The 192,953-nt window shown below is 64.0% G+C and carries 189 protein-coding genes, 4 tRNA genes, 1 other RNA gene and 1 pseudogene (1 of these 195 running past the window's edge); 76 read left to right on the forward strand and 119 right to left on the reverse strand.

Going from position 1 to position 192,953, the window contains the following annotated elements; genetic code table 11:
- From AAGW05_RS05860 to asd, 10 genes are all read left to right on the forward strand, one after another.
- Window positions 1-1,578 carry the 3' portion of an RNA degradosome polyphosphate kinase gene (locus AAGW05_RS05860; RefSeq protein WP_411803550.1) on the forward strand. Its footprint begins 666 nt before the window's first position, so 1,578 of the gene's 2,244 nt are visible here — the last part of the coding sequence; the start codon falls outside the window, past its left edge; its stop codon occupies window positions 1,576-1,578.
- Window positions 1,578-2,543, forward strand: a complete 966-nt coding sequence (locus AAGW05_RS05865) for an NUDIX hydrolase (RefSeq protein ID WP_411803551.1) — start codon at window positions 1,578-1,580, stop codon at window positions 2,541-2,543. Before AAGW05_RS05860 ends, AAGW05_RS05865 begins: the two co-directional genes overlap by 1 nt.
- 255 nt (window positions 2,544-2,798) lie before the next feature.
- Window positions 2,799-3,068 (forward strand): hypothetical protein, encoded by a 270-nt coding sequence (locus tag AAGW05_RS05870; RefSeq protein ID WP_411803552.1) that lies wholly within the window; start codon window positions 2,799-2,801, stop codon window positions 3,066-3,068.
- Between the two features lie 135 nt (window positions 3,069-3,203).
- Complete coding sequence (locus AAGW05_RS05875) at window positions 3,204-3,521, forward strand: hypothetical protein (protein ID WP_411803553.1); 318 nt, start codon at window positions 3,204-3,206, stop codon at window positions 3,519-3,521.
- A gap of 10 nt (window positions 3,522-3,531) precedes the next feature.
- A complete protein-coding gene (locus tag AAGW05_RS05880; RefSeq protein WP_411803554.1) occupies window positions 3,532-4,350 on the forward strand; it encodes a thymidylate synthase in 819 nt (272 codons plus the stop codon).
- Window positions 4,347-4,925 carry a dihydrofolate reductase gene (locus AAGW05_RS05885; protein ID WP_411803555.1) on the forward strand — a complete coding sequence of 193 codons (579 nt, stop codon included), beginning with the start codon at window positions 4,347-4,349 and terminating at the stop codon, window positions 4,923-4,925. The genes AAGW05_RS05880 and AAGW05_RS05885 overlap by 4 nt, the downstream gene beginning before the upstream one ends.
- 294 nt (window positions 4,926-5,219) lie before the next feature.
- Window positions 5,220-5,396, forward strand: coding sequence for a hypothetical protein (locus AAGW05_RS05890; protein WP_411803556.1), 177 nt, complete (start codon window positions 5,220-5,222; stop codon window positions 5,394-5,396).
- Between the two features lie 348 nt (window positions 5,397-5,744).
- Window positions 5,745-6,191 (forward strand): hypothetical protein, encoded by a 447-nt coding sequence (locus AAGW05_RS05895; RefSeq protein ID WP_411803557.1) that lies wholly within the window; start codon window positions 5,745-5,747, stop codon window positions 6,189-6,191.
- Window positions 6,192-6,213: 22 nt separating this feature from the next.
- A complete protein-coding gene (locus tag AAGW05_RS05900; protein ID WP_411803558.1) occupies window positions 6,214-6,411 on the forward strand; it encodes a hypothetical protein in 198 nt (65 codons plus the stop codon).
- A gap of 120 nt (window positions 6,412-6,531) precedes the next feature.
- Window positions 6,532-7,668 (forward strand): aspartate-semialdehyde dehydrogenase, encoded by a 1,137-nt coding sequence (gene asd, locus AAGW05_RS05905; RefSeq protein ID WP_411803559.1) that lies wholly within the window; start codon window positions 6,532-6,534, stop codon window positions 7,666-7,668.
- A gap of 82 nt (window positions 7,669-7,750) precedes the next feature.
- Here asd and AAGW05_RS05910 read toward each other — a convergent pair whose 3' ends face one another.
- The 8 genes from AAGW05_RS05910 to AAGW05_RS05945 all read right to left on the reverse strand — a co-directional run bounded on the left by AAGW05_RS05910 (window position 7,751) and on the right by AAGW05_RS05945 (window position 15,354).
- A complete protein-coding gene (locus tag AAGW05_RS05910; RefSeq protein ID WP_411803560.1) occupies window positions 7,751-8,881 on the reverse strand; it encodes a winged helix DNA-binding domain-containing protein in 1,131 nt (376 codons plus the stop codon).
- Between the two features lie 35 nt (window positions 8,882-8,916).
- Window positions 8,917-10,044, reverse strand: a complete 1,128-nt coding sequence (locus AAGW05_RS05915) for a fatty acid desaturase family protein (protein WP_411803561.1) — start codon at window positions 10,042-10,044, stop codon at window positions 8,917-8,919.
- Window positions 10,045-10,262: 218 nt separating this feature from the next.
- On the reverse strand, window positions 10,263-11,264 hold the full coding sequence (locus AAGW05_RS05920) for a type IV toxin-antitoxin system AbiEi family antitoxin domain-containing protein (RefSeq protein ID WP_411803562.1): 1,002 nt from the start codon (window positions 11,262-11,264) through the stop codon (window positions 10,263-10,265).
- Between the two features lie 205 nt (window positions 11,265-11,469).
- Window positions 11,470-12,555, reverse strand: coding sequence for a UDP-N-acetylmuramate dehydrogenase (locus tag AAGW05_RS05925; protein WP_411803563.1), 1,086 nt, complete (start codon window positions 12,553-12,555; stop codon window positions 11,470-11,472).
- A gap of 9 nt (window positions 12,556-12,564) precedes the next feature.
- Entirely contained in the window at window positions 12,565-13,863 is a 1,299-nt protein-coding gene (locus AAGW05_RS05930) for an MFS transporter (RefSeq protein WP_411803564.1), read from the reverse strand.
- Window positions 13,860-14,300, reverse strand: a complete 441-nt coding sequence (locus AAGW05_RS05935; RefSeq protein WP_411803565.1) for a MaoC family dehydratase — start codon at window positions 14,298-14,300, stop codon at window positions 13,860-13,862. The genes AAGW05_RS05930 and AAGW05_RS05935 overlap by 4 nt, the downstream gene beginning before the upstream one ends.
- A complete protein-coding gene (locus tag AAGW05_RS05940) occupies window positions 14,300-14,749 on the reverse strand; it encodes a MaoC family dehydratase N-terminal domain-containing protein (protein WP_411803566.1) in 450 nt (149 codons plus the stop codon). Before AAGW05_RS05940 ends, AAGW05_RS05935 begins: the two co-directional genes overlap by 1 nt.
- A gap of 38 nt (window positions 14,750-14,787) precedes the next feature.
- A complete protein-coding gene (locus AAGW05_RS05945) occupies window positions 14,788-15,354 on the reverse strand; it encodes a TetR/AcrR family transcriptional regulator (protein WP_411803567.1) in 567 nt (188 codons plus the stop codon).
- Between the two features lie 79 nt (window positions 15,355-15,433).
- Between AAGW05_RS05945 and AAGW05_RS05950 the strand changes: the two genes are divergently transcribed.
- A complete protein-coding gene (locus AAGW05_RS05950) occupies window positions 15,434-16,990 on the forward strand; it encodes an MFS transporter (protein WP_411803568.1) in 1,557 nt (518 codons plus the stop codon).
- Between the two features lie 120 nt (window positions 16,991-17,110).
- Here the strand turns inward: AAGW05_RS05950 and AAGW05_RS05955 are convergent, their stop codons facing one another.
- The 3 genes from AAGW05_RS05955 to AAGW05_RS05965 all read right to left on the reverse strand — a co-directional run bounded on the left by AAGW05_RS05955 (window position 17,111) and on the right by AAGW05_RS05965 (window position 19,489).
- The gene (locus AAGW05_RS05955; RefSeq protein ID WP_411803569.1) at window positions 17,111-17,359 is read right to left on the reverse strand and encodes a DUF3188 domain-containing protein; all 249 of its coding nucleotides are present in this window, start codon (window positions 17,357-17,359) and stop codon (window positions 17,111-17,113) included.
- Window positions 17,360-17,682: 323 nt separating this feature from the next.
- Window positions 17,683-18,612, reverse strand: coding sequence for a DUF2797 domain-containing protein (locus tag AAGW05_RS05960; protein WP_411803570.1), 930 nt, complete (start codon window positions 18,610-18,612; stop codon window positions 17,683-17,685).
- 4 nt (window positions 18,613-18,616) lie between these two features.
- Window positions 18,617-19,489: an HpcH/HpaI aldolase/citrate lyase family protein gene (locus AAGW05_RS05965; RefSeq protein ID WP_411803571.1), complete on the reverse strand. Its 873-nt coding sequence runs from the start codon at window positions 19,487-19,489 to the stop codon at window positions 18,617-18,619.
- Window positions 19,490-19,646: 157 nt separating this feature from the next.
- On the opposite strand from AAGW05_RS05965, the gene AAGW05_RS05970 reads away from it, so the two are divergent.
- Window positions 19,647-20,216: a GNAT family N-acetyltransferase gene (locus AAGW05_RS05970; RefSeq protein ID WP_411803572.1), complete on the forward strand. Its 570-nt coding sequence runs from the start codon at window positions 19,647-19,649 to the stop codon at window positions 20,214-20,216.
- Here AAGW05_RS05970 and AAGW05_RS05975 read toward each other — a convergent pair.
- The 14 genes from AAGW05_RS05975 to kdpF form a co-directional block, all read right to left on the reverse strand.
- Window positions 20,213-20,479: a GNAT family N-acetyltransferase gene (locus AAGW05_RS05975; protein WP_411803573.1), complete on the reverse strand. Its 267-nt coding sequence runs from the start codon at window positions 20,477-20,479 to the stop codon at window positions 20,213-20,215. The genes AAGW05_RS05970 and AAGW05_RS05975 overlap by 4 nt on opposite strands.
- A gap of 43 nt (window positions 20,480-20,522) precedes the next feature.
- Window positions 20,523-22,097, reverse strand: a complete 1,575-nt coding sequence (locus AAGW05_RS05980; RefSeq protein ID WP_411803574.1) for a Na+/H+ antiporter — start codon at window positions 22,095-22,097, stop codon at window positions 20,523-20,525.
- Window positions 22,098-22,107: 10 nt separating this feature from the next.
- The gene (locus AAGW05_RS05985; RefSeq protein WP_411803575.1) at window positions 22,108-22,770 is read right to left on the reverse strand and encodes an NAD(P)H-binding protein; all 663 of its coding nucleotides are present in this window, start codon (window positions 22,768-22,770) and stop codon (window positions 22,108-22,110) included.
- A gap of 136 nt (window positions 22,771-22,906) precedes the next feature.
- Window positions 22,907-22,980: transfer RNA gene (locus AAGW05_RS05990), tRNA-Met, on the reverse strand.
- A 65-nt stretch (window positions 22,981-23,045) separates the two neighbouring features.
- A tRNA-Thr gene (locus tag AAGW05_RS05995) sits at window positions 23,046-23,117 on the reverse strand.
- Window positions 23,118-23,404: 287 nt separating this feature from the next.
- Window positions 23,405-25,366, reverse strand: a complete 1,962-nt coding sequence (locus AAGW05_RS06000) for a DEAD/DEAH box helicase (protein WP_411803576.1) — start codon at window positions 25,364-25,366, stop codon at window positions 23,405-23,407.
- A 406-nt stretch (window positions 25,367-25,772) separates the two neighbouring features.
- Complete coding sequence (locus AAGW05_RS06005; RefSeq protein WP_411803577.1) at window positions 25,773-26,435, reverse strand: MOSC domain-containing protein; 663 nt, start codon at window positions 26,433-26,435, stop codon at window positions 25,773-25,775.
- 133 nt (window positions 26,436-26,568) lie between these two features.
- Window positions 26,569-28,038: a DHA2 family efflux MFS transporter permease subunit gene (locus tag AAGW05_RS06010; RefSeq protein ID WP_411803578.1), complete on the reverse strand. Its 1,470-nt coding sequence runs from the start codon at window positions 28,036-28,038 to the stop codon at window positions 26,569-26,571.
- A gap of 52 nt (window positions 28,039-28,090) precedes the next feature.
- Window positions 28,091-28,693, reverse strand: coding sequence for a PadR family transcriptional regulator (locus AAGW05_RS06015; protein ID WP_411803579.1), 603 nt, complete (start codon window positions 28,691-28,693; stop codon window positions 28,091-28,093).
- Window positions 28,694-28,764: 71 nt separating this feature from the next.
- A complete protein-coding gene (locus AAGW05_RS06020) occupies window positions 28,765-29,439 on the reverse strand; it encodes a response regulator (protein WP_411803580.1) in 675 nt (224 codons plus the stop codon).
- Entirely contained in the window at window positions 29,436-31,994 is a 2,559-nt protein-coding gene (locus AAGW05_RS06025; RefSeq protein WP_411803581.1) for a DUF4118 domain-containing protein, read from the reverse strand. Before AAGW05_RS06025 ends, AAGW05_RS06020 begins: the two co-directional genes overlap by 4 nt.
- A gap of 24 nt (window positions 31,995-32,018) precedes the next feature.
- A complete protein-coding gene (locus AAGW05_RS06030) occupies window positions 32,019-32,468 on the reverse strand; it encodes a potassium-transporting ATPase subunit C (RefSeq protein ID WP_411803582.1) in 450 nt (149 codons plus the stop codon).
- A complete protein-coding gene (locus AAGW05_RS06035) occupies window positions 32,465-32,959 on the reverse strand; it encodes a potassium-transporting ATPase subunit KdpA (protein ID WP_411803583.1) in 495 nt (164 codons plus the stop codon). The genes AAGW05_RS06030 and AAGW05_RS06035 overlap by 4 nt, the downstream gene beginning before the upstream one ends.
- Window positions 32,956-33,048, reverse strand: a complete 93-nt coding sequence (kdpF, locus tag AAGW05_RS06040; protein WP_411803584.1) for a K(+)-transporting ATPase subunit F — start codon at window positions 33,046-33,048, stop codon at window positions 32,956-32,958. The genes AAGW05_RS06035 and kdpF overlap by 4 nt, the downstream gene beginning before the upstream one ends.
- 729 nt (window positions 33,049-33,777) lie before the next feature.
- Here kdpF and AAGW05_RS06045 point away from each other — a divergent pair.
- Both AAGW05_RS06045 and AAGW05_RS06050 read left to right on the forward strand, forming a co-directional pair.
- Window positions 33,778-35,160 (forward strand): amidohydrolase, encoded by a 1,383-nt coding sequence (locus AAGW05_RS06045; RefSeq protein WP_411803585.1) that lies wholly within the window; start codon window positions 33,778-33,780, stop codon window positions 35,158-35,160.
- 278 nt (window positions 35,161-35,438) lie between these two features.
- A complete protein-coding gene (locus tag AAGW05_RS06050) occupies window positions 35,439-35,597 on the forward strand; it encodes a hypothetical protein (RefSeq protein WP_411803586.1) in 159 nt (52 codons plus the stop codon).
- A gap of 225 nt (window positions 35,598-35,822) precedes the next feature.
- Here AAGW05_RS06050 and AAGW05_RS06055 read toward each other — a convergent pair whose 3' ends face one another.
- Together AAGW05_RS06055 and AAGW05_RS06060 are read right to left on the reverse strand one after the other, a co-directional pair.
- Entirely contained in the window at window positions 35,823-36,998 is a 1,176-nt protein-coding gene (locus AAGW05_RS06055) for a cystathionine gamma-synthase (RefSeq protein ID WP_411803587.1), read from the reverse strand.
- Between the two features lie 28 nt (window positions 36,999-37,026).
- On the reverse strand, window positions 37,027-38,412 hold the full coding sequence (locus tag AAGW05_RS06060) for a cystathionine beta-synthase (protein WP_411803588.1): 1,386 nt from the start codon (window positions 38,410-38,412) through the stop codon (window positions 37,027-37,029).
- Window positions 38,413-38,491: 79 nt separating this feature from the next.
- Between AAGW05_RS06060 and AAGW05_RS06065 the strand changes: the two genes are divergently transcribed.
- From AAGW05_RS06065 to AAGW05_RS06080, 4 genes are all read left to right on the forward strand, one after another.
- Window positions 38,492-39,073 (forward strand): AAA family ATPase, encoded by a 582-nt coding sequence (locus AAGW05_RS06065; RefSeq protein ID WP_411803589.1) that lies wholly within the window; start codon window positions 38,492-38,494, stop codon window positions 39,071-39,073.
- Complete coding sequence (locus AAGW05_RS06070) at window positions 39,070-39,546, forward strand: helix-turn-helix transcriptional regulator (protein ID WP_411803590.1); 477 nt, start codon at window positions 39,070-39,072, stop codon at window positions 39,544-39,546. The genes AAGW05_RS06065 and AAGW05_RS06070 overlap by 4 nt, the downstream gene beginning before the upstream one ends.
- A 10-nt stretch (window positions 39,547-39,556) precedes the next feature.
- Window positions 39,557-39,958 carry a VOC family protein gene (locus AAGW05_RS06075; protein WP_411803591.1) on the forward strand — a complete coding sequence of 134 codons (402 nt, stop codon included), beginning with the start codon at window positions 39,557-39,559 and terminating at the stop codon, window positions 39,956-39,958.
- Between the two features lie 200 nt (window positions 39,959-40,158).
- Window positions 40,159-41,163 (forward strand): hypothetical protein, encoded by a 1,005-nt coding sequence (locus AAGW05_RS06080; protein ID WP_411803592.1) that lies wholly within the window; start codon window positions 40,159-40,161, stop codon window positions 41,161-41,163.
- Between the two features lie 93 nt (window positions 41,164-41,256).
- Here AAGW05_RS06080 and AAGW05_RS06085 read toward each other — a convergent pair whose 3' ends face one another.
- Complete coding sequence (locus tag AAGW05_RS06085; protein WP_411803593.1) at window positions 41,257-44,709, reverse strand: proline dehydrogenase family protein; 3,453 nt, start codon at window positions 44,707-44,709, stop codon at window positions 41,257-41,259.
- A 175-nt stretch (window positions 44,710-44,884) separates the two neighbouring features.
- Here AAGW05_RS06085 and AAGW05_RS06090 point away from each other — a divergent pair, with 175 nt between their 5' ends.
- Together AAGW05_RS06090 and AAGW05_RS06095 are read left to right on the forward strand one after the other, a co-directional pair.
- Window positions 44,885-45,823 (forward strand): LysR family transcriptional regulator, encoded by a 939-nt coding sequence (locus tag AAGW05_RS06090; protein WP_411803594.1) that lies wholly within the window; start codon window positions 44,885-44,887, stop codon window positions 45,821-45,823.
- A 14-nt stretch (window positions 45,824-45,837) separates the two neighbouring features.
- Window positions 45,838-45,954: pseudogene (locus AAGW05_RS06095) on the forward strand (arsenic transporter); the annotation flags it as partial.
- 73 nt (window positions 45,955-46,027) lie between these two features.
- Here the strand turns inward: AAGW05_RS06095 and AAGW05_RS06100 are convergent.
- Window positions 46,028-46,645 carry a hypothetical protein gene (locus AAGW05_RS06100; protein ID WP_411803595.1) on the reverse strand — a complete coding sequence of 206 codons (618 nt, stop codon included), beginning with the start codon at window positions 46,643-46,645 and terminating at the stop codon, window positions 46,028-46,030.
- Window positions 46,646-46,740: 95 nt separating this feature from the next.
- On the opposite strand from AAGW05_RS06100, the gene AAGW05_RS06105 reads away from it, so the two are divergent.
- Window positions 46,741-47,694 (forward strand): DNA-3-methyladenine glycosylase family protein, encoded by a 954-nt coding sequence (locus AAGW05_RS06105; RefSeq protein WP_411803596.1) that lies wholly within the window; start codon window positions 46,741-46,743, stop codon window positions 47,692-47,694.
- 478 nt (window positions 47,695-48,172) lie between these two features.
- Window positions 48,173-48,451 carry a putative quinol monooxygenase gene (locus tag AAGW05_RS06110; RefSeq protein ID WP_411803597.1) on the forward strand — a complete coding sequence of 93 codons (279 nt, stop codon included), beginning with the start codon at window positions 48,173-48,175 and terminating at the stop codon, window positions 48,449-48,451.
- Between the two features lie 31 nt (window positions 48,452-48,482).
- Here the strand turns inward: AAGW05_RS06110 and AAGW05_RS06115 are convergent, their stop codons facing one another.
- From AAGW05_RS06115 to AAGW05_RS06125, 3 genes are all read right to left on the reverse strand, one after another.
- Window positions 48,483-48,863: a thioredoxin family protein gene (locus AAGW05_RS06115; RefSeq protein WP_411803598.1), complete on the reverse strand. Its 381-nt coding sequence runs from the start codon at window positions 48,861-48,863 to the stop codon at window positions 48,483-48,485.
- A 70-nt stretch (window positions 48,864-48,933) separates the two neighbouring features.
- Window positions 48,934-50,097, reverse strand: coding sequence for an MFS transporter (locus tag AAGW05_RS06120; RefSeq protein WP_411803739.1), 1,164 nt, complete (start codon window positions 50,095-50,097; stop codon window positions 48,934-48,936).
- Window positions 50,098-50,194: 97 nt separating this feature from the next.
- A complete protein-coding gene (locus tag AAGW05_RS06125) occupies window positions 50,195-50,692 on the reverse strand; it encodes a MarR family winged helix-turn-helix transcriptional regulator (RefSeq protein WP_411803599.1) in 498 nt (165 codons plus the stop codon).
- Between the two features lie 177 nt (window positions 50,693-50,869).
- Between AAGW05_RS06125 and AAGW05_RS06130 the strand changes: the two genes are divergently transcribed.
- Window positions 50,870-51,112, forward strand: a complete 243-nt coding sequence (locus AAGW05_RS06130; RefSeq protein WP_411803600.1) for a hypothetical protein — start codon at window positions 50,870-50,872, stop codon at window positions 51,110-51,112.
- Between the two features lie 647 nt (window positions 51,113-51,759).
- Here the strand turns inward: AAGW05_RS06130 and AAGW05_RS06135 are convergent.
- Window positions 51,760-52,506, reverse strand: coding sequence for a hypothetical protein (locus AAGW05_RS06135; RefSeq protein WP_411803601.1), 747 nt, complete (start codon window positions 52,504-52,506; stop codon window positions 51,760-51,762).
- Window positions 52,507-53,001: 495 nt separating this feature from the next.
- On the opposite strand from AAGW05_RS06135, the gene AAGW05_RS06140 reads away from it, so the two are divergent.
- Both AAGW05_RS06140 and AAGW05_RS06145 read left to right on the forward strand, forming a co-directional pair.
- A complete protein-coding gene (locus AAGW05_RS06140) occupies window positions 53,002-53,871 on the forward strand; it encodes a DUF2510 domain-containing protein (RefSeq protein ID WP_411803602.1) in 870 nt (289 codons plus the stop codon).
- Window positions 53,872-53,877: 6 nt separating this feature from the next.
- Window positions 53,878-54,660: a hypothetical protein gene (locus AAGW05_RS06145; protein ID WP_411803603.1), complete on the forward strand. Its 783-nt coding sequence runs from the start codon at window positions 53,878-53,880 to the stop codon at window positions 54,658-54,660.
- 728 nt (window positions 54,661-55,388) lie between these two features.
- On the opposite strand, the gene AAGW05_RS06150 is transcribed toward AAGW05_RS06145, so the two are convergent.
- From AAGW05_RS06150 to AAGW05_RS06190, 9 genes are all read right to left on the reverse strand, one after another.
- Entirely contained in the window at window positions 55,389-58,337 is a 2,949-nt protein-coding gene (locus tag AAGW05_RS06150) for a phage tail tape measure protein (RefSeq protein ID WP_411803740.1), read from the reverse strand.
- 58 nt (window positions 58,338-58,395) lie between these two features.
- Window positions 58,396-58,830: an excisionase family DNA-binding protein gene (locus tag AAGW05_RS06155; RefSeq protein WP_411803604.1), complete on the reverse strand. Its 435-nt coding sequence runs from the start codon at window positions 58,828-58,830 to the stop codon at window positions 58,396-58,398.
- Between the two features lie 84 nt (window positions 58,831-58,914).
- Window positions 58,915-59,145: a hypothetical protein gene (locus AAGW05_RS06160; RefSeq protein ID WP_411803605.1), complete on the reverse strand. Its 231-nt coding sequence runs from the start codon at window positions 59,143-59,145 to the stop codon at window positions 58,915-58,917.
- Between the two features lie 167 nt (window positions 59,146-59,312).
- A complete protein-coding gene (locus AAGW05_RS06165) occupies window positions 59,313-60,620 on the reverse strand; it encodes a replicative DNA helicase (protein WP_411803606.1) in 1,308 nt (435 codons plus the stop codon).
- The gene (locus AAGW05_RS06170; protein ID WP_411803607.1) at window positions 60,617-61,765 is read right to left on the reverse strand and encodes a hypothetical protein; all 1,149 of its coding nucleotides are present in this window, start codon (window positions 61,763-61,765) and stop codon (window positions 60,617-60,619) included. The genes AAGW05_RS06165 and AAGW05_RS06170 overlap by 4 nt, the downstream gene beginning before the upstream one ends.
- A 32-nt stretch (window positions 61,766-61,797) precedes the next feature.
- Window positions 61,798-62,100 (reverse strand): hypothetical protein, encoded by a 303-nt coding sequence (locus AAGW05_RS06175; protein ID WP_411803608.1) that lies wholly within the window; start codon window positions 62,098-62,100, stop codon window positions 61,798-61,800.
- Entirely contained in the window at window positions 62,097-62,351 is a 255-nt protein-coding gene (locus AAGW05_RS06180) for a hypothetical protein (protein WP_411803609.1), read from the reverse strand. Before AAGW05_RS06180 ends, AAGW05_RS06175 begins: the two co-directional genes overlap by 4 nt.
- Before the next feature lie 4 nt (window positions 62,352-62,355).
- Window positions 62,356-62,805 (reverse strand): hypothetical protein, encoded by a 450-nt coding sequence (locus AAGW05_RS06185; RefSeq protein ID WP_411803610.1) that lies wholly within the window; start codon window positions 62,803-62,805, stop codon window positions 62,356-62,358.
- A gap of 419 nt (window positions 62,806-63,224) precedes the next feature.
- On the reverse strand, window positions 63,225-63,440 hold the full coding sequence (locus AAGW05_RS06190) for a helix-turn-helix domain-containing protein (protein ID WP_411803611.1): 216 nt from the start codon (window positions 63,438-63,440) through the stop codon (window positions 63,225-63,227).
- 105 nt (window positions 63,441-63,545) lie between these two features.
- Between AAGW05_RS06190 and AAGW05_RS06195 the strand changes: the two genes are divergently transcribed.
- Window positions 63,546-64,409, forward strand: coding sequence for a helix-turn-helix domain-containing protein (locus AAGW05_RS06195; protein ID WP_411803613.1), 864 nt, complete (start codon window positions 63,546-63,548; stop codon window positions 64,407-64,409).
- On the forward strand, window positions 64,406-65,722 hold the full coding sequence (locus AAGW05_RS06200; RefSeq protein ID WP_411803614.1) for a tyrosine-type recombinase/integrase: 1,317 nt from the start codon (window positions 64,406-64,408) through the stop codon (window positions 65,720-65,722). Before AAGW05_RS06195 ends, AAGW05_RS06200 begins: the two co-directional genes overlap by 4 nt.
- Window positions 65,723-65,829: 107 nt before the next feature.
- Here the strand turns inward: AAGW05_RS06200 and AAGW05_RS06205 are convergent.
- Window positions 65,830-65,911, reverse strand: a tRNA-Tyr gene (locus AAGW05_RS06205).
- 196 nt (window positions 65,912-66,107) lie between these two features.
- Entirely contained in the window at window positions 66,108-66,428 is a 321-nt protein-coding gene (locus tag AAGW05_RS06210; protein WP_411803615.1) for a hypothetical protein, read from the reverse strand.
- A gap of 292 nt (window positions 66,429-66,720) precedes the next feature.
- Between AAGW05_RS06210 and AAGW05_RS06215 the strand changes: the two genes are divergently transcribed.
- Complete coding sequence (locus AAGW05_RS06215) at window positions 66,721-67,209, forward strand: YajQ family cyclic di-GMP-binding protein (protein ID WP_411803616.1); 489 nt, start codon at window positions 66,721-66,723, stop codon at window positions 67,207-67,209.
- Between the two features lie 214 nt (window positions 67,210-67,423).
- A complete protein-coding gene (locus AAGW05_RS06220) occupies window positions 67,424-68,152 on the forward strand; it encodes a VOC family protein (protein WP_411803741.1) in 729 nt (242 codons plus the stop codon).
- 93 nt (window positions 68,153-68,245) lie between these two features.
- Here the strand turns inward: AAGW05_RS06220 and AAGW05_RS06225 are convergent, their stop codons facing one another.
- The 6 genes from AAGW05_RS06225 to AAGW05_RS06250 form a co-directional block, all read right to left on the reverse strand.
- Entirely contained in the window at window positions 68,246-71,668 is a 3,423-nt protein-coding gene (locus tag AAGW05_RS06225) for a M66 family metalloprotease (RefSeq protein WP_411803618.1), read from the reverse strand.
- A gap of 351 nt (window positions 71,669-72,019) precedes the next feature.
- Window positions 72,020-72,688, reverse strand: a complete 669-nt coding sequence (locus tag AAGW05_RS06230) for a response regulator (RefSeq protein ID WP_411803620.1) — start codon at window positions 72,686-72,688, stop codon at window positions 72,020-72,022.
- The gene (locus AAGW05_RS06235; RefSeq protein WP_411803621.1) at window positions 72,685-74,016 is read right to left on the reverse strand and encodes a sensor histidine kinase; all 1,332 of its coding nucleotides are present in this window, start codon (window positions 74,014-74,016) and stop codon (window positions 72,685-72,687) included. The genes AAGW05_RS06230 and AAGW05_RS06235 overlap by 4 nt, the downstream gene beginning before the upstream one ends.
- Window positions 74,003-74,731, reverse strand: a complete 729-nt coding sequence (locus tag AAGW05_RS06240) for a histidine phosphatase family protein (protein ID WP_411803622.1) — start codon at window positions 74,729-74,731, stop codon at window positions 74,003-74,005. Before AAGW05_RS06240 ends, AAGW05_RS06235 begins: the two co-directional genes overlap by 14 nt.
- Window positions 74,732-74,806: 75 nt before the next feature.
- The gene (gene htpX, locus AAGW05_RS06245; RefSeq protein WP_411803623.1) at window positions 74,807-75,673 is read right to left on the reverse strand and encodes a zinc metalloprotease HtpX; all 867 of its coding nucleotides are present in this window, start codon (window positions 75,671-75,673) and stop codon (window positions 74,807-74,809) included.
- 68 nt (window positions 75,674-75,741) lie between these two features.
- Window positions 75,742-77,028 (reverse strand): MFS transporter, encoded by a 1,287-nt coding sequence (locus tag AAGW05_RS06250; RefSeq protein WP_411803624.1) that lies wholly within the window; start codon window positions 77,026-77,028, stop codon window positions 75,742-75,744.
- 72 nt (window positions 77,029-77,100) lie between these two features.
- Between AAGW05_RS06250 and AAGW05_RS06255 the strand changes: the two genes are divergently transcribed.
- Together AAGW05_RS06255 and AAGW05_RS06260 are read left to right on the forward strand one after the other, a co-directional pair.
- A complete protein-coding gene (locus AAGW05_RS06255; protein ID WP_411803625.1) occupies window positions 77,101-77,895 on the forward strand; it encodes a hypothetical protein in 795 nt (264 codons plus the stop codon).
- A 59-nt stretch (window positions 77,896-77,954) separates the two neighbouring features.
- Complete coding sequence (locus AAGW05_RS06260) at window positions 77,955-78,341, forward strand: ankyrin repeat domain-containing protein (protein WP_411803626.1); 387 nt, start codon at window positions 77,955-77,957, stop codon at window positions 78,339-78,341.
- A gap of 99 nt (window positions 78,342-78,440) precedes the next feature.
- Here the strand turns inward: AAGW05_RS06260 and AAGW05_RS06265 are convergent, their stop codons facing one another.
- Window positions 78,441-79,907, reverse strand: coding sequence for a catalase (locus AAGW05_RS06265; RefSeq protein ID WP_411803628.1), 1,467 nt, complete (start codon window positions 79,905-79,907; stop codon window positions 78,441-78,443).
- Window positions 79,908-79,922: 15 nt separating this feature from the next.
- Window positions 79,923-80,378 (reverse strand): Fur family transcriptional regulator, encoded by a 456-nt coding sequence (locus AAGW05_RS06270; RefSeq protein WP_411803629.1) that lies wholly within the window; start codon window positions 80,376-80,378, stop codon window positions 79,923-79,925.
- A gap of 152 nt (window positions 80,379-80,530) precedes the next feature.
- Here AAGW05_RS06270 and AAGW05_RS06275 point away from each other — a divergent pair, with 152 nt between their 5' ends.
- Window positions 80,531-81,166 (forward strand): DUF2461 domain-containing protein, encoded by a 636-nt coding sequence (locus tag AAGW05_RS06275; protein ID WP_411803630.1) that lies wholly within the window; start codon window positions 80,531-80,533, stop codon window positions 81,164-81,166.
- Here AAGW05_RS06275 and AAGW05_RS06280 read toward each other — a convergent pair.
- The 3 genes from AAGW05_RS06280 to AAGW05_RS06290 form a co-directional block, all read right to left on the reverse strand.
- Window positions 81,163-81,939 carry an oxygenase MpaB family protein gene (locus tag AAGW05_RS06280; protein WP_411803631.1) on the reverse strand — a complete coding sequence of 259 codons (777 nt, stop codon included), beginning with the start codon at window positions 81,937-81,939 and terminating at the stop codon, window positions 81,163-81,165. The two genes, AAGW05_RS06275 and AAGW05_RS06280, sit on opposite strands and share 4 nt — an antisense overlap.
- Before the next feature lie 154 nt (window positions 81,940-82,093).
- The gene (locus AAGW05_RS06285; protein ID WP_411803632.1) at window positions 82,094-83,605 is read right to left on the reverse strand and encodes an amino acid permease; all 1,512 of its coding nucleotides are present in this window, start codon (window positions 83,603-83,605) and stop codon (window positions 82,094-82,096) included.
- A gap of 244 nt (window positions 83,606-83,849) precedes the next feature.
- Window positions 83,850-85,265 carry an FAD-dependent oxidoreductase gene (locus AAGW05_RS06290; RefSeq protein WP_411803633.1) on the reverse strand — a complete coding sequence of 472 codons (1,416 nt, stop codon included), beginning with the start codon at window positions 85,263-85,265 and terminating at the stop codon, window positions 83,850-83,852.
- Between the two features lie 242 nt (window positions 85,266-85,507).
- Between AAGW05_RS06290 and rarD the strand changes: the two genes are divergently transcribed.
- Complete coding sequence (gene rarD / locus AAGW05_RS06295) at window positions 85,508-86,500, forward strand: EamA family transporter RarD (RefSeq protein ID WP_411803634.1); 993 nt, start codon at window positions 85,508-85,510, stop codon at window positions 86,498-86,500.
- Window positions 86,501-86,641: 141 nt separating this feature from the next.
- On the opposite strand, the gene AAGW05_RS06300 is transcribed toward rarD, so the two are convergent.
- The 5 genes from AAGW05_RS06300 to AAGW05_RS06320 form a co-directional block, all read right to left on the reverse strand.
- Complete coding sequence (locus tag AAGW05_RS06300; RefSeq protein WP_411803635.1) at window positions 86,642-87,469, reverse strand: universal stress protein; 828 nt, start codon at window positions 87,467-87,469, stop codon at window positions 86,642-86,644.
- Between the two features lie 789 nt (window positions 87,470-88,258).
- The gene (locus tag AAGW05_RS06305) at window positions 88,259-88,525 is read right to left on the reverse strand and encodes a hypothetical protein (RefSeq protein WP_411803636.1); all 267 of its coding nucleotides are present in this window, start codon (window positions 88,523-88,525) and stop codon (window positions 88,259-88,261) included.
- A 157-nt stretch (window positions 88,526-88,682) separates the two neighbouring features.
- Window positions 88,683-88,844 (reverse strand): hypothetical protein, encoded by a 162-nt coding sequence (locus AAGW05_RS06310; protein ID WP_411803637.1) that lies wholly within the window; start codon window positions 88,842-88,844, stop codon window positions 88,683-88,685.
- A gap of 135 nt (window positions 88,845-88,979) precedes the next feature.
- Complete coding sequence (gabT, locus tag AAGW05_RS06315) at window positions 88,980-90,341, reverse strand: 4-aminobutyrate--2-oxoglutarate transaminase (RefSeq protein WP_411803638.1); 1,362 nt, start codon at window positions 90,339-90,341, stop codon at window positions 88,980-88,982.
- Between the two features lie 97 nt (window positions 90,342-90,438).
- A complete protein-coding gene (locus AAGW05_RS06320; protein WP_411803639.1) occupies window positions 90,439-91,869 on the reverse strand; it encodes a gamma-aminobutyraldehyde dehydrogenase in 1,431 nt (476 codons plus the stop codon).
- 144 nt (window positions 91,870-92,013) lie between these two features.
- Here AAGW05_RS06320 and AAGW05_RS06325 point away from each other — a divergent pair, with 144 nt between their 5' ends.
- A complete protein-coding gene (locus AAGW05_RS06325; protein WP_411803640.1) occupies window positions 92,014-93,462 on the forward strand; it encodes a PucR family transcriptional regulator in 1,449 nt (482 codons plus the stop codon).
- Window positions 93,463-93,533: 71 nt separating this feature from the next.
- On the opposite strand, the gene AAGW05_RS06330 is transcribed toward AAGW05_RS06325, so the two are convergent.
- The 4 genes from AAGW05_RS06330 to cobA all read right to left on the reverse strand — a co-directional run bounded on the left by AAGW05_RS06330 (window position 93,534) and on the right by cobA (window position 98,287).
- Window positions 93,534-94,142, reverse strand: a complete 609-nt coding sequence (locus AAGW05_RS06330; RefSeq protein WP_411803641.1) for a hypothetical protein — start codon at window positions 94,140-94,142, stop codon at window positions 93,534-93,536.
- Window positions 94,143-94,243: 101 nt separating this feature from the next.
- The gene (locus AAGW05_RS06335; RefSeq protein ID WP_411803642.1) at window positions 94,244-95,302 is read right to left on the reverse strand and encodes a hypothetical protein; all 1,059 of its coding nucleotides are present in this window, start codon (window positions 95,300-95,302) and stop codon (window positions 94,244-94,246) included.
- 202 nt (window positions 95,303-95,504) lie between these two features.
- Window positions 95,505-96,965: an FAD-dependent oxidoreductase gene (locus tag AAGW05_RS06340; RefSeq protein ID WP_411803643.1), complete on the reverse strand. Its 1,461-nt coding sequence runs from the start codon at window positions 96,963-96,965 to the stop codon at window positions 95,505-95,507.
- A 35-nt stretch (window positions 96,966-97,000) separates the two neighbouring features.
- The gene (cobA, locus tag AAGW05_RS06345) at window positions 97,001-98,287 is read right to left on the reverse strand and encodes a uroporphyrinogen-III C-methyltransferase (protein WP_411803644.1); all 1,287 of its coding nucleotides are present in this window, start codon (window positions 98,285-98,287) and stop codon (window positions 97,001-97,003) included.
- A gap of 195 nt (window positions 98,288-98,482) precedes the next feature.
- On the opposite strand from cobA, the gene AAGW05_RS06350 reads away from it, so the two are divergent.
- Entirely contained in the window at window positions 98,483-98,818 is a 336-nt protein-coding gene (locus AAGW05_RS06350; protein ID WP_411803645.1) for a hypothetical protein, read from the forward strand.
- 207 nt (window positions 98,819-99,025) lie between these two features.
- Here the strand turns inward: AAGW05_RS06350 and AAGW05_RS06355 are convergent, their stop codons facing one another.
- The 5 genes from AAGW05_RS06355 to AAGW05_RS06375 all read right to left on the reverse strand — a co-directional run bounded on the left by AAGW05_RS06355 (window position 99,026) and on the right by AAGW05_RS06375 (window position 103,898).
- Entirely contained in the window at window positions 99,026-99,922 is an 897-nt protein-coding gene (locus AAGW05_RS06355; RefSeq protein ID WP_411803646.1) for an ABC transporter permease, read from the reverse strand.
- Window positions 99,915-100,712, reverse strand: a complete 798-nt coding sequence (locus AAGW05_RS06360; protein ID WP_411803647.1) for an ABC transporter ATP-binding protein — start codon at window positions 100,710-100,712, stop codon at window positions 99,915-99,917. Before AAGW05_RS06360 ends, AAGW05_RS06355 begins: the two co-directional genes overlap by 8 nt.
- A complete protein-coding gene (locus AAGW05_RS06365) occupies window positions 100,709-101,428 on the reverse strand; it encodes a hypothetical protein (RefSeq protein WP_411803648.1) in 720 nt (239 codons plus the stop codon). The genes AAGW05_RS06360 and AAGW05_RS06365 overlap by 4 nt, the downstream gene beginning before the upstream one ends.
- Window positions 101,429-101,612: 184 nt before the next feature.
- On the reverse strand, window positions 101,613-102,815 hold the full coding sequence (locus tag AAGW05_RS06370; RefSeq protein WP_411803649.1) for an ABC transporter substrate-binding protein: 1,203 nt from the start codon (window positions 102,813-102,815) through the stop codon (window positions 101,613-101,615).
- Between the two features lie 258 nt (window positions 102,816-103,073).
- On the reverse strand, window positions 103,074-103,898 hold the full coding sequence (locus AAGW05_RS06375) for a helix-turn-helix domain-containing protein (protein ID WP_411803650.1): 825 nt from the start codon (window positions 103,896-103,898) through the stop codon (window positions 103,074-103,076).
- A gap of 72 nt (window positions 103,899-103,970) precedes the next feature.
- Here AAGW05_RS06375 and AAGW05_RS06380 point away from each other — a divergent pair, with 72 nt between their 5' ends.
- A complete protein-coding gene (locus AAGW05_RS06380; protein WP_411803651.1) occupies window positions 103,971-104,483 on the forward strand; it encodes a VOC family protein in 513 nt (170 codons plus the stop codon).
- Between the two features lie 7 nt (window positions 104,484-104,490).
- Here the strand turns inward: AAGW05_RS06380 and AAGW05_RS06385 are convergent, their stop codons facing one another.
- From AAGW05_RS06385 to AAGW05_RS06425, 9 genes are all read right to left on the reverse strand, one after another.
- Window positions 104,491-105,477, reverse strand: coding sequence for a GTP pyrophosphokinase family protein (locus tag AAGW05_RS06385; protein WP_411803652.1), 987 nt, complete (start codon window positions 105,475-105,477; stop codon window positions 104,491-104,493).
- 288 nt (window positions 105,478-105,765) lie between these two features.
- Entirely contained in the window at window positions 105,766-107,142 is a 1,377-nt protein-coding gene (locus AAGW05_RS06390; protein WP_411803653.1) for a sulfate adenylyltransferase subunit 1, read from the reverse strand.
- Entirely contained in the window at window positions 107,142-108,077 is a 936-nt protein-coding gene (gene cysD, locus AAGW05_RS06395) for a sulfate adenylyltransferase subunit CysD (RefSeq protein WP_411803654.1), read from the reverse strand. Before cysD ends, AAGW05_RS06390 begins: the two co-directional genes overlap by 1 nt.
- Window positions 108,074-108,784: a phosphoadenylyl-sulfate reductase gene (locus AAGW05_RS06400; RefSeq protein ID WP_411803655.1), complete on the reverse strand. Its 711-nt coding sequence runs from the start codon at window positions 108,782-108,784 to the stop codon at window positions 108,074-108,076. Before AAGW05_RS06400 ends, cysD begins: the two co-directional genes overlap by 4 nt.
- On the reverse strand, window positions 108,781-110,556 hold the full coding sequence (locus AAGW05_RS06405) for a nitrite/sulfite reductase (protein ID WP_411803656.1): 1,776 nt from the start codon (window positions 110,554-110,556) through the stop codon (window positions 108,781-108,783). Before AAGW05_RS06405 ends, AAGW05_RS06400 begins: the two co-directional genes overlap by 4 nt.
- Window positions 110,557-110,735: 179 nt before the next feature.
- Complete coding sequence (locus tag AAGW05_RS06410; RefSeq protein ID WP_411803657.1) at window positions 110,736-111,428, reverse strand: sirohydrochlorin chelatase; 693 nt, start codon at window positions 111,426-111,428, stop codon at window positions 110,736-110,738.
- 91 nt (window positions 111,429-111,519) lie between these two features.
- Window positions 111,520-112,914, reverse strand: a complete 1,395-nt coding sequence (locus AAGW05_RS06415; protein ID WP_411803658.1) for an MFS transporter — start codon at window positions 112,912-112,914, stop codon at window positions 111,520-111,522.
- A 1-nt stretch (window position 112,915) separates the two neighbouring features.
- A complete protein-coding gene (locus AAGW05_RS06420) occupies window positions 112,916-114,136 on the reverse strand; it encodes an ABC transporter permease (RefSeq protein ID WP_411803659.1) in 1,221 nt (406 codons plus the stop codon).
- 1 nt (window position 114,137) lies between these two features.
- Window positions 114,138-115,079, reverse strand: a complete 942-nt coding sequence (locus AAGW05_RS06425) for an ABC transporter ATP-binding protein (protein WP_411803660.1) — start codon at window positions 115,077-115,079, stop codon at window positions 114,138-114,140.
- A gap of 115 nt (window positions 115,080-115,194) precedes the next feature.
- Here AAGW05_RS06425 and AAGW05_RS06430 point away from each other — a divergent pair, with 115 nt between their 5' ends.
- From AAGW05_RS06430 to AAGW05_RS06445, 4 genes are all read left to right on the forward strand, one after another.
- Window positions 115,195-115,839, forward strand: coding sequence for a trimeric intracellular cation channel family protein (locus AAGW05_RS06430; RefSeq protein ID WP_411803661.1), 645 nt, complete (start codon window positions 115,195-115,197; stop codon window positions 115,837-115,839).
- An 85-nt stretch (window positions 115,840-115,924) separates the two neighbouring features.
- The gene (locus tag AAGW05_RS06435; protein WP_411803662.1) at window positions 115,925-116,344 is read left to right on the forward strand and encodes a hypothetical protein; all 420 of its coding nucleotides are present in this window, start codon (window positions 115,925-115,927) and stop codon (window positions 116,342-116,344) included.
- Window positions 116,345-116,407: 63 nt separating this feature from the next.
- Entirely contained in the window at window positions 116,408-117,007 is a 600-nt protein-coding gene (locus AAGW05_RS06440) for a hypothetical protein (RefSeq protein ID WP_411803663.1), read from the forward strand.
- A 408-nt stretch (window positions 117,008-117,415) separates the two neighbouring features.
- Entirely contained in the window at window positions 117,416-118,207 is a 792-nt protein-coding gene (locus AAGW05_RS06445; RefSeq protein WP_411803665.1) for a hypothetical protein, read from the forward strand.
- Between the two features lie 122 nt (window positions 118,208-118,329).
- Here AAGW05_RS06445 and AAGW05_RS06450 read toward each other — a convergent pair whose 3' ends face one another.
- The 3 genes from AAGW05_RS06450 to AAGW05_RS06460 are packed head-to-tail and all read right to left on the reverse strand — an operon-like array spanning window position 118,330 to window position 121,488.
- Complete coding sequence (locus tag AAGW05_RS06450; RefSeq protein ID WP_411803666.1) at window positions 118,330-119,433, reverse strand: polyprenyl synthetase family protein; 1,104 nt, start codon at window positions 119,431-119,433, stop codon at window positions 118,330-118,332.
- Window positions 119,430-120,752 carry a geranylgeranyl reductase family protein gene (locus AAGW05_RS06455; protein ID WP_411803667.1) on the reverse strand — a complete coding sequence of 441 codons (1,323 nt, stop codon included), beginning with the start codon at window positions 120,750-120,752 and terminating at the stop codon, window positions 119,430-119,432. Before AAGW05_RS06455 ends, AAGW05_RS06450 begins: the two co-directional genes overlap by 4 nt.
- Before the next feature lie 34 nt (window positions 120,753-120,786).
- Complete coding sequence (locus AAGW05_RS06460) at window positions 120,787-121,488, reverse strand: demethylmenaquinone methyltransferase (protein WP_411803668.1); 702 nt, start codon at window positions 121,486-121,488, stop codon at window positions 120,787-120,789.
- Window positions 121,489-121,601: 113 nt separating this feature from the next.
- Between AAGW05_RS06460 and AAGW05_RS06465 the strand changes: the two genes are divergently transcribed.
- From AAGW05_RS06465 to AAGW05_RS06480, 4 genes are all read left to right on the forward strand, one after another.
- Window positions 121,602-122,966, forward strand: coding sequence for an isochorismate synthase MenF (locus AAGW05_RS06465; protein WP_411803669.1), 1,365 nt, complete (start codon window positions 121,602-121,604; stop codon window positions 122,964-122,966).
- 163 nt (window positions 122,967-123,129) lie between these two features.
- Window positions 123,130-124,068 (forward strand): ABC transporter substrate-binding protein, encoded by a 939-nt coding sequence (locus AAGW05_RS06470; protein WP_411803670.1) that lies wholly within the window; start codon window positions 123,130-123,132, stop codon window positions 124,066-124,068.
- A 26-nt stretch (window positions 124,069-124,094) separates the two neighbouring features.
- Complete coding sequence (locus AAGW05_RS06475) at window positions 124,095-125,039, forward strand: amino acid ABC transporter permease (protein WP_411803671.1); 945 nt, start codon at window positions 124,095-124,097, stop codon at window positions 125,037-125,039.
- Entirely contained in the window at window positions 125,036-125,839 is an 804-nt protein-coding gene (locus AAGW05_RS06480) for an amino acid ABC transporter ATP-binding protein (RefSeq protein WP_411803672.1), read from the forward strand. The genes AAGW05_RS06475 and AAGW05_RS06480 overlap by 4 nt, the downstream gene beginning before the upstream one ends.
- Window positions 125,840-125,916: 77 nt before the next feature.
- On the opposite strand, the gene menD is transcribed toward AAGW05_RS06480, so the two are convergent.
- Both menD and AAGW05_RS06490 read right to left on the reverse strand, forming a co-directional pair.
- Window positions 125,917-127,656, reverse strand: coding sequence for a 2-succinyl-5-enolpyruvyl-6-hydroxy-3-cyclohexene-1-carboxylic-acid synthase (gene menD, locus AAGW05_RS06485; RefSeq protein ID WP_411803742.1), 1,740 nt, complete (start codon window positions 127,654-127,656; stop codon window positions 125,917-125,919).
- A gap of 158 nt (window positions 127,657-127,814) precedes the next feature.
- Window positions 127,815-128,789 carry an o-succinylbenzoate synthase gene (locus AAGW05_RS06490; RefSeq protein WP_411803673.1) on the reverse strand — a complete coding sequence of 325 codons (975 nt, stop codon included), beginning with the start codon at window positions 128,787-128,789 and terminating at the stop codon, window positions 127,815-127,817.
- Between the two features lie 59 nt (window positions 128,790-128,848).
- On the opposite strand from AAGW05_RS06490, the gene AAGW05_RS06495 reads away from it, so the two are divergent.
- Complete coding sequence (locus AAGW05_RS06495) at window positions 128,849-129,751, forward strand: phosphatase PAP2 family protein (protein ID WP_411803674.1); 903 nt, start codon at window positions 128,849-128,851, stop codon at window positions 129,749-129,751.
- Window positions 129,752-129,932: 181 nt separating this feature from the next.
- Here the strand turns inward: AAGW05_RS06495 and AAGW05_RS06500 are convergent, their stop codons facing one another.
- From AAGW05_RS06500 to AAGW05_RS06525, 6 genes are all read right to left on the reverse strand, one after another.
- A complete protein-coding gene (locus AAGW05_RS06500; RefSeq protein WP_411803675.1) occupies window positions 129,933-131,066 on the reverse strand; it encodes a serine hydrolase domain-containing protein in 1,134 nt (377 codons plus the stop codon).
- 56 nt (window positions 131,067-131,122) lie between these two features.
- Window positions 131,123-132,319 (reverse strand): MFS transporter, encoded by a 1,197-nt coding sequence (locus AAGW05_RS06505; protein ID WP_411803676.1) that lies wholly within the window; start codon window positions 132,317-132,319, stop codon window positions 131,123-131,125.
- A 74-nt stretch (window positions 132,320-132,393) separates the two neighbouring features.
- Window positions 132,394-133,134 (reverse strand): MBL fold metallo-hydrolase, encoded by a 741-nt coding sequence (locus AAGW05_RS06510; RefSeq protein ID WP_411803677.1) that lies wholly within the window; start codon window positions 133,132-133,134, stop codon window positions 132,394-132,396.
- A gap of 59 nt (window positions 133,135-133,193) precedes the next feature.
- The gene (locus AAGW05_RS06515) at window positions 133,194-134,555 is read right to left on the reverse strand and encodes a dihydrolipoamide acetyltransferase family protein (protein ID WP_411803678.1); all 1,362 of its coding nucleotides are present in this window, start codon (window positions 134,553-134,555) and stop codon (window positions 133,194-133,196) included.
- Entirely contained in the window at window positions 134,552-135,622 is a 1,071-nt protein-coding gene (locus AAGW05_RS06520) for an alpha-ketoacid dehydrogenase subunit beta (protein ID WP_411803679.1), read from the reverse strand. Before AAGW05_RS06520 ends, AAGW05_RS06515 begins: the two co-directional genes overlap by 4 nt.
- Entirely contained in the window at window positions 135,619-136,821 is a 1,203-nt protein-coding gene (locus tag AAGW05_RS06525; RefSeq protein ID WP_411803680.1) for a thiamine pyrophosphate-dependent enzyme, read from the reverse strand. The genes AAGW05_RS06520 and AAGW05_RS06525 overlap by 4 nt, the downstream gene beginning before the upstream one ends.
- Window positions 136,822-137,086: 265 nt before the next feature.
- Here AAGW05_RS06525 and AAGW05_RS06530 point away from each other — a divergent pair, with 265 nt between their 5' ends.
- The 4 genes from AAGW05_RS06530 to AAGW05_RS06545 all read left to right on the forward strand — a co-directional run bounded on the left by AAGW05_RS06530 (window position 137,087) and on the right by AAGW05_RS06545 (window position 140,063).
- The gene (locus AAGW05_RS06530) at window positions 137,087-137,539 is read left to right on the forward strand and encodes an Lrp/AsnC family transcriptional regulator (RefSeq protein ID WP_411803681.1); all 453 of its coding nucleotides are present in this window, start codon (window positions 137,087-137,089) and stop codon (window positions 137,537-137,539) included.
- 244 nt (window positions 137,540-137,783) lie between these two features.
- On the forward strand, window positions 137,784-138,770 hold the full coding sequence (locus tag AAGW05_RS06535) for a patatin-like phospholipase family protein (RefSeq protein WP_411803682.1): 987 nt from the start codon (window positions 137,784-137,786) through the stop codon (window positions 138,768-138,770).
- A gap of 207 nt (window positions 138,771-138,977) precedes the next feature.
- Complete coding sequence (locus AAGW05_RS06540) at window positions 138,978-139,427, forward strand: iron chaperone (RefSeq protein WP_411803683.1); 450 nt, start codon at window positions 138,978-138,980, stop codon at window positions 139,425-139,427.
- 72 nt (window positions 139,428-139,499) lie between these two features.
- Window positions 139,500-140,063: a hypothetical protein gene (locus AAGW05_RS06545; RefSeq protein ID WP_411803684.1), complete on the forward strand. Its 564-nt coding sequence runs from the start codon at window positions 139,500-139,502 to the stop codon at window positions 140,061-140,063.
- Here the strand turns inward: AAGW05_RS06545 and AAGW05_RS06550 are convergent.
- The 6 genes from AAGW05_RS06550 to paaA are packed head-to-tail and all read right to left on the reverse strand — an operon-like array spanning window position 140,050 to window position 144,863.
- Window positions 140,050-140,832, reverse strand: coding sequence for an enoyl-CoA hydratase/isomerase family protein (locus AAGW05_RS06550; RefSeq protein ID WP_411803685.1), 783 nt, complete (start codon window positions 140,830-140,832; stop codon window positions 140,050-140,052). The genes AAGW05_RS06545 and AAGW05_RS06550 overlap by 14 nt on opposite strands.
- Before the next feature lie 9 nt (window positions 140,833-140,841).
- Window positions 140,842-142,113, reverse strand: a complete 1,272-nt coding sequence (paaE, locus tag AAGW05_RS06555; RefSeq protein ID WP_411803686.1) for a 1,2-phenylacetyl-CoA epoxidase subunit PaaE — start codon at window positions 142,111-142,113, stop codon at window positions 140,842-140,844.
- Window positions 142,113-142,652 (reverse strand): 1,2-phenylacetyl-CoA epoxidase subunit PaaD, encoded by a 540-nt coding sequence (gene paaD / locus AAGW05_RS06560; RefSeq protein ID WP_411803687.1) that lies wholly within the window; start codon window positions 142,650-142,652, stop codon window positions 142,113-142,115. Before paaD ends, paaE begins: the two co-directional genes overlap by 1 nt.
- A gap of 5 nt (window positions 142,653-142,657) precedes the next feature.
- Entirely contained in the window at window positions 142,658-143,527 is an 870-nt protein-coding gene (gene paaC, locus AAGW05_RS06565) for a 1,2-phenylacetyl-CoA epoxidase subunit PaaC (RefSeq protein WP_411803688.1), read from the reverse strand.
- Between the two features lie 50 nt (window positions 143,528-143,577).
- Window positions 143,578-143,889, reverse strand: coding sequence for a 1,2-phenylacetyl-CoA epoxidase subunit PaaB (paaB, locus tag AAGW05_RS06570; protein WP_411803689.1), 312 nt, complete (start codon window positions 143,887-143,889; stop codon window positions 143,578-143,580).
- A gap of 2 nt (window positions 143,890-143,891) precedes the next feature.
- On the reverse strand, window positions 143,892-144,863 hold the full coding sequence (gene paaA, locus AAGW05_RS06575; protein ID WP_411803690.1) for a 1,2-phenylacetyl-CoA epoxidase subunit PaaA: 972 nt from the start codon (window positions 144,861-144,863) through the stop codon (window positions 143,892-143,894).
- A gap of 191 nt (window positions 144,864-145,054) precedes the next feature.
- Between paaA and AAGW05_RS06580 the strand changes: the two genes are divergently transcribed.
- The 4 genes from AAGW05_RS06580 (at window position 145,055) to AAGW05_RS06595 (ending at window position 148,388) form a co-directional block, all read left to right on the forward strand.
- Window positions 145,055-145,546 carry a hotdog fold thioesterase gene (locus tag AAGW05_RS06580; RefSeq protein WP_411803691.1) on the forward strand — a complete coding sequence of 164 codons (492 nt, stop codon included), beginning with the start codon at window positions 145,055-145,057 and terminating at the stop codon, window positions 145,544-145,546.
- The gene (gene paaK / locus AAGW05_RS06585) at window positions 145,543-146,868 is read left to right on the forward strand and encodes a phenylacetate--CoA ligase PaaK (RefSeq protein ID WP_411803692.1); all 1,326 of its coding nucleotides are present in this window, start codon (window positions 145,543-145,545) and stop codon (window positions 146,866-146,868) included. The genes AAGW05_RS06580 and paaK overlap by 4 nt, the downstream gene beginning before the upstream one ends.
- A 44-nt stretch (window positions 146,869-146,912) precedes the next feature.
- Window positions 146,913-147,524 carry a TetR/AcrR family transcriptional regulator gene (locus AAGW05_RS06590; RefSeq protein WP_411803693.1) on the forward strand — a complete coding sequence of 204 codons (612 nt, stop codon included), beginning with the start codon at window positions 146,913-146,915 and terminating at the stop codon, window positions 147,522-147,524.
- Window positions 147,525-147,605: 81 nt separating this feature from the next.
- Window positions 147,606-148,388: a DUF427 domain-containing protein gene (locus AAGW05_RS06595; RefSeq protein ID WP_411803694.1), complete on the forward strand. Its 783-nt coding sequence runs from the start codon at window positions 147,606-147,608 to the stop codon at window positions 148,386-148,388.
- A gap of 71 nt (window positions 148,389-148,459) precedes the next feature.
- Here the strand turns inward: AAGW05_RS06595 and paaZ are convergent, their stop codons facing one another.
- Genes paaZ through AAGW05_RS06615 form a run of 4 tightly spaced genes read right to left on the reverse strand, consistent with a single transcriptional unit; the run spans window position 148,460 to window position 153,539 of the window.
- Window positions 148,460-150,583, reverse strand: a complete 2,124-nt coding sequence (paaZ, locus tag AAGW05_RS06600; RefSeq protein WP_411803695.1) for a phenylacetic acid degradation bifunctional protein PaaZ — start codon at window positions 150,581-150,583, stop codon at window positions 148,460-148,462.
- A gap of 48 nt (window positions 150,584-150,631) precedes the next feature.
- Window positions 150,632-151,522, reverse strand: a complete 891-nt coding sequence (locus AAGW05_RS06605; RefSeq protein ID WP_411803696.1) for a 3-hydroxyacyl-CoA dehydrogenase family protein — start codon at window positions 151,520-151,522, stop codon at window positions 150,632-150,634.
- Window positions 151,519-152,316 (reverse strand): enoyl-CoA hydratase/isomerase family protein, encoded by a 798-nt coding sequence (locus AAGW05_RS06610; RefSeq protein ID WP_411803697.1) that lies wholly within the window; start codon window positions 152,314-152,316, stop codon window positions 151,519-151,521. Before AAGW05_RS06610 ends, AAGW05_RS06605 begins: the two co-directional genes overlap by 4 nt.
- Window positions 152,313-153,539: a thiolase family protein gene (locus AAGW05_RS06615; RefSeq protein ID WP_411803698.1), complete on the reverse strand. Its 1,227-nt coding sequence runs from the start codon at window positions 153,537-153,539 to the stop codon at window positions 152,313-152,315. Before AAGW05_RS06615 ends, AAGW05_RS06610 begins: the two co-directional genes overlap by 4 nt.
- Before the next feature lie 199 nt (window positions 153,540-153,738).
- On the opposite strand from AAGW05_RS06615, the gene AAGW05_RS06620 reads away from it, so the two are divergent.
- Window positions 153,739-155,952 (forward strand): S9 family peptidase, encoded by a 2,214-nt coding sequence (locus AAGW05_RS06620; RefSeq protein ID WP_411803699.1) that lies wholly within the window; start codon window positions 153,739-153,741, stop codon window positions 155,950-155,952.
- Between the two features lie 240 nt (window positions 155,953-156,192).
- On the opposite strand, the gene AAGW05_RS06625 is transcribed toward AAGW05_RS06620, so the two are convergent.
- From AAGW05_RS06625 to AAGW05_RS06635, 3 genes are all read right to left on the reverse strand, one after another.
- Window positions 156,193-156,759, reverse strand: a complete 567-nt coding sequence (locus AAGW05_RS06625; RefSeq protein WP_411803700.1) for a GNAT family N-acetyltransferase — start codon at window positions 156,757-156,759, stop codon at window positions 156,193-156,195.
- A gap of 85 nt (window positions 156,760-156,844) precedes the next feature.
- Window positions 156,845-157,141, reverse strand: coding sequence for a hypothetical protein (locus AAGW05_RS06630; RefSeq protein WP_411803701.1), 297 nt, complete (start codon window positions 157,139-157,141; stop codon window positions 156,845-156,847).
- 10 nt (window positions 157,142-157,151) lie between these two features.
- On the reverse strand, window positions 157,152-157,274 hold the full coding sequence (locus tag AAGW05_RS06635) for a hypothetical protein (protein ID WP_411803702.1): 123 nt from the start codon (window positions 157,272-157,274) through the stop codon (window positions 157,152-157,154).
- A gap of 32 nt (window positions 157,275-157,306) precedes the next feature.
- Between AAGW05_RS06635 and AAGW05_RS06640 the strand changes: the two genes are divergently transcribed.
- A complete protein-coding gene (locus tag AAGW05_RS06640) occupies window positions 157,307-158,065 on the forward strand; it encodes a M50 family metallopeptidase (protein ID WP_411803703.1) in 759 nt (252 codons plus the stop codon).
- Between the two features lie 15 nt (window positions 158,066-158,080).
- Here AAGW05_RS06640 and AAGW05_RS06645 read toward each other — a convergent pair whose 3' ends face one another.
- A complete protein-coding gene (locus tag AAGW05_RS06645) occupies window positions 158,081-158,644 on the reverse strand; it encodes a dihydrofolate reductase family protein (protein WP_411803704.1) in 564 nt (187 codons plus the stop codon).
- A gap of 70 nt (window positions 158,645-158,714) precedes the next feature.
- Complete coding sequence (secA2, locus tag AAGW05_RS06650) at window positions 158,715-161,069, reverse strand: accessory Sec system translocase SecA2 (protein ID WP_411803705.1); 2,355 nt, start codon at window positions 161,067-161,069, stop codon at window positions 158,715-158,717.
- Between the two features lie 392 nt (window positions 161,070-161,461).
- Here secA2 and AAGW05_RS06655 point away from each other — a divergent pair, with 392 nt between their 5' ends.
- Window positions 161,462-162,013: a GtrA family protein gene (locus AAGW05_RS06655; protein ID WP_411803706.1), complete on the forward strand. Its 552-nt coding sequence runs from the start codon at window positions 161,462-161,464 to the stop codon at window positions 162,011-162,013.
- A gap of 9 nt (window positions 162,014-162,022) precedes the next feature.
- Here the strand turns inward: AAGW05_RS06655 and AAGW05_RS06660 are convergent, their stop codons facing one another.
- Entirely contained in the window at window positions 162,023-162,706 is a 684-nt protein-coding gene (locus AAGW05_RS06660; protein WP_411803707.1) for a tyrosine-protein phosphatase, read from the reverse strand.
- Entirely contained in the window at window positions 162,703-163,311 is a 609-nt protein-coding gene (locus AAGW05_RS06665) for a GNAT family N-acetyltransferase (protein WP_411803708.1), read from the reverse strand. The genes AAGW05_RS06660 and AAGW05_RS06665 overlap by 4 nt, the downstream gene beginning before the upstream one ends.
- 201 nt (window positions 163,312-163,512) lie before the next feature.
- Here AAGW05_RS06665 and AAGW05_RS06670 point away from each other — a divergent pair, with 201 nt between their 5' ends.
- From AAGW05_RS06670 to AAGW05_RS06680, 3 genes are all read left to right on the forward strand, one after another.
- Entirely contained in the window at window positions 163,513-164,466 is a 954-nt protein-coding gene (locus AAGW05_RS06670; protein WP_411803709.1) for a 1,4-dihydroxy-2-naphthoyl-CoA synthase, read from the forward strand.
- Window positions 164,467-164,483: 17 nt separating this feature from the next.
- Window positions 164,484-165,626 (forward strand): AMP-binding protein, encoded by a 1,143-nt coding sequence (locus tag AAGW05_RS06675; protein WP_411803710.1) that lies wholly within the window; start codon window positions 164,484-164,486, stop codon window positions 165,624-165,626.
- An 84-nt stretch (window positions 165,627-165,710) separates the two neighbouring features.
- Window positions 165,711-166,589, forward strand: coding sequence for a 1,4-dihydroxy-2-naphthoate polyprenyltransferase (locus tag AAGW05_RS06680; protein ID WP_411803711.1), 879 nt, complete (start codon window positions 165,711-165,713; stop codon window positions 166,587-166,589).
- A gap of 32 nt (window positions 166,590-166,621) precedes the next feature.
- On the opposite strand, the gene AAGW05_RS06685 is transcribed toward AAGW05_RS06680, so the two are convergent.
- Window positions 166,622-166,936: a DUF4229 domain-containing protein gene (locus tag AAGW05_RS06685; RefSeq protein WP_411803712.1), complete on the reverse strand. Its 315-nt coding sequence runs from the start codon at window positions 166,934-166,936 to the stop codon at window positions 166,622-166,624.
- 84 nt (window positions 166,937-167,020) lie between these two features.
- Between AAGW05_RS06685 and AAGW05_RS06690 the strand changes: the two genes are divergently transcribed.
- The gene (locus tag AAGW05_RS06690; RefSeq protein WP_411803713.1) at window positions 167,021-167,455 is read left to right on the forward strand and encodes a PLDc N-terminal domain-containing protein; all 435 of its coding nucleotides are present in this window, start codon (window positions 167,021-167,023) and stop codon (window positions 167,453-167,455) included.
- A 14-nt stretch (window positions 167,456-167,469) separates the two neighbouring features.
- On the opposite strand, the gene AAGW05_RS06695 is transcribed toward AAGW05_RS06690, so the two are convergent.
- Window positions 167,470-168,783 (reverse strand): CynX/NimT family MFS transporter, encoded by a 1,314-nt coding sequence (locus AAGW05_RS06695; protein WP_411803714.1) that lies wholly within the window; start codon window positions 168,781-168,783, stop codon window positions 167,470-167,472.
- A 258-nt stretch (window positions 168,784-169,041) separates the two neighbouring features.
- On the opposite strand from AAGW05_RS06695, the gene AAGW05_RS06700 reads away from it, so the two are divergent.
- From AAGW05_RS06700 to AAGW05_RS06710, 3 genes are read left to right on the forward strand one after another with little or no spacing between them, the layout of a single operon-like run.
- Window positions 169,042-169,248 carry a helix-turn-helix domain-containing protein gene (locus AAGW05_RS06700; protein WP_411803715.1) on the forward strand — a complete coding sequence of 69 codons (207 nt, stop codon included), beginning with the start codon at window positions 169,042-169,044 and terminating at the stop codon, window positions 169,246-169,248.
- Window positions 169,245-170,507 (forward strand): type II toxin-antitoxin system HipA family toxin, encoded by a 1,263-nt coding sequence (locus AAGW05_RS06705; protein WP_411803716.1) that lies wholly within the window; start codon window positions 169,245-169,247, stop codon window positions 170,505-170,507. Before AAGW05_RS06700 ends, AAGW05_RS06705 begins: the two co-directional genes overlap by 4 nt.
- Window positions 170,508-170,555: 48 nt before the next feature.
- Entirely contained in the window at window positions 170,556-171,182 is a 627-nt protein-coding gene (locus tag AAGW05_RS06710; RefSeq protein WP_411803717.1) for a TetR/AcrR family transcriptional regulator, read from the forward strand.
- Window positions 171,183-171,237: 55 nt separating this feature from the next.
- Here AAGW05_RS06710 and AAGW05_RS06715 read toward each other — a convergent pair whose 3' ends face one another.
- Both AAGW05_RS06715 and AAGW05_RS06720 read right to left on the reverse strand, forming a co-directional pair.
- Entirely contained in the window at window positions 171,238-172,125 is an 888-nt protein-coding gene (locus AAGW05_RS06715; protein WP_411803718.1) for a LytR C-terminal domain-containing protein, read from the reverse strand.
- Window positions 172,118-172,417, reverse strand: a complete 300-nt coding sequence (locus tag AAGW05_RS06720; RefSeq protein ID WP_411803719.1) for a type II toxin-antitoxin system VapB family antitoxin — start codon at window positions 172,415-172,417, stop codon at window positions 172,118-172,120. Before AAGW05_RS06720 ends, AAGW05_RS06715 begins: the two co-directional genes overlap by 8 nt.
- Window positions 172,418-172,537: 120 nt before the next feature.
- On the opposite strand from AAGW05_RS06720, the gene AAGW05_RS06725 reads away from it, so the two are divergent.
- The gene (locus tag AAGW05_RS06725; RefSeq protein WP_411803720.1) at window positions 172,538-173,425 is read left to right on the forward strand and encodes a hypothetical protein; all 888 of its coding nucleotides are present in this window, start codon (window positions 172,538-172,540) and stop codon (window positions 173,423-173,425) included.
- Here AAGW05_RS06725 and AAGW05_RS06730 read toward each other — a convergent pair.
- The 3 genes from AAGW05_RS06730 to AAGW05_RS06740 all read right to left on the reverse strand — a co-directional run bounded on the left by AAGW05_RS06730 (window position 173,367) and on the right by AAGW05_RS06740 (window position 174,280).
- Entirely contained in the window at window positions 173,367-173,546 is a 180-nt protein-coding gene (locus tag AAGW05_RS06730) for a hypothetical protein (RefSeq protein ID WP_411803721.1), read from the reverse strand. The two genes, AAGW05_RS06725 and AAGW05_RS06730, sit on opposite strands and share 59 nt — an antisense overlap.
- An 87-nt stretch (window positions 173,547-173,633) precedes the next feature.
- Window positions 173,634-173,721: transfer RNA gene (locus AAGW05_RS06735), tRNA-Ser, on the reverse strand.
- 349 nt (window positions 173,722-174,070) lie between these two features.
- Window positions 174,071-174,280, reverse strand: coding sequence for a hypothetical protein (locus AAGW05_RS06740; RefSeq protein ID WP_411803722.1), 210 nt, complete (start codon window positions 174,278-174,280; stop codon window positions 174,071-174,073).
- Between the two features lie 175 nt (window positions 174,281-174,455).
- On the opposite strand from AAGW05_RS06740, the gene ffs reads away from it, so the two are divergent.
- The 3 genes from ffs to recR all read left to right on the forward strand — a co-directional run bounded on the left by ffs (window position 174,456) and on the right by recR (window position 178,612).
- Window positions 174,456-174,551, forward strand: an RNA gene (gene ffs / locus AAGW05_RS06745) — signal recognition particle sRNA small type.
- A gap of 71 nt (window positions 174,552-174,622) precedes the next feature.
- Window positions 174,623-177,934: a DNA polymerase III subunit gamma and tau gene (locus AAGW05_RS06750; RefSeq protein ID WP_411803723.1), complete on the forward strand. Its 3,312-nt coding sequence runs from the start codon at window positions 174,623-174,625 to the stop codon at window positions 177,932-177,934.
- A 78-nt stretch (window positions 177,935-178,012) separates the two neighbouring features.
- Entirely contained in the window at window positions 178,013-178,612 is a 600-nt protein-coding gene (gene recR, locus AAGW05_RS06755) for a recombination mediator RecR (protein ID WP_411803724.1), read from the forward strand.
- On the opposite strand, the gene AAGW05_RS06760 is transcribed toward recR, so the two are convergent.
- Window positions 178,609-179,442, reverse strand: a complete 834-nt coding sequence (locus AAGW05_RS06760; RefSeq protein WP_411803725.1) for a helix-turn-helix transcriptional regulator — start codon at window positions 179,440-179,442, stop codon at window positions 178,609-178,611. The two genes, recR and AAGW05_RS06760, sit on opposite strands and share 4 nt — an antisense overlap.
- Before the next feature lie 78 nt (window positions 179,443-179,520).
- Between AAGW05_RS06760 and ilvD the strand changes: the two genes are divergently transcribed.
- Window positions 179,521-181,416: a dihydroxy-acid dehydratase gene (gene ilvD, locus AAGW05_RS06765; protein WP_411803726.1), complete on the forward strand. Its 1,896-nt coding sequence runs from the start codon at window positions 179,521-179,523 to the stop codon at window positions 181,414-181,416.
- A gap of 15 nt (window positions 181,417-181,431) precedes the next feature.
- Here the strand turns inward: ilvD and AAGW05_RS06770 are convergent, their stop codons facing one another.
- Complete coding sequence (locus AAGW05_RS06770; RefSeq protein ID WP_411803727.1) at window positions 181,432-182,580, reverse strand: ABC transporter permease; 1,149 nt, start codon at window positions 182,578-182,580, stop codon at window positions 181,432-181,434.
- Window positions 182,577-183,560 carry an ABC transporter ATP-binding protein gene (locus AAGW05_RS06775; protein ID WP_411803728.1) on the reverse strand — a complete coding sequence of 328 codons (984 nt, stop codon included), beginning with the start codon at window positions 183,558-183,560 and terminating at the stop codon, window positions 182,577-182,579. Before AAGW05_RS06775 ends, AAGW05_RS06770 begins: the two co-directional genes overlap by 4 nt.
- Window positions 183,561-183,876: 316 nt before the next feature.
- On the opposite strand from AAGW05_RS06775, the gene AAGW05_RS06780 reads away from it, so the two are divergent.
- Window positions 183,877-185,163: an aspartate kinase gene (locus tag AAGW05_RS06780; RefSeq protein WP_411803729.1), complete on the forward strand. Its 1,287-nt coding sequence runs from the start codon at window positions 183,877-183,879 to the stop codon at window positions 185,161-185,163.
- A 199-nt stretch (window positions 185,164-185,362) separates the two neighbouring features.
- On the opposite strand, the gene AAGW05_RS06785 is transcribed toward AAGW05_RS06780, so the two are convergent.
- Window positions 185,363-185,587 (reverse strand): hypothetical protein, encoded by a 225-nt coding sequence (locus tag AAGW05_RS06785; RefSeq protein WP_411803743.1) that lies wholly within the window; start codon window positions 185,585-185,587, stop codon window positions 185,363-185,365.
- Window positions 185,588-185,687: 100 nt separating this feature from the next.
- Window positions 185,688-185,912: a hypothetical protein gene (locus AAGW05_RS06790; RefSeq protein ID WP_411803730.1), complete on the reverse strand. Its 225-nt coding sequence runs from the start codon at window positions 185,910-185,912 to the stop codon at window positions 185,688-185,690.
- 115 nt (window positions 185,913-186,027) lie between these two features.
- Between AAGW05_RS06790 and AAGW05_RS06795 the strand changes: the two genes are divergently transcribed.
- The 7 genes from AAGW05_RS06795 (at window position 186,028) to AAGW05_RS06825 (ending at window position 191,772) form a co-directional block, all read left to right on the forward strand.
- On the forward strand, window positions 186,028-186,549 hold the full coding sequence (locus AAGW05_RS06795) for a MarR family winged helix-turn-helix transcriptional regulator (protein ID WP_411803731.1): 522 nt from the start codon (window positions 186,028-186,030) through the stop codon (window positions 186,547-186,549).
- Between the two features lie 4 nt (window positions 186,550-186,553).
- Window positions 186,554-187,465 carry a 3-methyladenine DNA glycosylase gene (locus tag AAGW05_RS06800; RefSeq protein WP_411803732.1) on the forward strand — a complete coding sequence of 304 codons (912 nt, stop codon included), beginning with the start codon at window positions 186,554-186,556 and terminating at the stop codon, window positions 187,463-187,465.
- A 176-nt stretch (window positions 187,466-187,641) separates the two neighbouring features.
- Window positions 187,642-188,109: a thioredoxin-dependent thiol peroxidase gene (gene bcp, locus AAGW05_RS06805; RefSeq protein ID WP_411803733.1), complete on the forward strand. Its 468-nt coding sequence runs from the start codon at window positions 187,642-187,644 to the stop codon at window positions 188,107-188,109.
- Window positions 188,110-188,376: 267 nt separating this feature from the next.
- Window positions 188,377-188,874: a 2-oxo-4-hydroxy-4-carboxy-5-ureidoimidazoline decarboxylase gene (gene uraD / locus AAGW05_RS06810; protein ID WP_411803734.1), complete on the forward strand. Its 498-nt coding sequence runs from the start codon at window positions 188,377-188,379 to the stop codon at window positions 188,872-188,874.
- On the forward strand, window positions 188,871-189,212 hold the full coding sequence (uraH, locus tag AAGW05_RS06815; protein WP_110104878.1) for a hydroxyisourate hydrolase: 342 nt from the start codon (window positions 188,871-188,873) through the stop codon (window positions 189,210-189,212). The genes uraD and uraH overlap by 4 nt, the downstream gene beginning before the upstream one ends.
- A gap of 4 nt (window positions 189,213-189,216) precedes the next feature.
- On the forward strand, window positions 189,217-190,128 hold the full coding sequence (pucL, locus tag AAGW05_RS06820; protein ID WP_411803735.1) for a factor-independent urate hydroxylase: 912 nt from the start codon (window positions 189,217-189,219) through the stop codon (window positions 190,126-190,128).
- A 141-nt stretch (window positions 190,129-190,269) separates the two neighbouring features.
- On the forward strand, window positions 190,270-191,772 hold the full coding sequence (locus AAGW05_RS06825; protein WP_411803736.1) for a nucleobase:cation symporter-2 family protein: 1,503 nt from the start codon (window positions 190,270-190,272) through the stop codon (window positions 191,770-191,772).
- Window positions 191,773-191,858: 86 nt separating this feature from the next.
- Here the strand turns inward: AAGW05_RS06825 and AAGW05_RS06830 are convergent, their stop codons facing one another.
- Entirely contained in the window at window positions 191,859-192,620 is a 762-nt protein-coding gene (locus tag AAGW05_RS06830) for an SDR family oxidoreductase (RefSeq protein WP_411803737.1), read from the reverse strand.
- Between the last annotated feature and the right edge of the window lie 333 nt (window positions 192,621-192,953).

Here is a 192,953-nt window from a genome sequence, read left to right on the forward strand (position 1 = left end):
CGCCTCAAGGTGCCGGACCTCCTGCCGCGCCTGGTCTCCATTGACGGCTCGCGCGCAGGCACCGTGCCCGGCCGCGTGGCCCGCTTCATCCCCCTTGAAGAAGTCATCGCAGAACACCTCGACCAGCTGTTCCCCGGCATGGACATCGTGGAGCACCACACCTTCCGCGTCACCCGCAACGAAGACCTCGAGGTTGAAGAGGACGACGCAGAGAACCTTCTCCAGGCGCTGGAGAAGGAACTGCTGCGCCGCAAGTTCGGCCCACCCGTACGACTTGAAGTGGCGACAGACATCAACCCCAGCATTCTTGCCCTGCTGGCGCGCGAGCTGGACGTTGACGACACCGAGGTGTACTCGCTGCCAGCACCCTTGGACCTGCGCGGCCTGTCCATCATCGGAAACATCGACCGTCCGGACCTGCGCTACCCCAAACATGTAGCCCACACCTCCCGGGACCTGAACGCATCGGAAACCTCGAAGGCCGCGAACGTCTTTGCCGCCATGCGCCGTCGTGACATCCTCCTGCACCACCCCTACGATTCGTTCTCCACCTCGGTGCAGGCATTCCTGGAGCAGGCAGCGGCCGATCCCAAGGTGCGCGCCATCAAGCAGACCCTGTACAGGACCTCGGGCGACTCCCCCATCGTGGATGCCCTTGTCGATGCCGCCGAGGCAGGCAAGCAGGTGTTGGCCCTGGTGGAGATCAAGGCCCGCTTTGACGAGCAGGCCAACATCTCCTGGGCCCGCAAGCTTGAGCAGGCAGGTGTGCATGTCGTGTACGGCATCGTTGGATTGAAGACCCACTGCAAGCTCTCGCTCGTTGTCCGTCAGGAACAGGACGGACTGCGCCGCTACTGCCACATCGGCACGGGCAACTACCACCCGCGCACTGCCCGCTACTACGAGGATCTTGGCCTGCTGACCGCTGACAACCAGGTGGGCGAAGACCTCTCGAAGTTGTTCAACCAGCTCTCGGGCTACGCACCCAAGTCAACCTTTGACAGGCTGCTGGTGGCACCGCGCTCGGTCCGTTCCGGTCTCGTCGAGCGCATTGACGCCGAGATTGCCAACAAGAGGGCCGGCCTGCCTGCCCGGGTGCGCATCAAGGTCAACTCCATGGTGGATGAATCCATCATCGACTCCCTCTACCGGGCGTCCCAGGCCGGAGTGGAAGTCGGCGTGATTGTGCGCGGCATCTGCTCACTGCGTCCTGGTGTCCCCGGCCTCAGCGAGAACATCACTGTCCGCTCCGTCCTTGGCCGTTTCCTTGAACACTCGCGTGTGTTCACGTTCGCGAACGCCGGGGATCCGATCGTTTATATCGGTTCGGCAGACATGATGCACAGGAACCTTGACCGCAGGGTTGAGGCGCTGGTCCAGCTGTCAAACAAGGAAGACATTTCAGAGGTCAACTCGTTGCTCGACCGCTACCTGGATCCAGGCACCGCAAGCTGGCACCTTGACAACGATGGCGAGTGGAAACGCCACCATCTCGATAACGAAGGAAACCCCCTGCTCGATGTCCAGTCATGGCTGCTCGCAAGCCGTTCACGTCCGCGATCAACACTGCACCGGTAATGCGCAACACTGAACACCTCGAGGAAAACCTCGACGAGAGTACCGACGTTTCCATTTTTGCCGCGGGCGCCCTGTGCTGGCGCGTCAAAAAGAGGAAGCTTGAAGTCCTCCTGATCCACCGCCAGCGTTATGACGACTGGTCCTGGCCCAAGGGCAAGCTCGACAAGGGCGAAACGCTGGCCGAGTGTGCCGTGCGTGAAGTGTTCGAAGAGGTTGGACTGCCGATCACACTGGGCATTCCCCTGCCCTCGATCCGGTATGCCGTGAAGCCCGGTATGAAGCAAGTCCACTACTGGGCCTCCTCTGTCGACGACTTGCCTCCCATGCCTGACGGCAAGGAGGTCGACGTCGCCATCTGGTGCAGCCCGAATAAGGCGCGCGGACTGCTCTCCAACCCTTCCGACTTGGAGCCGCTGGAGGCCCTGACGGCTGCGCATGAGGCGGGGACGCTCGAGACGTGGCCGCTGTTGATCATCAGGCATGCCAAGGCCAAGCCGCGTTCGGCATGGACCCTGGCAGAGGGTGAGCGGCCGTTGGCTGCGACGGGGAAGCGCCAGGCACTGTACCTGCAGCGGCTGCTGATGTCGTGGCACCCCGGACGGATCAACACGAGCGGGTGGATGCGGTGCATCTCAACCATTTCCCCATACGCCCAGGCCACCAAGGCCAAGGTCAAGTTGGTGCCGTGGCTGACGGAGGCCGATCACAAGCGCAACCCCGCCAAGGTCGCCGCAACCATAGAAAAGCTGCTGACGCGCACCAACGCGACGGCCGTGTGCACCCACCGCCCGGTGCTGCCCACGATCTTGGCGACGCTGGCGGAGCACATGTCCCCTGCCATGGGCGCGACGCTGCCGCTGACCGACCCGCACCTTTCCCCTGGTGAGGTCCTGATTGCCCACGTCTCGATTGCCGAACCCGGCCGGATCGTGGCGTTGGAGCAGCACAAGCCGTACGAAGACTGACCCTCCCGCTCGCCGAGTCAGACCCTGGGCCGTCGAGTCAGACGTCGCGCAACGTCTTACTCGGCGGCGCTGGGTCTGACTCGGCGGAAGTGGTTTGAGGCGAGAATTCGACCTCCCGCTGGCCGTGGGTGCGTTGTCCTGTCTTGCGTGCTCCGCTTCGCCCTTTGGTCCCCGCGCAACGGTCCGTCGCTGAAGAATGTGCGCAAGCATGCCTTCTGGACAGGCGTCATTGCCTGAGCAATTATCTTGGGACCGGTGCTGGCAGTCATTGTCATCCACGCGCTAGGGCAGAGCACATGGCCAGCGCCAAAATCAGCCAAGCGGGTGGCCACTGTGGAGTTGCGCCGCGTCCGCGACTACGTGCAAGCTGCCCGTGGTTGGAGTGTTCTGGGCATATTCCTTGCCACTGCGGCGGTGATCCCCTTCGTTGCCATGTCCCACGGATTCGAGGCCGCATCAGAACCTGTCCACGGCTCCCTCGGGGCCTGGACCAGCGGAAGAATAGATGGCGCCCCCTTGCTGTGACATTGTCCGTCACCCTGGCTCTCCTGGCGGCAAGAACGCTGCTTGTCATGCGGCTTGTCGTCTCACGGCGTTCCCTGGCCTGCGTTCTGGCGGCCGCAAGTTTGGGATATTCCCTGCGTTTTTTGGCTGGGCAGCATGGGCCCGCCCGTCAAGGGCCTTGTGCACGCACACCACGTCGCCAGCGCCGGCGGGCCAAACACCTGGGACGGCCTTGACGGACCCGAAGCCATGTACCTGGTCCCGTGCGACCTGGCCATTCTGGCCGGCGGCGTCGCGGCGGGAACGGTGGCCCCTGGCACCCTGCCCACACCGACCTCGGCGCGCCAGTCGGGCCCGCCCGGGGAGGTGATGGCCGCCGTCGACCATCTCCTTGTGGCTGGAAAACACTACGGCCTGGATGAGAAAACTCTCCTGTCGCTGCTGCAGGGACGGCTCAACCAGCAAGGCAAGTAGACTTGTGGGCGTGACTATTTTGACCCCCTACGAGGACATGCTGCGCGACGTGCTGGCCAACGGCACCGCGAAATCGGACCGCACAGGCACCGGCACGAGCAGCGTTTTTGGCCGCCAGCTCCGCTTTGACCTGTCCGAAAGCTTCCCGCTGATCACCACCAAGCGCGTGCATTTCAAGTCAGTCGCCATGGAGCTGCTCTGGTTCCTGCGCGGCGATTCCAACGTGCGCTGGCTGCAGGAAAACGGCGTCAAGATCTGGAACGAATGGGCTGACGACGACGGCGAACTGGGTCCCGTCTACGGCGTCCAGTGGCGCTCCTGGCCCACTCCCGACGGCGAGCACATAGACCAGATTTCCCAGGTCATGGCATCGCTGCGCGAGAACCCGGATTCGCGCCGGCACATTGTCTCAGCCTGGAACGTGGGCGAGCTGAAAAACATGGCGCTGCCGCCGTGCCACGCCTTCTTCCAGTTCTATGTTGCCCCCACCGAGGACGGCCGCGGCAGGCTCAGCTGCCAGCTGTACCAACGATCGGCCGACACGTTCCTTGGCGTCCCCTTCAACATCGCCTCCTACGCCCTGCTGACCATGATGGTCGCGCAGCAGCTGGACATGGAACCGGGCGAATTCATCTGGACAGGCGGTGACGTGCACATTTACGACGACCACCTCGAGCAGGTCGCCGAGCAGCTCTCCCGCGAGCCGTACCCGTACCCGAAGCTGCGTTTCACCCGCAAGCCGGCGTCGATCCTGGACTACACCTTCGAGGACTTCGAGCTGGTCGACTACCAGCACCACCCGACCATTAAGGCGCCGATCGCTATATGAGTGAGACACCCTCCGTTTACCGTTTCAGCCAGCCGATCGTTGGCATGATCTGGGCACAGACCAACCAGGGCGTCATCGGGGCCGACGGCGGGATGCCCTGGCACCTGCCCGAGGACCTGGCGCACTTCAAGCGGGTCACCCTGGGCCACCCCGTGGTCATGGGACGGAAGACCTGGGATTCGTTCCCGGCCAAGTTCCGCCCCCTGCCGGAGCGCACCAATATTGTGGTGACCCGCCAGCAAGGGTGGGGTTCCACACCCGAGGCCAGTGGCGCCGTCGTGCTTGACTCCGTGGAGGAAGCCCTGGTTGAGGCGCAGTTCTCCCCCGGCGGCAGCGAGGTGTGGGTCATCGGCGGCGGACAAATTTTTCAGCAGCTCGGCGAGCACTGCAATGTGGCGGTCATTACCGTCATCAACTCGGACGTTGCCGGAGATACCCAGGCACCGGCACTCGGCCCCGAATGGGTGTTCCGCGGCGCCACGCCCAAGGAGGGCTGGCACACGGCCAAGAACGGCACCGAATACAGAATCACCCTGTGGGCCAAGGGCGAGACGGAGTTTGAGGCACCCGAGTAGGGGTCGGCGGCGATGGGCAGTCCACCCCCCGCGGTACTGGCAGGGAGCCGACGCCCAGCGTTGTGCCTCGCAATGGAGCGGCCAACTCCGCGGCAACCTCGGTGGCGAGCCTGAGCGGTTCATGGAAGTGGTGGGGTTTCCGGCGGTGTTGCGCCCGGCGGCATCAAGAACACCTTCTCACCGCCAGGAACGCCTAGTGGCTCGGCAAAGGCGGGTTGGGTCGGGGTCTTGGCTGGCTTGGGCGTGGCCTGCTTCCTGCCACGGCCAGCCGGCACGGTGGCTCAAGTCATCAGCGTGGGCTGGGCAGTTTATGAGATCCCCGCTGTCAAGGATTTCGTGGACAATGGGGTCAAGGCCATCGGTGACGGCATCGCCGCAGCCGTGACGGATCCAGGTCAGTTCGCCGACGACGTTGGCCAAGGCATCAATGACCTTGGAAAAGGCGCAGCAAAATTCCTCGGCTTTGGATAGGCCCCACAGCTCATCCATTTCGAACTTGTCCACGTCACAGAACGGATCGCATAGGCCATGGCCCAACCGATATTGTCCCAACCTTAAGCCGTCCAAGCATACGGGTTCGGCTTCGCTGAGATCGCCTACCTGCTGAGAGCCACATCAACTCCGGAGGCCCACAAATCAGCAGCGGTTCTCCGCCTCACCGATGAGCTGGCATCAGAGCAACTCTGCGTTGCCGGTGCCTCCTCATTGTTGGCGCGCGGCTTCGCCTCCGCCCGCGGGGATGACATCGAGCTGGAGGGACCTGCCATGGCTCTCGCATACGCCTTGGGCCAGGCAAGCCGCTGAACCGAAATCAGCCTCATGTCCGGTGACTCCATCGACACTGTGGTTCATGTCGAGTCAGACAAGGTCAAGGTGCTGCTGCAGCCCCGCACCTTGTCCGCCTGGTTTGCCCTTGCCCAAGATCCTGCGATTGACGGTGCTGTCGCTGAACTGGACATCATTGCCGACCATACGCGCCAACCAAGCACGGGAACAGCCTATGTCCTGAGCAGGACAATGGATTCCGAGGATCACTTGATGGTTCGTCCCGAGGCAGGGGCCTGGGCCGTGGGACGGGCCATGGATCCTGCCTCGGATGTTGTGGAACAAACGGGGCTGAGCCGTGATGAACTGCCACGGCCCTGTCCGCTCTGCGTGCTGCCCTCTGATCATGAGCCGGAACCCCAAGGACTCGACTACGCCAGCCCCCGAACCGCCCGCCCCTTCCGCACGGGGCAGCAAGGGATACTACACGTCGGAGGTTGAACGGGAAGCGTTCAGGCAAGGCATGAGCGTTGAGGAATACGGGGTGTACAAAGGCTCAGCCGGGAGTGCCGTGAAGCCCGTCACCAGCTCCGTTGGACTCTTCGTGGTCTCACGTGTCATCTCGGTGTTCGCGGGAATTTCCGCCTGTGCCTTTGCCCGCGAATACAAGGCAAGCAAGCTGCGCAAGGTCCGCGGCATGACTCTGGAGCGGCCGGAGTAACTTACGTCGGGCCTGCCCGGGGAAGACTGAACCCGTACGCGGCGGCAAGGAACGCCGTCGTACTTGTTCACTGTGTGACACCAACTTCACCCGATTTGCCCCACCAACTAAACTGGGACCATGACCAATAACAGTGTTCCTTCCGTCGGCCTTGTCGGCTGGCGCGGCATGGTCGGTTCCGTCCTGGTGCAGCGCATGCAGGACGAAGGCGACTTCGGCGATATCAACCCCGTCTTCTTCTCCACCTCAAATGCTGGCGGCGCTGCCCCCACCATTACCGGGGCCGGCGACGCCGGAAAGCTCGAAGACGCCTTTGACATTGACACGTTGGCCAAACTTCCCATTATCGTGACCGCCCAGGGCGGGGACTACACCAGCCGCGTCCACACCGAGCTGCGCAACCGCGGCTGGGACGGCCTCTGGCTCGACGCCGCTTCCACGCTGCGCATGAACGAGGACTCCATCATCGTGCTGGACCCCATCAACCGCAACGTCATCGACGCCGGACTGGCGTCAGGCGTGAAGGACTTCGTTGGCGGCAACTGCACCGTCTCCTGCATGCTCATGGGCTTGGGCGGACTGTTCAAAAACGGGCTGGTGGAGTGGGGCACCTCCATGACCTACCAGGCAGCCTCTGGTGGCGGCGCACGCCACATGCGCGAGCTCCTGAACCAGTTCGGCACGCTCAACAATGAGGTTTCTTCCGAACTGGACGACCCGGCGTCGGCCATCTTGGAAATTGACCGCAAGGTCCTGGCCCACCAGCGCGAAGGCGTTGACTCCTCACAGTTCGGCGTGCCGCTGGCCGGCTCGCTGATCCCCTGGATCGATGCGGACCTAGGCAACGGACAGTCCAAGGAGGAGTGGAAGGCAGGGGTCGAGACCAACAAGATCCTGGGCACCACCGACGCCAACCGCGTGGTCATGGACGGCCTGTGCGTGCGCATCGGCGCCATGCGCTCCCACTCACAGGCACTGACGCTCAAGCTGCGCGAAGACCTCTCCGTCGCCGAGATCGAATCGATTCTGGGCAATGACAACGAGTGGGCCAAGGTGGTTCCGAACAACAAGGAAGCGTCCATGGCGGACCTGACCCCTGTTGCTGCGTCGGGCACCCTTGACATCCCCGTGGGCCGCATCCGCAAGATGGAGATGGGCCCCGAATACATCAGCGCGTTCACAGTGGGCGACCAGCTCCTCTGGGGTGCAGCCGAGCCGTTGCGCCGCATGCTGAAGATCGCCACCGGCACGCTATAGCCCTTCCCCGTCTGTGACGCACTTACTGCACTGGAAACCGCTTTCTTGAGTGAATTTCGTGCAGTTAGTGCGTCATAGATGTTTAAGGGGTGAGGAATTGGGCGTAACCCCTTGCCGCTTTCTCGAGGGCCTTGCGCTGGTTCAAGGTCAGCTCATGGAACAATTCCGGAAGCACGACGCCGGCAAGTTGCCTTTGCTTCTCCGCGGCACCTTGCGCTTTCCGCCACGTACCGGCGACTCTGCCCCCGGCCACGACGGTTGCCTTGAACATGCCGTTGCCGCCCGGAACCGTCAGCGGAGCATGGTGCGGCGCCAGGGATGCGCTGCGGTCCGTGTACCCCAGCAGGAACTCGTCAAAACCAGGCAGCAGCAACACCGAGCGGGCTCCGGGAAGCCTGCCGCCGGGCAGTTCCGCGGTTTCCGGCGCGAGCCAATATTCCACACCGTTGCACTCGATGGTTTCCAGCTGGCCCTTGACCTGGTCCAGTCCAATGTTGATGTCCTTGAGCGTAAGTTGGGTCCACCACTGGAAGTCCTTGATGGTTGCCGGTCCATGGCTGCGGAAATACCTCAGTACCCACTCGGCCAGGGCTTGTTCCCGGGCCAGGACCCGTGGCTCCTTGAGCCAAGATGCCGCGCTGACAAAGTACTGGGTGTTGCCGTTGCCCGCAGCCGTGTTGATGGGTCCCTGGACCAGCGTCCCTTCCAGGCAGAGCAGGAGCAGGAAATGGTAGCCGCGCTGGGCCTTTGTCCCCTGGCCGGCCTGTTCGAACTCCGCAAAAAGCTGATCGCGGCTGGCACGACCGCCCGGCTGTTCCAGCAGCGCAAGGGAGAGCTCGCGCACCTGGCCCACATCCGACGTCGTGATCTCCAGCTGGCGGTGCCGTGTGGCAAGGCTCTTGTACATGCGCTCGGACGTCAGTGACAGCATCCAGCCGAGGTCCTCGGCGGCCGTGACGTGCAACGTACCGCGCATGGGCCAGGACCGCACGATCGCGCCGCTGTTGAACGCTGCCTCGACGTTGGCGCGCGTGCTTCCGGGGGCCCGCAGCCCGATCGACCACAGGGCACCCGGGAGGTCCTGGCCCTGCAACGCGGTCAGTGAACGCACGACGTCCACCGGCCCCGGATCGGGACTGGTGGACGTCGGAAGGATTCCCTGGCTGCTCAGTCGAAGCAGGGCCAGGGTGGCGGGGGTGACGCTAAGACTCATGCACCCAATCTAGCCGCAGCAAAATGGCTGGCGGGCTAGCGGGCGCTGCGGAGCTGGGCCGTGACGGGGCACTCGAAGGGGTCGCGCTCCCCCAGGCCCACACGGTTCAGGTAGCGCATCACGATCATGTACGAGTTCGCGAGCGTGGTCTCCGTGTACGTGATGTTGCGCTCCGCGCAATACGCACGCACCATGGGCTGGACGCGCTTGAGGTTGCGAGAGGACATGGTCGGGAACAGGTGGTGCTCGATCTGGTAGTTCAGCCCGCCCATGCCGGCGTCCACGAGCCAGCCGCCTGAGATGTTGCGGCTCATGAGGGTCTGGCGGCGCATGAAGTCAATCTTGACGTCCTTGGGAACCAGCGGCATGCCCTTGTGGTTCGGGGCGAAGGAGCCACCCATGTACAGGCCAAGGGCCAGTTCCTGGACCACCAGGAAGGCGATGCCAAAGACCGGGCCGAGGAACATCAGGACTGCTGCGGGGAAGGCGACCAGGCGCACGAACAGCAGGGCCATTTCGACGCGGCGGTGCGGCATGGCGTGCTTGCGGTCAAGGACGCGGCGCACCGAGTTGATGTGGAGGTCCAGGACCGACAGGCTCAACAGCGGGAAGAAGAAGGTGCCCTGGTGGGCGGCAAACCACTTGGCGAAACCGGTGCGCTTGGCGGCCGACTCCGGGTCGAAGACAATCGCGCCGGCGGCGATGTCCAGGTCAACGCCAATCTTGTTCGGGTTGGCGTGGTGCTTGCCGTGCTTATTCATCCACCAGCCGTGGCTCAGCCCGACAAAGAGGTTGCCCGATATGACGGCCGTCCATGCGTTCTTTTTCGCCGACGCGAAGATCTGCCGGTGTGCGGCATCGTGGGAGAGGAAGCCGGTCAGCGTGCACATGATGGCAAAGAGCACGGCAGTGGCCAGTTGCCACCAGCTCTGCCCGAGCATGACAAACATGACACCGACGGCGGCAAAGCCAAGAGCCAGCCGGACCATGCGGAAAATGTACCAGCGGATCTCACGTTCCATGAGACCGGCCGCACGGACTTCATCGCACAGCTGGATGAAGTCGGTGGTGTGGCGGTCGCGCACAGGACGTTTTCTTGCGGTCTTGGTCAGGACTGTGGACTCATCCAGTACATCAGGGCTTTCTAGTGTTGCAGACGACATGAGGCTCCTTGCCCTGGCCCGCCCGAAGGAATCACCAGGTAATAGAAAAATCGGAATCTTTCCATTAACACTAAGAAAAACGCGGGCGGTGCACATCACACCCTGGAGCCGTCTTGACCCCCTACCCGGGTATGGGTTGATGTGCTAAACCCTGACCGTAAAGCTTGCCGCCGTTAGTGGCATTTTTGAGGAAGGACCGGAGCAGTCTTCAGTGGGCCTTAATGCTGGGGCAATCCCGCACGGCGGAGCAGGGCGGCAAACTGCTCACGAGTGCGTACATCGCTCCACGTCCACCGGACAAAGCCGATGCCCTGGCTGCGGATGTCGTCTTCGCGACGCTTTTCCTTCCACAGCCGCTCTTCCACTGAACCACCGCCCCAGTCGCCTCGCTGATACTTGGCCCTGCCATCAAATTCGCCCGCCATGTTCTGTTCCTTGAACCAAAAATCCACAAACGCCGCATCCCCTCCCCGCAGGATGAATTGCTTTTGCAGGACCGGAGCCGGAAATCCGAGTTGATGCATTTTGGCCCGGCTGATGGATTCCCCCGCAGATCCGGACAAGGTGGAGGCAAAGTTAATGACGGTGAGGGTCCGTTCACGCGCTGCCTTGCTACCGAGCAACCCGGCAGCAGCCCGTAATTCCTCCACCAGAACGGCAGGCCCTTGCGGACCATCCGTCATCCACGACGGCTGGTGCAGACTAGGACTGGGATCCCCGGTGCTGAAATAGTTGACAGCGTGCCGACGGTCAGGACCCCTCAGTGCTGAATCGCAGACTGCCACAGCGTACGGAAAGTCGAGCATGTTGATCTGGGACATGGTGGTGCTCAGTTTGTCCGTCAGCAAGAAAGGCCCGCAACGCAGCGTATGTGCAAGCAGTGATCCAGCACGCCGAACCACACCATTGCGGCTGCGCCCGCTCGCCACGACTTCAGTGACCACATGCAATTTCGTAGGCACCCCCACAATCCACAGGCCCCAAAGAAGTACAGCCGAGGCATGGCAAAAGACAGGTTGCCTAGGTGCCAGCGCCTGAAAGGCAGCAGCCTGCAGACCGTATCGTGGCAGCGGGCCCAGTTGATTCCAGTCGGCGGACTTCGTATAGACGCCGCGCCGAATACGTACCAGTTCGCCCTTGTTGTGCGCCCTGACAAGCGCTGTCGGGTCGCGCCCATCGCGTCGCAGATCGGCTGGCAAAATAAGTCGGGGCTGGCTCATGCCTCAAGCCTTGCACTGCCACCGCCGCTCCGTAAGGTGCATATGAGCGTCTGTGGATAACTCTGACGCCGTGGCCCGGCCATCGCTGCTGCTGCTAAAAATGCCACCGCTACTGGTGTTTGCCGCCTGTACAACGGTGGCAGACACCAGTAGCGGTGACATTTCTCAAAGGTCGGTGCGCGAGCCCTGATTCGGCGGGTATGGGTCAGAGCGTGCAGCCCACCAGCACAGGTTCCGGCACCAGTGTGATGCCAAAGACGCGCACGACGCCGTCCCGCACCTCCCGCGCAACCGTTAGGACGTCGTCGGCGCTTGCCCCGCCACGGTTCGTGACGGCGAGGGTGTGCTTGGTGGACAGGGAGGCGCGCGGCGGGGTCCCGGCGTCGCGCGTTCCGCCCTGCAGCTCACCCGCCAGGCCGAAGCCCTTGGAGAACCCCGCATGCTCGATGAGCCAGGCTGCGCTGAGCTTCACGAGCTCCCCGACCGGCCAGCGCGGGGTGTCGGCGGGCAGGGTCGCGGCAAGTTCGGGCGTGACGATGGGGTTGGTGAAGAAGGACCCGGTGGAGAAGGTGTCGCGGTCCCCGGGGTCAAGGACCATGCCCTTGGACGCGCGCAGGGCCAGGACAGTGCGGCGCAGCTCGAGGGAGTTGGCGCGCTTGCCAATCTCGACGTCGAGGCGGCGGGCCAGTTCTGCGTACTTCACGGGTGCGCTCATGCGGCCCAGCAGGAGCTGGAATTCAACGCTCAGGACCACGTAGCGCGGCGATCCGTTGACGGTTGCCCCCTTCAGGAGCGAGTCACGGTAGCCGAACTTGAGCTCGTGGTTTGTGAAGGTGCGGACGGCGTTGTTCTGCCTGTCCCAGGTTCGCACCGAGGCGATGGTTTGGGCGACCTCGCAACCGTAGGCGCCGACATTCTGCACGGGAGTGGCGCCGGCGCTGCCCGGGATACCGGACAACGCCTCAAGCCCGCTCCAGGCATGCAGGACGGTTTGGTGGACGAAGTCGTCCCAGTTGTGGCCGGCCTGGACCACCACGGACGCGCCCCCGCAGGAGTCCTGGGAATCAGCCTTGTATCCCTGGCTGGCAATCTGCACGACGGTGCCGGCAAATCCCTCGTCGGCAACCACAAGGTTTGAACCGCCGCCGACAATCAGCAGCGGCTCCCCGGCGTCGTCCGCTGCCCTGACCGCCGCAATGATGTCCGCCTCGGTAGTGGCCGTGATGAAATTCTTGGCGGGGCCGCCCACTGCGAGGGTTGTCAGGGAACTTAGAAACGTTTGCTCATTCACCGTTCAAGACTATCGTGTGAGGGCGTCAGCCTTGAGGTCAAGATACGCCGGCCGGCGCACCACGGGGGTGAGGAAGAAGGCGATGACCAGCATCAGCAGCACGGCCAGCAGCGAATGCAGCACCCCGACGTGTTCGGCCAGCAGGCCAAGCAGCGGCGGCCCGCCGAGGAACGCCCCGTAGCCCACGGTGGAAACCACGGACACGCGCGCGGCCGCATGCTCGGGATCATCGGAGGCAGCCGACATCGCGACGGGGAAGCCGAGCGCTGAGCCCAGGCCCCAGAAGACCAGGGCGGCGAGTGCAATTTCGGCGGTCGGCGCGACGACAAACAGGCCAAGGCCAACGACGGCGAGGGCAGCACCGACGCGCAGCACGATGACGCGCCCGTACTTGTCCAGCACGAGCGTTCCGGCGAAGCGGCCGATCGTCATGGCGGAAACGAAGATGCCGTACCCGACGGCGCCGACCGCGGCAGTTGAGTTGTAGCCGTCGACCATGGCCAGGGCCACCCAGTCACCGGCGGCGCCCTCCGCCAGGCCCAGGCCCAGCACGAGCGCGCCAAGCATTAGGGTGCGCGGATCCCGCCAGGCAGCGGCAATCTTGGCCGTCCCGGCACGCTTGGCAGCCTTGTGGGCCATGTCCACTCCGGCGGCCTTTGCGCCGTCGATGACGGGGATGGGACCTGTGCCCGGGCCGCCGCTGGAATCCGTAAGGTCCACCATGGTGCCGGAGGAGGTGAGCCTGTCAGCCTGGTAGTGACCCGCCCCGATCAGCACTGCACTGCAGACGGCAATCGCAATGACGGACACATGTATCGCCACGGGTACGTGCATGGACGCCGCCAACGCGCCGACGCCGGCGCCAACCACGGTGCCGATGCTGAACGCGCCGTGCAAGCGCGGCATGATGTGGCGTCCAAGTGCCCGTTCAACGGCAGCACCCTCAATGTTCGAGGAGGTGTTCCAACTGCCTGTCCCCAGGCCGACCATGACCAGCCCTGTGCCCACAACCAGCGCATCCGAAAACACCGTGGCACCCAAACCCATGATGATGATGCCCACTGTTTGGATGATGCTGCCCAGACGTGACGTCAGTTTTGAGCCGAGGCGCAGCACGATCAGCCCGGAGGCGGCCACCGAGACAAATGAACCCAGCGACATGCACAGCAGCATCAGCCCCACTTGGCCCGGGGTCAGGCCCAGGTCGTCGCGGATGGCGGGGATACGTGAAACCCAGGTGGCAAAGACCAGCCCGGAACCGGCGTACGCGGTGACTACACCGTTGCGCCAGGCCGTCACCTGGCTCACGCCAGGCGGACCGTGGCTTGTGCCTTGACGAGAACTTTTTGGCCCTCGAGGGTGACGGTCAAATCGATGCGTGCGGTTCCGGCGTCGGAATCCAGGGCGCCCACAACGCCGACGACCTCAACGACGGCACCCGGTGCGCCGTCGACGTCTGCGACGGGGACGGGCTTGGTGAAGCGCGTGCCATAAGACAGGACGGCGGCCGGGTCGCCGACCCAGTCGGTCACCAGCTGCACGGCGGCGCCCATGGTGAACATGCCGTGGGCGATGACGCCGGGCAGTTCCACCTCGCGGGCAAAGCGGTCGTTCCAGTGAATGGGGTTGAAGTCCCCCGAGGCGCCTGCGTACTTCACGAGGTCCGCGCGGGAGATCTCCAGGGTGCGTGAGCCGATTTCGGTGCCCACGGACAAATCTGCAATAGTTACGGCTGACTGGGTCATTACTGCCCCTCCCCACGGACCAGGATGGCGGACACGGTGGTGGCGACGGCAGCGCCGTCGACCGTTGAAATTTCGGCGCGGGTGGTGATCATGGCCCCGCCGCCCATGCCGCGGACGGTGTCCACGTGCAGTTCGGCGAGCAGTTCATCCCCGGCAACAATGGCACGGTGGTGGGTGAACCGCTGCTCGGCGTGCACCACACGTGAGAAGTCGATGCCAGAGTCGGGATCATTGATCAGGAGCGCATCCGCGCGCTGGGCGACGATGATGGCGTAGGTGGGCGGGGCCACCAGGTCGGCATGGCCCAGGGCCCGGGCCGCGGCAACATCGAAATGCGCCTCATTGCCAGCCTTGACTGCCCTGGCAAAATCGCGAATGGACTCCCTGCCAACACTGTAAATTTCACCTAAACGGTAGCTGCGCCCCTGCAGCTCGGGATTGATACTCATGGGCTAAAGCCTATCTCCCGGATGGACTCCGGCGCACACTAGGACCGCGCATCGGCCCGCATCTTGGCAACGACGGCCAGGAGTGAATCGACATCAACGTTTCCCTGGGATTCGACGTCGTCCTTGACTCCCGTGGGGAAACCAAAAAGTGCCGCGTTGTAATACAGCCCGTCCCCCAAAAGCATGACCGCACGGGCCACTGCCGGATCCCCTATGTCACTGAGGATCAGCTCGAACCAGCGGCGATGCAACTCGGCGAAAGCATGCCTGACAGTGTCATCGTCGCTTTGGATCAGCCGGTGGGTTGCAACAAGCGATCGATCGAAGGGGGTGCCGCCAAAAACGCTGGTGCGCACGTAGTAGCTGGCGCAGCCTTCGGGGTCCTGGGCCATGGCGGCGAAGTCGAGTTCGGCATAGTCGTGCAGCTTGGCCAGGAGCCCTTCCTTGAGCGCTTCCTTGCTCTTGAAATGGTAAAGCAGACCGCCCTTGGAGACGCCGGCCGCGGTGGCAACGGCGTCAAGGGTTGCGGCCCGGGGTCCGTCGCGGATGAGCAGGTCCTCGTAGGCCGAAAGCACCCTGTCGCGTGCTGTGGGTTGTGTAGTCATTGAACAAGCCTACAAGAAGTGATGAAGTACACCGTCCAGACGGTACACAAAAACCGTCCGGGAGGTTTACACTCTTAATATGGCGACGAAAGCAACCACCCCGAAAACCGATTTGCCTCAGACCCCGCCACGGGCAGGCTTCCGCACCTGGATCGCCCTGGCGGTCCTCATGCTGCCTGTCTTGCTGGTATCGGTGGACAACACGGTGCTCAGTTTCGCCATTCCCTCGATCTCACTCGCACTAACCCCCTCAGCCTCCGAGCTGCTGTGGATCATTGACGTCTACCCGCTGGTCCTTGCCGCCCTGCTGGTGCCCATGGGCAGCATGGCCGACAGGTTCGGCCGGCGCAAACTGCTGCTGATCGGCAGCACCGGCTTCGCCATCGTCTCCGTGTTCGCGGCCTTTGCCCCGAGCGCCGGCGCCCTCATCGGCTACCGTGCACTGCTGGGCTTGTTTGGCGCCATGTTGATGCCTTCAACGCTGTCGCTAATCCGCAACTTGTTCCTGCATCCGGACCAGCGCCGCAAGGCCATCGCCATCTGGGCGGCCGGCTTCTCCGGGGGCGCCGCACTTGGCCCGATCGTGGGCGGCTTCATCCTTGAGCACTTCTGGTGGGGTGCAGTGTTCTTGATGTCGGTGCCTGTGCTGATCCCCCTGCTGATCCTCGCGCCGATTTTCGTCCCCGAATCCAAGGACCCGAACCCCGGCAAGATCGACGTCGTGAGCATCCTTTTGACCTTCGGCGCCATGGTTCCGCTGATTTTCGGGATCAAGGAAATTGCCCAGTCGGGCTTCTCCGCCATCAACGTGGCACTCATAGTTGCAGGCATTGCCCTCGGCACGTTGTTTGTGCGCCGGCAGCTTCGCCGCCCGAACCCCATGATGGATGTGACGCTGTTCCAGAATCCTGTCTTCAGCGGCAGCGTGGGTGCGAACCTGCTGAGCATCTTCGCCCTGGTCGGATTCCTGTACTTCATCACCCAGCACCTGCAGCTGGTGGTGGGACTTTCCCCCACCCACGCCGCTTATGTCCTGGTCCCCGGCTTGGCCATCACCATCGTTTCGGGTCTTCTGGCAGCGTCGCTGGCGGGCCGGTTCAAGCCGGCCTACCTGGTGGCAGGTGGCCTGCTGCTGAACGCCACAGGCTTCCTGATTGTCTGGCTGAACACCGACGGATCGGTCATTGGCATCATCGCCGCGTTTGCCGTCCTCGGCGCCGGGGTGGGCATGGCGGAAACCATCTCCAACGACCTAATCCTCGCGGCGGCCCCACCGGCCAAGGCGGGTGCGGCGTCGGCAATCTCCGAAACAGCGTACGAGGTGGGCTCGGTGCTTGGAACGGCCGTGCTGGGCAGCATCCTTGCCGCGGCCTACAGGATGAACGTGGTGATTCCTGCCGGGCTCCCGGAGGCACAGGGCACCACAGCCTCCCAGACTCTGGGCGGTGCCATCGATGTCGCAGGCACGCTGCCCCCACAGCAGGGCACCGCGCTTCTGGAGTCGGCCAAGCACGCCTTCGACTCCGGATCCGGCACCGTGGCCATGGTCAGCGTTGTGCTCATGCTCGGTGCGGCCCTGATGTGCCTGTGGACCCTGCGCAGCGCGGACGCAAACCCGGAGCCGGTCAACCACTAAAGCAAGACCTGACAAAGCCTCAAGGTGCACCGCCACGTTCGAAACTGCAGCTGATGCGATAAATTGGGCTGATTTATCGCATCAGCTGCAGTTTGAAACGCAGGCGCCGGGCGGGCCGCGTTATTTCTGCTGGCTGCGCTTCTCTGCAGCCTTGAGTTCCTTGCGGATGCTACGCCCGCGCAGGCCAAGGGAGGCCATGTGGCACAGCAGCCCAACGCCGATGAACGGCAGGGCGATGTAGGTCATGGCGGCCGTGGAGGTGATGGCACCAAGAATGATGATGATGATGCCGATGAAGGTCAGGCCCATTCCGCCAAAAACAGCGTATTTGTAGCCAGCCGGAGCGGTTTCCCAGAAGTCGTTAAGCACGGTCCAAGTCTACTGGCCGAGGGACCCGAAACGAGCGCAGCGAGTTTTGGGAGGCCAGTAGACGCTACCGGCCGAGGGACCCGGTGGGCCCACGGCCGCGAGGGGCCCGCCGCGAGCTTGCGAACGGTGGGAGCGGTCGGGGAGCGCAGCGAGTTTTGGGAGGCCAGTAGACGCTACTGGCCGAGGGACCCGGTGGGCCCACGGCCGCGAGGGGCCCGCCGCGAGCTTGCGAACGGTGGGAGCGGCCGGGGAGCGCAGCGAGTTTTGGGAGGCCAGTAGACGCTACTGGCCGCGAGCTTGCGAACGGTGGGAGCGGCCCGGGACTAGAAGAGCGACTCCTGCAGCGCCGGCACGTCAGTGCTGTAGTCGCCGAAGTTGATCCTGCGGCCCTTGAGTCCACCGAGGTCGACCAGGAACTCACCCTCCACGCCATCAAGGCCCACCAGCGCGGTGGGCCCAAGCATGGATTCCAGCCGCATGCCGTGCTCCCCCGCATCCAGTGGCTGCGGGTAGGCGGTGCGGCGGCCCGGCTGTGCCACGGCCTCCGACAGCCCGCTGCGCACCCATTGCTCGTCCACAGGTTCGAAGCCGTCAAGTGGCAGGCCGGCCACGTAGTCGCGCACGACGTCGGCCATCGCCTTGTTGCTCTGCTCAAGGTGCAGGGGTGGCCGGGGATGCAGCAGTGCGGCAAACTTGGCGGCGCCGCGCACGAACTGCACGGGCGGCAGGTTCGTCGATACCGCGTCCTCGAGGTTGCGGACCACTGAACCGTCGCTGGCACGGGCCACATAGCGGGCCACGAGGGCTCCCTGCTCGGCCAGTCGCGTCCACTTGCTGCGGTTTGAGGCTGTACCGACCTTCGTGGTGCCGTCGGCGAAGGTGGCAATGTAGAGCCAATGCTGTTGGGCCAGGTACAGCTTGAGGCCGGCAGGTGCGATGCCGCTGCGGTGGAAGTCGTGCATGAACCTGAAGTCGTCCTTGGCGAAGCAGGTCCCGCACTGGAATCCACGTTCGGCCGCCAGCCCCGTGGGGCAGGGGGAATGCACGGACTCTTCCGGTCCCTGCACGCTGGTGAACCCCAGACAGTATCGGGCCGGGACGCCGTCGCCGGACGCCACACTGAACCGCAGCCAGTGCCCGGGTTCCAGCGGAAGGCGGGTGTCGCCGTCGTGCGTTGTGAGTGACAGCGAGGGCCCGCTTGGACCCCAGCTCACCGCGCGCACCAGCCCGCCGCCGGCCGGCCCCTTGGACATGGTGCTAGAGCGCCGGCTGGACACCGTAGGCGACGGCGAGCTTCATGATCTTTTCGGCGCGGCCCAACCGCGGCAGGTCGGAGCCGTCGCGGATGACTCCGCCGCGGGCGTTGAAATCGTTCATGAAGTCCGTGGCCCAGGCGACGTCTGTCGGGGTGGGGCTGATGACCTCGTTGATGATGGTCGTCTGGTCGATGGCAAGGGCCAGCTTGCCGGTCATGCCCATGGAGACAGTGATGGCCGACTGCTCGCGCAGGATCGGGTGGTTGGTGCCCACGGTGGGGCCGTCGATGGGGCCGGGCAGGTTACCGACACGGCTGGCCACGACGAGCTTTGCTCGGGGGTAGGCCATGGCTTCGCGGTCCGCGGCCATGCCGGTGTCGCGTCGGAAGTCCCCTGATCCAAAGGCGAGGCGGAAGGCACCTTCAGCGCGGGCGATGTTGTTCGCCTCCTCAATTCCGAGGGCGGATTCCACCAGCGCCAGGACGCGGGTCTTGCCGTCGAGGCGGTGGTAGGTCTCCTTGACCTGTTCAGCCTGCTCGGTCTTGGCCAGCATGACGCCGAGCAGGCCGGGGGTGTTGCGGAGGGCAGCGACGTCGTCGGCCCAGAACTTTGAGTGGACGTCGTTGATGCGGACCCAGGCCTGGCCGCCGTTGCGCAGCCAGTTGATCACGTCCTCGCGGGCGTCGTCCTTCTTCTTCGGGTCCACTGCGTCTTCAATGTCAAGCACGACGGCGTCTGCGCGGGAGGCCGCGGACTCGTCGAAGATCTCGGGGCGGGTCGCGGGCACCAAAAGCCACGAGCGGGCGATTTCAGCCGGGATGTTGCGGGTGCGGACGGGTGCGGGGGTGGCTTCGTGGCCGAAAGTGCTGGTCATATATCTACCGTATACGGCAAGCGGTAAAGATTCGACTTTCCTTTCCACAACGTCTACTGCCTTCCATTGGCCCAATGCTCCAGTTGGAGAGGGCGGACCGGCCTGCAACCGTGCGCCGCTACGATGGGGACAACGCAACCGAGTGAACGGGCACTTCATGACCATTTCCAGGGCCCGTACGGACAGTTCGGGGCTCAGCTTCCGCCGTTTCACGCCCGCAGACATCCCGGCCGTGCACGAATACTGCTCCGATCCCGAAGTGGTCCGCTGGTCCACGTGGGGTCCCAATACGCTGGTGCAGACGACGGCGTTCGTCGAGGATGCGGCGCGGCCCCTACCCCAGGCTGATTTGTCGGCCTTCACGCTCGCCGCCGTGCTGAACGGAACGGCCATCGGCTCAGTATCCATATGGACCACCGACCCGCACGACCGCAATGGCGAACTCGGTTACACGCTCCATCGCGCCCACTGGGGCCGCGGCTACGCCACCGAAGCCGTCAGCCAGCTGCTGGGGCTCGGATTCGGCCCGCTCGGCCTGGAACGCATCACAGCCACCTGCCACCCGGGGAACATCGGTTCAATCCGAGTGCTGCAAAAGAGCGGCTTCACCCAGGAGGGCGTGCTGCGCTCCCACAGGCTCGTCCACGGGACCCGGCGGGACTCGCTGCTGTTCTCAATCCTGCGTGATGACCCCCATAGCGAAGCTGTTGCGGGCAGCACCCGCTAGCAGCACCCCTGGACGGCCGGGGCAAAACGGCACCGGAGATTCCAAAAGACGTCGTCCTTGACGGAACAGCCGCCCTGCCCGATGATCTCCGGTCTGCCGGGAAGCCTGACAACCCAGGGGCGCTGACCGTCCTTCTCCCATGTGGCCATGAACTGCTCCAGCGTTGTGCGGGTCTGCTCAACGTCTACCTGCCGAAGGCTGGTGAAGTGGGTCCACACCCGGGCATCACTGCAGATGGCATGCATCCCGTCAACGTCCTCCATGTTGGGACAGGATCAGGCGCTACGTTGTCTGCATCGGTATTTCCTAACTTTCCGGCATGACCATGGTGCGCAGGTCAAGTTGCCGCAACACCCTGTCAACCACCTCGGGATCGGCATCGGGTTCGTTGCGGGCGCTCAGGACCTCGCTGCGCGCGGCGTCGAGAGCGATGGTTTGGACGGCGATCGCCAATTCCCTGCCACGTCGGCGGCGCTCGTCCTGGTCCTCGTTCTTCAAGCTCCCATCGAGCAGTTCGGCATGCAGACGCTGCATCTTTGACTTGACCAGGGCGATCTTCTCCATCGGCAGTTCCTTGATCAGCGCATGGTCGCGCAAGGCGGCAACTGCTGCCTCCTGGGCGCGCAGGGCTAGGACCGTGGCCGCCTGACGCTCCTCGGCGCCGTCGTCAGTTGCCTTAAGAGCCCTCATGAGCCACGGCAGGGTCAGTCCCGGCAGTACCAGCGTGATGAGCAGGACGGCGCAGGCCACCACAATGATCTCGTGCCTGGCAGGGAAGTCTGCACCGTTGGGCAGGGCCGTTGGCAGCGCGAGGGCCAGTGCGAGTGTGGCCAGGCCGCGCATTCCGCACCAGGTGAGAATCACGACGTCCTTGAGGCTGGTTGGCGGCAGGTCGCCGTCGCCTTTCCGGGAGGCCAACGCCAGCAGGCCAAACCACAGGAACCTGACAAGTATGACAAGCACGCTGATGGCCGCAGCCAGGGGGAGCATGCCCCAAATCGCCGAGCCTTCCTCCTTGATGACCTCGCGCATTTCCAGCCCCACGAGGCCAAAGGCCAGCCCTGTCACCAGCAGTTCAACAACGTCCCAAAAAGCGGCGCGCGTGATGCGTTCGGTCGCGTCCTCCGCGCGGGCATGGCGCTTCATTTCAAGGGCGGTGACGACGACGGCGATGACGCCTGAGGCATGCACCTCCTCGGCCAGGATGTAGGCGGCAAAGGGCACCACGAGCGTCACTGCACTGCGCGCAACCGGGGAGGTGATGAGCCTTGTAATCAGGCCCGTGACCCAGCCCATGACCATGCCAACCAGCACGGCAACGGCCGCACCGAGGAGGAACTTCCCCACAACGCCGATCCCGAACGGTTGGCCGTCCATGGCGCTGGCGACCGCCGCCTGGAAGATGACGATGGCCGCGGCGTCGTTGAACAAGCCCTCGCTTTGGAGCACCGTGATGAGTCTGCGCGGCATGTGGACACGGCCGGCAATGGAATCAACGGCGACGGGATCGGGCGGGGCACACATGGCACCCAGGGCGACGGCGGCAGGGATTCCAATGGCGGGGACCAGCAGCCAGGCCGCTCCCGCCACCATGATCGTGGACACCACGATCAGAGCCACCGCCAGCAGCAGCAGTGTCCGCCAGCGGACCTTGAAAACAGCCCAGGAGCTCTTCTGCGCAGTGGCGAAAAGCAGTGGCGGCAGGAAGATCGGCAGGATCAGCTCGGGATCGATGCGCAGGTCCGGGAACCCGGGGATGAATGTCAGTGCCCCGGCCATGATGAGCATGAGCACCGGATAGGGCAGCCTGAGCTTGTCCCCCAAGCCGACTGCAACCACTGTGGCGAAAAGGAGTCCAATGATAAGTACAAACTGTTCCACGCGTCTTACTTTACGGGGTCAGGGCTTCCTCGACAGGCACAGTCCCGTCGGTGAATTCGATGGTGCGGCCCGTTGTCTCGGCCCGCTGCAGAACGGCCGCCGCGACGAGGGCAACGTTGGCACGTGAAGTGTTTCGTGGCGCCTTGGGATCCCGCTCGGCGGCCGGAGTCGGATCCACCTGAGCCGTGGCAGGATCCTGGGTCAAAGCGCCCGGAGCCAGGATGGTCCAGGGTAGGGCACCAACACGTAAGTGGGCATCTGCAGCGGCCTTGGCCTCGGCGTAGGCAAAGAAGCTGTCACCCTCAGGCACGCCGTGGTCGGGCCCGGCGCCAAGGTAGGAAACCATGACGTAGCGGCCAACCCCCGCCGCGGCGGCCGCATCCATGGACCGGATGGCGGCGTCACGATCAACCGCAAAGGTGCGCGCAGGGTCCCCTCCCCCGGCACCGGCGGACCAGATGAGCGCATCCTGCCCCGCGAAAAGTTCGGTGAGTTCGGCAACCGAGGAGGATTCGACGTCGTGCACCACCGGGACGGCACCGGTTGCTGCGACGGCGTCGCTCTGGGCGGCGTTGCGGATCACCGAGGTGACCTCCATGCCGGCAGCCGTCAATAGGGGTGCAAGCAACAACGCGATCTTTCCGTGCCCGCCAATGATCAAGACTTTTTTCACTGCTGCTCCTTCTGGTGGGTCGAACCGTTCGGCCTGCTTCCCAGTACATACCGTTTCCAGCACGAGGGCTACCTCCTGGGGTAGCGGATACAAAAAAGCCCCTCCCTGCACTTGGCAGGAAGGGGATTTTATTCTGTAGCGGCACCGAGACTCGATCTCGGGACCTCACGATTATGAGTCGTGCGCTCTAACCAACTGAGCTATGCCGCCATAAATGAGAGTGGCCCGTGCCGCCCCGGTCAAAACCGTCTTGACACGAGCCTTACTCATTTGCGAGCCCCCCACCGGAATCGATCCGGTGACCTCGTTCTTACCAAGAACGCGCTCTACCACTGAGCTAGGGGGGCAACGAGAAAATACTTTACCAGTGGTTTTGCCTGATGCGAAATCGGAGATTCCCCCCAAGCACCACAGAGCCCCAATCAGGTGCGCCAATGACCCGAATCGAATCTCCATTCATCGCCAAAATCCCCTAAATATCAAGAAATTTCACCTCTTCGCAACGTTGCTCATGAGTTGCGTCACATGGAACTTCCGTCGGCAAAAGGGAGGTGAAAATGACAACAAAAAGGCCGGCTGCCTTGTGGGCAGCCGGCCTGTTAGCGCGGGTTTTTAGTTCCGCAGGGAGTGGTATTTACCACTTGCCCTTGCTGTTGAAGTTCTGTCCGCCTTCGTGGCGGGGACGGCGGTCGCCGCCACCGTGGCCCGTGTGGCCCTGGCCGCGATCGCTGCTGAAGCCGCGGTCGTTGCCGCGGTCGGCACCGCGGTCAGCGCCACGGTCGTTACCGCCACGGTAGCCTCCACGGTCGCCGTCGAACTTCTTCTTGAAGCCGCCCTGGCCGCGATCGTTACGCTCTTCACGGCCCTGGTACGGGGCGCCTGTTGCGCCGCCTGAGGGGCGACGGCCCTTGTCCAGTTCGAGGTTGATGAGCTCACCGCTGATGCGGGTGCGGCTCAGGGCCTTCCACTGATCCTTGCTCAGGTCTGCGGGCAGTTCAACCAGCGTGTGGTCGGCGCGGATGTCAATGCCGCCGATCTGCGAGGAGGACAGGCCGCCTTCGTTGGCGATGGCGCCAACGATGGAGCCGGGCATGACGCGCTGGCGACGGCCTACCGAGATGCGGTAGGTGGCGTTACCTTCGGTCAGCGTGCGGGTCGGACCACGTGAGCCGAAGCCGTCCTTGGCGCGGTCCTTCTTCTGGTATTCGGGGGCTGCGGGAAGGTCGTTGACGAGCAACGGCTGGTTGCCCTGAGCCATGACGGCCAAGGCAGCGGCAATCTCCGACGCCGGAACGTCGTGCTCCTGCTCGTAAGAGGCAATCAAGTCGCGGAACTTGGCAACATCCTGGCTGGCCAGGGTTTCGGTGATCTTCTCAGCGAACTTGCCCAGGCGCAGCGAGTTGATGGTTTCCGCGGACGGCAGGTGCATCTGGTCCACCGGCTGGCGCGTAGCCTTTTCAATGGCGCGCAGCAGGTACTTCTCGCGCGGGGTCATGAACAGAATCGCGTCGCCGGATCGGCCGGCACGGCCCGTACGGCCAATGCGGTGCACGTAGGACTCGGTGTCATGCGGAATGTCGTAGTTGATGACGTGCGTGATGCGTTCCACGTCAAGGCCACGGGCTGCAACGTCGGTGGCAACAAGGATGTCGATTTTGCCACTGCGGAGCGCTTCGATGGTTCGTTCACGCTGCTGCTGCGGAATGTCACCGTTGATGGCAGCAGCCTGGAAGCCGCGGGACTTGAGCTTGTCAGCCAGGTCTTCGGTGGCCATCTTGGTGCGTACGAACGCGATGACGCCTCCGAACTCTTCAACCTCGAGCACGCGGGTCAGAGCATCGAGCTTGTGCGGGCCCATGACCTGCAGGTAACGCTGGCGGGTATTGGCGCCGGTCGTGGTCTTGGACTTGACCGTCACCTCGGCCGGGTTGTTCAGGTACTGCTTGGAGATGCGGCGGATCTGGCCGGGCATCGTGGCGGAGAAGAGGGCAACCTGCTTCTCCTTCGGTGTCTGGGAGAGGATCTGCTCAACGTCTTCGGCGAAGCCCATGCGCAGCATCTCGTCAGCTTCATCCAACACCAGGTACTGCAGCTTGGACAGGTCCAAGGAGCCCTTTGAAAGGTGGTCGATGACGCGGCCGGGGGTACCGACGACAACCTGTGCACCGCGGCGCAGGCCAGCCAGCTGGGGGCCGTAGGCAGAGCCACCGTAAACGGGCAGTACTGAGAAGTTGTCCATGTACTTGGCGTACGACGTGAATGCTTCGGCGACCTGAAGGGCCAATTCACGGGTAGGTGCCAAGACCAGGATCTGGGTGTCCTTGGTGGGACCGTTGAGGTCCATGAGCTCAGCCATGCGGGACAGGGCGGGAACTGCGAATGCTGCAGTCTTACCGGTACCGGTCTGGGCCAGGCCGACGACGTCGCGGCCTTCAAGCAGCAACGGAATGGTTGCGGCCTGGATGGGTGAGGGCTTCTCGTAGCCAACATCGTTCAGGGCAGACAGCACGCGGCCGTCAATACCCATGTCGGCGAAGGTTACTTCGTTTACTTCTTCCTCCACGGCGGGAGAGTTATCGGTCAAGTTTTCGGGCATGGTCAAGATGTCCTCATTCATAGGGCGGGCGGCGAGGTTGCCGCACTGCATAAAATCCAGCCGCTACTCGGCATCCCGGGCAGGATCTCGCGCCATGTGCGCACCGTTGGTGCGGCCGCCAGTGTTGTAAAAACCAACACTGCATGGCGTTTCTTTGCCGGCAATCCCCTATGAACGCTACTTGCCCGCTCAACTTCCGCGGGCCCCAAACACTTCAGGCTCCTGCCTCAAAAATTGGGCAGAAAATAAAAGGAGATACCGGAGTGGGGGATAGTTAAATTGTAGGGCATACCTAACCTTCACGATACAGGGAAAGGCGATGGGAGCCCGTGAGTTTCGGCACATGCACTTTCTCAAGCACGACGGCGGGACCTCCCGCGGGTGCCTGACCTCCACAGGCCCGGCGTCAGCGAGCTGCTGCCGCAAGGATCTTCGGGAACCGCGTCAAGTAGTCGGCGGCCAGGGTGAGGGTCCCGGCGTCGTGCAGTGCCTGAAGGGCGAGCACGTCCCCCACTGTGGGGTCGGCGAAGAACTTTCCAACAGTGATCCCGTGGTCAGGCACGTGCTCAACAGTGATGACGTCCCCGGTCTGGATGGTTCCCTTGTGCAGCACGCGCAGGTACGTGCCGATCCGTCCTTCCTCGGTGAACCGCTTCACCCAACGCGGCTCCCCCATGCGGCGGGCGAACGTGGCGCACGGGACGCGTGGTGAGGTCACTTCAAGCAGCACGTGGGCACCGATCCGCCAGTGCTCGCCGATCACGGCACCCGTGGCATCGATGCCAAGGGTGCGCAGGTTCTCGCCAAAAAGACCCGGCGGAATGTCCCGCCCCAGTTCGGCGCTCCAGTATTCGGCATCCTCTTGCGCGTAGGCGTAAATGGCCTGATCCAATCCGCCGTGGTTTTTCCTATCCGCCTGGAGATCGGCGTAGAGGCCCAGCGGTCGCACCCGGACCGGACCTTCCACTGCGCGTTTATCGATCGCCGTCACGCCCACTGTCCCGGCGTCGGGGTGCAGTTCGTGGACGCGGCAGACAGCCAGGACGGACCCGGCAGAGGAATCACTCATGCGATAAAACTACCCGGAAGGCGGCTCAATACGCCACGCCGGCTCCGCGGGCGAACGTGCCAGGATCCCCGATCATCGCGAGCATGGCATGGGCGAACCTGCGTCTTAACGGCCGACGGCGGCTGGTGTCGGCTCAGGCCGAAGGCAACTTGACCGCTTCGTCCAAAACGTCGGACTCCGAGGCCCAGCGCGGCAGGAAGGATGCCGCGGCGGCCGCAAGGACCATGCCGCCTGCCATGATCCACATGGTGGACGTGAAGCTGTCGATGAACACGGCCGACTGGCTGTGGGCGGTGCTGGCATCGAGCGCGTCGAAGAAGATGGTGCCGATGATGGCAACACCCAGGGCGCCGGCGAGCTGGCTCGTGGTGTTGAACAGGCCCGAGGCGCTGCCGGCGAACTTGGCGGGGACCTCGGAAAGCACGAAGATGCCCACCGGCGCCACGACCATGCCGAATCCGGCGCCGCTCAGGGCCAGGCCGGCGATGAGGTGCCAGGGTGTCACGGTTCCGCCGACGGACTGGACGGTGAAGATGAGCACCACAAAGCCGATGGCGATCACGAGCGGGCCCAGCTGCAGGACGACGCGGCCGATCTTCCTGGCAAGGATGGCCGCGGAGATGCCGGCCAGCACGGGAACCATGATGGAGAACGGGATCATGGTGAGCCCTGCCTTCAGGATGGGGTACTCCAGCCCGAGCTGCAGGAACAGGGTCTGGATCAGGAAGAAGCCGTTCATGGGGATGAAGAACAAGAACATCATCGCGATGCCCGCGGCGAACGGACGGCTCTTGAACAGCGAGACAGCCACGAGCGGCTCTCCCCCGCGCATTTCCTCACGGCGTTGGAGCAGCACAAAGCCGGCCAGCACCAGCACGCCGAACGCCATGGTCAGGAACGTCCACAGCGGCCAGCCCTCCTCACGGCCCATGGTCAGGGGGTAGAGGATGCCCAGCATGCCCACCGCAAGAATGACGACGCCGGACAGGTCAAGCCTGTGCCGCACGGGAGCCACCGATTCGGGCACGTATTTCACGGCGCAGATGACGGCGAAGATGCCCACGGGGATGTTGACGAAGAAGATGGTGCGCCAGCCCCAGCCAAAGAGGTCCGCGTTGGTCAGGATGGCGCCAAGGATGGGACCCGAGACGGCGGCAACACCGGCGAGGGCTGAAAACCCTGCCATGGCGCCGGCGCGCTCCGACGGCTTGTACATGACCTGCAGGCTTGAGAGCACCTGCGGGATCATGGCTGCCGAGGCGAAGCCCTGCAGCGCGCGGGAGGCGATGAGCATTTCGGGGTTCATCGCGGCACCGCACAGCACCGATGCCACGGTGAAGGCCACAAGGCCGATGATGAAGACCTTCTTGCGCCCGTAAATGTCACCAAGGCGTGAACCCGTGATCAGGCCGATGGCCAGGGCCAGGGTGTAGGAGGCAACCATCCACTGCAGCTCGGCATTTTGGGCGCCGAGGGCACGCTCAATGTCAGGCAGGGCGACATTGACGATGGTGGCGTCGAGCAGTTCCATGAACGATGCCATGAACAGGGAGACAAGGGCGATGGTGCGCGCCTTGCCAATGGGCGGTGCTGCGGATTTCATGCAGTTTCCTTCGGGTTTTTGTGATGCAAAAAAAAGTGTGGCGGCGCCGGGATTACCCGTGGTGTTCGTTGGCTTCAGACAGGGCTGCCAGGGATTCCCGGCTCCACGTCATGGCGCCCGAATCCAGCCCGGCAAGGATCTCGTCGAGGAATTCAAGTTCCATGGTGCGGGCGCGCGCAATAAGTTCGGCATCCAGCAGGACCACGCGGGGCAGGAAGCCGGCCACGGCATCCAGCTCCCCTTGCAGCTCGTAAACCTCGGCGGCGACGGCGTCGCGGCGGGTGCGCAACAGCCCGGCCAGTTCGCCCGGCTCAAGTACCGGGGCGTGGGCCAGCGCCGCATGGAATTCAGGGAAGCCTCGCTTGGGCACAGAGAGCATGTCGGTGAGCCATTCGCGGGCGGCGACGCGTCCGGCGTCGGATATTTCATAGACGGAGCGTTCGGGGCGGGAGCCGTCGCGCTCAACCTCGGCGACGCGGATCAGCCCGTCGCGGGCCAGCCGCTCAATGGTGCTGTAGAGGCTGGCACGCTGGCTGACGTTGATGACCCTGTCCTTGCCGCGCAGGGTGATGAGCTGCTGCATGCGATAGGGATGCATGGGCCTTTCCAGCAACAGGGCCAGCACGGCAAGCGCCAGAGGCGAACGTTTAGTCATAGTCATAATATTACTAATACGTTTATGACCAGCTAAGCCCGTGAGCCGCCCCACTCCTTCGCTGGGAACGTTTACGGCGCGAACCTGTATCCCATGCCCGCCTCGGTGAGCAGGTACGCGGGATTGGCGGGGTCGCGTTCAAGCTTGCGCCGCAACTGCGCCATGTAGACGCGCAGGTAGTGGGTTTCCTTGGCATAGGCCGGCCCCCACACCTCCGACAGGATCTGCTGCTGGCTGACAAGTCGGCCGGGATTGCGCACCAGCAGCTCCAGCACACTCCATTCGGTGGGCGTCATCCGCACAGGCAGTCCGCCGCGCATGACCAGCTTATTGGCAAGGTCCACGGTGAATTCCGCCGTCTCAACGAGCGGCTCCGCAGCCTGCGGGCCTGCCCGGCGGGTGGCCACGCGCAGCCTGGCGAGCAGTTCGTCAAGCCCGAACGGCTTGGTCACGTAATCGTCGGCGCCGGCGTCGAGGGCCTCAACCTTGTCGTGGGAGCCGTGCCGCGCCGACAGCACGATGATCGGCACCTCGCTCCAGCCGCGCAGCCCGGCAATCACATCCAGCCCGTCCATGTCGGGAAGGCCCAGGTCAAGCACGACGACGTCAATCGCCTGGGTTTGGGCGGCGGCCAGCGCCGCGGTCCCGTTGGCGGCCGGGACAACGATGTAGCCGTGGGCGTGCAGGTTGATTTGCAGGGCGCGCAGGATTTGCGGCTCGTCGTCAACAATCAGGACGGTGGTCATGGCAGGGTCCTCACAATTCCGGTGGAGAGCGGCATGCGGATGATCATTGTCAGGCCGCCACCCGGTGTTTCCTCGGCTTCAAGCACGCCTCCCATGATCTCGGTGAAACCCTTCGCAACTGCCAACCCAAGACCCACACCGGTGCCGCCCTGCGCGCCGTACGAGACGTCGTCGAGCCTTTGGAAGGGCTTGAAGATGGCCATGACATCGGCCGCTGGAACGCCCTTGCCGTGGTCAACCACGCGCATTTCGCTCGCCGGGTGGCCGTTGATGGTGGAGCTTCCCGAACCGCCAATGGACCCCACGACAAGGATTTCCGAATCCCCGGCGTATTTCACCGCGTTCTCCACAATATTGGCAATGACCCGTTCGAGCAGTCCGGGGTCGGCCTCGATGGCGGGCATGTTCGGTGGCAGTTCCCTGCGCACGCGCTCCGCCGGAACCCCGTGGAGTGCTGCGGGCAGGACCTCCTGCCACGTCACAGGGCCCACAACGGGGCGGACCATTTGGGCGCTCAGCCGCGACATGTCAAGGAGGTTTCCCACCAGGGCATCCATCCTATCCGCATAGTGCTCGATGGTTGCCAGCAGCTCGGCCTCATCCTCCGGGCTGAAGGTCACCTCGGTTTGGCGCAGGCTGCTGACCGAAAGCTTGATGCCTGCCAGGGGTGTGCGCAGGTCATGGGACACCGCCCGCAATACTGAGGTCCTGATGTTGTTGTCCTGACTGAGCTGCACGTTCTCGCGCTGGGTCTGGCTCAGCGCCTCGCGTTGCTCCAGGGCCAAAAGGTGGGCACCGAAGGCGCTGAGCAGCCGCCTGTCCCGGGCCGGCAGGATCCGCCCAGACAGTCCCAGCACCCAGTGCTCGGAAACTTCCTCCACCGTGTCGGCCTGTCCGGGGGTCTGCGCCGGGTCCTCCCCTGCCGACGCCTCCAGCTGCCACCCACCGGGCCCGGGCCCGGCACCGTTGGACCCGCCGCCGTTGCCAAAAAGCGCCACCGAACGCATCCCAAAGTGCTCCCTGACCTGCTCGAGGAACACCTGGACCGTGTCACGCGATGCCAGGATGCCGCGGGCAAGCTCACTCAGGGTTGCCGCCTCGGCCCCGGCCTGCAGGGCGTCCCGCGAGCGCCGAGCCGACTGGTCAACGGCGAGCGCGACAGCGACGGCGACAAGCAGGAACACGATCAGCGTCAGGAGGTTTTCGGGGTTGCTGATGGTCAACGTCCCTATGGGAGGCGCGGAGAAGAAGTTCAGCAGCAGGCTCCCCCAGGCGGCGGCCAGCACTGCCGGCCACAGACCCCCGACCAGGGCGACGGCAATGGCGGCCGCCAGATGTATGACCATGGTGGTTTGCAGGGTCAGCGGCCCCGTGAACAGCTGCACAATGACGGGCAGCACCACGGCGACGGCAAAGCCTGCAATGACGCGCTTCCTGTTCAGTTCTCCACGGTTGCGCGGCACCCGCCCGGGGCCCGCCAGCGGGTGCGGGACCATGTGCACATCCATGTCTCCGGCTCCGCGGACCACCCTTGCGCCAACGCCTTGGCTGGAGAGGAAACCAAACTTTGGCTTGCGCCGTGAGGAGCCGATGACGATCTGTGTGGCGCCAACATTGCGGGCAAAGTCAAGCAATGCCCTGGCCGGGTCCTCCCCGCCCACCGAATGGTAGGTGCCGCCGAGGTCGGTGACGAGTTGGCGCTGTCCCTCGAGGGCCGCCGGGGCGTCCCCAGCAACGCCGTCGGACCGCGGTACGTGCACGGCCAGCAGTTCCCCGCCGCTGACGCGGCTCAGGATGCGGGCGGCCCTGCGCAGCAGCACCTCTCCCTCGGCGCCTCCTGTGAGCCCCACGACAACACGTTCACGGGTGGGCCAGCTTTCGGCTATGCCGTGACTCGCCCTGTACGCGGCCACGCCTTCCTCCACCCTGTCGGCCAACCACAGCAGCGCAAGCTCGCGCAGCGCCGTCAGGTTCCCGAGCCTGAAGCAGTTGGCCAGTGCGGCATCGACCTTCTCTGGCGCATACACGTGTCCCGTGCTCAGCCGTTGGCGCAGCAGCTCCGGCGGGATGTCAACGAGCTCAATTTGTTCGGCCCGGCGCACCACGTCGTCGGGGACGGTTTCGTGCTGGCGCACCCCCGTGATGGACTCGACCACATCACCAAGGGAGGCAAGGTGTTGGATGTTGACGGTGGAGTAGACGTCGATGCCCGCTGCGAGCAGCTCTTCCACGTCCTGCCAGCGCTTGGCGTTGCCCGCCCCCGTAATGTTTGAGTGCGCATATTCATCCACGAGCGCCAGTGCGGGCCGTCTGGCCAGCAGTGCTTGGACGTCGAGCTCCGCAAATCCCGTGCCCCTGTAGTCGATGTTCCGTGGCGCGATGACTTCAAGGCCCTCAAGCTGCGCCCTGGTCTGCTCCCTGCCGTGGTCAAGGACGATCCCGGCCACCACGTCGACACCGGCGGCCGCCTGGGCGCGGCCTTCATCCAACATGGAGTAGGTTTTCCCCACCCCGGGTGCCGCTCCCAGAAAAATCCGCAATGTGCCTCGACTCATAATTTATTCTCGCAGGCCGTCGGCTTATTTTTGCAGCTGCACCAGGGCAGCGTTCAAAGTGGTGGTGTTGACCGAGGCCTGGCCGAGGAAGGCGTTGAGCCCGGTGCTGGTGTTCTGCGCAACCAGCGCCTTCACGGCAGCCTCGCTGAGCCCGTTGGCCGATGCAACCCGCGGTACCTGCAGGGCCGCGTACGCCGTCGAAATGTCAGGGTCCAGCCCCGATCCGCTGACCGTCACGGCGTCAATCGGCACCCGGGCCGGTGCCACGTGTTCGCGGGCCGCCACCTCCGCTGGCCGCGGATAAAAGAACCTGGGCCGGGGCAACGAGCTGTCCCACCCCGCAAATAAGGACAGGGAGGCGAGCCCGAGCAGGCCGTCCTGACCTGATCCCATGCCTCCTGGTGCTGTCTCGCCCAGCATCATGTTCAGCAGGGCAAGCCCGCCGGCCAAGGGCGGCAGGGAATCGTGGGTCACGTTGACGCTAGCAGCGTGATGGCCTCCTGCGAGGTGACGGGGCCGCCGGGGACGGTTTGTTGTGCGCCCGTGACGAGGGTGTGGATGTCGGTGCCGCCCCAGTTCTGGATGACACGGGTGATCAGCAGGACCACCGCACCAAGGAAGGCGAGGGGCAGCAGGACACGGATGACGCCGCGGGTCAGATCCACCCAGAAATTCCCCAGATTGCTTGTTTCGGAGCGGGTGATGCCACGGATGAGCGCCACTACCACGGCAAGCCCGACGGCGGCGGAGAGGAAGATCTGCACGCAAGGCCGAGGGTGGCTTCGGGCGCGTAGCTCTGCCATCGGGTCCGTGCCCGAGAGTTTGTACAGGCGCCGTTCAAGGGCCAGGTGCCTGCTGCCGGTAAAGGTTGTTGCAAGATAGGCACCCACTGGCTGGTGCAACACGGCAAGGGCGACAAGCTGGGTGACTAGCGAGACAACGTTGAGCTCCATGGCGGCGCTCACCACTGCTCGGGGCGGATGAGGGCTGCGAGCAGGTAGACCAGCAATGCCAGCCCCACCAACCCAAGAATCGGCCACGATATAAATTCCACGACTACCTGCTGTCACGTGCGAAATGATGTCTGGATCAATCGCAAACCCGCCATGGGGCGGTGCAGGCTGTTTTTACGGGTTCTTAGCACCGGGCGGGGGCTTCTTGACAGCTTCCTGACCCGCCAGCACCGTGGGCGCGGTGCCCTTCTGCGCCCGGCCCGCGGAGAGTGATGCGCATAACCGTTTATGCGCACTGTTCATGGGCAGCCCGGACGCATAAGAGAGCAACATCCGCGGGCGTGCCGAGGCGTCCGCCCGGTTGCATCGCCGTCAGTTCTGCGTGCGTTGCCGCGTCCATCCAGCCGGTGTCGACGGGGTCGGGGTTGAGCACATTGGCGCTGATGCCCTGCTGTGCCAGTTTGCCCGGGTGTTGACCGCAAAATGCCGCTCGAAACTCTCCAGCGAGGTGTCCAGGATCGCCGAATCCACCGACTCGGCGTGGGAGAGCACCATGCCGGCCATCGGCCCGGCTTCCTGGGCAATCCGTCACATCAGGCGGTCGGCTGCGGACGGGTCGGCCAGGTCTGCCGGCATGGCCCACACCCGGGCCCCGGCCGTCGGCGGCAAGCGCCCTGGCAATGCCTGCCCCGATGCCCACCGTGCGGCCAACACCTGTACAACGCGGTCTTCGTGTACATCGCCCCAGCCTATGCCGCGCACCCGTCCCCGCCCTGCTGGAAATACGCTGTAGCTTGGAAGTGACCCTCAACGGCACTCGAAAGGCAGTCATGAGCAGCACACAGCCCACCCCCACACCCGGTTTCATTCCAGGGCGCGTAACGCGCAGGGCGGCTGCTCCGGCAGGAAAGCCCGGATCGGCCCCGGTCAACGCCGGCGCCGCGAAGTCGGGAAAGAAGCCGGTGCCCGCCGCACGGAAGACGCCCGACACGGCCACGATCAGTGCAGCCATCCGTGAGGCAGCGGCCGCAGCGAAGAAGCGTGTTCTCGCCATCACCAACGCCCACGTTGTTCCTGTGGAGGGCGAACCCTTCGACGGCACGGTGCTCGTTGAAGGCGGCAAGATCCTGGCCCTCGGCGCATCCGTTCAGGCTCCCGAGGGCGCCGACGTCCTCGACGCGAAGGGCCAGTGGCTGCTGCCCGGGTTCATCGACGCCCATGTGCACCTCGGCATGGACCCCGAAGGCGAGGTCGGCGCCACTAGCGACGTCAACGAGATGACGAACCCCGTCATGGCAGGCGTCCGCGCCATTGACGCCGTCGACCCCTTTGATCCCGGTTTCACCGACGCCTTGGCCGGTGGCATCACTACCGTCAACGTGAACCCCGGTTCGGGCAATCCGATCGGCGGCCAGGCCGTCGCGATGCACACGCACGGCCGGTACATCGAGGAAATGGTGCTGCGCTCCCCCAGCGGGCTGAAGTCGGCCCTGGGCGAGAACCCCAAGGGCGTATACGGGGAAAAGAAGCAGACACCCTCGACCCGGTTGGGTACGGCGCTGGTGATCAGGCAGGCGTTCATGGACGCGCAGAACTGGATGGCCAAGCCCGAGCCGCGCCCCCGCGACGCCCACATGGAAGCCCTTGCCATGGTGCTGCGCCGCGAAATCCCCTGGCGCCAGCACTGCCACAGGGCGGACGACATCGCCACCGCCATCCGCCTGGCCGAGGAATTCGGCTACGACCTCGTCATCGACCACGGCACCGAGGCGCACGTTTTGGGCGACGTTCTGGCCGCCCGTGGCACGCCGGTGCTCATCGGCCCGCTGTTCACCACAAAGTCCAAGCCCGAACTGCGCGCCCGGTCCATCGCCAACCCCGGCAAGCTGGCGGCTGCCGGCGTCGAGATTTCCATCATCACCGACCACCCCGTGGTGCCCATCAACTTCCTCGTCCACCAGGCATCCTTCGCCGTGAAGGAGGGCCTGGACCGGACCACCGCGCTGCGGGCCATCACGATCAACCCTGCGCGCGTGTTGGGCCTGGCCGGGAGGATCGGCTCGCTGAAGGTGGGCAAGGATGCCGACCTGGTGCTGTGGAGCGGGGATCCGCTGGACGTCATGGCGCGCGCCATGGCCGTGTTCATCGGCGGCAAGCCCGTTTACACGTACGACGCCGATGCCAAGGTGGGTGCCGCAGCCTCCCGCGTGTAACCTCCGACTGAAAATGATCCCGTTTGCGGGTTTCGACACCGGTAGAACGGTGTCAAAACCCGCAAACGGGATCATTTTTGGCGTGGGCCCTGTGCACCCAGGGCCGCGGGCACTTCGAGGGCAGCAGCAGCCTGTCTTGGCCCGCAGGGACGCGGCGCGTTGTTGACGGGCGACACAATATCGGTTGGCACGGACAGGAAATCGGCCAGGGATGTCGACACCATGGTCTACCTGATGCTGGGCACGCGGATCAGTTCAGGTGCGGTTGTCAACGCGCTATGGTGCACGGTGAAGCGGGTGAGATCGGTTCCCTGCCACCGCAACTGTTGAACGACGCCCGCGTTGAACCGCTGCAGGCCGCACTTAACGAGCGCGCCCCTGTGCCCGTTCGCCTAGCCACCGGTTCCGATGATGCAGTGGTCCGCGGCCCCCAGTGATTCGTCGGAACCAGGCAAAGGACCCTTGCGCCTGAAAAACCCGCTCACACTTTGGTGAACTCCATCCGGTTCGGTGCAGCCGCTGCGGCAGCCAGCCGCTGCTCGGCGGTCAATAAACTGTGTGGACGCATGAAAACTCCCCGGAAGTAAGGGATCTGCATTAATCAGTCCAACGTCCGGGGAGCAGTTCACAATGCTGCGAGAGCGTTTGTGTGTGCGCGAGGTTTACGGGAGTGAATCCAGCGCCTGCTCAAGATCCGCGATCAGGTCCTGGATGTCCTCGATGCCCACTGAAAGCCGGATCAGGTTCACGGGAACAGCCAAGTCGGTGCCCTTGACCGACGCGTGCGTCATCTCCGACGGGTAGTTCATCAGGGATTCAATGCCGCCCAGCGACTCCGCCAGCGTGAACACGTGGGTGGACTCGGCAACCTTGCGGGCCGCCGCCTCACCGCCCTTGAACTGCACAGAAATCATGCCGCCGAAGCCCCGCATCTGCGAGGCAGCGAGCGCATGACCCGGGTGCGAGGGCAGCCCCGGGTACAGCACCCGCTCAACCTCGGGCCGGGCGAGCAGCCATTCGGCGACGGCCTGCGCGTTCGAGCAGTGCCTGTCCATGCGCACGCCAAGGGTCTTCAGCCCGCGCGTCGTCAGCCAGGCTTCCATGGGTGCGGAGACGGCCCCGACGGCAAATTGCACAAAGCCGATCTTCTCGGCAGCCTCGGCATCGGAGAGGATGATGGCACCGCCCGACGCGTCCGAGTGCCCGCCAATGTACTTCGTGGTCGAATGCACCACCACGTCCGCACCCAAAGCCAGCGGATTTTGCAGGTACGGGGAGGCGAAGGTGTTATCCACCACGAGCAACGCGCCCGCGGCGTGTGCCACATCAGCTAGCGCCGCAATGTCTGTAATCTTCATCATCGGGTTCGACGGCGTCTCCACCCACACCATCTTCGTCCTGCCCTCGGGCCCGCCCGCGGCAACGGCGGCAGCCAGCGCCCCGGCGTCGTTCATGTCCACCGCGGCGTTGCTGATGCCCCACACGGACAGGACCCGGTTGATGAGCCTGTAGGTTCCTCCGTATACGTCATTGCCCATGATGATGTGGTCCCCGGGCACCAGCAGGGCGCGGATCAGGGCGTCCTCGGCGGCAAGGCCCGATGCGAAGCTGAACGCGAACTTGCCGCCCTCGAGCGCCGCGAGCTGGGCCTGGAGGGCATCGCGGGTGGGGTTGGTGCCGCGGCCGTATTCGTAGCCGTTGCGCAGCTTGCCGATCCCGTCCTGGGCAAACGTGGTGGTTTGATACAGCGGCGGGATGACCGATCCGGTGGTGGGGTCGGGGGTCTGCCCTGCGTGGACGGCGCGGGTGTTGAAGCCTGAGGTGGTGGGGTCGGCCATGATCTCTCCTGAAAGGTCGGTCGCGGGGTCAGTCGTTGAGGTAGTTGAGCAGGTCGTGGCGTGTCAGCACACCAACGGGCGCACCCACAAACGTGACCATGAGCGCGTCCACGTCCTGCAATTTGATGCGCGCTGCGGATATCGGCTCCAGCGAACCGATGATGGGCAGCAGCGGCTGCATGTGCTCGGTAATTTTGTCAGTCAGTCTAGCCTCATGCCTGAACAGCTTGCCCGTCAGGGTGCGTTCGTCCACTGAGCCCAGCACCTCCCCCATGACAACGGGCGGTTCGGCCGACAGCACCGGAATCTGGGAGACGCCGTATTCGGCCATCAGGCTGATGACGTCGCGGACTGTTTCGTTCGGGTGGATATGGACAAGCGCCGGCAGCTGCCCCGTCTTGGCCTTGAGGATGTCGCCAATCGCGGGCTCGTCGGTGGTCTTCAGAAAGCCGTACGACTGCATCCACTTGTCGTCGAAGATCTTGCCCAAATAGCCGCGTCCGCCATCCGGCAGAAGCACGACGACGACGGCCGCAGGTCCCAGCCCTTTGGCAACTTCCAGCGCGGCCACCACTGCCATGCCGGAGGAGCCGCCCACGAGCAGGCCCTCCTCACGCGCAAGGCGGCGGGTCATGGCGAAGGAGTCGTTATCGGTGACGGCGATGACCTCGTGCGGGACAGTCGGATCGTAGGACGAGGGCCAGATGTCCTCCCCCACGCCCTCCACCAGGTAGGGCCGTCCCGTTCCGCCGGAGTAGACGGAGCCTTCGGGGTCCGCGCCGATGATACGGACCTCGCCACCGTCAGCTGCCGGGCGGTTCTTGGAGGCCTCGCGCAGGAAACGGCCGGTGCCGGTGATGGTGCCGCCGGTGCCGACCCCGGCCACAAAGTGGGTGACCTTCCCGTCGGTGTCGCGCCAAATTTCCGGCCCCGTGGTCTCGTAGTGGCTCAGCGGTCCGTTTTGGTTGGAAAACTGGTCAGGTTTGTAGGCGCCGGGAATCTCTGTCACCAAGCGGTCGGAGACGCCGTAGTACGACTGCGGGCTGTCGGCGGCAACCGCCGTCGGGGTTACCACCACCTCCGCACCGTAGGCAGCCAGCACGGCCCGTTTGTCCTCACCGACCTTGTCGGGCACCACGAATACGCAGTTGTAGCCTCGCTGCTGCGCCACAAGTGCCAGCCCGACGCCGGTGTTTCCGCTTGTAGGTTCCACCACGGTGCCACCGGGCTTGATCAGGCCTTCCCTGGCGGCCTCGTCGAGCATCTTGACGGCGATGCGGTCCTTGGCCGAGCCGCCGGGATTCAGGTACTCAAGCTTGACCAGCACGGTGGCGGCGATGCCATCCGTGACCTTGTTCAGTTTTACCAGCGGGGTGTTGCCAATAAGGTCAAGAACCGAGTTCGCGTACTTCATAAGTCCCAACGTAGCCCTCCGTGCGACACCGGCCAAGAATCGTTGCCATTTGGGGCTTTCGCCGCAATAAACTTGAACCATGCTCTCAGCCTGCGACTCCCTGCCCGAGCTGCCGCAACGGATCCTCGTTGCAGGTGTGTCAGGTTCCGGCAAGACCACGCTTGCGGCCCGGATCGCCGCTGTCCTGGGCGTTCCCCACACCGAGATCGACAGTCTGTTCCACGGACCCGATTGGACCCCGCGCGAATCGTTTGAGCATGACGTGGAACAATTCAGCGGCACGGCGACGTGGACAACGGAGTGGCAGTACAACCCTGTCCGCGACATGTTGGCCGAGCGGGCAGACACCCTCATCTGGCTCGATTTCCCCACAGCACTCACACTGTCACGGCTCATCCGCCGCACGGTCCGGCGTCGGCTGCGGCGGGAGGAGCTGTGGAACGGCAACCTGGAGGCACCCCTGCACAGCATTTTTTTCGACCCCGACCACATCATTCGCTGGGGCTGGCAAACCCGGAACCTCTACCGCAGCCGCATTCCTGCCCTGCGGCAATCCCACCCCGGCTTGCGGATCGTGCGGCTGCGACGGCAAAGGGACGTGGAGACCTGGGTGAAAAACCTCTCGACGACGGTCGCCACCGGCAGGAAGGCGCAGCCGTGACGCCGGAGGAATTGGCCACCCTGACACTCCTGCGGCGGGCCAGGGACATGATCGATCGGGACTACGCGCAGCCGCTGGATGTTCCCACGATCGCGCAAAAGGCGTTCATGTCCCCCGCCCATTTTTCCCGAAAATTCCGGGCAGCATATGGGGAAACGCCCTATTCGTACCTCATGACCCGGCGCATTGAACGTGCCACGGCGCTGCTGCGCGCGGGAATGTCAGTGACCGACGCGTGCATGGCGGTCGGCGCCACCTCGCTGGGTTCCTTCAGCACCAAGTTCACCGAGATCATGGGCGAATCGCCCAGCAGCTACAAGGCCCGCGACCACAGCGCCATCGAGGCCATGCCGCCGTGCTTTGTCAGGTCAACTACCAGGCCTCGGCGCGCAGCCGGCAAACCGCAGCCGGGCAAGCCCCTTGCCGGCGAGCCGAGCAGGAATGAAGAAGCGCCCGCGCCCGCCGCACCGTAGCGTGGTTGCCATGACCATTTCACTGCAGTACACCAACATCACAGTCAACGACCCCGACGCGTCCATCGAGTTCTACCGTGACGCCCTTGGCCTGGAGGTCAGCAATGACGTCCGCTCCGGCGACTTCCGCTGGGTGACGATGGGCACCGACGCCCAGCCCGGCCTGGGCATCGTCCTGTCCGAACCCCACGCCGGCCGCTCACAGGAAGACGGCGACGCCATGGCCGAGCTGCTGAACAAGGGTGTGCTTCCCATGCTCGTTTTCACGACCAGCAACTTGGATGCAACCTTTGAGCAGGCAGTCGCCGCCGGCGCCGAGGTCCTGCAGGAACCTGTCGACCAACCGTGGGGCCCGCGCGACTGCGCCTTCCGCGACCCCTCCGGCAACACTGTGCGCGTCAATCAGGGCTGATCCCGCGTCCAAACCGAAAAGTGCGCCCGCCTCCCGTTTATGCGCCCGTTCCACGGGGCGCGTAAACGGGAGGCGGGCGCGAAAATCTGAAGCGGCCCCGGCGAAGCGCTGTCAAAGCCCTGTGGATGGCGTCAAGGGGTTATCCACAATCCACCAGGGGGCCCTTACCGCCGGCTTCAAGTGCTGGAACGCTTGGACGCATGAGCTCACCACGATTGATCCTTCCGTCCGATGTGGAGCTGGCCGGCCAGGACTCCCGCCTCCTGTCCGTGCTGAACAAACAAGGTCGATATTTCCGGGTCCGGCGCGGCATTTACACGGAGGCTTCCGGCTGGGAGGCGCTGGATCCGGCATCCCAATACGGTCTGCGCGCCGCAGCGTTCCAGCTGACCACCAAGCAACAACCCGTCTTCTGCCACGCCTCGGCCGCCCTCCTGTGGGGTTTGTGGATACTAGGGAAACCGGAGAAACTTCATGTGCTCACCGAAGAACGGGACGGCGGTCGCAGCCGCGGCGACATCGCCCGACACATCGGACTATTGAACCAAGGGGTGGTGCAATGCGGTCCGTTCCTCCTGACTGACAAGCTCACCACCTCCGTGCAGTTGATTACAAGGCTCAAATTTGAGCAGGCAGTGGCCGTGTGTGATTCCAGCCTTCGAACACCCCGACATGCCGCTGGCGGCAATATCTTCACTCCCACGGGCACGGCCGATCCTTTTCATGAACCCTCGTGGAAAAACGATGAACCGCAGGGCCCTGCACTGCTGAAATCCGAACTCATGTCCGCTGCGGAGGACCTCCCGTCGCGTTCGGCCCGCAACCGGGCCGTGGCCGTGATTGAGTTCGCCTCCGGCCTCTCGGGATCGTTGGGGGAGTCCTTCAGCCGGGTCCGGATGGCCCAATTGGGTTTTTCCACCCCTGAGCTGCAACACAAGTTTGTGCTCCGCGATGGCAACAACGCCTTCGTTGATTTTTGGTTCAAGGAGGCGCGCCGGGCCGGGGAATTTGATGGCCGGGAAAAATATTTGCGCCATGACTGGGGCGGCGGGACGTCCACCCAGGACCGGATCATTGAGGAGAAGATCCGTGAAGACCACATCCGCGCCCAGGGCGTTGGCTTCGTTCGGTGGACTTGGGCGGAAATGATGAACCTCGATCGCTTTGAGCGGCTCCTCCGCCAGGCAGGAATTCCGCAAAAATAGACCACCCCCACCCAAAAATGCGCCCGCCTCCCGTTTATGAGCCCTTTCTACAGGGCGCATAAACGGGAGGCGGGCGCATAAATCGAAGAGGGCCTAGATCAGTCCGTCCGAGAGGTGGTTCGGTGTGCCGAAGCGGTGGGCCGTGATGCTGACGGCCTGCTCGTGCAGGAACGGCAGCATCTCAACGCGGCCGGCCTCCGTCACTGAACCGTGGTAGATCGCCAGGTCGGGGCGTCCGCCGGTTGCCTCGTACACAGCACTGGAGTCGCCGCCGATGAGGCGGATGCGGCCGGCACCGAAGCTGCGTGCGGTGCCCAGCCAGTCGACGTCGGATTCGATGGTGACGTGGATGCGCAGGCTCAGCAGCAGTGCCTGCACCGCGCTGGGAAGTGCGACGCCGGAGGAGACAACCGGAGCGGCTCCAGCCCTGATGCCTGCCGCGAGGACCCGGAGGAGCTTCGCAAGTGACTCGCCCTCGGCCAGGCGGACCAGCGGGTTCAGCGGCAGGTAGCGGAACACGTTGCGTTCAGCGGACAACCCCGAAACGTCCTTCGCAACACCGAACTCACAGGCCCAAGCTGCTGCGTCGCTGTGCAGCGAGCGCGTCAGGAACGCCTGCTCTTCCCCAGCCAGAGACGAGGCCGCGTTGAGCATCTTGCGCGCATCGTCACCCAGCGGCTCAGCCGCAGTAGATCGAGCCGAGATCCAGGAGCCCAGGCCCATCAGGTAGTTGGGTCCGCCGGCCTTGGTGCCTGCACCGACAGCCGACTTCTTCCAGCCACCGAACGGCTGGCGCTGCACAATGGCACCGGTAATGCCACGGTTCACGTAGAGGTTTCCGGCTTCCACAGTGTCCAGCCACAGGCCAATCTCGGCCGAATCCAGCGAGTGCAGGCCGGTGGTCAGGCCGTACTCAATGGCGTTGACCATGGCGATGGCTTCTTCCAACGTCTCTGCCTGCATGACGCCCAGGACGGGGCCGAAGAACTCAGTCAGGTGGAAGGTGGAGCCGGCCGCAACACCCGTGCGGACGCCAGGGGACCAGAGGCGTCCGGTGGAATCCAGCTGCTTGGGCTCAATGGCCCAGGCTTCTCCGGCATCCAGGGTGGTCAACGCACCCAGCAGCTTGCCGGCGGCCGGTTCAATGACCGGGCCCATCTGGGTCGTCGCCGTTTCGGGGTAGCCAACGGCGAGGCTGGTGGCCGCGTCCATGAGCTGGTTGCGGAAGCGGTTGGACTTCGCCACGGAACCGACCATGATGACAAGCGAAGCCGCGGAGCACTTCTGTCCGGCGTGGCCGAACGCCGACTGCACAACGTCCTTGGCGGCGAGGTCAAGGTCAGCGCTCGGCGTGACGATGATGGCGTTCTTGCCTGACGTCTCCGCCAGCAGGGGCAGGTCGGTGCGGAAGCGCCGGAACAGTTCTGCCGTCTCGTAGCCACCTGTCAGGATGACGCGGTCGACGGCGGGGTGGGACACGAGTGCCTTGCCCAGCTCGTTCTCGCCAAGCTGGACAAGGGCCAGGACGTCGCGGGGCACGCCGGCGTCCCAGAGGGCCTTGACCATGAGGGATCCGCTGCGCTGTGCCTGCGGCGCGGGTTTGATGACAACGGCGGAGCCGGCTGCCAGTGCGGACAGGGTAGAGCCTGCCGGGATGGCGATGGGGAAGTTCCACGGCGGGGTCACCACGGTGAGCTTCGCCGGGACGAACGTTGCGCCGTCGACCGTTTCCAGGTCCTTGGCACGCTCGGCATAGTAGTGGGCAAAGTCCACTGCCTCGCTGATTTCAGGGTCCGACTGATCAAGCGTCTTGCCGGTCTCCGAGGCCATGACCTCCATGAATTCGGCGCGGCGGGATTCCATCATGTCACCGGCGCGGTGCAGGATGGCGGCGCGCTCGGCACCGCCCATGGCACCCCATGCGGCAGCGGAGGCAACGGCGGTGTCAACGATCGCGTTCAGTTCGTCGAGTTCGGTGACGGTGGTGTCGGCGACGACGTCGTTGCCCAGGACGGAGCCGGGGATGCGGGCCAGGATGTCCTTGCCCCAGGCGTGGTTGGCCACGAGCGACGGGTCCGTGTCAGGGGTGTTGGCGAAGGAGTCAACAGGCGCCGGGGCTGCGGGTTGGTTGCGGTCCTGGATGCGGTTGGTGGGCGGAACCGTGGCGTCCAGGCCGGCCAGTGAGTCCAGGAAGCGCTGCTGCTCGCGCGCGAACAATGCCTCATTCTCGGACAGCTCGAAGACGGCGGACATGAAGTTGTCCTGGCTGGCGCCTTCTTCAAGGCGGCGGATCAGGTACGCGATCGCCACGTCGAACTCGCCCGGGTGGACCACGGGCGTGTAGAGCAGCAGCGATCCGACGTCCTTGCGGACGGCCTCGGCCTGGCCGGTGGCCATGCCCAGGAGCATTTCGAACTCGAGTGCGCCGGTGGAGGTGTCGATGCCGCGCTGCTTGGCGAGCAGCCAGGCGTGGGCCACGTCGAAGAGGTTGTGCCCGGCAACACCGATGTGGACGGCGTCGATGTGCTCGGGGGTGAGCGCGTAGTTCACGATGCGCTTGTAGTTCGTGTCGGAGTCCGCCTTGGTGCCCCAGGTGGCCAGCGGCCAGCCGAAGACGGAGGCTTGGACCTGTTCCATGGGCAGGTTGGCGCCCTTGACGATGCGGACTTTGACGGCGGCGCCGCCCTCGGCGCGGCGGGCGGTGGCCCATTCCTGCAGGTCGATCATGGCGGCGAGGGTGTCAGGGAGGTACGCCTGGAGCACGATGCCGGCTTCGAGGTGCTTGAACTCGGGCTTCTCCAGGATGCGCTTGAACACCGCAATGGTCATGGTGAGGTCCTTGTACTCCTCCATGTCCAGGTTGATGAACTTGGCCTTGGGGAAGGAATTCGCCAGCGTGTACAGCGGAGTGAGCTTTTCCACGATGTGCTCGACGGCGTCGTCGAAAGCCCACGGCGAGTGGGGGGCAACAGTGGAGGATTCCTTGATGGAGACGTAGTCGACGTCGTCCCTCGCCAAGAGCTTGAGGGTTCCCTCGAGGCGGCGGGCGGCTTCGTTCTCGCCCAGCACGGCTTCGCCCAGGAGGTTTACGTTCAGGTCAACGCCGTCCTGGCGGATCTTGGCGATGGCCGGGCCCAGCTTGGCGTCGGTCGCGTCAACGATGAGGTGGCCCACCATGTCACGGAGGACCCTGCGGGCGATCGGTATGACAATGCGGGGCAGGACCGGGGCCATGATGCCGCCGATGCGGACTGCGCTGCGCATGTACCAGGGCAGGAACGCCGGGACCTTGGGAGCCAGTGCGGCAAGGTTGCGTGCGGCGACGGCGAGGTCTTCGGGACGGACAACGCCGTCGACGAAGCCAACGGTGAAGTCAAGGCCGTTGGGGTCCTTCAGGACGCCGGCGAGGCGCTGGGCCGAAACGTCCGCAGGGAAGGTGGCGGCCTCGTTCAGCCAGTGCCGGACAAGGGCGATGGTTTCCTCTGCAAGGTCAGTGCTGGGAACCGGGATGGTTGCGGCGGTGGCCGCGGCGGCGGATCTTGTCATGGTTGCGGTGCGTTCTTTTCTGCTGGTTCCTCAGTGGTTTTAGGGTCCGTTCCGCCGTCCCCCAAGACGCCCAACGTGTTCCCCTCAAATCAAGTATGGGGCTAGGATTCAATAAGTAAAAGTGGTGTTTATTGACGAATATAAGTCAGTTTTCCTTAATGGTTTGGAGTGTCCCGTGTTGGACGTAAAACGGCTGCGCCTGCTGCGCGAACTGCACATCCGCGGGACCCTTGCCGACGTTGCCCTGGCGCTGCAATACAGCCCCTCGGCAGTGTCCCAGCAGCTGGCGCTGCTCGAGAAGGAAACAGGCGTCAAGCTGCTCCGAAAGGTGGGTCGGCGCGTCCAGCTAACGGCACAGGCGGAGATCCTGGTGGCACACACATCGGACATCGTGGAGTCGCTTGAGCGCGCCGAGGCCGACCTGGCCGCGTCCCTGACAACGGTGGCCGGCACGGTGCGGCTGGCAGTGTTCCAATCGGCCGCGCTGGCCCTGCTGCCGGAACTGCTCTCAGCCATGTCGCAGGACTACCCCGAGGTCCGCATTGAAATGACCCAGCGCGAACCTGAAACGGCGCTGCAGGAGACCTGGGCCAGGGACTTCGACCTTGTGGTTGCCGAGCAGTACCCCGGCCATGCCGCACCGCGCCACCCCGAACTGGACCGAGCGGTGCTGACAAGCGATGCGATCAGGCTGGCAGTCCCCTTTGCCGGCGTGATCGGGTCTGTTTCCAGGCTGCGCGCCGAACCCATTGCCCACATCGAGGACACTGCGGGGCTGCCGTGGGTCATGGAACCGCGCGGCGCGGCGTCCCGCCACTGGGCGGAGCAGGCGTGCAGGCAGGCAGGGTTTGAACCCGATGTGCGTTTTGAAACGGCCGACCTCCAGGCCCAGGTCCGCCTCATTGAATCCGGCAATGCCGTGGCACTTCTGCCTGACCTGATGTGGACGGGCCGGACACCTGCCCTGACGCTGATTGACCTGCCGGGGCTCCCCCGCCGCACGGTTTTCACCTCCGCCCGGCGCGCCAGCCGCACCCGACCGGCCATCCTTGCCTGCAGGGAAATCCTGGCCCGGACGGCACAACACATCCCTGAAAACCGGCCCGGCACATGAAACGGCTCCTGGCCGCCGTCAACAACCTCCCGGCCTATCTGGCACTTTAACTCCTGGCCAACTCCCTTATCCGGCTGGCCGCACTGCTCATTGGAGTAAACCTGGGCCCACTCATATACCCGTGGGCATCGTGACCCCATCGTTGGTGCTGGTTGGATTCACTGGAGCGATGCTGCCACCGTCCCCTGGAACGCCAGCTGATTGCTACACGAGATCCCTGAGCACCGGTTCCAGCAGGCGGCGCTGGGCCGCGGGATTCAGGAAGGCGGCACTGCTGATCAGGGAAACCGACGGAGAGTGCCGGTAAAGCCATTCCCCTGCCACGGGAACAACCCTGACAACAAGTTCAAACGGTGGCGCCTCACGGCCAAGATCCTTCTCGGCCCCGCGGACAATCCTTGCCGGGATTCCGGCCTGCTTCTTCATCGACCGCACAAAATCCTCGTGAAAGTCCAGCTTGAACTGCTCCGCGGCACTTTGCCCCGCCAGCAAGCACCCCTGCACGGCCTCCTGAAACATGGGGTGGCGGCCCTCGAGCAACAGCTCATCCGGGGACTGCATGCCCGCACGGCTTCGCACCAGATCGGCGAACCAGATGGACCATTCATCCGCCAGGGCAATATCCGACGTCGGGCCTATCACGGGGATTCGCTCGGGGACTTTCGGCACCACCGGAGGCACAAAGAAAGGCCTCGTCGCGGGCAGGGACAGTGCGTCACGGATATGGAGCGCCACTGTGAGCGGCCACGACGCATCCAGGGTCATGGACCAACTTGAACCTTGGGCAAACCTCACGGCGTCCCCCTTCACGGCGGAAGTCATTGAGAGCCACCATACTGGGACGGGCCGAGGCTTGGCTACCCTTTCATCACGAGAGCACACACCTTGCTGTCAGCCCCGCGTGCGACCATGGATCCATGACCGCCACAGCATCCACCGGACTCTCACTGGTCTGGGATGCCGGCGGCCCGTACTCGCTGCACCAGACGTTGGGCATCATCGGCCGCGGCCCCGCCGACCCGACCATCAGGCTCGCACCCGGTGCGGCCTGGCTCGCCTTCAACACCCCCGACGGCCCGGCAACCCTGGGCATCACCCAGCGCGGCTCAGAACTGCACGCCCGCGCCTGGGGCCCCGGTTCCGGCTGCGCCATCGGCAGCGCCCCTGCCTTGCTCGGCGCGCACGACGACTGGTCCGGCTTTGACGTCCCCGATTTCGCAGAAACCCTCCCCCGCCTTGTTGTTCAAGCACGACGCCGGAACCCGGCCCTGCGCCTTCCCGCCACGGGCCGCATGGTTGACGCGCTGGTGCCGGCCGTCCTGGAACAAAAGGTCACGGCACTTGAGGCCCGCCGCGGGTACGCCAGCCTGCTGCGGAAGTTTGGCACCACGGCACCCGGCGCCGGACACGATCCCGAAATCCCGCCGGATCTAAGGGTTGCCCCCACCCCGGCACAATGGGTGGCCATTCCGTCATGGGAGTGGCACAAGGCCGGTGTTGGACCACAGCGTTCGGACACCGTGCAGCGGATGCTGCGGTCGGCGTCGGGCCTGGAACGCTTGGCCGGACTGCCGGCGCCCGAAGCCGCAGCGAAAATGCAGACCATCCCGGGAATTGGCGTGTGGACGGCCGCGGAAGTCACACAGCGCACGCACGGGGACGCCGACCAGGTTGCCGTGGGTGACTACCATCTGGCGGCCTATGTCGGCTGGGCCCTGGCAGGAAAAGCCGTCGATGACGCCGGCATGCTTGAGCTGCTTGAGCCATGGCTCGGCCACAGGCAGCGCGTGGTCCGCATGCTCGGGCTCAGCGGCTTTCGCAAGCCGGCCTTCGGCCCGCGGATGACCGTCCAGGACCACCGCGGGCACTGACCGAGGTCACGTCCGGGCAGATCTCTGGTCAGGGCCGGCCTGCAGGTCTGGCGTTGGGCGTAACCGGGCCAACGCCAGCGGGAAAAAGCCCGTTGTCTTCATCCACGGCCTGTGGCTGCTGCCCAACAGCTGGGACGTGCGGCGCGCCATGTCCGAGGAGAACGGCTACGCCACGCTCGGCCTCGGCTGTCATTGCCAACCCGGCCAACCGGCGTCGGCAGGTCATGGTGACGGAGAAGGAGTTCAGGTACGCATTTGCGAATGCCGTGCCCCAAGCCGAAGCCCGCGAATTTTACGAGCAGTACCCGGTCCCCGGATCGGGCACTCCCTTGTCATTGATGCATGCTGGGGCGATGTTGCACAGAAGGCCTGGGCCTTCCTCCGGGAGCACGCGGCTCCCTAGGCACATCGCCGCCGGGCCCGTTCATTCTGCGGACCCCGTTCCCGCGCGGGCTGCTGCATCCCCTAGGCTTGTTTCATGAGCGAGATCATCAACCTACAGGCCACTTTCATCCCCAACGAGGACGAGTACTTCCGCGTGAAGCTCGCCCTCGAGATCGCCATTGAGCAGGTCGTTGAAGAGGCCGGCTGCATCCAGTACGAAATCACCGAAGACTCCGAGGAAAAGATTGTCCTGACGGAGCAGTGGGCTTCCGAGGCAGAGCTGGCCCAGCATGGCAAGGGTATCGCCGTGCAGGACCTCAATGAATCACTGAGCGCACTGCTCGCGGAGCCCGTCACGCTGGAACGCCTCTAAAACCGGCCTCCCGCGGCGCAGGGTCCAACAACTACTCGGCGGCGGTGCCCTCGGCAGCCTTGGCCGCAACTGCCGCGTGGACCTCGGTCATGTCCAAGGCCTTGACGGCGTCGATGACAGAGTCAAGCTGCGTGCCATTGAGCGCGCCGGGCTGGGCGAAAACAAGCACCTTTTCCCTGAAAGCCATCAAGGTCGGGATGGAGGTGATGTTGGCTTCCGCGGCGAGCTGCTGCTGGGCTTCGGTGTCGACCTTGCCGAACACGACGTCGTCGTGCTTCTGCGACGCTGCCTCAAAGGTCGGGGCGAAGCGCACGCAGGGCTGGCACCATGATGCCCAAAAATCAACGATCACAATGTCGTTGCCCTCGATGGTGGGACCAAAAGATTCTGTGGTGATTTCAACTGTAGCCATGAGTTAACCGTACCTGTCAGCTAAAAAGTTTGGGCTGCATTTCGCTTACTGCGTGAGTGGGAATAAAGGCCTACACGCCCTCAGGCTCATGGGCTGTGAGGAATTTCCGTCCGCCAAAGATGATTACGGCGCTGACAAGGACCATCGCCGCTGCGACGTAGAACGTGGCCGAGGCGTTGAAATGTTCGGCAATCCTCGTGGCGGCAAAGGGCGCCAGGGCGCCACCCATCCAGCGGATGAAGTTGTAGCCGGCACTCGCCACGGGGCGCGGTGAGTCGGAGACCGACATGGCCATTTCCGTGAACAAGGTGTTGTTGATGCCCAGCAGTGCACCGGAAATCACCGTCAGCACAACAATCGTTGTCACCGAGTGCCCGGCGGCGGCCAGGGCCAGGCCAACCAGGATCACCATGAGGCCCAGCAACGACCCCATCAGGGCACGGGTTGGGCCGAATCGGCGCTGCACCGCGGGCGCCACGAAGACCGAGAAGATCGCGACTGCAACACCCCAGCCGAAGAACACGGCACCGATCCCGTAGGCATTGAAGCCCAGGATGAACGGCACGAAGGCGAGGATCGTGAAGAAGCCGTAGTTGTAGAACAATGCGCTGCCGGCAGTCGTGCGCAGGCCCTTGTGGCCCAGCGCCTGCAGCGGGTCACGCAGCCGCGTCTTGGCCGCAGGCAGGGGGGTCTTGGGCAGCATGAGCAGCAGCAGGATGAAGGCGATGGCCATGGCAGTCGCGGTGCCAAAGAATGGCGCCCGCCACTGCCAAGCGCCCAGCAGGGCACCCATGAGCGGCCCGAGCGACAGGCCCAGGCCCAGCGCGGCTTCGTACAGGATGATCGCGGTGGCCGCGCCACCCGAGGCGACACCCACCATGACGGCCAGCGACGTGGCAACGAATAAGGCGTTGCCCAGTCCCCATCCGGCACGGAAACCGACGAGCTCGCCCACGGTGCCGGACAGGCCCGACAGCGCCGAGAAGGCAACAATGATGGTGAGCCCGAGCAGCAGCGTCTTCTTGCCGCCGATGCGCGAGGAAACAAATCCTGTGACAAGCATCGCGATCGCCGTGACAAGGAAGTAGCTGGTGAAAAGCAGCGACACCTCGCTGGGCGTGGCCCTGAGGTTCTCCGCGATGGCCGGCAGGATCGGGTCAACGAGGCCGATCCCCATGAACGCGAAAACTGACGCGAAGGCAACAGCCCACACGGCCTTTGGCTGTTTGAGCATTGACTGCTTTTCCGAGTGGATCGCCGCGCCGGCGCGGGACGTTTCTGTTGCGGCGTTGGCTTGCACGGTTTCTCCTAAAGTTCGACGTTGTTAATGTTCAGCTGTTGATGTTCGACGCCGGAGCGCGGCTTCCGTCTCCGGCCGGTGGTTTCGTTGTGGTTGGCTGGTGCGCCAGCGCGGTGTTGAGCTTCGCGATGGCCGGTATCGCCGCGGAAATGGCCAGCCGTTCTTCGTCGCTGAGCGTTTCCAGGGCCGCGGCCATGGAGGCGTTGCGGAGGCGGTTGCCCTCACCGAGCCTGGTGCGGCCCCTTGGCGTGAGCTGGACGAGGACGGCGCGGGCATCAGAGGCATCGGCGATGCGTTCCACAAGTCCCGCTGCCTCAAGCTTGATGACCTGTTCGGTTGCGCTGGGGACGCGAATTCCGGAGTTGCGGGCGATGGCCCCAACCCGCATCGGTTCGGCCGCGATCATATTAAGCGTGCTGAGGTGGCCGGTGCTGAGCTCGCCCTCGGCATCCATGGAGCGGACGAGAAATACGGCCTGGCGCAGAATATCGCGGTAGCGGCTGGCCAGTTCCTGAAGATTGTCACTCATAGTTAGGTAGTCTAATTATTAGGGTGCCTAATAGTCAAGTCGAATGCCGGGCCGACGGTCACGGAAACTTTTGTGACGGGTCACACGGCGTTCACAGCTTGTTCACCTTGAACACGCATGATGGCGGTGTTGACTACAAAAAAGGGAAGCAGCGATGACTTCAGCCAAGGAGAAACCATGACACGCAGAGTTAACCACCGCCCGATCATCAACCCCGCCAACCACGAGGTGTGGCCCGTCTTGGCGAAGGACCAGCCGGTAGCCCTGGTCAATGAGCGTGGTTGGCATTTGCGGGGGCGTGTGGAGACCCTTTCCAGCGACCGCCAGTGCTTGTGGATCCAGCTCGACTCCGGCATGGGCCGCCAGCTGGTCCACCACCAGGACGGCTTTGAATTGGAAAGTGAAAAGCAGGCCGGCTGAGCCGCCCTGCTTAGAAGGAATTGCCCGGTCCTCCGCGCGAGACCGGGCAATTCCTTGTTGTGCAGCGTGCCATCCGGCGTCAGACCGTGGACTTCCTATAGCCGGCCTTTTGGGCGGCAGACTCGGTCGTGAAGCAAACTTCGTATGCTGTCTTGGTGTAGAAGCGCTGGCCCTTCATGTGGCGCCTCGCCCTTGGCGCCTCACCTTTGATGGGAGCCCATGACGGGAGCCCATGACGGGCAATCTCACTTGCTGGCCGGCTTCGAGGATGTGGGCTTGGCTGGCGCTAGGACCGTCACAGCCTTTTGAATGCTGGCCGCAGCAGCCAGGGCCCCCTGCTTGGCCCAGCGAATTGACCACTTTCCCGAGACCGACGCCGTGAAGCTGGTTTTCAGGTATCCGCTGGACTTGTTCTGGATAGTCCGGACCGCTTGGTTGGGGCACTGCCGTCCGGATCAAAGTAAACAGTCACCGACAGCGCGCCGGCGTTGACCCAACTCTTGCCTGAAAGCCGCTGCGCCGGTGTGGCCACGGTGGTGGGGTTGCCCTTGACCACGGTGGCCGGGAGAATGGCCCTGCGTCCACTGTGTCCACGAGCGAACCCTGCGCTCGAACCGTTGCCTCACACAGTGTGGCGCTTGGACTTCTTACGACTCCGGGTCGATGAGGTGGACGAATTCCTGGGCTTCACTCGCCCCGACGTCGGAATGGTCACGCAGGAGACGGGACGCGCCGTCGTAATCCCCTGAGATCGCCAGCTTGCGAATGGCCTGGAAGATCTCCTCGTTGAGGCGGGTGCTGGCCACCTCGCGGATCTCACCACCCCGGGAAACGATGGCACGGTAACGGTATGCGCCGGGCGCCGCAACAGGCTGGGGCTCCGGGGCTACGGTTTCGGGCACGGCGGGGCGGATGTCAGGGGCCTGCTCCGCTGGACTTTCGGGGGCGGGATTGATGATGTCCTGAACAGTGAGCGCCCCCTCCTTGATGGCCGGGTCGGCAGCCACCGCGGGCGTCTCGGGTTCGGGGGTCGGCTGCGGAAACTGAGCCAGGGCAGCGACGGCAGCAGCGGATTCACCCAATCCCACGCCCGTGGCATTCCGGTATTCCATGACGGCACCCAGCATTTGATTCTGGGCAATCAGCGAGTAAATGACCCTGTGCGCCTCGGGCGTCAGCCGCTCGCCGGCCGCCTCGGCATGTTCGCGGCTGATATCCCGCCCGGCCCTCTTGCGGCCCGCAGAATCCGGCGAATGCGCATTACCGCCCTGGCCCCCTGAACCGAGCTGGGAGGAACCCTGCTGGGACCTCCCGCGCCGCCCCACCATCCTGGAGCCGACTACGGCAACGATGACAATGACCAGCACAATAATCAGGGGCACGACGTATTCCATGCCTCAACTGTAGTTTGCCGCGGCAAGTCTGGGGGCAACAAAAAACCCGGAACCTCGCACTGTGTGCTTGGTTCCGGGTTTCCGGTTTGTGGCAGATACTGGATTCGAACCAGTGAAGGCGTTGCCAGCTGATTTACAGTTGAACCCGACTCGTTATGACTCAGGCTGCCAAAGTCCAGAATTGAATGTTTGGGCTGGTCAGAGGCACATCGGTCATCCGCCGTAGTACGTCCGAAATCCCCGGAGGACGCCGAGTCCTCTAACGATTTCCTAACAAACGACAGATTCGAAACCGGCCGCGTGCGCATGCGGCGATTTGAGGCCCACAATTCCTCGGAACCAGTCATCGGTCATCAGTCATCCAGCAGTCGACGAACGGCATCACACAGAAGCGACAGCAGCACTCCCACAGCCGCCGCTTTGTCGGTGCCCGGCGGTACGATCAGCACACATCCCGGCGAAGGTGCCGGGACAAATTCAAAGGCGGTTAATGCAATGAGCATTCCAGCAGGCTGGTATCCGGAAACCAACGGATCGACGACAGAGCGTTGGTGGGACGGCAACCAATGGACGGAACACGTGCGCACGACGACACCGACCGCGCCGCCATTGCCGCCAGCTCCGGCCCTGTCAGCCGAGTGGATCAATGATCACCCGGCCGCGAACAAGTCAGCATGGAAACGTAGCATCCGCGAGTCCAAGGAAATCAAGGCCATGGAAGCCGCCGGACTGTCCTACGCCGAGTTCACGGCAGGCGCACCCGGCCCGTCTCGTGATGTCGCGGCACCGGACGTCCCAGTGAGCAATTCACTAATCGTTGAGCTAGATAAGCGGGGCGAATCCATCCTGGCAGACAACCTAGCCGACGGCGAGCGCATTGAAGCGAAGCTGCAGGGCGACTTCGGACAGGCCATCGTACTGACAGACCGGCGACTGTACATCGTGAAGTGGGGTTTCCAGACGGGGCAGACGTTTGGAGGCAAGTGCACCGGGTTCGACTACCGCAACTTGACGTCCATCGAGATCAAGAAGCACGCCGTGACGCGCATGGTCGTCGTCAATTCCGCATCGAACCAGAACAACAACAATCTGAGCTATTGGGCCGACCGGAGCAAGGGCAACAACGCCGTCGAGGCAGATAACGTCATCACATTCAGTGCAAAAGATGACGCACGGTTCCAGCAACTCGTGAACTTGGGTCGCGAGAACATCACTGACTCTCAACAAACTACTGTCGTCACAGCGACAACCGGCGGCACTGATGTGGCGTCACAGCTGGAGCGCCTCGCCTCATTGATGGATCGCGGGTTGCTGACGGAATCTGAGTTCATTGCGCAAAAGTCGCACCTCTTAGCTGGGCACTGACCTGTCATGAAGATTTTCACATTTCGGTGGATGCTCATCATCGCTGCAGTCGTCACTCTAAGCGGTTGCACCGGAACCACTGCCACAACCACGCACGCTGAAAGCGCCGCGCCGCCCACGGCCAGCGCAACCACCGCCACGGCCACAAAACCGGCACCCGCCCCCACCACCACAGCCCCGGAAGTCGCCGCACCGGCCACGCCAGGATGCGTGCCACTATTCACCCAAACGGGCGGCAACATCGGCGCCGCAACCTACCTCGCGGACCAATGCACCATGGACGGCGCAACCGTCGCACTCACCGGGTCAGCCACCACGGCCGACGGCCGGTTCATCACATACCCGAACGGGCTAACCGTCACGCTCGGCGAAGTGCAGCGCATGCCCAACAACTACGGGTCAGCCGTCGGAGCTGGTAACGGATATCTTGACGCAACCTATGCGCTCGTGCGCGTGGATTTGACCGTCACCAACACCGGCAGCACGCCGGCAAGTCTTGACGCCATGAACAGTGCCGCGGCCGCATTCGATGTGACCTACGGCAACGGCGTCGCCGCCCATAGCAACCCCGGCATTATCGACGCGGCCAACACCATTCCCCTCGTAGTCCAAGAAGCGCCGCCGGCAGTGGTCCCGGTGGGTGGCCGGTCGGACTTGTACCGTTCGTTCGCTGTGCCTGTCGCGGACTTGGGGACCATGTCGGTCATTGTGGACCCGGACCCGTCCGTCGGGTACACGCCTTTCCGGATCACCAACCTCAACGCGGTCATGGTCCCGTTCAAACCGTAGGCATCCCGCCCAGACGATGGCTGGAATGGTCCACCAACCGATGGACGGCCCCAAAAACATTGGATCGCCTACTGAGTGGCTTTGTGATGAGGGTTACTTTGGGAACTCCAACCGTTCTTCCAACTCGTCGTTGGGATGAAGCCGTGCCTCATATGAGGACTCATCTGGGGCATGCGTCAAGACTCCCGCAAGCGCCGTTCTGCTACTGTCCCGATGCGGCGTTCCGGCTTGGGCGTTGGTGGCGCCATGGTGGACAGGTCAACGATGGCATTGACCTGATCTTCCGTGAATCGGATCGTGCGGGGTCCGAATGCGATGCACGGCCAGTTTTTGCGTTGGGCGTTGTCTCGGACGGTGCGAGGGTCGATCTGAAACATGTCCGCGATTTGTTGAACGGTGTAGAACTTGGGTTCGTTCCTTGCGTCTTGTGGTGCCATATTTCTAATCTTTCCACCACGAAGTGACGCTGACCAGACCACCCGGCTACCTAGAGAATGGACGGCAGGTGCCGGTACGTGTCGACTGCAAGCGTGAATGCGGTTTCACCCCTTGTGTCCCGTGCCGGCCACGCCCGGTCTTGGGTCGACGCTGCGATAAGCCCAAGAACGTGCGCTGCTGCGGCGCTCGCAGTCATGCCCAGTCGAGACTGGCTGAGGCCAATGAGTTCGCTAATGGCAGCATTTTCGAGCGAGTCTGGGGTTGTTATCACTGCAACCTCCTGGTTCCGGTTAGTACTGGGTTTTGAGTGCCCAGCCGATGGCGTTGGCGATTTGCGGGCCGGTGGCGTTGGTGGTGACTTCGATGTTGTTGTTGATGGTTGTTCCGGCGCCGCCACGGGTCGTGTTTGACAGACGCTCTGGAGCGCCGGTTCGGTTGTCGATCATTGACCGGCCCGGAGGGATTACACCGCCGTTGTCGAACACGGGGACGACACCGCCGAGGCTGTAGCCGCCTGCCTGGTTGTAGGCTGCGGCGAGTGAGCCGTACCGACTAATGGCGTAGCGCATAGACGACAGGATGTTACTCATGGGGTCGTAAATGTTCGTGTTGTAGCCGGGCATGGCATAGGCGGCGAACGTGGACCCGATGGTTTGCATGAGCCCGCGCGACGGGTCGCCCATGGCTGCGTTGCTGTCCCAGTTGTTTATGGCGTTCGGGTTGCCGCCTGATTCTTGGTTCATGCGGCGCAGCGTGGTTTGTAGTAGGCTGGACGGTTGCCCGACCATGGCGAGTGCGCGCAGCACGTCCGGCGCCCATTGCTGGACGCCAGCCCCGGCGCTGGCAACGTTCGTGCCTGCCGTGCCCGCGCCACCGCCGCCTGCCAACAGTTCCTTGACCTTGGCGCCCAAGGCAGTAACAGCATTGATCGGCAGCTGCATGGCCATCTTGCCGAAATCGCCACCGCCAGCGGACCCAGCCAAGGCTTTCACCGGCTCCATGACCAAACGAGTAATCGATCCAATCGGATCTTTCAGGAATCCAGCCACGTCTTGAAAAGCAGTACCGATAAACGAACTTACGTTTTTGGCGGCGCCACCAACAAAGCTGCCGATGCTGCCGAGCAGGTCGGGGATGCCTCCGCCGTCAAAGTGCGCGACGCCGCCATCTGCGAATCTCATGGCTTTGCGGACGGCGCCAGTGCCCCCGTGACGGGCCAAGTGGTTCCATCTTTGTACATTGTCGGCCCCGACAGCGCGCGTCCATTCTGGGACCATCCATGCCTCGCCGGGAGACGTCAGAGCGGGAATGCTGTCTACACCCGGTCGATACCCAGGATTAATGCCTCCTGCGCCGCCGCCGGCGAATCGGGCAACGCCGCCGTCGGCAAAACCGACCGATTGTGCTTTCAAGGACAGGCTGCCGAGCCCGACCGCGCCGGCGATTGTGTTCCACGTAGGCACGATGCCCTTGTTGTATACGTCCTCCACGATGAACCGAGCTGGACCGGCTGCGGCGTTTTTGATTTTGTTCCATGCCGTGCCAATGAATTGCTGGGTTTGGTCGAACGCCGTGCCGATGGCGGTGATGCCAAGCTTGAACGGTGTAAAAACGCTATTGTTGATCCACGTCCATGCGGTTGCCGTTGTGTTTTGAATCCCGGTCCACACGGGAACGAGGACGTTTCGCCACAAAAAAGTGGCTGCGTTGCCTAGTAGCGTGAATTCCAGTTTCCAGATCGGGAAAATGTAGGTTGAAAGCCAATTCCACACGGCCGCTGTGGTGTTTTTGATTCCGGCCCATGCCGCGTTGACGCCGTCCTTGAACCAACCAATTTTGTTGTACGCCAGGACGACGCCACCAATAAGCGCGATAAGTGCAATAACGACGATGCCGATAGGGTTGGCGTCAAGTGCGGCGTTAAGTAGCCATTGGGCGCCGGTGGCGAGCTTCGTTCCCACAGCCCACGCCGCTTGCGCAACCTGCACGGTCTTGGTGATGACGTACAGTGACGACAGGCCGACGGCGATAGTACCCACAACGACGCCGAGCGCGACGGCGACGGGCTGATTGGCTTTGAGGAAGTTGAAAAATCCCATGAACCCTGCAAGGGTCGCTTGCAGGGGTGGGAGCAGGACGGTTCCGAGTGTGACGCCGAGGTCTTTGACGGTGGCCCACAACGTTTTTAGTTGCCCACCAAAAGTGTGTGCGTTTGCTTCCGCCGCTGTTTCCACTGAACCGTGCTTTTCCACAGCAGCGGATGCCTTATCGAACGCCGCGGCACCGCCGGACATAACACCATTCATGGTGCCCGCTGCGCTTGCCCCGAACAGTGCCGTTTCCGCAGCCGCTTTTTGCTGGTCCGTCATCTTCCCCAGTGCGGGGGACAGTTTCGCAATGGCGGCTTGCATGCCAATGAATTTCCCGGACGAGTCAAAAACGCTGACGCCCAATGATTTAAGTGTGTCGTTGGTGGTTTTGGATCCGCCGAGCAGCGTTGACATTGCGGTTTGCATGACCATGAGGCCGCGCGAGCCGGTGACGCCGTGCTGTGCCAAGTCCACCATGAGCGATGCGGTGTCGGCCAGTGATGGGGCGGCGACGCCCAGACGCCCGTGCAGCTTGTCAACGGCGTTGGACACGTCACTAATGGGGGTGTTCAGCAGGGTAGACGCGTTGAACAGGACGTTAGACGCTTCGGCGGCACCCTCTACACCAATATGGTATGACTGCATGGTGACGGCGAGTGTGGACGTAGCAGCTGCGAGGTCGGTGCCAGTGGCTTCGGCAAGGGATGACGCCGCGTTCATAACTTTCAGCGCGTCAGAGGATGAAAGCGCGTGACCTTCGACGGCTGCAAGCTGTTTGGACACGGGAGAATAAGCATCCACCATTGTTTGCGCGGCGAACGTGGTTTGCCCGGCAGCAGACAGGAACGCTTTGCCGATCTTGCCGGCCGCGTCGGCACTGATACCGGCCTGGCCCGCCATTTTCGTTGTCGATTCCTGAAATTCGCCAGCCATTTTGACGGCCTCAACACCAACCACGACGGCAGCGCCCGCGGTGGCAAGGAATGCGGCTTTAGAAATGGACTGCATCTTGCCCGCCGCGCCACTAAACCGGGCGCCAGACGCCTCGGCGCTGGCCGCCGTCTTCGCAAGCTCCGCTTGCGTTTCTTTGAAACCGGCAATTGCTTCTGAATTCTTCGCAAGAATCTCAACAACGAGCGGCGGAAGCATGGTCACTGGGAACACCACCACTCGCCTGAAGCATCATCCAAAAACTCAATCTCGCCGGTCATGCCACCCTGCTCATCCTGTAACCATCCAAGTCATCCGAACCGATCAGCCAGCGGTGACCCTGACGCGCCCCACGCAGCGTCCCAGCTGCGAGAATCTGACGCACCCTACGATCCGACAAACCCAACACCCCCGCCGCTTCAGTAACCGATAAATGATCCTGACTGGATTCTCCACTCGCGGCCGAGATCGGAAGTTCCGAACTTCCGACAGCGGAAGCAGCCTCTTCGCGACGTGAAATGTATAGAGCTGCGGCGGCCCGGACCCCAGCCATCGAACGGCTCAACTCCCCCGCCAAATCCGAGCGCCCATTCATACTGAAATACCGACAAGCATCATCCACTTCTGACACAGACAACCGAGCACTAATCCACTGCGCCGTCACTCCCGAAACATGTGTGCCAAGCAATGGGCGATCAATCGGATAGACCATGTGCCACGACTATCCGTGCGGCGTGGTCCCACGTGTTCATGGTGGTCACGTGGGGCAGGAAGTCGCCCATGTGGTCAGCCCTGGTCATCGGTCTTCCATGGGGTCATCCGCCACAGGCCGGACGCCCAGTAGGTCGTTCGATGGGCGTGCGGCCAGTTGTTCAGCGTGTTTGATGCGGAGCATCGTGGCGGCCGTGATGAGGTCGGCGGCATACTTCCCGTTTGGCAGGATGCGCCAGGCTTTTGGGAGGACGTCGATGACTGTTTGCCGGATGATGCCGGCCATGCGTGCTTCGGTGTTCTGATTCGTTGGCAATGGGTTCCTGGCTTAGTTGGGTTCAAATGGGTTACCGTGAGCGTTCCGTTTGGAATGCCATTGTTTTGGGTCTGCCGACCTTCCATGGCTGAGAAAATGTGATCTCAGCTGTGATTGGGCATTCCGGAATTTCTGGGCTAACAGGTGACCGCACAGGCCCGACGCGCTCATTTTGCTATCCCATGTTGGTAATCGCCAGGTTCTGGGGCCATGCTGTTTACTGAAGCAAAATGGGGGCGCCAAGCGAGTCGGATTTTCCCGGTCTCTCCGTGCCTGTTCTTCTCGAGGATCAATTCGATCTCGCCTTCCATTCCGGTGTCGTCCCGGTGGAGCAGGATGATGTTGTCTGCGTGTGCTTCGATGCCGCCGGATTCCCGTAGATCGGCCATGGTGGGGCGGCTGTCGGTACGGTTTGTCGATGCCCGGTTTACTTGGGCAAGGACGAGAACGTGGGTGTTGAATTCTTTGGCGAGGTGTTTGCAGTCCTCGGCGATTCGGGAGACTTGCCGCTCGCGAGATTCTGTCCTGTCGGCGGGAGCGCATAGTTGCAGGTAGTCGATGATGATCAGGGGTACGTGGCCGCGTCGCATCCATGTTCTGACTGTGGCCCGGATTTGAGCCATCGTGATCCGGGATGCTTCCTGGATATAGACGGGCCATGACGCTGACGTTTCGGCAAGGCGCTTGATCTTGTCCCAGTCTTGGGGATTGAGCTCGTGCGCGTTGATGCGGTGAAGGTCGATGCCCATGGCGGAAGCGGCCATGCGGCCTACGACTTCGTGTTCTTTCATTTCGAGGGAAAAGAACCCGGCCCCGTAGGTGGCGGCAGCGACGGCGGCGCATCCGGCAAGAAGGGATTTGCCGACGGCGGGTCGTGCTCCGATGACGGTGACCTGGCCGGGGTGCCACCCACCGTTGAACTTTCGGTCAAGTTCGTGCCAGCCGGTCGGGTATGAGTCGCCGTCTGGTGAGGTCCAGAGTTTAATTGCGGACTGAAGTGCATCCGCGAACGTCCGAACGACGACATCGGATGCGGCATTGGCGGTCTCATCAAGAACCGCACGCGCCTTGTCGAGGACGGCTTCTGTCTCATCCCACGGGGCTTGGGCTGCTTCCGCCTGCAACTTCATGCCGACTAAGGCGAGCCGCCGGAGACGGGCAAGTCCGGTAATGGTTTGGGCTTTGTATGTTGCCGCCCCGGCCACGGGTGCCACCGCAGTGCACTTGTGCAGGTACGACGGGTGGAGTCCCTGTATTGGGGCTGATATGAGGCGCTGCGTCAGGTCGGAAGGTGTGAACGGGTGGCCGGCGCGGTGCTCGGCAACGATCAGATCCCACAGTTGTTCGTGCTGGGGGCGGAAGAAGTCCTGTGAATCCATTTGGATGTCGTCCATGATGCGCGGGTACATCATCGCTGCCCCGATGAGTGCCATTTCCGCGTCAGCGTCTTGGCGGGGTCCGCGTTGATCGCTCATGGCGCGCCCAGCTTTGACCGTGCCTCGACGAGCCGTTCAGCCAAGTGTGCGGCGCGTTGGGATTTCTTCCAGCCGATCTCGCCTTCGATAGTCAAGTCTGCGGGCGGGGTGCCCGGCATCCAGTAATCCTTGCCCAGAACAGCATCCACATCGATGCCACCATCCGAGGCAGGGCCATTACGGTTCTTCTCCCAGTCTGCGAGCGCGGCCAACCTGAGCTGGTCGTAGTGCTTCCGGAACTTTGCCATGGACAGGATGTTAGATTTCCAGAAGCCGTTGCGCTGGCACCAGTCGATGAGGTTGGCCGCTTTGCTGGGGTCGACCTCGTCGAGGTCGACGAGTCGCCGGCACTCGTCCAACCAAGTCTTGGTGATGTTCGGCCGCCGGGAACCGTTGGCTTCGATCCGGTCCGCGAGTTGATCGCAGAGCATTTTGACGTCTGGACGACTTTTTATTGAGTCGAAGCCCCCATGCTCATACATTGATGGCTTGCCCGCAGCCGGTCCGGGCGCGTTTCCTTGGGCGTCCGGAGCTTCGGAATGGCGATGGATGTATGGAGATGGAGCAGGAGCAGGAGTAGGCAACCCCTTAGCGGACCCCTTGTCATCTGGTAAAGCAAGGGGTAACTCAACCCCTAAATCTACGGGTAAAGCTGCCCCTAACCCTAGGGGTAAATCAACCCCTAAATGGGGGTCATCCGGAACGTCTAAAGTCTTTGGATCGATGGCGTCGTGTGCCAGGATCTTTTGGACTTGCGGCAGGGTCCACGCGACCCATTCCGGATAGTCTTTTCTCAGCCTGTGCAGCTCATGAATCAGCACTCCACGAATCGTTGACGATGCCGTGGTGGCATAAGCGTTGGCCATCGAAACGGACACCTTCGGTTGCCGCAGCAGGCCATCATGGCGCAGGAACGAACGGAGCATGATTTCTTCCGTGTCCTCGTCGATGATGACGAAAGAGGCTCTGGCAAGGCCGTGGGCGGCTTCACGGATCGATTCCGCCGTGCTGTCCACCGCGAACCCTGCTAGCCGTGCTGGGCGCCAGTCAGCGACGCCGGCAAACGTCAGGTCGTGCGTTAGCAGCAGAAGATACAACCGTTGTTCGCTTTCCCGCAGCTTCCGCACGTCGGGATCGGCCCACATGTCCAGACGCACCTGTGCGAATGTCCTAGACATCAGGCTCCCCAAGAATCGAGCGCTTGGCCGGCGAGCGCGTCGTAGTGCTGGTCGAGCATGCTCGACCATTGCCGGGCCGTGGTCACGTCCGGCGAGTCAATAACGTATTCCAGCCCGTACCGATGCCAAGCGAGGTTGTCCGGGATTGGCGGCAATCCGCCCGTATCAACCCGGACGGTTGCCCCGCTTGGCAACTGGTCGATCTGCCAGGTGGTTTGCCGTTCCAGCTCGATAGTGTCGTAGCGTCGAGTGTGTGCAATGCGGTACTTGTCGACGGGGATGGTGAGAGTGATTTGAGTCACTGGGACGACTTCTTTCTGAACGGTTCTTGCCTACGTTGTTGCGCGATTTCATCCATGACGGTTTCGGCCGCAAGCATGTCGCGTGCGTACCGTTTCGCGTCTGGTAGACGGTCAGCGAGTGCCACCAACGCGGCTTGGCGGGCCAGCACGTCGCGCCGGGCCCGTGTCTGCTCCCAGTACTCATGCGCCATCGCGGCGGGCTCTCTGTCGTCGGCCGGGCCCGTCGCGGTGGTCGTGCGTACTGTTCGCACGGGGCTAGGCCTCACTCGCATGGAAAGGGGAAGTTTTGGCGCGGGCACCGAGTTGAGCGGCCACGCCACGGAGGGCGTCCTCGAGCGCCGACATGTCCGCCAATGAACCCTCGACCGGTTCCAGGCTCCATTCGAGATAGAAGCCGGGCTTACCGTCATCCAGCGTGTAGCTCATTGACGCGAACGGGCCAATCGCCTTGTCGGCACTCAACCATTCGAGCCGTGACATATGCAGGGAGTCCACGCCGTGGCCCGCGCCACTTTCGACACATCCGGGCATTTCACACTGTGGCGCTTCGACCTGCGAGTGCGGGCCGTCCAGCGGTGTGAACCATGCCGGCGCTTCGCGAACCTGCTTTGCGGCGTGGACGGCGTCAAGCCGCTTGTTGAACTTGGCCATGTCGGCGCTGAGCCGTGCACTCGTGTCGCGGGCGGGAATCGCAAGCGTCGTCATGATGGCGCACCCCCGAATGGCGCGCCACCAATGGACGCCGCAAGATCAGAAAGAGCCGCGAAAAACTCCAAGATCTGGGTTCCTGAGTACAAGGCCTCAGGGACGACATCCAAGTGCCACACGAGGTCGGTCTCGGAACAATATGTCACGTAGGCACCGAGAGACCCGTCGCGGCTGTACGCTGACGGTCCGCTGTACCACGCCGCTCCATACTGCCTGGACTCCTCCGAATCCTTCACAAAACCAGCCCTTGCAAGCTGCAACGGCGAGAGCGTATCCTTTTTCATAGCAGTAAATCCTCCAATTGGATAAATGTTTGACGGTTCGGGTTTTGTCTTGGCGGACACCCGGGCCGTTTCTTTTGTCGGCGCAACATCTGAGCCAAGTATTCTTGTGCGGCTTAGCCGCCCGGCGTTCCCCTAGGCGACGCGATCCGGGGCAGTCTCGCCGAGGTACGCCATGAGATCGGCGCGCGACACGAGCCGCTTTGATCCCAACCGCAGAATTCGGATGGGGAACTCGTCCCGCTTGACCAGCTCGTAGGTCGTACTACGGCCAATACCAAGCGCCCGGCCCACATCGGGCCAAACCGGCATCGTCATGGACTGCTGAACCACCCCTGAGTTATCGCTCATCGGAACCACCTTCTTCTCTATACCGCATATTTAGTTCTGATCATACCGCATAACACGGTCTGGCACAAGCTATGCTGATATCGCATTTTGCGGTACAGTTTGGATATGGGCGAACCAAACAATGACGAAGCTGTCGGCAAACGCATCCAAGAACTTCGCGAGCGCAAGGGGTTGTTTCAAAGTGATCTCGCCAGCCTGATGCGCACCGCCGGCGTCAACTGGTCACAAGGGACACTGTCGCGAGTCGAATTGGGAGCAAGGGCCGTTCGGCTAACCGAAGCGCCTGCACTCGCTGGCGCCCTTGGAGTCGACGTTTCTGCCCTATTTCCCCAAACAAGTCCAATCGCGGCTGAGCTCACGACGGCACGATGGAATGAACGTACCGTTGCCGGCGACGTCAAAGACCTGAAACGGAAACTGGAAAGCGCGACACGGAAGTACGTGCGGGCGAATAGATACCGGCAAGCAATCCAGCTCATCAATGAACTGTCTGAAGGATCAGCACGTCACTACGTGGCACATTGTCCGCCCCCGGCTCTTTGGGACGTGTTGCTTGACCGGCATATTGGAGAGCCGGATCGCATCACCGCAGCCGAACTATGCCATGCGTTGGGTCTGGATGTCGTCCTTGTCGAGGATTCCTGGGCCCAATTTAGTAACACAGCTAGCCAGTGGAAGGAATCCGGCCAGACCATAAGAGACTTAGGCGAGATGCTCGCTGATGACGTGCGTTTCCCGTTCGACGATGACGCAGTTTCCAGAATGGGTCGATCTAACACGGCCAAACATATTGCTAAGATGCTTCGGTCGAACCAACTTGGAAAGCTGATGGGAGACGCCTTCCCAAATATCAGCTGGATCAATGACGCGGACAGTCGGCCCATCACATCCAGAAGAGAAGAAGTGGACCTTGACTGGCCGCTCATCGAAGGCCTGCGGGAATTGCCAGAAAACGCAGAGTTGTCGTGAGCGGATCAGTATTCAAGCGGTGCACCTGCCGTAAGTCAGAACTTCTCACAGATCCGCGCACGGGCAAGGTCAGGGCGTGCTCAAAGAATCACGGTTCCTGGTGGTACAACGTTCTCGGCCCCCGCGACTCGGAAACGAAGCGACGCGTCCAGATCACGAAGGGCGGCTTCCACACCAAGCGCGAAGCTGAACAGGCGGCGTCAAAGATTACGGTGCAACTTGCTGAGGGCACATGGACCGACGATAAGGCGGTCACTGTGGGCGGCTGGCTTGACTCGTGGCTGGCGCGAAAGGAAGCCAACGGGCTGCGTCCCGCCACGGTCAAGGTTTACCGTCAACACATCGATGACTACCTGAAACCGAGCATCGGCCACCTGCGGTTGCGTGACCTGCGGCCCGGTCACGTCGCTGACATGCTCACGAAGCTACAGGGTGAGGCGGGGAAGAGCGGAAAGCCGCTGAGCGCTAACACTGTCACCAGAGTGCATGCGTGTCTTAGATCCGCTCTCAGCACCGCCGTGAAGATGCGCCTGGTGACGTTTAACGCTGCGCGCGATGTCGAGCTGCCAAGAGTCCCCCATCCTCGAGTACGTCCGTGGCAGCCCGAAGAGCTAGGCCTTTTTCTTGACTGTGTGCAGTCCGACAGGCTCGGGGCACTCTATGAGACTGTCGCCGCGTCGGGCATGCGTAGGGGCGAGGTCTGCGGGCTACGTTGGGACAATCTGGATGCTTCGGCCGGCGTCATCGTCGTGCGTCAGCAATTGACCGAGCGCGGCGGCGACGCTGTCCCGTGCGAGTATTGCGGACTCATTCACCTTGGGCTTCGATTTGCGGCCCCGAAAACAGATTCCGGAGAATATCGCAAGATTGAACTGGACCAAGTCACGGCCGGCGTTCTGCTCCACCATCAGGTACAGCAGGGGATCGAAAAAGCGATGTGGGGCGGCGCATACTCGGATCATGGCTTGGTCTTCTGCCGCGAGAACGGCGAGCCACTGTCACCCGGCTGGGTCACGGACCATTTCCAGAGGCTAACGGACAAAGTCCGTTTTCCGGATGATTCACAGCTAGCCGACGCCGACCGCAAGCGACTGCGGCGGGTAAGGCTCCATGACTTGAGGCACGGGCAAGCCTCGCTCATGCTCGCGGCCGGCGTCGATATGAACATCATCAGCAAGCGGTTGGGGCATGCGCGGTCAAGTTTCACAGCTGACACATATGCCCACATGCTCGAAGGTGTGGGGCGAGATGCGGCCGAAAAAGCCGCCGCATTGGTCCCCCGCCGTTCCCGCGGAAGTGCCGACCATGAATAGCAGTTCTAACAAAGCTCTAACAAACGCCAGCTTTGTGTCATTGGTTCGGACAACAGAAAAGCCCGGAACCTGCGATTTCTCGCTAGATTCCGGGCTTCCCCTTGGTGTGGCAGATACTGGATTCGAACCAGTGAAGGCGTTGCCAGCTGATTTACAGTCAGCCCCCTTTGGCCGCTCGGGTAATCTGCCGTGGCCAGCTAAACCCAAAGCTTCAGGTCCAGCTTGTGCCCCCAACAAGTGGAAGCAGTAAAACAATACAAGGTATTTGCCCAATAATCGAATCGAGGGGGCCAAACGCCCAAAAAACGCGAAAATCAGAGTCTATGACGCTACATCTTCCGCCCAATCCCCTGCCTGAGTGGCCAGCCGGAAACCGATGTGGGACTTACACCTCGCCCTGGATCCGCTTGACCAGCTGACGTTCCAGGAAAGCGGCCTGCTCAGGGGTGACCTGTTGAAGTTCGACGGCGCGGACCAGGTCTTCGTGGACGCCCGCAATCCGTGTGGCCGCGGAATTTGTCGGGGTCCTGATAATCCCGGCCGCATCGAGGCTCGACGCCGACCCAGCAACCAGGCCCGGTCCGGACAGCACAGTTACGGCTGCCAATGTCACGGCTGCAACGGCGGTGCCCACCGACTTCTTGGCTAGCTTCGGCTTGCTGCCTATCGAATGCGGCGCTGCGGCGGTTCCTTCATCAGCGGTCATCGGTCCTCCTTGTTCGGGTGGTCTCAACACACCCCACTGTGCCCAGCGCAAATGTGTGGCTGCCCGGGGAAACCTTGGAGGACGCTGTGCGCCGGACGCGGTGACGCTGCACACGCCATCCTCGGGCGCTAGCGCCTACCGCCCTCCCAAATCCTCGCTTCGCTCGCTTTGGGGCCCTCGGGCGCTAGCGCCTACCGCCCTCCCAAATCCTCGCTTCGCTCGCTTTGGGGCCCTCGGGCGCTAGGCTTAGATTCAAATCAACCGTTCAAATTTCCACGCATATGGAGGAATCATGGCCAGTGAGTCAACGTTCGACGTCGTCAGCAAGGTCGACAAGCAAGAGGTCGCCAACGCCCTGCACCAGGCACAGAAGGAAGTAGTCCAGCGCTACGACTTCAAGGGTGTTGGAGCCGAGATTGATTTCAGCGGCGAAAAGATCCTCATCAAGGCAAACTCCGAAGAGCGTGTCATGGCCGTCATGGACGTCTTTGAATCCAAGCTGATCAAGCGCGGCATCTCCCTGAAGTCCCTTGATGCCGGCGAGCCCTTCGCATCGGGCAAGGAATACCGCCTTGAAGCCGAGATCGTCGAAGGCATCGCACAGGACATCGCCAAGAAGATCAACAAGTTGATCCGCGACGAAGGCCCCAAGGGCGTCAAGTCGACCATCCAGGGCGACGAACTGCGCGTGAGCTCCAAGAGCCGCGACGACCTCCAGGACGTCATGGCACTGCTGCGCAAGTTCGAGGACGCCGACCTGCAGTTCGTGAACCTTCGCTGATCCCCACGACCTCCGGCACCCAAAGCGCCCATCCCTGAATTCCCCACCAACTGCGGGGAAACTTTCAGCCGGTGGGCGCTTCTTGCTCTTGCCCGCGGCGACGGCCGGGCATAGTGTTCCATTTGTCCCCCAAAACCGCAGCAAACATCGTTAGTTTGGAGCCATGATGAACCCCCAGGGAATCCCGGCCGGAGCACCGTGCTGGATTGATCTGATGACTTCGGACATGAAGAAGTCGCAAGAGTTTTACGCAGCCTTGTTTGGCTGGACCTACGACGTGGGGGACCAGGAAACGTACGGCGGCTACACCACGGCCTTCAAGGACGGCAAGAGTGTTGCCGGCCTGATGCAGAGCCAGGAGGACGGCCAGGGCTACCCCGACATGTGGTCAACCTACCTCCGCGTTGACAACATTGAGCAGACCATGGCTGCGGCAAAGAACGCCGGGGCCATGCCCTTCATGGAACCCATGGACGTGCCCGAGCAAGGGAAAATGGCCATGATCGGTGACCCCGGCGGAGCCGCTGTGGGCATGTGGGAGTTCGGCGGTCACACAGGTTTCCAGGCCCATGAGGTAGACGGCGCCGCCGCCTGGCACGAGCTCCATAGCAAGGACTACGCGGCTGCCGTCGACTTCTACACCAACATCTTTGGCCTGCAGGCCTCCGTCATGAGCGACACACCCGAGTTCCGCTACACCAACCTTGTTGACGGCGGCAAGGAACTGGCCGGCATCATGGACGCCTCCGGTTATCTTCCGGCCGAGGTCCCCTCCAGCTGGCAGATTTACTTCCAAACGAACGACGTCGATGCCGCCATCGCCCTGGCACTCACCATGGGTGCCACGATCGTGAACCCCGCCGAGGATTCCCCCTACGGCAGGATCGCCGGCCTCACCGACTGCACCGGCGCCATGTTCAAGCTGGTCCAGCCGCTCGGCTGACCCCAAAAGAACAGACCCGCAATAGTGGCTGAACATGCAAGAAATTCGTGCATTTTTCGACCACTATTGCGGGTCAGTTGTTGAGGCGGGAGGCTAGAGCCCCAGCTCACCCACCTTCTTCAGGGACGCCGCGTCCAGCAGGACCAGCGCGGGCACGCTGCTGGTGGTCAGACCCACCCATTTCTGGTTGCCGCCGCCTGATGTCTGGTACAGGATGGGCAGGCGGGTGGCCCGGTTCAGGTCAACGGAGTAACCCGGCGAGGCCACCGAGTTCAGATGCCCGTCGGCCTGGTAGCTCCACTGCTGCGCCACGCTTGATATATCGCAATTGGCAGGCCGGCTGGGGTTGCTGCTGCTCAGGCACAGCTCGGGCCGGGCTGCGCTGTGCACCGCGCCGCGGGCGTCCATGAACCACTTCTCGTTCGCTGTGCCTGTGCACTCCGTGGCGAGGGTGGCTGCCGTGGGCACCCGGGCCTCCAGCGAACCGTCGGGGTTGGTGTAGAGCTTCAGGCAATAGCCCGCAGCAATTCCACTGTTGCCGGCGTCAACCTTGATGGCAGCACCGGCGGGAACCACCTTGGTGCCCGCATCCGGGATCAGCGCGGAGCTGACGAGCAGATCCTTGAACCTGTTCAGGGTCGCCGTGGTAGCTGCGGTGTCCTGGTAGTAGCGCAGGAACTTGGCGGCATTGCCGGCAGCTGTTTCGTTGCCAAGAATCTTCCCTGCCACTGTGCGTGCAGCCGGGGACAGCAGGCCGAGATCACCCTTCCACGTGTCAAGGGCAATCTTCGAGTCCCTCTCCAGAAGGGGCAGCGTGCTTGTTGCCAGCCGCTCGAGCCCGCTTTGGAGTGCGGGCATTTCGGCGTCGCGCACCGCCGTGTAGCCGGCCTCCTGACCGATCGTCACAGCGGCGGGCATGGCAGGGAGGTCGGTGGCGATGTCGATGTGGTTTCCGTATTGGCTGGTGGTGCCGTTTTGCTTGCAGAACAGCCCTGCACCCGTGGGCTTGTCGGCCTGGGCAATGTTGATGTTGAACTGCAGGGCGTTCGCTGCGGGTATGCCGCTGACCCCGCCGCTGACGGCAAATTTCTTTGAGCTGCCATTCTGGAAGGAAACGTCCATCCAGCAAACCCTGGTGGTGGCAGGTGCATCCTGGGCCGGGGCCGGGTAGTCAAAGGAGTTGCCCCAGTTGGATCGCAAGGAGGGGTACAAAACTGCCTTGGCCGGGTTTGCCGGCACATAGCCGCCCAACAAGGTGACAACAGGAACGCCGACGGAGGTGGGACGCAGGTAGTTGAACGCCGGGTTCTTTGCCTTGGCGTCAACGTAGCCCTGCGCCGTGGCGTCCCAATCGCGGTAGCCGCTGGGGTAGGCCAGGTCGGGCACCACTGCCTTCATGCCTTCCTGGATCAGGTCTGCACTGAATCCGGTGTGGAGGGTGTAGTTAGAGTAGTTGCTTTCAACCCAGCCGCCTGACATGGCGTCCATCAGGAAGTTGTAGGACCCCCCGAAGGTCTGCTTGAAGGGCAGGCCGTTGATGTCCACACCGTCGGGCCGGAAAGCACCCATGGCCAGGTTGGGGCGCATGACGTCACGGTAGGCGTTATAGCCCCAGCCGGAGTCGGCGTGGTGCGTTGCGTTGATGGTTGCGGCGTCCCCGGGGAGGGAGGAGTTCTGTCCCGGGTAGTGGCCCAGGCCGTAGGAGTGGCCCAGTTCGTGGCTGAGTTCATTGCCGCTTGAGGAGTAGATGGTGGCCATGCCGTTGCCGCCCGAGAGCCCGTGTTCGGCGCGCCCGTTGGCGTAAAGGCCCGCTGAATGGTGGATGATCCGCTGGTTGTACAGGGACGGTTGCACCTGGTTCATGGGGCCAGAGGTCATGCCGAAGTTCGCAAGGTTGATGCCCGTTGAGACCTGGGCCTTGCCGACGCTCTCGCGCATGTCGCCGGAGTAGACATCGCCATTGGTCACCGACGGGTTCGCCGGCGTGTAGATGTTTCCGTTCTCCACGATGACCGTGTCCAGCCGCACACTCTCGTACTTCGCCATGACCAGCTTGGAGACGGGGATGGTCTGGAAGTAGTCCGCGGCCGACTGTGCAGGCTTGTTGATGAAGGCGTGGTTGCCGCTCATGTTCGGCGTCGTCAGCATGCCCAGCTCAATGTTGTTGATGACAAGTTCGGAGGGCGGCGCCATGGTGATGTTCGACGCCGGGAGGGTTCCCCTTGCGCTGCTGGCGTCACTGAATGCCAGCTCCAGTCCGGGGACAACCACGTCCCAGGGCAGGTCGACGCTCCAGGTGCGCTTGGAGTAAACAACTGCCGGGCGGTCGGCCGGGAAGCTGGCGTCAGTGGCGGGCAGCTCGGCCGGGGGCTTCAAATCGAAGCTGCCCTTGGCAACGCCCTTGACGCTGGCCGACACGCTGACCCGGCTCGTGGCCTGGGCCGGCGTGAACATCAGCAGCGCCTGGCGTTCGGCCACAAGGTCGGGCATGGCGGCTGCGTGGTTGCCTGCCGGGTTGACGGTGTGGTTCTGGGCGAACTCAACCATTCCTGAGAGTGTGCCTGCAGAAAGGTCGTTGCGGATTGCCCTGGGCGCGCCCGTCTTGTCAACGTCGTGGAAGCCCACCCCGCGGTCGGCAGGTGCTGCGTTGAGGTAGCCGGAGAGCGGGTCCTCGAGGGGGATGCCCAGCTTCGCCGGATCGGTGGTGACCTCAGCCGAGGCAGCGCCTGCGGTCCATGACGTTGTGGGCAGGAAGTAGCCGCGGTCGAGTTCCTCTCGGGTTACCGTGTGCTGTGCCGTGGTGCAGGTGTAGCTGGCGCCCGCCAACAGGCTGGCGTTGCGGCAGTTGCCCTGCCCGTCCGCTGCGAGGAACGGGGAAAATGCCCCCGCAACCGGCTCAACCGTAATGGCGGTTGTCCCGTTGTTGCGGACGGTGAAGGAGTAGGTCAGCTTTTCCCCCACCGCATAGGGTGAGGCTGAGGTGTTCCGCTGCGGGGTCGCCGGTGTTCCCGAGATGCTGACCTGGCCCACCGGGGTGGCGGCGCTGGCGCGCAGGGCGACGGCCGGCGTCGCAAGTGTCTCTGTATCCGCGCCTACCTGCCACGTTGTGGTGGTGGCGAAGAAGCCTGTGGCGAGGTCGGCCGCTGTCACTGTGTGTTTGGCTGTTGTGCAGTTGTAGCCGGCGCCCGCCGTCAGGTTCATCCACCGGCAGTTGCCGGGGCCGTCCGCGGGGACAAAGGGCGCGAAGCTGCCGGAGGCAGGCACAACCGTAACTGACTGGGCGCGCGTGTTTTTCACCGTGAAGGTGTAGTTCACTTTTTCGCCCACGGTGTAGGGGTTGACCAGCACGTCGCGGGTGACGTCGCTGAGCTGGCCGGAGATGGTGACCCCGGCAATGTCCAGCGATGCCGTGCCTGCCGCGAGCACGGATGCCGCCGCGTCAGGCGGAACGGCAGGGGCGGCCATGGCCGCAGCCGGCAGGGTGCCGCCGACCATGACGGTCAAGGCGGCCGCCACGAGCACTGTTTTTGATCTTCTTGGCCCTGTCAAAGGCAAGGTTCTCTTCACTGAGTTCCTCTTGTGTTGGGGGCGCATGATGCCCGTGGGCACAGCACCCGGCGTAGATTTCGTGGCTTGCAGCGCACGGTCCAGATAGGACATGGGATCTAACGCGGGCGCACGGGACACCGCCCACCGCAGCCGCCCCCGACGGCTCCTGTGATGAAATTAGCACTCAACGGGCCGCTTGGCGCCTGACCAAGACAAAGAAAGATATCGATAACAACGGGTTTTGGCCAACAGGACTGCACCCTCGGGTTCAGGTTGGCCAAAAGGGTCATGCCCCGTGCACCGTTTGGCCAGCGGGTCTCAGCTGCCCGGCTCAACCAGCCCTGTGTCATAGGCCAGCACCACTGCCTGCACCCTGTCCCGCAATCCAAGCTTCGCCAGGATCTTGCTGACGTGTGTTTTCACTGTTTGCTGGGCAATGAACAGCTCGGCGGCAATCTCCTGGTTCGAAAAACCCCTGCCGATCAACGTCATGACCTCAAGCTCGCGCTCGGTGAGCCCATCGAGCCGTTCCCTGGAGAGCGCAGGCCGGACCCCGGAAACGGCGAATTGCTCGATCAGCCGCTTCGTCACCGACGGCGCAAGAAGAGCCTCCCCCGATGCGACGATCCGCACGGCCGCCACGAGCTCGTCGGCGAGCGCGTCCTTGAGTAGGAAACCACTGGCGCCGAGCCGCAGCGCATCGTAGACGTAGTCGTCAGCGTCAAAGGTTGTCAGCATCAGCACATGGGTTGTTGCGGGCCCCTGGACGTCGGCAAGGATTCGCCTGGCCGCCTCCAGGCCGTCCATGACGGGCATCCGCACGTCCATCAGCACCACATCCGGATTGCAGGTGGCGGCCAGCTCCACGGCCTGGGCGCCGTTCTCCGCCTGCCCCACCACCTCGACGTCGTCCTGCGCGGAGAGCAGCGCCGCAAAACCTGCCCGGACCATGGCCTGGTCGTCAACTACCAGTACTCTGATGCTCATGGCAGGGCACTTCCCTTGGTCGAATTTGTCGCTTTTGAAGCATTGCCGTTGTTGGCACCCAGCGGGAGTCTGGCCGTGACGGAGAATCCGCCGTCGGACGTGGGGATGCAAACAACCGATCCGCCCACAATGGCGGCACGCTCCCGCATCCCAATCAGCCCCTGACCCACGTGCGCGCCCTTGTCCAGCTGGGCCATGACGGCGCCCACGGCCGAGCTGGAGTTGACCACGGAGAGGTCGAGCCTTCCATTGTTCACGGCGAATCCAATCGTCACGGTGGCACCGGGCGCGTGGCGGATGACGTTGCTCAGCGCCTCCTGCACGATCCTGTAGGCGGTCAGTGCGATCACCTCGCTGATGTCGTAACGTTCGACGTCGGACAGCTCGGGTTCGGGGATGGTGACCCCCGCCGAGCGGGCCGAGACAAAGAGCCTGGGCAGGTCCGCGAGGTTGGGCTGCGGCCCCAGCTCACGCCCCGCCTGCTCGTTGCGCAGGGAGCCGAGCATGCTGCGCATTTCCGTCATGGCGCGCCGGGAGTTGGCGGCAATGTCATCAAATTCCGCCTTGACTTCCTCGCTGAGCCCGGGATGGCGGTAGGTCGCGGTGGTCGCTTGGACCACCACCACCGACATCCCGTGCGCCACGACGTCGTGGAGCTCCCGGGCAATGCGGGTGCGCTCCTCCGCCAGCCTGCGCCGGGACAGTTCCTCGGCGCTGACTGTGCGTTCCGCGACGAGCTCCGCGCGTATGTGCTGCCATTGCTGGGCAACGACGGCGGCAACCATGAGTCCCCCCGATACGGCCGCGAAGATGACGACGTTGTATTGCGCCCCCTCCGACTGTCCGTGGGGCATTGTCAGGTAGTTGGACACCACACCGACCATGACGCTCGCGAGCCACCCTGCGGCGGGAACCATCCAGTGGCTGCGCAGCGCCGCCACGCAGATGACAAGCACCTGAGTGTTCATGGCCACCACGCTGAAGGGCATGGGTGCCGCACCGACGGGGTCCGAGACCAGCGGCATGACTGCCATCGGAATGATCGAGACGAGCACGCCGGCCGCAGGGCGCGCGGCCGTCAGGCCAAGCGCGGCGGAGTGCAAGATGGCCATGCCCAGCGCAAAGGGCAGGGCCATGCGGTACAAATTGATGTTCAGCGGGGCGCCCACAGCAAGGAGCACGATGCAGATGGTCGCCGTGCCCAGCCACACCCAGCTGATCCCCTTCAGCCGCCATAGGCTGGCGGTGGTGAACGGGATGTGGGCTGGGCCCGGTCGGGTCAGGGCTTCACCGGTGTCCCCGGACTGCCGACTCTTAATTGTTTTCATGTCCATTCTCGGTGGCTTCGCAGATGGAATCCCTGACGGTGCCAGACATCGAATCCGGGGTGAGTTCCGTCGTCGGCCCGTCTGCGTCCAGGCCATCGAGGCCATCCGCCGGGGCACCGTGCCAGGAGTGGATGTGCCAGCCGCCCTTGGCGTGGCTGCCTGTCGGCTCGCCGTCAAGGGTGACAATGCCTGTGTTGGAAAGGTCGTGGTACTTGGGATCCGACCAGTCGATGTTTACCCCGCGGTGGCCGGCCCAGAAACGGATCATGGCACCATGGCTGACTATGGCGACGGCGTCATGCTCAGCGGCCTCTTCAACCACTGTGTCAAAGCGTTCGAGCACCTCAAAGCCTGTATCGGCCCCCGGCATACGCGCGGACAAGTCCCCCCCTAGCCAGGACATCAGCGCTTTCATGTACGCCTCGACTGAGGCCCTGTCGCCCTTCATTTCCAAGTCACCTGCGCTGATTTCACGCAGCCCCGCTCGTGCCAGCGGTTTTAGGTTCCGTTCGGCGGCGAGCGGGGCCGCGGTCTGTGCCGTGCGGGTGAGGGTGGAGACATACAAGGCGTCAATGTCCTGTCCCGCCAAGACGGCGGGTACGGCAGCGGCCTGCAGCTCCCCCAGCCGTGTCAAGGAAGGCCCTGGGACTGCGGTGTCCAGGAGATTGCGAACATTGTTGGGGGTTTGCCCGTGCCTAATCAAAATCAGTCGCATCACACCATTCTGTCCTATTGGAGGAGGGCGCGGGCCCCGGGGCGCCGCGCCGGTCCCCCATGCCCAGCTGCCGCCTTACAGCGGGCGGCCTGCCATCTGCTCGAGCCGGGCGATCCGGTCCGCCATGGGAGGGTGGGTCGAGAACATCTTGCGGGCGCCGCCGTTCCTAAATGGGTTGGCGATCATGAGGTGGCTGGCATTGACAAGGTTCTGTTCCTCCGGCAGCGGCAGGCGTGCCACGCCAAGCTCCAGCTTGCGCAGGGCCGAGGCCAGGGCGAGCGGGTCCTCGGTCAGGCGCGCACCGTCCTCATCGGCGTCGTACTCACGGGTGCGGCTGATGGCCAGTTGGATCATGGACGCCGCCATGGGCGCCAGGAACGCCATGGCGAGCATGGCCAGCGGGTTGGCGTTGCGGCGGTCCCCTCCGCCGAAGAACAGCATCATCTGGGCGACAGATGTGATGACACCGGCGACGGCGGCCGCCACCGAAGATGTGAGAATGTCACGATTGTAGACGTGCATGAGCTCGTGGCCGAGCACACCGCGCAGTTCCCGCTCGTCCAGCAGGTCAAGGATGCCCTCGGTGCAGCACACGGCCGCGTTGTTGGGGTTGCGGCCCGTGGCGAAGGCATTGGGTGCCTGCGTGGGTGAAATGTAGATGGCCGGCATGGGCTGGTTTGCCTTGGTGGAGAGCTCGCGGACAATCCGGTAGATCTCAGGGGCCTGCTCCTCGGTCACGGGGTAGGCCTGCATGGACCGGATGGCGATCTTGCCGCTGTTCCAGTAGCCGTACGCCGTGGTGGCGACGCCGATCAGGGCAAAGATCCACAACGGCGCCGCACTGTTGGTGCCGCTGGAAATGAGCGCCCCGAGTCCAAGCAACACCACCCAGAGCACACCGAAGAGGGCGGTGGTCTTAAGTCCGTTGAAATGGCTGCGCACTTTCGAGTCCTTTCTAAAGGGATGCGTGTATGGGTTTAAACGCCCTGCTGGCGGTGCTTGTTCCCGAATCAGGGCTTGGGGTGCCGGGCATCATAGCGGACGAACCCGGGCTGGAAGGTGGCCAGCGACCACACCGCGGCGATGCACAGCAGGCCTCCCACAACGGCCGCCCAGCCCTCGCCCAGCCAGGATCCGGTAGCCCCCGAAAACACGTCACCTAGGCGCGGCCCGCCCGTCACCACCACGACAAAGATGCCCTGCAGCCGGCCCCTGAGGTGGTCGGGGGTCGCGGCCTGCAGGATGGTGGAGCGGAACACGGAACTGACGGAGTCCGCCACGCCGGCGACCACCAGCGCAACGACCGCGGCGACAAGCCACGGCGACACCGCGCCGTCGTGCGTGCGGCCGCCGGCCAAAACGGCACCGCCGAGTGCGGCCACAGCCCCGCCCCACACCGTGATGGACCACACGACGGCCAGGCCCTGCCGGCGCACGTACCCCAGGGGTCCCGAGAACAGTGCGGCAAGGAAGGAGCCTGCCGCGATCGCCGCGAGCAGCAGCCCGGCGGTCTGGTCCCCGCCGCCCAGCCACACGGCGCCGATGGCAGGCAGCAGGGCGCGGGGCAGGGCAAAGACCATGGCGCACATGTCTACCAGGAATGTCATGCGCACATTCTTGCGGCGGCCAAGGAAGGAAAAGCCCTCAAGGACCGACTTCAGGCCTGCACGCTGCACAGGCTTCCCGCCGTCGACGGGCTGTGGCGGCAGGGGCGGGAGCTTGAACAGCGCCCACAGCGAGGCCGTGAACGTCAGCACATCAACCGAGTACGTCCAGGCGTAGCCAACATTCGCCACCAGCACCCCTGCCAGCAGCGGGCCAACGGTGGTGCCAAGGCCCATGACGATCATGCTCAGCGCGTTGGCTGCAGGCAGCAGCTCCAGCCGGACAAGGCGCGGAACAATGGCGCTGCGTGCCGATCCGTTCACGCCTGCCGCGGCGGACTGGACGGCGATGAGCGCGTACAGGAGCCACACGTTTCCAAGCCCCAGCCAGGCCTGCGCCGCAATGCAGATGGTCACGAGCCACAGCACCGTTGACGAAAACAGGGCCACCTTGCGGCGGTCGTGCGCGTCGGCCACGGCACCTCCGTACAGTCCGGCAACCACGAGCGGGACAAGCGCAACAAGACCCAGCATGCCCACGGCGAGGGTGGATCCGGTGAGGTGGTAGACCTCGAGGCTGACGGCGACAACCGTCAACTGGGTGCCCACGGATGAGAGTCCGTTGCCGATCCACAGCCGCCTGAACGGAAGGCTTTCACGCAGCGGGGTGATGTCGGCAAGAAGTTTAGGCACGGATTCAGCTTAACGCCGCGGGAGCCGCGCTATGCTGGCAACCAATGCCAACGCCCAGGGTCAGGTGCCACCATGCGGGAACAATTGCTCGCCTCAACGTTTTGGGGCATCCGCAGGCCCAAAGTGCCCCTGGCACAGGGACACTTCCTCCTTCGGCTCAATGACCCGTCCATCGCCTTTGGGGCCGAATCCGCCGCCGACCTCCTGCGGTGCTACGGCCACCTGCGCCGCGCCATGACAGACCTCGCCGGGGCCACCGCCGCGCAGTTGTACATCGCCTTGAATTGGCATCCCGTGGGTGATGCCGTGGGCGAGCCGCTCCCCGAGACCTCCACCCCCACAGTGCATGCGTTCTTTTCCTGGCCCGGAAGCACGACTGCGGCTTCCGCCCTCCGCCTGCCGGCCCACCAACGGGTGGCCGTCGGCAACACCGAGGGGCTCGATGAGCGGCTGCGCGTCTGGGGAGGTGGCCTGGTGTCGGACACCCCCGGCGGCCCCACCCCCGGACCCGACAGGGCCTGGGAACCTCCTGGATGGGCCGACCGCCCTTTCCACATCGAACCTGTCGGTCCCGCGCCGGGCGAATCCTTCCGGGGCGGGCATTGGAGCGCCGTTGCGCGTTTCCCTGCCGCGACACTTGATGGCACGGACCCGTTGTCGTTGCTGGCACTGGCCAAGAACATGACGGTCCTGGCCTCCCACTCACGCCCGCCCTTCCAGGGCGTCACCCTGTGGGTCACCGAAGAGTGGCCCTCTCCCGTCCCTGCCGTGATCCACCTCTTTGCCAGGCGGCATGGCGAGGAACCGCAACAAATCGCCGATTTTGTGGCCGGCGGCGGCCTGGACCTGCCCCTGTCCCAGGACTGACAACGCTCCGAGTAGCCTGTCACAGGGCAAAGCTGCCGCCCATCGCCTACTGTGGAGAAATGACCAAGAACCCCGCCCTCAACGAACAACAGAACACCCAACTCATCGCCCTGGCCATGGACCTTGCACGGGACGGCAAAAGTGCCGAACTGGCCGAATTCCTTGACCACGGACTGTCGGTGGACGTCCAGGATCCCGACGGGAACACGCTGCTGATGCTCGCCGCCTACAAGGGCCAGGCCGGCACCGTGTCCATGCTCATTGGCCGCGGCGCCAATGTCGACATCCGCAACGGAAGGGACCAGTCGCCCCTCGCCGGGGCGTTGTTCAAGGGCGAGGACGCTGTCAGCGCCCTGCTTGTGGCCGCCGGTGCCGACCTCGATGCCGGGACGCCCTCTGCACGCGCAGCGGCAGCCATGTTCGGCCGCGAACACCTCCTGGGCTAAAACCCCACCCATAGGAATTCGTGCGTTAACCAACGACGGCGGCACCTTACCTTCCGCTGAATGCGAAAGGCGAGTGCCGCCGTCGTACGTCTTTAGGGACTAAGCCTTGGAAGCCTGGTGGGCTTCGATGGCCTTACGAACACCCTCACCGTAGGCCGGATCGGCCTGGCTGCAGTTGAAGATGTGACGCTCGATTGTGGCCTGTGAGGCACCATCGATGGCGCGGGCGGTGTTCTCGAAGAGCACCTGGCGCTGCTCTTCGGTCATCTTCTCGCGGAACAGGATGCCGGGCTGCTCAAAGTAGTTGGCATCGTCTTCGCGGTAGTTGAAGCGGTCGGCCGTGGCACCAATGGCCAGCGCCGGATCGGCGTAGGCGGGCTGCTCGGGCCAGCGGCCGTAGGAGTTCGGCTCGATGCCGGGGGTGCGGCCCTGGTTTCCGTCCACACGGCCCTGGCCGTCGCGGTGGTACGTGTTGACGTTGTTGCGCGCCGCATTCACCGGGATCTGGTGGTGGTTTACACCCAGGCGGTAACGGGCAGCGTCGCCGTAGGAGAACAAACGGCCCTGCAGCATGCGGTCCGGGGAGAAGCTGATGCCGGGCACAACGTTGGCCGGGGTGAAGGAGGACTGCTCAACATCGGCGAAGTAGTTCTCGGCGTTGCGGTTCAGTTCCCACTCGCCAACCTCGATCAGCGGGTAGTCCTTCTTGGACCAGACCTTGGTCAGGTCGAAGGGGTGGTACTTGTAGGTCTGTGCATCGGCTTCCGGCATGATCTGGACCATGAGCTTCCACTTCGGGAAGTCACCGTTCTCGATCGAGTCGAAGAGGTCGCGCTGGCTGGACTCGCGGTCGGCAGCAACCAGGGCGCCGGCTTCTGCGTCGCTCAGGTTCTTGATGCCCTGCTGGGTGATGTGGTGGAACTTGACCCAGAAACGCTCGCCCGCAGCGTTGATCAGGGAGAAGGTGTGCGAGCCGAAACCGTGCATGTGGCGGTAGCTGGCAGGGATGCCGCGGTCGGACATGACGATGGTGATCTGGTGCAGGGCCTCGGGCAGGTTGGTCCAGAAGTCCCAGTTGTTCTCGGCGTTGCGCATGTTGGTGCGCGGGTCGCGCTTGACTGCGCGGTTCAGATCGGGGAACTTCAGGGGATCGCGGAAGAAGAACACGGGGGTGTTGTTGCCCACCAGGTCCCAGTTGCCCTCTTCGGTGTAGAACTTCAGCGAGAATCCGCGGATGTCGCGCTCGGCGTCGGCAGCGCCGCGTTCGCCTGCAACGGTGGAGAAGCGAGCGAACATTTCAGTCTGCTTGCCAACCTCGGAGAAGATGTTCGCCTTGGTGTACTTGGTGATGTCATTGGTGACAGTGAAGGTGCCGAAGGCGCCTGAGCCCTTGGCGTGCATGCGACGCTCGGGGATGACCTCGCGGCTGAAGTGGGCCAGCTTCTCAAGGAACCAAACGTCCTGCAACAGCATGGGGCCGCGGGGGCCGGCGGTGAGGCTGTCTTGGTTGTTGGCAACCGGTGCGCCTGCGGCAGTTGTCAGTGGCGCGGTGTTTTCGATAGTCATTTTTGCTATTCGCTCCTATGTACTCGTGAGATCTTGTTCATTCAAAATTCTTTTTGCTGCACAGTCCGGGCAGGTCCCCCAGTACGTAACCTCGGCTTCGTCAATACTGAAACCATGGCTGTTGGAGGCGCGCAAACAAGGTGCGTGGCCGACAGCGCAGTCGACATCGGCAATGTCCCCACAGGATCGGCACACCACGTGGTGGTGGTTGTCCCCCACCCGCGTTTCAAAACGTGCCGGTGAGCCTGCCGGTTCAATGCGGTGCACCAAATTGGTCTCCACCAGGACTGCCAAGACGTCATAGACGGCCTGTTTGGAAACAGTGCCCAAATCCTTGCGAACCTCACCAATAATGGTGTCGGCATCGGCGTGGGGGTTGGTGCTCACCGCTTCCAGGACGGCAAGACGGGGTCGGGTCACGCGCAGCGAAGCTGCCCGCAACATCTCTTCCGACTGCTGTTTGGTGACCATGTGTCAATCATGGGGCCCATTCTGGACTCAGTCCAGTTAGGCCCACCTAATGTGCTGACTTCATTCCCCCACACCCAGCACGATCCGGTACGTTGTGCTCCACGTGGCGGCCGGCCATGGCGTCGGCACCCCCGCGTCCCTAGGCTCAAGCCATGACTACTTTCACGGGCATTCCAGTGGCGGCCATCGAGTTCTATGAACTCCTTGAGGACAACAACAACAAGCAGTGGTGGTTGGAGCACAAAGACAGGTACGACGCCGATGTGCTGGGACCGCTGCTTGCCCTCGAAAGCCTGTTGGAACCGAGGTTCGGCACAGGCAAGCTGTTCCGCCCTTTTAGGGATGTGAGGTTCTCGGCGGACAAATCGCCCTACAAGACGGCCCAGGGAATGTTCCTTTCAAACTACGAGGGCGTAGGTTTCTATCTCCAGATGAGCGCCGACGGGCTGCTCCTTGGCGGCGGCTACCACTCATCCTCCCCCGCGCAGCTTTCCAGGTACCGGATGGCGGTGGATTCCACTGTCAGCGGGGCGGCGCTGGAGTCGATCACCGACGATCTGGTTTCGGCGGGGTTCAGCCTTGATGGCGAAACGCTGAAAACAATTCCGCGCGGATTCCCCAAGGACCATCCACGGCCAGGGCTGCTCAAACACAAGACGCTCAGCGCCTCCCTTCCCCTTGGCAGGCCTGACTGGCTGGACACCGGGGATGCCCACCGTGAAATTGAGAAGCAGTGGGAGAAACTGCGTCCCCTGGTGGACTGGGTGGTTCGCTATGCGGCGCCTTAGCCAGGAATGCGCTTGAGGTAGTAGCGCATGGGGGCATGCCGAACCGCCTTGGGCGTGATCCGTACCAGCACTGATGCCACCTTGAACACTGCCCCGAGCAAGAGATCCTGCCGCCCGGACCAGCTGAAGCCGTACATGGGACGGATTGATGAAGGGAGCAGGCCCACTGTCAGGAATCTTGCCAGCGGCATGAGAACTTTCACCCACAGTGGGGCGTTTTTTGCGGCCAGCAACTCTTCAGCCACGGCCCTGATGGTGCCATCAACCGCCAATGTGGCCAGCTGGGATTCCCAGTACACGGCAAAGTCGGCACGGCTGGCGGGCCACAGCCCGGCGGGCATGCCCAGTGCCGTGCCGAGCACACCATAGTCACGGTAGAGCCCCTCTGCATCGTGCGGTGACAAGGCAGGGAAAACGGCGTCGTAGCTTTGCATGCCGGAATCGTAGAGCGTCGCGGCCACCCACAGCTGGAGCGTGGGATCACCGGCGGAGTACGCAGGGTGCTGTTCGGACTGTTCGCCCCTGACCGGCAGGTGCGCACGCTGCACCCGGGACCGCACAGTCTTCAGTTGCCCCGGTGTGCCATTGGTCAGGGCATAGATGTAGCCGAGTGTCCCGTGCAATCGCTTGAGCGGATCTGCGGCAAAGTCGGAATGGCGGGCAACACCATGCCCAACACCCGGGTTTGCCAGCTGCAACAGGATGGCCCGGCCGGCACCGGCCAGCATGACTGACTCAGGGGCGACGTCCTTGAGGCCATGGGGAATTGTCATTCATGCTCCAGTCAGGGTTAAAATCCCAATCCCGCACCGGGGACCGGGCAGTTCCTGCCAGCCTGACATAAAAGCCTGAGAGCGGGCAAAGTGCTGTCCACCGGCGGCGGACCCCGGCCGAAAGACCCCGACGCGCCTTCGCTTGGGGAGCGTTTTAGTCCAGGGGCGTCACTGACTTTGCCAAGCTGGCGGCAACGGCGTCTTCCTTGCGCAGGCGGGAATTCCAGTAGCCGTAGCCGAAGTAGAACACGAGCCCCACAACGAGCCAGACCGCGAAGAAGACCCACGTCAGGGTGGCCAGGTTCAGCATCAGGTAAATGCACAGAAGGGCCGAGAGGACCGGAATCACCGGTCCGAACGGAACACGGAAGGCCGGCTTGAGGTCCGGGCGCTTGTGCCGCAGGACGAGGATGCCGATGCTGACCATGACGAAGGCGCTGAGTGTGCCGATGTTGATCATTTCGCTCAGCAATTCAACGGGTGTGAATCCGGCAAGGATGGCGACCAAGACGCCGCTCAGAATCTGCGTGCGGGCCGGGGTGGCGTGGCGGTCCGAGGTCTTGCTCAGGCCCCGCGGCAGCAGCCCATCGCGGCTCATGGCCATCATGACGCGGGCCAGGCCCATCAGGAGCACCATGATCACCGTTGTCAGGCCAATCAGGGAACCCAGGGAAATGACGACGACTGCCCATTCCGCCCCGACAAGGGAGAATGCCGTGGATAGCGAAGGATCCGCAACCTTTGCAAGATCCTTGTAGGACACCATTCCGGTGACGGCCAAGGTGACAAGGATGTACAGAACGGTAACAACGGCCAGGCCGGCGAAAATGCCGCGGGGAAGCGTCTTGGCGGGGTTTTTGACTTCCTCGGCGCTCGTGGCGACGACGTCAAAGCCGATGAAGGCAAAGAACACCAGGGCCGCACCCGAAACTATGCCCACAAAGCCGTACATGGCCGGTTCGGCCCCCGTTAGCAAAGAGAGGAACGGCTGGACCTGCCACGACGTGTCGGTGGCAGTGACAGGCTGAGACGGCGGAATGAAGGGCTGGTAGTTCTCGACCTTGACGTAGAAGAAGCCGACCACGATCACAAACAAAACGATGCAGATCTTGATCAGCGTGAACACGTTGTTGATGCGCGCCGCAAGTTTGGTCCCCATCACAAGGACAAACGTGAAGGCAGCCACCACGACGAGCGGCCCCCAGAAGACCGTGACAGGGCCAAGGGCAAAGTTGGAGGGGATGTCGAGGTTGACGGCTTCAAAGAAATTACTAAGGTAGATGCCCCAGTACTTGGCAATGACGGAGGCCGCCATGAGCAGTTCAAGGATCAGGTTCCAGCCGATGATCCAGGCCAGCAGCTCACCGACTGTTGCGTAGGTGAATACGTAGGCGCTGCCTGTCACCGGAATGGCCGTGGCAAATTCCGCGTAACACATGATGGCCAGCGCACAGGTGACCGCGGCAAGAACGAAGGAAACTGTGACGGCAGGGCCTGCGTGGTGGGCGGCTGCCTTGGCGCCAACCGAGAAGATGCCCGCGCCAACGGCGACGGCAATTCCCATGATCATCAGATCCCAGGTGGTCAGGGTGCGTTTGAGGCCGTGGCCCGGCTCGTCCGCGTCGGCAAGGGAGCGCTCAATGGATTTTGTTCTAAACAAGTTCATGGAAACCGCTTCATCTTCAGGAATTTTTCAACTCATCAACAATAGCGGTGCATTACCAGATCAATCACATTCACTGAATTTTATCTCACAATTTGAGATTCAACGTCGTCATTTTGTGTCTTGTAACGTATTAGCTCCGGCCCGATGGCACCTTCTGCCTACAAGCAGCATAAAAGCGCCGCCGACGGACGGTGGGCGGCGCTGCTTTTTCCGGACTGGGCTGGCAAGGGTTCCCGGGACGGCACTAACCGTTGGAGATGTTCACCATCTGCTCGCGGTCCACGACCTTGACCCGTTCACGGACAATCTCGATTCCGGAGGCGGGAACGTAGTTGGCTCCCAGCTGCTTTTCATGGTTGTCGAGCTTGTTCCAGCCCTCCCACGTGGTGAATTCCACGCCGCGCGATTCAAGCAGCTGCACAATTTCGTCCTCGCCGGGATGCTCGGCGACGGGCAGGCTGAGCCTGTCTTCCAAGAGGCATCCGATGGTTTCCAGGGCGTCACCCTTGGTGCTGCCGATCAAACCAACAGGCCCACGCTTGATCCAGCCGGTCGCATACAGACCCGGCACCTGGGTTCCGTCGGCGCCCAACACGCGGCCGCCGTCGTTCGGAATGACGCCTCGGCGGGCATCAAAGTCCACCGCGGAAAGCTCCGAGCCGTGATACCCCACAGCCCGGTACACGGCCTGGACCGGGTAGTCGATGAACTCGCCGGTGCCGCGAACGTTGCCTGTGCCGTCGAGTTCATTGCGCTCGAAACGGATGCCGGATACTCGGCCGTCATCGCCGGTGATCTCCACGGGGGTGTGGAGGAAGTGCAGGTGCAGGCGGCGCGACGCCGGAACCCGGGTTTCGTCGTGGTCCTCCGCGAGCCAGTTGGTCAGCGTGTTGACCATGATCTTGACCTGGTTGTTGCCCTTGATGGCGGCATCGGAGGCCTCGTCGAAGTCGAAGTCCTCCTCGTACAGGACAATGTCCACGTCGCGGGAGTGGGAGAGCTCGCGCAATTCCAGCGGTGTGAACTTCACCTGGGCGGGGCCGCGGCGGCCGAAGATGTGCACGTCGGTGACCGGCGAGGACTTCAAGCCCTGGTAGACGTTCTCGGGGATTTCGGTGACGAGCATATCCTCGGCGTGCTTTGACAGGACTCGGGCCACATCGAGTGCAACGTTGCCATTGCCGATGACAGCGATTTCCTTGGCCGTCAGGGGCCATTCGCGGGATACGTCCGGGTGGCCGTCGTACCAGGACACGAAGTCGGCGCCACCGTACGAACCGTCGAGTTCGATGCCGGGAATGTCAAGGACGGCATCCTTCGTGGCACCTGTCGCGAAGATGACGGCGTCGTAGTGCTTCTGCAGGTCCGTCAGCGTCAGGTCCCGCCCGTAGGTCACATTGCCGAAGAACCTGATGTCCCCGCGGTCAAGCACCTTGTGGAGTGCATTCATGATGCCCTTGATGCGCGGGTGGTCGGGGGCAACACCGTAGCGGATCAGGCCGTACGGGGCAGGCTGGGACTCAAAAAGGTCGATGCTGACCTGAACGTCGCCGCCGGCAACTTCCTGGGACTTCGTCAATATGTCTGCTGCATAGACGCCCGCCGGACCGGAACCAATGATGGCGACGCGGAATGGGCGGGTGGCGCTCGAGTTAGCCAAGAATAAAGTCCTTCCGAACCGTAAATCGCAAAATCAACAAGAACACTGCGTCAACTCTTGCACACGGGGCGCGATTGGGGCGCTGCTTGTGTCAGTCTAATTCTCAGGAAGCGAAGCCGGTAAGGCCCGCACGATGAAAGTGACCAACTAGTCAGGGACGGACACGCGAAGTCCGGACGCCCCGGCCTTGCCGTCCACAGGATTTAAAGTGGACATGGAAATAAATTGACATCGGTGTTGTTATGGAGACTGTGACAGTTAGCAAGCCTCAAACAGACAATTCAGCCACCACCGCCGGCAAACCGGTCAAAGCTGCCAGATCGACCGCCGCCACAGGAGTGATGTACGGCGTTGGCGCCTACGGGCTGTGGGGGCTCCTGCCCATTTACTTCATGCTGCTGGCCCCGGCCAACAGCATTGAAATTGTGGCCAACAGGGTTATTTGGTCGGTGCTCTTTTGCGCCATCATCATCACCGTCACGCACGGCTGGGGCAAGATTCGCACAGTTAGTACGAGCCCGCGGCTCATTGGCATTTTGGCCCTGGCAGGCGTGCTAATCCTGATCAACTGGCTGACGTACGTCTATGCGGTGACAAGCGGCAGCGCGATCGAGGCGTCCCTGGGTTACTTCATCAACCCGCTGGTGTCAGTCCTGCTCGGCGTGATCCTGCTCAAGGAAAAACTGCGCCCGCTTCAATGGATGGCAGTCGGCGTGGGGTTCGTGGCCGTCGTCGTCCTGACCGTCAGTTACGGAAAACTGCCGTGGATAGCGTTGGCACTGGCCGGCAGTTTCGGCACTTACGGTTTTGTGAAGAACCGCCTCGGCGGCAAGGTTGACGCCATCACCAGCCTCAGCGTTGAGACAGCCGTTTTGGCCCCCGTTGCCGTGGTTGCCATGGTTGTTCTTGGCTTCTTCGGGCAGCTGACACTGACAGGTTTCGGCGCAGGCCACTTTTGGTTAATGGCCGCATCGGGCATCGTCACGGCCGTCCCGCTGCTGTTTTTTGGCGCCTCGGCCAGCCGCCTGTCCATGACGGGAATTGGGTTGCTGCAGTTCATGACGCCCGTCATCCAGTTCATTATTGCCATCACCGTCATGGGCGAACACATGAGCACGTTCCGCTGGATTGGCTTCAGCATCGTCTGGGTGGCCCTGATCATCCTGACCACCGACATGATGAGGCACTACCGCCAAACGGCCTATCTGCGGAGGGCTGCAGCGGCACAGAACTAGGCCGCGTGGGTCTTTCCGAAACCGACGCCCTGGCTACGGGCCACTCCATTCGAGTGGCCCGCATGCCCGTCTCCGCGCCCGCACCGTCGGCCAGCTCGACGACGCGCTCCTAAAGAAACAGGGCGCCTCACCGGACGCGGATTAGAGGCCCTGGGACTGGAAATCGCGCGGGACCACAACCATGGGAACCGGCAGGGAGCGCAGGATCTTATTCGCCGTCGAGCCAAGGAAGATCTTCCGGTTTTCAGCTAGGCGGCTGGAGCCGACAATGACAAGTTCTCCCGATTTCCAGCCGATCCCGTCGATGGCTTCCTCAATATTGCGCCCGTGGGCCAAAGTGACGGTGACCTTGTTCTCGGGAATCTTGGCGGCTGCCTCGGCCAGCACGGTGTTCACGTGCTGCCTGGCAGGGCTCAGGGCGTTGTCAAATGCGAAGTCGGACTGTTCGGTCTCGTCGATCTCCACGACCGAAACCAGCCGCAGCGGCACGTGACGGCGTGCTGCTGCGGATGTGCCGACGTCGAGCACTGCCTGCCAACCTTCCCGCATCCCCGTCATGACGGTGAGGCGTGTGAGCGGGGCCTTGCGGCTATATCCTCGAGGTGCCAACGCCACCGGAACCGGCGAGGCATGCAGCAGCCCGTTGGCCACGGAGCCGGCTGTGAACCGCTTGAACAGTCCGTTGCTTGCGGCACCGATGACGATGAGTGCCGCGTCGTGCTCCTTGGCCGCCTCGATGAGCCCGTGGGCGAAGGATTCTGCGGGCCGGAGCGTGAAGTGCGCCTCGACGTCGTCCGGGACCAGGCTCAGTGCCCGGCGTTCGAGTTCGGCGGGGTCGTGCCCGGCCTTGCCGCCCTGGGCGGCGGTGACGATTTCCAGCACGGCGCCCTGTGTCCGGGCGATGACCCCCGCCAGGGCAACTGCATCCGCGCCCCGCTCATCAGGCCTGTATCCGACTACATATTTCATGAATCAACCTTCCGCAGGCCCTGGCGCACGCAATCCGGCACCTGTTGGGGCAGTCGTAGCACTGACTGTACAGCCGGGCATGCCCCGAGGAACAGGGTCCGTCACAGTGATTGTTGTCCGGGCGGTTCTCCCGGTTCGTCAAATTAGGCAGCAGCAGGCGCCCCGGTACGGGACGTGAGGTGGCCAGAATGAACACACCCCACAGAAGGGCGGCCTTGCCCGAGACGGGACGGGGTCGTCCGGTTCCGTCGGTGCGCAAAATCAGGAAACCGGCAAGGAGGACGAGCCCCAAGATGAGCAACGGATCCTGCCCCTGTTGCAGGTCAAGTGTCCCAAGGGCCACCAACCCGACGAGCACAAACCCTGCCCTGAACCAACGGGACCGGGAAATGTAGTGGCGGGAGGACAGCTCCCAAACCCAGAATCCATGACCGGACAGTCCAACGGGTTTCCCGCCCACCAGGAGTGGACAAGCGGAAGTTCATCCTGTGCATGCTCCGCTGCCCGGGAGTACCTGGATCCTGCTTCCTCCACAGCCTGTGGGACGGGGTGCGGTTGCCCGGCCGACGGCAGGCAGCAGTGATGCCGCCTCTGTTCCTTCGTTTTCGGGGCCTGTCCGGCAGGCATGTTCTCGACGGAGGAACGTGAGGTGGCAAGAATCAGCACGCCCCACAAGAGCCCACCGTCCCCCGCCACAGTCTTGGTGCCCATTGACAGGACGCACAACCATCAAGATGGTCAGGACCGACAACGCAAAAACAGCCAGGCTCCTTTTCCCTCAAACAACAGCTACGCCCACAGGATTGGCCACTGCGGATCTGCCGGGTGGGTCGTGACGATCGTCGCTGCGGGGAAGATCTCCTCGTAGAAGAAGGCGACGTACGCACCCATCAGGGCAGCCGCCCCCATGAGGGCGATACCTGCCCGCATCATGTAAGAATGCCGGGGTTGCTGCCGGGACCCCAGCAGCAAAAGGGCCGCGAGCAATCCCACTCCGGCAAGGATCAGGGGCAATGCCGCAGGAAATATGAGGAAGTCCCACGGTCCCCCTGCCATTCCCTGGAAATCCTCGGTGGACGCCGAACGCAACTAAGGGATGAAGCTCAAGGCCGTCAGGCAAAGGATCCCGGCCGCCACCGACACGAGCGCCGTCGAACTCCGGAAAATCTGCATCCGGCAATTCCGGCGGGGCAGATGCCCGGGGCGCAGGAACTCAGTGGACAGGGATGAGCTGCTCCGGGTCAGGCAGATCAGCTTCATGTCCACCCCCGCCCGACTGGAACATGGCGGGATACCGCTCGTCAAAGTTCGGGTTTTCCATGCCAACCCCATGTGCCGCGTCCGCGTCAAGATACGCCCCGAGCCTACCCAGCATCCCGCCATGGAACGACGCCGGCATCGCGGCAATGCTCTCAGCCCCAGATGCAAAAGGCGGCGTCCTCCCCAGCCTTGATGGCTGGGGAGGACGCCGCCCGTGTCGGCCCGGAGTGCTTTCCCTGGCCCGATGAAACTAGACTGCTGCGCGGATGGCCTCGCAGAGGACGTCGAGGCCGTCGTTGAGCAGCTCGTCGCCGATGACAAGCGGCGGGAGCAGGCGGATGACGTTGCCATAGGTGCCACAGGTGAGGATGATGACCCCGGCCTGCAGGCAGGCGCCGGCGATGGCCTTGGCTGCTTCGGCGTTGATTTCCTTGGTGGTGTTGGCGGTGCCGGGCTTGACCAGCTCGATCGCCATCATGGCGCCGCGGCCACGGATTTCACCGATGATGTTTGCCTCGCCCAATTCGGCAACGAGTGCCTCGAAGCGGTGGGTGACGATCTTTTCAATGTTGGCGGCGCGGCCGTTGAGGTCGTGCTCCTTCATGGTCTTGATGGCAGCCAGGGCTGCGGCGCAGGCAACCGGGTTTCCACCATAGGTTCCGCCGAGGCCGCCGGGGTGCACGGCGTCCATGAGGTCGGCGCGGCCCGTGATCGCCGACAGCGGCAAGCCCCCGCCGATGCCCTTGGCCATCGTGATGATGTCAGGGACAACGCCTTCGTGCTGCGATGCAAACCACTCCCCCGTGCGGCAGAAGCCCGACTGGACCTCGTCGGCGATGAAGACAACGCCGTTTTCCTTCGCCCACGCAGCGAGGGTCGGCAGGAAGCCGTCGGCCGGAACGATGAAGCCGCCCTCACCCTGGATGGGTTCGATCAGGATCGCGGCCACGGAGTCGGAGCCGATCTGCTTCTCGATCATGGTGATGGCCCGCCGTGCGGCCTCTTCACCCTTAATGTCCGCTTCCTCGCGGTACGGGTAGCTCATGGGAACGCGGTAGATCTCGGGCGCGAACGGGCCGAAGTTTGTCTTGTACGGCATGGCCTTGGCTGTCAGCGCCATGGTCAGGTTGGTGCGGCCGTGGTAGGCGTGGTCGAACGCGACGATGGCGTCGCGGCCCGTAGCCAGGCGTGCCACCTTGACGGCGTTTTCAACGGCTTCGGCGCCGGAGTTGAACAGCACTGTGCGCTTCTCGTGCGTGCCGGGCGTCAGCGCGTTGAGTTCCTCGGCGACCTGGACGTAGCTTTCGTACGGGGTGACCATGAAACAGGTGTGGGTGAAGTGCCCAACCTGCTCGCGCACGGCGTCAACAACATTGGCATCCGAAGCGCCAACGCTGGTTACGGCAATGCCTGAACCCAGGTCGATGAAGGAGTTGCCATCAACGTCGGTGATGATGCCGCCGTCGGCGTCTGCGACGTAGACCGGCACTGTGGAGGCGACTCCGCCGGCGACAACGGCCTTGCGGCGGGCCTCAAGCTCTACGGACTTCGGGCCGGGGAAGGCACCATTCAGCTGCCGCTTCTGCTCAAGCCGGTACGTAATTTCAGACATGGAAATACCTTTCAAAAGGGGATTGCAAAATTGTTGTGGAGGGAGGTCCGACGACGGTACCTGGGTTCCGCCGTCGCACCTCCTGCGGCCGGGGCGCTTACGCGTCCAGGTTGCTCATGACGTGCTTGATGCGGGTGTAGTCCTCGACGCCGTACATGGACAGGTCCTTGCCGTAGCCTGACTGCTTGAACCCGCCGTGGGGCATCTCGGCAGTGAGCATGATGTGCGTGTTGATCCACACGGCACCAAAGTCCAGGTCGCGCGAAACCCGCATGGCCACGCCGTGGTTTGCTGTCCACACGCTGGAGGCGAGGGCGTAGTCGACGTCGTTGGCCATCTCGACCGCCTCTTCCTCGGTCTTGAAGGTCTGCACGGTGATGACGGGCCCAAACGTTTCCTGCTGGACGATGTCGTCGGTCTGCTTCACACCGTCAACCACCGTGGCCTCGAAGAAGAAGCCCTTGTCGCCGACGCGCTTGCCGCCGGTGACAACGGTTGCGTACTCGGGGATGTTCTCGACAACCTTGACCACCTGGTTGAAGTGGTTGACGTTGTTCAAGGGGCCGAAGTAGTTCTTGGAATCGTCCTCGTGGCCGGTCTCAAGTCCCTTCGTGGCTGTGGTGAGTGCGGCCACGAACTCGTCGTGGGCGGATTCCTCCACCAGGATGCGGGTGATGGCAGTGCAGTCCTGGCCGGCGTTAAAGAAGGAGAACTCCGCAATTGACTGGGCGGACTTGCCGATGTTGGCGTCTGCGAAGACGATCGCCGGGGCCTTGCCGCCGAGCTCCAGGTGGGCCCGCTTGAGGCCCTTGGCAGCACCGGTTGCCACGGCGATGCCAGCACGGACCGAGCCGGTGATGGACACCATGGCAGGGGTCTTGTGGTCAACCAAGGCAGCACCTGTGGCGCCATTGCCCAAAACGAAGTTCAACACGCCTGCCGGGACAATGTCCTTGGCGATGTCAGCGAACACGAGGGTACTTTCGGGGGTGGTGTCGCTGGGCTTGAGGACAACGGTGTTGCCGGCCGCCAGTGCCGGACCGATCTTCCAGATCATCATCAGGAACGGGTAGTTCCACGGTGTCACCTGGGCAATGACGCCAACAGGTTCACGGCGCACATAGGAGGTGAAGTTCTCCATGTACTCCCCGGCCGAGCGGCCTTCCAGGAGACGGGCTGCTCCGGCGAAGAACCGCAACTGGTCTGCGCCAGCACCCACTTCCTCCGCGGCGATCATGTCCCTGACCTGGCCGGTGTTGCGGTGCTGGGCTTCAACGATTTCCTCGCTGCGCGCCTCAATGGCGTCGGCAAGCTTGAGCAGCACGGCCTGGCGCTGGCCCGGGGTTGCGTGCTTCCACGTCTTGAAGGCAGCTGCCGCTGCGTCCATGGCCGCATCCACATCGGCTTGGCTTGAGATGGGGGCCTTGGCGACGATCTCACCGTTGGTGGGGTTGACGATATCCAGGGCTTCAGGTCCTGTGACAGGAACAAACTCGCCGTTGATGAAGTTCTGCAAGGTCTGGACCACGGTGTTCAACCTCTTTTGATTCGAAGTGGGTGACGCTGATTACGCGCCGCTATATGCGAAATCCTAAGCCCCGAGCCGACCTCCAGCGCATAGCCAACTGCACCACGGCCGATATTGGGCATAGTGCGTTTGTATAGTTGATGCATGGCACTTTCCCTGGCAGACCTCCTGGCCGTCCCCGGCCTGCACCTGAAAAACATGGGCTCAACCCGCACTCCGGTGACCGCGGCCATCGACTGGGTGGCAGTGACGGAGCTGGAGAATCCGCAGGCGTTCCTCAGCGGCGGCGAGCTTGTCCTAACCACTGGCGCACGCCAAGGCACGGCCGACGCCCAGCGTTCCTTTGTCAGGCAGATCAAGCGGGCGGGCGCCGTCGGAATCGGTTTTGGCATCGGTTTTGAGCACGATTGCGTGCCGCCTGCGCTCCTGGCCGAGGCAAACCGCTGGGCCGTGCCCGTGGTGGAGGTTCCCTACGGCACCCCGTTCATCGCCATTGGCAAGCTCATTGCTGACGCCAGGTCATCGGACCACTACGCCAAATTGGAGCGGCTGCTGCGGGCACACCAGGTCCTCGCGCGCGCGTTGCTGACGGGCGGCGGTTTGCCGGCCCTCCTACAAAAACTCTCGTCCATGGTGGCAGCGGATGTGGTCGTGACCCAGTACGGCGGCGAGGTTGCATCAACCGTTGCAGATGCCACCCCTGACGACGGCGGCTGGCACCCGGTTGCGCTGTCCACGGGTAAGCGTGATTCCAGCACGCTATGGCTTCGCATCCCGTTCCAGGACGAGGGGATGGTTGACTACGCGCGCGGGCTCATCAGCATTGAGCTCAACAACCTGGTTCAACGGCGCCAAAGCGCGCGACAAATTGCCGGACAGGTCATTTCCGACATTGTCCGGGGCACGCTTGAGCCCTCGGACTCGGCAGCCCGGCTGGAGAATCTGGGCATCAACCCTGCAGCGAAGAACTTCGTCCTGCTGGTGGGCACGGAGGAGAGCAAGTTTGAAACGCTCTCAACCATCACCGTGCCATCGGCGTTGGAAACCGCAGTTGCGGCCACCATTGTTTCCGACGGCAGGCAGGAACTGCTGCTCGTGGTTCCCACCCGGGCAGGTGACCCCGCCCTCCTTGGCCGGGCATTGAGCCATCAGATGCACAACATCGGTATCACCGCGCCCGTGGGAATCGGCGGCGCCTACTCACAGTCCAATGGGCTGCGGTGGAGCTATTTTGAGGCACGGGAGGCCGCCACGCGCGGCCTGGAAGTGAATGTTCCGGAGCGGCTGAGCCTGACCTCCCTGCTGTTGGCCAGTGAAGATGTGCCCATGGCGGACATGGCTGCCGAGGCGTTGGGACCGCTCACAGCCTTCGACGCGACCCACGGCGCGGAACTGGTCGAAACCTTGGAAACCTATCTGCGCCTCAATGGGTCAGTGGCAGCCGTGGCGGATGCCCTGGCCCTGCACAGAAACACCGTCCGATACCGGCTGACCCAGATTGCCGAACTAACAGGCTACGACCCTGCGTTGACTCCTGACAGGGTGCAATTGTGGCTGGCGCTGGCCGTGCGCAGGCTGTCCCCGCCGGCCTGATCCCAGCCCATCCCCTTGTCGCAGGGTCTGGGCGTCGATCAAGCCGGCGGGGATCATGTGCTGCGGGCTACCTAGGAGGCCATGACGCTGAACCTACGCAGCATGAGCAGTGCGATTCCGCCCAACAAGATGGCGAGTGCCGGGTACACGGGCCACAGACCGGTGCCCGTGTACGCGAGCTGGGCTGGTTCGGCTTGGCTCGGCAGCACCAAGGATCCGGGGTAGACCGGCCGCAGTCCGGATCCTGCATAAGTGAGCTTGGCCGGTGCGGCTGAGCCCACTGTGTGGACCTGACCGGCGGGAAGTACCTGGATTGCGGGTGTTCCTGGTGTTGCCGGAGTTCCCGGAGTTCCCGTGGTGTTCGTGGCTTCGGAATCCGCGGAAACGGCATTGCCAAGAACACCCACGGCGTTCCCCGAAACGTTCACCGGGACCGTGACCGGAACGGACACCTGAGCGTTGCCCAGGACATTGCCAACGACGCCAACCAACAGGCCACTCTTGGGTGCCGGCGAGTCGTGGTTGCTCGCTACCTGAGAAACGACGTTCTGGACGGCAGGAGCGATTTCCGGGGCTCCTGGACTTGACTGGTCTGCAGCACTTGCTGCGCCGACGCCGAGGGCAAGAAGCCCTCCGGCAAAGACCGCTGCACAGAGCGATCGACGAATAACGACATGCATGATATTCAACTCCTGAATAAGATTTTTTGGCCCTGTTTGCGAGTGCAAGCAAGGAAAAACCGTGGCTTTTCCCAAATGTCGGGAAGAGGCTCAACGGTTATCTAGCCAGGTGTTGATCCGGGGTTTGAGGGCATGGAGGCAGGCATGGGCCAGTCAGCATGACGGAGGGTTAGCCCCTGAACCGCGATACTGAAGTGCCCTGCGAAGTTTTCCTGTGCGGCTGAGGCGCCGCCCGGTCCGCCCGTGCCACCGGCACTGCTGCCGGAACCGGCAGCTGGGGCAGGACTTGATGTCACTGCAGGCGCACACGGTCCCACCGCGAGGGCATTGGGGTCCGAGTTGCAGGAGGCGTTTACACCGCTCCCAGAGGGAGAGGCAGGTACGGCCAACGCCCCGGCAGCACCTGCTGAACCGGGAAATCCTGGGTTGGATCCTGCTGCTAGGTACTTCGCCAGCGAACCAAGACTGCCAGCCTGAGACGGCGCATTCCCGGCACGGACGGATCCAAGGTGCCGGGCACCAGCGGAGGACGTGTCACCAACGTAGTGGCCCAGATTGTTTGAAGCTGAACCCACCCCGGCAGAGGCACCTGGACCGGTGGTCGTGTCAACGCCGTCGACTACGGGGACGGCTACCCCGCCCACGCCGTCAACTACGGGCTTCAAGGTTCCGGTGATCGGGTCGATGACGGGCGAAACAAGCTCCACTACCGGGGCCGTGGCCTTGTCAACGGTTGTCAATACCGGAGTCGCAACGGAGCCGACAATGTTGACCACGGGCGGCACCAGCGTGCTGGTGGCGTTTCGAACCGGAGCAAGGACCTGTCCAACAGCCGGTACCGCATTCACCGTGCTTTCCACACGGTCTGTCACCGCGGTGACGGGGGCAACCACCTGGGTTACGGTGTTGTTGGCGGTGATGTCCTTGACTGCGGGAACCTGTGCGACGGTCTTGTCGACCAAATCAACCACGGAGCTCAGAATGCCTGAAAGGAGGCCCTTGCCCTGGGCAGGTACCTGGCCCGATGATGTGGTCCCCGGGCTGGAGGGGTCCGATGACGCAAAGGCGCCGGATGATCCAAGAAAAAGAAACAAGGCGGCGAACAACGCCACTCCCAGAGCAATGCGCAGGGCGCACGACGGGGCGCTGTCAAGTCGCAATGACGTATCGTCACCACCCACAGCATTCACCCCCGTGAAAAAGAATTGCGAGACCGGTCCGTTACGGAGAGAGCAAACCCCCATCGGTTACGAACCCTAAATCCACACTAGGGCGCCCGGACCCGAACTTCCAGAGCTAGAACCAAATTTCTCCTTTTGCTCGGGGCCGGGCGCCCTGTGTACAAATACCTGGGAGAAGTCCCTAGCCAACAACCGTTACGCCGCGGGAAACGCTGACCATCTCCTCACGGGAGACCACCTTCACGCGCTCACGCGCCACCGGGCCGGCTTCCGTGGCTGCAGCGCCAAGAGCCTTTTCATGGGCATCGAGCTCGTTCCAGCCCTCCCAAGAGGTGAATTCCACGCCCTTGGCGTCGAGCAGGTCCACAATGGCCTCTGGCGCGGGCACGACGGCGGCGGGCAGCTGGGCGCGGTCGGCCAACAGGTGCGTGATGGTTTCCAGGGCGTCGCCCTTGGTGTGCCCGATCAGGCCCACGGGTCCCCGCTTGATCCAGCCCGTTGCATAGATGCCCGGCACCTGGGCGCCGTCAGCACCCACTACGCGTCCGCCGTCGTTCGTCACAACACCACGCTGGTGGTCAAATTCAACGTCGGGCAGTGCCGAGCCGAAGTAGCCGACAGAGCGGTAGACGGCCTGGACGGGGTAGTCGATGAACTCGCCGGTGCCGCGGGCGTTGCCGGTACCGTCGAGCTCGTTGCGCTCAAACTTGATGCCGGTGACCTTTCCATCAACCCCTGTGATCTCCACCGGGTTGTGCAGGAAGTGCAGGTGCAGGCGGCGGGAGGCGCCCGTGGCGGGGTTCGCGGCGTCGTCATCCTGCTCCACGAGCCAGTTGGTGAGCGTGTTGACCATGGTCTTGATCTGGTTGTTGGTCTTCACCGCGGCGTCGGAGGCCTCGTCGAAGTCGAAGTCCTCCTCGTAGAGAACAATGTCCACGTCGCGGGAGTGGCTGAGTTCGCGCAGCTCGAGAGGGGTGAACTTCACCTGTGCCGGGCCGCGGCGGCCGAAAATGTGCACGTCGGTGACGGGCGATTCCTTCAGCCCGGCGTAGACGTTCCCGGGAATTTCGGTGACGAGCATGTCATCGGCATGCTTGGAGAGCACGCGGGCCACATCCAGGGCCACGTTGCCGTTGCCGAGCACCGCGATTTCCTTGGCATTCAGGGGCCATTCGCGGGATACGTCGGGGTGGCCGTCATACCAAGAGACGAAGTCGGCGCCGCCGAAGGAGCCGTCCAGCTCGATCCCGGGGATGTTCAGGTCCGCATCTTTGATGGCTCCGGTGGCGAAGATGACGGCGTCGTAATGGGCCTGCAGTTCCTCAAGGGAGAGGTCAGTGCCGTAGTCCACGTTGCCGAAGAAGCGGATGTCCCCGCGGTCAAGGACCTTGTGGAGTGCGTTGACGATGCCCTTGATGCGGGGGTGATCGGGCGCCACGCCGTAGCGGATCAGGCCGTACGGAGCGGGGTAGCGGTCGAAGAGGTCGATGCTAACCACGAGTCCGTCGCGCACTTCATTGCTCTTGGTCAGGATGTCAGCGGCATAGACGCCTGCCGGGCCGGAGCCGATGATGGCCACCCGGAGGGGGCGTTCCTGGGTTCCGGGCGCTGCTGAAGTGTTCGATGACACGCTGGTGCTCATTTCTCTACGATTCAAGGGAGGGCTTATGTACAAGTTTAGGAGAGAGTGCTGAAAGTTTCCCGCGTGCCGTAATTGGCGGTTGCCAATTCCGCCGGGGCAAAGGGGCTGACACGCACCACGTCACCCACGACGACGACCGCAGGGTTGCGCACCTTGGCCGCCTGGGCGAGGCCTGCGATGGTGCCCAGGGTTCCCATGGTGACGCGCTGGTCCTTGGCGTAGCCGTTCTCGATGATGGCAACGGGACAGTCACTGCCGCGGCCTGCAGCCTCGAGGATGGGCATGGAGCGGTTCAAGGTTCCCACACCCATGAGCAGGACAACCGTGTGGTCGCTTCCGTGGGGAACATTTTCAAGTTCTTCGTGCCCGCTGATCATGGTGAAGGCCTTCGCAAGTCCGCGGTGCGTGACGGGGATTCCCGCTGCCGCAGGGACGCTGACGGCACTTGTGACGCCGGGGACGACCTCAACATCGACACCGTTTTCGCGGCAGGCAATGGCTTCCTCGCCGCCGCGGCCCAGGACGTATGGGTCCCCGCCCTTGAGCCTGACAACGCGGTTGCCGTTCAAGGCTTCCCTGACAAGGATCGCGTTGATTTCACTTTGCGAAACGGGGTGGTGGCCCGGGGTCTTGCCAACCTCGATGACCTTCACGTCTTCGCCGAGTGTTTCAAGGAGGCCGCGTGGGCCAAGCCTGTCGGCAACCACGACGTCGGCCTCGGCCAGGAGCCTGCGTCCGCGGACGGTGATGAGGTCCTCCGCCCCGGGGCCGCCGCCGACAAGTGCAACTTTCCCCAGCCGGGCCCCCTGTCCGGTGGATGCCGCTGGGCCGTTCGCGGTGCCGCGGTATCGGCGCAGGGGCAGTGTGCCGCTTTCAAGGGCGGCTGCAATGGCGTTGCGGATGGCCACGGCGCGCAGCGGGTCTCCCCCGGCGTTGACGGCAACCTTGATGTCCTCGACAGTTGCCACGGCCGGCGTCCATGCCGCCGACTCCTGAGCGTCTGAGTGGTTGACGCACCATATGCGGTTCGCTTCGGCGTCGGATGCAACGCGTGCGTCCTGCTCGGCGCTGCCGGTGGCAGCCGCGGCATACCAAGCATCAGCCATGTCGGCACTCTCGTAGCCGCGGGCGTGCCAGGTGAGCAGCCCGGCGTCGGCCAATTCCTTGGCCGGGGCGCTGAGCTCCGGGGCCACGAGCGTGACCCGGGCTCCGGTGTCCAGCAATGCCTTTGCCCGGCGGGCCGCAACAGTGCCGCCGCCGACCACGAGAACGGGGCGGCCGAGCAGCCGTAGCGAGGTTGGGTAAAGATCCACAATTGCCATGGTTTGACTTTAGGGAAGTGCAATATCCGGTAACAAGGAACGCGTTACACCAGTTCACGCGGCGTCACGGGAGGACACATTCGCGTGTCTTGGCCCGGTCGTCACACAAGGTGCCGCTCTCCACAGAATGCCCTCCGTGTTGGTATGTTCCTTCAGTAAGATCATCACTTTCGTGACCAAATAAAGGGGACATCCATGTCACAAGATTCATACAACCCGCCGCCGGCACCGCAGTACCAGCAGCCGGCTCCCGTTTTCACCCAGAACTCAGTTGAACAGATGCAAGGCACACAGCTCGCACAGACCTCGATGATCCTGGGCATTCTGTCCTTGTTCTTCGTCGGCATCATTCTTGGCCCGATCGCCATCTCCAAGGCCAAGAAGGCCGAACAGCTGCACACTGCCGCGACCGTCGGCAAGGTCACCGGCTGGATTGGCACCATCGCCAGCGCCATTGGCATCGTGGTCGCCATCATCATGATCATCACCCTGGCCAGCACCGCCGGTGCTGTAAGCCAGATGAACTACTAAGCAAATAAGTTCGCTGTCCGGGCTTTGGCCCGGACAAGTGGGGGTGTGGAAACGACAGTTTCCGCACCCCCACTTTTTTGTCAGCTGGGCCCACACACCCGAGGGACCCAAAGAACGGCTCGCTAGCGAGCCTCAACTGGGTGGGAGCTGGGCCCACGGCTGCGAGGGACCCGGCCCGAGCTTGCGAGGGGTGGGAGCAGCCGGGGACTAGCGTGTGCTGCCGGCGAGCAGCCCGCGTCCGCGCAGCAGCCGCTTTTCCACCGGGGCGAAGGCGAGCAGTTCCACGGCGATGCCAACGAACAAGATGATCAGGATTGCCGACATCACGATGCCCATGTCGGAGAGCTGCCGTCCCTGTTCCAGCAGTGAGCCCAGGCCGAAGCCAAGGCTTCCGCCCATGGCAATGATCTCGGCAGCCATGAGGGACCGCCACGAGAATGCCCAGCCCTGCTTGAGCCCGCCCACATAGCCGGGAAGTGCCGCAGGAAGCACCACGTTCACGGCCATCTGCCAGCGGGATGCGCCAAGGATCTGCCCCACGCGGCGGTACTGCGGCGGGATCTGGTCCACGCCAGCGATGAGCCCGTTAATGACGGACGGGATGGCTCCCATGAACATAACGAAGTAGACGGTGGCGTCTGTTAGCCCGAACCAGATGATGGCGGCCGGGACCCATGCCACCGACGGCAGGACCTGCAGCCCCGAAATTAACGGCCCGAAGGCGCGGCGCAGCAGGCGTACCTGGGACAGCAGCAAACCGATCGGGGTCGCGACCACAATGCTGATCGTGAAGCCCATGATGCCGCGCTGCAGCGAGGTCCAGACAGCCTCCTGTGCGGTGCCTTCCTGCCACAGCGTGCCGAGCGAGCCGAGCACATCAAGCGGTCCGGGCACCAGGTCGCGGCGGCGCAGTCCCAGAGAAACATAAAACTGCCAGGCGAGCAGCAGCACAATGAAGGCGGCCAACGGCAGGAGCACCCTGGACCAGTCGATCCCCCGGCGCTGGACGTCCTCTGATTGCAGCGAATCAAGACCCGCCTCGAGCGAGCGCATTTCCTCTTCAGTGCCGCTTTTGATCATCGGTGACGTTACTGTTTCAGGCATGTCGGCGGATCTCCTCGCGCAATCGGGCGGTGATGTCGCCGGTGAGTTGTCCGGCGGCGCCGGCGTTGGTCCTGTGCTCCTCGGAAACCTGCCATTCGGCCACCACTCGCCCGGGCCGTGAGGAGAGCAGCAGCACCCGCTGCCCCAGCCTGACGGCCTCGCGGACGTTGTGGGTGACAAAAATGATGGTCCGGCCGGTCTCTTTCCACACCCGTTCGAGCTCGTTGTGCAGCAGGTCGCGGGTGATGGCGTCGAGGGCGGCAAACGGCTCATCCATGAGCAGCAGCGGCCTGTCCTGCGCCAGCGCCCTAGCCAGTGCCACGCGTTGGCGCATGCCGCCGGAGAGTTCGTGCGGGCGCTTGTCCAGGGAGTGACCCAGGTTCACCAGCTCAAGAAGTTCGACGGCGCGCACCCTGCGATCGGCACTGCTCACACCGCGCAGCTTCAACGCCAGTTCGACGTTGCCGCGCGCGCTGAGCCACGGGAACAGGGAGGAATCCTGGAACATGAACGCGGCGCCATCCTCGGGCACCTCCAGCGCCCCGGTGGTGGGCACGTCCAGCCCGGAGATAATGTTCAGCAGGGTCGACTTGCCACAGCCGGAGGCGCCCAAAAGCGCCACGAACTCACCCTGGTTGACGGTTGCGTTGATGTCCTCCAGCACGGGAGCACCCTCGCCAAAGCGCTTGCCGAGGCTTTCAAGGACGACGGCGGGTGCCCGGCCTTCGCCGTCGCCCCCCGTTGCGCCGTGCGCCCCGGCGGCGGCGTTGGCAATCAGCAGTTCAGTCATTGTGCACCCAATCCTGCTGCGCTGACGGGATATCCGCCGGCAGTCTTTAGTACCTTGTTCAGCAATGTCCGGTCGAAAAGCCCGTTGAGGTCTGCCGGTTTGGGGACGCCAACGCTGACTCCGTGGTCGAGCAGTGTGGGGAAGGTTCCCGCCAGCGGGTCCGAGGTGAATTTCAATTCGGACATGGACCTGGCAATCACGTTCCCTTCCAGCGGTTTCCCAATGGCAACGGTGAGCGCGTCGTTGATGACCTTCCCTGCCTCATCCGGGTGCCCGTCAGGCCACTTGACGGACTCCACATGTCCGGCCTGGAGCACCATGCGCGAGGTCCATGGCTCGGCGACCCAGGCGTCGTCGATCTTCCCGTCCCGGAAGAGTCGCCGGGTCTGGGCGTTGGTTGTGGGCGTGACATTCATCTCGTCACCGCCGCTTTGTACAAATGAGATCAGGGCCGGGTTGGGGCCAAGGTAGCCCAGCTTCAGGACCTCTGCACGTGAGGTTGCCGGGGACTCCTGTCCGGCGTCCTTCGAATTCGCGCCGGCCACGGCCGCACCCGCCCCGATTAGGACGACCAAGGCGGCAACCACCATCATCTCCAGGCCGCGGAACGTGCGCCGGGGCTTTGCCCCTGCCATAACACGCCTGTGTTCCAGGGGCGGATGGCTTTCCGGCGCCTCAGGCGTCTGCGTCCCGGTGGGGTATCCCTGTGTGCTCATTCCTAAACGGTAGGGAATGCCCGTGCACCTGTTCAACGAACGGGACACCCGGGGTCATAGGGGTTCACGCGGCGTCACAAACATTGGACGCAGGTGATCAGATGCCAAGGGGCCACCCGGATTCCAGCATCCTGGCAGCCCCTTGGCTCAGGCCCTGGGAGGCCGACGTCGTCCGTTCCTGGGATCAGTCCAGCCCGCCGGCGGATATCTTCGGCTTGCCGGCCTTGAGGAGAATCCCGTTCAGCGGCTTCAGGTCAAAGATGCCTGACAGGTCGGCCTGCTTCCCCACTCCTGCCGTGACACCGTTTTGCAGCAACTTGGGGAAGGTGGCGGCCAGGGGGTCTGCCGTGAACGTCAGCTCCGACAACGACCTGTCGATGACGTCAGCCGGCAGCGCCTTGCCCGCCGCCGATTTCAAGGCGGCGTTGACGGCAGTTGCCGCATCCTTCGGATGCGTATTGAGCCAGTCGATGGCCTCGGTGTTGCCAGCCAGCAGGGCATCGACGGTTTGCGGGTGCTGTTCAAGGAACTTCTGGCTGACGATCAGGATGGTCGTGGCGAACTGGCCCTTCTCCCACAGCTCGGCCTCGTTGACGAGGACTTTCGCCCCGGCTTGGAGCACCAGGCGTGAGGCCCACGGCTCGGGCAGCCAGGCGCCGTCGAGCTTTCCTTCCTGGAACAGTTTCAGTGTGCTGGCATTGTCAGTGGGGTTGATCGTGACGTCGCCGCCGCCGCTTGGCGTGGTGGAGAGTCCCTCGCCGGCCAGCCACGAGCGCAGTGCTACGTCCTGCGTGCCGCCCAATTGAGGGGTGGCCAGGACTTTTCCGCGCAGTTGCTGTGCCGAGGTGATGGACGTTTTCACCACCAGCTGCGCGCCGCCGCTGGTGGCTCCGGCGATGATGCGGATGGATTCGCCGCCGCTCTTGGCGTAGGAGTTGATGGCGGGGCTGGGGCCCAGATAGGCGGCGTCGATGGCTCCGGCGTTCAGGGCCTCAATGGCTGACGGTCCCGCGTTGAAGACCTGTGTTTTCAGCACAGTGCTGCCCAGGCGTTTGGCCAGGATGCCGTCATTGACGCCGATCAGGGCTGGGGCGTGGGTGACGTTGGCGAAGTATCCGAGTCGCAGCTCGGCGGCGGGGCCGGACGCAGCCTGCCGGTTCTTGGCGTTTTCGTTGTTGCCGCTGTTTACTGCGGCAACGGCCGCACCTGCTCCGATCAGGGCGACGAGTGCCGTTACGGCAACTATTTCAATGCCGCGGATCTTGCGCCGGGTTTTCTGGCCGGCGACAACGCGGACGGTCTTCAGCTTGTTGCCGGAACCGTTTTTCGCCGTGTCCTGCTGTTCTTTTTGTTGTTCAAGCGATTGCTTGGGGGTGTGCTCAGGCATGGTGGGTCCTTGGGATGAAGGGGTGGCGGGCTCAGTGGTGGAGCCGGCAACATCGCGGCGAAAACCGTGCCTGGCGGGGGGAGACGGCCGCCATCCGGGCGGTCCCTTCCGTGCCGGCCATGCTGGCGCCGGCCGGTGTTGCTGCTGTGGCGAATCTCGTCATGGAACAAGGCTAGGGACAGGCGGGGAGCCGGTTCAACGGTTTCGACGCCCTGGGTCATGGGAGTTCATGAGACGTCACAAACCGCGTCCGACTGGTCATTGTCCGCTTGCTGGGCCCGTCACTTCGGCATCCGGGCGCCCGCCCGCCGACCGCCGGTAGTTGCTGGGCGTGAAGCCAAGAAACCGCTGGAAGTCGTTGGCAAGGTGCGCCTGGTCCGCGTACCCGGACTCGGCTGCGACGGCCGCCAGCTCAAGCTCGGGGTGGGTCCTGGCACGGTCTGCGGCTTCCTGCAGCCGGCGCCTCCGGATCAGCGCCGAGGGGCTCAGCCCCACATACTTCCTGGCCAGGCGTTGCAGGGTCCTGGTGGACACCGACATCCGTTCCGCAACGTCCTCGATGCGAACCAGCCCGGGGTTGCCGGCAATTTCATCGGCCATGGCGTTGGCCAGCCGGGCTTCGGCCGTGACCTCGGGGATCTGTTCAGCCAGCCACGCGGCAAACGCGGCAACCGCACGTTCCCGGCGTCGCTCCGGAGTGGTGCCGTCCATGGCATGGACGACGGCGGCCAGCAGCCCGGGTGCCCCAAGCACCAGTTTTGTGTCCCGCAGCTCCCCCGGGTTGCCGGTAAAAAAGGGTATTGCCGCCGGCCTCAGCAATGCCCCCACGGCCCAGCCCCGGCCACTGAGGTCCTGCTGGGATATCCGTGTTGTGGGGCCGCTCAGCTCTACTGCGTCTCGCTGGACCACGAGGTTGCTGGCGGGAAATGCAAGCAGCTGCTGGCGTGAGGATCGCCCCGGCTCGATGTCCCATTCGGGAATCCAAAACCACGACACGAGGTTCTGCACTTCCGGTGGCGCAGGCAGGCGGTGGAAGGTTGGAAGATCGGCGGGATAAAGGATCCCCTTGAAGATACTGGACACAGGGCCATTCTAGGGTCGGGGTTGTCGCGAATATACAAGCCATTGCGGCCCGTGGTGCGTAGCGTTGCTTCCATGACCAATTCATCTGACCTTGAGAAGTCAACCGCCGCGCATGGCCAGTTCACCACGCACGGTATTCCGCATGGATTTACGAGCCTGACCCCGTTCCTGTCCATCCCCCGGGCGGCGGAAGCCATCGAGTTTTACCGCGACGTTTTTGGTGCCCGCGCTGTGGGGGTCACCGAGTTCGGCGGGGTTGTGGTCCATGCCGAGCTGGACTTCGGCCAGGGCCGCCTGCAGCTGGGCGAGCCAAACCCCACCTATCACCTCGTCCCGGCCCCCGACGGCGACGACGACTGTTACTCGATCGCGCTCTACTGTTCGGACGTTGATGCCGTGGTGGCCCGCGCCGTCGACGCGGGGGCGGTCATCAGGGAACCGATCGCCGGTTTCGTCTCTGGCGACCGCTTTGCCAGCATCAGGGACCCCTTTGGCGTTCGCTGGTCCGTCATGACCCGGGTTGAGGACCTATCGGAAAAGGAAAGCGCCGCACGAGTTGCCCAATGGGCGGCCACGCAGGCCTGATCAGCACCTAGTCGCCGTCCCTGTCGGTGCGGAGCCTGCGCAAGCGCGAACGCAGCTTGTGTTCACGGTTGGTGTCGCTGCCGACCTCCTTGGTGGCATCGACATAGGACTCACCCAGGGATTGCAGCAGCAGGTCATCGGCCACACGCACCTGTCCTGGCGAAAACCTGTACTGCATGATCTGGGCAACCCTGTCCGGATCCATCGAGCCGAACCAGTCCTCGGCCGCGCTGACGGTGTCAATGCCGTTGGCTGCAAGGATATGGACCATCCAGTCGTACTGGTTTTCCTTGCTGTTGCGGTACGCGGGGAACGCGCGGGCCAGCACACTTTGGAGGGTCCCGGCGTCGAGCCGCTTGGATTCCGGGGCGGCCTCGATGGTACCTTCGGCCTGCACACGCTTGAGGATGTCGCTGATGTTCACGAACTGCTGGTCGGCCAGTTCAATGAGGGTAGAGGCCATGGTGAAGGCCCGGCTGATTTCGGCATTGTCCCCGCTGGAGCCCTTGAAGCGGATGTCGTGTTCAAATTCGGCCCAGGCGTGCTGGAGAACCGTGCGGATTTGCACCTCAAAGCGTTGGCCGGTGTAATCCCTGCAGCCGGTGGGCGGGTTGATGGCCGGAACCTCAAGGGTCAGATGCCGGCCCGCGTAACCGATGCCGCCGTTTTTGCGCATCATGGCTGTTTTGTCTTCATCGTCGTGGCAGATGAATTGGCTGGACAAGGCGATCGCCACGGCGTCAATGTCCGATTCCACAAACAAGATGACCCTGACGCCGATCAGGTCATCGAGCCGTGCGAGGCCGCCGGGGTACTTCAGCTGGCCGTCCTGTCCGCGACGGGCCAATTTCTCGGCGGCAGATTCGGGCGTCTTGACCCGAAACTGCACGTCGTGGTGGTTCAGACCGTCATCGTGCAGCCTGCCGACAATGGTGTTCCTGATGGCCTGGGCTGCTTCGTTGAGGGCCCGCGCCTGAAACCGTGGTTCCTCCACTGCGACCCCCGCGTCCTGAACGGTCCAGCTTTCGATGGTGTCCCCCTGCCATTTCGGGCCCGGTAATGCACCCGGCCCTTTCTCAAATTCTCCCACCTTCGCCGAACTTGTCCAGCCCGGGTTGTGGCCTCTTGAAGAGGCGGACTGCTCGGCGGGGTTCGGTGAAATGCGGTTCGATCCGCCAGCCGAGACCCCGAACGAAAAAATGCGCCCACCCCCGGTTTTTGCGCCCGGTAGACGGGGCGCAAAAACGGGGGGCGGGCGCATAATTCGGCAAAGAACGCCGGCTTAGATGCTGTAGCGCTCGTCCTCGTGGTCGCCGGGGTGGTCCTTGACCAGTCCGGCAGCCAGAGTGTTGCCGTCCTGCTGGTCGATCACCAGGAATGCTCCCGTACGGCGGTGCAACGCATATGTCTCAATCGGCAGCGGCGAGGACAGACGGATCTGGGCCGTGCCGATGTCGTTCAATTCCAGGTTCGACACGGCCTCGTAGTCAAACGTGTCAAGGTCGAGCTTGCCGGTGACGGCGCGGATCAGGCCCTGAACCGTCTTGCTTCCGTGCTTGATCAGGACCTTTGAACCCTCGCGCAGCGGCTTGGTGGAGAGCCAGCACAGCTCCGCGTATACATCCTGGCTGACCTCGCCAAAGGTGCCGGTGGCGGCGATGACGTCGCCCCGGGAAATGTCGATCTCCTCGCTCAGGCGCAGCGAGACTGACTGCGGGGCCACCGCGCGCTCCAACGAGCGTCCGGCGAAGTCGATGCCCACAACCGTAGCGGTCCGGCCAGACGGCAAAACAGTGATCGATTCCCCCACCGAGACGCCGCCCGAGGCGACCTGGCCGGCGTAGGCGCGGTAATCACGGAAGGAGGCTCCGGCGTCGTCCGCAAGGGCCAGCTCCGGGGCGAGGGCACCCTGGGGACGAACCACCAGCTGAACGGGGAAGCGGAAAGGCTCGAGCCCGCGCTCCAGCTCATCCGTGGTGGGCAGAGTTTCCAGGATGTCCAGCAGGCTCGGCCCGGTGTACCAGGGCGTGTGGGTGGAGCGGTCCACCACGTTGTCGCCCTCGAGCGCGGAAACGGGGACCACGACGACGTCGTTCAGGCCAATATCGGCCGCCACTGACTGCAGGTCCGCCTCGATGGCGCGGTAAACATCCTCGCTGAAGTCCACGAGGTCGATCTTGTTCACGGCCACCAGGACGTTGGGCACACGCAGCAGGCGCAGCACGGACAGGTGCCGGCGGGTCTGTTCAAGGACGCCCTTGCGGGCATCGATGAGCACGACGACGGCATCCGCGGTTGACGCGCCAGTCACCGTGTTCTTCGTGTACTGCACGTGGCCGGGGCAGTCGGCGAGGATGAAGCTGCGGCGGTCGGTGGCGAAGTACCTGTAGGCGACATCGATCGTGATGCCCTGCTCACGCTCGGCACGCAGGCCGTCTGTCAGCAGGGCTAGGTCGATCTTCTGGGCGCTGCCGTTCTCGCCGCCGAAGCCGCGGGCCTCGGAGGTGCGGGTCACGGCGTCGAGGGTGTCGGCGAGAATGGCCTTGGAATCGTGAAGGAGCCGGCCAACCAGGGTGGACTTGCCGTCATCGACGGAGCCTGCTGTGGCAAAGCGGAACAGTGTTGCCTGCGCGAGGGGAGCTTCGGTGTTGGTGCTCATTAGAAGTAGCCGTCTTTCTTGCGGTCTTCCATGGCTGCCTCGGAGATGCGGTCATCGGCCCGCGTGGCGCCACGTTCGGTCAGGGTTGAGGCGGCAACTTCGCGCACCACGTCGTGGACTGTGGTTGCGTTGGAGAGCACGGCACCTGTGCAGGACATGTCCCCCACCGTCCGGTAGCGGACCTGCTTGATGAGAACTTCCTCACCGGGGCGCGGCGGGGAGACCTCGCCGACGGCACGCCACATGCCCTCGCGCTCATAGACCTCGCGGTCATGGGCGTAGTACAGGCCCGGCAGCTCGATGTTCTCGCGGGCAATGTAGCGCCAGATGTCCAGCTCGGTCCAGTTGCTGATGGGGAACGCCCGCACGTGCTGGCCAACCGTGTGGCGGCCGTTGTACAGGTTCCACAGCTCGGGGCGCTGGTTGCGCGGGTCCCACTGGCCAAATTCGTCGCGCAAGGACAGGATGCGCTCCTTGGCGCGGGCCTTGTCCTCGTCGCGGCGGCCACCGCCAAACACGGCGTCGAACTTGTTCTTCGCGATGGCGTCAAGCAGCGGCACGGTCTGCAACGGGTTGCGGGTGCCGTCGGCGCGCTCCGCCAACTCGCCGCTGTCGATGAATGCCTGCACGGAGCCCACCTCAAGGCGCAGGCCGAGGCGTTCAACCGTCCTGTCGCGGAAGTCAATGACCTCGGGGAAGTTGTGGCCGGTGTCCACGTGCAGCACGGGGAACGGGACCTTCCCGGGCCAGAACGCCTTCGTGGCAAGGTGCAGCATGACCACTGAATCCTTGCCGCCGGAGAACAGCAGCGCTGGGCGCTCGAACTCTGCGACCACTTCACGGATGATGTGGATGGCCTCGGATTCAAGCAGGTCAAGGGAGTTCAGGGTCCCGACATGCTCTTCCAGCGGGGCTTCTGTAATTTGGGTGCTCATACGTGTAGTCCACATTCTGTCTTGGAGGTTCCGGCCCAGCGGCCGGACCTGGGGTCGGCGCCGGGGGCCACTTTCTTGGTACAGGGCGCGCAGCCGATGGATGGGTAGCCCTGGCTGAGCAAAGGATTCACTGGAAGCAGGTTGTCATCCGAGTAGCTGATGATTTCCTCATACGTCCAGGTGGCGACGGGGTTGACCTTGACCAGGCCGTTCTTCTCGTCCCACACCACCAGGGGCGTGTTGGTTCGGGTGGGTGCCTCGTCGCGGCGCACCCCGGTGAACCACAGCTCGTATCCTTTGAGGGCTCGGCTCAGCGGTTCAACCTTCCGCAACGCGCAGCATTGGGCAGGGTCGCGGGCAAAAAGGTCCTTGCCCAGCAACGAATCCTGCTGCGCGACGGTGTTGACGGGTTGCACGTCAACGACGTTGACCCGCAGGTTTTCGGCCACCGCGTTGCGCGTCTCGTAGGTTTGCGGGAAGTGGTAACCGGTATCTAGGAACAGTACGTCGACGCCGGGCAGCTGGTCGGCGACGAGGGCCGGCAGGACGGCGTCTGCCATGGAACAAGCGACGGCGGCCGCATCCGTCGCGAAGTTGCGCGACACCCAGGCGATGACGTTGTGGGCTGGCGCGTCCCAGGCCAGCTCGGCCGCGCCAGCGGCGGCAATCGCCTGAAGCTCGGCGTGGGAACGAAAAGTGGTTGTCATTTCAGCAACTCCTCATCAACCCTGTGCGCGAATTCGGCGAAGGTCTCCCCCTCGGTGCGGGAACCAACATATTGGCGGACCACACGCTCAACATAGTCCGGCAAGTCCTCGGCCGTGACCTTGAGCCCTCGAATGGTGCGGCCAAGACCTGCCTCGACACGGTTGTCGGTGGCCAGCCCGCCGCCCAGGTGTACCTGAAAGCCGGGGGCCGTGCCGCCGTCGTCCGTGGGAAGCATCATGCCCTTCAGCCCGATGTCCGCTGTCTGGATGCGGGCGCAGGAGTTGGGGCAGCCGTTGATGTTCAGGGCGATCGGCTGCGCCAGGACGCCGGTGTCAACCAAATCCGCGAGGCGCGTTTCCAGTTCACTGATGGCCGTGGCCGCGGTGTCCTTGGTGTTCACGATGGCCAGCTTGCAGTACTCGATGCCCGTGCAGGCGATCGTGGAACGGCGAAACAGCGACGGCCGTGCCGACAGACCGAGCCCGTCAAGGACTGTGATGAGCGGCTCCACCTGCTCCTTCGGCACGTCGAGAATGACGAGCTTCTGGTGCGGGGTGGTGCGCAGGCGGAAGGAGCCGTGGGCCTCGAGGGCGTCGGCAACTGCCGTCAGCGTGGAGCCTGAAACGCGGCCCACAGTAGGGGTGACGCCGATGAAGAACTTGCCGTCCTTCTGCTCGTGCACGCCAATGTGGTCCCCGGGTGAGGTGGGCTTCGGCGCCGGGTCGCCGTCGGGCAACTTGTGGCCCAGGTACTCGTCCTCAAGGATCGCCCGGAACTTGGCGGTGCCCCAGTCGGCCAGCAGGAACTTCAATCTGGCCTTGGTGCGCATGCGCCGGTAGCCGTAGTCGCGGAAGATGCTCGTGACGCCGAGCCAGACTTCGGCGGCAACCTCGGGTGCGACAAACACGCCGAGGCGTTCGGCCAGGCGCGGGTTGGTGGACAGCCCGCCACCTACCCAGAGATCGTAGCCGGCGCCCAATTCGGGATGGATGACGCCAACCAGGGCGAAGTCGTTGATCTCGTGCACCACGTCCTGCGACGGATGGCCCGTAATGGCCGTCTTGAACTTGCGCGGCAGGTTGGCCAGCTCCGGATCGCCGATGAAACGGGCGCTGACCTCCTGGATCAAGGGTGTGGGATCGATGATCTCGTCCTTGGCAATGCCGGCAACCGGGGAGCCAAGGATCACGCGTGGCACATCGCCGCAGGCCTCGGTGGTTGACAGGCCCGCAGCCTCGAGACGGTTCCAGATCTCCGGTACGTCCTCAACGCGCACCCAGTGAAGCTGGACGTTCTGCCTGTCGGTCAGGTCCGCAGTATCGCGGCCAAAGTCGGTTGAAATCTGGCCGATGACACGCAGCTGTTCGGTGGTCAGGGCGCCGCCGTCGATGCGGACCCGCAGCATGAAGTACTTGTCCTCAAGTTCGTGCGGCTCAAGCGTGGCAGTCTTGCCGCCGTCGATCCCCTGCTTGCGCTGGGTGTACAGGCCCCACCAGCGGAAACGGCCGTGCAGATCCGTCTTCTCGATGCTGTCGAAGCCGCCCGCGGCGTAAATGGTCTCGATGCGTTCGCGCACGCTCAACCCGCCGTCCTCCTGCTTCCAGACCTCGTTCGCGTTCAGCGGGGCCGTGCCGTCAACTTTCCACTGCCCGTGCGGCTTGGCGGCCGGGCGGGGGCGTGCCGTGCGGACGGGTTTGGCGGCTGCCGCTGTGGACGCCGGCGCGGGTTCAGTGCCCGGGGCCTGCGCTCCGGCTAGAGCTGTCTGTGTCATGAAACGAGCGTAGGGTGCCGCCGCACACCGGCCAATCAGGATTGCAACGCTGGTTCACCTTGGGCAACATTTCGTCACACGCCCCATTTCGCGCCCGGGTATGCATGGGTTCTTCCCGGAGGAAGGCACGACGCCGGCCACCCGGGCGGGGCGGTCCGGCGTCGTGCGTGGTGGCCTTCTCAGCCGGCAAGGCCCGCCGAAACCGCCCTGTCAAAGTGTTCAAGCGCCAGCTCGGCCAGCAAGCGGGAAGGCAGCAGCGGCTCGGCGAGGAGGTCTGCCCCGGCCTGTGCAAGCTGGTCGTGGAAGTATCCGGGGGCCAGCAAATAGGAGGCGATCGCCACCCCGGCGGCACCACCGGCCCGCAGCTGTTCAACGGCCTCGGGCACCGACGGACGCGCGCTTGCCCCATAGGCGGCGAGCACAGGCTCCGGGCGGCGCACAGCCAGATCCGCCGCCAGCACCTCAATTTGTTCTGCAGCCTCGGGCCGGGAGGATCCTGCGGCGGCCAGCACGATGCCCCAATCGGGCGGCAGCTCGCCCAACCGTTCATCCAGCAGTTTCGCCAGCCGGGGATCCGGCCCCAACGGCGCCGCGGCAAGAGTGTTGGGTCGGGACGTGACGGCCTCTGCAATGTCCACCCGCACATGGAATCCGACTGTCAGCAGCAGCGGAACCACCACTGCCCGGACTCCATCTGGCAGCCCCGCAACGACGTCGGGCAGGGCGGGTTGCTGGACGTCGACATACGCTTCGAGAACCGAAAGGCCGGGCCTCAGGGCGGCGATGTCGGCGCGCAAGGCGTTGATGCGCGCCTGCCCCGCGGCGTTGCCGGTGCCGTGGGCGCAGGCAATCATGACCGTATCGTCCGTCATGTTCAGAGTCCTTTCGCAATGCATGTTTGCAGCCAATGTACGGCACGGCCGTGGCGGACCGGGCACCATTGTTTCCCCCAGAGACGTAGGTTCACGCGCCGCCGGGGACCTCGGCCTGCTGCCCCCTGGCCGCCGAGTTGCTGATTCCGATGGCGGAAACCACCCCGCCGATCAGGAACAGCAGGGCCGTGATAGCCATGACGCGCCTGAACGATCCATAGTCAAGCACGCCGCCGAGCATCACCCCGATCAGTGCCACGGCAATCAACCCGGCCACACGGGACACTGCATTGTTGATCGCCGATCCAATGCCGCTCTGCTCCTTGGGAACGGCCCCAAGAATGGCAGCCGTCAGGGGTGCCACTATCACCGACAGCCCCACGGCAAACACCAGTTGGCCGGGCAAAATCTGCCACCAAAAGTTGAACGGATGGGCCGCCGCCGTCATCATCCAATACCCCGCACCGGCCACCATTGGACCGGCCGCCATGAACAGGCGCGGCCCGTACTTCCCCGCAAGGGTGCCGAAGGGACCTGCAAGGAACAGCGAAATCACGGCCACGGGCATCGACGCGAGCCCCGCCTGCGCGGCGGTGAAGCCGGCGACCTCCTGCAGGAACAGGATCAGCACCAGCTGCCCCAGCGACAGTGCCGCGTAAATGAAGGTCGTGGCAATGTTGCCGACGCCAAAGTTGCGCAGCCTGAACAGGCCAAGCGGCATCATGGGAGCCGGGGTTTTGGCTTCCCACCACAAAAATGCCGCCAGCGAAGCTATCCCCACTCCAAACGGCAGGAACACGGCAGGGCTCCCCCACCCCAGCCTGTCCTGTTCAATCAAGGCAAACACCGTCCCTGCAAGCCCGACGGCGGCCAGCACCGCCCCTGCCGCATCGATCCGGCGCGCCCGACCCGCCGGCCCCGCCGCAGCAACGGCACCCGCTACCGGCAGCGCGAGCCCCTTTAGCAGCAGAAACGTTGCGGCGATGGGCAGGACGTTGATGGCGAAGATCAGCCTCCACGAGGCGAACTCGACAAGCAGCCCACCCACGATCGGACCGGCAAGAAACGCCAGCCCGGTCCAGGCCGTCCAGCGCCCGATCGCCTTGCCCTGGGCTGCGCCACTGAACGTGGAAGTGATCAGTGCCAGCGAGCTCGGCACCAGGAGCGCGGCCCCGGCGCCCTGCACCCCGCGCGCCACAATCAACAAAAGCGCCGTCGGGGCTAGCGCGCAGGAAAGGGACGCAAGCCCGAAGATGAGAAGTCCGGCGCGCAGGATCCGCACGCGGCCGAACATGTCCGAGAGTGAACCGGCGATCAGGATCAGCGAGCCGAGCGCCAGCAGGTAGGCATCAACCACCCACTGCGCCGTGGTGATGCCGCCGCCGAGCTCCCGGGTCATCGCCGGCAGTGCAACGGTGACGATCGCGCCGTCGAGAAACGCCACGAAGGAGGCCAGGATGGCCACCCACAGCACCCGCCGTTGCATCTCAGTTCTTCCTTGTAAAAGCCATGCGCAGGGAGAGTTTTCGGTTGTATTCAATGGAGCCATAGCGGAAAAGATGCACCGCAAGGCGAAGCGCCAGGTACCCGAACACGAACAGCTCAACGATCACGATGGCGGCCTCCCACGCCGCGAGCGATCCGAACGCGTTGCGCAGCATGGCGGTGATGGGCGCTGTCAGCGGGAAGAAGGTGAAGACCTGCACGATCATGTTGCCGGGGTCGCTGATGATCAGAGCAACGATGTAGAACGGGATAAAGACCATGATCATGACAGGGCCAAACACGACACCTGCATCCTTGGCCGTTGGCATGACGGCGCCGATGGATACAAGCAGACCAGTGAACAGAATGAAACCACCAACAAACATCAAGGCACCGGTGAGCATGGGCCAGAACTGAAATTGCAGGTTGGACAGGTCAAAGTTGGGCATGTTGAGCTGCTCGCGGAAGAACACGTAGCCCAGCACCATGGGCGTGGCAAACACGAGGGCCTGCACGGCGCCGACGAGGAACAGTGAGATGACCTTCCCCACCACGAGCGTCGTCGGGTTCAGGGTTGTCAGGATCATTTCGGTGACCCGGTTTTTCTTTTCCTCCAGCGTCGAGGCGAGCATCTGATTGGCCAACAGGATCAGCACCACATAGAACAACACCAGGAACAGCAGCGGCGGCACCACGGTGTCCAGCCCGCCGGACACCTGGCCGTCCTTGAACGTCTGCTCGTCAGTGCCAAAGCTGCCCTGCACGGCCGCCGTCGCTTCGGGCGAGCCGACCTTTTCCTGGCCCGATAGCACCAGCAGTTGCTTGGCCACTGCCTGGTAGCTGCCATTTTTGAAGATGCCGTGGTCTGCTCCGTAGATCAGCACGGGGTCCTTAAGAATATTCGCCGGGTAGATGAAATAGGCGTTGAGGGCGCCGTCCCTGACCCGCTCGACGGCGGTGCCCGGGCTGGCCTCCACGGAACCTCCCATGGCCTTGGCAATGGCCGGGGCCACCAGGCCGGAGGCGTCGGTGTAGGTGAAGGGGATCTTGTCGTTCTTTTGTGCCTCTGACTGGGACTGGCTTGAGGCGCTGCTGGCGAAGACCAGGGTAAACACGATGCCTATCAGCACGGGGATGGCGAGGGTGGCAATCCAGAAACGGCGCTTCTTAATGGTGCGGAAGAATTCAAATGTCACCACTGTGCCAAGGTTGTGCCGTGCCATCTCAAACCACCTCTCCCGCGGTGCTTGGCGCATTCGCGGCGGCGGCTTCCCCGTAGACCTGCATGAAGATGTCGTCCATGCTGCGCTTGGCGGCCACGAAACCTCGCACAATAACCCCGGCCAGCACCAGTTCCTTCAGCAGATCTGCCTCATCCACGGCATCACCGAGTGAGAGTTCGGCGTAGTTGGTCTCCCGGAGTGTGACGGTGTAGTTCGGCGAGGATGGAAGGCTGCCGGAGTATTTGAGCCGGATGGTCCGCCCGCCAAACTGGTTTTGGACTTCGTCAATGGTCCCGTAAGCCTCGGCGCGGCCATCCTTGAGCAGGATGATCCGATCGCACAGCCGCTCGACCTCCTCCATCTGGTGGGTGATCATCATGACGGTGGCCCCGGCGTCCTTGCGTTCCTCGATGATGTCCATCAGCAGCCGCCGGTTCACGGGGTCGAATCCCTTGGTCGGCTCATCCAGGATCAGCAGTTCGGGCTCGTTCATGATGGTCACGCCGAGCTGGATCTTCTGCTGCTCGCCGCCTGAAAGCTTGTCGACGCGCACGGTTGCCTTGTCAGCCAGGTCGACCCGGTCAAGGTACTCCCGTGAAAAGTTCTGTGCGCCCTGGCGGGAGAGCCCCTTGAGCCGGCCAAAGTAGGTCATCACGTCCAGCACCGACTCTTTTTTGTACAGCCCGCGTTCCTCGGGAAGGTAGCCGAGCCTGGCACCAAAGTCGTCGTTGAACACCTTCCCGTTGATCTCGAGGATGCCCGATGTGGGACGGTAGATGCCCAGCAAGGCCCTGATCGTCGTCGTCTTTCCACTGCCGTTGCTGCCAAGGAATCCGAAGGTTTCCCCGCGCGCCACGTCGAAGGACAACCCCTCGATGACGCGCTTCTGACCAAAATGCATATGGAAGTCCTGAACATGAATCGACGGCTGTGCTTCGTCCATGTAGCCAGCGTAGCCACAAATCGGGCCGGGACGGCGGATAATTGAAGCCAATCCGTACAGCCCGTACGATACCGCTGCCCTGACACTGCGGGGATCCGATCCGAAGAATGCGCCCATGACCTTTGATGTTGCCCTCGCCCTTGACCTTTTGGGCGTCTTTTTCTTTGCCGTTTCAGGCAGCCTACTCGCCGCACGCAAGGGGTTCGACATCGTAGGATCCGTGCTGCTGGGCTCCATGGTGGGCCTTGGCGGCGGCGTGGTGCGCGACATCATTCTCAACCAGGGGCCGCCTGCGGCATTCTCCACCGAGATCTACCTTGTGCCGCCCCTGACCGCTGCCGCGTTGGTGTATGTCACCGTGAATAATGTCCAGCGCAGCGGCCGGCTGCTGTTCATGTTCGACGCCGGCGGGCTGGCCCTGTTCTGCATCACCGGTACGTTGAAGGCCCTGGAGGCGGGCATGAACCCTGTGGCCTCGATCCTGCTCGGCGTCACAACGGCCGTGGGCGGCGGCATCCTGCGCGACATCACGGCCAACGACGTGCCCAAGGTATTTGACCCCAAGGACCTTTACGCCATTCCGGCCTTTGCCGGGGCGGGCCTGGCCACGATGCTGTGGCATCTGGGGTGGCTGAACCTCGTGAGCGGATCCCTTGCCGCCATCGTTGTTTTCGCCCTCCGCATGCTGAGCCTGCGCTTCGGCTGGCATGCCCCGTTGGCAGCCCGCAGCTGGACACCGCGCCGGCCCGGTCGCGGCTAGGATTGAAGGCAAAGGATTAAGCACCGCATGCGAACCACTGCAGCTATTTTCGCAGGGCACAGCACGCCAATTTTCGGAGATTTGAATGTCTGACATGTTCGTAGAAAAGTTCCGCGGCCTGGTTCCCCTGTACCTTCAGGAGCCGTGGCAGGAAGCCGACGGCATCGCTCTGGCGGACCTGGACGCCGTGTTTGAAGAATTGAAAATCACCGTCCCGTTGGCGCTGCGCGAATTCCTGCATGCCCTGGGCAATTGCGAAGACCTCATGGAGGCCTACTACTACTTCTGGGATCCTGAAGAACTTGAAGTTCAGGACGGCTACCTGTTGTTCCTTGAGGACGAGGAAGAGACCTACACCTGGGGCATCCTGGCCGACCACGCCGACGTTCCGGACCCCATCGTGTGGCGCCGCAACAACGCCACGGGCGAATGGATCAACGAAGAAGGCACGTTTAGCGAGTTTGTGTTCGACATGCTCGATTGGGTTTTCACCGACGAGGACTGATCCTCAGAAAGTCCACAGCTTGCAGTGATGGGAATATTGGTCCGGGAGCGGTACGGTGACGTTATGAACGTACAAGAGCAATTAAACGCATTGGTTCCCAGCCCGGCAGCAATTGTGGGGCTCGTCGAAAAGCTGGTCCAGGGGATTTGGCCACGTTCAGATGCTGAACGAAAAGCGTTGTTCGCGCGTTTGGGGTTCACCTCGGGGGCAAGCTGGGATGACGCCGTTCCCGCGTCGCCCTTGGCGCACTACTCACTCTCTACGAAACAGCCCGGCGAGATCTCCTCTTCCTGGACGTCCTACAACGGCCGTTTCATGAGTGTCAGCATGCAGCTATACACCTCCATGACCACCAACAACCCCGTCACGCGGCAGGGCTTTGAGGACTTCGTCCGCCAGTTCACAACCCTGTACGGTGATGCTGCCACCCCCTGGCATGACCCGATTGTTCAGGCCTGCGTGTGGAATGTGAATGGCCGTCGGGTGGTGCTCCGATTCTTTAACATCCAGCACAGCGGTGTAATGCTCAGTGTCGAGGACGCCGGTCTGGCCACCGCTGCCGAAGCCGAAGCCAAACGCCTCAGCGTCCACGCTCATTGGAACGACAGTGAAGAGGCCGTAAGCCCCTTCGTCCTTCCACGGCTGGGCGCAGCCAAGCGCTGAACCTTCACACCCGGCACCACTGTTCAGATAAAGTCGTTTCGATGTCCCCGGAGGGCCCACAACGACTTTATCTGGACACTCACGCCAGTTCCGCCCCATCCGCCAATTTTATGTGGTCATGGGGTCCCGCGCTAAAGTTATCCACAGATTCATCCAGACGCTGCCTTCCTGTCTCCGAAACAGCCGGCTTTGCGAGTTACTTGAAGGATGAGGAATCCATCGCCGCTCCCACTCCATCTTGCCCGTCGCCCGTTTACCCTGGCCCAAGCCCGCAAGGCGGGACTGTCGGCCAGGCGTGTTAGGTCCAGCGATCTTCGGACACCGAGCCGGGGTATCAGGGTCCCCAAAAACGTTGGCTGCGATTTAATTGACAGCTGCCGTCCCTACACCGAGGCAACAGGCAACAGCGTGGTCAGCCATATCACCGCGGCAAAGGTCCATGGCCTGTATCTACCGCAGAGGTTTAATTCGATCCAGACCCTGGACCTGTCCAGGGCTATCGGCTGCCCGGCGCCCAGAAGGCGTCACGTCACCGGGCACAGGCTGAATCTCGGCCCGTCAGACGTTGTTGTTTCAGGAGGTGTTCCCGTCACGTCCTTCGCACGGACGTTCCTGGACATTGCGCCGCTGCTCACCGTGGACGAGCTGGTGGTCATTGGCGACCAACTTGTCTGCAGCCACAGACGCAATAACGGCCGCATCAAGGTCGCCATGGTTGAACTCGAGGATTTGCAAGCCTACTTGGCCCAGCATTCGGGTGCGCGGGGCATGCGCAAGCTCAAGGTCGTCATGGAACTCGTGCGGGTTGGGGTCGATTCGGCCCCGGAAACCCGGCTCCGCCTGGTCATCCACAGGTCTTCGCTCCCGGACTTTGAAACCAACTTCAAGATCAAGGATGCCTCCGGGAAACCCAGCGTCGAACCGGACCTTGCATGTCCCGAATACAAGACCTGCGCGGAGTACGACGGTGCACACCATGCTTCACCCGAGCAGCAGTCCAGGGATCGCGACCGCGATTTCATCACCCAGTCGTTGGGGTGGCATCAGGTTGTGATCTTTAAGGATGATCTACGGGGCGGAGGGCACATTGCTGTGACAAAGCTGGCGCGGATGCTTGTCCAGGGCGGTTGGCCGGATCCACTGAATCTGGCCAAACGGTCCCTGCTGGGAGAACTGAACGTGCGGAAGGACTTCAGTTAGTGGCCAATTCAACGCGCGAGTGTCCAGTTGTCGTCGTTCTGGCGCCCACGGCGAATCCATAACGACAATAACTGGACACTCACGCGAGAGTGCGGCACATTTTGCCCAGCTGGGAGCTGGAATTAGACGTCGCGATCCACGACGGCTTCGGCGAAGCTCACCAAGGCGGTCTTGACGATGCCTTCGGGCATGGGGGCCAACGCGGCAATGGCTGCATCCGACCACTCACGGGCCACGGCCCACGAATCGGCCGTGACGGAGTGTCCGCGTAGACCTGCCACCGCCTCGGCCAGGGCTTCATCGCTTGCCAGGTCGCCATCAACGAGCTCAAGCACGGCCACCGCAGCGGCGTCGCCGGCGGCTGCTGCATTGCGCAGCAACAACACGGGCAGCGTCGGCACGCCTTCGCGCAGATCGGTGCCGGGTGACTTGCCCGAGACCTGCTTGAGCCCGGTGACGTCTATGACGTCGTCGGCCAGCTGGAAGGCGACGCCCACCTTTTCGCCATATTTGAGCATGACGTCCTGGAGGTCTTCGTCGACACCGGCGAAGATCGCGCCGAGCTGGCCCGATGCGGCCACCAGGGATCCGGTCTTGTCGGCGATGACAGAGAGGTAGTGCTCGATCGGGTCCTCGTCCTCGCGCGGGCCGACAGTCTCATGCAGTTGGCCGAGGCACAGTCGCTCGAACGTGCGGGCCTGAATGCCCAGGGCCTTCGCGCCCAGTTCAGAAACCAGGATGGAGGCGCGCGCAAAAATGAGGTCGCCCGTCAGGATGGCCACTGTGTTGCCCCACACCTCGTGGGCCGTCGGCGCACCGCGGCGGAAGGGCGCGGAATCCATGACGTCGTCGTGGTAGAGCGTGGCAAGGTGCGTCAGTTCAACCACGACGGCGGCCTGCACCACTTCCTTCCGGTTCGGGTCCCCGAGGTGTGCGGCAAGGAGGACAAGCAGCGGGCGGATGCGCTTGCCGCCGGCCTCAACCAGGTGCCTGCTGGTGGCGTCGGCCAGCGGATCTGAATGCGCGATGGCTTCGCGCAGGACCTTCTCCACCTTCGCCATGCTCATGGCAATGGAGGGTCCCAGATCCGGGTCTTCGGCCACGGCGGAAAATCCGGAGGGCAATTTCAGCCCTGTAGCAATGGCCATGGTGCTGGGGTTGGGATCGTGTGATTCGAGACGCCCTTGACCAGCATGGGTCCAGCTATGGTTTGCGGAAGTAGTCACTGCTTAACACTAACTATTGGAAGGGATTGTTGCTTGGACGATCGGGTATTGACCTGGTTGCTGGTGGCCGGGACCAGCTTTTCCAGTAGATGAATCACTCTATCCTCAAAACCGCGTTCGCTTGAGTCCGTGAGGTTGGCCATCAGACGCACCACAAAGCGCATCAAAACCGGCAGCGGCATACCCGTGCGCAGCGCCAGTTTCATGATGTTGGGGTTGCCAATGAGGGACGCGAAGGCCCGGCCAAGGGTGAAATGGCTTCCCCATTGTTCGCGGACAAAGCCGGAATAGCCGGAGAGGGCGTGGCGGGCGGCCAGTGCGGAGTTGGTTCCCGCCGCCCGGATGATGAAGTCCGCCGCGTACCTGGCAGATTCCATGGCATAGGAAATTCCTTCGCCGTTGAACGGGCTGACCATGCCGCCGGAGTCGCCAAGGAGCATCAGGCCCTCGGAGTAGTGCGGGGTCCTGTTGAAGCCCATGGGCAGTGCCGCCCCGCGGATGGGTCCCACCTGGTTTTCAGGGGTGAAACCCCACTCGGGTGGCATGCCGGCCGTCCAGCCGCGCAACACGGCACGGTAGTCGAGCTTGCCGAACTCCTTGGATGAATTCAAAATGCCAAGGCCAACATTGGAGGTGCCGTCCCCCACCCCGAACACCCAGCCGTAGCCGGGAAGCTGCCTGCCGTCCGGGGAGTTCAGTTCGAGCCAGCCCTCCATCCAGTCGTCGTCATGGCGAGGGGACCAAAAGTAGGTGCGGTACGCAACGCCCATGGGGCGGTCGTCGCGCTTGGCCAGGCCGAGGGAAAGCGCCGTGCGGGTTGAGTTACCGTCTGCTGCGAGCACGACGTCGGCATAAAAGTCCGCAACCTCTCCCGTCTTCCTGCCTTCGTCGTCCATAAGTGACGCCCGGGCACCGACGACGGTTCCGGCGTCGTCGGTCAGGGCGGTGGAGACCGAGTGGCCCTCAAGGATGACGGCACCGGCAGCCCGGGCATGGGCGGCGAGCGACTCGTCGAAGCCCAGGCGGGTGCGGATCAGGCCATAGTTGGGGAAGTTGCTCAGCTCCGGCCAGGGAACCTCGATTTGGCGCCCGCCGGCAATCAGGCGCAGGCCCTTGTTTCGGCGCCATCCTTCGGCGGGGTCGTGCGGCAGGCCCATGAGCTGCATTTCGCGCACAGCCCGAGGGGTCAACCCGTCACCGCAGACCTTTTCACGCGGGAAGCGGGTCTTTTCAAGGACGGTGACCTCGATGCCGGCGGCGGCCAGGTGGTAGGCCGCTGTGGATCCGGCCGGGCCGGCGCCCACGATCAGTACCTTCACGGTTGGTGGAATTCCTTCGGTTGGCTGCGGTTGGTCATGCCGGATGGGGTTTGGCGGCACGGTGGACTGCCACAATGCCGCCGCTCAAATTCCTGTATGCCACGGATTCCCAGCCGCTCTCGGTGAGCCATCGCGACAACTTGTCCTGGTTGGGCCATGCCCGGATGGACTCGGCCAGGTAGATGTAGGCGTCGGGGTTGGAGGCAACCTTTTTGGCGATCGGCGGCAGGGCGCGCATCAGGTATTCGGTGTAGACGGTGCGGAACGGTGCAAAGGTTGGGTGCGAGAATTCGGCCACCACCAGCTTGCCGCCTGGCTTTGTCACGCGCAGCATCTCGCGCAGCGCCTTCTTCGGATCCATCACATTGCGCAGCCCAAAGGAGATGGTGGATGCGTCGAAGGAGTTGTCGGCGAACGGCAGGTTGGTGGCATCCCCCGCGACGAAGTCGATGTCGGGGCGGCGGCGTTTTCCCACCTTCAGCATGCCGACCGAGAAGTCGCAGGCCACCACGGATACGCCGGCGTCGGCGTACGGTTCACTTGATGTTCCTGTGCCGGCGGCCAGGTCAAGGACGCGCTGGCCAGGGACGGCCCCAACGGCGTCAACCACAACATGGCGCCACCGGCGAGTCTGTCCCAGGGACAGAACGTCGTTGACGATGTCGTATTTGGGGGCCACGTCGTCAAACATGGCGGCAATTTCTTCCGGACGCTTCTCCAAGGATGCACGGTTCACCCCCTTAGTCTCTCAAACTTTGGCGCAGTTCGCTCAAAGTGGCCGGCGCCTGTGGGTCATCACACCGCCACCGCACCGGCGTCGGGCTTCCGGGCGAGTAATCTTGACTCATCATGACTGCTTCCTTGGACACCCGTTCGCTGCGCACCCTGACCTTGGCACTGGATCCGGCCATGCTGGGCGGGCTCGCCGTCACCGGGCCGGCCAGCTTTTTGAACACATCGCCAGCATCGGACCCCCTATGCTGGCTGCGCCGAGGCGAGGGCCTGCTCGGATTTGGCGAAATTGCGTCCTTCAACGGCACCGGAGCATCACGCTTCTCCGACGCCGAACGCTGGTGGAAGGCGCTGCTTGCCGGGGCCGTGGTTGACGATTCCGTGCGCATGCCCGGAACCGGTGCCATGGCGTTCGGCTCGTTCGCCTTCTCCAAAACAAGCACCTTCACATCCGAACTGATCGTCCCCGCCCTGGTGATCGGCTTTGCCGGCGGCGGCGCCTGGCTCACCCAGCTGACCCTGGACGCGGGTGCCCCCACCGCCGAATCCGCACTTGGGCTGCTGCGCGACGTGCTCGCCTCAGGCGCGGCACCTTCCCCTTCCGTTTCCTTTGAAAGTTCGACGCCGGAGGCCCCCTCTGCGGGCACAGTGCGTTCAGGGGCGCTCACCGAGGAGCAATGGAAGGAATCCGTCGCGGCAGGCGTGGAAGTCATTGCCCACGGCGGACTTGAAAAGGTGGTCCTGGCCCGGGATGTGGTGGCGACGTTCCCCCAGCCGGTGCAGAGGGTTTCAATTCTGCAACGATTGGTAAGCCTGTACGACGAATGCTGGACCTACGGGGTGCGCGGCCTGGTGGGCGCGACACCCGAAATCCTGATCAAGGTTGTCGGCTCCACGGCCCAGGCCCGGGTGCTGGCCGGGACCCTTGACCGCGAGGACGAACCTGAAGGTTCCACGGGTTTTGCGGACAAGGTTTTGGGTGGTTCCACCAAGCAGCGGCAGGAGCATGACTTCGCCGTCCGCTCACTGACGAGGCAACTGGCACCCTTCGCCACGGACCTGTCATTTCCATCGGAACCCTTCATTTTGGAACTCCCGAACGTGTGGCACCTTGCTTCGGACGTGACGGCCGAACTGGCAAGCTCAAACGGTCATCTACCCACGTCCCTAGCCCTGGTTGAAGCCCTTCACCCCACCGCGGCCGTGTGCGGGACACCTCGCGAGGATGCCGGAAAGCTCATTTTGGAGCTTGAAAAAATGGACCGCGGTCCCTATGCCGGACCCGTCGGCTGGCTTGATGGGGCAGGCAACGGCGAGTGGGGAATAGCCCTGCGCGGGGCCGTGCTGGAGGATGCTCACACGGTGCGTCTCTATGCGGGCGCTGGCATCGTTGAGGCCTCCGACCCCGAGGCCGAATTGGCCGAAACATGGGCCAAATTCCGGCCCATGCTGCAGGCCCTGAACCTGCAACGCCACCCCTGAGCATCCCCGGGCCCGCTACCGACGGGTAGGTTCGTCCACCCAACCCTTGCCAGCGGCACTGCAAAGTTGTTCAATAGTGAAATGTAGTTTACCGTGATGCAAATCACCGCGGGCTACACTAGTTTCTTATCGATGTAGTTCTCCATGAATCAAAGGGACACCCATGCAAATCTCAACCAAGCTGACCGTTCGTCTGGCCGCGGTTGCAGCCGTCGCAGCAATGGCGCTGACGGGCTGCACATCAGCATCTCAGGACAATGGCACCGGCAGTACAGGAGGGGCATCGCAAGGCACCGCCTTCGATCCCACCTCCGTAGCCAAGGACGATGCCTTGATTGCACTGCTGCCCGCCTCGGTCAAGGACAAGGCCACTTTGACCGTTGGCTCAGACACCTCCTATGAACCCGCCGAGTTCCTTGCCAAAGACGGCCAGACACCCGTCGGTTACGACGTTGACTTCGCCAAAGCCATTGCTGCAACACTCGGCAAAAAAGCCCAGGTCCAAACGGCCGACTTCTCTTCCATCCTGCCCAAGCTAGGCAGCGTCTACGACATGGGATTGTCCTCCTTCACCATCACCCAGGAGCGGTCAAAGGCCGTGAACTTCATCAGCTACTTCAACGCAGGCGTGCTGTGGGCGGTGCAGAAGGGCAACCCCAAGGGCATCAACGTGGACAATCTTTGCGGCAAGACAGTAGGCGTTCAGACCGGCACCGTTGAGGAGGACCCCGATGTTTCAGGCCGGTCCGCAGCCTGTGTGGCAGCAGGGAAGCCGGCGATCACGATCGTCTCGCTGAAGAACCAGACGGATGTCACCACTCGCCTGGTTGGCGGCACGATTGACGCCATGAGCGCCGACTCCCCCATCACCCGCAACGCACTGGCCAAGACCAACGGCCAGCTGGAACCCCTCGGCGCCGTCTACGATTCGGCAGAGCAGGGCATCGCCATTGCCAAGGGTGATCTGGCCTTCGCCCAAGTTGTGGAGAAGGTCATGAACAAGCTCATTGCCGATGGCTCATACATGAAGATCCTGGACACCTGGAACAACGCTGAAGGCGCCGTCACCAAAGCAGTCCTCAACCCCGCCGCGAAAAATTGACCGGACGCTTCCGGCGGGGCCCCGCGATGGGCAATGACTCAAACCTTGAGCTGATCGACGCGGTTCCCGTCCGGCATCCGTGGCGCTGGGTGGGTGCCGCCGTCATTCTTCTGGTCGCCGCCATGGTCATCCAGTCGATGATGACCAACCCGAAGTTCTACTGGGGAACGTTTTCCGCCTACCTCTTCGACGTTCTCGTCATCCAGGGCGTGGGCTGGACCCTGATACTGACTGTCAGCTCGATGGTCATCGCCATTGTGTTGGCCATCTTGTTGGCGTTCATGCGCCAGTCGGACAATCCCCTGTTCAGGTACGTCTCATGGGTATGGGTGTGGTTCTTCCGCGGCACCCCCGTGTACACGCAGCTCTTGTTCTGGGGCACCATCGGAGCCCTGTATCCGAAGATCATCGTCGGCATTCCTTTCGGGCCCGAGCTTTTCTCCTGGGACACGACAACTGTCATCAATGCCACGGTGGCAGCCATTGTTGGCCTTGGTTTGAATGAGTCCGCCTACCTTGCCGAAATCTTCCGTGCCGGGCTGAAGTCCGTGGACAACGGCCAGATGGAAGCGGCCGAGGCGCTGGGCATGCGCAGGTCCAAGGTCATGTGGCGGATCATCCTGCCGCAGGCCATGCGCGTCATCATCCCGCCCACGGGCAACGAAACCATTGGCATGCTCAAAACCACGTCCCTGGTGCTGGCTGTGCCTTTCACCCTGGACCTGACCTTTGTCACCAATGCCCTGGCGAGCCGCACGTTCCTGCCCATCCCGCTGCTGATGGTTGCCGCCTTCTGGTACCTGCTGATCACCTCGGTGCTCATGGTGGGCCAGTACTTCATCGAGCGGCACTTTGGAAAGGGCGTTGATAACATCATGAAGGCGCCCGTGAAGGCAACAGCCGTCGCGGCCGCGGCCCACACAAAGCCGGCTGAGCCCACGGACGGAACCACTGAAGGTGGGAAACAATGACCGAAGCCAGCGCAAGCACACCACAAACAGCCAAGGGTGTGAAGCCGCTCGTTGAAATCCAGGGCGTGCACAAGTTCTTTGGCGAACACCACGTGCTCAAGGGCATTGATATGACCATAAAGCCCGGTGAGGTGTCGGTAATCATCGGCCCGTCGGGTTCGGGAAAGTCCACGCTCCTGCGCTGCATCAACTTGTTGGAATCCATCAGCGCCGGCAGGATTTACGTCCACGACGACCTGATTGGTTTCAGGGACGTCAACGGGAAACTGCATGACCTGAATTCGAAGCAGATTGCGGCCCAGCGCCGCGAGATCGGCATGGTGTTCCAGCGCTTCAACCTGTTCCCGCACAAGACGGCCCTGCAAAACGTCATCGAGGCGCCGACCCAGGTCAAGCGCCAGTCCAAGGCGGCCGCGAAACTCAAGGCCCATGAACTGCTTGAGATGGTGGGTTTGAGCGACCGCGCCAACTTCTACCCGTCGCAGCTTTCCGGCGGGCAGCAGCAGCGCGTCGCCATCGCCAGGGCGCTGGCCATGGAACCGGAGTTGATGCTCTTTGACGAGCCAACCTCGGCCCTTGACCCCGAACTGGTGGGCGACGTCCTTGAGGTCATGAAGAACCTGGCCAAGTCGGGCATGACCATGATCGTGGTGACGCACGAGATCGGATTTGCCCGCGAGGTGGGAGACACCCTGACCTTCATGGACGGCGGAGTCGTGGTCGAAACGGGCAACCCGCGCGAGATCATCGCGAACCCGCAGCACCACAGGACCCAGGAATTCCTCAGCCGCGTCCTCTAGCTTGCCGCGTTGAATCTGGCCCGCAGCAAACGGCGAAAAACACGTCAAAATCGTGAATTTTCGCCGTTTTCTGCGGGCTAGTTGTTTAAGGCGGAGGCGATTCGGGCGTGGAGCCCGCGCAGGCCGCCGCGGCTTGCTGCGACCTCGATGACTGTGCGCCCCTCAATTGGTGCGGCAAGTGCGCCGGCAAGTTCCGCCGTCGTGCGCACCACCGTGTGCCCCCAGCCGTGCGCGGCGGCCAACGTACCAAGATCTACGGTGTGGGGGGTGCCAAAGAAGCGTTCGACGGCGGCCGCATAGTTGGGTGCCTGGGCCAGGGTTCCGTGTTCAAGCACGGAGAAAATGCCGCCGCCGCCGTCGTTCAGGACGATGATCTGCAGCCGCGGGGACAGCTCGGTGGGGCCGATGGTGAGGGCGCCGGAATCGTGCAGGAAGGTTAGGTCGCCGAGCAGCACGCGGGTTGCCGCGCCCGTTGCGAGTGCCAGGCCGGTGGCTGTGGCGACCGTCCCGTCGATGCCTGCCAGGCCGCGGTTGGCATGGACTGTGACGTTGTTCTCGGGTGTGGGACGGCCCGCCAAATCGACGTCCCGGACGGGGTTTGAGGATCCCAGCATGAGATTGCTGCCGGGGTCCTGCTGAGCCCTGGCCCATAGTTGGCGGGCAAGCTGCGGCCCTGTCAGCCCGTCGTCGTGGGGCAGTGCTTCATCCAGCACCATGTCAAGCGCCTGTTCGGCCGTCGCCGCCGCATCCTGCCAGGCCTTGAGCCAGCCGTCGGGGCCGTGCCCGGCGAAGCCGACGAGCTGGTCCCACTGGGTCAGGACCAGTTCCGTGCGGCGCCCGGCCTCAAACCAGGACGCCGGCCTGGGCAGGAAAAGGGCGCGTTCAAGGCCTTCTGCGGCGAGCAGCGCGCTGATCTGCCTCGACAGGGTCGGGCGGCCAAAGAGCACCACGCGCTGGATTGGGTTGGCGCTGCCGGGCCCGAACTTCTCCAGCAGCAGCCTGTAGGGACCGACTGCGTTGGGGCCGAAACGGGCGTTGGAGGACGGCTCGGCCAGCAGCGGCAGGCCCAGCATGCGGGCAAAGTGTTCGGCCTCGGGACCGGCGTCGTGCCCGGCGACAACCACTGTCCGGTGGCGGTTTGACGGCAGCGCCTCCGGCGGCAGTGCGCCCACAGGGAGGGCAGCCGCAGGCTGGGCTGCCGACGGCAGGGACTGGCTCGGTTCCGGCGTCCCGGCATCGAAGTCTTCGGGGCTGTCAATCACTGGCAGCAGCCGTTCCCACTCCGAGCCGTCAAGTGCCGGGGTGAGGGGGTCGCGGAAGACAAGGTTGATCTGGACGGGTCCGGCGGGGATGCCGTCGAGCCGTCCGCGGGCAGCGCTCAGGCCGGTCGCGACGGCGCTGCTCGGGTCGCTTCCTGCCTCCACGTCGGTGGCGAAGCGCACATGCTCCCCGAAGAGGTCGAACTGCCGCGTTGTCTGGTTTGCGCCCGTGCCGCGCAGCTCTTCGGGGCGGTCGGCCGATAGGACCACAAGCGGCGTTCCGCTGTGGTTGGCCTCCATGACTGCCGGCATCAGGTTGCCGACGGCTGTTCCCGACGTTGTCACGACGGCGGCCGGCGCACCCGATCCCTGGGCGAGGCCGAGCGCCGTGAATCCGGCGACGCGTTCGTCAATCCGCACGTACGTTGTGAGCCTGCCATCGGCTTCAGCCTCCGCCAGGGCGTACACAAGCGGGGCGCTGCGGGATCCCGGAGCCACCACAACATGGCGGACACCGTGGCGTTCCAGGGCATCGACAACGTAGCGGGCGGCATCCATTGAGCTAAGTAAAGTCACGCCCCTACTCTAGCCAACCGGGCTGGGGGTCAGGTGGCGCCTGACCGGTGGGTCAGTGGGCAGATCACACCCTTAAAACGCCCCAAACAGCGGTTTTGAGGGCGTGATCTGTGGAGTCGGGGGCCGGATCGGGTGCGGCGTCAGAGGAGGGCGTGGCAGCGGCGGAGGCGCTCAAGCCACCAATCGCGGCGTTCGGCCGGGGCTGCAAACCGGGCCAGCAGCTCGGGATCCGCCACGACGTCGCGCACGTCCATGCCGCCGTCCACGGCCACGAGGCTGGGCGAGGCTACGTCGGCGGCCATCAGGGACACCGTGCCAAGTCCGCAGGCGTAGGGCAGCTCGGGCAGTGCCGCCGCCAGCGCAAGTCCGGCGCCGATGCCCACCGATGAGTCAAGTGCCGAACTCACGACGGCGGGCAGCCCCGCCTCGGCGACAATCTCAAGTGCCCGTCGCACACCACCGAGCGGCGCGGCCTTGACGACCAGGAGGTCGGCCGCCCCCGCCCGGGCCACGGCGAGCGGGTCCGCTGCCTTCCTGACGCTTTCGTCGGCAGCAATCAGGACCGATCCGCCCATGGCCTTGCGCACGGCCGCCATCTTTTCAATGCTCGCGACCGGCTGTTCGGCGTACTCGAGCCCGAACACGCCCAGCATCCGCAGCGCGGAGACGGCCTGCTCCACCGTCCAGCCACCGTTGGCGTCGATGCGGATCTTGGCCTCGGGCAGCAAATGTCGAACGGCCCCCACCCGTGCCGCATCCTGCGCGAGGGTCTGCCCTGCCTCCGCAACCTTGATCTTCACGGTGTGGACGGCATCAAAGGCAGCCAGCACCGAAGGCACCTGTTCGGCGGACACCGCCGGAACCGTCGCGTTCACCGGGACCCGGTTGCGCACAGGATCCGGGTGCCCAAGCCAGCCGGCTTCAAGGGCCGAGGCCAGCCAGCGCGCGGACTCCTCATCGTCGTACTCCAGAAAGGGACCAAACTCACCCCAGCCCGCCGGACCGTCAAGGACCATGACCTCGCGGACGCTCACGCCGCGGAATTTCACCTTCATGGGCAGGGAGACAACGTGGGCGGCGGCAAGAACCTGCTCCAGCGGAGGGATTGAAAACATGCCTTCACTGTAGCCCCATGGTCAGCGTGTTCCCATGAATCTGTGGGAACCTAGAGGCGATGAACACCCACGCCGCATTCCACCGTCCGGGCCCACATGCCCCTGTTGCAGCGCGCATAGCCGCCTGGCCATTCCTGGCGGCGACCATCATTTGTTTGGCAGGCGTGGTGCTCAGCTACGGATTCTTCGTCAAAACCACCGCGGGACAGTTCATTGACGAGTCCGCCCTGGTCGAGGCCGCCGTGGCCCGGCGGCGGATCGGCACCCAGGCGGCGCAGGTCCTTGACCTGCTTCCGGCCACGTCGGTTGTCATTGCGGTGATTGTTGTCCTGTTCGTCACCCTGGCACGCCGCCGGTGGATGGCCGCCGGCCTTGCCATTGCCGCGATGGCCGCGGCGAACCTCTCCACCCAACTCATCAAGTCGGGGCTGCCGGACCGTCCGGACCTTGGCGTGAACACCCTCAGCCTTAACTCGCTGCCGTCGGGGCACAGCACGCTCGCTGCCAGCGCGGCGGCCGCCGTGTTCCTCGTGGTGTCACCGCGATGGCGCCCCGCCGCCGCTTTTGTGGGCGGCAGCTACGCCGTCCTGGCGGGTATTTCCACACTCATCAACCAGTGGCACCGCCCGTCGGACGTCATGGCCGCCTTCTTCGTCGTGGCGTTCTGGACGGCCCTTGCGGCTCTCGTGGTCATGCGGAGCGGTCCGCGCTGGAACGTGTGGCTGGGATCCCAGATGCACTGGGCCTCGGCCCGCGGCTGGACGGCGATGGCCGCGGTGCTGGCCCTGCTGACCGGCGTGGCCGCGGCGCTGCTCTTCCGGTCGCTCTCAGGGCCCGGCAGCGACAGCACCGTCAGCTACCTCCTGTTTGGCGTGGTCGAAATTGTGGGGGTTGGCTACGGCCTGACCCTTGCGGGCACGCTGCTCCTCACCCTTCCCGTACGACGGCGCAACCGGCGTTGACCCCGCGCCGTAACCCGCGTTATTGGGCGGGCCCTGAACTCGGGTGGTTCGATGGATATCCAGGGGACAACGTCATCACGTCGAGCATGGTCGTTTCTGACAGTGTCTTATCAAACGAAAGAGCCACAATCACCCTCCAGGGAAATCCCAAACACATTTCCCTGGCTATCAGGAAGTAGCCTCAGGCCGGCCCGATCGCGGCCAGCAGGGGTTCCCAAAAGTAGGCGAAGTCCTCGGTGGGACCGGCCATGAGGCGCTGGGTGAACAGGACGCCGATGAGGTCCCTCGAGGGATCCACATACGCGGTTGTTCCCATGCCTCCCGTCCAGCCGAACCGGCCCGGGGCACTCCACGCTTGATGTGCGCCGGTCTCCACGGATATCTGCCAACCCCAGGAAACACCTGGTCCGACCATCTCGGCCAGGCCCTCCTTCTGGCCCTCTGTCAACTGGTCCCGTGTCATTTCCGCACGCAATTCCGCGGGAAGCAGGGTGTCATCGGCGAGGGCCGCAAGGAAGGACAGGTAGTCGGGAACGGTGGATACCAGTCCCCCGCCAAGCGACTCGAACGGCGGCGGCTCCGAAAACGAACCCCCGGGTCCATCGAAAACGGCCAGTCCCGACGTCGTGGGTTCATAGGCTGTGGGCAGTTCATCGGGGTCGCCATAGAAGGCTGTCGAGTCCATGCCGAGGGGACCGGCGATGCGTTCCCACAGGGTTTGCCGCAGCGGAGCTTGCCCTGCCCTGGCCAGCAGGACGGAGAGGATGTCGCTGCCCGTGTGGTAGCTCCACCGCGTGCCCGGCTGGTGCGCCAACGGCAGGGCGGCGATGCGGTGCATGTACTCATCGGCCATCATGGCCGGCGGACGCGGCCCGGGCACCAGTCCGGCCGCGGCCATGGCCTGCGCCAGCGGGGTGTCATCGAAGGTCAGGCCCAGGCCGTGGGTCAGGGTCAGCAGCTGGCGGACGGTGATCTCATGCTCCGCGGCAACCGTGTTGGACAGCGGGGCGTCGGGGCTGGCGAGCACGCGGGGGAAGGCGAGTTCGGGCAGCCACATGTCGGCGGGGTCATCCAGCGCCAGGCTGCCGTCCGCAATCATTGACGCGGCCAACGCCCCGGCCAGCGGCCTGGACAGCGAGGCAATCCGGAACGGGGTGTCCGTGCGCATGGGTTGCGGCTGTCCCAGGGTGCGCACGCCGGTGGCAAAATACTCGGTGGTTCCCCCGTGCCGGATGCCGGCCACCAGGCCCGGTGCCCATCCGGACGCGACAACGCCCTCCAGCGCGCGCCACACCGGGGCAAAGTGTGTACTCATGGTTCCATGATTCGCGTGCCCTGCCCCGGCCGTCAACAACTTTCTTGCGGGTGGGCCTACCGTGCGGACGCTTTGTTGCGGGGAACCCAATACCCAAGCACCGCTGCGGCGGCCAGACCCAACAGGCCGGTGGCGGCAATGCCAAAGGGCAAGGTCACTGCGGCTGTCAGGCCGGCAAGGATGGCCGGCCCGCTTGACCCGCCTGCGTCCGCCATGAAGCGCCAGATGCCAAGGAACTGGGCCCGCCCATTGCGCGGGGAGTAGTCGGCTCCGAGGGTCATGATCAGCCCCGAACCAATGCCGTTACCGAATCCGATGAGCAGTCCCACCAGCATCAGCGTGACGGCACCCGTTATCAGCGGCATGAGCAACAGGGCCGCACCCATGAGCACCATGGACGGCACGGCCACGGCGATGCGGCCCCTTTTGTCCATGACCTTGCCGGCGGGGTAGAAGACCAGCATGTCGATGGCACCGGAAAGTCCGTAAATCAGCGAGGTTGCGGCCGGGCTGAGCCCCAGGTTGTCGGCCCACAACGGCACAACCACCTGGCGGGAGGACCGCACGGCGCTGACGAGCAGGATGCCAATGCCAACCGTCAGGAACACCTTGCGGTGTGCGGACAGAAGGGACACCACCGTTGGCCGCGGCCCAGATGACACTGCCCCGTCCCCGCTGACAAGGTCTGGCAGCCACCAGGCCACGGCACCAGCCGCTGTGACCGCGACAGCCGCAACCCAGTACGCACCGGGGAGCCCGGCCAGGTGTATCACCAGGGCGCCGATGAACGGCCCGGCAAACAACCCGATCCGCCCCACCCCGCCCAGTGTGGACATGGCCCTGGCCCGCATGAGCGGGGGAACGGCCTCCGTGAGGTAGCTTTGGCGGGCCAGGTTGAACACGGCGGCCGCGGCGCCAATGAGGAACACACCTGCCCCAAAAAACCAGAGGTTGTGGGCATACACGCAGGTCAGCATCGCCAGCAAGCTCAGTGCCGCGGCACCCATCATGCCCAGGCGTTCGCCGAACTTCGCCGTGATGAGCGAGGCGGGGATGTTGCTGACAAGGGATCCGATGCCAATGAGGGAAACCACCAGGGCCGCTCCTGCAAGGGAGGAGCCCATGCCGATAGAGCTGAGCGGGATGACGGGCAGGATGGCGCCCTCACCGATGCCGAACAACAGGGATGGACCAAACGCCGGAATGGCAATGGACCACAGGTTGAAGTCTGAAGGATTCGCACTCTTGCTCACCGGTTCAACTCTAGACCCGCGCCGCCGCACGCCCGTGACACACCCCGGCACTGACCGCCCGGTCAGTCAGCAGATCACGCCGGGGAGAGGCGGCTGGCAAGGACCCCAGCGAACGCGGCGTCGACGGGGCGGCCGTGGCCCGGCACCATGACAGGGTATCTGGCACCCATGCCCGCCAGCAGGTGCAGTACGTCAACCCAGCCTTCCACCGAGGACTCGGGCTCGACCGACGGCTCGGCCCCTTCCTCCAGCACGTCCCCGGCGAACAACACGCCGGGTGCGCCCACCATGAGGTCCCCGTCGGTGTGGCCGGGTCCCAAGCTGAACAACTCAACAGCCAAGCCGCCAAGGTCCAGGATCACGGGACCCGCATCCACCAGGCGGGTGGGTACGACAATTTCGGTGCAGTCCCCTCGGCCCGCAGCCATTTCAGGTTCCGGCCCTGCAACGTCCTTGCGTTGCGACTCCCCCGTTGCAGCCATGGCCCGCGCGGCGGCGGCGTGCGCCCAAAACTCGGTGCCGCTGTGGCGCCCGAAACCGGCAAACCTATCGCCGTCGCGCTGGAAGACGGCGTTGCCAAAGAAGTGGTCCCAGTGCGCATGCGTGTTCACGACCACCAACGGCAGGTCCGTCACTGTGCGCACGGCGGCCAGAATCCCGCAGGCATGGCGCGGCCCGCAGCCGGTGTCCACCACCAAGGCGCGTTCTGACCCCACCACCAGCCCAATGTTGACAAGTGCACGGGCCTCACTGCTGCGCAACACGAAGCTGCCTCCGCCGAGGGGAAGCCACGCGTGAAGGTCCTGCGCCGCCATGGGCTCTCCAATCCGGGGCGGCCGGTGCGGCCGCATGCCCCAGCATAAGCGCCCGATGTTCAGAGGTCGGCGAGCGCCGAGGCGGGGTCCTCCATGGCGTCGGCCACGAAGCGCAGGAAGCCTGCGGCCACGGCCCCGTCGCAGACGCGATGGTCAAACGCCAAGGTCAGCTCAGTCATCTTCCGCACGCACAGCTCCCCCTCAACCACCCACGGCTTGTCCACGATGCGCCCCAGTCCCAGCATCGCCGCTTCAGGGTGATTGATGATGGCGGCCGACCCGTCAACGCCCAGCACGCCGTAATTGTTGATGGTGAACGTGCCGCCAGCCAGCTCCGCAGGACCGGCGTGGCCGCTGCGGGCCCGATCCGTGAGCGCGTGGATGGCGGCGTCGAGCTCCCTTGCGCTCCTCCCCTGCGCATTGCGGAGCACCGGCACCACCAGGCCCCGCTCGGTCTGCGTTGCAAAGCCAAGGTTGATGCCGCCAAACTCCACGAGTGAGTCCTGCCCGTCGCGGGTGTCCAGCTGCATGTTCAGCGCATCAAAGACGCCCAGCCCCGCAGTCACGAACCGTGCAACGAAGGCCACGAGTCCGGGCGCCGAACCCTTTTCCTGCAGCCCGCGGCGCAACTCAAGCAACGCGGTAGCATCGACGTCCACCCACACCGTGGCGTCCGGAATCTCGCGGCGGCTGCGCACAAGTGCCGCGGCCGCTGCCTTCCTCAGCCCTGTCAGGGGTGTCCTTGCCAGCACCGGCAGGCCTGTCCGTTGATCGACAACGCCGCCCACCTCCGCCGCCATATCGCCCGGCTCCGGCCGTGGTTGCGCAGGCGCGGAAGCGACGGTTTCCGGCACAGCATCGACCGGATGTTTCGGTGCCGCCCCGTCCTGCATGGCCGCCTCAACATCCACCTTCAGGATCAGCCCCCCGCTGCCGGATCCATGGATGTCCGCGAGCGCGATCCCGTGCTCCTGGGCAAGTTTCCGCACCAGCGGGGAAGCGACCAGGGGCGCCTGGCGAACGGGTGGCCGGTTGCGGCCGGGGCTGTGCTGGGCCGTCGTTCCGTAGCCGATCAGCACATGCCCGGAACCGGCGGGCTCCGGAGCTTCGGTCGGTTCGGCCGTGGATAAAGTTTCGGCAGGCTCCCCGGCCGCCGTCGTGATCGTTATCAGGGGCTTGCCGACCTCGAGGGTGTCGCCCTGGGCTCCGTGCAGCGTGGCAACAATCCCTTCGAAGGGCGACGGCACCTCCACTGCCGACTTGGCGGTTTCCACCTCGGCGATGGGCTGGTCGATGTGCACGGTCTCGCCCACGGCCACCAGCCAGGAGACCAGTTCGGCCTCGACGAGTCCCTCGCCCAGATCGGGCAGCAGGAAGACCTGCGCGCTCCCTTCAGTCCGTGTTCGAGCTTCCGCGCTCATGATTCCTCCCATTGGAGCCTGTCGACGGCATCGAGGATTCGATCGACGCCGGGCAGGTAGTGTTTTTCGAGTTTTGGCGCCGGGTAGGGGATGTCGAACCCCGTCACGCGCAGCACAGGTGCGGCAAGCGAGTGGAAGCAGCGTTCCTGGATGCGCGCTGCAATCTCTGCGGCCATCGAGGCAAATCCGGGCGCCTCGGCGATGACTACTGCCCGCCCGGTGGATCTGACGGCGCCAGTGATGGTTTCGTCGTCGAACGGGACGAGGGAACGCACGTCGACCACCTGGAGTGAGCGGCCTTCGGCTGCGGCAGTCTCGGCGGCTGCGAGCGCGGGCGCCACCGACGGGCCGTAGGCGATGAGCGTGGCGTCGGTGCCGTCACGGACAACCTCCGCGTGCCCAATGGTGGTTGGCACGGCATCGGCCCCGCCGCGCTCTGCGGCGCAGGTGTACCTGGCACGCAGCGCGTCGAGGTCGACCACAGCCTTGGAGAAATACAGCTTCTTGGGCTCCATGAACACCACGGGGTCCGGGAGCGCAATGGCATCGCGCAGCAACACGTAGGCGTCCTGGACGTTCGACGGCGTGAGGACGGTCAGTCCCGGGGTGTGGGCGTAGTAGCCTTCCGAGGAATCGCAGTGGTGTTCCACTCCCCCGATGCCTCCGGCGTAGGGGATGCGGATGACCATGGGCAGGCGGAGGCGCCCACGCGTGCGGTTGCCCATCTTGGCGACGTGACTGACGATCTGCTCGAACGCCGGGTAGGCAAAGGCGTCGAACTGCATTTCCACCACGGGGCGCATACCGTTCATGGCCATGCCCGTCGCCATGCCGACAATGCCCGATTCGGCCAGCGGCGTGTCAAAGCAGCGTTCCTCACCAAACCTTGCCGTCAGCCCGTCGGTCACCCGGAACACCCCGCCGAGCGTCCCCACGTCCTCGCCAAAGACAAGCACCGACGGGTCGGCTTCCATGGCGTCCCGCAGGGCCAGGGTGAGTGCCTTCGCGAAGGTGAGCTCCTGAACCCCTGCAAGGTCGGCGTGGTTCAGGAGGGATGGTGCAGTCATGGCGTCCCTCCTTCTCCTGTTGCTGCTGCGGCGGCGAGTTCGGCGGCCAGCATCCGGCTTTGTTCTCGCAGCTGCGGTGTCGGCTCGCTGTACACGAACCTGAACATGTCCAACGGGTCAGGGGCCGTCTGCGCGTTCAGCCCGTCCCTCAGCTGCCGGGCCACCGTTTCGGCAGCCGCAGCGAAACCGTCGGCTTCGGCGGAACCCAGGTGCCCGGCGTCGTGCAGGTATTTCTTCAGGCGCAGCAGGGGGTCCCTGGGCACCCACCGGGCCACCTCCTCGGCTGTGCGGTAGCGGATGGAGTCGTCGGCGTTGGTGTGCGCTTCCATCCTGTAGGTGTGCGCCTCGACCAGCGCCGGACCGCCGCCGTTGCGGGCACGTTCCACTGCACTGCCCAGGACCGCCAGCAATGCGGCGAGATCGTTGCCGTCGACGCGCTCCCCCGGCATGCCGTAGCCGATCCCCTTGTGGGCCAACGACGGCGCCACCGACTGGTGGATGAGGGGCACGGAGATGGCGTACTGGTTGTTTTGGATCAGAAAAACGGCCGGGACGTGGAAGACGGCGGCGAAGTTCAGGGCTTCGTGGAAGTCACCCTCGCTGGTTGCGCCGTCCCCGCACAGCGCCAGCACCACGGTGTCCTCGCCGCGCAGCTTGGCCGCATGGGCGACGCCGACAGCGTGCAGAAGCTGCGTGGCCAGCGGCGTGGTGGGCAGCGCCGTGTTGTAGTGGTGCGGGTCGAATCCGCTGTGCCAGTCCCCGCGCAGCGATTCAAAGGCTTCCATGGGTGTCACGCCGCGGCCCATGACCGCGACGGTGTCCCGGTACGTCGCGAACAGCCAGTCGCTGCGGCGCAGGGCCATGTAGGCTGCCACTTGGCAGGCTTCCTGCCCGTACGACGACGGATACACCGCCATCCGCCCCTGCCGCACCAGCGCACCGGCCTGCTCATTGATCCGCCGGCCAAGCACCAGCTGCCCGTAGCCGGCGAGCAGGGTTTCCGCGGTGGGAAGGGCATAGCCTTCCTTGTACTTCCCCCCTGTGCCCGCCGTGCCGTCGGGGGTTATCAACTGCACGGGCGTCGCGGAGGGAATCAGGTAATTTCCCTGGTTCGCGGAGGCCTGGTGCGCTGAGGCCGGGACCCCGGAAGTCGGGACCGCGTTTCCCGTCTGTTCCAAAAATTCCGGATGGCTCGTCATGGGCGCCCACTCCTCCTCGGAAGCGATGGCAGGCACGCCGGTTGCGGCACGGGCCCGCCGCTGACAATCAGCGAAAAAGATGTTCCGTCCATTTCAGTATGGATTTGGCCGCCGAACGTCGCCACAAACCGGGAAAACTCTGGAACTTTTGGCCCGGTATCTCTAGTCTGGAAGACACAACCACCGCGGAGGCGCGCTGCCCGCCCAGGTTGTCTCGGCGTCGACTATCAACGGCGCCCGCCAGCCAGCTGCGCACAGGAGGGACATGGAGGGGAACAGCCCCGTCCCGCTGGATGACGTGGACCGGCGAATCATTGCCGAACTCACACGTGACGGGCGGATGTCGGTGAGCACCGTGGCCGAGAACGTGCACGTCTCACGCGCCCACGCCTACGCGCGGATTTCCCGGCTCACCTCCACGGGGGTGCTGACCAAGTTCACGGCCCTGGTGGATCCTGTGAAGGCTGGGCTGAAGTCATCCGCCTACGTGACGCTGAAAGTGAGCCAGCATTCCTGGCGGGAACTGCGCGAGGAACTGCGGGCCATCCCGGAGGTAGCACACATCGCGCTGGTCGGCGGAGACTTTGACGTGATTTTGCTGGTGCGGGCCGAGGACAACCAGGGGCTGCGCCGGGTGGTCTTTGACAAGCTGCAGTCAATGGCCGGCGTGCTGGATACGCAGACATTCCTGATTTTTGAGGATCTCGACACCCGCTGAACGGTTCCCGGCTGGCGCGGTGCGGGCGCCTCTGGACACTTTGCCCCTACCCACCACCGGCGCTGCGAATGCTTGCGCACCGCGCCGGCGTCGTGATAATTTTTTTGTTAATCGTGATCAATCGGCAGGAGGTGAGACCCATGAACGCAGTATCCGCAATGGGCGCTCCCTGCAGTCCACGATCGCGCGACTAAGCAGTCGCCAGGGGGAGCGCCGAACAGGCACTTCGAGAAAGTCGACTCCCATGAACACAACACCTTTTTCCACCCTGCACTTCACCTCGACGACGGCCACCGGCCAGCCGGGGTCCGGGCTGAATCAGCCCCAATCCACAATGCCGGCACCCGCCGCTCACGACCGGGCACTGGTCCTTGGCGGAGGCGGATCGGCAGGCAACGCATGGCTGATCGGCGTCATCGCCGGCCTCTTTGATGCCGGGATGGATGCCACCGAAGCCGATCTGAGCATCGGCACGTCGGCCGGCTCAACTGCCGCAGCACAAATCGCCGGCGCGAGCCCGTCACAACTGTTTGCCGACATCCTCGCCGCCGCACCCACGACGAGGACCCGTCCGCCCGGATCCGACCGGGGCGGCATGCCACCTCGGCCGGCGGTGGACCCCATGGAAGCGACGAGCAGGATCATCGCTGCAGCCGCGGATGCACCTGACATGCGCAGGCGAATCGGCGCCTGGGCGCTTGAGGCGGATGGGTCCTCGGCTGGTTCCTGGTCAACACGGTGGCGCGCCACCGTTGCCTCGCGGCTGCCCAGCCAGCTGTGGCCGCAACGGAGGGTTCTCATGACGGCTGTCGATGCCCGCACCGGCGAACCTGTCATGTTCGACAGCAGCAGCGGAGTGGATTTGGCTGACGCCATCGCTGCCAGCTGTTCAAGTTCCATCGCCTACCGGATCGGCGAGCACCGATTCATAGACGGCGGCTACCGACGCAACGAGAATGCCGACCTTGCCGCAGGTTGCGGGCGGGTGCTGGTCCTGTCGCCCCTCGGTGGCAGAACGCGGCACCCGCTGGGCTGGGGTTTGCAGCTTGCAGCGCAGGTCCAGGAACTCCGTGCTGGCGGCAGCCGGGTCGAAACCATCGTGCCTGACGCCGAATCCCTCAATGCCTTCGGCACCAATCTGATGAACCCGTCCACACGCCCGCCTGCTGCCCGGGCCGGTTATGAGCAGGGCAAGGTCCTCGCCGGAGAGCTTGCTGATTTCTGGCACTGAATCAACACCGACACCTTCGAGCACCCGCTCCTGAAACGACCGATACAACCGTAGGGGTTCGACCTGCACGCGTGACTCGCAGCCGGCCCACGCCCCGCGCATCGCAATCTGAGCAGGGATGGAGAAGCGCCAACGCGCAGCCGGGCATAGCCTGTTCATAGATAGCGGCGGAATCCAGCCCCGCAGACCATGAAGGGAACGCCAGCCATGTCCGAGGAAACCACCCAAACTCAATCTGCCGGCTTCACGGCAGCTGAGCACGCCGCAATGAAGGCACGCGCCGCGGAGTTGCGCGCCGAAGGAAAGGGCGGCGCCAAGAAGGCCGACGGGCTGAAGGCCGTCCTGGACGCCATCGCGGCCATGACGGACGAAGACCGCGTGCTCGCCGAGCGCGTCCACGTGATCGTCTCGGCGAATGCCCCCGGGCTGTTGCCGAAGACCTGGTACGGGATGCCGGCCTATGCGAATGCCGACGGAAAGGTCGTCTTCTGCTTTAAGAATTCGGGCAAGTTCGGTACCCGCTACTCGAGCCTCGAGTTCCAGGATGCGGCACGCCTCGACGACGGCGAGATCTGGCCTGTGTCATTCGCACTCCAAACGTGGAGCCCGGCCGTTGAGAAGAAGGTCACCGAGGTGGTGAGGGCCGCAGTCTCCTGAGAAGCCCCGCAGGTCACCGTGTCCTGCGGCAGGCGGACATCGGGTCCGGGTTTAACCTGCGACGATTGAACCATGACCTCTCTCCCCGCTGACAAGCCAGTTCCCGACCAATCCGCCATCGCGGCCCAGGAGGCGCCGGCGGTGAGCGGGAGGGTCTTCATGCTCGCAGGTCTCGGCGCGCTGCTCTCGGCGTTGATGCTCCTGCTCGGTTCAGGCAACCCCGAGACCATCAGCGCCCCCATCTTCTTCCTTGCACCGCTGGTCCCGGCCATCTGCGCCGTGGCCCTCTGGCTTCTGCTGTCCTTCACGCCCAAGACCGAAGCCCGCCGCCAAACCATATCGGCCGCCGGCGTCCTTGTGGTCGTGTCCGCCATCTTCTTCTTCGTCGAGTGGTCCGCACGCTTTGAACTGAGCCTGTACTTCCCGTTCATGCTCATCGCCTGGGGCAGCCGGCTCAAGCACACTGCGCTGAAATGGGCTGCCCTGCCCTACCTGGCCGCCGCCGTTCTCCTGCGCGTGTTCGACTTCCCCGGCGAACCACTCATCCTCGCAATCCTCGGTGCGGGGACCATCGCATGGCCGTTTGTTGCCCGCCGCCGCTCCGACGCGTCCACGGGTGCCGTCACTTCCCCGTGAATCCTGGCTTCCGTTTGGCGGCGAAGGCCTCAAATCCCTCGGCGTAGTCGGCCGTTGCTGACAGCGCCACCTGCGCTTCATTTTCAAGCACGACGGCGTCCCACAGTCCCAGCCGCTTCCCCCGGATCCCCGCCACCACGTCCTTGCCGGCGATGAACGCAAGGGTTGGGCCGGTGGCGGCCCTGGCCGCGGCCGCGCGGGTGAAATCCAGCAGGGCGCCGGCCGGCATGGCGCGGCTGAACATCCCCGCCGACACGGCCTCCGCCCCGCTGATGAGCTCCGATGTGTAGATGAGATCCAGGGTCCTGTGGGCGCCGAGCGCCTCGGTGAACAGCCACGTCCCCCCGGAATCCAGCGTGGCGCCCAGGTTGCCAAACGGCGAACCAAACTTGGCGTTCTCCGCAACGTACACAACGTCGGTGGCGATCAACAGGCCCAGCCCCACGCCGAGGCAGGCGCCCTGCGCGGCGGCAAAGGTGGGCGCCGGAAACGCCGCCATCTTTTGCAGCAGCGGCGTCAGCTTCCCCTCGAGGTAGCCGCGGGCGTCGTCGTTGGAGCCATCCACCCCGGCGATGTCACGGCCTGCACAAAACGCCCGCCCCTCTCCCCTGATGAGCAGCGCACGGACGGTGCCCGCGGTGGCGGCGGCAGCTGCGGCGTCGTACGCGTCATCCAGCTCGGTGAGAGCGGCCCCGTCGAGCGCATTCAGCTTGTAGGGGGCGTTCAGGACAATTTCGGCAACGCCGTCGGCCATGGACAGCTCAATCATGGTGGCTCCTCAACCGTCGTAGTCGACGGCGACCGCCGGCGTGGTGGGGTGGGACTGGCAGGTGAGGACATAGCCTGCCGCCAGCTCATCCGGTTCGAGCGCGTAGTTTTCATCCATGTCCACGCTGCCCGAAACGAGCTTGGCCCGGCAGGTTCCGCACACGCCTCCGGCGCACGCGAACGGCACGTCGGGGCGCACGCGCAGGGCTGCATTCAGGATTGATTCGCGGGCGTGGACGGGGCTGCGGACATCGGCGGTGAGGCCGTCCAGGGTGAATGTGACCTTGCAGGTTTCCTCGGCTGAGTCGATCAGGACGGGGCGGCCGTGCTGGCCTGCGGGCCTGTCCGGAGGGCCGGTGGTGAACAGCTCAAAGCGGACAAGGTCGCGCGGCACGCCGCGGGATTCGAGCACGTCGCGGCACAGCTGCACCAGTTCGAAGGGGCCGCACAGGAACCATTCGTCCACGTCGTCCGCGTGGATGGCCATGTCAAACAGCGCCTCAAGCTTCGCGGCATCAAGCCTGCCGCTGAGCAGCGGGGCAATGCGTTGCTCGCGGGAGAGGACGTGGTGAAGGGCGAAGCGCTGCGGGTACCTGTCCTTCAGATCCGCCAGTTCCTCAAGGAACATGACATCCATTGTGGCCTTGTTGGCGTAAACCAGGTCGAGCCGGGTCTCTTCGTTTCCTGCCAGAAGCGACCGTGCCAGTGCCATGACAGGTGTGATGCCGGAGCCCGCGGCGATGGCCACATACGTGCCGGCACGCCGGCCCAGCGACTCGGGATGGTTCATGCTGTTCAGGACGTTGAGCACGCTCGAGGCACCCCCGGCGGCAGTCGGCCGGTCAGCGTCGGCCGGGGACCCGGCGTCGGACATTCCGGCGCCCAGGGCATCCCCAGAGTGCCGGGAGATGAACGCGCCCATGGGGCTCATCACCTCCATGACGGCCCCGGCGGCCAGCTCAGCATTGGCCCAGGTGGAGAATTCCCCGCCAATGTCCCGCTTGATGGCGACCTTCAATTCCGAGCTGCCGTCGGCAAACTGCACGGGCACGGCGCAAATGGAGTAGCTGCGGCGCAATTCCCGGAGCACCCCGTCGGCGTCAGGCATTTTCACGCGCAGGGCAACGTACTGACCGGGCACGTAGTCATAGAAGCCGGCCAGGCCCGGGGGCACGGCAAAGGTGACCTCGATGGCGTCCTCCGTCAGCCGCCGCACGTCCGACACTGCCAGCGTGTGGAAGGAAACCCTGCGCCTGGCCGAGGCGTTCGCGGGGACGCTCATCAGAACACCTTGAAGTAGTCGAACGGTTCCTTGCAGTCGCGGCACGTGTAGAGCGCCTTGCAGGATGTGGAGCCGAAGCGGGAGCGTTCGTGTGTGTTCAGCGACTGGCAGTGCGGGCATTTCACGTGCAGGGCCAGCCTGAGCGGTCCGCTGTGCCCACCCGCCTGCGATGTCCCGCTGGGCGGGGCGATCCCAAACTCCGCCAGTTTCGCCCTGCCTTCTTCGCTGATCCAGTCCGTGGTCCATGCCGGCGACAGCACAGTCACCACCTCGACATCGGCCAGGCCCGCCCTCTCGAAGGCGGCATGCAGGTCGCTGCGGATCACGTCCATGGCGGGGCAGCCCGAATACGTCGGCGTGATCACCACGCGCACCGTGGGTCCGTCCGGGCCCTGCTCCCGTCCGACGCTGCGCAGGATGCCGAGGTCCGCAATGGTCAGCACCGGCAGTTCCGGATCACACACGGCGGCGGCGATTTCCCACGCCGCCTGCTCCTGCGCTTTCTTCGTCTCCGCGACCGGCGTTCTCGTTTCAGCCATGGCGCTCACCAGCTGGCCCCGGGAAACTCGCGCGCGAGGACCTGCATTTCAGCCAGCAGGTACCCCATGTGTTCGGAATGCCGGCCTCGCCGCCCGCCGCCCGTGGCCATGGGGGACGCCGGCGTGTCCAGCCCTGCGTGGGCCAGGACGGCCTCCGTGGTCCGCTCAAATTCATCCCTCAGGCTGGACGGCACGACGCCGGCGTCCCCGATTTGGGCCGTCAGCGGATCGTCCTGGAAGAGTTCGCCGACAAACGGCCACATTGCCTCCAGCCCGGCGATCATGCGCCGGCGTGATTCATCCGTCCCGCCGGCCAGCCGCAGCACCCACTGCGTGCTGTGGTCCAGGTGGTAGTCGACCTCCTTGACGGCCTTCGCCGCGATGGCTGCCAGCATCGGATCGCTTGAGCGGCCCAGCTCGCGGTAGAGGGGGTATTGGTAGCTGGCGGCGATGAACTGCCGGGCGATGGTGGCGGCAAAGTCGCCGTTGGGTTGTTCGAAAAGATGCGCGGAACGGAATTCCGGTTCACGCCGGAAGTAGGCCAAATCGTCCTCCGTCCTGCCCCAGGCCGCACCGGCGTAGGTCAGGAAGGACCGTGCGTGGCCGAGCTGGTCAAGGGCGATGTTGCCCAGCGCCACGTCTTCCTCCAGTTCGGGGCCGCGGGAGATCCAATGGCCCAGGCGCTGGGCCAGGATGAGCGCGTCGTCCCCCAATCTGAGCGCGTATTCGGCCACGGCTTGGTTGGGGTGTGCCGTGCCGCCGGCGGCTGCGAGCGCAATGTCCTCGGGCCGCAGCGCGTTGCCCGGCGTGATCCGCGTGGCCGTGGCGGAGTTGTCGCCTTGGGAGTACGGCGTCGGGTTTCTGGATGGGATCACAGCGGCGAGGGACCCATCGCGAGCTTGCGAGTGATGGGAGCTGGATGGGATCACAGGTGTTTCACCCCTTCGCTCTTCACGTAATACGTTGCGTGCCTGTAGTCCTTGCCCTGCGGGGACTCGAAGAAGGAGCCCTTGGCGTCGGGATCCGAGGCCGCGATGGCGTCGGAGGGGACAACCCAGATCGACACGCCTTCGTTGCGGCGGGTGTACAGGTCGCGGGCGTTGCGCAGCGCCATGGAGGCGTCGGGTGCATGCAGCGAACCGGCATGGACGTGGCTCAGGCCCCTGTTGGAGCGGACAAAAACCTCCCACAGGGGCCAGGCCGGGGCATCCGCTTCGGGAGGGGGTTCGGGGCACATGGCTACGCCGCCTCCCCTGCAACCGGTTCCATGGCCGTGGACTGTTTCGCAGCGTAGGCCGCGGCGGCCTCGCGGACCCAGGCCCCGTCGTCGTGCGCGGCGCGGCGGCGCTCCATGCGTTGGGCGTTGCAGGGGCCACGCCCGGCGAGGACCTCCTTGAACTCGGCCCAGTCCAGCGGGCCGTACTCCCACTTTCCCGTTTCCTCGTTGAGGCGGATGTCGGGATCGGGCAGCTCAAGTTCGAGCACCCTGGCCTGCTCGGCGAGCATGCCCACAAAGCGGGAGCGGAGTTCGTCGTTGCTGAAACGCTTGACGTTCCAGGCCATGGACTGGCGCGAATTGGGCGAATCGTCGTCGGGCGGGCCGAACATCATCAGCGACGGTGCGTACCAGCGGTTCACGGCGTCCTGCGCCATGGCCTTCTGCCCGGGAGTGCCATGCGAGAGCTCCAACAGGATCTCGAAGCCCTGCCTTTGGTGGAAGGATTCCTCCTTGCAGATGCGCACCATGGCCCTGGCATACGGTCCGTAGGAGGCCCGGCACAGCGGCACCTGGTTGGTGATTGCAGCGCCGTCGACCATCCAGCCGATGGCGCCCATGTCGGCCCAGGTCACGGCCGGATAGTTGAAAATGGACGAATACCGGGCCTTGCCGGCCAGCAGTTGTTCGGTCATGGTCTCGCGCGGGGTGCCCAGCGTTTCAGTGGCCGAGTACAGGTATAGCCCGTGCCCGGCCTCATCCTGCACCTTCGCCATGAGGATCGCCTTGCGCTTCAGGCTTGGCGCCCGGGTGATCCAGTTGGCTTCAGGCTGCATGCCGATGATCTCCGAATGGGCGTGCTGGGACATCTGCCGCACGAGCGCGTGGCGGTAGTCCGCCGGCATCCAGTCCTTCGGCTCAATCCGGGAATCCCTGGCGATGATCGCATCAAAATTGGCCTGCCCCGCAGCATCTAGCTGTTGGTCGTTTGCCATGGCTTCTCCTTCAACGAAAGCCCTCTTCGGTCACAAGAATTAATTACCGACCGTTCGTTCAGGATATAGCGTGGCCACCACCCCGTCAATCATCAAGCGGCCCCGCCGAGGGGCATTGAGGCGGTGCCATTGACAGGCGGCGCCCAAGGGTATTACCTAATGAACATTCGGTGGGAAACATGGGAGCGCACATGGCGGCGGTTGAATCAGGCGGGTCTGGCTCGGGGCCCGACGGATCCGGGTCCACCCACGCGATCCTGCTCAACGACAACGCATCCGAGTGGCTCGGCATCGAGGTGCTTGAGCTGCGGGACGGGCACGCTGTCATCGCCATGACCCTGCGTGCGGAAATGATGAACGGATTTGGCACCACCCACGGCGGGATGATCTTTGCCGTCGCCGACTCCGCCTTCGCCCTGGCCTGCAACCCGGCCGACGGCAGCGGGGACAGCGTGACTGTTGCGTCCGGCGTCGACGTTAATTTCCTGGCTCCAACGCACACGGGCCAGCGCATCATCGCCGTCGCAAACCGGCGCCACCAGCAGGGGCGCAGCGGCCTGTACGACGTCCAGGTTTTCGTCGGGGACGTCCCCGACGGCGGCTCCCCCACCGTAGTGGCCGAATTCCGCGGGCGCAGCCGGACAATCCCAAAAAACATCCACGCTGAAAGGTCCGCCCGATGACCACCACCAACAATCCGAACGGAGCCAACCCCGCCCAGCTGGACGCCGCCGAACTCATGGGCCGCGACGAGCTGGAAGCACTCCAGCTCTCCCGGCTCCGGCACACCCTGGCCTGGGCCTATGACCGAGTGCCCCTGTACAAACTCAAGTTCGACGGCGCCGGCGTCCAACCATCCGACCTCAGGGAACTGGGGGACCTGGCGAAGTTTCCGTACACCACCAAGGAAGACCTGCGCCGGGAGTATCCGTTTGGCATGTTTGCCGTGCCGCAGTCCGAGGTGGTCCGCATCCATGCCAGCTCGGGCACCACCGGCCGTCCCACGGTGGTGGGGTACACAAAAAATGACCTCACCATGTGGGCGTCGCTCGTGGCCAGGTCGATGCGGGCCTCCGGTGTCCGCCCCGGCATGTTGGTCCACAACGCCTACGGCTACGGCCTGTTCACCGGCGGCCTGGGCGCGCACTACGGGGCAGAGGCGCTGGGCACCACCGTCATCCCCATGTCCGGCGGGCAGACGGAGAAACAGATCCAGCTGATCCTCGACTTCGAGCCCGACGCCATCATGTGCACACCCACCTACCTGCTGACCATCATGGACGCCATGGCGCACCAGGGCATTGACCCGCGGGCCACCTCGCTGAAGTTTGCGGTGTGCGGGGCCGAGCCGTGGACGGAGGAAATGCGCCAGGAGCTGGAAACGGGCATGGGCCTTGACGCCTGCGACATTTACGGGCTGTCAGAGGTCATGGGGCCCGGCGTGGCCGGGGAATGCGTGGAGACCAAAGACGGAAACCACGTATGGGAGGACCACTTCATCCCTGAGATCATCGACCCCTTTGACCACGCAACCGTGCTGCCCGACGGCGAGAAGGGCGAGCTGGTGTTCACCTCGCTGACCAAGGAGGCGCTGCCCATCATCAGGTACCGCACCCAGGACCTCTCCTGCCTGCTGCCCGGCACGGCACGCCCGGCCATGCGCAGGATGGCGCGCATCTCCGGGCGCAGCGACGACATGATCATCTTGCGCGGGGTGAACATGTTCCCGTCGCAAATTGAGGAAATCGCGCTGCGGATCCCGGCACTGAGCCCGCACTTCCAGCTGGAGCTGACCCGCCCAGGGCGCCTCGACGAGCTGACAATCCACATTGAACCGCGCGAAAACACGACCGCGGCGGACCGAGCCGCCGCCGCGGCAAACCTCGTGGCGCAGGTCAAGGCGCACATCGGCTCCTCCTGCACCGTCGACGTCGTCGAACCCGGCACACTTGCACGCTCCAACGGTAAGCTGCGCCGCATCTACGACAACCGACCCAAGCCCTGACCCGCTGGCCGGACCTTTCGGGAGCCCGTGAGAAACTAGGAACCATGCCCAACTCCGCCGCCACGCATACCCCTCCCGCCAAACGGGGCAGGCCGGGATACGACCAGCACTCGGTGCTGCGGATTTCCGTCGACGTGTTCAACAAGCACGGCTACGAGGCAACCTCCATGGGGATCCTCGCCGAGCACCTGGGCATCTCCAAGTCGGCCATTTACCACCATGTCCCGTCCAAGGAAGACCTGCTGCGGCTCGCCCTGGAGGAGGCCCTTGGCGATCTGGAAAACGTCCTGACACTCGAGGGCGCAACGTCGGGGGCGCCCGATGCCCGCCTCGAGTTTGTACTCAGGGAAACCATCGCGGTGCTCGTGGACCGCCTCCCCTTTGTCACCCTGCTGCTGCGTTTGCGTGGAAACACGGAGATGGAAAGGGACGCGCTGGCACGGCGCCGGGCCTTTGACAGCACCATCACCAAGTTGGTGTCAACGGCCCAGAAGGACGGCACCTTGCGCGCAGACATTGCGGCCGCGACCATCACCCGGTTGCTGTTCGGCACCATCAATTCAATCGTCGAGTGGTACAAACCCGGCGGCCACCTGTCGGCCAAAAAGCTGGCCGACGACGTCATCGCCATGTCCTTCCAGGGCCTGCGCCGGTAATCCTCTTGCGGCGCCCTTCCGTGCCTTCCCGCCGGCGCCGGCACTCTCGACAAACCCTCCCTGACGGCGCACGCTTGAGGAATGGCCACCAAAATCTCCGACGCCCTCAAGGGGTTGTCCCGCGAACTTCGCTATGAACCCACCACCAAGCACATTCGGGCACTGCTCGACGGCGTCCCCGTGCTCGACTCCCGGCAGGCAGTCGTCGTGTGGGAACCCCGGCGGGTGGTGCCCTGTTATGCGGTGCCGACTGACGGCGTCGTCAGCGTTTTGAGCCCGGCCGAAACTGCGGTTCGAGGCGGGGACATACCGCCCATGCTGCATCCGGGCATACCCTTTAGCCGGCACAGTGCGCCGGGGATGGCGCTGGATGTCTCGGCAGGGGGGCAGACCGCGGCCGGTGCCGCCTTCCGCCTCGATGACCCGGACCTCGAGGGCTATGTGGCGTTCGATCCTGGCGCGTTTGACTGGTTCGAGGAGGACGACGCCGTCCAGTCCCACCCGCGCGACCCCTTCCACCGCGTCGACATCCGCCACAGCTCACGGCATGTGCTCGTCTCCTCCAGCCGCAACGTACTGGCCGAGTCCACGACGCCGATCATGGTGTTTGAGACAGGCATGGACGAGCGGATTTACCTCCCGCCGACAGACGTCAATTGGGATGCCCTTGTTGCAACGGATTCCGCAACCCTCTGCCCGTACAAGGGCACGGCGAGCTACTGGCGCCTGGCACGCACTGATGCGGGCGGCGACGATGCGGGCGGCGACGTGGCCTGGAGCTACGTGAACCCGCTGGCCCCGGCCGCCGAGATGGCTGGCTACGTCTGCTTCTACGACAACCTTGTGGACGTCAAGGAGCGGTAATTCACCGGCTCTGCGTAGCGCTCCCGATGGTTGGAGGGCCGCGGCGGCGGGGAGGTGGCCGCGGCGGCGGGTCACTTGTAGAGCGTTTCCACCTTCTCCACGAGGGTCAGGACGTCGTAAGTGGCAACAACCTCGCCGTTTTGATTGTGCAGGACGGTGTCCCAGCAGACCTCGCCGTAGTTGTCGGTCACGCGCGGGGTGATTTGCTTGGCCGTCAGGGTCACGCGGATGGAGTCCCCGGCCGCGACCGGTGTGAGGAAACGGAGGTTTTCCAGCCCGTAGTTGGCCAGCACCGGACCGGGTGCGGGCTCCACGAACAATCCTGCAGCCCACGACACCAGCAGGTACCCGTGCGCGACGATGCCGGGGAAGAACGGGTTCTTCGCGGCCGCGGCCTCGTCCGTGTGGGCGTAGAAGGTGTCGCCCGTGCTCTGCGCAAAAGCCGTGATGTCTTCAAGGGCCACCCGCCGCAGCCCGGACGCAAACGCATCGCCAATGTGCAGCTCCGCGAGCGACTTCCTGAACGGATGCACCGCCCCGGCCACACCGCCAAAGGTTGGATCCCCGGCGATGACCCTGTCCGCGCCCGCATGCCACACACCTGTAACGGCCGTGAGCATGTTCGGCGAACCCTGGATCGCCGTGCGCTGCATGTGGTGTTTGACCGACCGTACGCCGCCGAGCTCCTCCCCTCCCCCTGCCCGCCCCGGCCCGCCGTGCACCAGCTGCGGCACCGGTGCCCCGTGACCTGTGGATGAGCGTGCGTCCTCCCGGTTGAGCACCAGCACCCTGCCGTGGTGGGCGGCAATTCCCGTCACCACGTCCCGCACAAAATCGGGATCGTTCGTGCACACCGTCGCCACCAGGGACCCGGCCCCCAGCGTAGCGAGCCGGACAGCCTCGGAGGCGCCGCCGTCGTGCGTGGAAAAACCGAGCACGCCGCACACCGGTCCGAAGGCCTCAAGTGCGTGGACGGCGGGGGCGTTGGAATCGAACCAGTCCAGGAGCACCGGGGACATGAACGCCCCGTGCTCGACGCCGTGCGCGTCCTCGCCCGTCACCCGCGGCGCATCGAGGGTTCCCCACGCAAGTTCCCCGCCGGCAGAGAGCATGGCGTTGACCGCGGCGCGGACGTCGGCAAGCTGTTCCAGCGATGCGAGCGCGCCCATCGTGACGCCGTCGGCACGCGGGTCACCGACCACCACGCGCTCGGCCAGCCGGGCACCGATGGCGTCAATGACGGCATGCTTCAGCCCGTCGGGGACGATGGCGCGGCGAATCGCGGTGCACTTTTGCCCGGCCTTGACTGTCATTTCGGTGACGACAGACCTGATGAACGCGTCGAATTCAGGGGTGCCGGGGACGGCGTCGGGGCCAAGGATTGCGGCGTTGAGCGAGTCTGTTTCGGCACTGAAGCGGACGCCGCCGCCAACCACATTCGGGTGTGCACGCAGCAACTTGGCGGTGCTGGCAGACCCTGTGAAGGAGACCATGTCCCGGTGGTCGAGCACGTCCAGGAGCGTGCGCGCCGACCCTGAAACAAGCTGGAGCGAGCCTGGCGGCAGGATCCCGGACTCGACCATGGCGCGCACCGTGGCGGCGGCCAGTTCGACTCCGGGTGTGGCCGGTTTGACGAGGGTTGGCACGCCCGCAATGAACGCCGGCGCGAACTTCTCAAGCATGCCCCACACGGGGAAGTTGAAGGCGTTGACCTGCACTGCAACGCCGGGGATTCGGGTGTAGATGTGCTCGCCGACGAATGACCCATCCTTGCTCAGCACCTCCACGGGACCTTCCACGATGATGTTGGAGTTGGGCAGTTCGCGCCGGCCCTTGGAGGAAAACGTGAACAGCACGCCGATGCCGCCGTCGATGTCGACCATGGAATCGGTGCGTGTGGCTCCCGTCCGGGCGGAGATTTCATACAGTTCCTCGCGGCGGCCGTTGAGGTAACCGGCCAGCTCGCGCAGTTTCAGGGCCCGCTCATGCAGGCTCAGCCTGCCGAGTTCGCCCTGGCCCACTGTCCTCGCGTGGGCTACTGCGGCGGCAAGGTCAAGGCCTTCAGAGGACACGCGGGCCAGCACCTCCCCCGTGCTGGCGTCCCGTGCATCGGTGCCGCGGACGCCGTCGTCCGGTTCCCACCATGAGTCCTGCACATAGCTGGGCACAAACGCCGTCTTCTTTGCGGTTTCCATGGCCAAACCATCCCTTCCTTCGTGTCCGTTTCCGGCGTTCCCGCCGTCTCAGTCCCAGTCGAAAAATCCGCGGCCGCTCTTGCGCCCCAGTTCGCCGCGGGCCACCTTGTCGCGCAGGATCTGCGGCGGTGCGAACCTCTGCCCCAGCGTTGCCGCCAGGTACTCCGCAATCTCCAGGCGCACGTCCAGGCCCACAAGGTCTGTGGTGCGCAGCGGCCCCGTCTGGTGCCTGTAGCCGAGCACCATGGCCGCGTCGATGTCAGCGGCGACGGACACGCCCTCCTCCAGCATGCGCATGGCCTCAAGTGCAAGCGCCACCCCCAGCCGGGACGATGCAAACCCCGGCGAATCATTGACCACGACGGCGGACTTCCCCAACGCTTGGACCCAACCTTTCGCCGTGGCCGCCAGGGCGGGCGTGGTCTGGCGACCCAGGACCACCTCGACCAGCGCCGAGGCGGGGACCGGGTTGAAGAAGTGCAGGCCAAGAAAGAGTTCCGGGCGGGACAGTCCGGCGGACAGTGCCGTGATGGAAAGGGAGGACGTATTGGTGGCCAGGAAAGCCCCCGGCGCCAGCTGTTGTTCCACCGCCCGCAGTGCGGAACTCTTCATCTCCAGGACTTCGGGCACGGCTTCGACAACCAGTCCGCAGGCGGCAAAGCCGGCGAAATCGGTCGATACGGCAAGCCGGGACAGGAACCCGTTGGTGCCGCCGGCAAGCCCCCTCTCAACGGATTTGGCCACGGCCGCTTCCACCCGGTTCCGTGCCCCTGCGGCCGAGTCGGCAGCACGTTCCACCACTGTCACGGCGCAGCCCGCCATGAGGAAGGCATGCGCGATGCCCGCACCCATGCGCCCACCGCCAAGCACTCCAACGGACTGCGGGAGGGTTGGCGAAAAAGCGACCGAAAGTGAGGGAGCGTTGTGGGCGGGGGTCATCGCTTCCTCCTGTCCAGGAAGGCCTGCATGCGCTCAAACTTCGCCGGGGATTCAAACAATTCCGCCTGCTCCCTGTTGTCCAGACCGGGATGCGCGTCCCGGGGCGCATGGAAAACCCTCTTGGTGGCCTGCACCGCGAGCGGGTCCTGGGCGCAGATCCTGTCCGCGAGCGCATGGGCTGCGGCAAGCAGCCCCGACGGTTCAACCAGCTCGGTGATGAGCCCCACGGCCAGCGCCCCCTCGCCCGTCAGGACCTGTCCGGCCAGCAGCATTTCCTTGGCCACCGGCTCGCCAACGAGCTCTTTTAACCGCCAGCTGGCCCCCGCGGCGGCCATGATGCCGAGGCTGGTCTCAGGCTGGCCCACGCGCAACGCCCGGGTGCCGATGCGGAAGTCGGCCGCGTATGCCAGCTCGGCCCCGCCGCCCAGCGCGTATCCGTCAAGGGCGGCAATGACGGGCATGGGCAGCCGGGCAATGCGTTCAAACAAGCCCGAATTGATGCCTGCAAGGGCATCCTGACGACGCCGCTGCATCAGTTCGGCGATGTCGGCTCCCGAGGCAAACACGCCAACGGTTTCGGCGCCCTCGTTCCCGGGCGTGCCTGAGAGGATCAGCACCTTCGGCTCAGCTTCGAGCATTTCGCACACGGCGTGCAGCTCCGCAACCATGCGGGCGTCGATGGCGTTGCGCACCTCGGGACGGTTGAGCCGGACGGCGACCCTGTCCGCCGCGCTGGTGACCAGCAGCGTGGTGAAGGAAGCGGGCCGGAGGGGGTGTCCGGCGTCGTGCGTCACAGCGCCTCCACCAGCAGCGCGGCGCCCTGGCCCACGCCGACGCACATGGTGGCCAGGCCCATTCCGCCGGGTGATTCGCGCTCAAGCCGGCCCAACAACGTGATGACGATCCGCGAGCCGGAGGAGCCCAACGGGTGGCCCAGGGCGATGGCGCCGCCGTCGAGGTTGACGGTCCCCGGGTCCAGGCCGAGTTCGGCGATGCACGCCAGCGACTGCGAAGCGAACGCTTCATTAAGTTCGACGGCGGCCAGCCTGTTCACGCCGACCCCCTGCCGCCCGAGGAGCTTGCGTGTGGCGGCGACGGGGCCCATGCCCATGACTTCCGGGGCAACGCCCGCGGATGTGCCGTCGATGATGCGGGCGCGCGGGATCAGCCCGAACCTGGCGAGGGCACGTTCGGAGACGACGAGGATGGCGCTGGCGCCGTCGTTCAGGGGCGAGGAATTCCCTGCCGTGACCACGGTGCCGCCTTTGACGACGGGACGCAGCCCGGCCAGGGTCTCGGCGGTAGTGCCGGGGCGCGGGCCCTCGTCGGTGTCCACCACGGTGTTGGACTTGCGGCCCGTAACGGCGACGGGAACGATTTCGCCGGCGAAGCGCCCGGCGGCGATGGCATCCAGTGCCCGCCGATGCGATTGGAGCGCGAAGACGTCGCAGTCCTCGCGGGAGGTGTTGAAGCGTCGGGCCACTTCCTCGGCGGTTTCGGTCATGGAGAACGTCATTTTGCCGCCGCGGGAGAGGTCGCCGGAGAGGAATTTCGGGTTGGCAAAGCGCCAGCCGATCGACGTGTCAAAGGTGGCGCCCGGCTTGGCGAACGCCTTTTCAGGTTTCGCCATGACCCACGGCGCCCGCGACATGGATTCGACGCCGCCGGCCACCACGACGTCCGCAGCCCCCGCCTTGATCATGTGACTTGCCTGGGTGATGGCGCTCATCCCCGAGGCGCACAGCCGGTTCACCGTGATGCCCGGCACCGAGTCGGGGAATCCTGCCAACAGCCAGGCCATGCGGGCCACGTTGCGGTTTTCCTCGCCGGCGCCGTTCGCATTGCCGAGGATGACCTCCTCCACTGAGGCAGGGTCGATTCCTGTTCTTGCCAGAAGTCCCTTGATGGCAATGGCCGCGAGGTCGTCGGGCCGGACGCTTGAAAGGGCGCCGCCGTAGCTGCCAACAGGTGTCCGGACTCCGCCCATGAGGAACGCCTGCGGTGCCTGAACTGACATGGCCACACCCTTCGCGCGAGCTTGCGGACAGGCTGCGGCCTTCCGCGCGGGAGCGGCCGCAATAATACCGACCGTTCGTTCTATAAATATTCCACGGGATCCGAGGGTGGTCAATGGCGGGCGCCCGTGCTCCCTGACCGCACTGCGCTGTCGGCATACACCCGCGCCGGGCCGGCCCTTCCTCTATACAGTGGATTCCATGAGCACTTCCGACGCCGCTGCCACCCTGTCCGCCACGATTCCCAGCACCACGGGGGCACACCCAACACCGCCCGTCGCCAAGCAGGTCCCGGTCGCCAGGACCCACCACGGGGACACGTTCGTGGACAACTACGAGTGGCTGCGGGAGAAGGAAAACCCGGAGGTCGTTGCCCACCTGAACGCGGAGCAGGCCTACACTGACGCCGTCACCGCCGGCCAGGAACAGCTGCGGACCGACATCTTCAACGAGATCAAGAACCGCACACAGGAAACCGACCTTTCCGTCCCGAGCCGCAAGGACGGGTGGTGGTACTACGCTCGCATGGTTCAGGGCCAGGCCTACGGCATCCAGTGCCGCGTCCGCGCGGAAAGCAACGGCACCATCGACGATTGGACCCCTCCGCTGGTGGAGCCTGGCGTTCAGGTGGCTGGCGAGGAAATCCTCCTTGACGGCAATGTCGAGGCCGAAGGCCAGCCCTTCTTCTCACTCGGCGGCGCCGCCGTCACACGCGACGGCAATTTGTACGCGTACGCCGTGGACAACGCAGGTGATGAGCTCTTCACCGTCCGCATCAAGGACCTGCGCACCGGTGAAATGCTTGAGGACACCATTGAAAACGTGTTCTACGGCCTGACGTTCTCCCCCGACGGAACCACGCTGTACTACATGCTGGCCGACGACTCCTGGCGCCCGCACCAGGTGAAGACCCACATTCTGGGGACCCCCGTGGAGAATGACGAGGTCCTGTACCAGGAGGACGACGTCGCCATGTGGACGGGCTTCGACCAGTCGGCAGACCGCCGCCACCTGATGATCAGCATCGGCTGCTCCGAGTTCAGCGAAACCCGCCTCCTTGACTTCGCCGCCCCCGAAAAGGGCCTGCAGGTCCTGATCCCGCGCAGCGCCGAGATCCTGTACGACGCCGAACCCTTCCTTGCCGATGGTGTCGAAAAGGTCCTGCTGACCCATGACCGTGACGCCATCAACTCGATGATCTCCATCGTTGACGCCGCCGAATTCGCCAAGCCGGTGGCGGAACAGGCGTGGGCGACAGTTGTCCCGCACGATGACGCCGTGCGCATCAACGGTGCCTCCGTGACGGCCACCCACATGGTGGTTTCGCTGCGCAAGGACACCATCGAACGCATCCAGGTGACAGCGCTGGAAGGCCTGGGAACAGCTGACCAGGCGCCCGCCGTCGAACCTGTTTTTGACGAGGAGCTGTACACGGCGTCGATGGGCGGGAGCGAATTTGAGTCGCCCGTGATCCGCCTGGTCTACAGCTCAGACTTCACGCCGCCGCGCGTTTACGACTATGTGCTGCCAGCCGCCGGCGCCGAGGGCGAACTGCTGCTGCGCAAGGAAACCCCCGTTCTGGGCGGCTACCGCTCCTCCGACTACGTGGCGACGCGCGAGTGGGCCACGGCCGACGACGGCACGCTGGTTCCGCTGTCGGTGCTGCGCCGGGCCGATCTGGACCGTGACGGGTCCAACGCGGGAGTCGTGTACGGCTACGGCTCCTACGAGGTCAGCATGGATCCCGGCTTCGGCGTGCCGAGGCTCTCCCTGCTGGACCGCGGCGTGGTGTTCGTTATTGCGCATGTGCGCGGCGGCGGCGAGATGGGCCGGCACTGGTACGAGGACGGCAAGAAGCTGAACAAGAAGAACACGTTCACCGACTTCATTGCGGCAACCGACTGGCTGGCGCAGTCGGGCTGGGTCGACCCCGCCCGGATTGGCGCCATGGGCGGCTCCGCCGGCGGACTTCTGATGGGCGCCGTGGCGAACCTGGCTCCTGAAAAGTACGCTGCCGTCGTGGCGCAGGTGCCGTTCGTTGACGCCCTGACCACGATTTTGGACCCTGAGCTGCCGCTGTCTGCGCTCGAGTGGGAGGAATGGGGCAACCCCATCACCGACCCCGAGGTCTACAAGTACATGAAGGAGTACACGCCCTACGAGAACGTGCGTGACGTGGCGTACCCGAAGATCGCGGCCGTGACGAGCTTCAACGACACCCGCGTGCTCTACGTCGAACCGGCCAAGTGGGTGCAGGAGCTGCGCGCCGTTTCAACCGGATCTGAGCCGATCGTCATGAAGATTGAGATGGACGGCGGACACGGCGGGGCCTCCGGCCGGTACGAAGGCTGGAAGACCCGCGCCTGGGACTACGCCTTCCTTGCGGACGCGATCGGCGCCACCGAGCTGCGCTGACCCAACGCGCAAAGCCCCCACCCCCGCCGTTGAAGGCCAGACCCTCGCTTGAGGCTGGTTGCGGCGTGTAGCCGTACTCCCGTTTGCAATTGCCAATGGGGCGTTGGACGGGGCAAACGCGGCGCTTGGCACGGTGTCCAGCACGGGTGCGAGAAGTGCCGCAGTAGTTGCACTATGGGCCAGGTGGCTGTGGGCCTTGCTTTCCACAGTACGAGAGGCCCGACCGATCCGCCATGCCTTTCAGTCGCGGACCACAGCGTAAACGGCCTCGGAAGTCCACTCGCCCTTGAGATACATGTTGTCGCGCAGCACCCCCTCGCGGTGCATGCCGAGCCTTTCGCAAATGGCGGCCGACGCGGAGTTGCGGGCGTCCATCCTGGCCTCCACCCGATGGAATCCCAGCGTGTCGATGGCCATGTCCATGACGGCCCTGGCCGCCTCGGTGGCAAAACCCTGCCCCTGGGCCCCGGGCGCAAGAGTCCAACCGATCTCACCCACCCGTTCGGGGGCCGCGCCTGGCTCATCCGATTTGCTGCCAGGGTCCCATTTCAGGGCCAGTTCACCCACCAGCCCCGGCGCCGAGGCACGCTCCACGGCAAAGGTGGCCCAATCGCCAGGCCCGTCAAACGGGTTGTCCACATACATGGCAATCCGCGCCATGCACTGCGAATAGGTCCGCGCCTGGCCATATAAGTACCTGGCCGTCTCCGGCAGGCGCTGGTAGGCGTAATAGGCGTCGAGGTCCTCCACCTGGAACCGCCGCAGGACAAGGCGCTCCGTTGTCAGGGGATACGGAATATCAACCATGGAACGACCCTACATCCACACGCGTCCCGTGTGAGCGGGCGAATGCCGACTCTTGCCCACCACGCACGACGTCGGACGGCCCGGCTCAGCGCGCGACACGTACCCGCCCGCGCAGGAAGGGAAGCCACGGTGCAACGTACTCAAGCGGCTCCGATTCCCCGGGCACCACGGTGAACGTCACCTCGCCGAATTTCCACAGCCGGTTGAAAAGGAAAACCGTGACCCGTGCGGTGTCCGCGCCCGGCACCTTCCAGCTGCGGGTGCCCCATTGGGTCGGCTGGGCCAGGTCGTCGACGACGACTGTCGGCTTGGGAAACCAGCCAAGCCACGGTTTGCGCAGGGTCAGTTGAAAGTGGCGGTGTGCTGCTGAAGGGTCGGTCACGCTCGTCATCCTACCGGTGGTTGTGCCTGCCTGCCCTGGCGGCGCCGTCCCGGGTGCGCAAGGCCGGGTGCGCACGTCCCGGGTGCGCACGGACGGGCCGCCTGTAGGCCAGCACGGCTGCCGGGCTGGTCATTGCCCGCCAGCCTGATCGTTTAGTCTGCACTAATGACAAATGTGCAAGAAGAAGTGGGAAATGCGGCCGCCGGCTGGTGGCAGGCGCTGCTGAACGGCTTTACCCGCACCGACGCGCCCACCATCCCCCCGGCAGTTCTGCTCGCCATCGTCGCGGCTGCGGTTGCCCTGAGCATTCCGCGCCGGACCTGGCGCTGGTTCGGGCTTTATGTGACGTTTGTGCACGAACTTGGTCATGCCTTTGCGGCCCTCATGACGGGGCGTTTTGTGCACAGCCTGAAGATCGGTCTTGACCACTCGGGCCAGCTGGTCAGCAGCGGGCGGCGCGGCTTCAGCGCCACCTGGTCTGGCTTTTGGGGTTACCCGGCGCCCGCAGTGGTGGGCGTTGCACTTGTCTGCTCTGTCTCGGCAGGCTGGGCCGGGGCGGCCGCAGCCATTGGTGCGCTGGTGCTCCTTGTGGCGCTGCTGTTCCTGCGCAACTTCACAGGCATTGTGGTCGCCCTGCTGAGCGCCGCCGTGGCCCAGTCCCTTGTCATGTTTGCCAGCGCCGAGACCGTCAGCTGGGCCATGCTGGCGTTGGGCATCGCCTTGGGCGTCGGCTCGGTGCGCGACTTTTTCAAGGTCGCGGCCGTCCACACCGGCCGCCGCAACCAGCTGGCCAGCTCCGACGCCTACATCCTTGCCCAGTCGACCGGGGCGCCGTCGTTCATCTGGCTCACCGGGTTTGCCGTGGTCATTGCAGCCTCGGCGGCACTCTCGGGCTGGCTGCTGTGGGGGCTGTTGGGGCTCTAGCCCGGCCGGCCGCCGTCATGCCGCAAGCACCCGGTAGTGCAGATGCACGACGCCGTTGCCAAAGTTCCGCTGGTCCAGCAGTTCCAGCGGGGTCCGGAACCCGTCCGGCAGTGCCTGCTTTCCGCCGCCAACAACAATGGGCGAGACGAAGAGGTGGATCTCATCGACGAGCCCGGCCTTGAAGGCAGCCGCTGCCAACTCCGGGCCGCCCACCGATATGTTTTCCTGCGCTTCCGCCTTCATGGCCCGCACGGCGTCCGGGTCAAAGGTGCGTTCAATGCGCGTCTTGGCCGTGTCCACGTCCGCAAGGCTCCGGGAGTACACCACTTTTTGGCTCTGATGCCAGATGGCGGCATAGTCGCGCGCCACATGGGTCTGGGCCGGATCTGCGTACATCGGCTCCCAGTACTTCATGGTTTCGTACATCCGGCGGCCGTACAGGTAGGTGCCAATGTCCCTTTCAAGGTTGTTGACGTAGCTGTGGACCTCGTCGTCGGGCATGGCCCAGTTGAAGCTGCCGTCTCTGTCTTCTATGCAGCCGTCCAATGATGTGATTGCTGCGTAAATAAGCTTGGCCATGGTGCCTGCCTCTCGGGGATCTGCGGACCAGTCAGTCCCAGTATTCACTCCCCCGCTGCCGGGCTGAAGGCTATTTGCCCATTTTTTTCAGCAGCCACTTCACAGCCTGGTCCGACTGGCTCCCGAAGGGCTCCTCGTTGACAACGTAGGTCCAGGTCGATGACGCCCGGCGGATGCCTGCCGCCTCAAGATCAACGCCTCCGTCGATGATGTCCAAACCGTCAAAAATCTCCAGTGCGCCGTCGTTGACCCTGTCGAAGAAGCCGTCGAAGGCCCTGATGGTTTCACGCCTGTACTCATCTAGGGGGTTCTGCCGGCCAAGGGCCCGCAGGTGGATCGCGGCCCGCTGCTCCGAGAGCAGAGCCAGGTGGTCGCTCCACTGGGCGTCAAGCTCAAAGAGCAGGACCGCCTTACAGACTCGGGCCAGCTCCTCCACCCCCAGGGCGTCGCGAAGGTCGGCCAACCGCGCAAGGTTCGTGCCGGCGTCGTCCCCGAGGTTTTCAAAAATCTGCAGGGCGGCGCCCGCGTCCTGGAGCACCTTGCCCCGCTCGGACAGCACCACCTGGCGCTGGTAGGCGATGAGTTCGTTGTATTTCCACGAGTTTTGCTGGGTGGTGAAGCGTTCCTGTTCGGCCAGGCGCTGCGCCCTGTCCAGCAGCCTGGACACGTCAGCCCGGGTGACACGTCCGGCGTCGTCGGTCTCCTGGGCGACTGAATCGCGCAGCTCCAGGCCGTGGGATTCCTGCCCGTTGGCTGCAGGGTCCTCCATGCTGGAGAAGATGACACTGGCGCCGGGGTCGCCCTGCCGCCCGGCGCGCCCACGCAACTGCGCGTCAAGGCGCGGCGAATAGAAGCGGCCTACGATGATGACAAGCAGCCCACCCAAGCCCGCAACCTCGCTGTGTGCGCCGAGGCTGGCCCGGGAGCCTTCCCCGGACGTGCCGCCCAGGAGAATGTCAGTACCACGCCCTGCCATCTGCGTTGACACCGTGACGTTTCCCTTGTGCCCGGCCTCGGCAATGATCTGCGCCTCCAGGCTGTCGTTGCGGGCGTTTAGGACCTGGCACTCGATGCCGTTTTCGGCCAGCAGTTCGGCGAAGCGTTCCGAGGTGGCGACGTCGTGGGTACCGATGAGGACAGGCTGCCCGGTGGCGTGGGCCGCTGCCGCCTCCTCCACGACGGCGGCATCGCGCTGGGCACCCGTGGCATAGATCTGCTCGGGGCGGTCCTGGCGGATGCACGGCTTGTGGGATGGAATCCGGCCGGCGTCAAGGGTGTAGTTGGTGCGCAGGTACTCCGCGACGGCAACGGCCGTGCCGCTCATGCCCGTGACGCTGACGAAGCCCTTGATGAGGTCCCGCACCAGGAGCTGGTCAAGGACCTCGCCCTGCTCGGTCCTGTTCAGCCCTTCCTTTGTCTCAACGGCGGCCTGCAGCCCGTCGGGCCAGCGCTGGAGGTGTGCCACGCGCCCGCGCGAATCGGAAACAATCTCGGCCTTGCCGTCACGCACAATGTAGTCAACGTCGCGCTGCAGCAGCACCTGCGCGTGCAGGGCAACGTTGATGGAGGAAAACAGTGGCGTGCCTGCCGCCGAGTAAAGCTCGACGTCGGGCCACCTCTTCTCAACGAGATGCAGGCCCGTGTCGGTCAGGGAGACGTTGCGCTTGTCGGCCTCAACCGTGTAGTCGGTGCCGGGGCGCAGCGTCCTGACAAAACCGGCAACGTCCACACCCTGCAATTCGCTGCGCGCCCGCCCGGCCAGGACCAGGGGAACGGTGGCCTCGTCAACCAGCACGGAATCAATTTCATCGATGATGCAGGCGTCGAAGGGCTGCAAAACGACCTGGCCCGGTTCGGTGCAGGTCCTGTCCCGCAGCACGTCGAAACCCAGCTCGTTGACCGAGACGTATACGACGCCGCAGGTGTAGGCCTCCTGGCGCTCCTTGGCCGTGGAGTGCGTGGTGATGGCGTCGGCGTCCACGCCCAGGGCCTTGAAGTACGGCTTCATCCAGGCCGCATCCCTCCCGGCGAGGTAGTCGTTGACAGTCAGCACGTGGACCCGCCGGCCGGCCAGCGCATGCGCACCTGCAACGAGGGCCCCCACCAGTGTTTTTCCCTCGCCGGTGTCCATCTCGACCACGGTGCCGCGCAGCATGTTAGCCGCGGCAATAAGCTGCGTGTCAAAGGGCGTCATGTCCAAGGCTTCCGCCGCAACCACGCAGGCACACACCAGGTAGTCCTCAAGTTCCGCGTGCGTCCAGGTTGGCGGTGTGGAACGGAACTGGCTGAGCAGCGTTTCCACGGAGGCGCCGTCTGCTCCTTCGGCACGGTGCACGGCCCGCCGGACAACTCCGTCAACGCTTTCGGTGTCCACGACCCCCGGAGCGTTGAAGAGCCAGTTTTTGAACTTCCTGGACAGGTGCAAGGATCCTCGAGTCTATTGGCACGGTACGTGCGGGTGGTCTTTACAACGTACCCGTGCCCTCAAGCAGAGCACAACAAACCACGGCGGCGGCAAGCCATCGAGCCGCCTTGTCGGGGATCAGCCGGCAGCCCCCTGGAGAGAAGTTTGCATCCGGCCATCAACTGCGAATGGCACAATCCTTCATCGTGAGGCATCAGCAGGGCCTGACATTGCCGGCGGGAGCTTCCTTTGGTTGCCGCACCCGCGTCATATAAAGGGCCCTTGCTGTGAATTTGCCGCCAATAGGCGAATTCTGGAGCCATTCCATGACTTCGAATGCTAAATTGTGATGCATAACACTGGCGACTGGGGGCGGCGCCGCATTTCATTGGTTCCCCGAAAGGTCTCTGCGCGTGATCACAAGATTGATGAACCTCGTTGCCCTGCTTTGGCGCGAGGCCTTGAAGTTTGGCGCCGTGGGCGGCCTGGGCTGGATTATCGACAACGGCATCTACACCATCCTCTGGCATGGTCCCATGTCCGAAGGCACCATCAAGGCCCGCGTGGTCTCAACCATCATTGCCACGCTGTTTGCGTGGTTCGCCAACCGCTACTGGACCTTCCGTCACCGCAAGTCCGAGCGCGTCTGGAAGGAATTCGCGCTGTTTCTTCTCATGAACGGGTTTGGCCTAGGCATGGTGCTGGCCTGCCAGGTCATTTCACGCTACGTCCTGGGACTGACATCCTTCACCGCGGACTTCATCGCCGGCGGAGTGGTCGGCCTGGTCCTGGCCACCATCTTCCGCTTCCTTGCCTACAGGTACTTTGTCTTCAACGAGGAACTGGCCGGGGAGGTAATCACTGTTTCCCCTGCAATGCGCACGGCAACGGCCGCCGGCTCGCCTGCAGCAATGGCACACACACTGAGCGCCCCCGAGCTGGTCTCCGCAGGTCCAACGAGATAAGTTCCTGAATCAGCGGCTCCGCACCATAATTTCCTCGATCTCGGCTTCGCTGACTCCGTTGCCCAGCAGGAATCCCCGCACGTCCATGCCGCCCACAAATTCCTCGACAGCCCGGCCACGCCCCTGCACCACCTCCGCCAGCTCACCTGGGTTGAGGTGGCGCTCATAGGGGTGCTTCACCGGCGCCACCAAATGCCATTCATTAATGCCGCGTGCCGCCAGCTCGTCCTCCGCCGCCGCCCGCCCGGCCTGCCCCACAAGCGCGAGCAGCAGCGTGGCAATCAGCCCGGTCCTGTCCCGCCCGGCCGAGCAATGGATCACCACGGCACCCTGCGCCGCCGCCAACTCCTTAAAAACCCGCGCCACCTGCAGCGGAAACAGCCGGACGATGTCCGCATACAGCCCCGGATGGTTCATGTAGGGGTGGAACAATTCCCGGTACATCGGGTCGTCGGGGTCCTCCGTTGGTGAGTGCACGAGGTCGAACCTGGCCATCGCGGCCCCGCCCACCACCGGGTCGCTTGGCCTGCGCTTGCGCTCCCCCGGGTTGCGCAGGTCGATGACTGTGCGAACGCCGTCGTCATACAGCTGCTCCCAACCACGCTCGGTGAGCCACTCACTGCGGCCCATCCTGTAGATGTCCCCCGCAAGCAGGCGGGCGTTGACGGCACCCTCCCAGGACGGCACTGTCATCGTGTCCTGGCCAGCCGGTAGTCGAGCCCGTTGCGGACCTGCGGCCATTCCGCAGCCACGATGGAGAACACCACGGTGTCCCGCAGCGAGCCGTCTGCCATGCGGCGGTGTGCTCGGAGCACACCGTCCTGCTTGGCGCCGAGCCGGGCGATTGCCTCTCGCGACTGCATGTTCATCCAGTGCGTGTGAAATTCAACGGCCGCACAGCCGAGTGTCTCGAAGGCATGCGCCAGCAGGAGCCGCTTGCTGTCGGGATTGGTTCCACTGCCCTGCGCACCGGCAGCGTTCCACGTGGCGCCAATGGCCAGCCGGGGAACGTTCAAGTCGATGGCGTAGTAGCTGGTCAGCCCGATGATTCGTCCTGGCTCCCCCGTCGCGGCGTCATTGAGGCGTGTCGTGAAGGACAGCTCAGTCCCGGCTTCCTGGGCGGCCAGTCGGCTCCGGATCTCCGCCGCCATTGCCTCGGGCCGGGGAACCGTGGTGTACCACAGGTCCCACAACTCGCCGTCGGACGCTGCTGCGACAAGGCCGTCGTGATGGGCCATGCTCAACGGTTCCAGGGTGACGTACTTGCCGCGCAGGGTCACAGGTGCAATTGCTGTCATGCGAAAACACTATCCGATGAAAAAGTTTGACTGTTCTGCGTTGAGCTCACGGCGGGTTTGGCGCACAACACTGTTCTGCGCCAACCCCGACCACGGGATCAACGCAGAACGGAACGCGGCAGCCTATGGGAAGCAGTCCAAGGATTGCATCGGCTGACACGCGCTGCACCCCGCGCATACCTCCCGGCTAAGATCGTTAGCGTGAGCGCATCTAATTTTCCCGAGCAGGTATCCGACATCTTCGACCCCACCCGCTGGCGCGTGGTTGACGGCTTCGATTTCGACGACATGACCTACCACCGCCAGGTGGAGCGGGACTCGGCTGGCACGATCGTCAGGGACCTACCCACCGTCCGCATCGCCTTCAACCGCCCGGAGGTCCGCAACGCCTTCCGTCCAGGCACGGTCGATGAGCTGTACCGGGCCATGGACCACGCCCGCATGACCCCCGACGTCGCAACGGTTCTCCTCACTGGCAACGGCCCCTCCGCCAAGGACGGCGGCCACTCGTTCTGCTCCGGCGGGGACCAGCGCATCCGCGGCCGCGACGGCTACAGGTACGCGGAGGGTGAGACGAAGGAAACCATCGACCCCGCCCGCGCCGGACGCCTGCACATCCTCGAGGTCCAGCGGCTCATGCGCACCATGCCCAAGGTTGTCATCGCCGTCGTCAACGGCTGGGCGGCAGGCGGGGGCCACTCCCTCCACGTCGTCTCCGACCTGACCATCGCCTCCCGCCAGCACGGCAAGTTCAAGCAGACCGACGCCACCGTGGGTTCCTTCGACGCCGGCTACGGCTCCGCGCTGCTGGCCCGCCAGATCGGCCAGAAGAAGGCGCGTGAGATCTTCTTCCTGGCACGGGAATACTCCGCCGAGGACATGGTTGCCATGGGCGCCGTCAACGAGGCCGTTGACCACAAGGACCTGGAAAACGTGGCCTTGGCATATGCCGCCGACATTGCCCGCCAGTCACCGCAGGCCATCCGGATGCTCAAGTTCGCCTTCAACCTGGCCGACGACGGGCTGGCCGGCCAGCAGGTCTTCGCCGGCGAAGCAACGCGCCTGGCCTACATGACGGACGAGGCCGTGGAGGGCAAGGAAGCGTTCCTAGAAAAACGCGACCCCGACTGGTCCTCCTTCCCGTATTACTTCTAACCCCCATATAGGTGCACATGAACATCGAACCCCTGCTCAAGGCACTCTCCGAAGCCCTCTCCGGCGAGGGCCCCGCGGTCCAAATCGCCCCCGATGGCAGCTTCAGCCTCATCCCGCAAACCGAGCTGGGCCTGCCAGCCGGCAGCGACACCGAGATTGCCGCCGTCGTGCTTACATCGGGGAGCACCGGCACACCCAAGCGCACGCTGCTGAGCGTGGATGCGCTGGCGGCGTCGAGCGTCGGCACGGCACTGGCGTTGCGCGGCGAGGGCCAGTGGCTGCTGGCCCTGCCCACGAATTACGTGGCCGGGCTGCAGGTCCTGGTGCGCAGCCTGTTCGCCGGAACCCGCCCGTGGGCCATTGACCTGAGCGGAGGATTCACCCCCGAGGCGTTCACCGAGGCTGCCCTTGAGCTCACCGACAAAATGCGTTTCACCTCGCTCGTGCCCACCCAGCTCACGCGCCTGCTGACCAACCCGAGCGCCGAAACGCTGACAGTCCTGCGCCGCTTCAACGCGATCCTGCTCGGCGGCGGCCCCGTGAACCCCGTGCTGCTTGAGGCCGCACGCGGCGCCGGGCTGAACGTCGTCACCACTTATGGCATGAGCGAAACGTGCGGCGGTGCCGTGTACGACGGCGTCCCCCTGGACGGCGTGCAGCTTGCCATCCGCGACGGCCGGGTCCTGCTCGGCGGGCCTGTCGTTGCCTCCGGCTATCTCGGCGATGCCGAGCTGAGTGCCGCGTCCTTCTTTGAGGAAGAGCACGACGGCGAGCTGGTGCGTTGGTATGAGAGCGGGGACCAGGGCGAGCTGGACAGTGAGGGACGCCTTCGCGTGCTGGGCAGGGTTGACGATGTCATCATCACGGGAGGACTGAAGGTTTCAGCCGTCGCCGTCGCCGACGGGCTGCACCGTGTGCCAGGCGTCCGCGAGGCTTTTGTTGTGCCCGTTTCATCGGATGAGTGGGGGCAGCAGGTGGCTGCCATGGTGGTTGCCTCCTGCAGCCTGCCCGAGCTGCTTGCCGGTGCGGCGGCCATCATGGAAGCTCACCTTGTCCCCAAGACTGTGGTGTTCGTCTCCGAACTTCCGCTGCTGGCCACCGGAAAGCCCGACAGGACGGCAATTTTGGCGACGCTGTCCGCGGCAGCTAACGCCGCATAATGCCGGTATCGCGGCACAATTAACTTAGTGGGCCTGATGCAGGCCCGCTGACAGTCATTTCATTTGAATATAAGGAGCGACGCTGTGGCCACTGTGGGTCAATGGATTTCGGGCGCCCGGTTGAGGACCCTCCCCATGGCGGTGGCCCCCGTGATCATCGGTACCGCCGCCGCCTTCGACATGGGTGCACTGCACTGGGGCCGGGCCGTCTTGGCTGCGGTGGTGGCCCTGCTGCTCCAGATTGGCGTCAACTACGCCAACGACTACTCCGACGGAATCCGTGGAACGGATGAAGTGCGGGTGGGGCCGCTGCGCCTGGTGGGCAGCGGTGTCGTGAAGCCCTCGCATGTGAAAATGGCCGCCTTTGCGGCCCTCGGCCTGGCCATGGTGGCCGGCCTGGCGCTCGTCATTGTGTCCCAGGCCTGGTGGCTGCTGCTTGTCGGCGCCGGCGCGGTGCTTGCTGCGTGGGGTTACACCGGCGGCAAGAACCCGTATGGCTACATGGGCCTTGGCGACGTTTTTGTGTTTTTCTTCTTTGGCCCTGTGGCAACCCTGGGCACCACCTTCACCCAGGCAGGATCGGTGAACGCGGCGGCCGTGTTGGGTTCAATCTCAACGGGACTGATCGCCGTCGCACTTTTGATGGCCAACAATGTTCGCGACATTCCCACTGACACCGAGGTGGGCAAGCGGACGCTTGCCGTGCGGCTTGGCGACAGGAATGCTCGGCTCAGCTACGTGGTGATGCTGGCGCTGTCGTTGGCGCTGATGCTGTTCATTGCGCCGGGGAAACCGTGGATCCTGCTGGTGTTGCTGCTGATCCCGTTCATGCTGATGCCGAGCTGGATCATGCTGACGGGGAAGAAGGCCAAGAACCTGATCCCCGTCTTGCAGCAGACGGGGCTGCTCAACCTTGGATTCAGTGTGCTGTTTGCCGTGGCAATGGTGCTGACGGCGCTCTAGCCGCTCACTGCGCCGGGTCCAGCGTTCCCGGGCTAGGCGTTTTCGGTCGGCTTGCGGTCGGCGTCAACCCAGATGTTCGGGTTTTCGTCGATGAGTGCGTCCTCGGCGTCGGCATCTGCAATGGCGGCGGCCGACTGGGTCGTGGTGGCGTTCGGGGCAAAGCGGTCGGCAACAACGGCCGTCGCGCCATCGCGCTGCTTGCGCAGGAACAGGAAGCTGACGACGAAGGCGCACAGGGCCGCAATCAGGCCCGCCGTGAGCGGCGAAAAGCCCAGCGCCTTGTAGGCGATGAGAAAGAACGCCAGAAACAGCACGGCACGAACCAGGGAGTATTTGAAGAAAGCCACGGCCCAAGTTTAGCCGCTCAAGCTGTGTATCCGCAGGGCGCCCCGGGACAGTCCCGGATTTGTCCGTCAACGCTAGAATGGAGTATGCGCTATATCATTCCCGTGACCTTGGGTGTCGTCGCTTTTGTCTACGGACTCATCGACTGCCTCCGCAGTGAACCCAGTGACGTCCGGAGCATCCCCAAGGCTGCCTGGGTGGTAGTCATTGTCCTGCTGAATGTGATCGGCGTGGCCCTCTGGTTCCTGTTTGGCCGACCGCAGTACGCCGCTGCCGGCTCTGCCCCCGCGCAAAGGTCAGGCGGCCAGGCTTCCGGCCAACGCCAGCAATCCTCCGGCCGTGGCCGATCCGTAGCACCCGATGACGACGCCGAATTCCTGCGCAACCTGAGCGTGAACCGGGCCCAGAAGCTCGAAGCCGAGCGGCTCCGCAAGCTCAAGGCGGATCTTGATGCCCGCGAGGCAAAGCTCCGCGACGACAAGCTCCGCGAGGAGCACCCGAACGACGAAACCAAAAAGTAGCACCACTTCCACTTTTATTCCGAGCCCGTGCGCCACTCTTCCTTGACGGCCGCCGCGTGCCCGGCGGCAGGCACAAGGGGCCCCTCGGCGGAGTCCTCGATGTAGCGTTTCGGATTGATTAGCACCGCTCCTACCAGCATCACCAGCAGGCACACACCCAGCATGGCAAAGGAGAGGCTCCAGGAGCCGGTTGCGTCGTGGATGCTGCCGAAGAACAGCGGCGCAATGCCCGCCCCCGCATAGCCGATGCCCTGACTGAATCCCGACAGGACCGCGGATCCGTGGGTTGTCCGCGAGCGCAGGTTAACCATGAGCAGTGCCGTGGCAAACGTGCCCTGCCCCAGTCCGGCGAACGTCACCCACAGCCACGTACCGTCAAGCGGCGACAGGTACAGGCCAAGGTGCCCGGCGAGCCAGAAGCAGGCAAATACGCCAATGGCCACAATGGGGTTCTTCAGGCGCGGGACCCACAAAGGCACCAACAGGCTGACTGGCAGGCCAAGGATGGCAAAGTAGGCCAGCGCGGATCCTGCCGTCGCGGGGTCCACGCCCTGACCGGAGAGGTACGGCGGCAGCCAGGTGAAGTAGACGTAGGTTTGGGCCGAGTTTCCGGCCAGGAAGATCGCCAGTCCCCAGGCAACAGGCGAGCGCCACGGCCGCAGCCTTGCCACAGGTTCCTGGCTGCCAAGGCCCCGGCCACCTTGGTGGGCTTCCTGCCCGGCCAGGGTCCCGGCGTCGTGCTTCTCGCGGCGGTCACGCAGGAACTGGGTGATCCACGGGAGCAGCACCAGCAGGCTCAGCGACGCCCACATTCCGATCGAGACGCGCCAGCTGCTGGCCCCCGCGACGGGGACGGCAAGCTGCGGGCTGATGGCAGTGCCCACCGACAGCAGCGTCACATACCCCGCCGTCACGATGCCCACGCGGTCCGGGAAGTACTTCTTAACAAGCGGGGGCAGCACCACATTGCCGATGCCATACCCGGCCATGATGACGGCGGTCAGGGCCAGGAATGGCCACACCTGGTCTGTTGCAGCCCGCCCCAGCTGCCCCGCCACGGCAAGCACGACGGCGGCAACCAGCGCCTTTTCGAGGCCGAACCGGCGGATCAGCATGGGGGTCAGGAGGCCGAAGATGGCGAACATCAGGGGAGGAAGCATGGCGAGCAGGCCCGTGGACCCGGCGTCGAACCCCAGCTCGCCGCGGAGTTCGCCCAGCAGCGGAGGCACCACCGAGACGGCCGGGCGCAGGCTCAGCGCCATGATCATGATGCCCAGTAGTGCGCCAATCCGGCCGGTCCAGGGTCGCTTCACAAGAAAATTCGTCACCGCTCCACCCTAGCCAATGGCTCGGTGGGTGCCATACAGCGTCCGGCCGGGCCGCGCTGTCGAAACGGACATCCGCTGTTGATATTTCAGCAGCGGATGTCCGTTTCGACGTCATCGTCGCAGCCAGATCCGGCCCAGCACGTCACATCCCAAATTTTCTGCATGATCGTGCAGAAAATCGACACCCAAGGCTTAGGATGGTGCCAACGGGCGCGGGTTCACACCAGCGCCACCGCAGCAGCAGGAAGGGCAGCTCATATGGAGGTCGCCGACTTGGGTGCTGCCCTGCGGGCCCGGCGGAAGGCCCTGAATTTGACCCAAAGCGAAACTGCGGACCTGGCCGACATTTCAACCCGTGTCCTGAGCGACCTGGAGAACGGCCGGGAAACCGTTCGTCTGGACATCCTGACGGCCGTGGCGTCGTCACTGGGCATGACCCTGAGCCTGCACGTGGTCGGATCATGAAGAACCTTGAGTACGCCAAGTCCACCACCCAGGCAGTGATTTACAAGAAGGGCCGGGCCGCGGCAACCCTGACCCGCAGCCCCAGCCTTGGCGTGGTCTTTTCCTACCTGCCCGGCTACCTCAGCGCCGGCGGCCCGGCCATTGCCTCCACCCTGCCCGCCCTGGACATGCCCGTCATCCTTGGCCACGGCAGCGTGCCCGCGTTTTTTGCCGGTCTGCTGCCCGAGGGCGAGCGCCTGGCCAAGCTCCGGTGGGCGGTGAAAACAACCATTACTGATGAATTTTCGCTCCTTCTGGCTGCGGGCGAAAATCCCGTGGGTGACGTCCAGATCGTCGCCGCCGGCGCCAAGCCGCAGACCATCCCCGCCCTGCTGACTGTCTCCAAAACCATGGATGACATCAACTTTGCCGATTTTGCCTCCGTCCCCGGCCCCGTGGACCTCTCCTCGATTGCCGGCATGCAGGACAAGGTCACAGCCTCCTACCGCCATGACAAGGACCCCAGCCGCGCCTACATCCTGAAGTTCAACGACGGCAGCCACGCCCGCCAGGTCGAGACGGAATTCCTGTTGCTGAACAAGGCACGGGCGCTGTCCATCCCCGTTGCGGATGCCCGGTTGGTGCACGACGGCGCGGGTGCGGCAGCGCTGCTTGTCTCCCGTTTTGACCGGTCCCCGGCCGGGACGGTGGCGGTTGAGGATTGCGCGCAGCTGATGGGCCTGGTGCCCGGCCGCAAATACTCGGTGGCCAGCGAGGCCGTCGCCGCCGCCGCGGTGAACATGTGCGCCTCCAAGGCCCTTGCCGCAAGGAACATTTTTCTGCAGTTCCTCTTTGCCTGGCTGACGGGCAACGGAAACCTGCACGCCAAGAACATTTCGGTCCTCCAGCAGCCCAATGGTGAATGGCTGGTGGCCCCCGCCTACGACCTCCAGTGCACGCTGGCCGCCGAGATTGAACAGGGGTTCGCGGCGGGCGTCCCGGGCGGCATCCTCACCGACCTCACCGACGGCGACCCGTCCCGTGACCCCGGCATGGCCCTGCCCGTCGGCGGCAGCGCGGGGTCCCGAACGGGGCTGAACCGAAACGACTGGCTGCGCTTTGGCCGGGCCCTGCACATCCCCGAACGGCTCGTGGGCAAGTGCATTGACAGGGCGCTGGCCGCCTCCACCCTGACCACGGCGGAACTGCCGTTCGAGCGGGACGTGAGCGCCGCCGTCGTGCGTGTTCTGGGGATCCGGCGCGCGGCAATCGCACGCTAGGGTGCGTGCCAAATACTTTTACTGACGAATTGACGCTAAACTGTCTCCATGCCAAGAATAGCCGCCCCCACAAACGCGGCGCAGCGGGAGCAGACGCAGCGCAAGATTCTCGACGCCTTTGGTGAACTGCTTTTTACCCACGGTTTGCCCGGCCTGACCATGACCGACGTCGCCCGTACCGCCGGCGTGGGCAGAACTGCCGTTTACAACTACTTCGCCGACCTTGAACAGCTCCTTGTCGCCTACGCGCTGGATGAAACCGGCAAATTCGTCGTTGATCTGAAGCTGCGGCTCGGGGGGATGGCCAATCCCGTTGACCGCCTTGCCGTGTATGTGCGGGCGCAACTGGAAGACCTCACGCGCCGGCACCTGCCGCCGGGACCTGCCATGCGCTCTGTGCTCTCGAGCGAGTCGTTCTCGAAGCTGGGTGTCCATGTTGGCGAGCTCAATGCGCTGCTCGTGGACATCCTGCGCGCCGGCATGGCCCAGCATTACCTGCCCGAGGCCGACGTCGAGGACCTGGTGCAGCTCATCCACGGGTCGCTGACCGCCAGCGCCTCACGCCGCAAGCCCGACGCCGTCGGCGAGGACCACATTGCCGCGGCAGTGAAGTTCATCCAGGCAGGCGTTGGCGCATCCTTCGACGAGCACGGCCGTCCACTCACGCAGGGCTGATTCCCCAGGAGTGATTGCGCAGGACTGATTCTGCGGGGCGGGTTACGGCAGGCCCCTACTTGGCAAGAACTGCCCGTTTGCCGCCAGCCGGCACGCTTAGGGCGGGTTCGCTGGGTTTCGGGTTCAAGCGCGGGCACGAGAGCACTCCCGGTTTTGTGTCGACCTTGGGCGCCTCAACCAGCCCTTTGAAGGTGCTTGTCAGGATGACGTCCACCGTGGCGTCGGTCCGCTCATCCTCAACGTACTCGGTGCCTGGGAAGTTGCGCTGCATGTTCAAGGCTGCGGCATGGCCCTTGAGGCCTGAAACAACCACTGCCGGCGCGTGGTATTTTGAGGCCTCATTGTCCACGGTCCCAATCAGGAAACCGCGCTTCTTCAGCTCTGCAGCCACCTGCCCGGCCTCGCCCTCCGAGCTTCCCCCGTTGAACACGTTGACTGTGACAGTATTGTTCGGCACATAGTCCAGGGTTTCAGGCGGGCAGACGACGGCGGCGGGGGCGGTCTTCCACGAGCCGATTTTTAGCTCAAGCTCACCGCGTTGCACCATGCCCGCAAGCACGACGCCGGCCACGACCAACGCCAGCAGCAGCACCAACACCACCCCGTGGGTGATGCGGCGGCGCACAGTGACGGGGAGGATCTCAGGGGTTTCCGGCTCAGGGAACGCGTCGGCCAGGGTCTTTGCGTCGACGATGTGGTGTCCGCGCAGGGACGTGCCGTCCTTGGATCTCTTGCGTTGCTGGCGCAGGTCGTAGGCGGCGTCCTTGGCCTTCCTGCGCGCCGCCCGTTCGGCCGCGCGCGACTGCCTGGCAGTCAACGGCGCGCTGGGGCAGGGCGGGGTGGCGCCAACGGGCGGGGTGGCTCCAACCACTTCGGTGGGATGGGCGCCGTCGTTCTTTTCAGCGGTGTCGCCCGAAGGCTGGCCGTTCGACGGCCTAGTCATCTATCACCAGGACCCGGGCGTGCAAGATGGTGCGCTGGTGCAATGCCGTCCGGACGGCGCGGTGCAGGCCGTCCTCGAGGTACAGGGTGTCCCGCCACTGCACCACATGCGGAAACAGGTCGCCGAAAAACGTTGAATCTTCAGCAAGGAGCGCCTCGAGGTCAAGGTTGGCCTTGGTGGTGACCAGGTCAGCAAGCCTGACCTGGCGCGGCGCGACGCCAGCCCAGTCCTTGGGCGTCACGTAACCATGGTCCGGGTAGGGACGATTATTGCCAACAGCTTTGAAGATCACCCCTTCAGACTAGGGACAACATCCCCCTAAAGGAACTTTTGCGGCTTCATGACACAGGCTATGTTGCCAAATGGTTATGCAAAGTGGCCCTTCCGCCGCCGGTACTGGGAGCATGGGTGCATGACTCTCATCCAGCCGCCGCTCGCCCTGCTCCTCGATGTCGACGGGCCGCTCGCCAGCCCCGTGACCCGCCGTGTCTCCCCAGGCATCATCGACAGCCTGATCGAACTCGTCCGGAAGGGCATTCCCGTCGTGTTCAACACCGGCCGTTCCGACGCCTTCATCACCGAACAGCTCATGGCGCCGATGCTTGAGGCCGGCCTGCCCGAGGGATCCGTGGTCCATGCCATCTGCGAGAAGGGTGCGGTCTGGTTCAGTTTCACCCCCGAGGGCGCGGGCCCCATCCACGTCGACAAGTCCCTGGCCATGTCCACCGCGTTCTGCGATGACATCCGCGATCTCGTCGCCCGTTCCTACGCCGGGCACATGTTCTTCGACGAGACCAAGCGGGCCATGGTCTCGGTTGAGCAGCACGTCGATGTTGAGAGCAGCGTTTACCTCGCCGAACAGCCAAAGTTCGACGCCGATGCGCTGGCCCTGCTGGCAGCCCACAAGCTCGGTGGCACCCGGCTCGATCACCGGGCTCCCGATGCGTCGGGGACGGTTGACTACCGGGTTGACCCGTCGATCATCTCCACCGACATTGAGTCGGTGCAGCTGGGCAAAGACCTCGGCGCCAGCCGTGCTGTTGAACTTCTCGCCGCGCAGGGCATCGTGCCCCGGGCCTGGCGCACCGTGGGTGATTCCCGCACCGACTACGCCATGGCCGACTGGCTGCACCACAGGGACCATCCGGTCAAGCACGTCGATGTCCGCCCGGCCGACGGCGTTCCGGCCAAGCCGTACCCCGTCCTGACGGCGGCAGACCTCGATCTGGGCGACGAGGTTGTCAACGACTTCGCCGGGGCTGCCTTCCTGCAGCACTGGCTTGACGGGCTGGCCCGGTAACCTGGGTGCCCGGCTCGCGCCCGCCGAACTGGTTGCACGGGACGCCAACGGCACTCAGCCACTGCGCGCGGTACGTCTCGTGGAGGGTCTCGAGGGCTTCGTACTGGGGGTGAAGCCGCATTTTGAGGCCACATTGACCAGGCGGACTGCCTTGGCGGCCAGTTAACGTTGAAAGGCCCGGAATCGCAATGATTCCGGGCCTTCCACTTGGCGGAGGATGGGGGATTTGAACCCCCGAGGGCGTTAACCCAACACGCGTTCCAGGCGTGCGCCATAGGCCGCTAGGCGAATCCTCCAGCTTGCCGTGCAGAACACGGCAGGTTCAAGAGTACCTGACAAAGTGCCCAAGTCACGAATCGAACCCCAGGGCCACCCAAAAACCCCGAATTGACGGGCCCGGACGACTTTGTCCGGGCTGTTTTTGGGCATGAAATAAGGGCAGTACATCCCCGTTCAAGAAATACCGCCCCTATTTCCCCATGTTTTCACTGCGGAAGGCAGGCAATTACATGAAAGAGGGCACTTGATGCGCCCAGCGTGTTGCATTCGGCGGTGCTCCCGCCGCCCCCGCAACACCCGGCCAACTTTACAAGAGTTGTCACACATGGTGACATCGCTCACGTCATGTGGGCGTAACGGAAGGGTTTAGTGTCCGGCGCGCATGGAGAGGACTGCCGTGAGGAAGCCTGAAAGCGCGAAAATCACAGCCATGATCCACAGGAACACTTGCTGCCCCGAATGGCGGTGGGCCCGTTGGCTGGAGTGGGTTGAAAAAACCTCAATGCGGGCAAGCGCCAAAAAGGCCATGCAGAAGGCCAACACCCAAAAAACCCATTCAAACAGTCCATATGACATGGCTACCCAACTCCCCTGGTGGCCCGGGCAACGCTGGGGCGAAGGCGCTGCGGGGCCGGCTTGGCATTGGCTTCATACCCCTACGAGGTGAACGTACCATCGCGGACTGGAAATTGAAATGCCCCTCCCGGCAGTGGCGGATTCGCCCGCACCGCCGCTGTCGGGTAAGCTGATTCCCGGCCCCTCATGTGGCGTCACCCTGTGAACTCCCCCAGGACCGGAAGGTAGCAAGGGTAAGCGGGCTCTGGCGGGTGCATGGGGGGTCTTTACTTTTCCCCAGAAGTGCCGGATTTGCAGCATCAACGCGGCATTTTGTCAGGCGGATTAGGTAGGGTTTCAACTGTGAGCGCACCAACAGCCCTGTATCGCCGTTACCGTCCGGATTCCTTTGCCGATGTCATCGGCCAGGAACACGTCACGGCCCCCCTGATGACCGCCCTGGACAAAAACCGGGTCAACCACGCCTACCTCTTCTCAGGTCCCCGCGGTTGCGGTAAAACCACCTCCGCCCGAATTCTTGCCCGATGCCTGAACTGTGCCAAGGGACCCACCTCCCACCCCTGCGGCGAGTGTGACAGCTGCGTTGAACTGGCCCGCGGGGGATCCGGTTCCCTCGATGTCATTGAAATTGACGCGGCCAGCCACGGCGGCGTTGACGATGCCCGCGACCTGCGTGAACGCGCAACCTTCGCCCCCATCCGGGACCGCTACAAGATCTTCATCATTGACGAGGCCCACATGGTCACCTCGGCAGGGTTCAACGCGCTGCTGAAGATCGTTGAAGAGCCGCCGGAGCACATCAAGTTCATCTTCGCCACCACCGAGCCCGACAAGGTGATTGGCACCATCCGCTCGCGCACCCACCACTACCCGTTCAGGCTGGTGCCGCCGGAGCCGCTCATGGCGTATTTGGCACTGCTGTGCGACCGTGAAGGCGTGGCAGTTGCCCCCGGCGTTCTTTCCCTTGTGGTTCGTGCCGGCGGCGGTTCGGTGCGTGACTCCCTCTCTGTCCTTGACCAGCTCATGGCCGGCGCAGCGGCCTCCGGCCTGGACTACGACCTCGCCGTCGACCTCCTCGGCTACACCCACGCGTCGCTGCTGGACGACGTCGTTGAGGCCCTTGCCGCCGGCGATTCGGCCACCGTGTTCAAGTCCGTTGACCGCGTCATCCAGACGGGGCACGATCCCCGACGTTTCGTCGAGGACCTCCTTGAACGCTTCCGGGACCTCATCATCGTCCAGGCGATGCCGGAGAGCGCCCACGCGATCCTGCGCGGCACACCGGATGAGCTCATCGCCCGCATGCAGACGCAGGCCGCCCAGCTTGGCGCCGCAGAGCTTTCCCGGGCCGCCGACGTCACCAATGCCGCCTTCAATGAAATGACGGGCGCCACCTCGCCGCGCCTGCACCTTGAACTGCTGGGCGCACGCCTGCTCCTGCCAGGCGCCGAGTCCTCGACCCGGGCCATGGCCACGCGCCTGGACCAGCTTGAACGACGCCTCAACTACGGCGGCGCCCCCGCAGCCCCGTCGGGCAATGCTCCCGCCCCTGCCTCCACCCAGGGGAACATGCCAGCCCCGGGCCCGGGTAACCTGCCGGAACAAGGCTTCCCGGCCCCCCGCACGACGGCGGCACCTGCCGACGCCGGCTCCGGCGGCGGGATCGCTGCCGTACGCGCCCAGTTGGCCCGTGCCAAGGAAGCCGCCGGCGCCGAAGTCGCAGCCCGGCATGCCGCGCCCCAGCAGGAGGCTCTGGCGCCTGTTGGGACTCCGGCACCGGGACAGGCCGCGCCTTCCGCCCCGGCAGCTGCGCAGGTCCCGACCCAGGCCGCCCGCACGTGGGACGACCTGCCCACCCCGGCCGCCAGCCCCGACTTCCCCGCCCAGCAGCAGGCGCCTGACGCAATACACCAGTTGGCCACTTCCCGGGCACATCAGCCGGAAGGCGCACAGCAGGATCAGCAACCGACGGTTCAGCCTGCAGCCCCGGCCCCGGCTCAGGGCGGCTCAACGGGAATTGAAGTGATTCGCCGTGCGTGGCCGGAGATTCTTGGCGCCCTGCGCAACATCCGCATGGCCTCGTGGGTCATCGTGAACCAAAACGTGGTCCCGCAGACCTTCGACGGCACTGAGCTGCGCGTTGGCCTGCCTTCCTCCGGCCTCATCAGCACATTCAGCAACAGCGGCCACCTGGAAAACCTGCAACAGGCCATCAATCAGGTGCTCGGCATGACTGTCCAGATCCTCCCGGCCGACGGCGAAGCCCCCTCCCGGAGAGCGAGCGCTGAGCCAAACCCAAAAGTCCAAACTGGTAGCCCTTCACCACAGCGCGAGGGTGGTGGCGCCAATGCTCCCCAAGCGGCAGGGGGCACGTCCCCACTAGGCACGTCCCCACTAGGACAGTCGGCGGCTGTCCCGGACCGGGCCGAAGCTCCGACAACCCCCACGCAGGATGTGCCCGCGCAGGCGCCAGCCGCAGCCGCCCTGGATTCCTGGGGCCTGCCGGCCGAGCAGCCCGAAGCCTCACCTGCAGTGCCGACGGCAGGGGGCGCTGCCGCATCCGTTCAATCATCCGCGCCCACGGCCTCCCTTGCACCGGTGGACACGGTTGCGACACAAATGCCAGCTGCCGTTCCTGCACCGGAAACCCCGGACAGCCGGCAGCGGTTCACCCAGCCTCCGGCTCCCCAGGCACAAGCTGCCCAGGCACAAGCTGCCCAGCCACAAGCTGCTCAGCAGCCTGTGGCAACGGCCCCTGCCCCGGAATCCGTCCAGCAGCCATGGGACGGCCCCACCGAACCAAGCGACCCCTGGGACGAACCGCACCCTGACTCCTACCCTCCGGCGGACTACCCTCCCGCCGATTACCCGCCAGCCGACTACCCGCCAGCCGACTCCGGTGCGGCCGCCACCCCGGCCCCCGCCTACACACCGCCGAAAGTCTCCCCGATTTCGGCCTGGACCACGGGCTGGGACACCCCTGTCGCGGAGCCCGTCGCGCCCGCCCCGGCGGAACCCGAAATTCCCCGCCGCAGCACCATGCTGGCCGAGCAGATCGCCCAGCGCTCGAGCCGGCAGCCAAACGAGCCGGCACCCCAGGATTGGGGCGTTTCGCTGGGCCAGACCCAGCGGTCCGACGTTGCCGATCCGGGCTGGGGCAGCATGTCCACCGCCCCCGATTGGGCACAGGGCACCGACTCCACACCCGCGGATCCGGCAGCGGCACAGCAGGCAGCCGAACACGGCGCGGAAGCGCCCGCAACAGATGCGGGAACCCCCAAGTTCAACGCCGCACTTCCCGTTGACGGTTCCCCGCTTGGCGCCTCATCCACCTACCCGACAGTTCCCACCGTCACCACACCACTGGCGCAGGTACGGGCCCAGCAACAGGAGGATCCGGCGTCGGACATGGCGACGGAGCCCGCAACTGGCACGGAAAAGCTGAGCAGGTACCAGCGCCTGGCCAACAGCTCCGAGGCCCAGGCGGGCCGAGCGAAGGCTCCGGCCCTCGCGGCCGCCACGGCCTATGTTGAGGACGTGCCAAGTCCCGATGACGTCACCATTGAGGAATCCGGGGTGGTGGGCCAGGCTGCGGTCGAACGCATTCTTGGCGGGGTGCTCATCGAGGAACGTCCGCTGAACCCGTCAAACTAAACCGCAAACTGGGCCGTTTCGGCGCAGCGACCACCATTTTTGAAGCAACAGCGTTTTGGCGCATGGGATTGAGGCATTGTGTACGAGGGAGCAGTTCAGGAACTCATTGATGAGCTGGGGCGCCTGCCGGGAATCGGCCCGAAGTCGGCCCAACGGCTCGCGTTCCACATTCTCGAGGCGGACAACGAGGACATGCAGCGGCTGGTCCGCGCCATCGTCACGGTGAAGGAGCGCGTGAAGTTCTGCACCGTGTGCGGCAACGTCACCGAGGCCGAGCTGTGCAACATTTGCCGCGATCCGCGCCGGGACCCCACTGTCATCTGCGTGGTCGAGGAGTCAAAGGACGTCCTTGCCGTCGAGCGCACCCGGGCCTTCCGCGGCCGCTACCACGTGCTGGGCGGCTCCATCAACCCCATTGCGGGGATCGGCCCTGACCAGTTGCGCATCCGAGAACTGCTCACACGCCTGAACGACAGCCAGATCCAGGAAATCATCATCGCCACCGACCCCAACCTCGAGGGTGAGGCCACGGCAACCTACCTCTCGCGGATGCTGAAAACCATCGGCATCGCCGTGACCCGCCTTGCCTCGGGGCTGCCCGTGGGCGGCGATCTTGAGTACGCCGACGAGGTCACTCTTGGCCGCGCCTTTGAGGGCCGCCGCAACGCCCTGACCTAGAAATCGAACGCAGCAAGTTCCGCGAGCCGCCCGCGCGTGGGGGTTCCCGCCGTCGGGACGTACAGCACAAAGTGCAGCTCGGGGACGTCGGAGGGAACCAGCCGGTGCTGCTCGAACGTCAGCTCCATCACCTGCGGATGCACAAAGACGCGCTGCCGTGAGGCAAAGCCCTGCACGCTGTGCGTGGCCCAAATGCGGGCAAACTCCTCGCTGGCCTCCGACAGCTTTTCCACGAGTGCGGTGTGCGCCGCCGAGCCGAGCCTTGGGCCTGCCTCGGCACGGAATTCAGCCACAAAATGGCGGCTGGTCACGTCCCAGTCGGGCAGCATCCGGCGCAGCGCCGGGTCGGTGAACACCAGCCACAACAGGTTCCTGTCGGCGGGATCCACCTCGGCAATGCGCGAATACAGGCCTTGATAGGCGCTGTTCCAGCCAGCAATGCCCCAATCCGGGGCAACCGCAAAGGCCGGAAAGTCAAGGGCATCAAGGAGTGCCTGCAGATGCGCGGGCACTGACTCAATGGCGGCGCCACCTGCCGGCGGAACGGCGGCGTGGCCGCCCAGCACCAGCACATAGGCCTGTTCCGCGGGGCTCAGCCGCAGCACCCGGCCCACCGCCTCAAGCACCTGGCGCGAAGCGTTGATGTCGCGCCCTTGTTCCAGCCATGTGTACCAGGTGACGCTCACGGCGGAGAAGGCGGCAATCTCCTCGCGACGCAGCCCCAGCGTCCGGCTTCTTCCGATGGGAGGCAGCCCAAGTTCGGCACGGACCAGGGCGCCGCGGCGGTCCCGGAGAAATTGGCCCAGTTCACGTCGTCGTTCCTCAAACATGTACGCAAACATAGCACTGCCACTACTAGTATTCGGACCGTCTTTCGATCCCGCCCCAAAATCTGGTTGACTATCCATATGCCTCCATTACGCTCCCGCACAGTCACCCACGGCCGTAACATGGCCGGCGCCCGCGCCCTCATGATGGCCTCCGGCGTCGCCAAGAGCGACATCGGCAAGCCGATCGTCGCCGTCGCCAACTCCTTCACGGAGTTCGTCCCCGGCCACACGCACCTCGCACCCGTGGGCCGCATCGTCTCCGACGCCATCCACGCGGCCGGCGCCATCGCCCGCGAATTCAACACGATCGCCGTGGACGACGGCATCGCCATGGGCCACGGCGGCATGCTCTACTCGCTGCCCTCGCGCGATTTGATCGCCGACTCCGTGGAGTACATGGTCAACGCCCACTGCGCCGACGTGCTGGTCTGCATCTCCAACTGCGACAAGATCACCCCCGGCATGCTCATGGCCGCCCTGCGCCTGAACATCCCCACCGTCTTTGTCTCCGGCGGCCCCATGGAGGCCGGCCGCGTCACCCTGACCGACGGTTCCATCCGCACACTGGATTTGGTCAACGCCATTTCCGACGCCGTGGATCCCTCGATTTCCGACGAAGACATCAACCTCATCGAAGAAAACGCCTGCCCCACCTGCGGCTCCTGCTCGGGCATGTTCACAGCGAACTCCATGAACTGCCTGACCGAGGCTATCGGCCTGTCACTGCCGGGCAACGGTTCCTTGCTCGCAACGCACACCGCGCGCAAGGACCTCTACGAGCGTGCCGGTGCAACCGCCGTCGCCCTTGCCAAGCGGTACTACGAGGACGACGACGACTCAGTCCTGCCGCGCAACATCGCCTCCTTCGAGGCCTTCGACAACGCCATGGCCCTTGACATCGCCATGGGCGGTTCGACCAACACCATCCTGCACCTGCTCGCCGCGGCACAGGAAGCTGGCCTGAAGTACGATCTCGAGGACATCGACGCCAAGTCACGCCAGGTGCCGTGCCTTGCCAAGGTTGCCCCGAACGTTGCAGGGAACAAGACGTATTACATGGAAGACGTGCACCGCGCCGGCGGCATCCCGGCCCTGTTGGGCGAGCTCAACCGCGGCGGACTGCTCCACACCAACGTCAAGTCCGTCCACTCGGAGGGACTCACGGATTGGCTCGATGATTGGGACATTCGCGGCGGCAAGGCAACCGAGGACGCGCAGGCCCTGTGGACCGCAGCCCCCGGCGGCCAACGCTCCTCCACAGCGTTCTCGCAGTCGGCAGAGTGGACCTCACTGGACACCGACGGTGCCGAAGGCTGCCTGCGCGATGTCGGGCACGCCTTCTCCAAGGACGGCGGACTGGCAGTGCTGCGCGGCAACATTGCGCTCGACGGCGCAGTGGTCAAGACCGCGGGCGTGGACGAGTCCATCTGGACGTTTGAGGGACCGGCCGTTGTGTGCGAGTCCCAGGACGAAGCAGTGGAGAAGATCCTCTCGAAGGTGGTCAAGGCCGGCGACGTTGTTGTCATCCGCTATGAGGGCCCGCGCGGCGGACCGGGCATGCAGGAAATGCTGTACCCCACCTCATTCCTGAAGGGCCTGAAGCTGGGCAAGGTCTGCGCGCTCATCACCGACGGCCGCTTCTCCGGCGGCACATCGGGCCTCTCGATCGGCCATGTCTCCCCCGAGGCCGCGGCCGGCGGAACCATTGCCCTGGTCCAGGACGGCGACCGCATCCGGATCGACATCCCCAACCGTTCAATGGAACTGCTCGTTGATGATGCCGAGCTGGATGCGCGCCGTGACGTGCTCGAATCCACCACTGGCTATCAGCCAGTTGGCCGTGTGCGCGAGGTGTCCGCAGCCCTGCGCGCCTACGCCTCCATGGCCACCAGCGCCGACAAGGGTGCCATCCGCCAGATCCCGGAGGACGCGATCATGATGACCGCTCCGAGGACTGCGGTGTCAGTTTCCTAAGACTCCGTTGAGGCCTCACGCCACCCGCGTTCCCTGGGGCAGCTTCCCTGCCGGGGTGCGCAGCGCACGCCACGCCAGCGCCAGGAGTCCTGCAGCAACGAGCAATTGCAGTCCAAGCCCCAGCGGCCAGAGCGGTGTTTGCGGGGAAATGTACGACGCCGTCACCTTGCCGTTGGCGCATGGGTACGTTCCGTCGGGGCCGGCTTGTGCGAAGCGGGCTCCCTGGCTGATCGATTCGATCAGTCCCCTGTTGGAGTACCCCTGATTCTGCTGGGGTGGGGCCGGGTAGGGAATGGCGTCGGCCACCACAACGAACGGATTCATGCTCAGCATCCAGGCCACGCGATCTGTTCGCATGGTCGGGTATTGCGTCAATGGCCCGTAGCAGGCGTACTCGGTGTTCTCATCCGTGATGTCCGCAGGCCTCGGCGGGGCCGGGTAGCCTTCAGTGGCCCCGCTTTCCCCTGCGGCGCCTGCAGGGAACTGGTAGGAGGTGTCCTTGTAGAACGCCTGGTTGGCCAGCACCGTCCCGTTGCTCAGCGAGATGCCCAGGCCGAAGGCGATCAGCGTACCGAAAGCCAACACGGCAACCACCAGGTACGTCACCACGATGGAGAACAGCGGGCGGTTGGCCAGTGCTGAAATGCCCACGCCCAGCGCGCACACAACACCCAGTTCAATGGCGAGCATTAGCAAGGCGACAACGATGTACCCCACGCTCAGGCCGCCTTGGGCTATCCCGAATATCAGGAACGGCACGCTCACCACAAGGAACGCCAGCGCGGCGACCCACGATGCCAGGAACTTCCCCCACAGGAGCTGTCCCGGGCGAAGCAAGGTCACCTGCATGATGGCAAGGGTCCCGGCAGATCGGTCCCCGCTGATGGCATTTGCGGAGAATGCCGGCGCCACCAACAAGCCAAAAAGCAGCACAAAGGCCAGGACGATCTCAAAGATCAGCGAGCCCGGGCCGCCCCTGCCAAACCCGTGGTCAAAGTTGTAACCTGACTGGGCCTTCCAGCTCGTCCAGGTCAGGGCTGTCACGAGCCAAATCAGGGCAAACCATATGCCGAGCATGATGTACCAGCCGCGCGAACGCAGCCGCTGGCGCAATTCCATGCCCACCACGGCAAAAATCCCGGAGAAGTATCGGCCAAGGCTCATGATTCCTCCGCTTTCATGCTCATGTAGCTTTCTTCCAGCGCGCCGGAAGCAGGGGCAAAGGAACACACATCGACGCCTGCCTGCACCAGGTCCCGCAACAGCCTTGAGGCGTCGGCTTCGGACCCCAGGCCCACGGTCATTGAATCCCGGCGCCCGGTCCCGGCCTCAAAACCGAGCCCAAGGGACGTCATCGCCACAGCCAGCGCCTGGGGATCAAGTGCGGCGATGGAATACCGCCGCCCCTGCCCGGCTGCCTCGTCCACGGTTTGGGCCAGCACGGACCGCCCCTGGTTCACGAACACGGCGCCGTCGGCAATTTCATCCAGCTCAGCCAGCACGTGCGATGAAACAACAACAACCTTCCCTTCGGCAGCCAGCCGCTGCAGAATGCCCCGCAACGCGATGCGCGAGCCCGGGTCCAGCCCGGATGCAGGCTCATCGAGCAGCAAAACCTGGGGGTCGTGGATCAGTGCGCGGGCAAGGCTCAGCCGCTGCTGCTGCCCCCGCGAAAGGACCCGTGCCTTCTGATCGGCCAGGGAGGACAGGTTCACAAGGTCCAAAAGCTCCGCAACACGGCCCGGAATCTGCGCCTTCGGCAGGTGGTAAAACCTGCCCATGGTCGAGAGGATCTCCCGCGCAGTCAACGATTCCCACACGCCAAGGGTGTCCGGCATCCAGCCAATCTTGGCCCGCGCCGCCGCAGGATCCGTGACCGGGTCAATGCCCATGACACTGATCGTCCCGGCATCCGGTGCCAGCAACGAGGCAAGCATCAGCAGCAGCGTGGTCTTCCCTGCACCATTGGGCCCAATCAGCGCAGTCACCTGCCCCGCCGGGGCGTGCAGGTCCATGGTGACGACGGCGTGAACCGCACCAAAGCTGCGGGACAGCCCGGTGGCCGAGAGCCCGTGAAACGGCGGCTCGTGATCCGGTGGAACCGGTTCCGGTGAATGGCCATCTAATGGCAGGTGTTCGGTCATTGTTCCCCCTCCAAGTGGACCGCGGTCGCGGACATGGCACCAGCCTAGGGTTGGCCGGAGGGAAAGTCTTCATCCCGTCATGGGATGTTCCGGACCGTCTCGCATTGGCCGGGCACCGCGGGCGGAAGTGGACGTCATGGCCCACCATGTGGACACATCAATTCCTTGTTCGCGCGGCACCGCGCTAAACTTGGCTCAACTGCCTTCCGCGCTGATGATGCCGCACTGGCCCAGCGCGACGGCGCGGCACCTGCGTGAGCGGCAGCAAATTTCCTTCTCCTAGTGTTGCGTTAGGTAAGTCTATGAGTGTGCATCCATGAGCCTGATAGTTCAAAAGTACGGCGGATCCTCCGTATCCGACGCCGAAGGCATCCTTCGGGTGGCCCGCCGGGTGGTCTCCACCCAGGCGGCAGGCCACGAAGTGGTCGTCGTGGTTTCCGCCATGGGCGACACCACCGATGAACTCCTCGATCTGGCAGCCCAGGTCTCCGAGCACCCCCCGGCCCGCGAGCTGGACATGCTCATGACAGCCGGCGAGCGAATTTCCATGGCCCTGTTGGCCATGGCCATCAGCTCCGAAGGCGGCGTGGCCCAATCGTTCACCGGCAGCCAGGCTGGCATGATCACCGACGGCATCCACGGCAAGGCCCGCATCATCGATGTTGACCCACACCGCGTGCGCACCGCCCTGGACAAGGGCAAGGTCGCCATTGTGGCGGGCTTCCAGGGCATGAGCCGCCAGACGCATGAGATCACCACCATGGGCCGCGGCGGATCCGACACCACCGCCGTCGCCCTCGCTGCCGCCCTGAGCGCCGACGTGTGCGAAATCTACACGGACGTTGACGGCATCTACACCGCCGACCCGCGCGTTGTGCCCACGGCCCAGAAGATCAACAAGATCTCAAGCGAGGAAATGCTTGAAATGGCCGCCTCCGGCGCCAAGATCCTGCACCTGCGCTGCGTGGAATACGCACGGCGTTTCGGACTGCCCATCCATGTGCGGTCCTCCTTTAGTGACCATGAGGGAACCTGGGTCCTGCCCAGCCCCGACGACAAAATCAAGATCTCAGAGGGAGTTGCCTTGGAGCAGCCAATCATCTCCGGCGTGGCCCACGACCGGTCCGAAGGCAAAGTAACAGTTGTAGGCGTGCCGGACATCCCGGGCAAGGCCGCAATGATCTTCGGCATCATCGCCGGCGCGCACAGCAACATCGACATGATCGTGCAGAACATCTCCACCCACGGCTCCGGCAAGACGGACATCTCCTTCACGCTGCCCATGGTTGAGGGTGAGGATGCCCTTGCCGCGTTGCGCGCCCAGCAGTCCGAGGTCGGCTTCGAGGAGCTGATCTACGACGATCAAATCGGCAAGCTCTCCCTCATCGGTGCAGGCATGCGCTCCAACCCGGGCGTCTCCTACAAGTTCTTCAAGGCACTTTCCGACGCCGGCGTGAACATCGATTTGATCTCCACCTCCGAGATCCGCATCTCAGTGGTGACCCGCGCCGACCTGCTGGACGTTGCCGTGCGCGCAGTGCACAGCGTCTTCGGCCTTGACGGCGAGGACGAAGCCACCGTTTACGGCGGCACCGGCCGCTAGTCCCCAGCCACTCCCCGATTGAATCCGCTGGCGCGGCTTCCATCGGGGCCCCTCGGGGCTGTGGGCCCAAGCCACTGGTTAATAGCCCGTGGCGTTTCGGCCCAAAAAAATAAGGGTGTGTCCCGGACTTCTTCCGGTACACACCCTTATTTGCTCCTTGTTCCCGGGCGTGCAGGCCCGGGGCCAAGTTGTGGATGGTCTACACCTCGTCTGCAGGTTCTTCCTTGCGGATTGCATAAGGGTGACCCGTTGAATCCGTTTCCTGATTGAAGTGGGAGAGCTGTTCGTCACTGTTCTCCTCGTAGTCGTCGTGCCTATGCACCACGGGAGAACCCATGTCCCCTTGATCCGCAGGACCAAACACCTTTTGGAACTTGTCGGTCACATGCATGAACTTGCCGACAAACTTTTCGCCGCTTGCCATCATCAACACCCCCTCTCCAGAGGAATCCCTTGGCTGGGAATCCTCCAATTTTACGCCCGAAGCGGCGCAAAGGCACGGGCGGAGGGATGCCCGGAAGCTGTCAGCGCAGGGACTGGTCGTTGGTGTCCCTGGGGATAAGGTAGGTGCTTCCGTCCGGCCGCGTCACGGTGACAAACGCCTCGCTGGCCGCCTGCTGCCGCAACAGCAGCTCCTTGTTTTCAGGAGTCATTTCATGGTCCAACGGGCTGCTGCTGGCGGGGCCAAAAATGTAGCGCAGGTGTCCGGTGAAGCGCATCAGTTTTTGAGCCGGGTTCAACTTGGGCATAGGGGCAGTCCTTGCAACTCGGGGCCCAAAAAGGGTCTTTCGGCCTGATCGATGGTGTCCATGCCTTCCATAGTACACTTTAGTTAGTGCACTAACTAAATGAGGGAGCATGGTCATGGACACCGTTGAGAATGATTTACTGCTGGAGCGCCAGCTGTGTTTTGGTCTCAGCGTTGCCTCACGCAGCGTCATTTCCGCCTACAAGCCAGTGCTCGCCGCCCTGAACCTCACGCACCCGCAGTACCTGGTGATGCTTGCCCTGTGGGAGCTGGCCCCGCGCCGCGTCAAGGACATTGGGGCCACCTTGCTGCTCGAATCCGCCACTCTCTCACCGCTGCTCAAGCGCCTTGAAACCCTTGGCTACATCACCCGCACGAAGGACCTGGCCGACGAGCGGGCCCTGGCGGTGGACCTGACCCCCGCAGGCGCGGCCCTGCGCCAGAAGGCGCTGGCCGTACCGGGGACCATGATGGCCAGGCTGGGCCTTGACCGCGAGGGGGCCATGGCCCTGCACGCGACCATGATGGCTCTGATCGATGCCGCCACCCACGCGGACGACGCCGGGGCCGCACCTTCCAGCCCAACCCCGGCCCCGGGCACCCCCGCGCAGGAGACCCCGGACATGGCGGATAATTAGGAGCATGAACCCCGCCTTGCAGTCCCTGGCCGAGGGGGCATGGCAGGAACGGGCCGATGCGCACCAGGCCCGCGTGAACCGCTACGCAGCCCCCTACCTCGCCCGCCGGTCCGCCAACCAAAAGCATCCCGTGGAGGACTTCCTCTTCACGTACTACACCCAAAAACCCGGCCAACTTTCGCGTTGGCACCCCGGCGCCGGCGTCGTGCTCACAGGCCCCGCAGCGGAAGAACGTCTCGGCTGGAAGTTCTACCGGGCCGCGACCGGTGCCGAGCGCGAGCTGGCGGGGGCACCCTGGCCGGGCTCCGCCGTCGTGCTTGATCGGGAAGCGTTCCTGGCGCGGCGCAGGGAGGCCGTGGATTTTGCGGCGATCATCGTGGGCCGGACCGCGTCGAGGCCTGCCCAATTTGGCTGCTTTGGGCTGCATGAATGGGCCATGGTGTACAAGGCGGAGACCAACGAGGTTCGGCACGAATACCTCGAACTGCGGCTGGGTTCAACCGGAACGGACAGGGTGGTCGAGAACAACAAGATCCGCTGCACCCACTTTGACGCGTTCCGCTTCTACACCCCGGAGGCCATAGGCCTGAACGAGCTGACGCCCTCACGGGAGAACCAGCGCGAGATGGAACAGCCAGGTTGCCTGCACGCCAACATGGACCTGTACAAGTGGGCGTACAAGCTTTCGCCCGCACTGCCGAGCGAACTTGTCATGGACTGCTTTGAGTTGTCGTGGCGCATCCGGGCCATGGACATGCGGGCCTCGCCGTACGATCTTGCGAAGTGGGGCTACCCGCCCATCCAGATAGAGACGGCCACCGGAAAAGCCGATTACGTGGCGCACCAGCGCGCGTTCAGCGCCGAATCCGCCATTCTGCGCGATCGGCTGCGCACGGCACTGCAGGCGCTACAATGACAGCCGGTGGCAGTGGAAGCTGCGACACGTTAGGCGGCAAGGGACCTATCCCGCGCGCTTTTCTTACTCACCGTGACGAGCGCATGACCGCGAGCATTGACCTAAGCTTACATCAGCCCTACTCTAGTTTCGCCAAGCAATATTAAATTTTCACATTACGAAATATAAGGAATTCCATGCCTAGCTCTCTCACCGCCGGCCAAGTAGCGCCAGGATTCAACCTTCCCGACGCCAGCGGCCAAGAAATTTCCCTGGCCGACTTTGCCGGACGCCAAGTGATCGTGTATTTCTACCCCAAGGCTGCCACCCCCGGCTGCACCACCGAGGCCTGCGATTTTCGCGACAGCCTGAGCGCGCTGCAAGCGGCGGGCGTGGATGTGGTCGGGATATCGACGGACCCTGCGGACGCGTTGGCCAATTTTTCCAATGAATTCGACCTGAACTTCCCACTCCTCTCCGACGCCAACCACCAAGTGGCTGAGGCATGGGGCGCATGGGGCGAAAAGCTCGTCAACAACGAGACCGTCATCGGCACCCTTCGATCCACGGTAGTGGTCAATGCCGACGGAACCGTTCGGTCCGCGGAGTACAACGTCAGCGCCGACGGCCACGTGGCACGCCTTCGCGCGGACCTGGGACTATAGCTTCCACTGCTCCGCCCCCGCGCAATTCAGGGCACCCTGACACACATCTCCCGGTGAGATTCGTGCATCAGGGTGCCTTTTTGCGCACTCAGGTCACTCCGGCGACCTCATGACCACCAACTCGGCATCACAGTTGACATTTCTCATGTGATGCGGTTCACTTATTCATACGCTGAAATAACAGTTCCACGATGCGAAAAAAAGTAATTGATTTCGCATAGCCTACGCCGTGGATGCCAGCCTAAGAATCGCAAGGGTCTACGTGCCATGCTGTTGAACGAATTCAATGAAAAGCCAGAAATTAATTTAGTGGCTGCGCTCCGCCCCTGCATCGACGTGGAGCGGTGGATCCAAGAGATCATCGACGCCCGGCCATACGCCGCGGTGGAGGAAATCTTTGAGACCGCCAAGAGCGCCGCCGCACCTTTTACCGCCCAGGAGGTCACCTCCGCCTTGGCGCACCACCCCCGCATTGGTGAACGTGCCGGCGGCAACAGCGCCGAAGCAAGCCTGTCGCGCAGCGAGCAGTCAGCCGTGGATCCCACGGATGCAGCCATCGTTTCCGCTCTGGCCGAAGGCAACCGTGCCTACGAAGCCAAGTTTGACCAAGTTTTCCTCATTCGGGCTGCGGGACGCAGCCCGAATGAGATCATTGAAATCCTTCACCGGCGGTTGGAAAACACCGCCGAGGAAGAAGCCCTCATAGTTGCCCAGCAGCTGCGCGAAATCGCACTGTTGCGGCTCGAAGGAGTGATGAGCGCGTGAGCGTCTCCCATATAACCACCCACATTCTGGATACCGCACTGGGGAAACCTGCTGCAGGTGTCGCCGTCGAGCTTTACGCCCGCGACGGCGAGGCATGGTTCCAGATTGCGTCGGGCACCACTGATGCTGACGGGCGGGTGAAAGATCTTGGTCCTGAAAAACTGCAAAGCGGTACCTACCAATTGCGGTTTGACACTCAGGCCTACTTCGCCGGCATCAAGACGGACACCTTCTTCCCGGAGGTATCGCTGACCTTTGCGGTTCAGGCTAGTCAGGAGCATTACCATGTTCCCCTTCTCCTGAGTCCATTCGCCTATTCAACATATCGAGGAAGTTAATACCATGAGCGATAACAACATCATCTTGGGCGCAAACCAGTACGGTAAGGCAGAAGTTCGCCTGGTCAAGATCACTCGCGACACCGACCGCCACGAGATCGAAGACCTCAACGTCACCTCGCAGCTGCGCGGCGATTTCCAGGCCGCCCACCTCGATGGAGACAACGGCCACGTAGTTCCCACCGACACTCAGAAGAACACCGTCTACGGCTTTGCCCGTGACGGCGTGGGCTCCCCCGAAGCATTCCTGCTTCGCCTCGGCGCACACTTCACTAGCGAATTCGATTGGGTAACGGGCGGCCGCTGGGCAGCCGAGCAGTACGCATGGAACCGCATCCAGGCCAACGGCAAAGAGCACGATCACGCCTTCGTCAAGAGCAACCAGGAAGTCCGCACCGCTGTTGTGGTCAAGGACGGGGAGAACACCCACGTTCTCGCCGGCCTGAAGGACCTCACCGTCCTGAAGTCCACCCAGTCAGGTTTCTCCGGTTTCCCGGTGGACAAGTTCACCACCTTGGCCGAGACCAGCGACCGCATCCTCGCCACCGACGTGGCTGCACGCTGGCGCTTCAACCCCGGAGCTATTGGCGCAGACTTCGACTTCAACAAGTCATACGAAGACGTCAAGGCACTTCTGCTGGAGGGCTTCAGTGAGAACTTCTCCCACGCACTCCAGACAACCCTGTTCGAAATGGGCACAAAAGTTCTCGAAGCTCACCCGGAGATCGATGAAATGAAGTTCTCGATGCCGAACAAGCACCACTTCTTGGTTGACCTGTCCCCGTTTGGCCAGGACAACCCCAACGAGGTGTTCTTCGCAGCAGACCGTCCCTACGGCCTGATCGAAGCAACCGTCACACGCGAAAATGCGTCGGAAGCTGGCAACGTCTGGGACGGCGTGGCAGGCTTCTGCTAGAGACAAATACCGCACCGGGCGCGAGTTCGTTGAGGTACGCATAACAGGGTGGGCGGGGGCCCTAATCCCCCGCCCACCCGCCACGACAGCCCCCAAAGTGGGTTGTCGCTTTATAAGGGTAAGCAGACAAGGAGGTCCGCTATGACCAAGAGTTCACGATCCGCAGCCGTAGTATCCACGAGGCCAGAGGACGAAAAATTAAGTATCGGGGCAAATTTTGCCTACGGATTCCAGCACGTACTCACCATGTACGGCGGAATTATTGCCGTACCCCTGATTGTTGGCCAGGCCGCTGGCCTGAAGCCGGCTGACATTGGCCTGCTAATTGCAGCCTGCTTGTTCATGGGCGGCCTTGCCACCCTGCTGCAGACCATCGGTGTTCCATTCTTCGGATCGCAACTCCCCTTGGTCCAAGGCGTCTCGTTCGCCGGCGTTGCCACCATGGTGGCAATTGTCAACGGCGGCGGCGGAATCCAGAGCGTTTTTGGAGCCGTCATCGTTTCCTCGGCGCTCGGCCTGCTGATCTCACCGATCTTCTCAAAGATCATTAAATTCTTCCCCCCTGTCGTAACCGGCACTGTCATCACGGTCATCGGCTTGTCCCTGATGCCCGTGGCAGCCAACTGGGCCATGGGCGGGAACAAGAAAGCCGAAAACTACGGCAGTGTTGCCAACATCGGCCTTGCCGCCGCCACCCTGGTGATCGTGCTGCTTCTGAGCAAGGTCGGCAGCGCCACCATCTCGCGCCTGTCCATCCTGCTCGCCATGGTGATCGGCACACTGATTGCCGTTGTCGTAGGCATGGCGGACTTCTCCAAGATTGGCGAAGGACCCATCGCCGCCTTCCCGACGCCCTTCCACTTGGGCATGCCCACATTCCACCTGGCAGCCATCATCTCCATGTTCATCGTGGTGCTGGTCATCATGGTGGAAACCTCAGCGGATATCCTGGCAGTCGGCGAAATCGTTGGGACCAAGATCGACTCCCGCCGCCTCGGTAATGGCCTGCGCGCCGACATGGCAGCCAGCGTTGTGGCTCCCGTCTTTGGTTCATTCACCCAGAGTGCCTTCGCCCAAAACGTCGGCCTGGTCGCCGTCACGGGCATCAAGAGCCGCTTTGTTGTTGCTGCCGGTGGTGTCATCCTCGTTATTCTGGGCGTCCTGCCCGTCATGGGACGCATCGTGGCAGCAGTGCCGACGCCCGTCTTGGGCGGCGCCGGAATCGTGCTCTTCGGCACTGTTGCAGCCAGCGGCATCCGCTCGCTGTCAGCTGTCAGCTACAAGAACAACATGAACATGATCATCGTGGCCACGGCCATCGGTGCAGGCATCATCCCGATCGCCGCACCGACGTTCTACAATAAGTTCCCGGACTGGTTCGCCACCATCTTCCACTCCGGCATCAGCTCCGCCGCCGTGGTCGCCATCTTGCTGAACCTGTTGTTCAACCACCTCAAGTTCGGCAACTCCGAGAACGCCTCCGTTTTCGTCGCCGGTACGGGCCGTGTCGTCGGTTCCGACGTGATGGAGCACCTCCAAGAAGGAGACCGCTGCGAAAACGGCAAGTTGATCGATGTAAAAGGCCAGGAAGTCCCCATCACGGGCGAAGTGCCGATCACGCCGAACAACTCCGGTTCCCACTAGCTTTGCTGCCAAGTAAATAACGACGGCGGTGACTTCCTTCACCAGGAGGTCACCGCCGTCGTTGTTTCTCTGGTTCGCCTGGCAGTTTAGCCGCGTCCCACGAACGGCATCCCCACCGCCGTGACAACCAGCTGACCGATGGTGGCACTGGCCGGCAGCCCTGCCATGAAGAGAACTGTCCGGGCTGCTTCATCCACAGGGAACGTCGGCTCCACGAGCAGTGAGCCGTTGGCCTGCAGCGCCCCGGTTTCAACATCCAATTCGGCCATGATGTCAGTGGCAGTGTTTCCGATATCGATCTGGCCGCAACTGATGCCAAAGGCCCGGCCGTCCAGCTCCAGCGACTTTGTCAGTCCGCTGATGGCGTGCTTGCTCACCGTGTAGGCCACCGATTTGGGGCGCGGAGAGTGCGCGGAAATAGAACCGTTGTTGATAATGCGCCCGCCTTGGGGCACTTGGGCCTTCATGGTTCGCACAGCCTGGGCCGCGCACAGCATGGATCCAGTGACGTTCACGGCCAGGGTGTCGTTCCATCCGGCCAGGGAGATTTCATCCACAGCGCCGCTTGGGCCGAAGATTCCGGCATTGTTGAAAAGGACATCAACGCGTCCAAACCGCTCCACGGCCCGGGCGAACAGCTCAGCAACCGCGTCAGCTTGTGTGACGTCGGTGGGCACCAGGAGCGCGTGCGGGCCTCCGGGAACGCTTGCGGCAAGCTCAGGCTCGCGCCGGCCCGCCAACACCACGTTGTAGCCTTCAGCCACGGCACGGCGTGCCACCGCCCGCCCTATCCCGGATCCAGCGCCCGTGACCACCATGACCTTCGGTGTCTGTGTTTGATTGTTCATCTCTGCTCCTTACAGGTGAGGATTCCTTGAGGTTACTGCAGCCAAGCCGGTGGTGCATGTGAAGCGTCTGGGCACCGCTTCAACGTCGCGGTCAACCCAGCGCGGCGCGTCATATCAGAAGACGTCTTGTGTCACACCACGAGGCACAGTATTCTCAAGATACAATATTTTGTTTTCACATACTGATAATAATCAACTGGGACCCGACCAAGTCCACCCTGCCCCAACCGCTCGATGACGAGCGGTTGGCGGATGGAACTACACATCTCACCAACATGCAGCTGTGTGAGGGTCCCGTGGAAAGAGGTACCAATGCTTCAACGAGACCAGAAC

The sequence above is a fragment of the Arthrobacter sp. LAPM80 genome, from assembly GCF_046736435.1.
GTDB lineage: Bacteria > Actinomycetota > Actinomycetes > Actinomycetales > Micrococcaceae > Specibacter.

Bases quoted from the DNA above. Each gene is read 5' to 3' on its own strand.
- AAGW05_RS05865 (WP_411803551.1), top strand. From the start codon at position 1,578: ATGCGCAACACTGAACACCTCGAGGAAAACCTCGACGAGAGTACCGAC.
- AAGW05_RS05875 (WP_411803553.1), top strand. From the start codon at position 3,204: ATGGGCCCGCCCGTCAAGGGCCTTGTGCACGCACACCACGTCGCCAGC.
- AAGW05_RS05885 (WP_411803555.1), top strand. From the start codon at position 4,347: ATGAGTGAGACACCCTCCGTTTACCGTTTCAGCCAGCCGATCGTTGGC.
- AAGW05_RS05895 (WP_411803557.1), top strand. From the start codon at position 5,745: ATGTCCGGTGACTCCATCGACACTGTGGTTCATGTCGAGTCAGACAAG.
- AAGW05_RS05900 (WP_411803558.1), top strand. From the start codon at position 6,214: ATGAGCGTTGAGGAATACGGGGTGTACAAAGGCTCAGCCGGGAGTGCC.
- asd (WP_411803559.1), top strand. From the start codon at position 6,532: ATGACCAATAACAGTGTTCCTTCCGTCGGCCTTGTCGGCTGGCGCGGC.
- AAGW05_RS05910 (WP_411803560.1), bottom strand. From the start codon at position 8,881: ATGAGTCTTAGCGTCACCCCCGCCACCCTGGCCCTGCTTCGACTGAGC.
- AAGW05_RS05915 (WP_411803561.1), bottom strand. From the start codon at position 10,044: ATGTCGTCTGCAACACTAGAAAGCCCTGATGTACTGGATGAGTCCACA.
- AAGW05_RS05920 (WP_411803562.1), bottom strand. From the start codon at position 11,264: ATGAGCCAGCCCCGACTTATTTTGCCAGCCGATCTGCGACGCGATGGG.
- AAGW05_RS05935 (WP_411803565.1), bottom strand. From the start codon at position 14,300: ATGACCCAGTCAGCCGTAACTATTGCAGATTTGTCCGTGGGCACCGAA.
- AAGW05_RS05940 (WP_411803566.1), bottom strand. From the start codon at position 14,749: ATGAGTATCAATCCCGAGCTGCAGGGGCGCAGCTACCGTTTAGGTGAA.
- AAGW05_RS05945 (WP_411803567.1), bottom strand. From the start codon at position 15,354: ATGACTACACAACCCACAGCACGCGACAGGGTGCTTTCGGCCTACGAG.
- AAGW05_RS05950 (WP_411803568.1), top strand. From the start codon at position 15,434: ATGGCGACGAAAGCAACCACCCCGAAAACCGATTTGCCTCAGACCCCG.
- AAGW05_RS05960 (WP_411803570.1), bottom strand. From the start codon at position 18,612: ATGTCCAAGGGGCCGGCCGGCGGCGGGCTGGTGCGCGCGGTGAGCTGG.
- AAGW05_RS05965 (WP_411803571.1), bottom strand. From the start codon at position 19,489: ATGACCAGCACTTTCGGCCACGAAGCCACCCCCGCACCCGTCCGCACC.
- AAGW05_RS05970 (WP_411803572.1), top strand. From the start codon at position 19,647: ATGACCATTTCCAGGGCCCGTACGGACAGTTCGGGGCTCAGCTTCCGC.
- AAGW05_RS05975 (WP_411803573.1), bottom strand. From the start codon at position 20,479: ATGGAGGACGTTGACGGGATGCATGCCATCTGCAGTGATGCCCGGGTG.
- AAGW05_RS06000 (WP_411803576.1), bottom strand. From the start codon at position 25,366: ATGCCCGAAAACTTGACCGATAACTCTCCCGCCGTGGAGGAAGAAGTA.
- AAGW05_RS06005 (WP_411803577.1), bottom strand. From the start codon at position 26,435: ATGAGTGATTCCTCTGCCGGGTCCGTCCTGGCTGTCTGCCGCGTCCAC.
- AAGW05_RS06010 (WP_411803578.1), bottom strand. From the start codon at position 28,038: ATGAAATCCGCAGCACCGCCCATTGGCAAGGCGCGCACCATCGCCCTT.
- AAGW05_RS06015 (WP_411803579.1), bottom strand. From the start codon at position 28,693: ATGACTAAACGTTCGCCTCTGGCGCTTGCCGTGCTGGCCCTGTTGCTG.
- AAGW05_RS06020 (WP_411803580.1), bottom strand. From the start codon at position 29,439: ATGACCACCGTCCTGATTGTTGACGACGAGCCGCAAATCCTGCGCGCC.
- AAGW05_RS06025 (WP_411803581.1), bottom strand. From the start codon at position 31,994: ATGAGTCGAGGCACATTGCGGATTTTTCTGGGAGCGGCACCCGGGGTG.
- AAGW05_RS06045 (WP_411803585.1), top strand. From the start codon at position 33,778: ATGAGCAGCACACAGCCCACCCCCACACCCGGTTTCATTCCAGGGCGC.
- AAGW05_RS06050 (WP_411803586.1), top strand. From the start codon at position 35,439: ATGGTGCACGGTGAAGCGGGTGAGATCGGTTCCCTGCCACCGCAACTG.
- AAGW05_RS06055 (WP_411803587.1), bottom strand. From the start codon at position 36,998: ATGGCCGACCCCACCACCTCAGGCTTCAACACCCGCGCCGTCCACGCA.
- AAGW05_RS06060 (WP_411803588.1), bottom strand. From the start codon at position 38,412: ATGAAGTACGCGAACTCGGTTCTTGACCTTATTGGCAACACCCCGCTG.
- AAGW05_RS06065 (WP_411803589.1), top strand. From the start codon at position 38,492: ATGCTCTCAGCCTGCGACTCCCTGCCCGAGCTGCCGCAACGGATCCTC.
- AAGW05_RS06075 (WP_411803591.1), top strand. From the start codon at position 39,557: ATGACCATTTCACTGCAGTACACCAACATCACAGTCAACGACCCCGAC.
- AAGW05_RS06080 (WP_411803592.1), top strand. From the start codon at position 40,159: ATGAGCTCACCACGATTGATCCTTCCGTCCGATGTGGAGCTGGCCGGC.
- AAGW05_RS06085 (WP_411803593.1), bottom strand. From the start codon at position 44,709: ATGACAAGATCCGCCGCCGCGGCCACCGCCGCAACCATCCCGGTTCCC.
- AAGW05_RS06100 (WP_411803595.1), bottom strand. From the start codon at position 46,645: ATGACTTCCGCCGTGAAGGGGGACGCCGTGAGGTTTGCCCAAGGTTCA.
- AAGW05_RS06105 (WP_411803596.1), top strand. From the start codon at position 46,741: ATGACCGCCACAGCATCCACCGGACTCTCACTGGTCTGGGATGCCGGC.
- AAGW05_RS06110 (WP_411803597.1), top strand. From the start codon at position 48,173: ATGAGCGAGATCATCAACCTACAGGCCACTTTCATCCCCAACGAGGAC.
- AAGW05_RS06115 (WP_411803598.1), bottom strand. From the start codon at position 48,863: ATGGCTACAGTTGAAATCACCACAGAATCTTTTGGTCCCACCATCGAG.
- AAGW05_RS06120 (WP_411803739.1), bottom strand. From the start codon at position 50,097: ATGCTCAAACAGCCAAAGGCCGTGTGGGCTGTTGCCTTCGCGTCAGTT.
- AAGW05_RS06125 (WP_411803599.1), bottom strand. From the start codon at position 50,692: ATGAGTGACAATCTTCAGGAACTGGCCAGCCGCTACCGCGATATTCTG.
- AAGW05_RS06130 (WP_411803600.1), top strand. From the start codon at position 50,870: ATGACACGCAGAGTTAACCACCGCCCGATCATCAACCCCGCCAACCAC.
- AAGW05_RS06135 (WP_411803601.1), bottom strand. From the start codon at position 52,506: ATGGAATACGTCGTGCCCCTGATTATTGTGCTGGTCATTGTCATCGTT.
- AAGW05_RS06140 (WP_411803602.1), top strand. From the start codon at position 53,002: ATGAGCATTCCAGCAGGCTGGTATCCGGAAACCAACGGATCGACGACA.
- AAGW05_RS06145 (WP_411803603.1), top strand. From the start codon at position 53,878: ATGAAGATTTTCACATTTCGGTGGATGCTCATCATCGCTGCAGTCGTC.
- AAGW05_RS06150 (WP_411803740.1), bottom strand. From the start codon at position 58,337: ATGCTTCCGCCGCTCGTTGTTGAGATTCTTGCGAAGAATTCAGAAGCA.
- AAGW05_RS06155 (WP_411803604.1), bottom strand. From the start codon at position 58,830: ATGGTCTATCCGATTGATCGCCCATTGCTTGGCACACATGTTTCGGGA.
- AAGW05_RS06165 (WP_411803606.1), bottom strand. From the start codon at position 60,620: ATGAGCGATCAACGCGGACCCCGCCAAGACGCTGACGCGGAAATGGCA.
- AAGW05_RS06170 (WP_411803607.1), bottom strand. From the start codon at position 61,765: ATGTGGGCCGATCCCGACGTGCGGAAGCTGCGGGAAAGCGAACAACGG.
- AAGW05_RS06185 (WP_411803610.1), bottom strand. From the start codon at position 62,805: ATGACGACGCTTGCGATTCCCGCCCGCGACACGAGTGCACGGCTCAGC.
- AAGW05_RS06190 (WP_411803611.1), bottom strand. From the start codon at position 63,440: ATGAGCGATAACTCAGGGGTGGTTCAGCAGTCCATGACGATGCCGGTT.
- AAGW05_RS06195 (WP_411803613.1), top strand. From the start codon at position 63,546: ATGGGCGAACCAAACAATGACGAAGCTGTCGGCAAACGCATCCAAGAA.
- AAGW05_RS06210 (WP_411803615.1), bottom strand. From the start codon at position 66,428: ATGACCGCTGATGAAGGAACCGCCGCAGCGCCGCATTCGATAGGCAGC.
- AAGW05_RS06215 (WP_411803616.1), top strand. From the start codon at position 66,721: ATGGCCAGTGAGTCAACGTTCGACGTCGTCAGCAAGGTCGACAAGCAA.
- AAGW05_RS06220 (WP_411803741.1), top strand. From the start codon at position 67,424: ATGACTTCGGACATGAAGAAGTCGCAAGAGTTTTACGCAGCCTTGTTT.
- AAGW05_RS06230 (WP_411803620.1), bottom strand. From the start codon at position 72,688: ATGAGCATCAGAGTACTGGTAGTTGACGACCAGGCCATGGTCCGGGCA.
- AAGW05_RS06235 (WP_411803621.1), bottom strand. From the start codon at position 74,016: ATGAAAACAATTAAGAGTCGGCAGTCCGGGGACACCGGTGAAGCCCTG.
- AAGW05_RS06240 (WP_411803622.1), bottom strand. From the start codon at position 74,731: ATGCGACTGATTTTGATTAGGCACGGGCAAACCCCCAACAATGTTCGC.
- AAGW05_RS06255 (WP_411803625.1), top strand. From the start codon at position 77,101: ATGCGGGAACAATTGCTCGCCTCAACGTTTTGGGGCATCCGCAGGCCC.
- AAGW05_RS06260 (WP_411803626.1), top strand. From the start codon at position 77,955: ATGACCAAGAACCCCGCCCTCAACGAACAACAGAACACCCAACTCATC.
- AAGW05_RS06265 (WP_411803628.1), bottom strand. From the start codon at position 79,907: ATGACTATCGAAAACACCGCGCCACTGACAACTGCCGCAGGCGCACCG.
- AAGW05_RS06270 (WP_411803629.1), bottom strand. From the start codon at position 80,378: ATGGTCACCAAACAGCAGTCGGAAGAGATGTTGCGGGCAGCTTCGCTG.
- AAGW05_RS06275 (WP_411803630.1), top strand. From the start codon at position 80,531: ATGACTACTTTCACGGGCATTCCAGTGGCGGCCATCGAGTTCTATGAA.
- AAGW05_RS06280 (WP_411803631.1), bottom strand. From the start codon at position 81,939: ATGACAATTCCCCATGGCCTCAAGGACGTCGCCCCTGAGTCAGTCATG.
- AAGW05_RS06285 (WP_411803632.1), bottom strand. From the start codon at position 83,605: ATGAACTTGTTTAGAACAAAATCCATTGAGCGCTCCCTTGCCGACGCG.
- rarD (WP_411803634.1), top strand. From the start codon at position 85,508: ATGGAGACTGTGACAGTTAGCAAGCCTCAAACAGACAATTCAGCCACC.
- AAGW05_RS06300 (WP_411803635.1), bottom strand. From the start codon at position 87,469: ATGAAATATGTAGTCGGATACAGGCCTGATGAGCGGGGCGCGGATGCA.
- AAGW05_RS06305 (WP_411803636.1), bottom strand. From the start codon at position 88,525: ATGGCAGGGGGACCGTGGGACTTCCTCATATTTCCTGCGGCATTGCCC.
- AAGW05_RS06310 (WP_411803637.1), bottom strand. From the start codon at position 88,844: ATGCTGGGTAGGCTCGGGGCGTATCTTGACGCGGACGCGGCACATGGG.
- gabT (WP_411803638.1), bottom strand. From the start codon at position 90,341: ATGTCTGAAATTACGTACCGGCTTGAGCAGAAGCGGCAGCTGAATGGT.
- AAGW05_RS06325 (WP_411803640.1), top strand. From the start codon at position 92,014: ATGGCACTTTCCCTGGCAGACCTCCTGGCCGTCCCCGGCCTGCACCTG.
- AAGW05_RS06330 (WP_411803641.1), bottom strand. From the start codon at position 94,142: ATGCATGTCGTTATTCGTCGATCGCTCTGTGCAGCGGTCTTTGCCGGA.
- AAGW05_RS06340 (WP_411803643.1), bottom strand. From the start codon at position 96,965: ATGAGCACCAGCGTGTCATCGAACACTTCAGCAGCGCCCGGAACCCAG.
- cobA (WP_411803644.1), bottom strand. From the start codon at position 98,287: ATGGCAATTGTGGATCTTTACCCAACCTCGCTACGGCTGCTCGGCCGC.
- AAGW05_RS06350 (WP_411803645.1), top strand. From the start codon at position 98,483: ATGTCACAAGATTCATACAACCCGCCGCCGGCACCGCAGTACCAGCAG.
- AAGW05_RS06355 (WP_411803646.1), bottom strand. From the start codon at position 99,922: ATGCCTGAAACAGTAACGTCACCGATGATCAAAAGCGGCACTGAAGAG.
- AAGW05_RS06360 (WP_411803647.1), bottom strand. From the start codon at position 100,712: ATGACTGAACTGCTGATTGCCAACGCCGCCGCCGGGGCGCACGGCGCA.
- AAGW05_RS06365 (WP_411803648.1), bottom strand. From the start codon at position 101,428: ATGAGCACACAGGGATACCCCACCGGGACGCAGACGCCTGAGGCGCCG.
- AAGW05_RS06370 (WP_411803649.1), bottom strand. From the start codon at position 102,815: ATGCCTGAGCACACCCCCAAGCAATCGCTTGAACAACAAAAAGAACAG.
- AAGW05_RS06380 (WP_411803651.1), top strand. From the start codon at position 103,971: ATGACCAATTCATCTGACCTTGAGAAGTCAACCGCCGCGCATGGCCAG.
- AAGW05_RS06390 (WP_411803653.1), bottom strand. From the start codon at position 107,142: ATGAGCACCAACACCGAAGCTCCCCTCGCGCAGGCAACACTGTTCCGC.
- cysD (WP_411803654.1), bottom strand. From the start codon at position 108,077: ATGAGCACCCAAATTACAGAAGCCCCGCTGGAAGAGCATGTCGGGACC.
- AAGW05_RS06400 (WP_411803655.1), bottom strand. From the start codon at position 108,784: ATGACAACCACTTTTCGTTCCCACGCCGAGCTTCAGGCGATTGCCGCC.
- AAGW05_RS06405 (WP_411803656.1), bottom strand. From the start codon at position 110,556: ATGACACAGACAGCTCTAGCCGGAGCGCAGGCCCCGGGCACTGAACCC.
- AAGW05_RS06410 (WP_411803657.1), bottom strand. From the start codon at position 111,428: ATGACGGACGATACGGTCATGATTGCCTGCGCCCACGGCACCGGCAAC.
- AAGW05_RS06415 (WP_411803658.1), bottom strand. From the start codon at position 112,914: ATGCAACGGCGGGTGCTGTGGGTGGCCATCCTGGCCTCCTTCGTGGCG.
- AAGW05_RS06420 (WP_411803659.1), bottom strand. From the start codon at position 114,136: ATGGCACGGCACAACCTTGGCACAGTGGTGACATTTGAATTCTTCCGC.
- AAGW05_RS06425 (WP_411803660.1), bottom strand. From the start codon at position 115,079: ATGGACGAAGCACAGCCGTCGATTCATGTTCAGGACTTCCATATGCAT.
- AAGW05_RS06430 (WP_411803661.1), top strand. From the start codon at position 115,195: ATGACCTTTGATGTTGCCCTCGCCCTTGACCTTTTGGGCGTCTTTTTC.
- AAGW05_RS06435 (WP_411803662.1), top strand. From the start codon at position 115,925: ATGTCTGACATGTTCGTAGAAAAGTTCCGCGGCCTGGTTCCCCTGTAC.
- AAGW05_RS06440 (WP_411803663.1), top strand. From the start codon at position 116,408: ATGAACGTACAAGAGCAATTAAACGCATTGGTTCCCAGCCCGGCAGCA.
- AAGW05_RS06465 (WP_411803669.1), top strand. From the start codon at position 121,602: ATGACTGCTTCCTTGGACACCCGTTCGCTGCGCACCCTGACCTTGGCA.
- AAGW05_RS06470 (WP_411803670.1), top strand. From the start codon at position 123,130: ATGCAAATCTCAACCAAGCTGACCGTTCGTCTGGCCGCGGTTGCAGCC.
- AAGW05_RS06475 (WP_411803671.1), top strand. From the start codon at position 124,095: ATGGGCAATGACTCAAACCTTGAGCTGATCGACGCGGTTCCCGTCCGG.
- AAGW05_RS06480 (WP_411803672.1), top strand. From the start codon at position 125,036: ATGACCGAAGCCAGCGCAAGCACACCACAAACAGCCAAGGGTGTGAAG.
- menD (WP_411803742.1), bottom strand. From the start codon at position 127,656: ATGGATGCCGCCCGCTACGTTGTCGATGCCCTGGAACGCCACGGTGTC.
- AAGW05_RS06490 (WP_411803673.1), bottom strand. From the start codon at position 128,789: ATGTTTTCAATCCCTCCGCTGGAGCAGGTTCTTGCCGCCGCCCACGTT.
- AAGW05_RS06495 (WP_411803674.1), top strand. From the start codon at position 128,849: ATGAACACCCACGCCGCATTCCACCGTCCGGGCCCACATGCCCCTGTT.
- AAGW05_RS06500 (WP_411803675.1), bottom strand. From the start codon at position 131,066: ATGAGTACACACTTTGCCCCGGTGTGGCGCGCGCTGGAGGGCGTTGTC.
- AAGW05_RS06510 (WP_411803677.1), bottom strand. From the start codon at position 133,134: ATGGCGGCGCAGGACCTTCACGCGTGGCTTCCCCTCGGCGGAGGCAGC.
- AAGW05_RS06515 (WP_411803678.1), bottom strand. From the start codon at position 134,555: ATGAGCGCGGAAGCTCGAACACGGACTGAAGGGAGCGCGCAGGTCTTC.
- AAGW05_RS06520 (WP_411803679.1), bottom strand. From the start codon at position 135,622: ATGACTGCACCATCCCTCCTGAACCACGCCGACCTTGCAGGGGTTCAG.
- AAGW05_RS06525 (WP_411803680.1), bottom strand. From the start codon at position 136,821: ATGACGAGCCATCCGGAATTTTTGGAACAGACGGGAAACGCGGTCCCG.
- AAGW05_RS06530 (WP_411803681.1), top strand. From the start codon at position 137,087: ATGGAGGGGAACAGCCCCGTCCCGCTGGATGACGTGGACCGGCGAATC.
- AAGW05_RS06535 (WP_411803682.1), top strand. From the start codon at position 137,784: ATGAACACAACACCTTTTTCCACCCTGCACTTCACCTCGACGACGGCC.
- AAGW05_RS06540 (WP_411803683.1), top strand. From the start codon at position 138,978: ATGTCCGAGGAAACCACCCAAACTCAATCTGCCGGCTTCACGGCAGCT.
- AAGW05_RS06545 (WP_411803684.1), top strand. From the start codon at position 139,500: ATGACCTCTCTCCCCGCTGACAAGCCAGTTCCCGACCAATCCGCCATC.
- AAGW05_RS06550 (WP_411803685.1), bottom strand. From the start codon at position 140,832: ATGATTGAGCTGTCCATGGCCGACGGCGTTGCCGAAATTGTCCTGAAC.
- paaE (WP_411803686.1), bottom strand. From the start codon at position 142,113: ATGAGCGTCCCCGCGAACGCCTCGGCCAGGCGCAGGGTTTCCTTCCAC.
- paaD (WP_411803687.1), bottom strand. From the start codon at position 142,652: ATGGCTGAAACGAGAACGCCGGTCGCGGAGACGAAGAAAGCGCAGGAG.
- paaB (WP_411803689.1), bottom strand. From the start codon at position 143,889: ATGTGCCCCGAACCCCCTCCCGAAGCGGATGCCCCGGCCTGGCCCCTG.
- paaA (WP_411803690.1), bottom strand. From the start codon at position 144,863: ATGGCAAACGACCAACAGCTAGATGCTGCGGGGCAGGCCAATTTTGAT.
- AAGW05_RS06580 (WP_411803691.1), top strand. From the start codon at position 145,055: ATGGCGGCGGTTGAATCAGGCGGGTCTGGCTCGGGGCCCGACGGATCC.
- paaK (WP_411803692.1), top strand. From the start codon at position 145,543: ATGACCACCACCAACAATCCGAACGGAGCCAACCCCGCCCAGCTGGAC.
- AAGW05_RS06590 (WP_411803693.1), top strand. From the start codon at position 146,913: ATGCCCAACTCCGCCGCCACGCATACCCCTCCCGCCAAACGGGGCAGG.
- AAGW05_RS06595 (WP_411803694.1), top strand. From the start codon at position 147,606: ATGGCCACCAAAATCTCCGACGCCCTCAAGGGGTTGTCCCGCGAACTT.
- paaZ (WP_411803695.1), bottom strand. From the start codon at position 150,583: ATGGAAACCGCAAAGAAGACGGCGTTTGTGCCCAGCTATGTGCAGGAC.
- AAGW05_RS06605 (WP_411803696.1), bottom strand. From the start codon at position 151,522: ATGACCCCCGCCCACAACGCTCCCTCACTTTCGGTCGCTTTTTCGCCA.
- AAGW05_RS06615 (WP_411803698.1), bottom strand. From the start codon at position 153,539: ATGTCAGTTCAGGCACCGCAGGCGTTCCTCATGGGCGGAGTCCGGACA.
- AAGW05_RS06620 (WP_411803699.1), top strand. From the start codon at position 153,739: ATGAGCACTTCCGACGCCGCTGCCACCCTGTCCGCCACGATTCCCAGC.
- AAGW05_RS06625 (WP_411803700.1), bottom strand. From the start codon at position 156,759: ATGGTTGATATTCCGTATCCCCTGACAACGGAGCGCCTTGTCCTGCGG.
- AAGW05_RS06635 (WP_411803702.1), bottom strand. From the start codon at position 157,274: ATGACCAGCCCGGCAGCCGTGCTGGCCTACAGGCGGCCCGTCCGTGCG.
- AAGW05_RS06640 (WP_411803703.1), top strand. From the start codon at position 157,307: ATGACAAATGTGCAAGAAGAAGTGGGAAATGCGGCCGCCGGCTGGTGG.
- AAGW05_RS06645 (WP_411803704.1), bottom strand. From the start codon at position 158,644: ATGGCCAAGCTTATTTACGCAGCAATCACATCATTGGACGGCTGCATA.
- AAGW05_RS06660 (WP_411803707.1), bottom strand. From the start codon at position 162,706: ATGACAGTGCCGTCCTGGGAGGGTGCCGTCAACGCCCGCCTGCTTGCG.
- AAGW05_RS06665 (WP_411803708.1), bottom strand. From the start codon at position 163,311: ATGACAGCAATTGCACCTGTGACCCTGCGCGGCAAGTACGTCACCCTG.
- AAGW05_RS06675 (WP_411803710.1), top strand. From the start codon at position 164,484: ATGAACATCGAACCCCTGCTCAAGGCACTCTCCGAAGCCCTCTCCGGC.
- AAGW05_RS06690 (WP_411803713.1), top strand. From the start codon at position 167,021: ATGCGCTATATCATTCCCGTGACCTTGGGTGTCGTCGCTTTTGTCTAC.
- AAGW05_RS06700 (WP_411803715.1), top strand. From the start codon at position 169,042: ATGGAGGTCGCCGACTTGGGTGCTGCCCTGCGGGCCCGGCGGAAGGCC.
- AAGW05_RS06705 (WP_411803716.1), top strand. From the start codon at position 169,245: ATGAAGAACCTTGAGTACGCCAAGTCCACCACCCAGGCAGTGATTTAC.
- AAGW05_RS06710 (WP_411803717.1), top strand. From the start codon at position 170,556: ATGCCAAGAATAGCCGCCCCCACAAACGCGGCGCAGCGGGAGCAGACG.
- AAGW05_RS06715 (WP_411803718.1), bottom strand. From the start codon at position 172,125: ATGACTAGGCCGTCGAACGGCCAGCCTTCGGGCGACACCGCTGAAAAG.
- AAGW05_RS06725 (WP_411803720.1), top strand. From the start codon at position 172,538: ATGACTCTCATCCAGCCGCCGCTCGCCCTGCTCCTCGATGTCGACGGG.
- AAGW05_RS06730 (WP_411803721.1), bottom strand. From the start codon at position 173,546: ATGCGGCTTCACCCCCAGTACGAAGCCCTCGAGACCCTCCACGAGACG.
- AAGW05_RS06740 (WP_411803722.1), bottom strand. From the start codon at position 174,280: ATGTCATATGGACTGTTTGAATGGGTTTTTTGGGTGTTGGCCTTCTGC.
- AAGW05_RS06760 (WP_411803725.1), bottom strand. From the start codon at position 179,442: ATGTTTGAGGAACGACGACGTGAACTGGGCCAATTTCTCCGGGACCGC.
- ilvD (WP_411803726.1), top strand. From the start codon at position 179,521: ATGCCTCCATTACGCTCCCGCACAGTCACCCACGGCCGTAACATGGCC.
- AAGW05_RS06770 (WP_411803727.1), bottom strand. From the start codon at position 182,580: ATGAGCCTTGGCCGATACTTCTCCGGGATTTTTGCCGTGGTGGGCATG.
- AAGW05_RS06775 (WP_411803728.1), bottom strand. From the start codon at position 183,560: ATGACCGAACACCTGCCATTAGATGGCCATTCACCGGAACCGGTTCCA.
- AAGW05_RS06780 (WP_411803729.1), top strand. From the start codon at position 183,877: ATGAGCCTGATAGTTCAAAAGTACGGCGGATCCTCCGTATCCGACGCC.
- AAGW05_RS06785 (WP_411803743.1), bottom strand. From the start codon at position 185,587: ATGGCAAGCGGCGAAAAGTTTGTCGGCAAGTTCATGCATGTGACCGAC.
- AAGW05_RS06790 (WP_411803730.1), bottom strand. From the start codon at position 185,912: ATGCCCAAGTTGAACCCGGCTCAAAAACTGATGCGCTTCACCGGACAC.
- AAGW05_RS06795 (WP_411803731.1), top strand. From the start codon at position 186,028: ATGGACACCGTTGAGAATGATTTACTGCTGGAGCGCCAGCTGTGTTTT.
- AAGW05_RS06800 (WP_411803732.1), top strand. From the start codon at position 186,554: ATGAACCCCGCCTTGCAGTCCCTGGCCGAGGGGGCATGGCAGGAACGG.
- bcp (WP_411803733.1), top strand. From the start codon at position 187,642: ATGCCTAGCTCTCTCACCGCCGGCCAAGTAGCGCCAGGATTCAACCTT.
- uraD (WP_411803734.1), top strand. From the start codon at position 188,377: ATGCTGTTGAACGAATTCAATGAAAAGCCAGAAATTAATTTAGTGGCT.
- pucL (WP_411803735.1), top strand. From the start codon at position 189,217: ATGAGCGATAACAACATCATCTTGGGCGCAAACCAGTACGGTAAGGCA.
- AAGW05_RS06825 (WP_411803736.1), top strand. From the start codon at position 190,270: ATGACCAAGAGTTCACGATCCGCAGCCGTAGTATCCACGAGGCCAGAG.
- AAGW05_RS06830 (WP_411803737.1), bottom strand. From the start codon at position 192,620: ATGAACAATCAAACACAGACACCGAAGGTCATGGTGGTCACGGGCGCT.